This is a genomic window from Sphingobacterium olei, assembly GCF_005048855.1.
In the GTDB taxonomy this organism is placed as follows: Bacteria; Bacteroidota; Bacteroidia; order Sphingobacteriales; family Sphingobacteriaceae; genus Sphingobacterium; species Sphingobacterium olei.
On the sequence record NZ_SUME01000009.1, the window covers coordinates 1 to 196244 of the forward strand.

The 196244-nt window shown below is 39.0% G+C and carries 148 protein-coding genes, 6 tRNA genes and 1 rRNA gene; 57 read left to right on the plus strand and 98 right to left on the minus strand.

The annotated features are described in order from the left end of the window. Positions 1 to 293: 293 nt before the first annotated feature. From ccoS to ettA, 7 genes are all read right to left on the minus strand, one after another. Positions 294 to 461, minus strand: a complete 168-nt coding sequence (gene ccoS / locus FAZ15_RS18590; protein WP_136902820.1) for a cbb3-type cytochrome oxidase assembly protein CcoS — start codon at positions 459 to 461, stop codon at positions 294 to 296. A gap of 68 nt (positions 462 to 529) precedes the next feature. Continuing rightward, positions 530 to 2926, minus strand: a complete 2397-nt coding sequence (locus FAZ15_RS18595) for a heavy metal translocating P-type ATPase (protein ID WP_136902821.1) — start codon at positions 2924 to 2926, stop codon at positions 530 to 532. 4 nt (positions 2927 to 2930) lie between these two features. Further along, a complete protein-coding gene (gene hemN, locus FAZ15_RS18600; RefSeq protein ID WP_136902822.1) occupies positions 2931 to 4295 on the minus strand; it encodes an oxygen-independent coproporphyrinogen III oxidase in 1365 nt (454 codons plus the stop codon). Further along, positions 4255 to 4719, minus strand: coding sequence for a Rossmann-fold NAD(P)-binding domain-containing protein (locus FAZ15_RS18605; protein WP_136902823.1), 465 nt, complete (start codon positions 4717 to 4719; stop codon positions 4255 to 4257). Before FAZ15_RS18605 ends, hemN begins: the two co-directional genes overlap by 41 nt. A gap of 222 nt (positions 4720 to 4941) precedes the next feature. Then, positions 4942 to 6003 (minus strand): response regulator, encoded by a 1062-nt coding sequence (locus tag FAZ15_RS18610; protein WP_136902824.1) that lies wholly within the window; start codon positions 6001 to 6003, stop codon positions 4942 to 4944. A 3-nt stretch (positions 6004 to 6006) separates the two neighbouring features. Continuing rightward, complete coding sequence (locus FAZ15_RS18615) at positions 6007 to 7200, minus strand: PAS domain-containing sensor histidine kinase (protein ID WP_136902825.1); 1194 nt, start codon at positions 7198 to 7200, stop codon at positions 6007 to 6009. Between the two features lies 1 nt (position 7201). Further along, complete coding sequence (gene ettA, locus FAZ15_RS18620; RefSeq protein WP_136902826.1) at positions 7202 to 8884, minus strand: energy-dependent translational throttle protein EttA; 1683 nt, start codon at positions 8882 to 8884, stop codon at positions 7202 to 7204. 255 nt (positions 8885 to 9139) lie between these two features. On the opposite strand from ettA, the gene FAZ15_RS18625 reads away from it, so the two are divergent. After that, entirely contained in the window at positions 9140 to 11689 is a 2550-nt protein-coding gene (locus tag FAZ15_RS18625) for an ATP-dependent Clp protease ATP-binding subunit (RefSeq protein ID WP_136902827.1), read from the plus strand. Positions 11690 to 11743: 54 nt separating this feature from the next. Here FAZ15_RS18625 and FAZ15_RS18630 read toward each other — a convergent pair whose 3' ends face one another. Beyond that, the gene (locus tag FAZ15_RS18630; protein ID WP_136902828.1) at positions 11744 to 12304 is read right to left on the minus strand and encodes a 2'-5' RNA ligase family protein; all 561 of its coding nucleotides are present in this window, start codon (positions 12302 to 12304) and stop codon (positions 11744 to 11746) included. A 240-nt stretch (positions 12305 to 12544) separates the two neighbouring features. On the opposite strand from FAZ15_RS18630, the gene FAZ15_RS18635 reads away from it, so the two are divergent. The 3 genes from FAZ15_RS18635 to FAZ15_RS18645 are packed head-to-tail and all read left to right on the plus strand — an operon-like array spanning position 12545 to position 15925. Further along, positions 12545 to 13720, plus strand: coding sequence for a glycosyltransferase family 4 protein (locus FAZ15_RS18635; RefSeq protein WP_136902829.1), 1176 nt, complete (start codon positions 12545 to 12547; stop codon positions 13718 to 13720). After that, a complete protein-coding gene (locus FAZ15_RS18640) occupies positions 13705 to 14715 on the plus strand; it encodes a lysylphosphatidylglycerol synthase transmembrane domain-containing protein (RefSeq protein WP_136902830.1) in 1011 nt (336 codons plus the stop codon). The genes FAZ15_RS18635 and FAZ15_RS18640 overlap by 16 nt, the downstream gene beginning before the upstream one ends. Further along, the gene (locus FAZ15_RS18645) at positions 14690 to 15925 is read left to right on the plus strand and encodes a glycosyltransferase family 4 protein (protein ID WP_136902831.1); all 1236 of its coding nucleotides are present in this window, start codon (positions 14690 to 14692) and stop codon (positions 15923 to 15925) included. The genes FAZ15_RS18640 and FAZ15_RS18645 overlap by 26 nt, the downstream gene beginning before the upstream one ends. Positions 15926 to 15927: 2 nt before the next feature. Here the strand turns inward: FAZ15_RS18645 and FAZ15_RS18650 are convergent, their stop codons facing one another. Next, positions 15928 to 16560 (minus strand): sterol desaturase family protein, encoded by a 633-nt coding sequence (locus FAZ15_RS18650; protein ID WP_238387314.1) that lies wholly within the window; start codon positions 16558 to 16560, stop codon positions 15928 to 15930. A gap of 92 nt (positions 16561 to 16652) precedes the next feature. Continuing rightward, positions 16653 to 17429 (minus strand): alpha/beta hydrolase, encoded by a 777-nt coding sequence (locus FAZ15_RS18655; RefSeq protein ID WP_238387315.1) that lies wholly within the window; start codon positions 17427 to 17429, stop codon positions 16653 to 16655. A 345-nt stretch (positions 17430 to 17774) separates the two neighbouring features. Between FAZ15_RS18655 and FAZ15_RS18660 the strand changes: the two genes are divergently transcribed. Then, positions 17775 to 20438 (plus strand): DNA gyrase/topoisomerase IV subunit A, encoded by a 2664-nt coding sequence (locus FAZ15_RS18660; protein WP_136902833.1) that lies wholly within the window; start codon positions 17775 to 17777, stop codon positions 20436 to 20438. 171 nt (positions 20439 to 20609) lie between these two features. Then, a complete protein-coding gene (locus tag FAZ15_RS18665) occupies positions 20610 to 21365 on the plus strand; it encodes a tyrosine-protein phosphatase (protein ID WP_136902834.1) in 756 nt (251 codons plus the stop codon). Positions 21366 to 21405: 40 nt separating this feature from the next. Here FAZ15_RS18665 and msrA read toward each other — a convergent pair whose 3' ends face one another. Beyond that, complete coding sequence (gene msrA / locus FAZ15_RS18670) at positions 21406 to 21921, minus strand: peptide-methionine (S)-S-oxide reductase MsrA (RefSeq protein ID WP_136902835.1); 516 nt, start codon at positions 21919 to 21921, stop codon at positions 21406 to 21408. Between the two features lie 199 nt (positions 21922 to 22120). Between msrA and FAZ15_RS18675 the strand changes: the two genes are divergently transcribed. Both FAZ15_RS18675 and FAZ15_RS18680 read left to right on the plus strand, forming a co-directional pair. Further along, positions 22121 to 23344, plus strand: coding sequence for a C40 family peptidase (locus FAZ15_RS18675; RefSeq protein ID WP_136902836.1), 1224 nt, complete (start codon positions 22121 to 22123; stop codon positions 23342 to 23344). Positions 23345 to 23350: 6 nt separating this feature from the next. Beyond that, positions 23351 to 24403: a dipeptide epimerase gene (locus FAZ15_RS18680; RefSeq protein ID WP_136902837.1), complete on the plus strand. Its 1053-nt coding sequence runs from the start codon at positions 23351 to 23353 to the stop codon at positions 24401 to 24403. Between the two features lie 57 nt (positions 24404 to 24460). On the opposite strand, the gene FAZ15_RS18685 is transcribed toward FAZ15_RS18680, so the two are convergent. The 5 genes from FAZ15_RS18685 to FAZ15_RS18705 all read right to left on the minus strand — a co-directional run bounded on the left by FAZ15_RS18685 (position 24461) and on the right by FAZ15_RS18705 (position 31304). Further along, on the minus strand, positions 24461 to 25972 hold the full coding sequence (locus FAZ15_RS18685; protein ID WP_136902838.1) for a M14 family zinc carboxypeptidase: 1512 nt from the start codon (positions 25970 to 25972) through the stop codon (positions 24461 to 24463). Between the two features lie 192 nt (positions 25973 to 26164). Continuing rightward, a complete protein-coding gene (locus tag FAZ15_RS18690; protein WP_136902839.1) occupies positions 26165 to 27499 on the minus strand; it encodes a dihydroorotase in 1335 nt (444 codons plus the stop codon). A gap of 62 nt (positions 27500 to 27561) precedes the next feature. After that, positions 27562 to 28248 (minus strand): ATP-binding cassette domain-containing protein, encoded by a 687-nt coding sequence (locus FAZ15_RS18695; RefSeq protein WP_136902840.1) that lies wholly within the window; start codon positions 28246 to 28248, stop codon positions 27562 to 27564. A gap of 280 nt (positions 28249 to 28528) precedes the next feature. Further along, positions 28529 to 30367, minus strand: coding sequence for a UbiD family decarboxylase (locus FAZ15_RS18700; RefSeq protein WP_136902841.1), 1839 nt, complete (start codon positions 30365 to 30367; stop codon positions 28529 to 28531). A 76-nt stretch (positions 30368 to 30443) separates the two neighbouring features. Further along, positions 30444 to 31304, minus strand: a complete 861-nt coding sequence (locus tag FAZ15_RS18705; protein ID WP_136902842.1) for a Rossmann-fold NAD(P)-binding domain-containing protein — start codon at positions 31302 to 31304, stop codon at positions 30444 to 30446. A 174-nt stretch (positions 31305 to 31478) separates the two neighbouring features. On the opposite strand from FAZ15_RS18705, the gene FAZ15_RS18710 reads away from it, so the two are divergent. Beyond that, positions 31479 to 32648 carry a deoxyribodipyrimidine photo-lyase gene (locus tag FAZ15_RS18710; protein ID WP_136902843.1) on the plus strand — a complete coding sequence of 390 codons (1170 nt, stop codon included), beginning with the start codon at positions 31479 to 31481 and terminating at the stop codon, positions 32646 to 32648. Between the two features lie 3 nt (positions 32649 to 32651). On the opposite strand, the gene FAZ15_RS18715 is transcribed toward FAZ15_RS18710, so the two are convergent. After that, complete coding sequence (locus FAZ15_RS18715) at positions 32652 to 34559, minus strand: DUF294 nucleotidyltransferase-like domain-containing protein (protein WP_136902844.1); 1908 nt, start codon at positions 34557 to 34559, stop codon at positions 32652 to 32654. Then, on the minus strand, positions 34556 to 35260 hold the full coding sequence (locus tag FAZ15_RS18720; RefSeq protein ID WP_162305009.1) for a 3'-5' exonuclease: 705 nt from the start codon (positions 35258 to 35260) through the stop codon (positions 34556 to 34558). Before FAZ15_RS18720 ends, FAZ15_RS18715 begins: the two co-directional genes overlap by 4 nt. 361 nt (positions 35261 to 35621) lie before the next feature. On the opposite strand from FAZ15_RS18720, the gene FAZ15_RS18725 reads away from it, so the two are divergent. The 6 genes from FAZ15_RS18725 to FAZ15_RS18750 all read left to right on the plus strand — a co-directional run bounded on the left by FAZ15_RS18725 (position 35622) and on the right by FAZ15_RS18750 (position 43657). Further along, the gene (locus FAZ15_RS18725) at positions 35622 to 38360 is read left to right on the plus strand and encodes a 2-oxoglutarate dehydrogenase E1 component (RefSeq protein ID WP_136902846.1); all 2739 of its coding nucleotides are present in this window, start codon (positions 35622 to 35624) and stop codon (positions 38358 to 38360) included. Between the two features lie 198 nt (positions 38361 to 38558). Beyond that, on the plus strand, positions 38559 to 39794 hold the full coding sequence (gene odhB / locus FAZ15_RS18730; protein ID WP_136902847.1) for a 2-oxoglutarate dehydrogenase complex dihydrolipoyllysine-residue succinyltransferase: 1236 nt from the start codon (positions 38559 to 38561) through the stop codon (positions 39792 to 39794). Between the two features lie 56 nt (positions 39795 to 39850). After that, on the plus strand, positions 39851 to 40252 hold the full coding sequence (locus FAZ15_RS18735) for a GtrA family protein (protein ID WP_136902848.1): 402 nt from the start codon (positions 39851 to 39853) through the stop codon (positions 40250 to 40252). Further along, positions 40252 to 41967, plus strand: coding sequence for an ArnT family glycosyltransferase (locus FAZ15_RS18740; protein WP_136902849.1), 1716 nt, complete (start codon positions 40252 to 40254; stop codon positions 41965 to 41967). The genes FAZ15_RS18735 and FAZ15_RS18740 overlap by 1 nt, the downstream gene beginning before the upstream one ends. Then, positions 41951 to 42961, plus strand: coding sequence for a hypothetical protein (locus FAZ15_RS18745; protein ID WP_136902850.1), 1011 nt, complete (start codon positions 41951 to 41953; stop codon positions 42959 to 42961). The genes FAZ15_RS18740 and FAZ15_RS18745 overlap by 17 nt, the downstream gene beginning before the upstream one ends. Before the next feature lie 21 nt (positions 42962 to 42982). Beyond that, complete coding sequence (locus FAZ15_RS18750) at positions 42983 to 43657, plus strand: hypothetical protein (protein ID WP_136902851.1); 675 nt, start codon at positions 42983 to 42985, stop codon at positions 43655 to 43657. Here FAZ15_RS18750 and FAZ15_RS18755 read toward each other — a convergent pair. Further along, a complete protein-coding gene (locus FAZ15_RS18755) occupies positions 43654 to 45510 on the minus strand; it encodes an LTA synthase family protein (RefSeq protein ID WP_136902852.1) in 1857 nt (618 codons plus the stop codon). The two genes, FAZ15_RS18750 and FAZ15_RS18755, sit on opposite strands and share 4 nt — an antisense overlap. A gap of 55 nt (positions 45511 to 45565) precedes the next feature. Continuing rightward, positions 45566 to 46225, minus strand: coding sequence for a phosphatase PAP2 family protein (locus tag FAZ15_RS18760; RefSeq protein WP_136902853.1), 660 nt, complete (start codon positions 46223 to 46225; stop codon positions 45566 to 45568). Between the two features lie 223 nt (positions 46226 to 46448). Here FAZ15_RS18760 and FAZ15_RS18765 point away from each other — a divergent pair, with 223 nt between their 5' ends. From FAZ15_RS18765 to FAZ15_RS23150, 4 genes are all read left to right on the plus strand, one after another. Continuing rightward, complete coding sequence (locus tag FAZ15_RS18765) at positions 46449 to 49064, plus strand: valine--tRNA ligase (protein WP_136902854.1); 2616 nt, start codon at positions 46449 to 46451, stop codon at positions 49062 to 49064. 228 nt (positions 49065 to 49292) lie between these two features. Beyond that, on the plus strand, positions 49293 to 49559 hold the full coding sequence (locus FAZ15_RS18770) for a DUF4342 domain-containing protein (RefSeq protein WP_136902855.1): 267 nt from the start codon (positions 49293 to 49295) through the stop codon (positions 49557 to 49559). 22 nt (positions 49560 to 49581) lie between these two features. After that, positions 49582 to 49878 (plus strand): DUF4342 domain-containing protein, encoded by a 297-nt coding sequence (locus FAZ15_RS18775; protein WP_136902856.1) that lies wholly within the window; start codon positions 49582 to 49584, stop codon positions 49876 to 49878. A 64-nt stretch (positions 49879 to 49942) separates the two neighbouring features. Next, complete coding sequence (locus FAZ15_RS23150; protein ID WP_136902857.1) at positions 49943 to 50137, plus strand: YqaE/Pmp3 family membrane protein; 195 nt, start codon at positions 49943 to 49945, stop codon at positions 50135 to 50137. Between the two features lie 187 nt (positions 50138 to 50324). Here FAZ15_RS23150 and FAZ15_RS18785 read toward each other — a convergent pair whose 3' ends face one another. The 8 genes from FAZ15_RS18785 to mgtE form a co-directional block, all read right to left on the minus strand. Next, on the minus strand, positions 50325 to 52331 hold the full coding sequence (locus FAZ15_RS18785) for an FAD-dependent oxidoreductase (protein ID WP_136902858.1): 2007 nt from the start codon (positions 52329 to 52331) through the stop codon (positions 50325 to 50327). 42 nt (positions 52332 to 52373) lie between these two features. Continuing rightward, a complete protein-coding gene (locus tag FAZ15_RS18790) occupies positions 52374 to 53834 on the minus strand; it encodes a RagB/SusD family nutrient uptake outer membrane protein (RefSeq protein ID WP_136902859.1) in 1461 nt (486 codons plus the stop codon). Positions 53835 to 53978: 144 nt separating this feature from the next. After that, positions 53979 to 57239, minus strand: coding sequence for a TonB-dependent receptor (locus FAZ15_RS18795; protein WP_162305010.1), 3261 nt, complete (start codon positions 57237 to 57239; stop codon positions 53979 to 53981). Positions 57240 to 57623: 384 nt separating this feature from the next. Next, positions 57624 to 59033: a glycoside hydrolase family 16 protein gene (locus FAZ15_RS18800; protein WP_136902861.1), complete on the minus strand. Its 1410-nt coding sequence runs from the start codon at positions 59031 to 59033 to the stop codon at positions 57624 to 57626. A 171-nt stretch (positions 59034 to 59204) separates the two neighbouring features. Then, positions 59205 to 60347, minus strand: coding sequence for a FecR domain-containing protein (locus FAZ15_RS18805; RefSeq protein WP_136902862.1), 1143 nt, complete (start codon positions 60345 to 60347; stop codon positions 59205 to 59207). A 120-nt stretch (positions 60348 to 60467) separates the two neighbouring features. After that, the gene (locus FAZ15_RS18810) at positions 60468 to 61058 is read right to left on the minus strand and encodes an RNA polymerase sigma factor (protein WP_136902863.1); all 591 of its coding nucleotides are present in this window, start codon (positions 61056 to 61058) and stop codon (positions 60468 to 60470) included. A 993-nt stretch (positions 61059 to 62051) separates the two neighbouring features. Continuing rightward, a tRNA-Asn gene (locus FAZ15_RS18815) sits at positions 62052 to 62125 on the minus strand. A gap of 128 nt (positions 62126 to 62253) precedes the next feature. After that, the gene (mgtE, locus tag FAZ15_RS18820; RefSeq protein ID WP_136902864.1) at positions 62254 to 63633 is read right to left on the minus strand and encodes a magnesium transporter; all 1380 of its coding nucleotides are present in this window, start codon (positions 63631 to 63633) and stop codon (positions 62254 to 62256) included. Positions 63634 to 64256: 623 nt separating this feature from the next. Here mgtE and FAZ15_RS18825 point away from each other — a divergent pair. Then, entirely contained in the window at positions 64257 to 67073 is a 2817-nt protein-coding gene (locus tag FAZ15_RS18825; protein ID WP_136902865.1) for a TolB-like translocation protein, read from the plus strand. A 137-nt stretch (positions 67074 to 67210) separates the two neighbouring features. Continuing rightward, entirely contained in the window at positions 67211 to 67621 is a 411-nt protein-coding gene (locus tag FAZ15_RS18830; RefSeq protein ID WP_136902866.1) for a hypothetical protein, read from the plus strand. A gap of 94 nt (positions 67622 to 67715) precedes the next feature. Here the strand turns inward: FAZ15_RS18830 and FAZ15_RS23155 are convergent, their stop codons facing one another. Further along, positions 67716 to 67844: a hypothetical protein gene (locus tag FAZ15_RS23155; protein ID WP_394343819.1), complete on the minus strand. Its 129-nt coding sequence runs from the start codon at positions 67842 to 67844 to the stop codon at positions 67716 to 67718. 281 nt (positions 67845 to 68125) lie between these two features. Here FAZ15_RS23155 and FAZ15_RS18840 point away from each other — a divergent pair, with 281 nt between their 5' ends. Further along, a complete protein-coding gene (locus FAZ15_RS18840; RefSeq protein WP_238387316.1) occupies positions 68126 to 70282 on the plus strand; it encodes an ATP-binding protein in 2157 nt (718 codons plus the stop codon). Between the two features lie 104 nt (positions 70283 to 70386). Here FAZ15_RS18840 and FAZ15_RS18845 read toward each other — a convergent pair whose 3' ends face one another. The 4 genes from FAZ15_RS18845 to rho all read right to left on the minus strand — a co-directional run bounded on the left by FAZ15_RS18845 (position 70387) and on the right by rho (position 77648). After that, entirely contained in the window at positions 70387 to 72693 is a 2307-nt protein-coding gene (locus tag FAZ15_RS18845; RefSeq protein WP_136902868.1) for a beta-L-arabinofuranosidase domain-containing protein, read from the minus strand. Then, positions 72690 to 75278, minus strand: a complete 2589-nt coding sequence (locus FAZ15_RS18850; protein ID WP_136902869.1) for an alpha-L-arabinofuranosidase C-terminal domain-containing protein — start codon at positions 75276 to 75278, stop codon at positions 72690 to 72692. Before FAZ15_RS18850 ends, FAZ15_RS18845 begins: the two co-directional genes overlap by 4 nt. 135 nt (positions 75279 to 75413) lie before the next feature. Next, complete coding sequence (gene pssA / locus FAZ15_RS18855; RefSeq protein WP_136902870.1) at positions 75414 to 76085, minus strand: CDP-diacylglycerol--serine O-phosphatidyltransferase; 672 nt, start codon at positions 76083 to 76085, stop codon at positions 75414 to 75416. A gap of 63 nt (positions 76086 to 76148) precedes the next feature. Beyond that, positions 76149 to 77648: a transcription termination factor Rho gene (rho, locus tag FAZ15_RS18860; RefSeq protein WP_136902871.1), complete on the minus strand. Its 1500-nt coding sequence runs from the start codon at positions 77646 to 77648 to the stop codon at positions 76149 to 76151. A gap of 317 nt (positions 77649 to 77965) precedes the next feature. Here rho and FAZ15_RS18865 point away from each other — a divergent pair, with 317 nt between their 5' ends. Both FAZ15_RS18865 and FAZ15_RS18870 read left to right on the plus strand, forming a co-directional pair. Then, a complete protein-coding gene (locus FAZ15_RS18865; RefSeq protein ID WP_136902872.1) occupies positions 77966 to 79693 on the plus strand; it encodes an MFS transporter in 1728 nt (575 codons plus the stop codon). Positions 79694 to 79893: 200 nt separating this feature from the next. Beyond that, positions 79894 to 80754: an N-acetylglucosamine kinase gene (locus FAZ15_RS18870; RefSeq protein WP_136902873.1), complete on the plus strand. Its 861-nt coding sequence runs from the start codon at positions 79894 to 79896 to the stop codon at positions 80752 to 80754. Between the two features lie 46 nt (positions 80755 to 80800). Here FAZ15_RS18870 and FAZ15_RS18875 read toward each other — a convergent pair whose 3' ends face one another. Both FAZ15_RS18875 and FAZ15_RS18880 read right to left on the minus strand, forming a co-directional pair. Next, positions 80801 to 81496: a metal-dependent hydrolase gene (locus tag FAZ15_RS18875; RefSeq protein ID WP_238387317.1), complete on the minus strand. Its 696-nt coding sequence runs from the start codon at positions 81494 to 81496 to the stop codon at positions 80801 to 80803. Between the two features lie 34 nt (positions 81497 to 81530). After that, a complete protein-coding gene (locus FAZ15_RS18880; RefSeq protein ID WP_136902874.1) occupies positions 81531 to 81839 on the minus strand; it encodes a YbaB/EbfC family nucleoid-associated protein in 309 nt (102 codons plus the stop codon). Between the two features lie 104 nt (positions 81840 to 81943). Between FAZ15_RS18880 and FAZ15_RS18885 the strand changes: the two genes are divergently transcribed. Further along, entirely contained in the window at positions 81944 to 82432 is a 489-nt protein-coding gene (locus FAZ15_RS18885) for an ABC transporter substrate-binding protein (RefSeq protein ID WP_136902875.1), read from the plus strand. Between the two features lie 36 nt (positions 82433 to 82468). On the opposite strand, the gene FAZ15_RS18890 is transcribed toward FAZ15_RS18885, so the two are convergent. Then, positions 82469 to 83359 (minus strand): hypothetical protein, encoded by an 891-nt coding sequence (locus FAZ15_RS18890; protein ID WP_136902876.1) that lies wholly within the window; start codon positions 83357 to 83359, stop codon positions 82469 to 82471. A 191-nt stretch (positions 83360 to 83550) separates the two neighbouring features. Here FAZ15_RS18890 and FAZ15_RS18895 point away from each other — a divergent pair, with 191 nt between their 5' ends. After that, positions 83551 to 84138: a thymidine kinase gene (locus tag FAZ15_RS18895; RefSeq protein ID WP_136902877.1), complete on the plus strand. Its 588-nt coding sequence runs from the start codon at positions 83551 to 83553 to the stop codon at positions 84136 to 84138. Positions 84139 to 84286: 148 nt separating this feature from the next. Here the strand turns inward: FAZ15_RS18895 and FAZ15_RS18900 are convergent, their stop codons facing one another. After that, positions 84287 to 84799 (minus strand): glutathione peroxidase, encoded by a 513-nt coding sequence (locus tag FAZ15_RS18900; RefSeq protein WP_136902878.1) that lies wholly within the window; start codon positions 84797 to 84799, stop codon positions 84287 to 84289. 16 nt (positions 84800 to 84815) lie between these two features. After that, entirely contained in the window at positions 84816 to 85679 is an 864-nt protein-coding gene (locus tag FAZ15_RS18905; RefSeq protein ID WP_136902879.1) for an N-acetylglucosamine kinase, read from the minus strand. A 165-nt stretch (positions 85680 to 85844) separates the two neighbouring features. Between FAZ15_RS18905 and FAZ15_RS18910 the strand changes: the two genes are divergently transcribed. Beyond that, positions 85845 to 87590 (plus strand): M61 family metallopeptidase, encoded by a 1746-nt coding sequence (locus tag FAZ15_RS18910; protein ID WP_136902880.1) that lies wholly within the window; start codon positions 85845 to 85847, stop codon positions 87588 to 87590. A 25-nt stretch (positions 87591 to 87615) separates the two neighbouring features. On the opposite strand, the gene FAZ15_RS18915 is transcribed toward FAZ15_RS18910, so the two are convergent. Next, a complete protein-coding gene (locus FAZ15_RS18915; RefSeq protein ID WP_136902881.1) occupies positions 87616 to 88119 on the minus strand; it encodes a hypothetical protein in 504 nt (167 codons plus the stop codon). Positions 88120 to 88290: 171 nt separating this feature from the next. Between FAZ15_RS18915 and FAZ15_RS18920 the strand changes: the two genes are divergently transcribed. Together FAZ15_RS18920 and FAZ15_RS18925 are read left to right on the plus strand one after the other, a co-directional pair. Further along, positions 88291 to 90057, plus strand: coding sequence for an AMP-dependent synthetase/ligase (locus tag FAZ15_RS18920; protein WP_136902882.1), 1767 nt, complete (start codon positions 88291 to 88293; stop codon positions 90055 to 90057). Then, complete coding sequence (locus FAZ15_RS18925; protein ID WP_136902883.1) at positions 90041 to 91057, plus strand: YihY/virulence factor BrkB family protein; 1017 nt, start codon at positions 90041 to 90043, stop codon at positions 91055 to 91057. Before FAZ15_RS18920 ends, FAZ15_RS18925 begins: the two co-directional genes overlap by 17 nt. 58 nt (positions 91058 to 91115) lie before the next feature. Here the strand turns inward: FAZ15_RS18925 and FAZ15_RS18930 are convergent, their stop codons facing one another. From FAZ15_RS18930 to FAZ15_RS18950, 5 genes are all read right to left on the minus strand, one after another. Then, positions 91116 to 93827, minus strand: coding sequence for a carboxypeptidase-like regulatory domain-containing protein (locus FAZ15_RS18930; RefSeq protein WP_136902884.1), 2712 nt, complete (start codon positions 93825 to 93827; stop codon positions 91116 to 91118). A 140-nt stretch (positions 93828 to 93967) separates the two neighbouring features. Continuing rightward, positions 93968 to 95461, minus strand: coding sequence for a cardiolipin synthase (gene cls / locus FAZ15_RS18935; protein WP_136902885.1), 1494 nt, complete (start codon positions 95459 to 95461; stop codon positions 93968 to 93970). A gap of 60 nt (positions 95462 to 95521) precedes the next feature. Next, complete coding sequence (locus FAZ15_RS18940) at positions 95522 to 96871, minus strand: dihydrolipoamide acetyltransferase family protein (protein WP_136902886.1); 1350 nt, start codon at positions 96869 to 96871, stop codon at positions 95522 to 95524. A gap of 108 nt (positions 96872 to 96979) precedes the next feature. Continuing rightward, on the minus strand, positions 96980 to 98230 hold the full coding sequence (locus FAZ15_RS18945) for a competence/damage-inducible protein A (protein WP_136902887.1): 1251 nt from the start codon (positions 98228 to 98230) through the stop codon (positions 96980 to 96982). A 23-nt stretch (positions 98231 to 98253) separates the two neighbouring features. Further along, positions 98254 to 100902, minus strand: a complete 2649-nt coding sequence (locus FAZ15_RS18950) for a putative LPS assembly protein LptD (protein ID WP_238387318.1) — start codon at positions 100900 to 100902, stop codon at positions 98254 to 98256. Positions 100903 to 101070: 168 nt separating this feature from the next. Between FAZ15_RS18950 and FAZ15_RS18955 the strand changes: the two genes are divergently transcribed. The 3 genes from FAZ15_RS18955 to FAZ15_RS18965 all read left to right on the plus strand — a co-directional run bounded on the left by FAZ15_RS18955 (position 101071) and on the right by FAZ15_RS18965 (position 103851). Beyond that, positions 101071 to 101925 (plus strand): N-acetylmuramoyl-L-alanine amidase family protein, encoded by an 855-nt coding sequence (locus tag FAZ15_RS18955; protein WP_136902888.1) that lies wholly within the window; start codon positions 101071 to 101073, stop codon positions 101923 to 101925. Between the two features lie 128 nt (positions 101926 to 102053). Continuing rightward, entirely contained in the window at positions 102054 to 102848 is a 795-nt protein-coding gene (locus FAZ15_RS18960; protein WP_136902991.1) for an N-acetylmuramoyl-L-alanine amidase family protein, read from the plus strand. 55 nt (positions 102849 to 102903) lie between these two features. After that, the gene (locus FAZ15_RS18965; RefSeq protein WP_136902889.1) at positions 102904 to 103851 is read left to right on the plus strand and encodes an MlaD family protein; all 948 of its coding nucleotides are present in this window, start codon (positions 102904 to 102906) and stop codon (positions 103849 to 103851) included. Between the two features lie 57 nt (positions 103852 to 103908). On the opposite strand, the gene FAZ15_RS18970 is transcribed toward FAZ15_RS18965, so the two are convergent. The 5 genes from FAZ15_RS18970 to FAZ15_RS18990 all read right to left on the minus strand — a co-directional run bounded on the left by FAZ15_RS18970 (position 103909) and on the right by FAZ15_RS18990 (position 109094). Then, positions 103909 to 106008, minus strand: a complete 2100-nt coding sequence (locus FAZ15_RS18970) for a S9 family peptidase (protein ID WP_238387319.1) — start codon at positions 106006 to 106008, stop codon at positions 103909 to 103911. 129 nt (positions 106009 to 106137) lie between these two features. Then, positions 106138 to 107628 (minus strand): cell envelope integrity protein CreD, encoded by a 1491-nt coding sequence (gene creD, locus FAZ15_RS18975; RefSeq protein WP_238387320.1) that lies wholly within the window; start codon positions 107626 to 107628, stop codon positions 106138 to 106140. Positions 107629 to 107634: 6 nt separating this feature from the next. Next, positions 107635 to 108099, minus strand: coding sequence for a Coq4 family protein (locus tag FAZ15_RS18980; RefSeq protein WP_162305011.1), 465 nt, complete (start codon positions 108097 to 108099; stop codon positions 107635 to 107637). A 75-nt stretch (positions 108100 to 108174) separates the two neighbouring features. After that, entirely contained in the window at positions 108175 to 108477 is a 303-nt protein-coding gene (locus tag FAZ15_RS18985; RefSeq protein WP_136902891.1) for a winged helix-turn-helix domain-containing protein, read from the minus strand. Further along, positions 108477 to 109094 (minus strand): hypothetical protein, encoded by a 618-nt coding sequence (locus FAZ15_RS18990; protein WP_136902892.1) that lies wholly within the window; start codon positions 109092 to 109094, stop codon positions 108477 to 108479. The genes FAZ15_RS18985 and FAZ15_RS18990 overlap by 1 nt, the downstream gene beginning before the upstream one ends. 149 nt (positions 109095 to 109243) lie before the next feature. Here FAZ15_RS18990 and FAZ15_RS18995 point away from each other — a divergent pair. From FAZ15_RS18995 to FAZ15_RS19005, 3 genes are all read left to right on the plus strand, one after another. Beyond that, a tRNA-Leu gene (locus tag FAZ15_RS18995) sits at positions 109244 to 109325 on the plus strand. A gap of 74 nt (positions 109326 to 109399) precedes the next feature. Beyond that, positions 109400 to 110731: a trigger factor gene (locus FAZ15_RS19000; RefSeq protein ID WP_136902893.1), complete on the plus strand. Its 1332-nt coding sequence runs from the start codon at positions 109400 to 109402 to the stop codon at positions 110729 to 110731. A 71-nt stretch (positions 110732 to 110802) separates the two neighbouring features. Next, on the plus strand, positions 110803 to 111384 hold the full coding sequence (locus FAZ15_RS19005) for a GNAT family N-acetyltransferase (RefSeq protein WP_136902894.1): 582 nt from the start codon (positions 110803 to 110805) through the stop codon (positions 111382 to 111384). Here FAZ15_RS19005 and FAZ15_RS19010 read toward each other — a convergent pair. From FAZ15_RS19010 to FAZ15_RS19065, 12 genes are all read right to left on the minus strand, one after another. Beyond that, positions 111359 to 112810, minus strand: coding sequence for a DUF3943 domain-containing protein (locus FAZ15_RS19010; protein ID WP_162305012.1), 1452 nt, complete (start codon positions 112808 to 112810; stop codon positions 111359 to 111361). The genes FAZ15_RS19005 and FAZ15_RS19010 overlap by 26 nt on opposite strands. A 326-nt stretch (positions 112811 to 113136) precedes the next feature. Further along, positions 113137 to 113850 carry a pirin family protein gene (locus tag FAZ15_RS19015; RefSeq protein WP_136902896.1) on the minus strand — a complete coding sequence of 238 codons (714 nt, stop codon included), beginning with the start codon at positions 113848 to 113850 and terminating at the stop codon, positions 113137 to 113139. 78 nt (positions 113851 to 113928) lie between these two features. Next, on the minus strand, positions 113929 to 114501 hold the full coding sequence (locus FAZ15_RS19020; RefSeq protein WP_136902897.1) for a Crp/Fnr family transcriptional regulator: 573 nt from the start codon (positions 114499 to 114501) through the stop codon (positions 113929 to 113931). Between the two features lie 26 nt (positions 114502 to 114527). Next, positions 114528 to 116681 (minus strand): prolyl oligopeptidase family serine peptidase, encoded by a 2154-nt coding sequence (locus FAZ15_RS19025; RefSeq protein ID WP_136902898.1) that lies wholly within the window; start codon positions 116679 to 116681, stop codon positions 114528 to 114530. 164 nt (positions 116682 to 116845) lie between these two features. Beyond that, a tRNA-Asp gene (locus FAZ15_RS19030) sits at positions 116846 to 116919 on the minus strand. Positions 116920 to 116946: 27 nt separating this feature from the next. Continuing rightward, positions 116947 to 117020: transfer RNA gene (locus FAZ15_RS19035), tRNA-Asp, on the minus strand. Positions 117021 to 117077: 57 nt separating this feature from the next. Then, a tRNA-Asp gene (locus tag FAZ15_RS19040) sits at positions 117078 to 117151 on the minus strand. 74 nt (positions 117152 to 117225) lie between these two features. After that, a complete protein-coding gene (gene prfA / locus FAZ15_RS19045; protein WP_136902899.1) occupies positions 117226 to 118299 on the minus strand; it encodes a peptide chain release factor 1 in 1074 nt (357 codons plus the stop codon). A gap of 80 nt (positions 118300 to 118379) precedes the next feature. Continuing rightward, complete coding sequence (locus FAZ15_RS19050) at positions 118380 to 118709, minus strand: DMT family transporter (RefSeq protein ID WP_136902900.1); 330 nt, start codon at positions 118707 to 118709, stop codon at positions 118380 to 118382. 67 nt (positions 118710 to 118776) lie between these two features. Further along, complete coding sequence (locus FAZ15_RS19055) at positions 118777 to 119340, minus strand: Crp/Fnr family transcriptional regulator (protein ID WP_162305013.1); 564 nt, start codon at positions 119338 to 119340, stop codon at positions 118777 to 118779. Then, the gene (locus tag FAZ15_RS19060; protein WP_136902902.1) at positions 119328 to 120077 is read right to left on the minus strand and encodes a UDP-2,3-diacylglucosamine diphosphatase; all 750 of its coding nucleotides are present in this window, start codon (positions 120075 to 120077) and stop codon (positions 119328 to 119330) included. The genes FAZ15_RS19055 and FAZ15_RS19060 overlap by 13 nt, the downstream gene beginning before the upstream one ends. A gap of 120 nt (positions 120078 to 120197) precedes the next feature. Beyond that, entirely contained in the window at positions 120198 to 124247 is a 4050-nt protein-coding gene (locus FAZ15_RS19065; protein WP_136902903.1) for a glycoside hydrolase family 2 TIM barrel-domain containing protein, read from the minus strand. Positions 124248 to 124502: 255 nt separating this feature from the next. Between FAZ15_RS19065 and FAZ15_RS19070 the strand changes: the two genes are divergently transcribed. Then, positions 124503 to 125087, plus strand: coding sequence for an RNA polymerase sigma factor (locus FAZ15_RS19070; RefSeq protein WP_136902904.1), 585 nt, complete (start codon positions 124503 to 124505; stop codon positions 125085 to 125087). 14 nt (positions 125088 to 125101) lie between these two features. Further along, positions 125102 to 126193 carry a S1 family peptidase gene (locus tag FAZ15_RS19075; RefSeq protein ID WP_136902905.1) on the plus strand — a complete coding sequence of 364 codons (1092 nt, stop codon included), beginning with the start codon at positions 125102 to 125104 and terminating at the stop codon, positions 126191 to 126193. Between the two features lie 68 nt (positions 126194 to 126261). On the opposite strand, the gene FAZ15_RS19080 is transcribed toward FAZ15_RS19075, so the two are convergent. Next, on the minus strand, positions 126262 to 127356 hold the full coding sequence (locus FAZ15_RS19080; RefSeq protein WP_136902906.1) for a hypothetical protein: 1095 nt from the start codon (positions 127354 to 127356) through the stop codon (positions 126262 to 126264). 13 nt (positions 127357 to 127369) lie between these two features. Beyond that, entirely contained in the window at positions 127370 to 128185 is an 816-nt protein-coding gene (locus tag FAZ15_RS19085) for an RNA polymerase sigma factor (RefSeq protein ID WP_136902907.1), read from the minus strand. Between the two features lie 1581 nt (positions 128186 to 129766). On the opposite strand from FAZ15_RS19085, the gene FAZ15_RS19090 reads away from it, so the two are divergent. Then, the gene (locus FAZ15_RS19090; RefSeq protein WP_136822681.1) at positions 129767 to 130009 is read left to right on the plus strand and encodes a DUF6364 family protein; all 243 of its coding nucleotides are present in this window, start codon (positions 129767 to 129769) and stop codon (positions 130007 to 130009) included. Continuing rightward, a complete protein-coding gene (locus FAZ15_RS19095) occupies positions 130009 to 130416 on the plus strand; it encodes a type II toxin-antitoxin system VapC family toxin (RefSeq protein ID WP_136902908.1) in 408 nt (135 codons plus the stop codon). The genes FAZ15_RS19090 and FAZ15_RS19095 overlap by 1 nt, the downstream gene beginning before the upstream one ends. A gap of 693 nt (positions 130417 to 131109) precedes the next feature. Here the strand turns inward: FAZ15_RS19095 and FAZ15_RS19100 are convergent. Together FAZ15_RS19100 and FAZ15_RS19105 are read right to left on the minus strand one after the other, a co-directional pair. Next, positions 131110 to 131400, minus strand: coding sequence for a type II toxin-antitoxin system RelE/ParE family toxin (locus FAZ15_RS19100; RefSeq protein WP_136902909.1), 291 nt, complete (start codon positions 131398 to 131400; stop codon positions 131110 to 131112). A gap of 14 nt (positions 131401 to 131414) precedes the next feature. Then, positions 131415 to 131624 carry a hypothetical protein gene (locus FAZ15_RS19105; RefSeq protein WP_136902910.1) on the minus strand — a complete coding sequence of 70 codons (210 nt, stop codon included), beginning with the start codon at positions 131622 to 131624 and terminating at the stop codon, positions 131415 to 131417. Between the two features lie 996 nt (positions 131625 to 132620). Between FAZ15_RS19105 and FAZ15_RS19110 the strand changes: the two genes are divergently transcribed. Continuing rightward, on the plus strand, positions 132621 to 133100 hold the full coding sequence (locus FAZ15_RS19110) for a helix-turn-helix domain-containing protein (protein ID WP_162305014.1): 480 nt from the start codon (positions 132621 to 132623) through the stop codon (positions 133098 to 133100). A 402-nt stretch (positions 133101 to 133502) separates the two neighbouring features. Next, complete coding sequence (locus tag FAZ15_RS19115; RefSeq protein ID WP_136902912.1) at positions 133503 to 133886, plus strand: HU family DNA-binding protein; 384 nt, start codon at positions 133503 to 133505, stop codon at positions 133884 to 133886. A gap of 352 nt (positions 133887 to 134238) precedes the next feature. Here the strand turns inward: FAZ15_RS19115 and FAZ15_RS19120 are convergent, their stop codons facing one another. Further along, complete coding sequence (locus tag FAZ15_RS19120) at positions 134239 to 135024, minus strand: transglutaminase domain-containing protein (protein WP_136902913.1); 786 nt, start codon at positions 135022 to 135024, stop codon at positions 134239 to 134241. 374 nt (positions 135025 to 135398) lie between these two features. Beyond that, a complete protein-coding gene (locus tag FAZ15_RS19125) occupies positions 135399 to 136034 on the minus strand; it encodes a peroxiredoxin (RefSeq protein WP_136902914.1) in 636 nt (211 codons plus the stop codon). A gap of 243 nt (positions 136035 to 136277) precedes the next feature. On the opposite strand from FAZ15_RS19125, the gene FAZ15_RS19130 reads away from it, so the two are divergent. Next, positions 136278 to 137417 (plus strand): acyl-CoA dehydrogenase, encoded by a 1140-nt coding sequence (locus FAZ15_RS19130; protein ID WP_136902915.1) that lies wholly within the window; start codon positions 136278 to 136280, stop codon positions 137415 to 137417. Between the two features lie 64 nt (positions 137418 to 137481). On the opposite strand, the gene FAZ15_RS19135 is transcribed toward FAZ15_RS19130, so the two are convergent. From FAZ15_RS19135 to proB, 3 genes are all read right to left on the minus strand, one after another. Continuing rightward, on the minus strand, positions 137482 to 137868 hold the full coding sequence (locus FAZ15_RS19135) for a hypothetical protein (RefSeq protein ID WP_136902916.1): 387 nt from the start codon (positions 137866 to 137868) through the stop codon (positions 137482 to 137484). A 68-nt stretch (positions 137869 to 137936) separates the two neighbouring features. Then, complete coding sequence (locus FAZ15_RS19140; protein ID WP_136902917.1) at positions 137937 to 139184, minus strand: glutamate-5-semialdehyde dehydrogenase; 1248 nt, start codon at positions 139182 to 139184, stop codon at positions 137937 to 137939. Positions 139185 to 139192: 8 nt separating this feature from the next. Further along, positions 139193 to 140224, minus strand: coding sequence for a glutamate 5-kinase (gene proB / locus FAZ15_RS19145; protein WP_136902918.1), 1032 nt, complete (start codon positions 140222 to 140224; stop codon positions 139193 to 139195). 161 nt (positions 140225 to 140385) lie between these two features. On the opposite strand from proB, the gene FAZ15_RS19150 reads away from it, so the two are divergent. Continuing rightward, positions 140386 to 140820 (plus strand): hypothetical protein, encoded by a 435-nt coding sequence (locus FAZ15_RS19150; protein WP_136902919.1) that lies wholly within the window; start codon positions 140386 to 140388, stop codon positions 140818 to 140820. Positions 140821 to 140830: 10 nt separating this feature from the next. On the opposite strand, the gene uvrB is transcribed toward FAZ15_RS19150, so the two are convergent. Continuing rightward, positions 140831 to 142861: an excinuclease ABC subunit UvrB gene (gene uvrB / locus FAZ15_RS19155; protein WP_136902920.1), complete on the minus strand. Its 2031-nt coding sequence runs from the start codon at positions 142859 to 142861 to the stop codon at positions 140831 to 140833. Positions 142862 to 142989: 128 nt separating this feature from the next. Between uvrB and upp the strand changes: the two genes are divergently transcribed. The 3 genes from upp to FAZ15_RS19170 all read left to right on the plus strand — a co-directional run bounded on the left by upp (position 142990) and on the right by FAZ15_RS19170 (position 144961). Beyond that, positions 142990 to 143634: a uracil phosphoribosyltransferase gene (upp, locus tag FAZ15_RS19160; protein ID WP_136902921.1), complete on the plus strand. Its 645-nt coding sequence runs from the start codon at positions 142990 to 142992 to the stop codon at positions 143632 to 143634. Between the two features lie 104 nt (positions 143635 to 143738). Further along, on the plus strand, positions 143739 to 144212 hold the full coding sequence (locus FAZ15_RS19165) for a ribonuclease H-like YkuK family protein (protein WP_136902922.1): 474 nt from the start codon (positions 143739 to 143741) through the stop codon (positions 144210 to 144212). A 218-nt stretch (positions 144213 to 144430) separates the two neighbouring features. Next, complete coding sequence (locus FAZ15_RS19170; RefSeq protein ID WP_136902923.1) at positions 144431 to 144961, plus strand: AAA family ATPase; 531 nt, start codon at positions 144431 to 144433, stop codon at positions 144959 to 144961. A gap of 361 nt (positions 144962 to 145322) precedes the next feature. Here FAZ15_RS19170 and ahcY read toward each other — a convergent pair whose 3' ends face one another. After that, positions 145323 to 146639, minus strand: a complete 1317-nt coding sequence (gene ahcY, locus FAZ15_RS19175; RefSeq protein WP_136902924.1) for an adenosylhomocysteinase — start codon at positions 146637 to 146639, stop codon at positions 145323 to 145325. A 226-nt stretch (positions 146640 to 146865) separates the two neighbouring features. Between ahcY and FAZ15_RS19180 the strand changes: the two genes are divergently transcribed. After that, the gene (locus tag FAZ15_RS19180) at positions 146866 to 147276 is read left to right on the plus strand and encodes a BrxA/BrxB family bacilliredoxin (RefSeq protein WP_136902925.1); all 411 of its coding nucleotides are present in this window, start codon (positions 146866 to 146868) and stop codon (positions 147274 to 147276) included. A gap of 76 nt (positions 147277 to 147352) precedes the next feature. Here the strand turns inward: FAZ15_RS19180 and FAZ15_RS19185 are convergent, their stop codons facing one another. Together FAZ15_RS19185 and FAZ15_RS19190 are read right to left on the minus strand one after the other, a co-directional pair. Then, on the minus strand, positions 147353 to 150022 hold the full coding sequence (locus FAZ15_RS19185; protein ID WP_136902926.1) for a DUF7133 domain-containing protein: 2670 nt from the start codon (positions 150020 to 150022) through the stop codon (positions 147353 to 147355). A gap of 40 nt (positions 150023 to 150062) precedes the next feature. Continuing rightward, positions 150063 to 152549 carry a ThuA domain-containing protein gene (locus tag FAZ15_RS19190; RefSeq protein ID WP_136902927.1) on the minus strand — a complete coding sequence of 829 codons (2487 nt, stop codon included), beginning with the start codon at positions 152547 to 152549 and terminating at the stop codon, positions 150063 to 150065. A gap of 270 nt (positions 152550 to 152819) precedes the next feature. Here FAZ15_RS19190 and FAZ15_RS19195 point away from each other — a divergent pair, with 270 nt between their 5' ends. Both FAZ15_RS19195 and FAZ15_RS19200 read left to right on the plus strand, forming a co-directional pair. Beyond that, positions 152820 to 154256, plus strand: a complete 1437-nt coding sequence (locus FAZ15_RS19195; protein WP_136902928.1) for a 3-keto-disaccharide hydrolase — start codon at positions 152820 to 152822, stop codon at positions 154254 to 154256. 21 nt (positions 154257 to 154277) lie between these two features. After that, on the plus strand, positions 154278 to 156296 hold the full coding sequence (locus FAZ15_RS19200) for a hypothetical protein (protein ID WP_136902930.1): 2019 nt from the start codon (positions 154278 to 154280) through the stop codon (positions 156294 to 156296). A 117-nt stretch (positions 156297 to 156413) separates the two neighbouring features. On the opposite strand, the gene FAZ15_RS19205 is transcribed toward FAZ15_RS19200, so the two are convergent. The 13 genes from FAZ15_RS19205 to FAZ15_RS19265 form a co-directional block, all read right to left on the minus strand. After that, complete coding sequence (locus FAZ15_RS19205; protein WP_136902932.1) at positions 156414 to 157775, minus strand: alkaline phosphatase family protein; 1362 nt, start codon at positions 157773 to 157775, stop codon at positions 156414 to 156416. Then, positions 157776 to 158984 carry a metabolite traffic protein EboE gene (gene eboE / locus FAZ15_RS19210; protein ID WP_136902934.1) on the minus strand — a complete coding sequence of 403 codons (1209 nt, stop codon included), beginning with the start codon at positions 158982 to 158984 and terminating at the stop codon, positions 157776 to 157778. Positions 158985 to 158995: 11 nt separating this feature from the next. Continuing rightward, on the minus strand, positions 158996 to 160165 hold the full coding sequence (locus FAZ15_RS19215; RefSeq protein WP_136902935.1) for a 3-dehydroquinate synthase: 1170 nt from the start codon (positions 160163 to 160165) through the stop codon (positions 158996 to 158998). Positions 160166 to 160181: 16 nt separating this feature from the next. After that, positions 160182 to 161063, minus strand: coding sequence for a UbiA-like protein EboC (gene eboC, locus FAZ15_RS19220; protein ID WP_202912457.1), 882 nt, complete (start codon positions 161061 to 161063; stop codon positions 160182 to 160184). Positions 161064 to 161076: 13 nt separating this feature from the next. Beyond that, entirely contained in the window at positions 161077 to 162063 is a 987-nt protein-coding gene (locus tag FAZ15_RS19225) for a TatD family hydrolase (protein WP_136902937.1), read from the minus strand. Positions 162064 to 162077: 14 nt separating this feature from the next. Next, positions 162078 to 162773: an EboA domain-containing protein gene (locus FAZ15_RS19230; RefSeq protein WP_136902939.1), complete on the minus strand. Its 696-nt coding sequence runs from the start codon at positions 162771 to 162773 to the stop codon at positions 162078 to 162080. A 12-nt stretch (positions 162774 to 162785) separates the two neighbouring features. Beyond that, positions 162786 to 163160 carry a transmembrane 220 family protein gene (locus tag FAZ15_RS19235; RefSeq protein WP_136902941.1) on the minus strand — a complete coding sequence of 125 codons (375 nt, stop codon included), beginning with the start codon at positions 163158 to 163160 and terminating at the stop codon, positions 162786 to 162788. A gap of 390 nt (positions 163161 to 163550) precedes the next feature. Beyond that, positions 163551 to 166196 (minus strand): alpha-L-rhamnosidase, encoded by a 2646-nt coding sequence (locus tag FAZ15_RS19240; protein WP_136902943.1) that lies wholly within the window; start codon positions 166194 to 166196, stop codon positions 163551 to 163553. Between the two features lie 203 nt (positions 166197 to 166399). Continuing rightward, positions 166400 to 167479, minus strand: coding sequence for an SH3 domain-containing protein (locus FAZ15_RS19245; RefSeq protein WP_136902944.1), 1080 nt, complete (start codon positions 167477 to 167479; stop codon positions 166400 to 166402). A 308-nt stretch (positions 167480 to 167787) separates the two neighbouring features. Continuing rightward, entirely contained in the window at positions 167788 to 168318 is a 531-nt protein-coding gene (locus tag FAZ15_RS19250) for a hypothetical protein (protein ID WP_136902946.1), read from the minus strand. A 223-nt stretch (positions 168319 to 168541) separates the two neighbouring features. Next, complete coding sequence (locus FAZ15_RS19255) at positions 168542 to 169387, minus strand: helix-turn-helix domain-containing protein (protein ID WP_136902948.1); 846 nt, start codon at positions 169385 to 169387, stop codon at positions 168542 to 168544. 242 nt (positions 169388 to 169629) lie between these two features. Further along, entirely contained in the window at positions 169630 to 170442 is an 813-nt protein-coding gene (locus tag FAZ15_RS19260) for a DNA alkylation repair protein (protein ID WP_136902950.1), read from the minus strand. 606 nt (positions 170443 to 171048) lie between these two features. Continuing rightward, a tRNA-Pro gene (locus tag FAZ15_RS19265) sits at positions 171049 to 171122 on the minus strand. A 259-nt stretch (positions 171123 to 171381) separates the two neighbouring features. Here FAZ15_RS19265 and FAZ15_RS19270 point away from each other — a divergent pair. The 6 genes from FAZ15_RS19270 to FAZ15_RS19295 all read left to right on the plus strand — a co-directional run bounded on the left by FAZ15_RS19270 (position 171382) and on the right by FAZ15_RS19295 (position 175758). Next, entirely contained in the window at positions 171382 to 172281 is a 900-nt protein-coding gene (locus tag FAZ15_RS19270) for a hypothetical protein (protein WP_136902951.1), read from the plus strand. A 200-nt stretch (positions 172282 to 172481) separates the two neighbouring features. Then, positions 172482 to 173459, plus strand: coding sequence for a PLP-dependent cysteine synthase family protein (locus FAZ15_RS19275; RefSeq protein ID WP_162305015.1), 978 nt, complete (start codon positions 172482 to 172484; stop codon positions 173457 to 173459). 6 nt (positions 173460 to 173465) lie between these two features. Next, positions 173466 to 174515, plus strand: coding sequence for a DUF6695 family protein (locus FAZ15_RS19280; RefSeq protein ID WP_136902955.1), 1050 nt, complete (start codon positions 173466 to 173468; stop codon positions 174513 to 174515). Between the two features lie 11 nt (positions 174516 to 174526). Beyond that, on the plus strand, positions 174527 to 174895 hold the full coding sequence (gene panD, locus FAZ15_RS19285; protein WP_136902957.1) for an aspartate 1-decarboxylase: 369 nt from the start codon (positions 174527 to 174529) through the stop codon (positions 174893 to 174895). 144 nt (positions 174896 to 175039) lie between these two features. Beyond that, on the plus strand, positions 175040 to 175429 hold the full coding sequence (locus FAZ15_RS19290) for a group III truncated hemoglobin (RefSeq protein WP_136902959.1): 390 nt from the start codon (positions 175040 to 175042) through the stop codon (positions 175427 to 175429). Between the two features lie 23 nt (positions 175430 to 175452). Further along, entirely contained in the window at positions 175453 to 175758 is a 306-nt protein-coding gene (locus FAZ15_RS19295; RefSeq protein WP_162305016.1) for a Smr/MutS family protein, read from the plus strand. Here FAZ15_RS19295 and FAZ15_RS19300 read toward each other — a convergent pair. The 4 genes from FAZ15_RS19300 to glmS all read right to left on the minus strand — a co-directional run bounded on the left by FAZ15_RS19300 (position 175753) and on the right by glmS (position 181493). Further along, complete coding sequence (locus tag FAZ15_RS19300) at positions 175753 to 176190, minus strand: PPC domain-containing DNA-binding protein (RefSeq protein WP_136902963.1); 438 nt, start codon at positions 176188 to 176190, stop codon at positions 175753 to 175755. The genes FAZ15_RS19295 and FAZ15_RS19300 overlap by 6 nt on opposite strands. A gap of 64 nt (positions 176191 to 176254) precedes the next feature. Beyond that, positions 176255 to 177256: a 3-keto-disaccharide hydrolase gene (locus tag FAZ15_RS19305; RefSeq protein ID WP_136902965.1), complete on the minus strand. Its 1002-nt coding sequence runs from the start codon at positions 177254 to 177256 to the stop codon at positions 176255 to 176257. 207 nt (positions 177257 to 177463) lie between these two features. Next, positions 177464 to 179641, minus strand: coding sequence for a DUF4954 family protein (locus FAZ15_RS19310; protein ID WP_238387321.1), 2178 nt, complete (start codon positions 179639 to 179641; stop codon positions 177464 to 177466). 10 nt (positions 179642 to 179651) lie between these two features. After that, positions 179652 to 181493, minus strand: coding sequence for a glutamine--fructose-6-phosphate transaminase (isomerizing) (gene glmS, locus FAZ15_RS19315; protein WP_136902969.1), 1842 nt, complete (start codon positions 181491 to 181493; stop codon positions 179652 to 179654). A 226-nt stretch (positions 181494 to 181719) separates the two neighbouring features. On the opposite strand from glmS, the gene FAZ15_RS19320 reads away from it, so the two are divergent. Beyond that, positions 181720 to 183681 carry a DUF3857 domain-containing protein gene (locus FAZ15_RS19320; protein ID WP_136902971.1) on the plus strand — a complete coding sequence of 654 codons (1962 nt, stop codon included), beginning with the start codon at positions 181720 to 181722 and terminating at the stop codon, positions 183679 to 183681. 87 nt (positions 183682 to 183768) lie between these two features. Here FAZ15_RS19320 and FAZ15_RS19325 read toward each other — a convergent pair whose 3' ends face one another. Next, positions 183769 to 184266, minus strand: a complete 498-nt coding sequence (locus tag FAZ15_RS19325; protein WP_136902973.1) for a hypothetical protein — start codon at positions 184264 to 184266, stop codon at positions 183769 to 183771. A gap of 323 nt (positions 184267 to 184589) precedes the next feature. Between FAZ15_RS19325 and carB the strand changes: the two genes are divergently transcribed. Beyond that, positions 184590 to 187409 (plus strand): carbamoyl-phosphate synthase large subunit, encoded by a 2820-nt coding sequence (carB, locus tag FAZ15_RS19330; RefSeq protein WP_136902975.1) that lies wholly within the window; start codon positions 184590 to 184592, stop codon positions 187407 to 187409. Between the two features lie 28 nt (positions 187410 to 187437). Here the strand turns inward: carB and FAZ15_RS19335 are convergent, their stop codons facing one another. The 6 genes from FAZ15_RS19335 to rrf all read right to left on the minus strand — a co-directional run. Next, positions 187438 to 188517 carry a formylglycine-generating enzyme family protein gene (locus FAZ15_RS19335; RefSeq protein WP_136902977.1) on the minus strand — a complete coding sequence of 360 codons (1080 nt, stop codon included), beginning with the start codon at positions 188515 to 188517 and terminating at the stop codon, positions 187438 to 187440. 201 nt (positions 188518 to 188718) lie between these two features. After that, positions 188719 to 190140 carry a Gfo/Idh/MocA family protein gene (locus FAZ15_RS19340; protein WP_136902979.1) on the minus strand — a complete coding sequence of 474 codons (1422 nt, stop codon included), beginning with the start codon at positions 190138 to 190140 and terminating at the stop codon, positions 188719 to 188721. Between the two features lie 275 nt (positions 190141 to 190415). Continuing rightward, positions 190416 to 191720: a TolC family protein gene (locus tag FAZ15_RS19345; RefSeq protein ID WP_136902980.1), complete on the minus strand. Its 1305-nt coding sequence runs from the start codon at positions 191718 to 191720 to the stop codon at positions 190416 to 190418. 1 nt (position 191721) lies between these two features. Continuing rightward, on the minus strand, positions 191722 to 194799 hold the full coding sequence (locus tag FAZ15_RS19350; RefSeq protein WP_136902981.1) for an efflux RND transporter permease subunit: 3078 nt from the start codon (positions 194797 to 194799) through the stop codon (positions 191722 to 191724). 6 nt (positions 194800 to 194805) lie between these two features. Beyond that, entirely contained in the window at positions 194806 to 195867 is a 1062-nt protein-coding gene (locus tag FAZ15_RS19355) for an efflux RND transporter periplasmic adaptor subunit (RefSeq protein ID WP_136902982.1), read from the minus strand. Positions 195868 to 196160: 293 nt separating this feature from the next. Further along, positions 196161 to 196244 (minus strand): 5S ribosomal RNA (rrf, locus tag FAZ15_RS23185); the annotation flags it as partial.

Genomic DNA, 196244 nt, shown 5'->3' on the forward strand with positions numbered 1-196244 from the left:
CACCCCGCTTTCCTCCAAGAAAATACGGTGAGCGGAAACACCTTCCCCAACCTTTTTTCTGGCCAATACCCGGCCTTCTTAGCCCGGTATATTAGGCTTGCCTTAGTATTCACTTGGAATTATCTTAAGGCTGTCCAAGAAAAGGTAAGACAGCCCTAAGACAAATGTGATGCAGCGGTAACGCAATGGCCGAAAAACGGGCGAAGAACGTCCGAAGAAAGGGCGAAAAAAGTCCCTAGGAATTGGGGGCTTTGGTTGCAATTGAAGATTAGCAGCACAATACTACAATACGATTATTCACAAGAACTGTCTTTCTTATTGACCTCGTCTTCAAATAAAATTCGGATGGAAGGTGTGCAAGTATCCTCGTGTTGCCCACTCATATTAGCCCAGAAAAAAGCGAATAAAAATATTAGCGCTATTAACACACTACATCCAATTAACATAAATATGATATTCATTTTTAAAATTCAAAAGCTAAAATCTTACTTTTTATTGACACCAATACGCGTATAACTATACATTTATCTTAAACCAATCTTCTTCGTTTCGCATACCATCGGGTCATCAAACTGGTGAATGAGATAATAGTGACCGTACTGACAGGCATTAATATAGCTGCAAATAACGGAGACATGGTACCTTGGACAGCAAAACTTAACCCGATAACGTTATAAGAGATCGATATGGTGAAACTCATTTTGATTACCTTTACCGCATCCTTAGCAAATCCAAAAAATTGAGGTAATTTATCGAAACGTTCTCCGTCTAAAATGGCATCACAACCTGGAGAAAAATTATTAATATCATCTGAGACAGCAATTCCGAAATTCGCTATGCGAAGAGCGCCAGCATCATTCAGCCCATCCCCTAACATGCATACACTTTTGCCCTCCTTCTGCCACGCCTTTATACGTGTCAACTTATCCGTTGGTGTCTGATTGAACAAAAGTCTTGCCTGTTGCGGAAAGATTAACCGAAGCGTATCCGCCCGTCGTTCATTATCACCAGATATCAAGTGTAGGTCGTATGTTTTATTTCTTAATTCACTTACCACATCAGATAAACCTATACGCCACGATTGCTCCAGCTCAAAACACCCCTTGATTTGTCCATTTATATTGACATACACCACAGACCCTGCATTTGCTGTCCCAGAATATTTAACAAAACCTGCACTACCTATACGTACAATATAATCTTGATAAACTGCCTCTTGTCCACCACCGACTATTTCAGTATACTGCTCGATAGGTAAAATATGATCTTCATCCAGCCATTTGACAATCTCCCGGCTCAACGGATGACTAGAATTTCGACAAATGGAAGAAACAATCTGTCTCTCCATTTTTGTTAGTTCACCATCAAAGCACATCGATGAAGATCTTGGCGAAGAAATCGTCCCTGTTTTATCGAATACAACGGTATCTATTGCGGCCATCTGTTCAATGGCAGATGTATTTTTTACATACAATTTATTTCTATCAAAAATACTAAGTGCTGCCGACAGGGTAAACGGAGAACTCAATGCCAACGCACACGGACATGCAATAATTAATACAGCCGTAAATGCTCCCCAAGCTCTATCAGCATTTTCACCCAATATCCAAAACAAAGCTGCTATCAGTGCGATCGAAATTAATGCGACGGTAAAGTACTTACTAATAAACTCCACAAAGGTTTCAAATTTTTTCTCATAGCTTTTAAATGCTTCATTATTCCAAAGACGGGTAAGGTAACTCTGCAACACGGGTTTAACAACCTCCAGCTCTATGGCTCCTCCTATCTGGCGTCCACCTGCATACACCAATTCACCTAAAGTTTTATCAACAGGCTTGCTTTCTCCGGTAACGAAACTGAAGTCCACAGATGCATTTCCTTTCAACAAAATAGAATCTGCGGGAATGATTTCATTATTACGTACCAGGATCCGGTCGCCTACCTGTAAATCTGAGATTTGCTTGGGTTGATCTACTTTATTTTGCAATACCGTGACCGCCACCGGAAAATAAGAACGGTAATCGCGCTCAAATGAGATATGATAATACGTTCGTTGCTGTACCCACTTACCAATAAGAATAAAAAACACCAAACTACAGAGTGTATCTATAAATCCGGCCCCCGTTTGTGTTAAAATCTCATAGGCCGACCGTACAAATAGTACCAGAATTCCCAGTGCTAAAGGCACATCCAAATTCAATCTCTTTTGCTTCAAACTATACCATGCAGATTTAAAATAGTCCGACGCGCTATAGAGCAAAACAGGTATACCGAATATCAAATTCATGTACCCAAAAAAGCTAGCATACTCACGCTCAAAAGCCCCCATTCCAAAATAGTCGGGAAAGCTAATCATCATAGAATTACCAAAGCAAAATCCAGCAACCGTAATTTTCCTTAAAAGCCCTCCGTGGTTGATTTTCTTACCTTCTTTTACAACGTCTTGCAAGGTTATCTTTGGCTCATACCCTATATTGATTAGCAACTGAACCAGCTTCCGCAACGAAATCCCCTGATTTTTAAAAGTAATATTAGCTTGCTTTTTCATAAAATCCACTTGCGAGCTTGTTATAGCAGAGTCTAATTTGTATAAATGCTCTAGCAGCCAGATACACGAACTGCAATGGATAACTGGAATATAAAACGTAATAACAGTGATTTCGGGATCTTGGTAATCAACGATTTTTGCAACGATATTTGGCTCTTCCAAATAACTTAGATCTGTTTGATTTGCATTTTTTGATTTGCCGGGATGGGCATTATATTTATAATAGCTTTGAAGGTTATTTTCCTCTAAAACCTGATATACGGTCTGGCATCCTAAACAGCAGAATGTACGATCTTCTAAAAAATAAGTTGTACCTGTTACTGCATCCCCACAATGGTAACAGGATGTTGCTATCTCCAAACTATTGTGTGTTGCCATAATTCTAAATTGCTTGACTAAACAGATTTTCGCTTTCTCTACTTACCTGAAGTCTTTCATCAAACTCCATACAAATATTCCTTAAAAACGACTTCCCTATTTCTGTAACCGTAACAATATGTTGATCGACCTCTACTAGTCCGTCTGATATCAATGGTTGTAAACGTTCAATAATTTTAGCGTTCAAATGGAATCCACTTATCAAATTTACTCTTCCACGGCACATCATATCTAATATATATTGACGGATGTAGAGATCCTCTTCATTCAACAAATGCCCCTTAACTACAGGTAATTTATTTTCGGCAATTAAATGATGGTATTCTTCCACCGTTTTTACATTTTGTGCAAAGGCGGTCCAGACATCACTGATAGAAGAAACGCCTAGCCCAACCATCATTGGCGTATAGCGATCAGCATAACCCATAAAATTTCGGTGTAGCTTTCCGTCTTGCGAAGCATTATATAACCTATCGGTTGTTTTCGAGAAATGATCCATACCTACATCTCGATATCCTGCTTGCTTAATCATTTGCCGTCCTAATTTATAAAGATTTAATTTTTCTTTTCCAACCGGAAGATCACGTTCTGTAAAACGGCGTTGACCTGGTTTAATCCAAGGCACATGGGCATAACTATAAAAGGAAATACGATCCGGAGCCATCGAAAGAGATCTTTCTAGCGTCATCTCGATTGACTTGAAAGTCTGTAGGGGAAGACCATAGATCAGGTCGAAATTAATGGATTCATATCCAATCTTACGCGCTTGTTCCATTACACGGGATACATCTTCTATCGTCTGATGCCTATTAATAATAGACTGAACACGCTGATCAAAGTCCTGTATCCCTAAACTTAACCGCTTAAATCCCAATCCGTATAAGATTTTTAGATGTTGTTCTGTGGTATTGGCAGGATGAGCTTCAAAAGAAAAAGATGCGTCGTCACTTTTTTCATTTCCTGCTAAAATACCATTGATAAGCTGTATTAAATTTTCTGGCTGAAAAAAAGTTGGCGTTCCTCCACCTAAATGAATCTCACTTATTTTAATAGAACCTCCTCCTAACATATCTTTGTACATGTCCCATTCTTTGAGTACTGAACGGATATACGGATCTTCCACTTGATGATTTTTAGTAATACGGGTATTACAGCCACAATATGTACAAAGGCTTTCACAATAAGGTAGATGTATATAAATACTTATTCCTGCAGCTTTAGATTTCAAATAATTATCGTGAACCTGAAACTTCCAATCTCTTGCATTAAATAAAGTATTTTCCCAAAATGGCACCGTAGGATAACTTGTATAGCGCGGAGCAGCTGTATTATATTTCGTGATCAGCACGTTTGAATCTATTTCTTTCATCTTCCAAAAATTCTTCTTTTTTTGCACATTTCATCATACATCGACACGCAAATCCCGCACAACCGTCATTACTCCATTGATTTAAATTCAATACCACTTGTTCGCAAATCCCTTTAAGCGATTGGTCTTCAAAAGGTGTATTTGCTACATGCAATTTTAATAACCCGGCATGTACTAAGTCAATATGAGTCGTCGATATGGATCGTGTAACAATGTGTTTGATTCCAATTCTATCCAATTCATTAAGTAACTGCAAATCCAAAATATCTTTATCTGAAATTATTATAGCATCCTTTCCCATAGCATAGTGGAGGGTACTGGAACTCAGTTTATTAGAAATCAGGGTTAAATCATGAACCTTTGCATTTGCTTTGGCAAGCAACTCTTTTTCGTATTCTTTGATATTGTACGCTACTACTTTCATGATTTAAGTTCAAAGCTACAAGACAATTGAATAGTTATGAATGTAGTGCATCAACTTAATAAATGACTTTCATCACAGATGACGCTGCTAAACTAGTCTGTCCGGAATACATTGATCTAAAAACAAGAGAGATGCATCCTTGAAGTGCATCTCTCTTGTTTGTTAGTTTATCTCTGCTATAAAAAGTTTTCAGCAGAGAGATTAGATTAAACATCAGAATCTTTATTGTTTGATATTTCGAAGCTTTTCTACCGAATAAATTCGAATGGCATTACCTTCCTTCGTAATCAGTTTTTCGTCTTTAAAATCAGCCAGCATTCGACTAATGGTTTCATTGGCTGTTCCTGCTAATGCTGCCAGATCATCTCTAGATATCCGAATCAGAACTTCGCCTCTATCTTCCCGATTTACATTTTTTTCCGCGACATTTACTAACGCATTTGCTACGCGTTTACGCACGGAGTCATAAGCAAAACCAAGCATTTGTTCTTCTTTTTCCTTTATATTACCCGATAATAGTTTAATAAACTTTCCAGCAATACCTGGCTTTTTGAGCAAGAGTTCATAAAATCGTTCTTTCGGTATCAGTGCTAACTCAGAATCCTCCAACGCGGCTGCATTGTCTGTATATTTTTCATTTAACAAAATCGATTCGTATCCGAAAAACTGATCGTCGATGTGGATTCCAGTAGACAGCTCCCTGCCATCTTGGTAGTACAGAAAGGATCTAACTTTCCCCTTTATAATAAAATAGAGGAATATCGGATTGTCTCCTACTTCAAAAATGGATTGCTTTTTTCTGAAGGTTTTAACACGGGAATCTTTTACCAAATCCTGAAGAAGATAATTTTGCTCTTCGTCATTCAACTCCAGATTCATTCTACCTTCTGTATTCAATAATAGTTTATCTCTTTTTCTGAAACGGCTTTCGATCGCATTAAATAACTCAATATCATCAAACGGTTTTATTAAATAATCATCGGCACCCATCTCCATTGCTTTACGCATATCAGCACGTTCGGATTTGGCTGTTAAAAAAATGAAGGGGATATTTGCAGTCGAATCATACTTATGGAGCATATACAGAACACCATAACCATCTAGCTCAGGCATCATGATATCGCATAAAATCAAATCGGGCAAGTGTTTGGTGGCCATTTCAACCCCTATCTTACCATCCTCCGCAGTAAGAATATTGTAACCGCCCGTTAATTCTAATATCTCAGCAGTCCCTTCTCTAATTTCGAGGTTATCTTCAATAATTAAAATAGTTTTCTTTTCCATATATTACGTATTTTGTAGAAAGGTCATTTTAAACATAGCTCCTTGATTGATTGCAGATTGGTATTCCAAACTACCGCCCATTAGTTTTACATATCTTTTGACGATATTCAGGCCTAAACCCGTCCCTGGAATATTACCTGTATTATGGGCCCTAAAAAAGGGCTCAAACAAATTTACTTGGTCTTCTTCCGGAATACCGATACCATTATCCTTAACAATGATTGTACAGGCATCTCCGTTAATCTCCGTCGAAAACTCAATAAAAGTATCCTCGCCGGAATATTTTACCGCATTAGAGATCAGATTAATAATGCTATTTTTCAAAAGGTGCTGATCCAGTAAAAATTCCGCTTTTGATCCGGTATGCTGATAAACAATAAGTTGATTCGTTTTGCATATCATTTGCATTTCTTCCGTAATTTCTTCCCCTAGATGCACCAAATTAATATTCCTATTATTCACCGCGACAACCCCAGCTTCTAGCTTTTCTAAAGACAAAAAATCATTGAGTATATTATTTAACAGCTGAACGGCTCCTTTAATGCGAGCCGTATGCTTCTTCACCGCTGGAAAATCAGGTCGATCAATATATTTTTCGATCAATGAAGCTGAAAGCTGTACAGAACTTAATGGCGTTCGAAATTCATGAGAAGCCATCGATACAAATCTGGATTTCAACTGATTTAGTTCTTTTTCTTTTTCCAAAGAAGTACTCACATCCGCCTTCGCCCGTTCCAACTCCGAAACCAAACCAATAAGGTTTTTGGTACGTTCACGTACAATTTCTTCCAATTCCAGTGTATGTTTCAACAAGCGATCCTCAGCCTGCTTTTCTTTTGTCAAGTCATGAATAAAACCTGTAAAAATACTTTTATCTTTATAGAAGACTTCACTCACAGCCAAACGGAAAGGGAATGTCGTACCATTTTTCTTCTTCCCCCGAACTTCACGACCAATACCTATAATCTTTTTCTGGCCTGTCGTTTTATAATTATGAATATAGCCGTCATGATTACCTCTATCGGGCTCAGGCATAAGTATAGAGACATTGTTTCCAATTACTTCGGAGGCTTCATAACCGAAAAGTTCGAGTGCCGCAGGATTAATGGATTCGACTGTTCCTCTACTATCAATCGTAATTATACCATCGATAGCCGTATCAATGATAGCCTCTAATAATCTTGCTGTCTCTAACACGTTACTTTACTAATTTCTTGTATTTAATACGTTTCGGTCCTGTATCTCCTAAGCGCTTTTTACGGTTTTCTTCATACTCTGTATAATTCCCTTCAAAGAAGTATACTTGTGAATCACCTTCAAAAGCGAGAATATGTGTACAAATACGATCTAGAAACCATCTATCGTGCGAAATGATTACTGCACATCCACCGAAATTTTCAAGTCCTTCTTCCAACGCCCGCAAGGTATTCACATCAATATCGTTGGTAGGCTCATCCAATAGCAAAACATTCGAAGCGTTTTTCAATGTAATTGCTAGATGTACACGATTTCGTTCCCCTCCCGAAAGCACACCAACTTTCTTTTGTTGATCTGCACCATTAAAGTTGAATTTGGAAACGTAGGCTCTGGAATTGGTCGGTCGGTTACCTAACAAAATATTGTCATTGCCTTCTGTTATATTCTCCCACACTGACTTGTCTGGATCGAGATCATTATGTAACTGATCGACATATCCCAATACAACCGTTTCCCCAACTTTAAACGTGCCTGTATCCGGCACTTCCTGCCCTGTTATCAATCGGAAAAGCGTTGTTTTACCAGCACCATTGGGGCCAATAATTCCTACAATTCCGGCCGGAGGTAACGAGAAGCTCAAGTTTTCGAACAGAATACGATCTCCGTACGATTTAGAAATATTATTTGCTTCAATAACCACATTGCCCAATCGAGGTCCCGGTGGAATGAAAAGTTCCAATTTTTCTTCGCGTTCTTTTGTTTCCTCTGAAGCTAATTTTTCGTAATTGTGAAGACGGGCTTTAGATTTGGCATGCCGTGCCTTAGGAGCCATTTTCACCCACTCTAGTTCCCGTTCGAGTGTTTTCTGACGTTTTGTTTCTTGTTTTTCCTCTTGTGCTAAACGCTTTGATTTTTGATCCAGCCAAGAGGAATAATTTCCTTTCCAAGGGATTCCTTCGCCTCGATCCAATTCAAGAATCCAGCCTGCAACATTATCTAGGAAGTACCTATCGTGCGTTACTGCAATTACAGTCCCTTTATATTGTTTCAAATGCTGTTCTAACCAATCGATCGATTCGGCATCCAAGTGATTGGTTGGTTCATCCAACAGCAAAACATCTGGTTCTTGGAGCAACAAACGACACAATGCCACCCTTCTGCGCTCTCCTCCTGACAGATTGGCAATTTTAGCATCCGGTTCCGGACAACGCAAAGCATCCATAGCACGCTCCAATTTACTATCTAACTCCCAAGCATTTGTTGCATCAATTTTATCTTGAAGCTCACCTTGTCGGATTAACAGTTTATCCATTTCATCTGGATTTTCGTAAACTTCAGGAAGACCAAATTTTTCATTGATATCTTCGTACTCTTTCAAGGTCGCCGTTATTTCCGCAACACCTTCTTCTACAATCTCCCGTACTGTTTTTTCGGTATCTAATTCGGGTTCCTGCGCCAAATACCCCACAGAATAGCCTGGAGAAAACACCACTTCACCTTGATAGGATTTATCAAGCCCTGCAATAATCTTCAATACGGAAGATTTACCGGAACCGTTCAAACCGATAACCCCAATTTTGGCACCGTAGAAGAACGATAAATATATATTTTTTAAAACCTGTTTTTGAGGGGGATAAATTTTATTTACCCCAGCCATAGAAAAGATTATTTTTTCGTCAGACATAGATCTAAGTCAATATTTTTAATAAAAATCACGTACCTCTCAAAGGTATTAAATTAACTCCGCTAAATAAAACGCAATGTCGCATTAATTCGGCTAGATTCGTTTAATATATGTGTCTACAACTGACAATTTGACTATTATCAGCTATGGCGTGATTGTTGATAAATTATAGAAAATAATAAGGACGGGTTTTATAAATTATTTCCTACATTTATAACATCCTTAACTTATTTTAATACAGAAAGGTAATTATCCATGGAAGCAAAATTCTCACCAAGAGTAAAAGATGTCATCTCATACAGCCGCGAAGAAGCTTTACGTCTTCGACACGACTATATTGGCACGGAGCATCTTTTGCTAGGGCTGATCCGAGAAGGTGATGGTGTAGCGATTAAAATACTAAAAAATCTTACTATAGACACCGGAGCAATACGCCAATCGATAGAAGATGCCGTAAAAGGTTCTTCTATTTCAAGAGCACCGATCGGAAATATGCCGCTGACAAAACAAGCAGAAAAAGTTCTCAAAATAACATATTTGGAAGCTAAAATTTTCAAAAGTGACATTATAGGAACAGAACATTTATTATTGGCTATTCTACGCGATGAAGATAATATTGCATCACAGATATTGCAACAATATAACGTATCGTACGACTTGTTCAAAAACGAAGTGGAGCAAAATAAAACGACGATAACCGATGAGGCTCCGGGCTCTCCCGCGAATGATGATGACTACGCCGAAGAAGAGAACTTCTCTGCACCTAAGAAAGTATCGGACATTAAATCTAAAACTCCAGTTTTAGACAATTTTGGCCGCGATTTAACCCGAGCAGCAGAAGATGGCAAGTTAGACCCCATTGTTGGCCGCGAAAAAGAGATCGAACGTGTTTCTCAAATTCTTTCCCGCCGAAAAAAAAATAATCCTATTCTGATCGGTGAACCAGGAGTTGGTAAATCGGCTATCGCTGAGGGCCTCGCTTTGCGTATTGTACAACGTAAAGTTTCACGTGTACTGTTCAACAAACGTGTAGTTACTTTAGATCTTGCTTCTTTGGTAGCAGGCACTAAGTATAGAGGGCAATTTGAAGAACGCATGAAAGCGGTCATGAACGAATTGGAAAAATCTCCAGATGTGATCCTTTTCATTGACGAGATTCATACTATTGTAGGTGCTGGTGGTGCTTCGGGCTCTTTGGATGCATCCAATATGTTCAAACCGGCTTTAGCAAGAGGCGAAATTCAATGTATCGGCGCGACGACGTTGGATGAATATCGTCAGTTTATTGAAAAAGATGGTGCTTTAGATCGTCGTTTCCAAAAGGTAATGATCGAGCCAGCTAGTCATGACGAAACAATTGAAATCCTGAACCGTATCAAAGACAAATACGAAGAACATCACAATGTTAATTATACTCCAGAAGCAATCAACGCTTGTGTGACATTAACAACCCGCTATATCACAGATCGTTTTTTACCCGATAAAGCTATTGATGCGTTGGATGAGGCCGGTTCACGGGTACATTTGACAAATATTCACGTGCCACAATCGATTTTGGATATTGAAGAAAAAATCGAGGAGGTAAAAATCGAGAAAAACAAAGTAGTTCGTTCTCAAAAATACGAAGAAGCAGCTAAACTTCGTGATACAGAGAAAAAACTTCTCGAAGAGCTAGAACGTGAAAAAACAGCTTGGGAAGCGGAAACAAAAACCAAACGTTATGAGGTAACTGAAGATAATGTAGCAGAAGTCGTATCCATGATGACCGGTATTCCGGTACAACGGGTAAGCCAATCCGACAGTCAAAAGCTATTGAATATGGGCGATTCGATGAAAGATAGAATTATCGGTCAGGACGATGCCGTACAAAAGTTGGTAAAAGCGATCCAGCGCACACGTGCTGGGTTAAAGGATCCTAAAAAGCCAATCGGTTCGTTTATCTTTCTGGGTCCTACTGGTGTTGGTAAAACGGAATTGGCGAAAGAACTTGCGCGATTCATGTTTGACTCAGAAGATTCGCTGATTCAGGTAGACATGAGTGAATATATGGAAAAATTTGCCGTTTCCCGTTTGGTTGGAGCGCCTCCAGGATATGTGGGATATGAAGAAGGCGGACAATTGACAGAGAAAGTACGCCGTAAACCGTATGCTGTTGTATTATTAGATGAAATCGAAAAAGCTCACCCCGATGTATTCAATTTATTACTTCAAGTGCTAGATGAAGGCCAATTGACTGATAGTTTGGGTCGTAAAGTAGATTTCCGTAATACGATAATCATTATGACTTCTAATATTGGTGTACGTCAATTAAAAGAATTTGGTCAAGGTGTCGGCTTCACCACTGCAGCAAAAGAAAATCAAGCTGATGCGCATTCACGAGGTGTGATTGAAACCGCATTGAAACGTGCCTTCGCTCCAGAATTTTTAAATCGTATTGATGATGTTATTGTTTTCAATTCATTAACAAAAGAGAATATATTCAAAATTATCGATATCGAGCTGAAATCTTTATTTGGTAGAATCGAAGCGTTGGGTCATACCATCGAATTGACACCCAAAGCAAAAGAGCATATTGCGGAAAAAGGATACGATACAAATTTCGGAGCTCGCCCATTAAAACGTGCTATTCAGAAATATTTAGAAGATCCTATTGCGGAAGAAATTCTGAAAGGAGAATTAAAAACCAATGCAGTTTTGCATGTCGATTATAATGAAGAGAAAAAAGAAATCATAGTCAAAGCACAGTCCGCTGATGACAATGACAATTCGGTTTCATCCGATCTAAAAGGCAAAAATAATAAATAAAGGAAACGTCGCTCAAATGAATGAGCGACGTTTTTTTATATCATATATTTACTCTCAAAACAGGGATAACTGCCCCTCCTCTCTATTTTTATTTCCAAATGAAAACCGCTGCATTATCTCGTATTGCCCTTTATCCGAATTAAATTTGCGTAGGGAGAAACTATCACAAAAAAAACTTTTGTCGACATGCGTAAATAACTTCTTCGCTACGGCCATTTTATTTTCATCCAATTTACGCGCTATCGTAACATGCGGATCGTTGCCTTTGTCTTCTAACCCAACGATATGAGGCTTTAGATGGTTAATTACCCGACGAAACATATCTTTCAAATAAGCCTTGGAATATAAAGAGGGCTCGATGAAAAATGTATGTTGCTTGTACTGATTAAAATCACTCAAATAAACATACTGAGCCTTTTCAAATTCTGCCAAATAAATGAGTTTTGTTTTAATTTTTGCAACATCAACTTCATCAGACTCAAATTCACAAATACTAATATGTGCCAAAGAATTGACACTAGCATACCATCCAATATTCTGCTCCAATTGCTTTTTCAAATCCTTTACGTAATCTATAACGTCTGCACCCGGGTGTATGACTAATGAGTATTTCATGCTAAAAAATGTACTTTCTACAATATAGTAATATTGTGTTACAAAATTACTGTACATCCTTCTTAAAGACATAACCCCATAGATTAAGATTTTATGTATCAAATATATCTTTTATATAAATTATTGACAATAAATTGGTATCATATTTACACAACTTTAATATAGAATTAGCAATAAAAAAACAACTGAATTTTATTTTTAGCTAGTGAAAATTACCGGTTTATAGAAAAAAATAAACAGATGAAAAGAGTTGCTTTTTTTGCCGAAATTTTGATTGAAGATTTTGACGGAGCCTCCCGTACCATGTTTCAATTGATCAACAGATTAGATAGCAGTTCCATGGAGTATTTTTTTATTTATGGAAAAGGGCCCGAAACGTTTCGTCATTATCTCTCCTATCGTGTACCATCTATTAATATACCAATCAATACGGATTACAGTTTGGCTATACCCTTTGTGGTAAAAAGAGATTTGGAACAGGCATTAGATAATTTTGCACCAGATGCAATTCATATTTCTACTCCCTCCCCTTTAGGATATTATGCGCTGAAATATGCAAAAAGAAAGAATATTCCGGTACTAAGTATTTATCATACCCACTTTATTTCTTATATACCTTATTACCTCCGCCGTGCACCCTTGTTCATTAAGGTGGCGGAACGTTGGATTCAACACACGATGCGAAAGTTTTACAACGCTTGCGATCAGCTATATGTCCCTTCCATGCCTATGATATCTGAATTGGAGCGTCTGGGAATAGCGCGGGAACAGATGACGCTTTGGCAGCGAGGTATTGACTTAGAGCTCTTTTCAATTAGTAAACGAGATATTAACTATATTCAACAGATCACAAAAAATAAAAAGCCTAATATCTTATTCGCTAGTAGACTTGTTTGGGAAAAAAACATCCAAACGCTAATCGATATCTACACTTACATGGAATCGCAGAATATGGATTACAATTTCATCGTGGTTGGTGATGGTAACGCAAAGAAGGAAGCTATGGCACAGATGCCGAATGCTTTCTTTTTAGGCAAACTAAATCACGAGGAACTTTCTAAAGTATATGCTTCTTCAGATGTTTTCCTATTCACTTCCGTTTCTGAAACCTATGGTAATGTAGTCGTTGAAGCCATGGCCTCTGGTCTCCCTTGCGTGATTGCAAACGGCGGAGGAAGTGGCGGTCTGGTCAAACACGGACAAAATGGTTTTAAATGTACACCGAACAGCCCAAAAGAATATGCATATTTTATTCAGCGTCTTATTGATCAACCCGCTATTTACGGGGATCTACAACTTGCCGGATTGAGTTATGTGAAAAAGCTGGACTGGGAGAATCTCGCGCAACGTTATTTTTCAGACATGCAGTCGCTCACGAATCTTCCAACAGCACAATTAGCATGGGCAACAAATTAGGAATTCAAAAGAGACGTTTGAAGATGAGCCTGCTTCTAATCGTGCTCGCCTTCATTGCTATCTTCATTTGGAAAACTGACCTCTCAGCCGTAAAAAAAGAAATCAGTAATATAGGTTTTCGTGTTATATACATTTTTGCCTGTACTTTTTTTGCGTACCTCTTAGGAACCTGGGGCTGGCGGATGTGTTTAGGAGCAGACAAAAGGAAAATTAGTATTTCACAACTGTTTATCGTCCGTCAAATCGGCGAGACCGTCGGTTTGTATAATCCTACAAGTATTGTTGGAGGTGATTTGTTTAAGGTAGAATTGCTTAAGCGATATTGTGTTGATACACAAATCGCGCTCAACTCCGTTCTTGTTTCACGTATCACAGCAATACTATCACAAGTTCTTCTATTTTTATCGATGATCCTGTGGCTACTTTTATCACCTTTTGGCTCTGGAATCTCACGCTTATTCGGTCTCTGGCTATATGCATTTATTAGTGTATTGATTATTGCCAAAATAGCGTTGTTTATATGGATGGGAACACGTAAACACTTAGAAACGATTCCTGTGAATGATACTGAATCTGCTTACAGACGACTAAAACGGTATATTAAAATGCTATTATTTGATGTTAAATTTTTCTTTCGAAATGATAAAAAAGCCTTTTGGTATTCCTATTTTCTATTCTTCCTACATTGGGTCGTCGGAAGCTTAGAATTTTATCTCATTTTACATTTTCTGGGATACCGTGCTAGCGTGCTTCATGGGCTCTTCCTGGATATGTACAGCATCGCATTCAAAAGTCTTGGTGCTTTCATTCCTGGACAGTTAGGGATAGAAGAATTGGGAAACAAGTTCGCTTTATCGACCATTGGTATTACAAGTTTAAGCTTATGGGTTACCGTTTCCCTACTACGTCGCACGCGTCAGTTGTGCTGGATTGCAATTGGATTCATTTTATATTTTTTTATCAAAAAAGATGTCAGAAATATTACCACAGCCTGATTTCGAAATATTATTCGTCAGTCATAAATATCCACCTGCTACGGGTGGTATGGAAAAGCAGAGCTTTGAACTTATAGAAGGCGTGAGTAAACTTACCAAAGTACATCACATACTATTCCAAAGGGAAGAATCAATTTTTATGTTTTTCTGGAAACTAAATAAACGAATATTAAATAAAATTAAAGCACATCCCAACATCCGTCTTATTCATTTTAATGATGGACTGATTGCTTCATTATCTTTGCGTCACAAAGGTTATACGCATCTGCAAAAAGCCCTAACCCTGCATGGTCTGGATGTGGTGTTCCCACTACGTTATTTCCAACACAAAATAGTCCCGCAATTCGAAAAATTCGATCTAATCATTGCCGTAAGCCATGCGACAGCCGATGCGATTATCCGACGGGGAATCCCTGCTGAAAAAATAGTTATTGTTCCTAATGGCGTGGATAATCGACTGGCACGGGGAAGTCAAAACATTAGCAATAAAGAAAATGTGATGCGGAAGTATCCACAATTAAATTTAAATCAACCATATTTACTTACTTTAGGTCGTCCGGTAAAACGAAAAGGATTTTCCTGGTTCATCAATGATGTAATACCCTTAATACCGCAAGATGTACAACTAGTTCTAGCAGGACCATTTCAAAGAAAAACTACTTTTTTTGAAAGATTTATTGACCTGTTACCAAAAAAATATTATCAGTTGATTACGCTGTTTCTGGGCTACCCTTCAGATGAAAAGGCGATTCGAAGCTTATTGAAACAACCTAGCATTAATCGTCAGGTAAAACATTTAGGGAAAGTCGCTTTTGACGATCTTCAGATCTTACTAGCGAATGCTACTGCCTTTTTAATGCCTAATATCTATGTAGATGGAGATATGGAAGGTTTTGGCCTAGTCTGCTTAGAAGCCTCAATTTCAGGCACGTTAGTGTTGGCTTCTGAAATCGAAGGCATTACCGACGCAATTCAGCACCACAAAAATGGAATTTTATTGACGAGCAAAGATCCAATAGCGTGGAGAAATCAAATTCAACAAGTATTATCGAATCCTGACGACTATAGACAACTCGCTCAGGAATACAGGGAATACACCATCCAGCATTACGATTGGGATAAAATGGCAATTTCCTACTTTGATGCATTTAAGGCTATCGTTAAATCAAATGTTGCTCTCACCCGGCGGCATAGCGAAACGGTATTTTAAGATTATCTCTTTGACTTTTTAGAAAACCCTGAACCGAAAATTATATCCCACAGGTAAGAGCTTACACCAAATCCTTTTTCTGGATCAGAATAATGATGCAGCATATGATGATCTTTTATTTTCTTAAATAGCCCAGATTTGAAGTTCGCATGATGCATTGCATAATGGCATTCATCATAGATGAGATAGCCTAATAGAAAACCGGCAAAAAAAGCAGATAATGTGTATTCTGTAAAAAACAAACTAAACAAAATATAAATTATAGTTGCCATCGGTATACTAGCAGAAAGAGGCATCACAAGACGCAACCGATCTTTGGGATAATCGTGATGTACCCCATGAAAAATAAAATGAATCCGCTGCCCCCAAGCACTTTTGGGTTCAAAATGAAAGATCCATCGATGCAATACATATTCTGCCAACGTCCAAAAAGCTAGACCAAACAAAAAATACAATGCTACGAAACCAGCAGACATCGCCCCTTGCAAATATGATTTCCAGATAAAATAGATAATCACAGGAACCCAGAATATAATGGGCACGCTATAATGTATTTTTGTTAACGATTCTAAAAAATCATTCTTAAACATCCTTACGGATTCAGTAGAATTTGAAACATAATTCTTCTTAGCCATACTAACAATATTAATACAAAATCCTGACAGGATAGCCAGTAAATTATACTACAAAATTAGAACTCCAGTCTAAAAAATAAGCTTGCTTACTGTCATTTTTTCGTCCAATTTTCCAACTCTCTGAGTAATAAAGGATAGGCAGGATAAGTCATCCCATGATCGTAACCATCTAATTCAAGTAGCTTTACATTAGGGTGCCCCACTAACCGAAGCATACGTTTCAAATAGGCATTCTCTTCATATCGGCCGACCATTTCCAATTCGCGGTCACCAGTAATCAATAAAATAGGGGGAGCATCTTTGCGCACCCAAAATAGGGGGGCAAGTTCATCCACAGTAGGCTGAAACTCGGTCAATCCCTTTTCTTTTCGCGCAGTAAAATGTGTAATAGCCTGAGAACTAAGGGAGGCGATTCCCAATAACATTTCAGTAGAAATGTTTCTATCGGCGAGATAACTTCTATTCAATCCCAACATTAAGGATAAATACGCCCCTGCTGAATGCCCTCCTAATGCTATTTTCCGCATATTTCCCCCATATTCAGCGATATGTTCGAAAGTCCATTTGACTGCATCAGCCGCGTCTTGAATAATGTCTTCTACTTTTACCTGTGGAGAAAGTCGATACCCTACGCCCACAATAGCAATTCCCTTATTCTTTAAATAGTCAGGTATCTCTTTATTTCCTCCTGTGAGGCCTCCGCCGTGAAACCAGATCAACGTTGTAAAATCTTTCTTACCTGCAGGATAATAAATATCTATTTTACATCTTTCTCGACTATACGCATCACCATTTGAAGTATACGTCATATCCTTCTTCTCTTGATAAGCTATTTCCTGTGAAAAAGCGGACAGAGATATAAATAACATACAAAAAGTAGTAATTAGATTTTTCATGTAATAAATGTATATTTAAATGTTAATGGAACCTCCACTCATCAGTCTAACAAATTCCATTTTAAACTTAACTAAAATGCTTTTAGTAGACAACTAAAAAATCCAGTTTTGACATTATCCCGATTACCTGCCTGCCAGTGGGCTGAAAGCGTAGCGAAACAGAGGGCTCTAAGTTTGTGTTTTCCTAAAGAAGAAATATTGACAAAATACATCTCTATGGAATTATGATTTGTGTCAGAACTTAGCAAAGATTTTCTTAATTTTACCCCAATTGAAACAAACAATTTTTAATTGGAGACAATTAGTTAAACAGCTTAAATGAGTGACGAAACGAATTATCCTGATGAGAACAACTCAGAAGATTTAGTACCGCAAGAAAACGAACAGACTTCAAATACAATACCATTATCCGGACTCTATGAAAATTGGTTCCTAGACTATGCGTCGTATGTAATTCTGGATCGTGCTGTACCGCATATAAATGATGGATTCAAACCCGTACAACGTCGGATTCTACATTCATTAAAAGAAATGGATGATGGCCGCTTCAACAAAGCGGCTAATGTTATCGGTAATACCATGAAATATCACCCACACGGTGATGCTTCTATTGGTGATGCTATGGTACAGTTGGGGCAAAAAGATTTATTGATCGATTGTCAGGGTAACTGGGGGGATCCCGTAACAGGAGACTCCGCCGCCGCACCTCGTTATATTGAAGGAAGGCTCTCCAAATTTGCTACCGAGGTCGTATTTAACGCAGATACTACAGAATGGCAATTGAGTTATGACGGACGAAACAAGGAACCCGTAACTCTGCCCGTGAAATTTCCTTTGTTACTTACACAAGGAGCAGAAGGTATAGCTGTAGGTCTTGCCACCAAAATCATGCCCCACAATTTTATCGAACTAATCGATGGTTCCATCCAAGTTTTAAAGGGAGAACGGCCGAATATTTTCCCGGATTTCCCGACAGGTGGTCTAGCTGATGTTTCTAATTATAACGAAGGGCAACGTGGTGGAAAAATTCGTGTCAGAGCAAAAATTGAAGAACGGGACAAAAAAACCTTAGCTATTACCGAAATTCCTTTTGGTACCACTACTGGTGCATTAATTGAAAGTATTGTTTCGGCCAATGATAAAGGAAAAATCAAAATAAAAAAAATAGAGGATAATACTGCAGAATTTGTAGAGATCATGATTCACCTTGCGCCGGGCATATCACCCGATGTAACGATTGATGCACTATATGCTTTTACATCCTGTGAATCTTCCATATCTCCAAATACTTGTGTCATACGAGATAATAAACCTCATTTTTTAAGTGTAAATGACATCTTAATTGAAAATACAAAACAGACAAAATCTCTTCTAAAACAAGAATTAGAAATACGCTTAAAAGAATTGCTTGAGAAAATTTTCTTTAGCAATCTGTTGAAGATTTTTATTCAAGAAGGAATGTACAAAAATCCGGATTACGAAAATTCAGGCGATTTCGATACTGTCGTACAGGTTTTAAGCGTTTTGTTTACACCATTCTTTGATCAATTCTATCGAGAAATCACGCCAGAAGATTATAAAAAGCTAATCGACAAACCGATGAGTAGCATTACGCGCTTTGATGTCAAGAAAGCGGATGAGCAAATGAAAGCCCTGGAAGAAGAGATCAAGGAGATAAAGAAAAATCTAAGACATCTAACTGAATATGCCATCGACTGGTTTGAGCATTTAAGATCAAAATATAGTAAAGGCCGCGGACGTAAAACGGAGCTTCGGATATTTGATAAGGTTGAGGCAACACAAGTTGCGTTGGCAAATGCTAAACTATATGTAAATCGCGCAGAAGGATTCATTGGTACCCACTTAAAGAAAGATGAATTCGTAAGCGATTGTTCAGATATCGACGAGATCATCGTATTCCGTGAAGACGGAAAATACATGGTTACCAAGGTACAAGATAAGGTTTTCGTTGGTAAAGACATTATTTACGTTGCCGTATTTAAACGAGGCGACGAGCGTACCATATACAATGCCATATATAAAGACGGATCTACGGGTACAACTTATGTCAAACGTTTTGCGGTTACCGCAGTTACACGTGATAAAGAATACGATATTTCTAAAGGAGCTAAAGGCTCTAAATTATTGTATTTTACAGCTAACGCTAACGGAGAAGCAGAGGTTGTGCATGTACAGCTTAAACCCCATACAAAATTAAGAAAACTTGCATTTGACCTCGATTTCGCCGAAGTAGCGATTAAGGGGCGAAGCTCTCAGGGTAATATTGTATCTAAATATCCCGTCAAGAAGATAAATTTCAAAAGCGCCGGCGTCTCCACGCTCTCAGGCCGCAAGATTTGGTATGACCCGATTCTTAAACGGCTAAATGTAGATGAGAGAGGAACATTTTTAGGTGAGTTTGACGGAGACGACAAAATTTTAATGATCATAAATGACGGTTCATATGAATTGTCAAATTTTGACCTCAACAATCACTTTGAAGAAAAGATAATTCGGATCGAAAAATATTTACCGGATCACATCTATACGGCAATCCATCAGGATGGTAAATCAGGAACCTTTTATGTAAAGCGTTTCAAATTTGATGATATCCCTTCAGGAAAACGTATATCATTTATCATTGATGACCCGAAATCAAAACTTATCCTTTTAACAAATAATACATCAGCAGTGGTCAAATTGGATATCCTTAAAGGGAAAACCCAAACACCTGAAACGTTAGAACAGCCGTTAAATGAAATTATTGACCTCAAAGGCATGAAGGCGCAAGGAAATAGACTTTCTTTTCATACTGTGAAAGAGATTAAGCTATTAACAGATGAGATTGACTTATCTTTGAATTCCACTTCCGCGCATCAAGCTTTACCGGAAGAGTCGAGTTCAAATGGTGAAATTTCACTGGAAATCACGAATCCTGATGATGTCCAGATAGATGACGACGGTCAAATTGAACTATTTTAAACATATTGGTTTAGGATAAGTAGCCGACACGTTACAAATCCTAAACCTAATTAATTACAAACAAGACACTTAAGCAACCAACCGGTGTTTCCCGAAATCTAATCCTATATTGGCTCCGATTTTGGAACATTAAATTGTAGCACAGACACCTCTTTTATCGTTCTATTGTAGATGAATTTTTTTAGTAAATTTTTTGGCACTAATAGTCTTAATAACAAAAAAGTAGCCGATCTAAGCTGGATGGAAATAGACATCCATAACCATATTCTCCCATCCATTGACGACGGTAGTAAAAGTATAGAACAATCCATCGATTTAGTGCAAAAATTAAACAAAATGGGATTGAAAAATTTCGTTTGCACACCTCACGTAATGGAAGACGTTCATCCTAATACACCTGAAACAATTGGTGAAGCACATCTAAAGCTTACCCAAGCTTTAAAAGAAGCTGATAACGACACTAAAATCAAATTTAGTGCTGAATACATGATTGATTCGGGTATAGAAAAATGGATAGGTTCGAATCAACTATGTCCTCTGCCTAGCAATTACATACTTATTGAGATGTCCTACTTAAATGAGTCACAGGCGCTCTTTAAAACTATTCAAGATATTCAAAATTTGGGATTAAAACCAATATTGGCTCATCCTGAAAGGTATAATTATTACCACATGAATTTCAACATCTATAAACAGATTAAGGATGCAGGATGTGCACTTCAATTAAACTTGCTATCTATTAGTAGATATTACGGTGAACATGTAAAATCTACTGCGCTAACCTTAATTAAATCAGGAATGTACGATTTTGTAGGTACTGATCTACATCATGAAAAACATTTAAACGCATTAAATGAAATTGCTTTGAGATACAATATACCCGATTTATTGATTCCTTGCACAATACGAAATAGTGAACTTCTTTAAAATAAATAGTGCATTCAAAAAAGTAACTTTTTTGAATGCACTATTTATTTTTTGATTTTAAGTACTTCTGCAATTTAGGAGCTATGACAGCTTCACAAAACGGGTTTTCTGGATTTCGATTAAAATAATTATGATGGTAATCTTCCGCCATCCAAAATCGTTGGGCAGGCTCCACCGCGGTTACGATAGGATCATCAAAGATTTTTTCTTTTGATAATTCCTCTATTATCTTTTCAGATTGAAGCTTTTGGTCTTCTGTATGATAGAATATAACGGATCTATATTGTGTCCCTACATCTTCTCCTTGTCTATTTAACGTAATCGGATTATGTGTTTTAAAGAATATTGCCAATAGATCCGTGAAACTAAGAATCGTTTCGTCAAATTCTATATGAACAACTTCAACATGTCCTGTTGCTCCAGAACAAACCTGTTTGTAGGTAGGGTTTTCTCGCTTTCCACCCATGTATCCCGGCAAAACAGAAATTACACCTTTTGTATTTAAAAAGATGATTTCAGTACACCAAAAACAGCCTCCACCAAATGTTGCTTTCATCTATTCATTTTTATTTCATATGTTCCGCTTTCCTACGGACATTACAAATGTAAATATTATCCCACTTATTTTATATAATTCGCACAAAAATTGCATTTTAATAGTTGGTTTTAAATTAAATATGCAAAAACAAATAACTTTTTTAAGATTATTCGCATTTTATTGCGGTTTTACTTAACTTTAGTTTAATATTATGATTATGGAAAATTTCAAAACAGCATTAATACTGATCTTTCTGATTTCCCTTGGCGTAACTTCCGAAGCTCAAGCTCAAGTTGATTCTACACAATATCATCGTATTGTGCAAATAATAGATGAAAACAGTCGAGTAATCGCTCCTGACAAACGAACAAAAATTCTAGAAATCGCCGCCGAAAATATATCGGACAATCAGTACATTATCCAAACGACGGAGAAAGACGCAGTTATATTCTTGCAACAAAAATTGTCTGCTGTGCCGGCAAAAGTTACCTTCAAGACACTTCCTGATAGCAGTGTTGGCGACCAAGTACACGGAATAATAAATTTATCTGTTGCCAATCTACGTACCCAACCGAGTCATGCGGCTGAAATGGCGACTCAAGTATTATTGGGGACTCAAGTAGATATATTACAGAAAAATGGAGGTGATTTCCGTATTCGCACGCCAGAGGGCTATATTGCATGGGTTCCCACATCTTCTGTTACTGCTATGACGAAAACAGAGCTGAGTATTTGGAAAAAAAAACCTAAATTGATTTATATAGAAGAATTTGGAAGATCCTATTCCGCGGCCAACTCAAGTAGTCAACGTATTTCAGATCTGGTTTATGGTAATATTCTCTCTTTGTTATTGGAGGAAAGTGAGTATTATAAAGTGGAATATCCTGATAAGCGAATAGCTTATATTTTAAAGGATGAAGCCGTTTTATTTGAGAAATGGGTCGATTCACGACAAGCGACACCTGAAAATGTCATTTTAAGTGCAAAAAGCATGCTCGGCCTACCCTACTTATGGGGAGGTACATCAGTAAAAGGCGTTGATTGTAGTGGTTTTACAAAAACCTCATTTTACATGAATGGATTTGTCATTCCGCGCGATGCATCACAGCAGGTATTAGCAGGAGAAAAAATTGAAATTTTGGACGAAGAGGGAAATTTCAGTCCGGCACTAGCTTTGAAAAACTTAAATCCTGCAGATCTATTATTTTTTGCTGCTGGCAAAAACAAAAATCCAAATGCGCGCATCACGCACGTGGCTCTTTACCTGGGTAATGGAGAGTTTATTCATGCCGCCGGTACAGTGCGCATCAATTCCATGTTAAAGGATTCTAAAAACTATGATGACTTTCAATCACGCACTGTCGTAGCTGCACGAAGATATATTGGAACAAAAGATGAGCAAATAAAAGTTATTAAAGATCATTCATATTACACAAACTAATATACCATGAGTTTATCGAATTGGGAAACTAAAAAAATGGGGAAGTTTACGCTAAGATACCGACCATACACTTTGGAAATGCGACACGTATTTACCGTCGCATCCTTCAGTCGCACCACTACACCTGTCGTATTAACGGAATTAGAATACGATGGAATAATTGGATACGGTGAAGCCAGTATGCCTCCGTATTTGGGCGAATCACAGGAAAGTGTTATCTCCTTCCTCAAACAACTGGATTTGACATCTTTTAGTTCGCCTTTTCAAACCGAAGAGATTTTAACTTACGTAGACACCCTCGCAAAAAATAATACTGCAGCAAAGGCAGCTATTGACATCGCGTTACATGATTTGTTAGGCAAGATCATGAATCAACCTTTTTATAAAATCTGGGGATTAAATCCAGATTTAATACCTCCTACTTCCTATACGATAGGCATTGATACCGAGGAGATGATTCGTAAAAAAGTTGCAGAAGCAGGTCAATTTAAAATCCTAAAGATAAAATTAGGATTGGAAACAGATAAGATGATCATAAATACCATCCGCTCAGTCACCAACACTCCGCTATGTGCTGATGTAAATCAAGGTTGGAAAAATAAAGAAGAGGCTTTAGAAATGGCGTATTGGCTTGCTGAACGAAATGTGGTTTTCTTAGAACAACCGATGCCAAAAGAACAAATAGACGATAATGCCTGGCTTACCGCTCAGTCTCCGATTCCCACTATCGCAGACGAAGGTTGTCAACGTCTATCGGATGTAACCAAACTTCATGGTGTGTATACGGGGATCAATATCAAACTGATGAAGTGTACGGGTATGCGCGAAGCAAAACGGATGGCAGAATTAGCGCGATCATTGGAAATGAAAGTCATGTTGGGCTGTATGACGGAAACATCATGTGCCATATCAGCTGCTGCCCAACTGGGAGCCTTGGTGGATTGGGCGGATCTCGATGGAGCGCTGTTGATCGGGAACGACATTTATAACGGCATGACTGTTGCCGATGGGATCTGTAAATTACCGGATCGACCAGGCATCGGTATTATTAAAAATTAACTATTCCCAATATTAAAAGAGCGAAAGGCCTTGCAAATTTGTAGGCCTTTCGCTCTTTTAATGAACTCTATTTTTAAATGTCAAATCTTTAATATCTTTTGATAAATCGATGAGATAGCCATTAAAAACGGCATATTTCAAATTACCGGATGAATCGCCTAAATAAAAATTAGTGGTTCCGCCCAGATCGATCGAAGAAGTAGTAAAAAATTGCTTTTGTGTAAATAAATGAATAGGTAAACTATGTAAACTACTTTCCCTTCTCGTTCCAACTGTTTTAACAGGAGCAGCCATAAATCCTTTTTTCAACAAAGCGTAAGCTTGTTCCATAGTTAACGACGAAATATCATTAACCTCATTGGTAGCTAACTTTGCTGCGACAAAATGAAGTCCCTCAGCGTCTACCTCATCATAGCCAATAGCTTCAGGTAAATCACCGATATCTTCCACTCGTCCTCTTACGAAATAATCTCTTCCTACCGTTGTTTCGCCTCTTCGGATAGCGATATCCGTTTTTAACGAAATACTGTCATTACCAACGGACAAATTCCGAATAACCACATCATGTAAAAGAGAAGCATTGAATGGTATATCTTCATAATGTGCTGCTTCGTATTTCTTATAGCTTCCTTCAGCGATTTGAATCAATGCATTTAAAATGATGATAAAATTCAAGCGTCGGATTTCCTGTTTTTCTGGATCTCCCTTAAGTCCACCGGATTCTATAAGTACCGTACTAGCACCCCAAGATTGAAAATTGTCACCAAATCCTCTAGGCGTATATGTATCATCATACTTTGCTACCGCATCGGGAATATACTGTTGTAAAATTTCATTCATACCGACGATCAACTGCATCGCACCTTCACGTACTTCATTTATTTCCCGTCCTTCATTGTAAGCTGGTGCCAACAACGAAATGGTCACAGGATTTTTAGTACCGGGCACACTATAATATATACTTTGATCGTGTAGATTAAACCCGTACTGTGGAACTATTGCTTTCGCTCGGGCTTTAAGCAACGCCCCTTCTACAGTCTGTCCTGCCCGGGCATCTCGATTCAGATCGATACTTTGTGCATTCCTTCTATTATAAATTTCCGCTCCATCTGGATTAAGCATAGGAATAAAATGGATCCCTAATTTACTTTTAAGTAATTCTCTTATTTCAGAAGAATCATCGTCTTTTCCTTCTAAATAATTAAACAGGTCAAACAAAGCCATGGTTGCTGTCGGTTCATCTCCATGCATCTGTGACCATAGCATTACTTGGATATCTCCCTCTCCATATGTCAATTCATAGATCGATCGTCCTTGCACGGATTTCCCAATCTGATCAACGACGAAAACCTTATTTTGTGCATGCACTTTTATCAACGAATCGATGTCGCTATGTTTAAAACGACGATGAAACAAAGCAGGTTCTTTATATTTTTTATGTAGTGTATTAAACTGTGCTGTATCTAATTTCATTGCTTTTGAAAAGTCTGAATCAGAGGTTGACGAAAGTGGATTGCTGCAAGAGGCAAAGACCACGGTTGTTAATAAAATAATAGGAAGTAATTTCATATGTATATAATTTGCCTTTTAACGGCCATATGGAATGCCCATGCATTTGTGTTTTCGGAAACATGAATATTTCATATGTATATAACCTATTTTCTGACGATTTGTTCAATCACCGCGTTAAAAAATTCGTCTATCAAACAGAAATTGTTCCTATCCTTAATCCAAATGTCTTTAAAAATGTTCTTTTGTCCATTAGCGATTAAATAATAAACGATGACCTGTACCTACTTCAATGATTTTCCCTTTGGAATAAGCAAGATTGCCAGATACAATGGTATGCTCAATAGTTGATGAAAATGTATGATTTTCAAACGGAGACCATCCACATTTCGATAAAATATTTCCCTTTTGCACGGTATATGGTTTATTCAAATCCACCAAAACTAAATCGGCCCAATAACCTTCACGAATGAATCCACGTTGTTCGATTTGGAAACAAATAGCCGTATTATGTGCGGTTTTCTGAACTACCTGCTCCAACGTCATCTTACCTTGCTTCACCATATCCAAAAGAGCTAGCAAAGCATGTTGTACTAAAGGTCCTCCAGATGGCGCTTGCAAATAAGATTGTTGTTTTTCTTCTAATGTATGAGGAGCATGATCCGTAGCTATAACGTCAATATGATCATCCAAGACTGCTTTCAAAATTTGATCCCTATCTTCTATTGTTTTAACAGCTGGATTCCACTTAATAAAATTCCCTTTAGTGCTATAATCTTTATCTGAAAACCATAAATGATGTACGCATGCCTCCGAAGTAATTCTTTTTTCAGCAAGCGGTATAGTATTATCGAATAAAGAAGTCTCCCGACCGGTTGAAATATGTAAAATATGTAATCGAGCATTATTCTTTTTTGCAAGCTCCACCGCTTTAGTGGACGACAGGTAACAAGCCTCTGCCGAGCGAATTTGCGGATGCATCTCTATAGTTATGGCCTCTCCAAATCGTTCTTTATAACTGGCCAAATTCGCTTTTATAGTAGCTTCATCTTCACAATGTGTCGCAATCAAAGTCGGGGAATTTCTAAAAATATTTGCCAGAGCGGTTTCATTATCGACCAACATATTTCCTGTAGAAGACCCCATAAATACCTTTACTCCACATACATCGCGCGGATTCGTTTTTAAAACTTCATCCAAATTATCGTTACCCGCACCCATAAAGAAAGAATAATTCGCTAATGAGGAATCTTGAGCGATTTCGTATTTATCTTGAAGGAGTTTCTGTGTCAATGTATTGGGAACCGTATTGGGCATTTCCATAAAGGAAGTCGTCCCTCCGGCTACTGCAGCGCGGCTCTCGGTAAAAATATTGGCTTTGTGGGTCAATCCAGGTTCGCGAAAATGCACCTGATCATCTATTAATCCAGGCAAAAGATGTAATCCCTCGGCATTTATCTCCTTATCTGACAGTTTATCGATCTGATTTCCAATAATTTCTATACGCCCATTTTTGACATATATATCCTGAACTTGTACAGTTCCTTCATTTACAATTTGGGCATTTTTTATAAGTAAGGTCGACATGAAGTTTGCGTATTTAATCCGTATTACAAACTTAATAAAAGTATTTAGAGTTCCCTTTAAAATTAAGCATCAAAAGTACCTTCAGGCACATAAAATAATTCCAGTTCTTTTTTGTCGTTTAATATCCGACAGCAACCATTCTGTAATAACAAGATCTTATTACAAATCGCCAATACATTGGTATAATCGTGGTCTGAAATCAAAAAACCTTTTTTTGCACATTGGCTTACAATCAGATCTTGTATTTTCTCTTTATATACGGGAGATACACCAGAGAATGGTTCGTCCAACAGAAAAAATGTCGCCTTTTGATTTAACAATAATAAGATTTCCAGATAACGTAATTCTCCCCCCGAAAGATCGGCAATTTTAGTTTGCCAGATAGGTTTCAGAATTTCGTCCTCAAGAAACTTAGTCCTACTATTCTTTTCACGCACCATAAAACGGACAGCCTTATCAACAGTTGTCGCTGTAGGTAGAAAATTTTGTTGAGGCAGATAACAGATTTCGTTGGTCAGAAAGGTTTTTTCATGTACACGTTTACCATTGAGTCGAATATAAGCAAACTTAGGCCGTAGCGTTCCAAAAATGACCTTCATTAACGTAGACTTTCCGCTTCCATTACGTCCAAGCAATCCAACAATTTCTCCAACTTTTATATGCAAGTATACACCAGTCAATAATTGCCGGTTACCCGAATAACTAAATTCTATCGAGTCTGCATACAGCTCCTTCTGATCTATATCCATATAATCGTTAACAAAAATAACGTGATAAGACTATTAAACAACAGCGATCCCAACAACAGCTTTGTTCTCGAAAAACCTAAATTATAATACAAGTACATTGTATTATTTTCAAAGAACCGCACTAAAAAACAGGATAAAACAAAGCCGATAGTTGCGAAGATATACGGCAACATACTGAAGTTGCCCAAACCAAAAGTTACAGAAAGAGCTGCAGAAAGGCTAACATTAACAATAAGTATTGTCTTATAATAATTCCAATAAATGTACATTTTTAGCGGTATTAAATAATCCCGTATAAAGAGCCCCCTTTCGTGCCTAGTCGATCCACTCTTCGTTCGACCTCTTCATCTTTTATCAGATCAGGTGCATGATGCGGTTTACGACGCGCATCTATAATTACAGGTCCGTGACAGCCCCAATGCTTATATTTTGTAAAACTCTTTACACCATATATATCATAAGCCGGATTTGAACGTGTAAAAGCAACCCAAACAAAATTGTTGATATTCTCGGCTGTATACGCAGCATCGTCGGCCAGTACAATCAATTGAATGCCGTCAAAATTGATGTCACGCATCGCATCACACCAATTACCCAAGATTATTTCTTCTTGCTCATATGAACTAAAATTAGCTCCATCTACAACAAGTATTCCAGGTAAAGCCATCTTCGCTTGATTAAAGGGACGAGGAATATCCAACCCATTCGGAATTTCGGTAGCAAGCGTCCTTTTTTTGGAACCTGCTGCGGCAAAAATGACCTTAGATCCCGCATTCAATCCATCTCCAGAATAATCCAATGTATCTATTGTCGTATTTGTATGAAAATGGAGATCTCTAGATAAATCAATACGTTCTAAGATATGGGTAAAAAATTCCTCCACATCATGAATATCCAATGCCGGATTATCTTCTATCGCTCCTATAAATAAGTATTTGGCTAGACTTAATTGATTCTTACCTAAAGCTTGACTTGCAATCGTCAAAATTTCTTGGGGTCGGTCTACCTTATGATAGGGCGTATAACTCTCTCTACCTATCGCGAACAACAGCGGATGCACTCCCGCCGCATCCACGGCATGTACTGCCTGTAGTCCGTTAATTTCTTTAGGAATAGCCGCTCCCGTGATCTCATGGATCAGGTTACCAAAGCTCGTGTCCTCTTGAGGAGGTCGCCCTACCACAGTAAAAGACCAAATAGGATCCTTTTTATGATAGACATTATGTACTTTCATCAATGGAAAGGGATGCGTCAATGAATAATAACCAATATGGTCTCCAAATGGGCCTTCGGGTTTAGTTTCATTAGGATAAACAGTTCCGGTAATGACGAAATCCGCATCTGCAGAAATACAAAATCCCTCTTCGTCATAAAAGTAGCGGAAACGTCTATTTCCTAGTGCCCCTGCAAAAATCATTTCGGATAGTCCTTCTGGTAGCGGCATGACGGCAGCCAATGGATGCGAAGGCGGTCCTCCAACAAAAATACTCACTTTCAAAGGTCGTCCCAGCTCATTAGCTTTCATTTGATGGATTCCAATCCCCCTGTGTAGTTGATAATGCAAACCAATTTCCTCGTCCTTAATATATTCGTTTCCAGAAATTTGAATACGATACATACCCAAATTGGCCTTCATAATACCCGGACTACTTATATCTTCCGTATAGACCTGCGGCATAGTCACAAATGCGCCTCCATCCATTGGCCAATTGACTATTTGGGGTAATTTACTGATTCGAGTTTTACTGTACAAGATCGGAACATTTGATTTTTTCTTCCAGGGTAATGCACCTAAAGCTACCGCCGAAGATCCAAGATATTTGAATGGATTTTTTAACACTGCCGTAGGATCCATCTTCACATCGACTAATTTTTTAATGTGATCTAATGTATCACGGAACATGAATTTAGATCGATCCAATGTACCAAACAAATTGGAGACAGCAGGAAATTCGGATCCTTTGATATTTTCGAAAAACAGAGCAGGGCCTTCTACATCAAAAACACGCATATGAATAGCTGCCATCTCTAGATATGGATCCACTTCTTCCTTAATGCGTACTAAATGACCATTTTTCTCTAAATCAGCCACACAGGCTGCCAAACTTGAATATCCCATTTTTTGTGCAGTAGTTGAATCACAAAAATAGCAGAATATTTGGCTTAACGCATAACAAATGAGGAGATAATATGGGTTAAATCCCTTCGTCGATAGCAGAATATTCAAAGTCGAACTGCTTTTCCCAAAACGAATTGTCCACAGGTGGGGATTTACTTAATTCCAAGATATAATCGCTATATAAGTCGTATTTGATCCCATAGAAATATTTGTTACATAGCTGAGGGAGCAGTTTATTTGTGAAAGGCAGTATTTTGAATTTTATATTAGGTTTTCTTTTCTGAGCGTATTTTTTAAAGACATCATAAAAGTCAACCAATTTAGGACCCCCAAACTCCACATATTGATTGATGAACGACGTACCCCAATCAATATTCTTGATCCATCTAAATACATCTTTCAGTAACACAGGATTAAACTTAATTGACGAATGAGGTTTAAACAAAAAAACCACAGGGTGTTTTAACATTTCATTCATGAAGCGATCGAACGTCGTTCCAATACCGATTGCTATATCTTTTAATAAGATGGTAAATACGACATTTAATTCCCGAAAAAGTTGCTCCACTTCTTTCAGGTGTTTCTTATCATACAACCTTCCTACATAAATAATTCTGTTACAGGAATTTTTCTGCGAAAGGCGGATAAAGTTACGAAGAGATAATAACTCATAATTCTTCGCTATTTTATCATCCAAGTCCGGTATTTGCGTAAAATAGAAGGCCAATCTAAGATCATGGGCCTGAAAAGAGTCAAAATCTAATCCTTTTCTAATTAAATCCACGGAACTAATACGTGCCCCTATAGGCAGTTCCATGTTCTTTTTAAAAAGAACTTCATCTCGTACTAAACCGTGAATACGATATGTTTCATCTTGCATGTAACTTACGCAGGCTTTTCCTAAATATGAATTTAACCCACAAACCAAGATATTCATAATCTTTACTTCAATATGTTGAAATTATAACCTCGTTTATTGTCTTTTTGTTTTTAACTGAGACAAATTGCTTTCAAATGTTTATATAGTGTCAATATTGGTTCTTTATATGTGATACATGGCTCAAATGATCTATATTTGTTGTTTTTCAAGCAATCTATTAGTAAATCAGGCATGAGCAAACGAGTTATCTTAGTATGGTTTAGAAACGATCTTCGCACACACGATAACGAAGTTTTACATGCTGCAATTGAAAAAGCGGGATTTGTAATTCCTGTTTATATCTTTGATCCGCGGTATTATCAACTAAACAAGTCCGGATATGCCAACACGGGCGAACTCAGGTCATTATATATCTTAAATACCGTCCGTTCCCTGAAAGAAAAACTCCAAGCCTTAGGAGGTGATTTAATGACGTTCGCAGGTTTGCCTGAAGAAATTATTCCTCATCTAGTACACAAATATGATGTCGATGAGGTATACCATCATCGTGAAATCGCACGAACTGAAACTTCTATTTCGGAAAGAGTTGAAGAAGCGTTGTGGAAAATACAGCGTAATCTAAAACATTTTATTGGGCATACCTTATATCATAAAGAGGATCTCCCCTTTCCGATAAAAGACATTCCTAACAGTTTTAATATATTCAAGAAAAAAATAGAACGCGAAAGTAGTGTTAGAAACCCTTTGCCAGACATTGATTCGATTACCGTTCCGCCCCATTTAGAAAAAACCGAATTCCCTGAACATGGGGATATCGACCATTACAGTTATGGAGAAAAAGCGGCTATCAATCAATTAAATATGATCTTCAGTCGGCCGTTAGGAAATGAAGATTTGTATATAAAACTTTCGCCATTTCTTGCCATTGGATCATTATCTCCAGTATATACCTATCATTATATTAGCGAGCGTATCACCGAGTCTAATAAAAAACAAGTAGCTAAGATAATCGAGCGTCTTTTGTGGCGGGATTATTATCGGTTTATGCTTAAAAAATATCCAAATAAATACTTTTTAAGTCAATCCACTGCAGATTCGGATACCGTAAAAATCGAAAATTGGAAAACCGGTAACACTGAAAATCCAACTATCAACAGTTACATGCAGGAATTGAATAATACGGGTATTATATCTTACATACAACGTGAAATCCTTGCTTTATTTTTTACTTATGAATACCAACAGCCTTGGCTACAAGGTGCGGCTTGGTTTGAAGAAAAACTAATCGATTACGCTCCCGCAACGAACTACGGATTCTGGGCACATATTGCCGGCGAAGGCACCAGTGAGAAAGACAACAAGTCAATTAAAGAATGGGAAAAGGAAAAAGCCAGTCTTTAACTTTTATCCCAATACATTACCGGTGAATCTCATTTTTATCCCTAATTGAAAATTTTGAATGGTTTTAAAAATTTCTTTTAATGTTACTCTTTCTATTTTCGTCAATCTTTCGATGGGAATATAGTTATCAGGAGCCGTTTTTTCTATAATAATTTGATTAGCTTGGCTTTTTAACCGTAGGCTCATGAGATAATAATAAGATTGCATGAGCTCATGTGATTGTTGTTGGGTGAATACGTCCATTTGCGTCAAAATTTTAATCCGTTCTCCCGTATTTTCTTCGAAAACCCTATTTTGCAATGCATACACACGAACCAAATCTACAATCGGGGTCATGGCGTTTTTAATATTAAAGACCTCTGATTTACCAATCATTTGCGTTCTGATACTATTGAAAAACGTTAAAGGAGGTTCGTACTGCAACGCATTTTTTCCGATATGTGCAAAAAACCGTCCCATGGGTTTTTGTAGTTCAGTATCTAAAAAGTTCTTCAACTGCGTTATTATTGTTTTATCTCCATACAAAAAGCGGCAGTCAAAAAAAGTAGAAAATTTAATAGCATTTTCTGGAACAGATTCTTCTATCCATTCCTTATAATTACGTTGCCAATGCGAGAGCGAATGTGTCCATTGCGGATTGCTAGCCATATATCCACCCTTACAATATACAAAACCGATATCATTCAATTGGTCTGATACCTGCTTGGCAAACTCAAGAAAATACTCCCGAACCAATTCTCGTTGCTCATTTGCCTTATCTTCATAAATAATGGCATTATCCTGATCGGTTTTTAACGTTTGTTCTTTTCTTCCTTCGCTTCCTGTTACCATGAAGACAAATTTTGCAGGTGGCTCTCCCATCTCCCCAATTACCTTATCAATAACTTTTACGGCTATGGAATCTGCGATGGTCGTAATCACCTGATTTACTATTTCGGCATGTACCCCCCTACCTAAAAGCTGTGTAACAATATGCGGTACGCGTTTCCATTTTTCTGTAAGTTCTTGTATTGTAAGGGCGGACTTGACGGATTGTATAAAAACTAGTGGCGATTGCGCGTGCTCACTGAGTAATCTGTTTCGACTTAAAAAACCAACATATTTCCCTTCCTGCTCGATCAACAGGTATTTGGTCTTTGTCCGAAACATCATCAGTACTGCTTCATATAGATAAGAGGTATAGGCTATCGACACAATGGGATTATCCATTATATCGCTGATCTTGTTTTGCGCATCCAAACATTTAGCAACTACATTGTCCCTCAAGGTCATATCTGTAACATACCCCACGATTTCTCCACGTTTATCTTTTACGAATAGGCAACTTACTTTATTTTCAGCCATCAATCGGGCAGCTTCAAAAATCGGTGTATCTAAATCACAATATACAATATCTTTATAGGCTATACCTTCTATCTTTCTCGAATAAAACTGTTCCGAAGCAATATAGCTTTCTTCAAATGAGGCTGGTTTTTTGAAGAAATGCGCAAATTCTTCATCCAACATGCGCTTTCCAAAATCAGTGGTATAGAATTGAAAAAAATCATCATATCCATTACATAGATCCATAAAATCTTTGCGAGGCAAGGTAAATATCTTCGTTCCCTTTTTCGCTATAACCGACTTTAACGCTTTCGTACGATTTAGCAACACCGATATTCCCCCAAAGCAATAAGGAGAATGGTGAATTTCTACGGATCGTTTATTTTCCGCAGCATCAAAGAAAAACGTTTCATATTCCCCTTCCACCAGGATGTCTACACCACTCATTTCAGTTACTTCCTGCCGGTAAGCGAGTGTATCCTTTTTAAAAACGACTTCGTTTAATGCATCAGCAACACTTTCTAGCACTTCAACTGGAAGCGTATTAAATGGAAGAGTGCTTTTTAAGAGTTCGATTTTGTTTGTCATACAATAATTAAAACCAATATTAAAAGTGCTAGTAAAAAAAGAAATACCCCCCCCCATGTCTTTACCATTTTATTTGCAGGCGTTGGCGGCGCAAAATGGGATTGATGTGCCTGTATTACATGTTCGTTTATTTCTCCTCGTTTCATTAATTCAAAGAAACTTGCTGCCGTAATTTCCACATCCACGATTGCATCGTGGATATTGCTTACCGACTGATCAAAAAGATAACTGTACAATTCCGATAGCCTTAGAAATTTAGCCCGTGGATTGGTGACATACTTCTTACTGGCGAGCATAGTACAGAATAAAGGATAGCGGTATAACGGACAATCTATCCCGGATCGGTAAAAATCAGCGCTGAGCATATGAAAGTCCAGTTCTATGAAATGCCCAACGAGCATAGGGTTGTATTTTTTTATATCATAGGCAAGTTTGTTCATTACCTTTTTTCTCCGCTCCCCATTTTCTTTTAAAAACTGGTGGGTAATTCCATGTATTTTTAGTGCAGACGGTTCGATGCTAAAATCAGGCTCATTGATGTAATGGTTCTCCCTTTTTATTTCTGTTCCTTGTTTATCGAAGACAATCCATGCAATTTGTATAGAAAAAGGCCAATTTCCTTTTATCGCGTAAGGTTGATCCCAACGTTTGGGAAGACCTGATGTTTCTGTATCGACAAATAGGAAATAATCTTTCAACACTGATATCATTTAAAACCCTATCTTTTCCATAAAGATAAGGATACCGCTACCTAAGAAAAAATAACGCAAATTCATCTACAATGATTCATTTTTCAGGGTATTCATTTCGTATCAAAAATTACGCCGAACGGTATAGTTGTCAATTTTACAATTATATTATTGTAAAGCCAAATTTGTTTTAGTTTTTGCTGCAAAAAAGTAAAAGTTTAGGATAAACGTTAAATAAGATTTTGAGAACATGAAATATGCTTGAAATATTGATTTATAATGACATTTCGGGCATACAAAATATTAAATTTCACTAGCCGAAACTGCTTTATTATTTATAACTTTGGCCAATTCTATAGATTACAACAAATAAATGGATAAATTGACATATTTGAGTAACGCTGATTCAAGTTATATTGACGGGTTATATCAAACGTACAAAGCTGATCCAAATTCGGTAGACTTTGGTTGGCAAAAGTTCTTTGAAGGTTTTGATTTTGGTCAAAAAGCTGAGGGCGGTTCCGTGGATCTAGAAAATGTTCCGGAACATGCTTTAAAAGAAATCGATGTATTAAATATGATTCACGGATACAGAGATCGTGGTCATTTATTCACGGACACTAATCCCGTGCGCGAGCGTCGCAAATACTACCCCGGAAAGGAATTGGAAACCTTTGGCCTTTCTGAAGCGGATATGGATACCGTTTTTCATGCGGGAGTTGAAGTAGGTTTGGGTCCAGCAAAACTACGTGACATTCGTCAATTAATCGAAGATACCTATTGCCGCTCGATCGGCGCTGAATTTAAATACATCCGTAACCCCGAAAAAATCAAATGGTTACAGGATAGAATGGAAGCCGACCGCAATCAACCCAATTATACCAAAGAGCAGAAAAGCAGAATCTTACAAAAAATAAATAGAGCAGTTGTATTTGAAAGTTTTCTAGGTACTAAATTTTTAGGTCAGAAAAGATTCTCTTTAGAAGGAGCAGAAAGCTTGATCGCAGCCCTTGATTCTGTTATCGAACAAGGAGCAAATCTTGGAATTCAAGAGTTCATGATCGGTATGGCGCATCGTGGCCGTCTGAACGTATTGGCCAATATTATGGGCAAACCTTATAAGACGATCTTTTCCGAATTTGAAGGTAAAATGTACGCAGAAGAAGATCCTGAATTACAATTTGGCGGTGATGTTAAGTATCATCTAGGATATTCTTCAGATATCAAAACAGATTCGGGCAAAACAATTCACTTAAGTCTTGCTCCAAATCCATCCCATTTAGAAACTGTAGACCCTATCGTAGAAGGTATGGTTCGTTCCAAAATCGACATGAAATATGACGGAGATTCTTCAAAGATCGCTCCGATCCTAATTCATGGTGATGCCGCTATCGCTGGTCAAGGCGTGGTATACGAAGTGACGCAAATGTCTAAATTGGAAGGCTACCGTGCAGGCGGTACTATTCATATTGTCATCAACAACCAAGTTGGTTTCACGACCAACTATAAAGATGCTCGTTCAGGCACTTATTGTACCGATGTCGCAAAAATCACTTCTTCCCCTGTGTTCCACGTGAACGGTGATGATGCAGAAGCTGTTGTGTATGCGATTAATCTCGCAGTAGGGTATCGTCAAAAATACAAAACCGATGTTTTCATCGATTTACTGTGTTACCGTCGCTACGGTCATAATGAAGCGGATGAGCCGAAGTTTACGCAGCCACTGTTGTACAAAGCCATCGAGAAGCATGCGAACCCGAAGGAAGTATATGCTAAAAAATTAGTCGATGAAGGCACGATTGAGGCTGCTTATGCAAAAGAAGTAGAAAAAGAATTCAAAGACTATCTTCAAACACAACTGGATGCGGCTAAGAAAGTCATTAATCTTGAAGAAGAAGTTCCAATGTTTGGAGGCGCCTGGAAAGGACTCTATCCTGCTAAGAAAGCTGACATTTGGAAAACTACCGATACCGCAGTTTCACCTGAAACGTTCTTGGATTTAGCAAGACAAATCACAGCTCTTCCTAAAGACAAAAAGTTCTTCCGTAAGATCTCCAAATTGTTTGAAGATCGTGCTGCTATGGTCGAAAAAGACTCATATGACTGGGCAATGGGAGAATTGATGGCTTATGCAACGTTATTGAATGAAGGTAAACGTGTGCGTATCTCCGGGCAGGATGTACAAAGGGGGACATTTTCACATCGTCATGCCGTATTGACGCTTGAAGATTCGGAAGAGAAATATATACCATTGGCTCAAGTCAACGGCGGAGACAAATTCAACATTTACAACTCTTTACTATCAGAATACGCTGTACTTGGATTTGAATATGGATATGCATCGGCTAATCCGCAATCTTTAACCATCTGGGAAGCGCAGTTTGGAGATTTTTATAATGGTGCTCAGATCATTGTCGATCAGTACTTAAGTAGTGCGGAGACGAAATGGAAACGTTCTAACGGTTTGGTAATGATGCTTCCCCACGGTATGGAAGGGCAAGGACCGGAACACTCCTCAGCACGCATTGAGCGTTTCTTAGAGTTATGTGCGAATGACAACATGATATTGGCCAATTGTACAACCCCGGCTAACTATTTTCATTTATTACGACGTCAGTTGGTACGTGATTTTCGTAAACCATTGATTGTTTTTACACCAAAAAGCTTACTACGCCATCCGAAAGTTGTTTCGTCTATTACTGATTTTACAAAAACGACGTTCCAGGAAGTAATTGATGACAGCAATGTAAAAGCAGCTTCGGTAAAACGCGTATTATTCTGTTCTGGAAAAATCTATTACGATTTGCTTGAAAAACAACAGAATGAAAAACGTACTGATGTAGCTATTATTCGTATTGAACAATTATTCCCGACACCTGTTAAAGAATTGGAAGCTATTCGCAAAAAATATAGCAAGGCAAAAGAATTTATCTGGGTACAGGAAGAAAATGAGAATATGGGTGCTTGGCCTTACTACTGCCGAAAATTACGAAAAACAAACATCGAGTTTACAGATGTCATTGCGCGCACCGAAAGCGGTAGCACAGCAACAGGATATATGAAAAAACACGTGATACAACAAGAAGCGATAATTAATAAATCATTCGAATAAACAATATAAATAAACCCTAACATCATATATTTCTTAGGTAAATAAGTTTCCAAAAACAAGGGAGATCCGCGCTAACAAGCTCACCGAAGATAAACCGATAAATTTGTATTTATATTCAAGACAATTATAATTGCATATAAAAGCAAATTTATCTAAGTTTAAAACATATATAGAAGTTGGTTTTACAGAAATAGATATATGAGCTTAGAAATCAAAGTACCTACGGTTGGTGAATCGATCACCGAAGTGACATTAGCACAATGGCTAAAGCAAGATGGCGATTACGTCGAGATGGATGAAAATATTGCCGAATTGGAATCAGACAAAGCTACATTTGAATTGCCTGCTGAAAAAGCAGGTATCTTAAAAATCATTGCTCAAGAAGGCGACACTTTAGAAATCGGTGCAGTGGTATGTACGATTGAGGATGGTGATGCTCCAGCTGCCGGTGGTGAAAAGCCTGCTACCGAAACTCCAGCAAAACAGGAATCAAGTACTCCAACACAGGAAGCTTCTGAAAATCCAGACTCCTATGCAGCCGGAACAGCTTCTCCTGCAGCTGCTAAAATCTTAAGGGAAAAAGGAATAGATGCATCTACCATCAAGGGAACAGGCAAAGATGGTCGTATTACAAAAGAAGATGCTGAGAAAGCACAATCAGCTCCCGCAGCTCCAAAAACAGCATCTAAACCTGCAGAAACTACGGCAATAGCAGCTCCTGCCGTAGTTGGTGCACGTAACGAACGTCGTGAGAAAATGACCTCATTACGTAAAACCATCGCAAAACGTTTGGTATCGGTAAAAAACGAAACGGCTATGTTAACGACCTTTAACGAGGTTAATATGCAGCCGATCATGGATCTAAGATCGAAGTATAAAGATATTTTCAAAGAAAAACATGGCGTAGGTCTTGGTTTTATGTCATTCTTTACAAAAGCGGTGACTACGGCCCTAAAAGAATGGCCGGCAGTAAATGCGCGTATCGAAGAAAACGAATTGGTATATTCTGATTTTGCAGATATTTCAATTGCAGTTTCAGCTCCTAAAGGATTAGTCGTTCCGGTAATCCGTAATGCCGATTCGTTGTCACTGTATGGTATAGAAAAAGAAATCATCAATTTGGCGACCAAAGCTCGTGATAACAAGTTAACCATCGAAGAAATGACAGGCGGAACGTTTACCATCACAAATGGCGGTGTATTTGGATCGATGATGTCCACTCCTATTATCAACGCACCACAATCGGCAATCTTGGGTATGCATAATATTATCCAACGCCCTGTTGCTGAAAATGGTCAGGTAGTGATTCGTCCGATGATGTACATTGCGTTGTCTTACGACCATCGCATCATTGATGGCCGCGAGTCAGTAAGCTTCTTAGTACGTCTGAAACAGCTATTAGAAGATCCTGCAAGATTATTATTGGAAGTATAATTAAGATTTTACATATCTTTGAGGCTACCTACAACTAGGTAGCCTTTTTTATCTTTATGCAAATAGATCAACAGCTCATCATCAAATTTCTGATGTTCTCCATAGTCGGAGCATCGGGTGTAATTGTTGATTTCTCTATTACATGGCTATGCAAGGAGAAGGCAAAGATCCATAAGTATGTAGCGAATTCCCTTGGTTTTATTACCGCTACCGTCAGCAACTACCTGTTAAATAGATATTGGACCTTCTATACAGAAAATGCACAGGCGAAATTTGTAGAATTTTCTAAATTCTTCTTCATTGCCTTAGTCGGACTAGCGATCAATAATGCGATATTATACTTCTTTCATGAAAAATTGAAATGGAATTTCTATGTGTCCAAGTTGGTTGCTATTGGTATCGTATCCATTTGGAACTTTTCTTTTAATTATCTTTATACTTTTACGACAGTATCGTAATGGCATCACTCATCAAGAATTTCAAAATCCAATATTTTCTACTGTTTTGGGGTTGCATAAACTTGATTCAGGGCACATTTATGGAGCTCCATGTAGATGAAGCATACTATTGGATATATAATAAGTTTCTAGATTGGGGGTATTATGATCATCCTCCTATGGTAGCCATTTTTATAAAGGTCGGAACATTTTTCACGCAGTCACCGCTGGGGGTACGAATCATCAGCATCTTTAGCAATATATGCGCTATTTATTTTCTCTGGCAAACTGTAAAGCCCTATGCCAACAATGTTTGGCTTTTCACCTGCCTCTATTGCAGCTTTGTTATATTCCATGTATATGGTTTTATTAATTCCCCAGACAGTCCGCTTCTCTTCTTCGCCGTTCTCTATTTCTATTTTTTAAAGGAATATCTCAACGAACAACGATTCAACATCAAGACTGTCCTCTGCCTCTCACTAGTCATTACGGGTATGCTGTACAGCAAATATCACGGAATTCTACTTTTGTTCTTCACAATTCTTGCAGATTGGAAACTACTAAAAAGATCTTCCTTGTGGTGTATTGTACTATTATCATTGACGCTATATCTGCCACATATATTATGGCAAATAAAGAATGATTACCCATCTATCCAATTTCACGTATTTGAAAGAAACGCCCGGGAATATAAGATATCATTCACATTGGACTATCTACTGAGCCTTATTCTTGTGGTGGGGCCATTATCCGGTTGGTATTTGTATTATCGGTTTTTTAGCTTAAAAAATGAAGACACCTTTTTGCGTATCTTAAAATTTGTTTTTTGGGGATTTTTAGTTTTCTTTTTCCTTTCGTCATTCAAAAGTCGCGTACAGGCACAATGGGTTTTATTGGCCTATATCCCTTTATTTATAGTAGGTTATATTGCTCTAGCAAGATACCAGATCCCCAAATGGTTTTATACATTAATATATATCACCGTTGCACTGATTATGGTTATTCGATTAGCCCTTGTCGTTCCTATTCCAGCCCTACAAAAGATAAAGGCCGTCAATGTCTATTGGGGACATGCTGATCTTTCAAGCCAAATAAAAGAAAAAGCCAAAGGCAGATACCTTATTTTTGACAATGGGTTTCAGGATGCCTCATCCTATAATTTTTATACAAATACCTTAACGGCCTTGTCCTATAATCCACGTACTTATCGTAAAACCCAGTACGATTATTGGCCAATAGAAGACAGTCTGCGCAACAAAAACATCTATTTCGTTCGTCCTTATTCGTTTGAAACACTAGAACAAGATACTATAGAATCCAAGCTACGTGGCACTTGGTATGGCATCAACATAGATACGGTTCGTTTATATCAAAAGGTAGAAATTTCATGCGATAATCTTCCTGACACCATACAACAGGGCAAGAAATATCACATCAGGCTTTCCATCACTAACCCGTACGAAGAGGAAATCACTTTCGAGAATACGGGACGTAAATGGTCTCTATTTTTCGAATATGGATACACGAAGTATCTCTATGAATCTGGAGAATTTTTCGAGTTTGATGAAGGTTATCATGTTTTAAAAATTGCACCGAAGCAAACAAAACATATTCAGGTAACCATCACTGCCCCTTCTGAATTGGGCAGAAGATTAATTATGTTTTCCCTGCGAACCAACCCTTTTATCGGTCCGCGCAACAGTAAAAAATATCCAATATATGTTACTGAAAATTAAAATTTTAGCTTTAGCAATATGTTTGTGTGCCTATGAGCTTGTCCATGCGCAGCAAATAGAAGGACAAGTTGATTTTCATGGTTTTGCGGACAATCGCGAATATTCAAACTCAGATCGATATCCTCAAACTATTTTTGGAACCAGAGTCACACCAGAGCTAGGTCTGCTGGTAGACAGCATCCACCGTATTCGAATAGGAGTTAGTTATTTGCATGAATTTGGAACCAAGAACATTACAAGTCCTGTTCGCCCCGTCGCCTATTACAACTACGACAATAATGGATTCGACTTCAAGATCGGGATGTTTCCCCGACATGAATACCTCGACGAATATCCCAAAGCTATTTTGAGCGATACTATTGGGTATTATCAACCCAACATTGAAGGTATGCTGCTCAAATATAAAAACGAAAATTTTCATCAACAGATTTGGATAGATTGGAATAGTCGTCAAACGAGAACAGATCGCGAACAATTCATGGTTGGTATATCGGGAAATGTTAATTTAAACAAGACATTTTACATCAGAAATTTTGCTACTTTATGGCACAATGCAGGGCCTATGGTCGATGTGCCAGACCCCAATGATCATATACGGGACAATGGAGCAGCATCGTTACATATCGGAGCCGATTTAAGCGAACGAGGGTGGTTAGACTCCATCAACATAAATATTGGAGGGATTATCAACTATGATCGTCTTCGTAATGTGTACGAATGGCAATTTCCGAAAGGTTTTTTAAGTGAAATTTACTTAGAACACTACAAATTCTTTATTCGGAACACCTTCTATACCGGCGAATCATTGGCTATTCCTTATGGAGATGTCTTCTATACATCCAAACAATATGACCGGCTGGATATTGGCTGGATTCCACTTCGGTACAAAAATCTGGAAGGACGATTTATAACAGGGTTTCATTTTTCTGAAGGCGTAGTGGATAGTCAACAACAGTTTATTTTACGCTATACGATAGGACATCTTTTTAATTGAAAGAAATAATTACCTTTGTTTATGCAAGCGAAAAAAAATCAAATTCTATTCCCTACCATCGTTACTTTGGGAAGTATTTTAATTTCATATTATTACTACTTCAGCGATTTACCGGTATTTTCTCAACTGGTAGAGGAAGACGGGGTTTTCGAAAATTTAACTTCTTTATTTCTGTTTTTAACAGCGGTTTTCCTCATTCTTATTTTTGCTAAATTCCAATCGAATCATAAACTGAACTGGAAAATAGGATTAGCTATTATGATTGTAGGTTTGATCTTTGGAGCGGGTGAAGAGATTTCCTGGGGCCAACGTATTTTTGGTGTTGAGTCTTCCGATTTTTTCAAACAAAACAATGCACAGGGAGAAACAAATCTCCATAATATGGTTGTAGGCGGAACAAAGATCAATAAAATTATATTTTCTTATGCTTTTTCGGTAATCTTTGGTATTTATTTTATCATACTTCCAATACTTTACAGGAGGAGCGATAAAATCAGGAGGCTTGTTAACCAGTTTGGTATTCCTGTAGCCACAAATTTTCAAAGCATACTCTTTTTAGTTGCTACTGTATTGGTCATGCTTCTTGATCATTCGCGTAAATGGGAACTATGGGAATTTATATTCGCATTTACTATATTCACCATTTTTGTTAACCCACTAAATAAAAGAGAAATCCAAGCTGGCGTAAAATCCTAATAGTTGAGATATTCAGCATACACATTTTGATTATAAGCCTTCACTATATTTAAAAGGCTTTTTTCATCTCCCGAAGACGAGATCACTTGCTGTGACTGGGGGTCAAATACTAATGTACCGTTTTCCGAAATTACCCCAAAGGAATGCTTGGTATTAAAAAATGCATAGGATGTAAACTGCGTATCAAAAACATCTCTGCTCCAGCAATACCGATCCGAGGATACATTCAATTGATTCAAGATAGAAGAAGCCAAATCGACCTGACCCATTATTTTATTTATTTTCTGCCCTCTAAATTCCTCTTTTAATACATCCCCAAAGAAAATTAAAGGAATATGGAAGCGCTTTGGATCGGTGATTTCACGGTCATATGGCAATCGGTGTCCATGATCTGCAGTAACTATGAAAAGGGTGTTCGTATACCAGCTTTCTTTTTTTGCTTTTTCTAAAAATTCATTTAAAACCGAATCGGTGTAAAATGCTGTACTCTTAAATCTGTTAGACGTAGTATTGTTACCGAATTTGTAGGTTGTTTTTAGATCAAAAGGTTCGTGATTTGAAATCGTAAAAACAGTCGAAAAGAACGGTATTTTTTCACGATTTAGATCCGCAAGCATCTTTTCAAGTACATTATGATCATATACCCCCCATGATGACTCGTTATATGAGGACGGAAAATCAGCCATATCGACAACACGATTCACCCCATGCGACATCATATAGGACTTGAAATTATAGAATTCACTTTGCCCTCCGTAATAAAATGATGTATGATATCCCACACGATGGATTTCCTCTCCTATCCCAGCAAGTTTTTCATGCTTTTTAATGGATTTAATTATGCTCTCTTTGCCCTGTGCCGGAAAGGCCGAAAAAACGCCAATAATGCCCTTATCTGAACGATCAGCCGCAGCATAGAATTGTGTAAAAGATAGTCCTTGTTTCGAAATTCGATCTAAATTTGGAGTCACCTCTTTTTCTCCACCCAAGCTTTCGATCAGATCCGCTGTAAAGCTCTCCAATAAAATCAATACGATATTGGGTCGTTGTGTATTTAAGATGGAAATGGATGAATCTCCCTTTTCTGGAAATACAGGAGCGAGAATACGATCCATATCATGACTATCGTTGAAGTAGTGGTATGGGTTGCCTCCGCTAGCGCTGTTTACCACATCATTTATAAAAGACCAATGTGTATTTACAGCCGCATGGTTATAAAACTGATTGGATGAATAATAGGCCATACTTTCATTCAATGGGGACGTACCATAGCCACCACGAATACACGTGAATAGAACGATCAACCCAACAAATAAAGCCAGTATATGAAGCGTAAAATGTGTCTTAAATTTTACAAAGGCACTCCTAAACAACAGATTGAAAACCATACTTCCGCCTATCGCAATGACGACAAAGACGAAAAGAGGAATCCACAAATTAGTAGATACAGCAGATAAAAAAGCTTCTTGTGGTGTTTCAAAAAATGTCTCGATGGCACGCTGGGAAACCTTATCTGTCCACTCAGTATAAAGATTGACGCTGATACACGATAAAAAACCAAGAATAGTCAAGATGGAATAGGTATATATCCGTATACATTTGGTCGAAAAAGACCAGTTTGGAACTATTGACCAAAGGAAATAACCGATAAAAGGCAGCGCACAAATATAGGCTGTCATCGATAAATCCAGTTTAAATCCTGCCGAATATATACGCACAATCTCCTGAAAAGTGAATCCTGTATTTACCGGAGCAGCAAACAATAAAAACAACAACCTATCTATCCAAGCTATGAAGAGCCAGAAAACGAAATATAGAAGTAAAAAGTATACCGATTTGTATTGTTGTTTCACGTTGCCTATTATCAAAATGTAGGCAAAGGTAATTAACTTAAATTTAATCTAAAATTTACACGCGGAATTTACTATTCGCCCACTTACTGTGATACCACTTCATCTGCTGAAATAAATAAATGAGTAATAACGTAACAACCGAGCCTACGATCGCTCCGACATAGACATCCCCAGTCCAATGTTGCGACAAATAAACACGCGAATATCCGGCCAGACAGGCTAAAATAAAGAATAATGGATTGCTGCGCTGGGAGGGGAAAACATAATACAATACCATCATTAGTGCAAAAATGCTGGTCGTATGCCCTGAAGGAAAACTGTAATTTCCGTGAATATGATAGTCGGGTAAGGTATACCATGTTGGATCATCTTTGAATACCGATCCCGGACGAGGCATTTTTACCGATTTTTTAATAATCTGCGCAACAAGTCCTGAAAGCAAAAACGAGACAGTAGTCAGGATAGCATACTTATACCGCATAAAAATCAGCAGCACCCCTGCTGCCACCACAAATAACCCGTCTCCCACGTTAGTAAACACCCTAAAAAACCAATCTGCCCATTCGTAATGAAAGGCATTTACGATTCGGAATTGTTCTGTTTGATCATATTTCAGACTAATGAATCCGCAGAAAATCTCTACTAGAAGTAACAAAAACAGTACAAATCGCAGATCAAATAACAACTGTTTAAAGCTTAACGGAGAAGATTGCATGCCTAATATTTTGGTTTCACAAACTTAGACAACTCATACTTCGTTCACAAGTGTTTGTTGATATTTATATCATTTATTTCCTTAAATTTCCTCTATCAATAAATTATCAAAGGCAGAGGAGAGACCGATAACTTTGCCTTTGTATGTCACGCTATTATAATTGTAATAATTGTATATAAAGGCAAATTTATCTAAGTTTGCGTTCTTATTTACTAAAGTAAAAATGAGCATAGCAAAAACTTACAATCCGAAAGAAGCAGAAGATAAATGGTACCAATACTGGATGGAAAACGGTTTTTTCCGTTCTACCCCTGATGCACGTGAGCCTTATACCATCGTAATGCCACCACCAAACGTAACGGGGGTATTGCATATGGGTCACATGCTAAACAACACCATTCAAGATGTATTGATCCGTAGGGCTCGAATGCAAGGAAAAAATGCATGTTGGGTACCCGGAACAGACCATGCCTCGATCGCGACCGAAGCTAAGGTAGTAGCCATGCTCAAAGAGCAGGGTATTGACAAGAAGTCCCTTACCCGGGAAGATTTCCTGAAATATGCCTGGGAGTGGAAAGAGAAGTACGGCGGTATTATCTTGAAACAGTTAGAAAAATTAGGAGCTTCCTGCGATTGGGAACGCACCAAATTTACGATGGATCCGGATCTTTCTGAATCGGTAATCGATACATTTATCAAATTCTATAAAGCAGGCTACATCTATCGCGGTGTACGCATGGTAAACTGGGATCCACAAGGGAAAACGGCGTTATCTGACGAAGAAGTAATCCGTAAAGAAGTACAACAAAAATTATACTACATCCGTTATCAGATCAAAGATAGCGACGAATACGTCATTATTGCTACGACCCGTCCGGAAACGATTATGGCAGATGCTGCAATCTGTATCAATCCAAATGACGAACGTTATCAGCACTTGAAAGGTAAGACCATAATTGTGCCTCTCGTAAACCGTGAAATTCCGATTATCGAAGATACCTATGTAGAAATGGAATTCGGAACCGGCTGTCTGAAAGTGACACCGGCACACGATTTAAATGACTACGAACTAGGACAAAAGCATAATTTAGATGTTATCGATATCTTAAATGATGACGGTACCCTAAATGAAAAAGCAATTATTTTGGTCGGAGAAGACCGCTTCATCGCCCGTAAAAAAATTGCAAAACAATTGGAAGAAGTTGGTCAGATCGAAAAAATTGAAGATTACAAGTCTCAAGTCGGCTTTTCCGAGCGCACAGATGCGGCTATCGAGCCGAAATTGTCTATGCAGTGGTGGTGTAAGATGGACGAACTGGCTAAGCCTGCCTTAGACTACGTGCAAAGTGGTGAAGTTCGTTTGATTCCCGACAAATTCACGGCCTCTTATAAGCACTGGATGGAAAATGTGAAAGATTGGTGTATCTCCCGACAGTTGTGGTGGGGACAGCGTATTCCGGCCTGGTATAATAAGAAGAATGAATGGGTTATTGCCAAAACACAGGAGGAAGCTATTCAGGAATTCAAAAGCCAAGGGAAAACGGTAGATAGTATTCGACAGGAAGAAGACGTATTAGACACCTGGTTCTCCTCCGGGCTATGGCCTATGTCCGTTTTTGATGGTGTACGTAATCCCGAAAACGAAGATTTCAAGTATTACTACCCGACCAATGATTTGGTAACCGCACCGGAGATCTTATTTTTCTGGGTGGCCCGCATGATTATCATGGGCCACAACTATACCGAAAAAGCGCCTTTCAAGAATGTATACTTGACCGGTATCGTCCGCGATAAATTAGGTCGCAAAATGTCTAAGTCTTTAGGAAATTCGCCTGATCCAATCGAATTAATGGAGCAATACGGTACGGATGGTGTTCGTGTGGGAATGCTATTGTCTTCACCTGCCGGAAACGATTTGATGTTTGATGTCTCTTACTGCGAACAAGGACGTAACTTTGCCAATAAAATATGGAATGCATTCCGCTTGGTAAAAGGTTGGGAAGCCACAGGTTCGCCAGCTACTACAGCACAAAAAACTGCCGCTCAATGGTTTGAAAACCGTTTCAACCAAGCGGTGACAGAAATAGACGAACATTTCAAATATTACCGTCTATCAGACGCGTTAATGACAACTTACAAATTGATTTGGGACGATTTCTGTGCATGGTACCTGGAATTGGTTAAACCGGCTTACCAAATGCCTATTGAACAGGAAACCTTAGAAACGGTAAAAAACTTCTTTCAAAAAATCCTTTCATTAGCTCATCCGTTTATGCCTTTCCTGACAGAAGAGTTGTGGCATGATGAATTGTTCGGCCAACGCGATGCAAAAGATTGTATCATCGTAGCTCCATATCCTGAAATTGCAGGTTTTAATGAAAATGTCATTAAGGAATTTGCTTCAGTTCAGCAGATCATCTCCGAAGTACGCAATGTGCGAAATTCCAAAGGTATTTCGCCAAAAATCCCTTTACCGCTGGCCATTAATGCGACCGAGATCGATTATTCGAAATACCAAGATAGCATTATCAAATTAGCGAACATTGAAGAATTGACTTTCGTAAAAGATAAAGTAGCTGGAGCAGTCAGTTTCTTAGCGGGAAGAGATGAATGTTATATTGCCTTAGCCAATAATATTGATGTCGATACCGAAAGAGAGCGTATTCGCAAAGAAATTGAATACCTACAAGGTTTCTTAGTATCTGTGGATAAGAAATTGTCTAATGAACGCTTTGTCGCTAATGCGAAACCGGAAATCGTAGAAAATGAACAAAACAAAAAAGCAGATGCCGAAGCTAAAATCAAAATCTTGACAGAAAGCTTGGTAAGCTTAGGATAAATCTCTGTAGCACAATTAAAAAGAGGCTTTCTGAAATCGATTTCAGGAAGCCTCTTCTCATTATCGTCCGTTGTAAATCAAACATAGACCACATTCACCGAAAAAACCATAGCTTTTACCGAATACATCAGCCTATCTGCCTAATCCTCATTTCCCTTATCTTTCCTATGGCATATCTTTGAAGTGTACAATTAGAAAATATTATTTAAACATTAAAAGATATACATCATGAAATCAAAAACAACATTTACCTTAAATAGTGAAAACATTACGAAAGCGTTTCAAAATACATTTAATTCCGTACAATCAACCCGATTAAAAGTCACTTCTACAGCGGGTAAAGAATACATTAATCTTCCATTGATTTTTGCATTGGTTTTGGCGATTGTACTTCCCATTCTTATCGTTGTCGCTATCATCATTAGTATAGTTACTAATCTCACCATTTCATTCGAGAGAGAAAATAAAGCGACGGCACACCACATATCAGAATAAAAACAACTTAAAATATAATGTTATGTCAATAAAAGAAACATTTTCAATAAAAGGAGAGAATTTACTAAAGAAGATTCAGGACTTAATTGCTGAAGGCAATGTAACAAAAATCAGTATAGCTGATAAATCAGGAAAAGAAATCATGAGCTTTCCAGTGACCTTGGGTGTGATCGGGATATTATTAGCTCCTATTTTCGCTGCTGTTGGCACATTAGCCGCACTGCTTACAGAATGTAAAATCACGGTCGAACGAAATAACAAGGACAGTGCAAACGATGAGGAAGCTGCTCAAGAAACTCAAATTATCGACGTAAATTAATTAAACGGTCCTACTACCATTACGTAGTAGGACTTATACTTTAAATGCTGAATTTTATTACAATATGATATTGATCGCTGTTCTTCTTCCTTGGTTATCTTTCTTTTTGAGGGGACGAATTTTAACAGGCTTTGTATGTCTCATTTTACAATGCACCTTAATAGGCTGGCTTCCTGCGGCAATATGGGCGGTAGCCTCTAGAATAGACGGAAAGAATAAGGCACGCATTAGAACTTTAGAACGTCGAATGAACTATTAATAAAAAAGAGATCTGTGACAAAAACATCCTAGAGCAAGAATCTACGCTAGAAAGAGAAAGTCGCTTTTCTTAGCAGATAAGCGACTTTCTCTTTTTTTTCTCCCTGAAGCCATGCTCGAACCAGCGACCCTATGCTTAATCCCTACATCGATGCTAACCAACTGAGCTAATCCAACAACAGCACAGTCTATCTTTGATCATCGGAAGGCACGAAGAGCACCGCGTTTGCGGCAACTATTCCATTTGCACCTTTCGTACTGATTTCTACAAAAGCGGGTTTGTCACCATCGATAACTACAGAACTTCCCAAAGGCACCCACGTACTGGATGTTTGTCCTTTTATTTCCACACGCGACAAATCCAGTTGCTTTTCGTCGGAAGTCTTGCCGTCATAAATGGTATAAGTAAACAACTGGGAACTTTTGTCGGATTTCGGGAAATAGGTATACACGTCATAGTTGCCGGCGGGCAAAGAAGCTGCAGTAAATTTAGCCGTACTTTGCCCGTCCTTACTATCCGCTTCTACGTAGCTACGTCCGTAGCCATCGCTACTACCCTGGCTCCAATTCCCGGTAAACTGTACAGCATACACATCGGAACTGCTGATGAGTATATCTGACTGCCGCTGGTCCGCTTTAGGATTGGCAGCCAATACCGCTTTTATCTCCGAGACATCTACAGATTGTACATCGATGCCCTGATCGATTGCTAGACAAGCAGCCACTGCTGCAGACTGCCCCAATACCATGAATACCGGCTCCATTCGTATGGAACCAAAAGCAATATGGCTAGCTGACAGACAGACGGGCACCAATAGATTCGTAACCTCATTACGCTTGGGCACAATTGCACGGTAGGAAATCGGAAATGGAGGAAAACCGCCAACTTCCACATTGCCTTCGTTCTTCACCATACCATTGATCACCAACCGATCACAGTTGTGTGAATCCATCGTATAGGCGGCGTAGCCCACTTCATCGTTTACCACCTCGTTGCCTTGGCAATGGTGCTGCGTCATCACCAGTTCGCCAACCATCCGCCGAGCTTCACGAATATAGAGCTGCGGACTCCAGTGACCATCGTTTACGTATTCATCTTTAGGATACCCCCACTTTTGCATTTCCTCGCGGATAAACTCTGGAATTGACGGATCGTTGCCCACAAAATACAGCAACCCTTTGGTATAGTCTTCATGGGCTTTGATAATTTCCTGCCTGTGTGTGTAATTCGCTTCGGGGTAGTTCCAATTCATGCCAATCATATCGGTCGAAAAGCCATTGCGGTTGTTGATATCGGTTTTCCCGTTCGGCATCCCGCTCCAGATGAATACGTCGTTCAACCCTTTCCACGGTTGGATTTCCTTCTGTCTCTTCAACAGCTCATACCGGGCAGGATCGTAGTTATCCGGTTCAGTTATCGGGATACGGTTTTCGGGCACGTTAGTGAGCGTGATACGGTAGTTGTAGGCTTGTACTTTTTTATCGCCTGTACCATCGGCAAGCCGCTCGCCATCACGGATCCCCCATAGTAGCCCGCTACTGGAGTCGCCGCGCTTCACATAAGGGTCTATCCCATTCGGAAACTGGTGTCCATCCATTAATTGAACCCCATTAAGTGTTTCGCCGTACACCCTATTGTCTTCCCGACCTACGTGATACGATACACCAGCTGCTGCAAATAGGTCCCCCTCATACGTGCAATCCATATATATTTTAGCTTTCACCGTCAGTGAGGGTTTATTCGGGTTTTCAGTCGAACGGAAATGGGCTTGCGTAATTTTGGCACCAACCTTCTCCACATCCAGCAGCAATTGTCCGAATCTCATTTCGGCACCACAATCTTCCATATACTGGTTAAAAATTGCTTCTGCCACTTTTGGTTCGAAAATCCACTGTTCAAAGGCATTGTAGTGTTTTCCGATTTTGCGATAAAAGTCTAACGCTAAGCCACTGACTACATACTTATTACCGATATCCGTGTGGCCGAGCCCACCGGAGCTCAACCCACCCAGTCTATGGCCGGGATCGACAAGAATAACAGACTTTCCTGCCTTGGCCGCCGTGTAGGCAGCAACTACACCGGCCGATGTTCCACCATAGATACAGAGGTCGTATTGCTTTGTTTGGGACTGTGCGCTATATGCCGAAAAAAAAGCAAACATAGCGGCAAAGAATATTTTGAATTTTATCATCATCTATCAATTGTGAATTAAAACAAATAGTTGTGCGTGAAATATTTAATAGCCAGGGTTTTGGTTTTCTTGACCGATCGCCGGGTTATTGTTGATTTCATTTTCCGGGATCGGGTATAACAGCCGCTCGTCAATCAACGTTTTGCCGATTGCGGCAAACGCCTCTTTGGCTTTCCCTATGCGTTTCAAATCCCACCAACGGCGCCGCTCGATCAAGAATTCATAGGCCCGCTCCTGCATGATCGTGTCAATGAAGTCTTCCTCTTGCATGCCAGACGGATAATCCACCGGAGAAGCTACGTCAGGATTATATCCGTAAGCCCTTCGTCTAATCATATTCAGCCGCTCCAATGCCAATGCGGAAGGTCCATTCTCTGCGCGACAGGCAGCTTCTGCATAGAACAGTAAGGTTTCGGCATAGCGATAAATCGGCACGCTGTACGTCCGGAGCCCACTGTTATCCGTTATGAATTTCTTAAACAGCACCGGAGTAGTTGTCGGAAGGGGCACCCATTGGCCAGCTGCATTTTGGATTTCCGTATACAAGTTGAAGGGTTTACGTAAGTCGTCGTCATCCCATTCCTCGCCTATCATGGACTTTGCGTTAGGTAACCAAGCAAAAAACCCCGTACTGCTGTAGTTATATGGCAGGTTATTTCCCATGTGCAGGAAATTGGTGATTTCCGATTGCGAGATGTCTGAATGGTGTACGGACATAATATCCTCCGAACTCGTATTCGATGCAAAAATATCGTAGAAATCATCCGGCTCCTGCACGGCGACCAGCTTATACTGTCCATTTGTAATCACCTCTTCTGCTTTGGCCGCAGCGGCCTCCCAGTCACCGATAGTCAGGTATACGTGTGCCAGCAACATTTTTGCGGCGGATTGTGAGGCCTGACCAGTCTCCTGGCCGACGGTTGGAAGCAGACCTATTTCTGCAGCCTCAGCGTCGGCAATGATCAGATCGTACACTTCATTTTCCGGTCGACGCGGTGATTCCAAATCTGATAAATCTGTACTTTCTGCCGTTTTGATCGGAACAGCCCCCCACCCCCGTACCAGCTCAAAGTAAGCAAGCGCGCGAAGAAAGTGAGATTCTGCCAAAATACGGGTACGTGCACTTTCGCTGATGTCGTTAATAGATGGCACATTAGCCAAAACGGCATTAGCACGATTGATGCTTTGGTACAGCCTGAACCAATGATTTGCTGTACGCCCGATATTCTGCTGATCCAGCAATTGATCCATATTTGAAATGGGGGCTTGCGATCCACGGCCAAGTACCAGATCGCTATGGAGTTCAGATAAGATAAAATTATCGATGCCATAAAACTCTTTACCCACGCTACTATATGCACCATTCAATGCTCCTTGTGCATCTGCTGCATTGCGGTAATAGTTGTTTCTCGAGACGAAATCCATCGGCACCTCTTCCAACATGTTTTGGCAAGCAGTCAACCATACGCCGAGCCCCACAATCGCTAATAAACCTATTTTTTTCATCTATTTTAATTTTTATTTAGTGGTGATGAAGCTGTCATGATTTTTCATAGCTATTTGCTACACAGGTGTTCAAGAGCTCGCAAGCTCTGTTTAATTCTGCTACTGTGTGATTTTTGCAAATCATGACGGTTTCATTTTTTTCAATTAGAATGTTAACCTAAATCCCAATACATAGTTTTTGGCGTTGGGATAGCTGCTTTGGTCATGCCCCATCCGCAGCCGATTTTCTATATTCTGCGAGTCCTCGCCACGGGTATTGACCTCGGGATCCAAGCCTGTGTACTTCGTAAAGGTGAGTAGGTTTGTGCCAGACACGTAGATCCGCAACGCATTGCACCATGCCATGCCCCACTTCGCTATAGGTAAATCGTATCCCAGATTGACAGACTTCAACCGGAGGTAATTACCGTTTTCGATAAACCGATCCGAAATATCAAAATTGGAAGCCGAACTGATTCTTGGATACTTGGCATTCGGATCCGGATTCTCCATCGTCCAATAGTTTCCCATCAGGTCCTGAAATTGGTTACTTCCGCGTTGAAAGGAATTCAAATGCGTACCGTTTGTCGCGTTGAATATCTGATTCCCCTGCACACCTTCCAAAAAAACAGTCAGACTCACCCCTTTGTAAGACACGGTAGAATTCAAACTATAGATCAAATCCGGCGTGGGATTACCAAGGATCACACGGTCTTGCGCATTCACCACACCATCCCCGTTGACATCTTTATACTTGATGTATCCGTTTTCGTTTAATCCGTCTTCGAGGTAACCAAAAAGGCTCCCCAACGGCTCACCTTCACGTGCGATGTTCGTACTGGACCACACTGCTGCTTGGCCGGCGCTGTAGATGTCGCTGCCCCCAGCCAAGGTAACTACTTCATTCCGATTAGATGACAACATTGCCCCGAGATTCCATTTCCACTCTCCTGTCAACAGATCAGCGTTGACGCCAACCTCCACTCCCTGGTTACTAATTTCGCCAACATTTTGGAAAATAGAACCAAAACCTACGGAAGGCGGCAGTGGTACGGATGCAAGCAGATCGGTCGTGTGCTTCCAATAATAATCCGCGGTTACATTCAACCGATCATCCCAAATCGTAAGGTCGAATCCAACATCGGTCTGGCGGGTGGTTTCCCATTTCAAATCCTGATTTGAAATCCCTGAAGGGCTGTACCCGATCACTACTTCGTTATTCCCATAGATGCTACGCATTATCCCCATCCTGTCAAGCGACTGGTATGGATCCAACGCTGTGTTGCCCGTTACACCATAGCTTGCGCGGACTTTCAAATCATTGATGAAGCTGATGTCTTGCATGAAGGATTCCTCAGATAATCGCCATGCCACAGCCGCAGATGGAAACATCGCCCACCTATTGTTCGCTCCGAAACGGGAAGAACCATCGGCACGGATACTTGCCGTAAATAGGTATTTGTTTGCCAGTGTATAATTGGCCCTCCCCAACCAAGAAGCCAATGCCCATTCTGAGATGCGCGAAGTTGGCGGATTTACCGTTTCCATGGCCGAAAGGTCAAAATTGCGGGTGGTATTGCCAGGCAGTCCATTTCCGTCGATTCGGAAATTGCGATTGTAGTCCGTTTGATAGGTAAATCCACCCAATAGCGTCAGCCGGTGTATATCATTAAAGTCTTTGGAATAGGTCAACGTATTTTCGTTCAAAAAAGAACTCCGGTAATCGGTTTGCTGGCGAGCATAGCCCCGGTCTACCTCGAAGATAATGGGACGAAACTCATCTTCCAATGTATAGGCGTATTCCAAACCAACCAACGTTCTGAACGTCAGATTTTCACTTAGCTTCACATCCAAACTGGCGTTGCCGAGGCCGGTATTGCCGAGTGAAGTTGTCTGCTCCTGTGCAAAAATCATGGGGTTTTTCATATCCGAAGAACCAAAGCTATAAGCCCGTTCGATTTGGGTAGGAAGCCCATTCTCGTCATATATGGATAGTGTCGGCGGTGCCGATGCAGCCGCAGATAATATCGAGCCACCGCCCCGAAAACCATTGTTTACCGGCACGGCTAGCTGCTGTCTCCGTGAAAGGTTTAGGTTTACATTCAGCCGCAACCAGTCTTTCACGTCGTGTCCAAGATTCAACCGCACCGAACCGCGCTTCACTCCGGTATTGATCAAAATACCATCTTGATCGTAAAAATTTCCGGATAGGGAGTATTGCGTCTTTTCCGATGCACCCGAAAAAGTGAGGGTATGGTCTTGGATGTGCGCCGTGCGCAACACGGCATCCTGCCAATCGGTGCCAGGATCTTGCACTTCGTCTAGATCGAAATAAGGATCCTGTCCCCCATTTTTCAACCACTCGTTGGCGATGATGGCATAGTCGCGGGCGTTCAAAAGTTCGTATTTTTTTGTCGCATCCTGTAATCCGTAGAAGCTGTTCAGCTCTACACGGCTGGGCGTTCCTTTTTTTCCTTTTTTTGAAGTGATGATTACTACACCATTGGCCCCGCGAGCCCCATAGATCGCTGTGGCAGAAGCATCTTTCAAAATATCAATGGATTCGATATCCGCTGGATTGAGAAAATTCAAGTCGCCGGTCAGCGGGAATCCATCTACGACATACAACGGTTGGTTGTCGCCGATCATCGAATTCCCACCCCTGACACGCACTTCTATCCGCCCTCCCGGCTGCCCAGAGTTCTGTGTCACCTGCACACCGGGGGCACGTCCTTTTAATGCTTGCTCCAAGTTATAAACGGGTACGGCCTGCAGATCTTCCGGTTTGATTTGCGCTACGGATCCAGTGAGGTCAGACTTGCGAATAGTGCCATATCCCACAACAACCACTTCATCCAGATCGCTCACGAGAGCTTGCATCGTCACATCGAGGCGACGGCTTATTTCGTTAAAACGATGTTCCTGTGGCTTATATCCTACTATAGTGAACACTAGAGACCCCTGAGTTGGAACAGCGATAGCGTACTTTCCTCGTTCATTTGTGGTTACAGCGGTGGACGTCCCCTTCACGGTCACCGATACGCCTATTAGGGGCTTACCTTGATCATCCACGACGTTCCCTGATACCATTTCCTGCGCCCGGCTTTCATCGGAAATCGGCAACACGGTTTCCTTCCTCGATACCAACACCCTTTTTCCACGAATTTGGTAGGCAAGCGGTTGGTCGGCAAAACAATGCTGTAAGATATCAACCAACGGAGCTTGATTAAAACGCATACTCACTGAACGAGCGTCTTTCAGATCGTCCGTCAGGTAAAGGAAATGGTAGCCCGTCTGCTTACGCAGTTCTGCAAAAACTGCTTTCAATGAGATATCCTTAGCCGTAATACTCGCTTTCTGGGCATACACCTCAGCTCCAGCGCGGACAGCGGTAATCAATACGATAGCGAATATGATTTTAGTCATAATCAAAAGCTTAATAAGGTCGCGATAATACGTCGCGGGTTTATACGTTCTATGCGTTTTGCAGTTTTTGCAAATTCCGCATATTATTGCAATACAAATTGCATACATTTGTTATACAGGTTAAATGATTATTCTGTTAAATCTATCATTATCAATTGCCAATTTTACTATTGTCAATTGATCATTAGATAGCCTGTTTGCGGCATAAATTACCGCGCCAGCCGGAAGTGTTAGCCGCACTTCCGGTTTTTTTGGGCTTATGCCCTCACAGGGAATCCATTATTGGGAATCTATTCAAGTCTCCATATTTTCTATACCTCCTTCATTTGTGTTCAATTTTGATCTTTCCCACTTCCGCCGGTCGCATTCGATAATACCCCCTACTTACTGTACGTACCATCCTGAACCAGGAGCATAATACTGTAGACCATACCATAGTAGATCCGAAGTCCCTTCGTTATAAGGATTTCCAGCATCGATTTTCACGGCCACGTTTATTATGGGGTAGAAAGCCCAATCGGTACCGCCATCCGTCCTATCAAGCATATTTCTATGCTGCAAGGTCTCTTTGCCATCAACGAAATGCGTAATCCAGTCATCTTCAATAATACAGGCGTAATCGTGGGGCTCGGCATTCAGGTCTATGTCCAGTTCGAAACCGGGGACTCGGTCCAATTCACTTTTCAGACCATTTACCATATCCCGCACATTGGAGCCATGCACACCGATATGTTGCGCAGAACTTGTCGAGCGCGGTGTGTAGGCTGCGCCGTAAGCTCCATTGAAGCTTTCGAAGAAGTCGACCTCCGGCGGCCATTGGCTAACGCCCGTACTGAGCACGCTGCCTACCGCCCAAAAAGCAGACCAGGCTCCGCGACGGCTAGGGGTCTGTATCTGCGCGCGGTAAACACCTCGGCGATACTTCCATTCATCCAATTTCGAACCTTGCAATACAGAAGCCTGAAAGGGAAATATTCTATCGCTAAAGACAACAGGCTCTTCAAACTTTACCGTATGCAGCCGAACAAATGGTCTTCCTTCGCCATCCACCTCACGGGTCTGAGGGTTCACCGCGTGGTCCGGAAATGCCTCAACATTTGTGTACAGGCCAGTCTCACCGTTGCCAGCCTGCGAATAACCGTGCGATAGCCTCGAGCGCCATACTGGGTTGCCGTCGGCATCAAAACCGCTATCTGACCATTCGATGGCCGCCATATCCAAATCCACCGTTGGCGTTACCCCATCCGCATGAAACACAAGCGGATCGCGGTGAAAGGGCATTTCAGCGGGAAGTTCATTAACTGCGCCTTCCTGAATCTGGAAAAAACAAGCAACAGGACCGGCTGTGCCTTCGCCGGGAAAAGTTATCTTGAATTGATCGCCAGGGGTGTGCCTCGGGTTGATAATATCAACCGTAATCCAAAGGTCAGCATCGTCACCTGGACGCCAATATTGATATTTGAAAGAGGTAGATATGTCTCGATTGACGTTGAATCCCTTTGCTCCGCCAGTACTCGTATTAACTTGTACATAAGCAGTGCTCATAATCGCACCGGCTAGCGTCAGCCTTACGTGAGCCTTGGTCGCGCCGGGGGGGATGCCAATTGGTTCTTCCAACGTGGTCATTGGATCAAGATCAACACCGTTAATTGACAAGCGCCGATCCGCTATTACAGGTATATCTTCCAACGGAATCTCCGGATTTGGATTCACAATATGCTCGCTACAACTTACCATCGAGCTGATCACCAACGCCGTGATAACCAACCTGATATTACGCCTACGTTTTTCCATAGCAGTAACTATTACAGTTCTTATAAAATGATTATTCTGTTAATTTATCATTGTCAGCTGGTACGTACCAACTAACCATTGAATTAGCCTTTTTGCGATACCATTACCACTCTGGCCGAAAGCGTTAGCCGCACTCTCGACTTTTTTGGCTAATCTGGGTAAAGATTCAGGTTACCAGATCATCCTAACCTCCTTTCCATTGCGTTTAAATTTAACCTTGCTGACCAATTCCAAGTCAGCCAACAGTTCATCGATTCCTGCGGTGATCGGAAAACTTCCTCCGAAGCGCTTTTTAGGGAGATTCGCTTCGATGACTATCCGTACATCATACCACCTCGCCACACTTCGCATCACCGAAATCACATCCATATCGTCGAACAAAAAGTAACCGTTTTTCCAAGCCATCGCCCGTTCCATATTGCCTTGTCTCTTTACTAAATTGCCATCCGCTGAGGAAACAGCTTCAAAACCCGAAATCAAGGAAAGCATCTTGCCTTGATGGCGCACATCTACACCGCCTTCCAATAGCGTGGTGCGAACCTCATCATCTGAAGCATATGCAGAGACTGTGAAATGCGTACCCGTAACCGTGATTTCCCGGCCTTGTGCCATCACCTTGAACGGCTTTGACCGGTCGGGCATTACTTCAAAATAGGCCTCCCCATCTAACACTACTTTACGCTCACTTCCCGTAAATGCGACAGGATAGGTTAGCGTTGTTGCTGTATTCATCCACACATTTGTTCCGTCGGGCAAAACGAGTTTGAATTGCTTACCATTGGGTACATGGAGGGTGTTTTGTGCCATCGCCTCAGGCCCAACCTCCGATTTGGAATCCAATGATTTCTCGTATACCAGTTCACCACCGTCAAGTTTCCTGATATCGACACCTCCAGTATGGTTCACCAGTCCTTGTTGTAGACCATCTAACCCTACTACCGAACCGTCGGCCAAAGTGAGCCGGATACCATCGGACGGATAGGAAGCTGTTTCTGAAATTACTAGAGACTTTTCCTTAACATCTTTCTTCTCACTGACTGACCACAGCAGTCCAAAAACTGCTAGTAACGAAGCTGCAACGCCTCCATACCATAGCCTCATAGACCTGGAAGAAGACTTGCTTATATAACGCCGCTTATCAATCGCTTGCCTAATCCGAATACCCATTAACACTCTAGCCTCTTCACTTTCCCACAACCAATTATCAACAATGGGATCACGAAGAACCATTTCTTCCAGAAAGCGTTTTTCCGCTTTGGTACACGTGCCATCGGCATACCGATGCAATAATTTTCGAAATTCTTCTCGCTGCATGTAAGTTTATAATAGTCCCAGTTTATAATGGTCCCTTTATTGAAAGAGTGCAACGACGTGACCAAGGGGGTACATCTCGAAAAAAAAATTCGACAAACAACTGATAATCAGAAGAAAAAATTAATTAAAATAATTAATGGTGAGTATTAAGATGAGGTATGAAATGTAATCCTCATCGAGTCTGAGGCGTAGGTGTTTCAGGGATTTATTGATTTGCTTTTTTACCGTCTGGTCCGAAATCTCCAGCCGTTCGGCGATTTCCTTATAAGACAGGTGTTCTTTACGGCTTAGTACAAATACCTCACGCATCCGCTCCGGGAGTTTATCAACCTCGGCATCAATGATGTCCGACAATTCCCGAGTGTCTATTTCCGCCAACATACTTTCATCAGCTTCCCAATAATGATCAACGAGTCGACGTTCGATATCTCCATGTTTCACTTGCTCGCGAAAGCGCTTGAAAGCCAAATTTCTAGCAATGACAAACAAGTAAGATTTTATGGATTTGATATTTTCCAATTTACCTCGCATCTCCCAGAAAGCTATAAATGTTTCTTGGACGATATCGGCGACGTCATTTTCATCCGGTAAAATACGGACGACATACCGAAATAGGCGTTCCCAATACGCATCGTAAATAGCAGAAAAAGATGACTCCTCTTCTATATCTAAAATCCGGATATGATGTGTATTTTCACTTTTGGATCCCATAAATCTACCTTATCATAAGTCACAATTGATCTGTGTAAAACAAACTTACATAAAAATCGTGAATTTGAATTGCAAGGATTTTATATATCGGCAAATAACTCCATCTTTTGTATCAATTCGCTACAAATTCCTTGACCCCGCATACGGAGACTTTAAACCGCTTTTTTTTAAATTTAACCCCGTATAAAGCACCGTTCACCTCACGCCGGGTCGTCATTTCGCATTCAAAGAGATGGCATAGCAGTATGTATCATAGGCCATGAAGCATACACTTCGCGCGGAATGACACACACCTTACACGAAACGACGTACGTCTTAAAGCAGGTGGTGTATGTCTAAATTCGCGAAGTGCACGCCCTATGCCACGAAGCATATACTTCATACGAAATGACGTACGTCCAAACGCAGGAAGTGTATGTCTAAATCTACCAAGTGTACGTCATATGTCCCGAAGCATATACTTCATACGCAATGACGCACGTCCAAACACAGGAAGTGTATGTCTAAATTCGCGAAGTGCACATACTATACAATGAAGCATACACTTCCTACGAAATGACGCACACCTTAATCGAAACGACGTACGTCTTAAAGTAGGAAGTCTATTTCTTAATCTACCAAGTGTACGTCGTATGCCACGAAGCATATACTTCATACGAAATGACGTACGTCTAAAAGCAAGAAGCATATATCCAAATACGCGAAGTGTACGTCATATGCCACGAAGCATACACCTCGTACGAAATGACGTACATCTAAAAGCAGGAAGCGTATATCCAAATACGCGAAGTGTATGTCATACGCCACCAAGCATACACTTCGTACGAAATGACGTACATCTTAAATGAAATGAAGTACGTCTAAATGCACGAAGAGTATGCCTAAATAGGCGAAGGGCATGTCCCCCAACTCCTTGGGGGGGGGCTGGGGCCCTAAGTGCGCTAAAACACAAAAAGGTCATTTTCCTTTACGAAAAATGACCTTTTTGTGTTGCTCCTGAAGCTGGGCTCGAACCAGCGACCCTCTGATTAACAGTCAGATGCTCTAACCAGCTGAGCTATTCAGGAATCTGGTTCTTTTTATTTCCGAAACCTCATTTCCGTTTCAGTGATGCAATTATCGGAAGTTTAAAGGAGTTGTCCAAATATTTTTTTTATTTTTTATACAAGTCATTCATTGCCAATAAGAATAATTTTTAGAGCAAAACACCTGTTAAAAGTAAAGTCGCAAAAGTGAAATAAATAAGTAGTCCGGTAACGTCAACAAGTGTCGACACAAAGGGTGCGGATGAACTAGCTGGATCGGCCCCCATCTTTCGCAAGAGAAAGGGAAGCATAGAGCCTGTTAAGGATCCCCATAATACGACACATACTAATGAAAAACTCACTACCAAAGCTACGAGAAACCAATGTTCACCGTAATGATCCGTAAAAAATTGCCAGGTGGCTATTCTTATAAAGCCCAATGTGCCCAAAATAAGTCCAAGGGCTAGACCCGATAAAATTTCCCTTTTCATGACACGCCACCAATCTGTAAGTGATACTTCTCCAAGAGCCATAGCCTGAATAATCAATGTCGACGCTTGAGAGCCACTATTACCCCCACTTGACATAATCAATGGCATCAAAGCAAAAAGCAGCACTGCGCTCATCAATTGCGTCTCAAAATGCTCAATAACCGTAGCCGTCAACAATTGGCCTAAGAAAAGAACAACTAGCCAACCTGCGCGTTTTTTGACAAGGTGGAGAACAGATACATCCAGGTACGGCTCGTCTAGCGCCTCCGTACCGCCAAAACGTTGCATATCCTCCGTATACTCTTCGTTGGCCACCCAAAGGATATCGTCAATAGTCACAATCCCCAACATGATCCCCTGCTCATCGATAACCGGCAATGCAACCCGATTATTCATCCGGAACACATTAACAGCTTCTTCTTGGGGATCATTCGCATTTAAAGAAATCAAACGATTATCAATCAAATCGCCTACCATCGTATCCAACTCCGCCAACAAAATATCTTTTATCCGAATATCATCCATGAGCTTACCATCCGAATCGATGACGTATAATACGTCAATCGTTTCCGAGGCGTTACCATATCTGCGGATATGATCTAGTATTCGTGAAATGGTCCAGTGTGCTTTAACAGTAATATAATCGGGAGTCATCAAACGACCGACGCTGTCTTCGGGATAACCCAAGAGAGAGAGAGCTTCTTTGCGTTCCTCTGGCGAAAGCATAATGATCAGACGCTTCACCACGTCACCTTTTAGCTCTCCGAAAAAAGAGGTCCGATCATCGGGAGGCATCTCATTAATAATCTCTCTAACTTTCGAAGCAGAAAGCTTTTTGAAGATCCGCTCTTGTGTTGGAAAATCCAAAATTCTAAAAACATTGACAGCCCTTTTTAGATGAAGCGTTTCGAGAAATAAAGCACCGTGCTCCGGAAGTTCATCAATCAATTCCTCGACATCGGATATATTTAACTCATTAAGAAAATTCTCCAGTCCAACCTGATTGTTTTCGTCAATCAACTGTTCAACTTGCGCGACTTGCATTTCCAGTTCTTCCATTTACGCCCTCCTAAAAATATGATCTTACATCGGTCTGTTAATTATTTTTTATGCTGCAAAAGTCGTTTATTTTAATGGAAAAAAATAATGTTTTTTGTCGAAGTTGCAAATAGTATTTAAAAAAAACACCCTTGCTTTTCAATAAAAAAAACGCCATTTTGTCAGTACAAACACCTTATATCTTGAACACTTCTTTCTATCCTACATACACTTAGAAAATCTACATTAAAATTCAATTTCACAATCTCATTTAAAAAAGTAATCTGACTCTCTTTCTTTTTTTCAATTCATTTTCTGTAACTCCTATTGAAGATTTACCGAGCCCTAAAAAACATTAAATAACATCAATGGGCTAACACATCCTAAATAAAGACTCAGTATAAATGAATAGGCAGAAAATAAAAATATTAATAAAAATCAGTACATTCGTTTTAATAAAAGATATTATGATTTCCAAAAATGAATTGGATTAAAAAAATCAAAATTAACGTAGAAAATACAATGTTTTTAATTATTAAAAATTAATCATAATTAATTAATAATCATATATAAAAAACTATTATATAAACTAAATATAAATATAAAAACTCACATTCTAACTATTTTTTTTAGCAAACAACTGTATGACCTCAATATACAATCACAAGAATATAAATATCAGTATTTTAACTATATTTATATTAACAATAAATTCATCAATAACATTTTCACAACTATTTGATGGATCGCAGTCCCATTTTCGTATCAAATGGAAACAGATAAATACCGAAAAATTCCAACTTATTTTCCCCGAAGAATTCTCTTCGGCTGCTCCTGCCCTTGCCGCTAGACTCGAAGTATTTATTGAACAGACGGCATCCAAATTGAATAGACCTTCAAAAAAAATAAGCATTATATTACAACAAAATCACATCGCGCAGAATGGTTTCGTTCAATTAGCGCCGCGCAAATCAGAATTCTACAGCACCCCTTCTTCCATTGCTGATAACCAAGAATGGCTCCCAAATTTAGCACTTCACGAAAGTAGACACTTCGCGCAGTTTGACAACTTGACAGGAAATTTAAAGAGCCCATTTTTTGAACAATTGGCACTTGCGCTCTTCGGACTTAATCTTCCGGCTTGGTTTTTTGAAGGTGATGCCGTGCTTCAAGAGACTCTTTTTTCAAACGGTGGGAGAGGAAGATTGACTTCTTGGAACATGCCAATCCGCGCAAATATCCAGTCTGATCTATCATTTGATCTTAACAAATATGTACATGGTTCCTTCAAAGATCTTGTTCCGAGTTATTATACCATTGGGTATTTTATGAACAGCTTTCTTTACGAAAAAGACCCCGAAATCCATGGAAAAATCTTGGAAGAAATGAATGGAAAATTACTTCGGCCCTTCAACTTTGAGCGTAGCTTAAAAAAATATTCAGCGCAAAAAAGCAATCAACTTTTCAAGTCTACTATACAAGATTTAACTAAAAGATGGGATAAAGTAACCGATATAAATCCCCCAAATTCAATGGAAATAATGGACCAATTTCCTACGGATTACTTTCTTCCCCAAATAGCAAATGGCAGCGTATATGCGCTTCAGCATAGTCGACAATTCACGCCTAGAATCATCCGTTTGGAAAGTAATAACACGAAACAGTTATATAAAAAGGTCGTACAAATCGGTCAACAATTGACACCTTATTTCCATACTCAGGGTAATTTCATGGTATGGGATGAATACCGAAAGGATCCGAGATTTGAAAAACAGACGTATAACATCATTAATATATATGATATCAACACAGGAAAAACACGCCATCTTACCCACAATACACGCTATTATTCGCCTATACTTTCTACAGATCTGCGCGAGATAGCAGTTGTAGAAGTCAGTTTGGCAAACCATGTTCAAGTTGTTTTTCTGGATATTAAGAACGGCAATAAACTTGACTCAATCCCTATTCCAATAGGGACACATATTCAACAACCACAATTTAGCCCGGCTGGTGATAGGCTTATCGCAATAGCGGTAAATCAGAAAGGCACGAACCTTATCGAGATAGATAGAAATAACAAAGAATTAAGATACCTGCTCGACTGGTCTAATTTTCAATTGGAAAGACCTATATATGCTGGAGAACGCATCGTTTTTAAAGCCAATTTTAACGATAAGGATGATATTTATGTATTTGAGAACGGCAATATCTCATCATTGACAAATAGTCAATTTGGAGCGTTTAATCCGTTTGTAGATAAAGACACCTTATATTACAATACGTATACCACCAATGGCTATAAAGTAATGAAGCAGTTGTTAATAAATGATACTGAAAAGCGGGTCATTCCTTCGATGGTATATACATTATATCCCAACCAAAATGAGGCTTCATACGCATCGCTGTCCCCTGTCAAAGAGTATCCTATTCAGAATTACAATGTCACTAAACACAGTTTCAACTTTCATAGCATTACATTAAGTGGCAATGATTTCGAAAGTTTTGACAATTTAAAACCCGGAATATTTTGGATATCAAATGATATATTGAATACCACCTCAGCAAAACTTGGCTATGAGTACGATACCGAAATCGAAAAAAGCACCTATTCAGCGGAAGTAAGTTATCAACGATATTTTCCTAAGATATCTCTTTCTTATAAAAATAGAGGACAATTGGGACAGGCTACCCGTAACGGGAATCGGGATTCGATTATTAATTTTGATTATCGTGAACATTATCTTGCAGCCGATATCCAACTACCTTTTAGCATATATAGAGGAAATAAAGTATACAGTTACGGCGTTAACATGGGAACTTCTTATCAAAAAAGATACGACCTTAGCCTAACTACGTTAAGCAATTTCAATGATATCATCAGCTTTCCACTAAATTACCAAATCTATTTTAATAAAAACAGCTTGCGGGCTGCTATGGATATCCTTCCACGTTGGGGACAAAACCTTAGTTTTACCTATCGGCACCTTCCATTCGAAAGCGAGCTAAATGGGGATATGTGGTCGCTCCGCACTAATTTCTACTTTCCCGGATTCCTATTCAATCATAGTCTACAGATACGTTATTCTATGCAAGAATCGTCGGGAAGATATTTATATTCGAATGATATACCTCTTGTAAATGGATTTGCTAATTTCCGGTCTCCAGCAATAAAAAACACCTTGCTATTTGACTACCGGCTGCCAATTGCCTATCCCGATTGGTCTATAGGCAATATGGCTTATTTAAAAAGGATTAGAGGAGTTGTCTCCGCCGATTATCAAAACCTCGAAGAATCGGATCTTTCACCCAAAACTACTGGAGCAGGCCTTTCATTTGACTTCAATGTATTTAAATACCCTGTTCCCCTATTTACATTTGGCTCTCGATTGACTTATATTAATGATAAAACGGCAAAAAACCGAATAGTGCCCACATTTAGTTTGGGATATACCTATTAGGTAATACAACACGGCATGTAATAAGATAATATTCTTACTATCAATATGTTATTTAAAAATTTTTAAAACAAAAAATATTTGAAGACGTTATAATAATTACAGCAATTAGTAAATCCCTCAACAAAACAAGTTATAATATGGCAATTATATCTACTGAGGCTGAGATACAAGAAAGATTATCCGCCATTTATGAAGAGTTAATTAACACAAAAGATTTCATCCGCAATGAACTCATTGAATCCCGGCTAAACTACGATAAAGCTTGCGACAAACATATTCAAACAGGTTTTCGGTGTGAATACGAGTGGATTGACGCAGAGATATCACACCAAAAGAACTTCATAAAATACGACATCTATTGTCATCTTCTCGAAATCGTAAATGATTTCCGGGATTTGTACGGACAGTTCCCGGAATATCATCAAATGTACGTAACGCTGAATTTAATTATGCTTCAACTAGCTAGAGAAGAAAAATATGAGTTAGCCGCGATACTTAAAAATTGGGTAGATCGGATAAAGTGTATAATAAAAGAGAGATCTCCATAACTGGATGATTACGTCAAAAAGAATTAAAGTTATAAAAGAGAATTTCAGCCTATGATTAAGGCTGATGTTTCTACTATCTTTGAAGACACATTTTTTAATAAAAATTATTGACCAAACTGTTCATATAAACCTCTACATTGTCATATATTTCACTCAAATCCTTGTCATTCGCACTGGCGGTATTCGGGTCCAGATTGTTCGCAATTTCCCATTCATCTGGTATGCCGTCTCCATCTGTATCGGTTGGGGACGTAGTCTATGTAGACCATCCGCCGACATTCGTCTGTGAGTCGATGATACCCGGGTAGCCTGTTTTCGACCCATCATAAGTCGCCGTACCGTTTTACACTTCACACGTTGATCTACCGCATCGCGTTTATAGGAGGCACCTGCTTTTTCCAATACCTGTTCGTAAGCCTGTTTGAGAATCACAGAGCTATTTTGCCAAGATTTTGTTTAACGTAAAAATTAACACATATCAATTAAGAAATTTAATACCTATCTTTGAAAGAAAACGGACCAAATATGTCGATTCCTTCTAAAAACACTTCGCGGCTTCGAAGTTTACTCATCTATAGTCTCATATTTTCGTTTATCTTTCTTAGCTTTATATTCGTCTATCAATACAGTCAATATGGACTTGTAGAGAAAAGGTTAAATGCGGCCTACTCTGTTGGACAGACTCCCTCGGATGGCTTATATAAGCTTTTTTCTACTTATAGTGAAGCGGACAATCTTTTTAGACTATATACCATAGATTTCACAAAGGAGAATTATGGTGCTTATAAAGATAAAATAGATACTATTAAATATTATGTAGATTCATTATCATCTCTTCCTATTGCAGAAAATCTATTCAACAACAGTGCTACCGTAATTGCCACGAAGGATAACTTAGCTATGGAATACGCTAACCTTAAAAAAGACGTAGATCATCTCATTTTATTTGCTAAAGACTCCCTATCAATATTGTCTGACCCTATTAATAATTATAAACCGCAAAAAAGCACTATCTCTACAGATCAAGTCATAAGTAAAATTCTAAAGGATACAAGTCATCTAATGACTTTTCAAGATACCGTCATTAACAAGAAAAAAAGCCTGTTTAGTCGGATATTTAATTCTAAAAACGACACATTACTTTCCAACAGGTCTAACCAAAATTTTAATATTAATCAAATCGATCTGATACAACGAAATATCGAAAATTTAGTAACACAACAGGAGAGAACATCAAATAGCAACATAAAAAATCTGCAGCGTGCCTTTTTAAAATTACAGGAAACAGAAAGAATACTAATTTTTTCAAACTATCATTTATTAAACAATCTCAAAACCGGAATAGATCGTCTAGAGCAGCATGAAATTGAGCTACGAAGAAAAGCAGAAGAACTTGATTTTATTCAATATAAGAACAACACACAGCAATTCGGGCTACAATTAGCAGGGGCTTTGGCAATTATGCTTTTAATGATCTTGTTTATTATTTACTACCAATACAATGCGGCCACTTACGAACGAAAAATACGGAATGAAAAAGAATATGCAAATAAGATTGCCGAAGAGAAGACCAGCGTACTTGCGACGATAAGCCATGAGATACGGACTCCAATCAATGCGTTATTAGGTGTAGTCGATATCATCAAAAAAAGCAAAGGACTTAATAATGATGATCAAAAACTTATTCTATCAGCTAATTATGAACTCATGCTCATCAATAGTACGGTAAACGATATTCTGGGGCTAAGCAAATTGGAAACTGGATCATTGCATGTTATTAACGAATATTTTGCTCCTCATCAGCTTTTATCAGATGTCATAAAACTGCACACCTATCAAGCCGAAGCAAAAGGGCTCCTCTTCACATATCATATCGATTTTGATCCCAAAATACAGATATATAGCAATGCACTGCGAATAAAACAAATCGCCTCAAATCTGGTTGGAAATGCAATAAAATACACCAAAAAAGGCTCTGTTAGTTTTTCTGCCCGAATAGAAAGATATAAAGACAAACAAAACATACTTATCGAAGTAAAAGACACTGGAATAGGGATATCCGATGAAAATAAAGCTCATATATTTCGGAAATATTATATTACAGAAACAAAAAACAAAATTGGCGGATTCGGACTAGGATTGTATATTTCTAAACTTCTATGCGAACAATTAAATGGTAATATTTCATTTAACAGCAAATTCGGGGTAGGTTCCACATTCACTTTATCGGTACCAATTCAAAAACAACTTCTTTCTGAAGAAATATCCGAACCACCAACAATTGCCGATTTACCCGATGATCTTCGCATCGTTATAATTGATGATAGTCGGATTAATTTGCTTTTTATACAGCAGTTCTTAGGTCAAAAAAAGCATGTGTACACCTTCGATGAGGGGCAAGATGCATTAGATTTCCTAAAAGACAACGACGTTGACATTATACTTACGGACATGCAAATGCCCGAAATAAACGGTTGGGATATTCTCAATAATATTAGGGAAATTGAACAAAACCAGCACATTAAAGTTTTTGCACTAACCTCAGAAAAAATGCTATTAGAAGGGCAAAACGTATCCAAATTCAAACATACATTTGATGGAATCCTCAGTAAACCGATCGACGAACAGGAACTCGTTATCACTATACTAAAGAATTTATAACATCATTCCTTGGTCATATAATGAAAAAGAAAAAATGAAAGATTTTTAAAGAGATTACCCGCTGCAGGCGTAATCTCTTTAAAAATCTTTCAAACCGGAACGTCTTATTTTAATAGTCTTAGTTCAAAAATTTTTACGGTCGGTTGGTTGTCAAGAGCTCTAAAGGTAACGGTAAATGGCTTACCATCGCTCAAGTTATCAGATAATGATATTTCAATGATCTCAGTAGCGGTCTGCCCCGACGATGTAAAAACCTTCATCGGTTTGCCATCGATATTTATCTCTACCTGTTGCGCCACAATTGAATTATCCAATTCAATTCGCAATATTCGCATATTTTCATCAAATGGAAAAGTATACTCAAAAAAATCTATTGTATTTCTCCAATGTCTATTATGCTCGTAACCTGCTGTCGATTGGTTCATTTTGATAAAATGATCGGATTCCGGTTGTTGTTGCCCACATATAATTCGATCTATGCTCCTGCCATCCAACTCTTCATTTTGAGAAAATCGTTCATTGGCATTTTCATAGGGCCAATAAAGAATATATCGACTATTATGTAGCTGATAAAACGGTTCCAAGGTATACGCTATTATTTGTCCACCATGATCTTTAACATTTAACTCAAAACTTATATCATTTCCACTTTTCTTTTTAACCAAGTCGATTATATTGGCACGACCGCCGTATAAAACAGGAATCTCGGAAAGATCCATCTTTTCGCCTTTAGCCACATGCCCTCCTCGACTATCATCCGCATATAATCCGGAGAGAGGAGGTCCATCGATTTTAGCGGATAATACGATCGGACCATATAAAAATGCATAATAATCAGATTTATCCGGTAGTTGTTCGACAGTGATTTTCATATCAAATGCGACACGGATCCTATCGCCATCTTTCCATTTTCTATTCAAATCATAAAAGCCATTTACAATTTTGACACCATTGATTTGTTTATCATTGACGTAGAATTTCACCGTATTGGACCAAGCAGGTTTACGTACTTTGAAGGCAAATCGTTGGGATTTAACCAAATTAAGCGTGAACTCCGAAAAGTTGTGAGAAGGAAAGCTATTCCTTTGCGTCATAATAACACCTTTTTCTTTCCAATTGACCTTTGAAGGAATAAACAGATTTACATAGAAGCTGTGTTTATCATACGCATAGATCATTTCTCCATATTTCGAATGATTTTCTATACCTGATCCCACACAACACCACATACTTGTATGCGGTTGCGAATATACACGGTAGTGCCCCGGTCTCATCTGCGTAAAATAAACCAATCCGCCTGTTTTTGGATTTTGGGTCGAAAGAATATGATTATAGACCGCTCGTTCATAAAATTCGAGGTATTTAGATTGGGGATGAGTCTGAAAGAGCATTTTGCTCAATCTCATCATATTGTATGTATTACAAGTTTCGGGTCCCTCTATACTCTCGATCATTTTAGAAAAATCCGTAGTTGGATGAAAATGCTCACCGGCTGAATTCCCTCCTATTACTACACTACGTTCTGTCGTAACTTTATCCCAAAAAAATTCCGAAGCACGATCCCACGAGTCATTTTGATCCAAATCAGCAATGCGCTTGTAACCTATAACTTTTGGAATTTGCGTATTCGCGTGTAAACCAGTCAACTTGTCTACACCTTCTAATAAGGGATTCAAAATAGATTGATGGGAAAACTGCTTAGATAATTTCAAATATTTGGGATTCTTTGTAAAGTCATATACATCCGCAAATACTTCATTAAGTCCTCCATGCTCACTAACCAATATATCTTGAATCTGCTGATCTGAAAGTGCCGAAACTTCTTCTATCATCCAATCCGTCAAATCCACCAACATCTGTTTTGCTAAATCGGATCCGGTGTACAAATAAGCATCTCGTAATCCCGCATAGGTCTTGTGGATATTATATAAAGGAACCCATTTCCCATTTAAATCAAAATTTCCGGCTTTAATTTCCCCTCTTTTTATCTCCTCCCACATTTTTATACCTTGTGGTACACCACCGATATAACCATTACCATTTTTCGTTTGCGCAGTATGCAAGACATCAAGCATATAGTCCAAACGTCTTTTAACCAGTTCATCTTTATCGGCAGCATATAATAAAGCTAAAGCGGACAAATAGTGCCCTCCGATATGCCCATCCAATCCGGTATTTTCCCAATTTGTATATTGCTCTTTTTTTGTCTCCAACCCAGCCTCTTTTAGAAATGGAGATAATAGGCGATCCGGATCCATGTCAAGAATGTATTTCTTGTTTAAGTTCTGAGCTACCAAAAACGGACTCTCTAGCAAGTTTACTTCTGCGTTATCAAAATAATGCACTTGTGCTCCAGCGCTATTCAGCGTCAAAAACGTAGCAGCTGTATAAATAATCTGTACTAATTTCATTTTTTTATTAACTTAAATACGGTTAAGGAATAGGGTTGTAACCTTAGTTGGTTTAAATGCTGCAAATCAACGACTGATTTAGACGGTTTAGCTATTTTCGAACTTGGAACGTCACTTAATTCAGTTTTCTCTATGTTAGCATCAAACGATATTAAATGAGCCGTATCAATTACAACGTCTACGGTAACAGGTAACATATTAACCATCTTTAGAATTAGTTCACTATTGTTTTCATTCCATACCACTGAGGTTGCGATACGATTCGTAACTTTGAAGTCAGTTGAATGTATCCGGTTTGTACTATTGACATAATGCGTGCCGACATGTTCACCAAACAACTTTTGCACTTCATAACCCACAGTTGGTTTTACCTCCTCGTTATTGAAATAAATCAGATCTGGATTCCATTGTGTAAATCCTTCTTTTGCTAATAAAGGTGCATACGAAGTCATTTCTACAATATCGCCGTTTCGTTCTAAGCTTGTCAGATGAATAGCTTCTGCTAAGGCAGTTTCTAAATTATTTGGTCTTCCCGGCAAATGAGCAGCATATTCTCCAAGATAAACTTTAGATTTATCTCTGTCATATCGATCGTAAAAATCCTGATTATAAATATACCATCCCGGTGTTTGGTAGTAATGTTCATCCATCATTGGTACATTCAGTCTATCAGCAATATTCCAACCTTCAACATAATCTGTCCCCTCATTGAAAGGCCCCGCAGTACCTATAACAATTATTTCAGGATATTTTGCTTTGATGGCATTGAAAATCAAAGTAAAACGTTCCTCGAAAATATCCGTGATCAAATCTTCATTGCCAATACCTAAATATTTCAAATTGAAAGGTTCTGGGTGACCTGCGGCAGCTCTCTTTTTGCCCCAATATGTATTTCTATCGCTATTGGCATATTCAATCAGATCTAAAATATCTTGTATATAATCATCCATTTCATCCAAAGGAATACCACATTGTTGGCCTGCGCCTCTATCAGAAGAATTTTGACAAGGCACACCTGCAGCAATTACCGGTAAGGGTTCTGCCCCCAGATCTTCACAAAATTGGAAATACTCATAATAACCTAATCCTACCGATTGATGATATCCCCAAAGATTGCGCTGTGGCTTACGTTCTTCCAGTGCACCTATCGTGTTCTTCCAATTATAGATATTATGGATGCCATCCCCGTGGGCAACACATCCTCCAGGAAAGCGAACGAATCGAGGTTGTATAGCTGCAATAGTTTCGGCTAAATCTTTTCGCAATCCATTTTTTCTATTTTTAAAAGTTTCCTGAGGAAATAACGAAACCATATCCAGTGCTATTTCGCCGCGACCTTGGGGTGTAATTCTTAATATTCCTTTTCTAGCAGCTCCACTTGCTTGCAAGACCAAAGATTTTTTTTGCCATTTTTTACCGATGGATTTTATCGTCTGTTGGGCAATTACTTTACCATCTTCATCGAGCAATTCCACCAAAAGGCTACTGATATCTCCTTTAATGTTCTTAGCGAATATTGAAAAATCGTATTTCTGCCCATTCCGAAAGACTATACCATCAAAACCCTCATTCAGCAATGCACCACCATTTGCGGTTACGGAAAGTGTCACGTAATTTTTGTTATTGATATGAATCGGATTTATTGTATCTATTTTATGTGTAATCGCCTTCCCCTCTAATTTCCATGATTTAAAGCTATTCCAGTTGGGATCTGAACCTTTTTTATCATGAGTATGGTATTCAAATCCTCTATTTTGAATAAGCTCTGCATATAAACCTCCGTCTGCTGCATAATTGATGTCTTCAAAAAAAATCCCCATCAGGTAATCACTTATTCTCTTTTGGTTATTAAGGTCGACAGAAAAATCTACGCTAACGGACTTTAAATCTGCAAATCGAACGATATCATCTTCAGTACGTTCGTTATGCAGCTGCGATTTATACACTTCTAATTTTTGGGCATTAATTATCTTATCTATAACTTCCCAAGCTACTTTATGAAGTGTACCCTCTTCCTCTACTCCACTTAAATTAACCTTTAGTCGTTGCTTTCCATATGAGTCAGCATCCAGCTCTCCCACATCTTCATAATTTTTTAAATCTCTAGATATCGCACGGAAATGTTTGTTACTTTTAGGACTAAACCAAGAAATGTTATACTGATTATTCGTTTTATCCCAGCTCATTTCAGGCTTCGACACATTGTCGCCTACTAATACCTGTGGATAGGATTGCCTGTACCAAAAAATCAAATCGTCCGAAGATGCATGTGCAAAAACCCCATCCTGTTCATTAAGTTGCCAGATAGCATGCCATTTATTATCAACACCTTTGATAAGAACAGGAGATATCATTCTCTTTTGGGCACCCCAAGTTCCATAATCCGAACGCACAAAACTGTGTTCTGGCCCGACAAGATGCCATTTCTTCTGGTCGATAGTCCACGCGTAATGTAACCCATTCTTATTGTTGTTTTTCGTGGTTGAATACGCAAACAGCAACGCTGAATCCGGTTCAGCAGTGGGTTTCGAATATGCAAAGCGGAGGGATATCAATATGCTTAAAAATAGAATAATGTTTTTCATAATTATTTCCTATGAATTTCCATGGTTTATTTTGGATTGATTTCAATCCTAAGATAACACTTTAATTTTACATGTCAAAAAAACAATTATAAAACTAAAACCTAAAAATCCGGAATATTACAATTTACTATGCGTTTATTTTTTTTGGAAATGCAGGATAGAGAAAATGATATACAGAACAAATATCATGGGTACCGCCAATACTTTGACGATTAAGACCAATATAAGGGATACTAAAAGGAAGATGTATTTGAATTTATTCTCATTCCATCCGAGGGAAGAAAGTTTCATCGAAAACAACCTCAATTCGCAAACAAGCAAATAGCTACATATCAATATGATGGCTAGTAGCACATATATATTTTGTAGGATAGACGGGTATTGTGTGCCAACAAAGGGTAATGAAATGATGAGAAATGTATTCATTGGTGTATTTACACCTATAAAATCGGAACTCTGACGTGCGTCTATATTAAATTTCGCTAGACGTAACGCCGAAAAAATGGTCACAACAAAACCTAGGAGCGGAATATATTCATGTGTTGTCACATTTTCCAATAATTTAAACATGACAGCTCCGGGAAGAAATCCGAAACTTATCACATCAGCCAACGAATCCAGCTCTTTACCTATCAACGACTTCACATGCAGTAATCTAGCCGCCATACCATCAAAAAAGTCGAAAATACCCGAAGCCAACACACAATAAAACGCCGCTACGAAATCCCCTTTTAAAACGAACAGGATTCCGATACATCCGCTAAATAGATTCAAGCATGTAATGGTATTCGGTATATATTTCTTCATCAACTGCAAATAAAAAAAGCCATCTAAAATTAGATGGCTTAAAAATATCAATAATTCGTGGGATTATCGATTCATACTTATTAAAAATTCGTCATTGGATCTGGTACCACGCATTTGCTGTAACAAAAACTCCATTGCTTCTGTAGGATTCATATCAGACAAATGGTTTCTAAGCACCCAAAGTCTTTGTAAAGCGTCTTTGTCCATTAATAGGTCATCACGACGCGTGCTTGAAGCAGTCAGGTCAATAGCAGGGAAAATACGCTTGTTAGATAATTTACGATCCAATTGCAATTCCATATTACCGGTACCTTTGAATTCTTCAAAGATTACATCATCCATTTTTGACCCTGTTTCCGTCAATGCAGTTGCCAAAATTGTTAACGAACCACCATTTTCGATATTACGCGCCGCACCGAAGAAACGTTTTGGTTTATGTAATGCGTTTGCATCCACACCACCAGACAAAATCTTACCTGATGCAGGAGCTACTGTATTGTAGGCCCGAGCTAAGCGGGTAATAGAATCCAATAAAACAACTACATCATGTCCACATTCTACCATGCGTTTTGCTTTCTCTAAAACGATATTTGCAATTTTAACATGTCGTTCAGCCGGTTCATCGAATGTTGAAGAAACTACTTCAGCACGTACATTACGTGCCATATCTGTCACCTCCTCTGGGCGTTCATCAATTAAAAGAATAATCAAGTAAACTTCCGGATGATTCTTTGCAATTGCGTTGGCTACTTCTTTCAATAAATTAGTTTTACCCGTTTTTGGCTGTGCAACGATTAATCCACGTTGACCTTTACCAATAGGTGTAAACAAATCCATGATGCGTGTAGAGTAATTGTTTGACCCTAGGTCCAAATTCAACTTTTCATCTGGAAATAATGGTGTCAAGAAGTCGAAAGGAACGCGATCTCTCACCTCTGCAGGATTTTGTCCGTTAATGGATTCGATACGTACCAACGGAAAATATTTTTCCCCCTCTTTAGGAGGACGGATACTACCTCTTACGTTATCACCTGTTTTTAAACCAAAAAGTTTAATCTGTGATTGAGATACATAAATATCATCTGGAGAAGTCAAATAATTATAATCTGACGAGCGTAAAAAACCATAGCCATCAGGCATAATTTCTAATACACCTTCATTAACGATGACGTTGTCAAAATCCGTATTTGAAGCGGAAGAAACCTCTGCTCTTTTTGTTTCCACTGTATTTGATGATGTCGGAGTATATTGTTCTTCAGATTTGGGATTCTCTGTGGGGAATAAAGTAGGCTCGTTGTCAGTGTCTGCTTTTATACGCTTAGTCACTGGAACGGGCTCCGTTTTTAACGTTCTTGTTCTGCGTCTGGGTCTATCTTCTGATTCTTCTTCCACAAGAACAGGTTCAGCCGTTGCATTTTTTTCCTCAACAGGTTGTTTTGCTATATCTGAGATCTTGTCGATAAGTTCTTGTTTACGAAGCTTATCGGCATCTGCGACTCCCAAGACCTTAGCTATCTCGCGTAATTCTGACACGAGTTTAGAATTCAATTCGGTGATATCCATTAATGATATTTATGAGTTTTTGGATTTTATTGTTTGAAACTTATTCTAAGCAAACTCAGAGATCTTTTTTCCAAGCTTTTTATTCAAAACGAAAAAACAAGTAGTTTCTTATTTCCGAACCAGAACAAATTTGAGAATGCACAAAGAAAAACATAACTATTGTAAAAACAAAAAAAAAATAAAAAAAGTTTTCCGAAACAGGAGATATTAACGGTTTATTTTTAAATAAATTGATTTAGCAATAAAATAAATTAAGAAAAACTATTTTAATTCTCAAAATTAAGTTCGTAAGTTTATCCCCGATAAAACCACAAAATATGAACGATAAACTGAAAGAAACCAATTATCCTGCCTTATACACCTTAATTGTTGTATTCTTTTTTTGGGGATTCATTGCCGCCGGCAATAGTATATTCATCCCATTTTGTAAAAACTACTTCCATTTAGATCAATTTCAATCGCAATTGATAGACTTTGCTTTCTATACAGCTTACTATATAGGAGCATTACTTCTTTTCATCTTCAGTACTTTCTCCGGAAAAGATATTGTTGGCAAATGGGGCTATAAAAAAAGTATTGTTTACGGTCTCCTTTTTTCTGCATTGGGTGCTGGCGCAATGATCATTGCGGTAGAGGTCAATTTGTATATCGGTATGCTCATAGGACTATTTATAGTCGCACTGGGCTTTTCTTTACAACAGACCGCGGCGAATCCTTTTGCCGTGTTATTAGGAGATCCGAGAACAGGTGCATCTCGTGTAAACTTAGGTGGTGCCGTTAATTCATTCGGTACGACAATAGGCCCTCTTGTTATTGGCTTTGCTTTATTTGGCACATTCGAAACTATTTCGGACACGGAAATTGCTAATTTACCCCTTAACAAAGTAATATACCTTTATATTGGAGTTGGATTACTCTTTATATTGGCTGCTGCTTTATTCCATTTTTCGAAAAAAGTTCCTGCCGGAATTAACAACGAGCCAATGGAATCGGCCAATAAAGCGAAAAACATGCTGATCATTATGACCATCTTGTTGTTGCTAATGTTTGTTCCGGTATTCTTAAGCTACAAAAGTGATACAGCCTTACAGCTTGAAGCTTTAAGTGCACAATTAGCAGGCACGACCGATGCAAATACGATCGCGCAACTACAGAATCATATTACGGATTTAAGTCACCCTCTCGAACTCCAACGCATGGCTTGGCTATTTGGCGCTTTAGTCGTAGTAGTAGGATGTTTGATATTAGCCTATAACAAAGCATCTAAAAAACCGCAGGGCTGGGGCGCTATGAAATATCCGCAATTGGTCCTAGGAATGCTGGCTCTATTTATTTACGTAGGCGTGGAAGTAGCTATTGGCAGTAACCTGGGTGAACTTTTAAAATTAGAAGAATTTGGGAATCTGCAGTCTTCCGAAATAACACCCTATATTTCCATGTATTGGGGAGGTATGATGATCGGTCGATGGGCAGGTGCTATTAGTGCGTTTGAATTTTCTAGATCAACCAAACAGATACTGTTGGTTATTGTTCCCCTTCTTGCATTTGCATTAATCATTGGTGTTAACACCGTCGCAGGGTTTGACATGTCTCACCTCTATTTCTTTCTTGCCTGTGTAGCTGTTCAAATTATTGCATTTTTTCTAAGTAAAGAAAAACCGGTTCGTACCTTAATTATTTTTGGTACATTAGGCCTGTTATCCATGTTGATCGGGTTGTTCTCGGTTGGAACCACAGCGATATATGCATTCTTAACAGGCGGTTTAGCCTGCTCCATCATGTGGGGATCTATATTTAGTCTTTCCATTTTGGGGATCGGAAAATATACGGAGCAGGGATCGGCATTTTTAGTAATGATGATCTTAGGTGGTGGTATCATCCCTCCTATACAAGGAAAGTTAGCTGACATTATTGGCATCCATAATTCTTATATATTACCATTGTTGGGATTTGTTTATATTATACTTTTTGCTTTCTTAGCGAGAAACTTTTTGAAGAAGCAAAATATAGATACGGATAATATCCAGGCCTCAGCTAGTCATTAATCAATTACTAATTGTACAAAATACACTAAGAAATTTTATTTAAAAATTGGCTTCTAAACATGTTTAGAAGCCAATTTTTAAATATTAACGATTTCCATGTTAAAATTAAATTAAAGTTGCGTGTTGTTTTTTGTTTAGAAAAATGTATCTTCGGAAAGCATATAAACATTGAATACTGAAAAAAATTTAAACAAACAACAATGATAATTATTGCAGATGGCGGATCCACCAAGACCAATTGGTGCCTATTAGATGATAATCAAAAAAAGATTTATTTTAACACGGAAGGGTACAATCCTTACTTTGTAGATAGCGAATACATTCTCAACTCTTTGAAAAAAGGTCTTCCGAATGATTTGCCTCTAGACAAGGTAAAAGAAGTAAATTATTACGGGGCAGGAGTTCATAATGAAGAAAAAGCGAAAATTGTAGCAGATGCGATTGAGGCGCTGTTTCCCAATGCAAAAGTTGAGATTGGTCATGACCTTCTTGCTGCTGCACGCGCATTACTAGGTAATGAAGCGGGTTTTGCGGCTATTTTGGGTACAGGCACAAATACGTGCATTTATGATGGCAATGAAATCACCTTCAATATCAATTCAGCAGCCTATATATTAGGTGATGAAGGGAGTGGATGTTATATTGGAAAGAAGTTATTAACAGATTTTGTTCGTGGTCTAATGCCAACAGATGTTTCGAAAGTTTTCTTCGAGACTTATCAACTTACACCTGATGAAATTATTGATAATGTATATACAAAACCATTAGCAAATCGTTTCTGCGCAAGTTTTAGTAAATTTGTATACGACAATAATGTAAATATTGAATATACACGTAAAATTGTAGATGATGCATTCGAAGCTTTCTTCGCTAATTTGGTAAGTAAATATCCAAATTATCAAGAGTACACATTCAACTGTATCGGATCTGTTGCTTACAATTTCCGAAACGTACTTGAATATAAAGCGACTCAATATGGAATGAAAGTTGGAAAAATCATCCGTTCTCCAATAGATGATTTAGTTAAATTTCACATCGAAAGAGCTGTTGAGAAGAGCTAAAAACGAAAGCCACATTAAAAATGTGGCTTTCGTTTTTATAAAGAATTTATAAGATTATAGTTTCTCCTATAGAAGGGAGTTCTAATCGCAATTCGGACTCCTGAAATAATGCTATAGCTTTCTTTTTGTCTATAGCAATAGGAGGAAAAGTGTCGTAATGTATACCAACAATGTTTTTACAATTTATAAATCCGGCCGCTTTTACCGCATCGAACATATCCATTGTATAATGCCCACCGATTGGTAGAAAAGCCCAATCTAAATCTAAATCATCCAATAATTTCATCTCCAATGTCAAACCGGTATCTCCTGCAAAATAAACTCTTCTATCTCCTATAAAGAAGACATAGCCACAAGGAAATCCGCCATAATTTCCGTCTGGAGTAGAATTGGTATGGAGCGCATACACCATTTTCACTTTACCAAACGGCAAGGTTAATGTCCCGCCGAAATTAAATTCAATGACGTTTTCCGACTCTACGCCTTGCTTTCTTACCCATTCCGCGGTTTCGACAATAGCCACAACAGTCGCATTGCTCTTCTTTTGAATCCGCTCCATGTCCGCCACATGATCTTGATGCCCGTGCGACAAAAAAATGTAATCCGGTTCTATAGAACTGATATCAATATATTTTGCTAATGGGTTATAGGTAATAAATGGATCTAAAAGCACTTTAGTCCCGTTAAAAGTAAATTCGACACAAGATTGTCCATAATATGTTACCGAAATCTGATCCGCCATCTCATTATAAATTTAGTATGTACAAAAAAATCTACTAGCCCTTGTTAAACAAATTGCCCAATCCACCAAGCATATCCTGTGTAGCAGCTTGCATTTCGGTTTGGCTGACATTCTCCGCCTGCACTAATGCTTTATTCAATGCGACAATTAGCAATTCCTCAATTTGTTCCTTATCTCCATCCTGAAACATTTCGTCACTGATGATTATCTCTTTAATCTCCTTATTTGCGGTAGCAACGACGCGTACCTTCCCTCCTTCTGCCTCGCCTGATACAGAAATATTAGTCAATCTAGCTTTGATTTCTTCTGCTTTTTGTTGAGCTTGAAATAATTTATCGAACATAGTTTTTATGTATTAATATTTAAGGCAAGTTACGAAATCAGTATTGTAGCTCAAAATTCAGCATTGTATTAGGTTAATACAAAAGAGCTAGTTACCTTTGCAATATGGCAAAATACGAAGAACTAATTGAGGCATTAAAATCAATTAATCCGGAAGAAGCAGCGCGTTTGGAAGAAGAAATTGATATTATTATACATAAGTTAAAATTCCTTCCGGTAGAAAGTTTTTCCAATGTGATTTTACTGAATCAACAGGAAGATTTTGAACCGTATACCTCTACTGCCATAGCTGAAAAAGTAAAAATAGCAGGCGGCAGCTTGATGGAAAGTCTAGATTCAAATCCCGATAAAATTATTATAATACAACGAGACGAATCGCTTTACAGTACGCTCCCATTACTCCTTAGTCAACCTGTGATTATACATTCGAAAGCTTTCGCAAATAACGCAATTTATATCATCCATCGCAGCGAATTCGATAAAAAAGATACAGACTACCTCTCCGATACCGAAATTTTAGCCGAGATATTGCAGCCGAAATATTTCTTCTACGGAAGAGATGGGATCGACTGGGTTAAATTTGAAATAAACTAAAAAATAAGGGCCTGAAAATTTTCAGGCCCTTATTTTTTAGTTTAAGAATTTCTTTCGAAGGATAATATATAATTTATCAACAGTCTGCGGCTTTTCTGACCAGCCGTTCTTCAATGCATAGTTAGATTGTAAAAATGCATCTGCCTCAGCAAAATTATCAAAACGGTTTAACAGCTCTACCGCTTCACTATAAGCCAAACTGTACCCATTGAACAGGTCTTTTATAAACAAAAGTTTATCATTTAAACTGATAGCAGATTTCAAATCTAAGATGCGTTCACTTGAGGTAGAAGTCTGAAATTGTTGTGTGAAATTTGTTCCAGTTTGTTTTTGTTGTTGAATCATCTCATTTAGAGTAAGTGGACGGGAGGGTTTCACAGGTTCTTCAAACCTTACCGACTTTTCCTCCACTACCACTTCATTCACAACCGAAGTTTCAACTACCGGTTCTTTAACAATTTCGGCTTGTACACGAGATACTGGTTGCTCGAAAGTTTGCTTTTGAATGATAGGTACCTCTTGTTTCGGAACTTCCACGATTTCCTCTATTACTTCTTCAACAACATCATCCTGAGCAGTCTCGTCTTGTGTCGATACATCATTAGTAACATTTTTTTCTACAATCTCTTCCTCTATTTTTTGTGCATCTAATTCTTTGTGTTCCAATTCAAATGATGGCGGTGTAAAAATAGGACTAGAAATCTCATTTTGTTGATCTACTGTATTATTTTCACTCTTTACCGAAAAGTCCGTTGTCAAATTTCTCAAAGCGTCGATATGGACAGACAAATAATCGATTTTACCAGCAAGCAAAACCAATTCTACCGGATCTATATTCTCTTCTGCTTTTATATCGGCATATTGCGAATTTATTTCTGCCAATAAAGTATCGATTTTCGTGAACAATTGTGATTTAGACGTTGCCATTAGATATATTAAAATTTATAGTAATCATTAAATTTGATAAAGAAATATGATGAATAAAATCTCTTGATTCTGATGCAGTTCAAAAATATCTCTCGCACTCATACCTCAAAAATAATATATAATTTCGATATTCGTGCAGAAGTATCACAGGTTTTATAGAAACTTAACAGTTTCTGCTCTACATTCAAATTATGCTTTTTTCGGAACACAATTTCAACAATAGAAATAGACAGGTAGGGAGTATTGAAGTCATTTGTGGCTCTATGTTTTCGGGAAAAACAGAAGAATTAATACGTCGGATGAGAAGAGCACAATTTGCAAAACTTAAGGTAGAAATTTTCAAACCATCCATGGATATCCGCTATGCAGATAAAGAAGTTGTATCGCATGATAGCAATAGCATTCACTCCACTCCTATCAACCACTCTTCTGCGATACTACTACTCAGCAGCGATACAAAAGTAGTTGGAATAGACGAGGCTCAATTTTTCGACGACGAATTGCCAAATGTTTGTATCCAATTGGCAAATAAAGGCATTCGTGTCATCGTTGCCGGATTGGATATGGATTATCAGGGAAGACCCTTTGGACCGATACCGAATCTTCTCGCTATCGCCGAACACGTTATTAAAGTGCATGCAGTATGTATGCAATGTGGAGCTCCTGCAAACTATTCATATCGTTTTAACGACAATAAAGACATCGTTTTACTGGGCGAAAAAGAAAGCTATGAACCGAGATGCAGATATTGCTACTATAAATTAGTTGAATCTATTTAACAGAGATTTAATATTATATAACAAAATTTAACGAATACAGCCCGTACCTTTGTAAGGTACTTAGGGTAAGGTACTTCATAAAAATTAGGTTTATTGTTGGTTAGTTAGAAAGGAGCTTTGATAATTGAAAAGCTCCTTTTTTGCGCTCTTACAATTTACTAACAATGCTTTTGTCAAGCGGTGTTACCACCGAACGATATCGGTGTAACAATTTCCCTTTTTCGTCAATTAAATATTTTTCAAAGTTCCATTTTATATTACCGGTAAAATCTGGATTAGCTTGCGCATTCAAATATTTGAACAAAGGATTTATATCATCGCCTTTCACCTCTACTTTTTCAGAAAGAAGAAATGTAACACCAAAGTTCTTCTCGCAAAACGATTGGATCTCAGCGTTAGTACCCGCCTCTTGGTTTCCAAAATTGTTTGCCGGAAAACCAATGACGACAACCTTATCACCGTAAAGGGTATGCAATTCCTGCAATTCTTTATATTGTTTGGTGAAACCACAGTTAGAAGCTGTGTTCACGATCAAAATTTTCTTTCCTTTGAAATCTGACAGGCTTACTTTTTCTCCATACATGGAAGTAAAAGAAAAATCGTAGATAGATGTTGGTGGGATAACCATATTCAACATCATAATTAAAGACATGATAAGCATATTTTTTCTTTTTATATTATATCTGTTGGTAATTCATCTCGCGCTGAATTACAAATTCATAGAGTTCTTCTATTGGTGATTTCAAAATTTTACCAACCCGTACACCATGCAGCTCGCACACTTCACGAAGATGCATGTCAAAATGATAAGCTATCCTACCCACAAAGTTACATTCGTATTCCCAATAATTGGGATAGCTCATTACATTTGTCCGCGCGTATTCATCAAATCCGTTTCTCAGCAAGTTATCGATAAAGGGATGTAACCTATTTTCACTCATAAACTCGGCAAATGACGCCAAATATGAATTAGCCCGCTCCTTTTGGTATACGTTTTTAATAACGATATCTTTTGTCAATCTGTATTTTTCACCAAATGTCTTTGCTAGATCTCGAGGCATTTTTTCATATAGGTAACTTGTTATTAACTGTTTGCCAAACCAAGATCCTGATCCTTCGTCTCCGAGCACATATCCATTACCATTGTGACTTGGTGATAGATTTTCACCGTCAAAAAAACTAATATCTGACCCAGTACCTATCGTAGAGACGTAGCCTTTCTTATGTCCACAGGTGGCATAAGCAGACCCCAATAAATCACTCTCTACCGATATAAAAGCATGTGGAAATAAATTTGTAAGGGCGTTGGAGACAATCTCCCGTCGATCAGGTGTAACACAACCTGCACCAAAAAAATACACCTCTCTTATCTCATCGATATACGGGATAATTTCAGGGACTTCTTTCATCACTTTTTCAATATCCTTTTCACTCATAAAGAATGGGTTCAAGCCTTTAGTTCTAAACTGCAAAGGTTTGCTATCTGGAACATTCAACATCCAATCTGAGCTTGACGAACCACTATCAGCCACTAATATCATAGTTATACTATTTTTTAGGTATCTACTCGCACCTCAAACTTAGATAAATTTACTTTTATATGCAACAACCTCTCCCTTGAATCCGACAAATATTTATTTTGAAGTAGGCTACATTAAAGGTAATTTTGTCCATTAACGTCATTCACGCAATAGCTTTTTCTTATTATGTCTTTACCATCCATATTTTTCCATGTATCTTTTATTGAACCTCAAGCTCATTATGCAGAAATAACCATGCGAATTAAGGGACTACAGAAACCTTTTATAGATGTAAAAATGCCTGTATGGGCACCGGGCTCTTATCTAATACGTGAATATGCCAAAAATATAGAACGGTTCCAAGTATATACTTCTTCCGAAGAATTGATTCCACATGAAAAGATCTCTAAAAATACGTGGCGTATATATTCCGACAATAGTGACATCCGAATTCGTTATAGCGTATATGGTTTTGAAAATTCGGTACGTACAAATTTCATAGATGATTCCCATGCATTTCTAAGCCCAGTGGGAACTTTTATGTACGTAGACGATTGCCTAGACTATCCCGTGCAGGTTCAGATTGAAATGCCTGATTTTTGGTCGAAAATATCTACTGGATTGGAAAAATCTATCGGTTTAGTGAACACTTATAAAGCGCCGAATTTTGACATTTTATTCGACTCTCCTATTGAAATTGGCAACCAAGATACCTGGTCATTTGATATCGAAGGAACATTGCATGAATGTGCCATGGTAGGTGGAGGAACTTACGACAAACATAGACTTACTCAAGATATCAGAACCATTGTAGCGGAAGAAAATCGAATCTGGGGTTCCAATCCCAATGCATACTATCTCTTTATTACCCACAATTATCAAAATAGTAGTGGCGGACTAGAACATCTCAATTCGACCGTACTCGCCACTTCAAGATTCAGTTATACTCAAGAGACAACTTACAAAAGCTATCTAAGCTTAATCGCGCATGAATATTTTCACCTCTGGAATGTAAAAAGACTAAGACCTAAAGCATTAGGTCCTTTTGATTATGAAGCCGAAAACTATACAACTGGGCTTTGGATCATGGAAGGGTTTACATCATATTATGACAATCTGATCATTAGGAGATGTTCCTTTTATGACGAAAAAGAATATCTTCAGATGCTTGCGGTAGATTTCAACACCGTATATAATAGACCAGGATATGAAATACAAAGTGCGGCATTAGCAAGTCATGACACCTGGATAAAACAATATCGGCCAGATGAAAATTCACACAATACCAGTATTTCCTATTACAATAAAGGAGCGATGCTTGCCGCGGCATTAGATTTAAAAATACTTGCTGAAACTGGTGGTCAACAACGTCTAGACGATGTACTTAAAAGGGCTTATCAGAAATTTTATCTAATAGAAAACCGAGGGTTTGAAGAACATGAACTGATGGAACTCATACATCAGACTACCAATGTGGATGTGTCCGAAATATTCCAGGCTGCACACAGCCTAGAGGAACTGGAGTACAATTTATATTTCAATAAGGTGGGCTACGAAATTGTCGATCTTAATACAGGCTTACAACCTCTTTCAATGGGTATAAAAACTATAAACAATGATACACGAATCATCGTTAAAAATGTAGATCGCGATTCAGGTGCTTGGAAAGGGGGAATTAATGTAGATGATGAAATTATTGCCGCTAATGGTTACCGCGTGGATCCTACTGGTCGCACAATCGATTACATTTTAACGAACTCCAAAGAGGGTGATCGCGTAAGTCTGATCGTCGCACGGGACGGGTTAATCAAAAATCTGAATATACAACTCCAGTATTCCAATAAAAAATCTTTGATCGTTCAGCGTAAGGAAAACGCCACTGCCGAAGAGAGAAGATTGGGGAATATATGGATTGCTTTAGATCAAAAATAAAGGGTGATTTTTATCACCCTTTATTTTAAAACTTGTAACGTATAGAGAGACCAAAAGGATCAATCAATCGGATTGAACTCTCTTGTATAAAATCAAAATAAGGTTTTACATCTAACGATACGGCTAAAGGAGTTGTAGGTATATTATACTCCACACCAATAATACCGTCCACACTAAGGGCTAATTCCGAAGAAGAGTTTATCTGTTCTCCGGCCACATTTCTGTACGCTTTGTATTTGTAACTTCCTACACTTCCACCTACACCGTAAAACCATGAAAAATCTCCAGTAAGGGGTTTATGCCATTCGTATAAACCGACCATTCTAAAACGACTTGATCTTGAATTACTTTGTACACTCAGGATACCTTCAATTGCGCGATCTTCAGCCAACGTATACCGATAAGTAATACCGGTCGCACTACCGAATCTTGCTCCTATCGCATGCTGACTAGGAAGCTGAGCGAATGCATCTTTACCAAAAAATAAAACTGTACCTAATAAAAAAATACTGCGTAGCGTGTTCTTCATATATAAACTTTAAAATATTCAACTGTCAAAAGTAATACTATTTTTAAACGTATAAAATTAAAAATAGGTATATATTTAATGACAATTAATGTTCGCAAAGAAGAGTTATTTTCTTATATTTAGAACAGTTGATCAGAAACAAATTATAAACACATATTAAATTCTACGTATATGGGCACTGCAACTAGATTATTCGACTTATTAAAAGACAGTATTCACACTTCGTCTAAACAACTTCTTGTCGCAAAGCGCCATGAAAATGGATGGCGTGAATACGAAATAAAAGAAATATTACAAATTGTAGACGATCTAAGTAAAGGACTGTTAGCTAAAGGCTTAAAAAAAGGTGACCGCATAGCGCTTATGTCGGGAAATAGACCCGAATGGAATTTCATAGATTTCGCTTGTAATCAACTAGGGATCGCATTAGTTCCCCTTTATCCTACCTTATCCAGCCAAGATTTATCGTATATTGTAAAAGACGCAGATGTAAAATATGTATTTGTCAGCAATAAAGATCTAGCATCAAGAGTCGATGCTGCAATTATCGAAAGTCAACTTAGCCTTGGCATCTACACCTTTGAAGATGTTGCTGACAAATCAAATTATAAAGAGCTTATCGAACTGGGAAAAAAACAGGAGATAGACCTTATACCTTATAATGATGCCGTGGATGAACAAGATTTGCTGACGTTGATTTACACTTCAGGTACCACCGGAAAACCTAAAGGTGTATATTTAACGCACAAAAACATACTAAGCAATGTGAATGCTTCGGCGCATCTATTGACAGATGATTATAGAAAAGCGCTTAGCTTTTTACCACTGTGCCACATTTTTGAACGTATGGTCGTATATCTCTATATTTCGAAAGGTCTCCATATCTATTATGCAGAAAATCTGGATAACATTGTCTTAGACATCAATGATGTGAAACCCGATCTATTTACCACTGTACCACGCGTTTTAGAAAAAGTGTACGATAAGGTGGTCGAAAAAGGAAAGGCATTGACCGGTATCAAAAAATCCTTGTTTTTCTGGGCACTGGATTTAGGGCACAAATATCAAGAACCACCTTTAAATAGCTGGTGGTACAACTTTAAATTGGGTGTTGCACGTAAATTAATTTTTTCCAAATGGAAAGAAGCATTAGGCGGAAATATCAAATTAATTATTTCTGGAGGGGCGGCACTACAAGAGCGCCTTGCTCGGGTATTCTGGGCTGCAGATATCAAAATCTTGGAAGGTTATGGACTAACCGAAACATCGCCGGTAATCGCAGTAAACTCCTGGGTCGAAACTGACGTTAAATTCGGAACAGTAGGCCGTGTTCTTGAGAATCTGAGTGTAAAAATCGCGTCGGATGGCGAAATTTTAGTAAAAGGACCTTCCATTACACCTGGCTATTATAAAAACGAGGAAGCAACCAAAGAAACGATCGATGAAGACGGCTATTTCCATACCGGAGATATTGGTGAATTGACAAAAGATGGCTTTTTACGGATTACAGATCGTAAAAAAGAAATCTTTAAAACCGCTGGAGGTAAATATGTAGCACCACAGGTACTGGAAAACAAATTGATGGAATCTACGTTAATAGGTCAAGTGATGGTAGTCGGTGAGAATCAACGTTTTCCTTCTGTTTTAATTGTACCAGCTTATGAGGAGTTGGAAAAATGGAGTAAGTACAAAGGAATATCCAGCAGTTCGCGGGAAGATCTTATAAAAGATGATCAGGTTCTTTCCAAATATCAACAAGAAATAGAAAAAGCAAATGCTAATTTTGGTCAGTGGGAAAAAATCAAAAAATTTATACTTTTAACTACGGAATGGACCATCGACAACGGCGAACTGACTCCGAAATTATCTTTGAAGAGAAAGGTTATATTACAAAAATATGAGAGCCAAATAAAAGAAATATATGCAGAGCACCAATAATACGAATACAACAACAGAGAAAGAATCTTTTTTAGTAAAAGCAAAAGGGTTTGGTCGATTACTAATAGATGCAGGAAATGGATTTCTAGAAGATAAATGCATGAAACTCAGTGCATCCTTAGCGTACTATACTGTTTTTTCCATCGGACCGCTAATTATAATCTTGATTTGGGCACTCGGATTTTTCTACGGTAATCACTTGGATGCATCAGGTGGTGCCCGCGAAGAAGTAATGGATGAACTGAATAGTCTTTTTGGCCGGGATATTGCAATATTGCTAGAAGGAGCTATTCAGAAAATATCATTTGAAAATCAATCTAATATCGGTCTGATCATCGGTATATCTACCTTAGTCATCACTTCAACAACTATATTTTTAGATATTCAGGTGTCTATCAACGAAATCTGGAGAGTAAAACCAAAACCAAAAAAAGGGTGGTTAAAATTAATCATCAATAGGCTCATTTCCTTCTCAATGATATTGGGTTTAAGTTTTCTGTTAATGGCGTCCCTCCTAATTAGTAGTATTATTGGCGTTTTCACCTCACATCTGGAGAAGCTGTTGGATAATTGGAATATTCAGTTGTGGGATTCTCTGAATACAGGAATCACTTTTCTAGTCATCGCTGTGCTATTTGGTTTTATTTTCGCTGTTTTACCTGATGCAAGAGTCCGGTTTAAAGATATTTTAGGAGGGTCATTGTTTACAGCTTTCCTTTTCATGGTCGGCAAATATGGCATATCATTCTATCTGTCAAATAATGCAACAGCAACGGCCTACGGCGCTGCCGGTTCAATTATTATTCTTTTAGCCTGGGTTTACTATTCTGCAGCCATATTATACTTCGGAGCGGAATTCACGAAAGAATATGCCATAAAATATGGAAGAGGAATACAACCCGCTTCCTTCGCCGTGCTCGTAAAGCAAACGGAGCTAGAAATTGATCCAGAAACAGGCAAGCGAGAAATAGTCAAGAAACATAATGAACCTGTGAAATGATAATAGCCCGACAAATTCCGGGCTATTATGCATTATTAATTACCTACTTGCAAGTTGTCTATTTCACATTATAATAGTAAACTGACCGTCCTATTTTTCCCGCATCGTCTATTCCTTCTACAACTACTTTATATTTACCATTCCCATCCGCATTATAATAATCCAGACTAATCTGCCCATTCTCATCAATCACTACAGAAGGGTTCCAATATACTGTACTACGATAATCATTCGTATTTCTACTTTGATCGGTATCGTATTTGGGAGAATAAAATACGCGTTCTTTAATATATCCTAACGGATACATATCAATAACATTAGATTTAGGCAACAAGGCTTCTATTTCCGCAAGTGACATACGTGGTCCTTTTGGTTTTTCTTTTTTTGTAATGATAGACACAACACCATCATTTTGATACATACGGCTCACCGTACCCAGGTCATCACGTAGAAAGATCTCTATAGCTTCTACCTCAGCGGTCTGTATGGAATTAAGTGAGGGTTCATCAATTGGCATCCCATTTAAGAAAAACTGTACAGGAGTACGACTACCTTGGTTATAATTTCGGGTAATATAATATCTTAAAGTCTGCGAATCGTAAGTGACACCCGTAAGCATGGTGTTCAAACACATGGTTAACACATTACATCCACTCAGGCGCTCTCCTTCTATGCGATGATCGGCCATCGAAAGCCCTGATAAAGCCGAAAACTCTTTACTCGTACGCTGGGTTCTAACGACTCCGGTAACCGTTACCTCGTCGATGAGAATAGACGTTCTATATTCGTTCCTGCTATTCATAAGATAGGCTGTAAGTTGTTGATCTATATTTAGAACTTCGTTGCTCGTATACGGATTTCTGAGATCTATAGCCGGGTAAAAAGATTGATCCATATTAATGACCAAATTACGGTAATTATCATTACTTCTTGCATTTATCGTTACTTTGACTGAATCAGGAAATACTAAATTTTCAAACGAAAATCGTCCACTCTGGTCTGTATAGGTATCCTTACGTAACGCACGTGCAGGCACCGATAATAACAGCCCTCCATTTGGATAAGGTCTACCTGTATTCAAACGTAATGTACCAGATAAAGAGATGCCTTGCTCTGGTAAAAAATTTACTTGCGGAAATTTTTCGGCAATCAATTCATCATAGTCAAATCTCCGGAATCCTTGTGTCATCATTAACGCATCCAATGCTTCGGCACGATTTTCTACTTTTTCGTCAAAATAAAAGCTAGGCTTTTCAACATATCCCTTCAAATCTGAGGTCAACAACAAACTACTTACAATTGTATTTTCCTGATGGTCATCATACGGAACTTTCGCTTCATCTATGACAGACACCGAAAGATGACTGGGTAATTTTTCCGTCGAAATATTCGTAATATCTAATTTAACGGCTTCCTTTTTGTTATAATCTTGCTTATTTGATTTGACCTGAATATTCAAATCAGAATTCCCATTATTAAATACCAGGCGTTCACTAATGGGTTTGCCTTGCGGAGTCAAAACGGTGAATTGTACAATACCACTTGGCAATTCATCTTTGGGTACAGAAATCAATAAGGATGAATTTTTTAGCGTAGCCTGAGCTGCATAAACCAAGTGTCCATTTAGCTGCGCTAAAATATAAAAAGAGGAATTTTGAATCTTTGAAAAGTAATTTTCACTGGTAACAAGACCTATTTGAATAGCGTTATCATCCGATTTATGATAGACTAAATTTACGGCCTCTTCTTTAACGGCAGGCAAATCAAATGTACGTTCTGGTTCGTCTTGAATAGTTATCACCGCTTTATAAGATTCACCAGTCTGGGGTAGCAATGAGAAATACCCCATCCCCAAACCTAAATCTGAAAATTCCGCTACTGTGTTTTTTTTACCATCGATTATCTTCCCTTTTACAGCTAAACCCTTTCCATTGGGCCCAATAGCCTTGAAGGCAACATTTTTTGCAATACCAGCAATTAAGTCCCCTCCTTCCGGAAAAAATTGAATATCCGTATCCGTTAATGCATTTTTAAGTGGAAAGTCTCCTACCAAAGCATTAGCACTTTCTCCTTCGACTTTTACGATCAAACGTCCATTTTTCAGTATTTCTTTATCTTTCGAAGAGAAGGTGATAGTCGCTCTTCCCATATCATCAGTTTCAGATTTGCCTTTGTCAAATGGATCCCACCCATCGATCGCCTCCCAAGTGATTTTTCGTTTGCCTAATAAGTCGCCTCTGCCATCTTTGAACTGAATCTGTGCTTTAGTTTTATTACCCTCCGATATATAAGTAATCGTCGTTCCTAATTTTTTATTGATCGCATCACCTACAGGAACGATTTTATTAAAGAAAAATGAACCATCAAAATTCATCATCCATTTTGTATATGCTCTAAATCGATAATTGTCTTGCTTTACATATTGCGGATCAAGCACTAAATATCCATTTCCAGTACCTTTATCTAACGGAATCCGTAGTGTTTGTACGAGGGAATCTCTTCCATTAATGATTTCTACATAACCTACTTTACTGGGTTCGTATTCCACTAAATTGCGGTGTAGATACATTTTAAACCACAAGGTATCACCTACTGCGTAATAAGGTTTGTCAAAATGAAGATGCACTTTCTCTACTGGATAAACACCAAAATACTTCTGTACACGCTCTACAACTGTATTAATTGGAATTTTGGGTAATTCCTGGCCCTTAGAAGGTAAAATGATCAGCACAAATAATAAAAGGAATAATAAACTTTTGATTTTGTTCATAAGACTAAATTAACAGAAATAAAATGATTCATCAAGAACGCAACGGTCATACTCCTGCCTTGACCAAACATTAAATTTAGCTAAAGATAAAGAATTTTATTTTTCCAAATCTTTAAAAGAAGTTAAGATTTTCCAACAGTCTACAAGACGGGTGCGAGAAGTCTACAGATAGAGTCTATTCCTCGTTTCCATTTAAGTCGCGATTGCCACACCTCTAAAGTCAATAAATCGCACTCCAGTTTGTCGATTTCAAATTGTCGCTCCATTTCGGAACATAAATTTTGATCCGACACTGCCGCTGCGACCTCGTAATTAATATAAAAACTGCGTATATCTAGATTTACCGTCCCGACAAAAGCCAACTTTCCGTCAACAGTAATTGTTTTCGCGTGCAAAAACCCTTTGTTATACAGATAAACTTTTACGCCACGTTCCAACAACGGTTTCAAAAAAGAAAACGAAGCGTGATGAACCAGATAGGAGTCCGATTTCGCGGGGATCATTAATTCAACCTTAACTCCAGACGAAGCTGCGATCATTAATACAGAAGCCAACTCATCACTCGGTATATAATAAGGGGTGCACAGTTGTATTTTTGTATTCGCCTCGCCCAAGGCAATAAGGATTGCCTCCATATTGAACGGTCCTTTAGAAGCAGGATCACTCGACACAAATGCGACAGCTGCATTAGCTTTGGTATCTCTAGATTGTCTGAGTTCTTTTAGATAACCTTTTTCCAGCATAAATGGTTCACCATCCGCCTGATTCCACGAATGCCAAAAGCCGACTTGTAACATGTTGATTGCCGCCCCCTCAATACGTATCGAAGTATCTCGCCAATATACAGCATTGTTTTTTTTTGGATCATTGATATATCTATCCGAAATATTAATCCCACCAATAAATCCAACCTCACCATCTATTACCGCTATCTTTCTATGGTTTCGATAATTACTGTTTGCTAAAGAAGAGAAGGTAACCGGCAAAAAATCTTTAAATTGGATATTCGATTTGACACGTTCCATGTATCGAACCAAAGCAGGGGAGCCAAAACTGTCTACAATAAGTCTAACAGCAATACCCTCATTTGCCTTACTCTCTAAAATATTTAAAATCTGAAGTCCTATATTATCTGTTTCGAAGATATAATATTCCAAATGAATGGAATGTTTCGCCGCAGTAAGCGCTTCGATAAGATATTTAAATTTTTCCTCCCCATTTACTAACAATTTCACATCATTATTCATTGTGGGCGACGACAGTCTTTCATTCTTTAGAAAAGTAAAAACCCGAGAAAGATCACCTATGTCGCCACGAATATCATGGATAAGTTCTTCCATTATTGGGTCCAAACGCTCCCATTCCTTCTTTAACCGTACTGCTTGTCGCTGATTAACCCGTTGCATCTTTTTTACTTTGGAGAATTTTTGTCCAAAAAAATAATACAGTAAGAGGCCTATAACAGGTAAAAATACAATTACGAGAACCCAAGCCATTGTCTTGCTCGGGTTTCTATTTTCAATTAAGAGTGTACTAATTACACCAATATATAACAACATTGCGGGTAACCAATACCATTCCTGTAGTATATGAAAAAGTTCCTGTATTTTTTCCGTCAGTACGATATTTTGCATATTTAGCGATTGACTTGGTCAATAATAAAAGCTTCCAGGCATGGAAGCTTTTATATGATTTTAAATCGTTCTGTCAGAATCCCAACTCTCTAAATAATCAGCGACCCTTTTTATAAATGTACCGCCTAATGCTCCATCTATAACCCTATGGTCATAGGACATCGTAATGTACATCATATGCCTTATGGCGATTACATCGCCATGTTCCGTTTCCAATACGGCAGGTTTCTTCTTTATCGTACCCACGGCTAAAATTGCGGCTTGGGGCTGATTAATAATAGGCATTCCAAAAATATTTCCAAATGCACCAATATTTGTAAATGTAAATGTACCTCCTTGTGTATCGTCTGGCTTGAGTTCGTTAGCGCGGGCTCTATTAGCCAGATCATTTACTGATCGGCTCAATCCTACCAGACTCAATTGGTCCGCATCTTTTATAACAGGGACAATCAAATTGCCCGTTGGCAGCGCTGCGGCCATTCCGATGTTAATATGTTTACGTTTAATAATATTATATCCATCGACCGACACATTTACCATCGGAAAATCTTTCAATGCTTTACTTATCGCTTCGATAATCAGAGGAGTAAATGTAATATTCTCTCCTTCGCGTTTCTTAAATAGATCTTTTACTTTATTTCTCCAGTTGACAAGATTGGTAACGTCTGCTTCTACCACTGAAAAAACGTGTGGAGACGTTTTCACACTGTTTACCATATGATCAGAAATCAATCTACGCATTCTATCCATCTCGATGATTTCATCCCCATTCATACTTTTCACTACCTGAACTGGTGTTGATGCGTTTGCGTCTGAACTACGGGGTTGAATTACCGACTCTCCTGAGGCGGTATTAGCAGATGATTGACTTGAATTTGAATCTCCCTTAGCTGCTATATAATCCAGTACATCCTGCTTGGTAACACGGCCATCAGAACCGGATCCTAAAATCCTATCCAATTCGTCCTGTGCGATCCCTTCTTCCTGTGCAATACTTTTTACCAAAGGGGAGTAAAATCTATTTTCATTCGTTATAGTCGTCTGTACGGTATCTTGACTAGGAAGTGCTTTATTTTCCATTTCCAATGCATCTAAACCCGGTGCTACAACTTCGAACTTTTCTTCTGGTACTTCAGCTTGCCTTTCTACTTCTTCAACACCACTTTCACCTTCCACTTCCAGAATTGCAATCACTGCGCCTACTTGTACAACCTCTCCTTCTCGAAAAAGAATTTCTTTCAGTTTACCAGCCACAGGCGACGGAACATCAGAATCAACCTTGTCAGTAGCGATTTCCACTACCGCCTCGTCTTCTTGAACAGTATCTCCTACAGATTTCAACCAATTTGTTAAAGTTGCTTCAGAAACACTCTCCCCCATTTTTGGAAGCACTAGCTTATATATTCCCATATTGATTTCGTCTTTAAAACCCCTAAATTAAATATTTATGAGTAATATATCTACAAACAAAAATTAAATATTTAGAATTCAATAAAATTCAAAATATAATTTCAATATCTAGACCAATTCCTTTACATACAAATTCCATAACAAAACTAGCGCCTGCATCGTGCTTCTTTCTATATTTATTTGCCGACTATTGTTAAACTGAAATTTCTTTGTGACGATTTCATTTTTCCCAGCCACTGCTATCCAAACCGTACCGACAGGCTTTTCTGGAGTCCCTCCGGTAGGCCCAGCGATACCGCTGGTGGCTACTCCATATTCCGCACCGCTTACGCGTTGTACGCCTTTGGCCATTTCAATAACAGTCTGCTCACTTACTGCTCCAAATTCGTCAAGCGTATTTTCCCTGACTCCCAATACCCCTTGTTTGATAGGATTTGCGTAAGCAACTATCCCACAATCAAACACCTTACTTGCTCCTGCGTATTTGGTCAAATTACTCGCAATGGTACCACCAGTGCAACTCTCTGCAAATGCAATTTTCAAATGGGATTCACTAAAATTTTTGATGATCGCCTCTTCTAAAGAAATATCTTCTTTAGCTACTACGTATTTTTTTAATCTTTCCGAAATGCGATTTGCAAAGTTTTCCGTCTCGGTTTCTAATAAATTCACATCTGTTCCCCTAGCAGAAAGTCGCAATCTCACTAATCCAATTTTGGGTAAATAAGCTAATTTAATATAATGAGGCAACGATGCTTCAATATCGGCGATTTGTTCCGCCAAAAAAGACTCTCCTAATCCTGCGGTAAGAATATGGCTGTGATAAACATGTACGTTGCTTCGCATAGCCATCAATCTTGGCATTACCCGCTTTTCCATTAAAAACTTCATTTCAAAAGGAACTCCGGGTAAAAAAGCGAAACGGTTGTTGTCCCTTTCTATCCACATACCCGGAGCGGTGCCGACATCATTAAATAAAACCTCAGCACATTCCAACACATCGGCTTGTGCATAGTTGGATATTGGCATCTCGCCACGACCCATACGTACAAAGAGTTGTTTGACATGATCAAGCACGTGCTGATTTCGAATGAATGGGGACTTGAAAAATTGTGAAATTGTATCTTTGGTTACATCGTCTTTTGTGGGGCCTAAACCACCCGTTACAATCACTATGTCAGAACGTGAAGAAGCTTCCAACAGTGCTTTTGAAATATCTTCTCGACGATCAGCTATTGAGGTAATGCAGCGGATAGCAATATCTGCCTCTCCAAGATACTGGGCAATCCACGCGGAATTGGTATCCACAATTTGACCAAGTAAAATTTCGTCTCCTATGGTTATGATTTCAGCGTTCATAGCACATAGTTACCAAAAAAATATTAATAATTATAATGGCTGTTGCGCTTCGTTAATTTAAGATCTTGCAGTATGCTTGCTTTAGCCCGAATGGTTACGTTATAACTTTGATATCGGCCAAAAGGTACCCAGCCAAAGGACATATCCCAACAATGAAGATCACGATAAATAGAAAAACGTGTTAGAGAAACCTCCTTTTGTCTAAAATCATACCCACTATTGAATTGTATTTTCCATTTCGGTGTTACATTAAAATCACCGTGCAGATTTACCGTAGCGGTATAGTCACCGGTTTCTTTACGCTCCACCGCATCAAAACGGCGGGAATACTGAAAACTGAAGGATCCAGCTAAATTCCAGGGAATATTAAAATCTACAAATGCATTGGGATCCGTACTAATTCTAGCCAAAGCGTCAGCCTGCTCTTGGGTCATAGCTGGCATATTATTTCGAAGGGAATCAATATTATCACTCCTGCTTTTTGACGCATCGGGATTAAAAGTATAGTCAAAAGACAAACCAAAATTGGTAAGACGTGCGAGTTTACCGTCCTCAATAGCAAATCGGTTGTAACGTTGTCCGCGATCGTCGAGCTGATACGGGTCAAATGATCCGTTAAAATTCAAGTTTATTTTCTGATTAAATAAAGAGGTTCTTCCTGAAAAACTGATCGTCGAAAGTTTCAAGGAATCGGCCGCAAAATTGTAGTTCCCGCTGAATGTCAACCCCTGTATAATTGGGACTTTCTTAACCCCTTTACCCGTCGTATCATTCTGTGTTCTAACTTTTGCTTCAATATTATTATCTACAGAGAACCCTATTCCTGCCGATTGTCCCGAAGAAGGAGAACCATAAATTCCACCTTCAAAAATGGAATAGTCTCTTAATCTACCACTCTCATCAATATAAGACTTATAAAAACCATACATTGGATTAGAAAAATCTGGGCGATAGTTAAAATTTACAGATGGTGTTACCACATGACGTATGGCTTCGACTTTGCCAATTTGGGGATACCTACCATATATTTTGGTAGAGAGTCCACTCGAAAAAGAGTAATCATATGCCCTTCTAAATCCTTGAATTGTATCTCTTACCGTTTCAAAGCCGTTAATCGTATTTTCTGAACGATTACGAATAGATTGAAGATACCATCTTTCCGTGTAGTTCATCGACGTATTAAATTGGAAGTATTTAAACGCATTCAAACTCAAACTCACGGGTACACTATGTTGAAACCCATTTGTAAAACGTTGTAAGGATTCTTTCTTAAACAACGTGGAATCTCCCGTAGAAATAGTATTCCTCCCCTGCAAACTATATCCAACTGTAATACGTTGGTACCACTTCTGTTCACCTACACGATCTTTAGAATCGAATGGATTAAAAGTGGCCACATTTAAACTAAAAGTAGGTAATTCTAAATCCACTTTACCGGAAGTCATATCTTGGCGATGGCTCAAACTGGAGGTAAAGTTCACCTTACCATCTGCAAAAACCCTCCCATAACTGATCGAAGAAGACATGTTATTGCGGGTCAGCTGATCATAGTCATACGTGCTATTTGCTCCTGTGTTTTGAAAATATGAACCTGTACCAAAATTAACGGACGCTGAAAAAGAAGTTCCGGGATTGGCTTCTTGACGCTGCGTATGGTTCCAGGTTACGTTAAAATCCTTATTGGTCCCATAGTTATCTGCACCTTCAACTCCTGTCTTTGTCCACGCGTAGCGAAGATTAAAACCACCACTATATTTATAATTCACCATATAGTTGGTGCGCATAGAAGCCTCCCAAGATCCTTTAGAATAAAAGCTTCCTCTAAACTCGGTATCCCAATAATCATTAAATGTTAAATACCAACCTAGGTCACGTAGCGCGAATCCTCTCGCAGCATCCTCACCAAAAGAAGGAAATAAAAATCCGGAAGATTTTTTGTCCTGCTTTGGAAAAAAACCAAACGGGATTGCTATAAATTTAATGGGGATGCCCTGTACAACCAAATAAGACGGCCCGGCTATAATCTGCTTGTCGAGAATTAGACCTTTGCTGATATGAATACCAAAGTGGGTATGAGGTTCGGGAAGATCACAAGTGCTATATAAGCCATGGTAGATAGACATCTCGTCGTACATATTTTTACGAACCGCACGTGCCTGAATAAAACCGCCATCCACCTCTGTCATGACGCCAAAGGTTTTGCCTTCCTGTGTTTTATAATTATATGTTAAAGAATCAACAGCCTTGGGGGTATCATTTGGAAACAAAACCACAGGCCTGCCTACATACTTACTATTGTGATCCGTTACACCACTTGCATATAGCAGGTTATTATTTCGATCTAAACGGATATAATCCGCAGACAGTTCAAAGTCTTGATATTTTACTTTTGCACCCTTATATAAATGAACAATATTTTTGCTGACCTCATTCCAAGAGGAGTCATTCGCCACGATAGTCACTACAGTTTCCAATCCACTTTCGTCCTTCATAACGACAGTATCTTTACCAGAAGAAGTGCGCAAGTGATTTTTACTAGTATCCTGCACAATTAAACTTGTATCTTGCACGTTGTTGTTGGTGGTGTCTGGTGTTACAACTTGTCCGATAACGGAAGAAGACCCCAACAAAAGGAACAGAAAAGAAAATAAAATACAAGTTAACGCCTTCAAAATGAATTACGAATATTATTTTTGTGGTAAATTTAAACTGTTGTTGGCAAAATTAGTCAAAAAACAATTAGAAAAAACTAGTATTTTTCGCATGTTCCATTATTCAATTTATCGTTGTCACACAGCATCAATGAAAGTACAACGACAAATTTGTAAAATATTATACAGATGAAGTTTATAAATAATGTTAAAAAATTAAGTTTAGCCGTAACACTCTGTTTTATAACCCTCATTTTTACAGCTTTTCATCCCAATAAAAGCGACATCGACCCTCCAAAAGCGAGCTTCACTGTAGTAATAGATCCCGGCCATGGTGGAAATAAACCCGGTGCAAGAGGTAGACAATCGGCTGAAAAAGACATCGTATTAGATGTATCCAAGAAACTAAAAAAAATGTTAGAAGACAGCATCCCCGATGTACAGGTTATCTTGACCCGTTCCACGGATGTCGACGTGGAATTTTACAAGAGGACGGATATTGCGAATAAAAGCCACGCGGATATTTTTATATCCATTCATGCTAATTCCGCTGATCGGGATATTCGAGTAAAGAATAGACAGGGACGATACGTCAATTCCGTAAAACGGAATCCGGGAGTTAAAGGCACCGAAACATTGGTATTGGGTTTCCATCGAATCAATGAACAAGATGTAGCCATCCGTGAAAATGCAGATATATTATTAGAAGACAACTATGAAGAAAATTATCATGGTTTCGATCCCAAAGATCCCTCCAGTTACATTGTATTTAAGCTGATGAAAAGACAATTTAGGGATCAGAGCATTAAATTGGCTTCGCTTATGCAGCACGAATATAGCAAATCCTCTCGTGGCAATCGGGGTGTTAAAGAACAGGGCCTCGCTGTTTTGGCCAAAGCAGGGATGCCCGCAGTCCTAACAGAAATCGGATTCATAAGTAGTCCGGAAGAAGAAGCTTATATGCTGTCGCAAAATGGACAACAGGAAATCGTGACGAACCTTTTTCAGGCGATCAAAACATTCAAAACTGCAAATAAAAAATAACAATCTTATTTCCTCGCCGGGGAAATAGCTAAATAATACCAACATTGGAAAACTATAAAAGAAAATATATAGCGCATTCAGCAGGCACTGCCATACTACTATCCGTATTCATCTTGGTCACCGCGTGGATGCCCAGCAGACACTCCGAGCCTATTTCATCGGGAGGTATGGAATATAAAATGAAAACCATTGTGCTTGATGCCGGCCACGGCGGTCACGATCCGGGTGCAGTTGGTAGAAAATCAAAAGAGAAAGACATTGCCCTGCAAGTAGTACTAAAGCTTGGAAAGCGAATAGAAGAAGGCTTGCCCGGTGTAAAAGTTATCTACACCCGTACGACAGATGTGTATCCCAAACTATACGAACGTCCGGCATTGGCTAATAAACATAAGGCAGATTTATTTATTTCTGTGCATTGTAATTCCGGAGGAGCAACTACCCGCAGAGTCAAAAATTCAAAAGGCCGATACGTGACAACATCTGTATTGAACACTTCCGCAAAGGGAACGGAAACACTGGTATGTGGTTTCAACAGAATGGATCAGCAAGATGTGGCTATCCGCGAAAATGCCTCTATCTTATCCGAAGAAAATTATCAGGACAACTATAATGGATTCGACCCCAATGATCCGTCCAGTTATATCGTGTTCAAATTGATGAAAAGACAATTTCGAGATCAAAGCATTAAATTGGCTACGTATATGCAAAATGAATTTTCAAGTTCGTCGCGTACCAACCGTGGTGTGAAAGAACAGGGGCTTGCCGTATTAGCTACAGCCGGTATGCCAGCAGTATTAACGGAGATCGGTTTTATCAGCAATCCAAGTGAAGAAGAATTCATGATGTCATCCGCCGGACAACAAGAAATTGTCGAAAATCTTTTTAATGCTATTAAAACTTACAAAACATCCGTTGAAAAATAAATAATTTACTATTTTCGTATACTGACGTATTTAGAGTTCCCTAAAACATATCATTTTGAAAATATCAAACGAAACAAAAGTAGGTGCCCTTACAGCAATAGCGATTGCTATTTTATTCATTGGATATAGTTTTCTCAAAGGAAATGATGTTTTCAGCAGTGAAAACACCTTTTATACTGACTATGACAATGTAGATGGGCTGACGGTATCCAAGCCTGTCATGGTAAATGGATATCAGATCGGTCGTGTTTCCAAAATGAACCTGTTGAATAATGGCAAAATAAGAACAGAATTCAAAATCAACGACGACTATGATATTCCATCCAATACGGTAGCACGTATTATAAGTGCTGATTTGTTGGGAAGCAAGGCTATTGTTTTCGATCTGGGAAATAGTAAGACATTCGCAAAAAGTGGGGATCCTCTCCTTTCCGATGTGCAAGCCAATTTGATGGAGAAGGTGGAACCACTTCAAAAGAAAATCGAAAATTTAGTCGTCAAACTGGATTCGGTGTTATCAGCAGTCAATACCGCGTTGGATGATGAATTTCAACGGGATTTCAAAAGTAGCCTGAGCAGTATTTCCATCTCGTTGAATAATATGGAAAAAATCACGAATGAAGTAGAAGGACTAATGGGCTCCGAACGGATTAGGTTGGCTAAAATCATGCAAAATCTGGAGTCGATAACAGGAAACTTCAAAAACAATAACCGCAAGATCAATTCGATATTATCCAATCTGGACAACTTTTCTGACGATTTAGCGAAGACCGAAATCAAAGCTACTATCGATAATGCAAATAAGGCAATGAAAGATGTGCAAGCTATAACGGACAAGATTAATAACGGAGAAGGTTCAATTGGTTTATTGGTCAACGACGACCAACTGTACAACAATCTAAATAATGCTTCCGAAAACTTAGATCAGTTGGTTGAAGATGTTAAAAATAATCCGGGCAAGTACCTGAAGATTTCAATCTTTGGTAAAAAGGATACAAAATAATAAAAAAGAATCCCGATTGGAATATTCCAATCGGGATTCTTTTTTATTATAATATTTTTACAGCGTTTCTTTCAACCATCCGAAAAATTCACGTTGCCATACCTGTGCATTATGACCCGAAAGAACCCAGTGATTTTCTTCAGGCAAATAGACTAGTCTACTTTTAATATCTTTCAATCTTGCCGCCTGAAAAGCTTCCAAACCTTGTCCGATCGGAACACGATAATCCTTTCCTCCCTGAAAAATTAATATTGGCGTATCCCATTTATCTACATGATTGATAGGATTAAACACCGTATATGTTTTCTCATTTGCTTTATCCCAGTATGGCCCGCCTAGATCATGGTTAGCAAAAAAAAGTTCTTCTGTAGTACCGTACCAAGAAGTCATATCAAACAATCCGCAATGCGAAATAAACGATTTGAAACGTCCCTCATGTACACCTGCTAGCATAAATACCGAATAGCCTCCATAACTCGCTCCCACTGCGCCTATACGTTCGTTATCTACATAAGGTTCTTTTGCCAGATCGTCAATCGCCGATAGGTAATCACGAATAGATTGCCCACCCCAATCTTTGCTGATATCTTCATTCCATTTCACCCCCCAACCTGGCATACCCCGACGATTAGGCGCAATAACAATGTATCCCTGTGAAGCCATTAGTTGAAAATTCCAACGGAAAGAGTACGATTGTGTTGTTGCGGATTGAGGTCCTCCCTGACAAAACAATAGCGTAGGGTATTTCTTAGTAGGATCGAAATCCGGAGGATAAATAACCCAAGAAAACAGGTCTTGTCCGTCCGAAGCTTTTGTGAACCGGCCTTCCACTTTCGTAGGAGCAATTTGTGCATAAGCTTCATCGTTCACTTTCGTGATCGGATTCAATTTTTTAGATTTAAGATGATACAGATATACTTCCGTTGCTTGCGTCAACGTAGTAGACGTAACCACTAAGCCCTCCTTTGTTTCTCCTACAATTCCTGTAATATCAAACTGTCCCTCTGATATCTGTTGAATCTTAGGAAGCGCTCTATTTTTAAGGTTAACCGGAATTTCTACTTCAAACAATTGTACCGCACCTTTTACGGGTGCAATAAAATAAATCCTACGATTATCTTTACTCCATGCAAACGAATTGATGGTTCCGTCCCAATGTGCGGTCAAATTCAACTTGATATCCATAGCAGCATCCCAAAGGACAATATCATTCTTATCTGCCTCGTATCCATCCGTTTTCATGCTCAGCCAAGCCAACATCCGTCCGTCTGCGTTATACATCGGATTGGTATCGTAGCCGTTCATTCCTTCAGTAAGGTTTGTTGTCCTTTTCGAAATTAGATCGTAACGATAGATATCGGTGTTTGTACTTTGTGCATAATCCTTTCCGAATTTCTTTTTGCATACATATAAAACCGACTTTCCGTCGGGCGACCATGCGAAATCTTCGGCTCCTCCAAACGGAGCCTGTGGACTGTAATAAGGTTCTTCCGCCAACAAGTCTATGGCTTCAACAACCTTGCCCTGATCGTAACTCGCGACAAAAGGGTGATTGAAACGGCCATCATTGAATGAATCCCAATGCCTATAGTCCAAATCATCATAGATATACACATTCGATTTAGACAAATCTGTATATTTGTCTACACTGTGATTCTTATTTACTAGCACTGATTTACTGAAAAGGATGTGCTTCCCATCAGGTGAAAACTTCACATTCTCCAATCCACCTTCAACATCCGTTAATTGCTTTGCGTTACCTCCCTTTATATTTTTACGCCACAATTGACCTTTGTAGGAGTAAATTGCATCACCATTGTCTTCTATATGTAACAGCGATTCTCCACCAGCTTCGGAAGTAAATTGAATGGGAGTACCACCTTTTACCGACACAATGAAAAGATTCTTCTCCGATTTATTTTCATCAAAATTGTAGTTTGAAACGCCATAAATCAGCTGTGTTCCATCGGGGGTTAATCCCTCGGCGGACACCCGCCCCAGTTTCCACAATTTTTCAGGGCTCATGACTTCTTTACCAAAACTTTGCATCCTATGGGTAATAAGGGATTTGTCAATTATTTTTTCCGGGGCACGTTGCGCAAAAGTTGATGAACTCAACAGCAGGGCAATTGCCAGAATAAAACTTTTTCTCATCATAACCATTTTTTTGAAGCCGCAAGATAACAAAAACCGTTGGTTTTTATTAAAATCATCTATACCTCCTCTGCATGATCCACAAAGCAGTCAAGTACATTTTTATATAACACCAATTCGTACCCATCACATTTACTTTCGATCAAATTGATACCAATTTATTCGGGTTGACACACGCATCAATACCGCGAGAATAATGAATACACCAATAGTTCCTACAATTAAAGAGTAGTCTCGTAGTTGCATTAAAACAAATATAAATCCGTAAAATAAGCTCAGAATTCCCGTGAAAAGCAATGCTATTTTTAGATCTTTTGTTATCGACTTAATAAAAGAAGCAATCAATCCAACTGTGGCAACAGCAGCCAAAACATAAGCGGTATTAAAATTTAAATATTCAGAAATCGCTAACAATAGAGAATAGAATAATACCATAGCCACACCAATTAAAATATATTGGATAATATGGATGCGCTGTTTTTTAATAATTTCCGTAAAGAATAAGGATGCAAAAGTGAGGATGATAACTAATATACCATATTTAGCAACCCGCGTAGTCTTCTGATAGTTATTTACTTCAGGTAAAAAATTAATCTGTACCATATCCGCATCGTTTGATTTTATAAAAGACGACGGAGTATTTACAGATGGATTTATTTCGGTCGATACATCGTCCTGAGCGAAATATCTATTTTCAGTTAAATCGATGCCCGAAAAAGAATACAAGCGACCAGGATTCCCCTCCCATTGCGCAGGCAGACTTCTGCTGAAACTTGGTATTTCCCAAGTCGCCTGAAAGTGATCAGCTTCTACATTCCGATCCTCGGGCAAATATCCGCCGTTAAAACTCGGATTATTCCATTTGCCTGCGACAGAAATAGAAGTTTGATTCGCTATCGGAAAATAATTCAACGATTTGGAACCTCTCAAATTCATTTTTATTGAAAAAGACTTCTTCGTATCCATTATTGAGAATAGCGAAACATTAGCCACCAGATTGCTTTCAAAGAGTTGCAACGTTTTTTCGAACGTCCCTATTTCCATTATAGTGGTATCCCAGGTTAATGTTGGAGAACTCAGCAGCCCCTTGAGATCACGGATACCAAAAACTAGCTTTGCGTCGTTCCAGCGCACATTCGCAAGGTCCGTTCCCAGTTTCTCCTGTTCCAATCCTGAAAAATCTCCTTCCATTTCAATCTGAGCATTATACACAACAGATTGATAGATCCCTCTTTTCAAATATTCAGGGGTTACATTCGTCTTGATGTTTACTTGATTCGGCAATAAAAATAACCAATCCTGCTGTATACTTCTTATGATATTATCTTTACCTTTTTCGTCTCTCTCCGTAGTTTCCCGTACATAATCATAAGGTATAGCAAGTACCGGACTCGAAATAACTTGTTCTCTTCCCCATTTGGAAGAAATTTCTGCGGTGACATCTTGCTCCCTATATTTCCTTTCTCTAATGAGATCATCTACCAACGACATTGGTAAAAGTAACAGTAGAATGAGAAAGAAAATAACGCCCAGTTTCATGAGAACAGAATTAAATACCCTTTCCCAAAACGAAAGTTCATTTGGAGGTAATTGCGGAGGCATGTTGTGTGATGTAGTTTCCATATTAATTTATTTTATTGTAATTAAGTTCGTTTTTAACGTCAAAGAAGCGCGCAGATCGTCAACAGAACGATACAGAAGCACTTTAAATTCGATCTCGTGAAAAGAAGCCATGTTTCTTCCCTTTTTAAAGGCCTGCATGTAAGAAGAAAAATATTCCGGGAAAATGAATCCACCAATAAAAATCATTGCAAACAAGTATAGACTCAATTTTCCGTTGCCCAACAAAAGATATTGCATCGCAATCTCGTCTTGAATTTTCGTGTCCGTATCAGTAAGGATATGAAATACATCGTGATTTTCTAACTTAGGCATCACATCAAAACCATTGCGCGAATAAAAATCACCAAGCGCTTTACCCAACGTGCCCTCTGGATAAGACAAGAACTCTATTTTAGTTATCCCCCACGCTTTCTTATTGATTTTAAACGTATTGGCATACACTCGTGACGACCATCCATATAAATGTAACATAAATTTCAAACGCAAACCTCGCATATATTAGTAATTTAAAAGAACTTTGAATTTCAAAGTGTATAGTTAAAAAAATTATTTGTATTGTTGTTTGATTAAATTTTCTAAAGCTTTTAAGTGGTTTTCAAAAGATCGTTGTCCTTTCTCCGTCCTGCGGTAACGCGTATTGGGTTTTCGATCAACGAAACTTTTGAATACGGTTAAATACCCTTCTTTCTCCAAACTTTTCAGATTAGAAGCTAGATTTCCATCGGTAACATCCAAGAGCTCCTTCAGGGAATTGAAGTCGTATTCCTCATTTGCGACCAATACGCTCATGATCTGAAGACGTATCCTATTCTCCAATACTTTGTCATATAATGAAAAATCCAAGCTCACTATTCGTATCTTTTATAGACAATCAAACCATAAATAATATGTAACACGCCGAATCCGAGAGCCCAAAACCATAATCCATAACCTGGAAAACAAAGTGCAAGAAGACCCAATATGATTTCAAAAATACCGAGCCATTTAACCTCCCTAAATGTATAGGTGCTTGCAGCAGTTAATGCTAATCCATAGAAAATCAACAAGGAAGATGCTATTAATCCGTAATATCCTCTAGCAAATATAATCAGTGAAAACACCCCACCCGTTATCAGCGGAACAGCAACTGCAAATAACAAAGAGCGGCTCGTAGCATTCCAAATCGACTGATTTATTCGCTTAGCCTTACGTTTAGCCATCAATATACCTGTAACAATAGAAATCAGTAAAACAAATAACGCAATCAGGAGTAGTTTAAATATAATGATTTCGTCGGTAACAAAGTAATCGCGATATCCAAATTGGCTTTTAAAACCATATACTGTTATGTAACTTAATGCAGCTCCAATTAAAGCATAAGTGCCAATGAGTACGCCTGATAAGCCGCTAATAGAAATGAATTTGCTCGATTTTTCCATAATTGAGCGAATTTGTCCTATTTCTTTTATAATGTCCTGTTGATTCATAAAAGTACTTTGTTTTCCAAAGTAAAAGAATAATAATGACTTACACAACAGAAATTTAATTTTTTATTTTTTTCTGAAAAATAATCAAAAAAAGACTTGACAGATATAGTAAACGTTTCTATCTTTGTGGCACAAAAGAAATCCTAACTGCGGAAGTGGCGTAATTGGTAGCCGCACCAGACTTAGGATCTGGCGCCGCAAGGCGTGGGGGTTCGAGTCCCTTCTTCCGCACTTGATATCCTCCCGAACACAAAGACATCGGGAGGATTTTTTATTATAATGCGAAAAATAACGCTAAGAAGAGTATGAATATTTCACACCAAAAAATTGATGACATCAACGCTAACATTATAGTTGAGTTAACGCCAGAAGATTATAACCCCACGGTTGACAAAGCCATCAAAGATCAAGCAAAAAAAGCAAAATTACCTGGATTCCGCCCTGGATTGGTACCAACTGGTCATATTAGACGTACCTTTGGTAAATCCATTTTATTTGATGAGGTCAATCGCATTATCAATGATAAAATCTCTGAATATATCGGTGAACAAAAGTTAGAAGTATTAGGCCAACCTCTTCCAAAAGAAGAAGCTGACGTGACTTATAACTGGGATTTTAAAGATACATTCAAGTTCAACTATGAAATCGGCTTAGCACCGGAATTTGATGTCCCTTTTACAGCAGAAACTGAATTTATAGAATACGATATCAAAGCTGACGACGCTACCTTGCAAGAGCGTATTAAAAACTTACGCCGTAGCTATGGTAAAATGACCAATCCTGAAGTTTCTGAAGAGGGTGACGTCTTATACGCTGCTTTAAAACAAGATAAAGAAGAAGGAATTGAAAAAACAACTTCTATCCGTACGGACATTATCGAAGATGCAAAGATCAAAAAATCACTAGTGGGTCTTAAAAAAGAAGATACGGTAAAGATCGATGTAAAAAAAGCATTTAAGGTAGCTGACTTAGCACGTATCTTGGATGTAACAGAAGAAGAAGCGGAGAATCTAGATGTAACGAAATTTGAACTGACCGTTCAAAACATCAACCGTCTTGAAGAATCTGATTTAAATCAAGAATTCTTTGATAAATTATTCCCTGCTGGCGAAGTGACTACAGAAGAACAATTTAATGCGAAGGTTACAGAAGAAGTAGAAAACTTATTCAAACAAAATTCAGCACAGAAGTTACGTAATGATATGTATACTTTTGGAATGGATAAAGCAGATACTAAATTTCCGGAAACGTTCTTAAAAAAATGGCTAAAAGCAACTAATCCAAATCTTTCTGAGCAAGAAATTGAAGAAGGCTTTGCTGATTTTATAAGCAATTTGAAATGGACTATCATCGAAAATCGCGTAGTAACAGCCAATAATCTTGAAGTAAAATACGACGAAGTTGTTAATTTGGCTAAAGAACGCATCTATGCGCAAATAAAAATGTACAACATGAACGAAGAACCCACTGATGAACAATTAGGTCAGTTCGCGCTTCAATTATTATCGGATAGAGAACAAGCAAATCGTTTATTTGAAGAAGTAAAAGCCTTAAAGGTATTCGATAAGTTGAAATCAACAGTTAAAATCAAATCGAAAAAAATCGATTACGATAAATTTGAGAAGCTAGACAAATAACCGAATTTTATTTCGACGCCATATAAAAGAGGTTAACAGTCAATGTTGACCTCTTTTTTTTAGAAAACCTTATGACCATCCGAAACGCAAGACCTCAGGACGCAGATGCAATATCCCAGCTTATGTTATTAGCGATGGAAGAAATCATCTACGACTTCATTTGTCAGAGAAATAAGCAAGAAGCGTTGAATTTCTTAGCGTATTTCATCAGATTAGAATCTAATCAATATTCCTATCAGAACATTCTAGTAGTGGAAGATGCTAATGTTATAATTGCTCAAGTATGTTTGTATCCAGGAAAAGATCTGCTCGCTCTCAGGAAACCTATTATAGCTTATCTCCTTGAAAATTATGGACACAATTTAAAACCTGAAAATGAAACACAAGAAGGTGAAATCTATTTGGATACTCTCGCTGTATCAACACTTGAGCAAGGGAAAGGAATAGGAAAAATCTTATTACAATTTGTAATAGACAAGTATGTTTACATCGAAAAACAACGATTAGGATTATTAGTTGATAAAATCAATCCAAATGCAAAGTCTCTTTACCTCAAATTAGGGTTCGAGGTACAAACTAATCTGTTAATATTTGGAAAGGAGATGGAGCACTTACAGGTAATACCTACTAAAACTGAATATTATAACCAATAGAAACTCGACCAAATGGGAATTCACGATGAAAATCATCATATTGAGGGTCATCAAAATTCCCTTGTAATGAGAAATATCCTGAACTGGCATTCAATGAGAACCTTTTAAAAAGCCGAAGACTAGCTTCTATTGTGCCAGCATGCAAAATATAATGCGAATCATTACCGCTAATTGTAAAGAAAACCCCTCCGTTATAGTCCGCAGTCAACATCAACCGATTTAACACACTCAATTCACCACGATAACGATAACTTAAGCCTGATCCGTAGTTGTAATTACGACTTGCGCCATAAAGCAGGTAAGGATCTGGGACAGCAGCTAAAACCACAGCACCAGCACCAGCGCTCATATTGAGTCTGTTGTTTTTCTTATAGCGGAATTCAGAGACCCAGTTATAATTAATACTTTGAGCTCCATAAAAGAAGGCATCATTATTATAGAAATCATAATGTGCATTTAATGTTCCAAAATGACTACTTTTTCTACTTTTAAAAAATTCCGCACCATACAACAGCGCATGGACATTTACCGCATTAATAAACGTGCTATCTCCATCCCCTACTTCAAAGTTGACATAAAATTGATCAAAAGGTCTTTTATAATTGTGGGCTCCGTTACTGTACTTGAAACGTAACCGGGCATAAAATGTATTTTTCCCTTCTGTTAAAAAATCGCCTTCCTTGGCATCGTACCGCCGTACACCGGCATCTACTTCAGCACTGATAATCGAGGAGTCAACCGAATTGTAATCATCTACTTTTCCCCATTTACCATCTAATAATCGATTAAGACCGTTCACAGGGTTGACAATCAAAGCGACAATTTCATTCCCGATTCGATTCCCATATTTCCCTCTCGCCAATATATTCCGCGAAACCCGATGCGTCATTTCTCCCAGAATTACGCCTCCGAAAGCTGTATTTACCAGATCATTAATGGAGGGGTGCTGCGTTTCACCTGCTGTTTCCCAAATATACGATCCCAGCACAGTGGCTGCACTTGATTGATAAAAGTTGTAGCCATTACTTCGAAAAGCATTAAAATACAACTGTCCGTGATAGGGATGATCGATTTGATTAGTCGTAAATTGATTGTCATCCCAGTCCCAGGCACTGATACGTTGGTGATCAATGAAATTTTGAAACGAAATATAAGAATATGGATCGCGTGTAATAAATCTGTTGAATGATGCCGGAACAGCTTGTGCTAAAAACCACTCAGTGCCAGCGCGCCAGAAATGTTTAGGACGAATGGGGTCTGTATTTTTAGCAAATGTATCACGAATAGAATAGTTTGTTGATACATTATTACGTTCCTGTATTTCATACGCATGCACCTTGTCTTTTAAATTACCGTATCGAATATTCCTGTTTTTTGGTTCCTGGTTCTTTATGCATAATATTTTATCACTGGATATAGAATCCACAGCGTGTTGGGCAAAAGATACGGATTGGCAGCAAAAAAAAATAAGTAACAACAATTTATCCACAATAAAAACGACGTTTAAGAAACAAAAATAGTATTTTACCCGAGCTTCTTATCACTAAACGACAAAACATATTATTAAGAAGGTGTCTAAAAGGTCGTTATCTACAAGAAAAACGCGTCATTGCGAGGAAGAATGACGACCGCGAAGCAGCTCCGAAGGAAACCAATCTGAGTTTTAACATCGTCAGATTGGTTCACCATCGTCCCTCCGGTTCGCAATGACGACGATGTTGTGCTTTTTAGACACCTTCTTCCAAATAAATTCTATTGAAGCATGGGAACTTCCATTATCAAAACAGAAGATTTGGTAGTAGCTTTAAAACGAACCTGTTGAACTTCCCAAATACCAAGTCCATCCCTTTTTCCCAGGTCTTCGTCGTTAACGGAGAGTTCTCCTTCGAGTACAAATACATATACTCCATTTTCAGGATTCTTTAACGTATAACTCATTTCGAATCCTTCGGTTAAATCAGCCAAATGAAACCAGGCATCTTGATGAATCCATACCCCCTCATCCTCTTTATTGGGGGACAATATTTGTTGAAATTTATTATAACACCCCTCAACTGAGATCGCCTGCTGATCGTATCTCGGTTTTACATTACGTTCATTGGGGAATAACCATATCTGTAAAAACTTAACTGCTTCATCAGCATTAGCATTGTATTCGCTATGCTGAATACCCGTTCCCGCGCTCATTACTTGAATCTCGCCTGTACGAATTATGCCTTTGTTACCAATACTGTCCTGATGCTGGAGCACACCTTCCAATGGTATGGAGATGATTTCCATGTTATCGTGCGGGTGCGCACCGAATCCATTTCCTCCAGACACATGATCATCATTTAAAACACGTAAAGCTCCAAAATGTACGCGATCTTGATCGTAATAACCACCAAAACTAAAACTATGGAAACTCTTCAACCACCCATGATCTGCATAGCCTCTGGTATCTGCCCTGTGAATTACTTTCTTCATACTATTCCTTTCAAATTGTTATAGACAAAAGTAAGGGAACTTAGAACCTTATTTCTTAACCTATATTAAGAAATCGATCTAACTCCTTTCACCCCGGAGTTTACTCAGAAATTCGGGTGTAATTCCGATATAAGAGGCAATTTGCTTCTGAGGCAATGTATTAATCAATGTAGGGTATAGATCGCAGAATTTTTGATAACGCACCTTCGCGGGAAGACTCAGGTAGTCCAACGTTCTATGGTTGCTACTGGCTAATGCATTTTCAGTTAATACTCGAAAATAACGTTCAAGTTTTGGAATTCGATCGAAAATTCGGAGTTGACAATCCCGGCTTAAAATCAATACCTTAGAATCCAATAAAGCATCGATGTTCAATTCACTGGGTGTTTGTTTCACAAAACTGTACATATCTGAAATCCACCAGTTCTCAGGAGCGAATTGTAAAATATGTTCGAATCCATTTTGGTCGATAGTATAAGAGCGTAAGCAGCCTTCTAATATAAAAGCGGAATACTGCGCTATTTCACCTGCCCTATGTACAAAATGCTTGCGTGGAACATCTTTCTCGCGAACCAGTTCTTTTACGATTTCGATCTCTTCTCCATTCAAAAGGCATATCCCATTAATATGAGAAATTAATTTATCAACCATACAAGCAAAATATCAATTTACAAGCATTAATACAATTTATAACCAACTCCCATATTTTGAAACATAAAAGCCCATTTATCCACTTGTTCCGCAATGACCATAGCAGTGGATTTACCTGCACCATGTCCGGCCTTCGTATCAATACGAATCAGCACTGGATTCGGTCCTGTATGATATTCCTGAAGACGTGCCGCAAATTTAAAGGAATGAGCAGGCACAACTCGGTCGTCATGGTCAGCCGTCGTCACCATTGTAGCTGGATAAGCTGTATTCGGCTTCAACGCATGATATGGAGAATACTTATACAAATAGGCAAACATCTCCTTACTATCGTCTGCTGTCCCATAATCAAATGCCCATCCCGCTCCGGCGGTAAATTTATGATAACGGAGCATATCCAGCACACCCACGGCAGGAAATGCCACTTTAAATAATTCCGGTCGTTGCGTCATACATGCGCCCACTAATAATCCACCATTCGACCCACCCGCAATAGCCAACCGCTCTGAAGAGGTATATTTCTGGTCGATCAGGTATTCGGCCGCAGCGATAAAATCGTCAAATACATTTTGCTTATTCATCTGCACACCGGCAAGATGCCAATGTTCGCCATACTCTCCTCCCCCGCGAAGGTTCGCCACGGCATGTATTCCACCTTGTTCTAACAGGATAATATTACCGGTAGAAAAGGACGGTGTCAAGCTTATATTAAATCCACCATAGCCATACAATACAGTAGGATTGGTACCATCCAATTTAATATCCCTTTTATAGGTAATGATCATCGGTATCTTCGTTCCATCCTTAGAGGTATAAAATACTTGCTTCGACTCATATCGGGAAGGGTCGAAATTGATTGCCGACTTTTTATATATTTCCGATTTTCCGGATGCAATATCATACTTATAGATCGTAACCGGATTAACGTAATTCGTAAAAGAATAATATAAATCTTTATCTTTCACTTTCGCACTGAATCCGCCTGCAGAACCTATACCGGGCAGCTCGATTTCCCGTTCTAGCGTCCCGTTTCGGTCATATTGTTTTACCAGCGAAGTTGCGTCCTTCAGGTAATTCGCAAATATCTTACCTCCACCGGTTGTAGGTGATAGCGACTGTTCGGTTTCGGCAATCAATGTTTGCCAATTTTCCGGTTGTGGATTGGCGGCATCAACCGTTACTACACGTCCATTGGGTGCATCCAGTTCCGTGTAAATAAATAATCTAGATCCATCGTTATCGATGATTTCATGATTTTTGTCCATATCACCCACCACTGTTACAAACACGGTGTTGGAGGAGAAGAGGTCTTTAATATATAGTTCGTTGCCGGAGGTGGTATTCGCTGCCGACACCACCAGATAACGTTCATCTTCCGTTAAGCTGGCACTGATGTAGCGACGCGGCGTTTCTGAGCCACCAAATACCAGTTCGTCTTCTATCTGCGGTGTATTTAGTTTATGGAAATATAGCTTATGCCGATCGGTCATCGCCGATAACGCAGACCCTTCTTTGGGTTTATCATAACTGCTATAATAAATCCCCTCATTACCTCTCCAAGCTAGTCCTGAGAACTTCACATCTACCAGTGCCTCTCCGACAACAGATTTATCTTCCGTCTTCAAAACGACAACCTTTGTCCAGTCAGATCCACCGTCCGAAATCTGGTATGCGACCAACGAACCGTCCTTAGAGAACGATATATCGGCCAATGAGCTTGTGCCATCTTCAGAAAATTTATTAGGATCTAAAAAAACCTCTTCTTTTCCGTCATCACCTTTTTTACGCCAGAGTACATATTGATTCTGAAGCCCGTCATTTTTATAAAAATAGATATAGTCGCCCTCTTTAATTGGGGCGCCTACCTTCTCATAATTCCACAAACTTTCCAGTCGTTTATAAATAGCATCACGAAATGGAATCTGTTCTAAATAATCCTGTGTTACTTCGTTTTGAGCAGTTACCCACTGTTTGGTTTCATCAGATAAGTCATCCTCTAACCAATGATACGGATCGTCTACAACGGTTCCGAAGTAATCATCTTTTACATCTACTTTTTCTGTCTTTGGGTATGGTTTCAGTTTAATTTCCTTATTCACTTCGATACTTTTTTGCCCTTGCTGTCCGCATCCCACGATCGTCAATACTGACAATAGCATAATACTAAATGATTTATTCATATTTTAATACTTGATACGACAAGATAGGAGTTTTTTTTTAGGATATAACAAAACTTTCATGATCCATTGAATCACCAACAGGCATGAAAGTTCTTGATGGCCTCTGAGAATAGACACTTTCAGAAAAAAAAGGATACCCCCCAAGTGGATATCCTTTTTTGAGGCGGTCTGGACGGGACTCGAACCCGCGACCCCATGCGTGACAGGCATGTATTCTAACCAGCTGAACTACCAGACCTAAGATTTAATTGTTAAAAGAGATTAGCGGTCTGGACGGGACTCGAACCCGCGACCCCATGCGTGACAGGCATGTATTCTAACCAGCTGAACTACCAGACCTAAAATCTTTTAATCTTTTTAAGAACGTTTGAAAGCTAAATCTTTCTTTTTTTGAAGCGGTCTGGACGGGACTCGAACCCGCGACCCCATGCGTGACAGGCATGTATTCTAACCAGCTGAACTACCAGACCTCAACCCTTCTTGTTAGAAGGTGTGCAAATATAGCGCTATTTTCCAATAAACCTAAATTTTTTTGAAAAAAATCTTAGTCTACGGTGCCGTCTTTCATCTTTTCTGCATTCTCGGCAAACTGTAATGCATCGATAATATCCTGAATATCACCATCCAAAATAGCCGGCAAATTGTATGTTGTCAATCCAATTCTGTGCTCTGTAAATCTTCCTTGAGGGAAATTATAGGTACGAATTTTTGCAGAACGATCGCCCGTCGAAACCAATGTTTTTCTCCGAGCTGCAATATCGCCATTCTTTTTATTCAGTTCGATTTCATAAAGTTTGGTACGAAGCATTTCCATGGCCAGTTCACGGTTCGCTAATTGAGAACGTTCCACCTGACAGACGACCACGATTCCAGACGGTTTGTGTGTCAATTGTACTTTAGTTTCTACTTTGTTGACATTTTGTCCACCAGCTCCACCGGAACGGGATGTCTGCAACTCAACATCAGCTGGGTTGATCTCCACATCTACTTCTTCAGCTTCGGGTAAAACCGCAACAGAAGCAGCAGAGGTATGCACACGACCTTGTGTTTCGGTATCTGGAACACGTTGTACACGGTGCACTCCTGATTCATATTTTAGCTGGCCGTAAACATCTTCACCGATTACCTTCAAAATTACTTCTTTGTAACCACCAGAAGTCCCTTCTGTTACATCCATTACTTCATTTCGCCAACCTTTAGTTTCGAAAAATCGAGTATACATGCGGTATAGGTCACCGGCAAATAAAGCCGCTTCATCACCTCCAGTACCGCCACGGATTTCAATTATCGCATTTTTAGCATCTTCCGGATCCTTAGGAATAAGCATCAATCGTATCTCGTCTTCTTTTTCTTCCTTTTGAACGAAAAGGAGATCCTGCTCTTCTTTTGCCATCTCCCGAAGTTCCTGATCTTTTTCATTGGAGAGGATATCTTTATTCGTGTCGATATTGCTAACGATATTTTTATAGATATGATATTGATCTACGATTTTGCCAAGATCTTTATATTCCTTATTTAATTTGGCAAAACGCTTCATATCGTTGATGGTTTCCGGGTTGCTTAATTCAGCTTCCACCTCTTCCCATCGTTCTTTAATAGCTTGTAATTTTTCTAACATAATACTTTAACTAGGGGGCATATAAGCCCATTAGGGTGTACAAAAGTACTTAAAATTTATGTTATAGAAAGAAGTAATTTCTAATGGCTTGAAACGACTTTAAGTCCCACGATAGAGGCTATTAAAGTGAAAATAAAAAATATTCTCCAAAAGTCCGCAGGCTCTTTAAAGAAGATTATACCCATCAATACTGTTCCTACGGCGCCAATCCCTGTCCATACGGCATAGGCTGTTCCCAGTGGTAATGTTTGTGTCGCCTTAATCAATAAGACCATACTGACAAATAAGGAAATAATAAACCCTCCGTACCAAAGATACATTATGGAACCCGAACTTTCTTTCGCTTTACCAAGACATGTCGTAAAACCAACTTCAAATAATCCTGCAACAATTAGTATAATCCAATTCATAATAAAAAATAATTTTGAACAAAGATCAGAAGATTTCAGGCAATAACTTTTTACAAATGTTAAAAAATCAGCGTGTATTTGCACGAATTCGACTTAGCGTAACTTGCGTAACACCTAAATAAGAAGCTATGAATCCCAATTTCACACGATTGGTAATATTAGATTCTTTCCGAATTAAATCCTGATATCGCTCAGAAGCTGTTTTAAAGAGCTTTTGCATTAATCGCTCCTCAATTTTGAGGATTTCAAATTCAGCCAATTTTCTGCCCCAATTCGCGATCGCGGTGGAGTTCTCATAAAGATCTTGAAGGCTGGCAATTTCTATTCGGGTCATGATAGATGTTTCAAGCGCTTCGATATTTTCATATCCTCGCGTGCCGTAAACGTAATTGTTTAACGAAATCATCGCTTCACCTGGAAACGAAAAGGCAAGGATTATTTCTATATCAGCCTTATGATAATATATACGACAGATGCCCTCCTGCAAAAAGTAAATGTATTTCGACGGCTTGTCTGCCTCAATAAAGACGGTGTTTTTTGACACCTGAACTGTTTCAGAGAGGGAAAGAAGGTTTTGTAAATCTTCTTTTTTCAATGGGTGGATATGCCGGACAATATCTACGAATTCCATTTTTCCAATCGTAATTCTTCCCCATCCCATACGGCATAGGTTGAATAGTTAATCCACTCCCCTAAATTAATTATCTGCGTATTATCGCTTAATTTAATATCATACGGAAAATGGCGATGTCCAAAGATCAGATAATCGTAATGCTTTTTTTTGAGCAGCTCCTTTCCATACTGAATAAGCCATTCGTTTTCCTCTCCGAGAAATTTTTCCTCTGCGTTGCTAGCGGCTCTGCTGTGCTTAGACCAGCGCTGTGCTATTCCGATTCCCAAATTAGGGTGAAGTCGCGCAAAAAGCCATTGACAGGCTGTACTTCGAAAGATTTTTTTCAGGAACTTATATTTGCGGTCGCCAGGCCCAAGTCCGTCACCGTGATGAATATAGAAATTCTTTCCGTTGAGACTTAACTCTAATTCATCCGAAATAATGGTCGCTCCTAATTCCTGCTCTAAATAACCAAACATCCACATGTCATGATTGCCTTTAAAGAACATAATTTTAACACCTAGATCGGCTAATTCAGCCAGCTTACCTAAGAAACGAATATAGCCTTTTGGAACGACCGTGGCGTATTCAAACCAAAAATCAAAAATATCACCTACCAAATATAATTCCGCTGCATTAGATTTAATGAAATCCAGCCAGGAGATAATGTTTCGTTCCCTGGATACGGACGATTCTTTGGGAAAAGACCCTAGATGGAAATCTGATGCAAAATATATGTGGTTGCGTATAGTCATCTTTGCGAAGCTAGACAATTGCCGCGAATTTTCAAACTTTGGAACGAGGCAGGACATAACAAAGAAGAACCTCAAGGTGTATTCTTGAGGCTCTTCTTTGCTGTTTATTATTACACCACTTTATTCGGCCATAACAGCAAATTCGGCTCCCGATGCAAAGTCTTGTCCGTTTTGCGAGCTTAACGCCGTAAATCGAATAAAACGTCCTTTAAAAGCTTTGTCCAGAACAACGGATTTAGGTTTAGGATTATTTTCAAAACGCCCTTCATTAACCGGATCACCCCAATTTTTCCCATCGGTACTTACATACAGTTTATATTCTTTGATGTTGCCGTTGGGACCGTCCTGTCTCGGTGTATACGTAAATCCTTTGATTGTTTTCACATCACCAGCATCAAAATCCACCCAATGCGGGTATTGTGCCACTGTTACCGAGTACATCGTGTGCCATATCGTAGACAAATCGCCATCAACCATATGCGACGCATTCCCCTCTCCCCTTTCTTCACTCGAGGAGAAAACAACTGTCATCGGAATACTTTCGATCTTCTCAAAATCAAATGAAACGGTTAACTTTTCGTTCTCTTTGAGCCAAGCAGCAACTTTTCCTCCACTACGTAGATTGAAAGGAGAAGTATATAAGCGTGGCTTGTCGTTACCTATAGCATAATAGATCGCCGCATCATCTTTCTCTGTAGAGATACTGATATCTCCATTACGACTGCGCGACATCGTCAAGGGTCTATCGCCCGCAGGAGAGACACCTGCTTTCGCCGTACAATCATTTTCCTTAACGGGTCGGATGATAAAGCCAAGAGTATGCACGTCCGCTTTTACGCGATCTTTTTCCAAAGGTGGGCCTTGACCGCAACTATTTCCTCCCAGTCCAGTTACGGCAGCATTTAAGTATAAATGCGTACCCGTGCTTTTTGGAAGTTGATACGTATGAGGAGCTAATGACATTTCCAATTCACTCCATGGCAATGCTGAAGTCGCCATCTGTTTGTTGGCAATAAAAATGGCACCATTACCGGAACCGTCTGTCAACGAACACCAACGTACGTCCTCCCTATTCCCTGTACTTTGTGGATTAGGCCAAGCTACATATTGCTCTTGCACCGTACTCTTGTACAATTCGATGGATTGTGCTGTTTTACGATCCGCGTAGTTGTTTACCGGTCCACGTCCGTAATACTGAAAATTGCCATAGTTCTCGGGAACTTGCAATGTATAACCAATATGAGGCAATACCAAAGCGGCATTATTAGAAGTAATACTGGATTGCAGCTCAATAGATCCATCGCGATAAACAGTCCAGATCTGAGTGGCAGTAAATTTAAAATCTCCGCTACCAAACGGTCTATCGGTATGCTCGGTGATGGTATAGGTTCCGGAACTCCCTCCACGTATAGTCGCACCGTTTGGTGCCTGAGACTCCACATTAAACGATAAAACTACTGAACCATCCGGTTTGGCATATGTATTAGTCGAAAGGGCTTTATGCTTCAGGTTGTGAAGACCTTTTTCGAACCACTGCTGATAAGCCCAGTTATCGTTGTCTAACGGCGCTCTTAAAGCATCCAATTTAGGACCTTCCCCGTCACGGATAATTTGTTCGTTGCCATACGTCAAACTGTAAATCGTACCGGTCCGTGTATCAAATCTTACCGTAAATCCGTCGCCCTTAACTGTTTTGAAATCACCCTCCGAACTGATTTTGATAATTCCTCCTTTTGCTACTGCAGAAACCAACGGTCGATTCTCCGCCTCTTTCACGAGCAACTGTTCTTCCATTTGTACAAAACCTTTTTTAGCCCAAAACTTATCCTTAGATAATAAGAATTGAATTTTCACAAAGTATTCAGACTGTGGATCCAATGCTGAAAAATCAAACGGTACGGTATACAACTTTCTTTCACGAGCTCCAGCCAAATTACCATTCGCCGAGAAAGTTGTGCTTTTCTCTATTTCGACACCATCCTTATACAAGGACCATTGAAGAGTGTAGTCACTGAGAGAAACGAAATAGTTTTTGTTGAAGATCTCTATCTTCCCTTGTTTTATATCCACAGCACGCACATCAACATTTTGATACACCTTTTTCACCTCATAGTACTGCGGCTTCGGGGTCATGTCTGCGAATAAGAGTCCGTTCATCACAAACGTACCGTCATTCGGTTTGTCACCAAAATCTCCCCCATATGCCAGGTACTTTTCGCCCGTCGTCTTATCATAATAATACATTGATTGGTCGATCCAATCCCAGATTGCACCACCCATAAAGTAATTTGTCGATTCAATAGCTTCCCAATAGTCAACTAGATTTCCCGCTGCGTTACCCATCGAATGCGCGTATTCCGAAATATGAAAGGGATATTTGATCTTATAGGTCCCTTTCACCGCTCCACGTACCCAATCGATTGAGGGGTATTGATTCGACCCCATATCGACAATACTATTATTACGTTCATACTGCACGGGACGCGATGTATCAATCTGTTTGATCGCCTCATAGGCTGCTACAAAATTCTTTCCCGGACCAGCTTCATTACCTAAAGACCATATAACTACCGACGGATCGTTGATTGTTGCATGCACCATCTCGACATTTCGCGCGACATGTGCATTCCGCCACTCTACCGGGTGCGAGAGAGATGCATCTCCATAGTAATATTGATGACTTTCTATATTTGCCTCATCTTCCAAGTAGATACCGTACTTGTTACACAAGTAGTACCAATATGGATCATCGGGATAATGCGAATTTCGTACGTGGTTAATGTTAGCCCGCTTCATCAACTTGATTTCGTTCTCCATTTGTTCACGAGAGATGACCTTGCCCGTTTCCGGATTTGTTTCATGGCGATTTACTCCTTTCAACTTCACCGCTTTACCATTGATATAAAAATAGCGGCCTGCCAGTCCAAATTCGTCGTCTTCAGCCTTCGTATCTTTAATCTCTACTTTCCGGAACCCAACAACCACCGAAACGGTCTCTATCGTACGGTTTTTATTATCTTTCAGTTCGCCGACCAAAGTATAGCGGTACGGACGCTCTGCCGACCATTTATGGGGAGAGCTAAGCGGGAATATTACTTCTGCTGAAGTAGAACTTCCGGCTTTTATCTCTTTCGCAGTAGCCACTACAGTAGCCGATCCTACAGCGGTATTATTATCACCATACAATTCATTTGCATAGAGACTGTATACCATCTTATAATCTTTTGCATCCTTCTTATCGAGGTTTCGGATATCAGCTTTGATCTGTAATGATCCATTCTCATAATTCGCATCCAGATCAGGAATAGCGATCAGATCCCGAACGTGAATTTTAGGTTTTGAGGTAAGGGAAACCGTACGGAATATACCAGGAAGTCGGAACATGTCCTGTGCTTCCAAAAAGGAGGCGTCAGAATTCCGATACACCTCCAGTGCGATCGTATTTTCTCCGTTGTTAGTTAGATACGGCGTAATATCGAACGATGCCACATTTCGGGAATTCTTAGAAAACCCGACATACTTGCCATTTATCCATAAGTAGAAAAAAGAATCTACGCCGTCGAAATTGACGAATATAGCCCGCCCATCCCAAGAAGAAGGAACGGAAAAAGTACGCCGATATGATCCCACTTCATTCCGATCACTATAGGTCGTCCAATGTGCCGGTGGTGTTCGCATTACGCCCCCGCGCCAATCGTCAACTTTTACGCTATGGTGAAATATCACAGGCTGATTAACATAAATAGGTACGCCGTATTTCAATGAAGCGTCTTTTTGGATACCGAGAATATTCCAATTCATTGGCACTGGCACATCATCCCAAGAAGAGACGTCCTGTTTTGGATCATAGAAATTTTTCGGACGTTCTTCGGGAGTTTTTACCCAGTTAAATTTCCATGTTCCGTCGAGCGACATCCAATATTCACTGTTTTCAGGCAATACTTTGCGTGCATGCGCTACATCTTCGAATGAGAAAAAATAAGCTCGGGGTTGTTCTTTATTCAAGGATAAATCTTCAGGAGATTCCCATTCCTTACCAGAAGGAGCTACTTCTCTCCCATACCGAAAACCTGCTAGTGATGAAGCTGCCTGTTGTGCATGTACTGAAAACGACATCGGCAATAATGTTGCGATTAGAAGCGTTATTCGTTTAGGTATGGATCGTATCATATTCAATAATTAAAATACATGGTAGATTGCAAAAATAAAAGCAATAAGCATAACTACAATACCCTTACTTCAATCATTCGATTGCGTAAAATACTTATATTAAAAAAGATACAAAGGGCAGCAGCAATCAGTTATTGAAAATTTTCGATTTTATATCTTATATATCCAAAATAACTCCTACGTTTGATTCAGGAATTTTCTTAAATTAAAATTTAACAAATCAGGGTTACTATTTGAATTTTAAGGTATTAATAAGTGAGTAAGATAAGACAGATATTACCAAAAGAGATATCGGACCTTGAGATCATCGAGGGAGTCGCAAAAGGTGAAAGTAAAGCTATAAATACGATTTATGCGCATTTCTTTCCTTCTGTTGCTCGTATGATAATCAATAATAACGGTTCGAACGAGGAAGCGAAAGATATCTTTCAAGAGGCCGTAATGGTATTGTATGACCGTGTTACTCGACAAGATTTTGAGTTAAAAAGTAAACTAAAGACATTTTTATATGCCGTTAGTAGGAGGTTATGGTTAAAGCAGCTTAATCGAAAAGGAGCTTCTACTAATACCTCAGACATTTCTGATTATGAAGACATCCTTCATGTTGAAGAAGATATCGAAAGGCATGTAGACATTGAGACTAAGTTTACACAAATGGAAAGCTCGTTAGAGCAGCTGGGTGAGCCCTGTAAAACCATTTTGAATGACTTTTATATTGCGAACCTGTCTATGCAGGCTATCTGTGAAAAGTTTGGCTATACCAATACGGATAATGCCAAGACACAGAAATATAAATGTCTACAAAGACTTAAAAAGTTGTTTTTTAATAATACAGATTAAAAATAATAGCGATCATGAGTAGTATGCGAAGAAATGAGTTTATTGATTGGGCAGATCAATATTTGAGAGGAGAGTTATCCGCGGGCGATCGTTTTGCTTTTGAAAAATTTTGCCAAGATTATCCCGAATTCCAGCAAATTTTTGAAGAACACCGAAGGTTCATTTCTTCTTGGAAAGAAACTGAACAAAGGCGCATGTTCAAAATGTCGTTACAGCAAGAATCATTACATCACCAAGCTCCTGCGAAAGCCAATACAGGGATCATCAAGATTTGGAAAAAACTGCAGATGAATGCAGGTGTGGCCGCAGCTGTAGCATTGATCTCTGTCTTCTCCACGTTATGGCTCACAGGTTATTTTACCAGTATCAAAAAGGCTTCTACAGACTACAGCGCCTTGCGTCGTGAAATGAATACGGTAAAGAAGAATGTAAATGAGCAAAACAGGAAGATCCAAAATATCAATAGCGGAAAAGAAAAGAGCTCAACGCCGATACACTTCGGTGCTACAGGGTTTATGCTGACCAGAGATGGCTACGTCGTAACAAACTATCATGTGGTAAATGGTGCTGATTCTGTGCATCTTCAGAACACAAAAGGCCAGGCATTTAAAGCGCAGATCGTTTATTCAGACATAGAGAAAGACTTGGCCATTTTGCATATCAGCGATAGTACATTCAAGCCCTTAAAAACCGTCCCATATACGTTCAAAAGACAAATATCTGATATTGGGGAAGATATTTATACGATCGGTTTCCCTCGGGATGAGGCAGTATACGGTCAGGGATATTTAAGTTCGAATACGGGATATGCAGGAGATACGATTGCCTACCAAATTTCGATCCCTATCAATCCTGGTAATAGTGGTGGACCGGTTCTAGACAACAGAGGAAATATTATCGGTATCATTTCTGGTAAACAAAAAGGTATTGATGGCGCCGGGTTTGCGATTAAAACCAAAGAACTGATCGAAACATTAAATCGGATACCTGCAGATTCATTAAAAGGAAATGTAGTTTTGAGCACTAAAAATACATTGTCGAATTTACCGCGGACCGAGCAGATTAAAAAAATTCAGGATTATATTTATATCGTTAAAGTATACTAGTAGCTTTCAATAGTACTATATTTAAAAGCACCTTGGATTTCTTATCCTAGGTGCTTTTTTTGTAGACCTTATTCAACAATCAGGTTAATTCCCGCCATGCTGGCTTTATACTTTATTTTTTCGATCAAACCGTAATAGCTCCAGTTGCGCAACAGGAATTCATCGTCTTTTGCCGTTTCTTCTTTATTCGTTTGGTTCACCAGTAAAAGTGTACCCGCCTGTGATTTCACACAGATATCAATTAGTCGACGGCTATATAGATGGAGGCGACTATCAACATAGTTCTTTTCCTTTTCGCTAAAATGTTCGAGACTTTTGAGTTTTTTCGTTCTTCCCTTCCCACCTTTATTAAAGGCGGAGGCTTTTTGAATGCGATGTCTTGCCGCTTGTATAGCCATCCGTCTATACAGAAATTCCTCTTTATTGCCAATCTGAAAGTTATCCTTATCGATATTGACTGTAATCGGATGTTCTACGGAAAGAGAAGCCTCTGCTATGACATGATCCTTTAGAACATGTTGTTTTTTTGGAAGTTCCAATGCGATAAGTAGAAAGATCTTGCCTTTTACAATCTTAATAGAGCTACCGCATATCTTTATCTGCCCCACCAAAGCCCGTTGCAGCAACACGCGTTTATCCGAGCGATCCTTGCCCAAATATGTACGGAAGGGAATCTTAAATAAGCTGAATTTGAAATCCCTATTTTTCTCATCGTTGCTGAATTTAATCTGAACACCTGAGAATGGAATGGGCATATCCTTTTTATAATTACGAAGCGACTTCTCTCCTTTCCAGTATGCCAGTCGATCGGCGTTGAAGTTCTTAATCAACGTCATATTCATATTCGAGATGATATCAGCAGGCAGTTTGCCTTTAAAGTAAGCGGACAGCACCCTATATGTCGTGTTCATCCGCGAGGTGTTTAGAATACCTTCCGGATCTTTGTTATTGTCTGCTAATTTCACCTTCACATCGTCCCGCAGGTAGATCAGGTCTTTTATATTTTCCTGAAGATATTGGTGCGTCAGGACCATATTCGAGCCACGATAGACAATATCCTGCCATTCGAATAATTTCTTAAAATATTCCGTACGTTTTTCCTTTTCGTCGCAGTCGATGTAAATCTGTACTTTGCGGGTTAAAATAATCGTATCATTTGCCATAGGTCCTCCTTTTTTATGCCGTTTGTTTAGATTGCTTTATTTTTGCGTGCGCTTCTACGAATAGCTTCTTCACCATCGCGGAACTTAGCTGCAAGGCTTCTGAAATCTGTTCAAAGGAGAGCTGCAACTCGTAGCGCATATGGAAGATCTCTGCCTGCTGATCATTGAACTCACCCTGCAGTACAATTTTAGCAGGTTTATTTAACAGATCCATTTTCTCCGAGCTGTTGAATATGCTGCGCAACGTATCAATTGTTTTCTCTACCTGCATATTGACCTCATAATCGGATATGCCGCCGAGATAGTAAGCAATGCGTTCATAATTAAAACTATATTTCAAGCACAGTTTGATAAAGAGTTGTTGTTCGTCTTTCAGACTGGGCAGGATACTATTTAATCGATTCATCTGTTCCTGCTTTTCGGTTTCCAATCTTTCGAGGTAGACCAGATCTTCCTCCTCCTCTTCTTCCAGTTCATAGCCCAATAAAAACTCCTGATAATCCTCAATACCATCGAGCCGCAGTAAACTGCGGTTAAATCGATTCCGTGATTTGCTATAATAAGCCTTTATCGCAGCATTAACCTGTGTTTTAAGAAAGGTAAAAACCGCATCCATGGAGTCTACATTCTCTCGAAACAACCAGAGCCGTAGGAATGCCTCCTGAACAATACTTTCTGCGTCACATTCGTCCTTGGTGTACTTTTCGCTCCGGAAATAAAAGTATCCATAGAACTTTTTATAGAAAAAGTCCAGGCCCTTTTCCCGACCGTCGTTCAGCAATGAAATATGCCGTTCAATATCTTTTTTTTGTTGTAATAGTTTACTCATAATTGTTGTTTAGTTCGTTACCGATTAGATAGCTTACTGCAGCCCCGGGGGATATATTTGGCGGTTTTTGTGGCCGGGGCCGCGTAAGCTGTATATGAATAGATTGTATTGGTGTTGATGATGGAGCTGTAAGACTCTGTTGTGTATTACTTTAGAATGTTATGAAGTTAACAGGTCTTGCCGTCGTGAATAGTTTAACGTCTGGTGTGTGACACCAAATAAGCATGTACATTTATTGTTGCAAAACAAGTTGTGTATACCTTTTAAAATATAGTCGCTGTCGTTTGAAAAAAGAACCTGTAAAACTCGTCATTCCACTATTGGCGTTATGCATACTTTTCGAAGTGTAATACTCGAATTCGCAAATTTGCCTATTCGCAGATCTGCAATAGAGGACCTTTCAAATTGTGGTGAGTAGCACCAGCTTTACAAGTCAGTAAATCAGTGATTTATTGTTATGTATATCTTTCAAATTCTAGTAGCAGGTCTTTAACCCGTCATTGCGATGAGTTTAACGAAGAAGCAATCTACATGACATAGAATTTAAATTGTTGAGGCATTACCTGATTCTATACCTTCCAAACTATAGTGAGTAATACCTGCATATACGGAAGATATTCAAGGGTATTAGTTGCATACCTTTCAAATTGGAATAAGTAACCGTATTCATATAATCTTCACTTGAGTCCCCACAGTTGTGTATCCCTTTCAAATTGTAGTGATTAATACCTCTTTCATAATGAGGCTTTTAACGGTTCTGTTGTGTATACCTTTCAAACAGGAATGAACAACAGCTAAATTTGAGGGAGGTCCTCTCTGAAGTTGCACATACCTTTCAAATTGTAGTAGCAGGTCTTTAATTCCCGTCATTGCGATGAGCGAAGCGAGGAAGCAATCTTACTGTTACAATTATGAAAGACTGCCACGTCGTACCTCCTCGCAGTGAAGAACCTTGTACTGCCAAAAAATATCTTCCTCCTCCTCCCTAAAACCTAAAATAAAAAAGTATTTAGCGAGTGGCATATCGCCCTCACTCTACGGCGTCACAAGAAGCCTCTATATAAGTCAAAAAATTCCTCTCCGTTCAAACACCTAAAGTTTAAAAATCGTCATTCCTACCGTAGCGGAGGAATCAAACGATATGGCTTGTCGAACTACTCGGGGGCGTTGTGTATACCTTTCAAATTGTGCTCTTCAACACCAAGTATCTTCGTTGTCATGCTGAATGAAATGAAGCATCTCAAAATATACAGACACCATAGCATTCAGATACTTCGGCAGGTCTCATTATGACAATGAAAAACAATTTTTGCCGACGGCTAAACTCGACTAACACCTATCAAATTGAGGTGAGCAACACACTGTCGTTCTACACACTCTCTACAAATCAAGTTGTTTATACCTTTCAAATTGTGGAAAGTAAAGAATCTATTCCCTAGCCTCTAACACCTAAAATAAAAAAGTATTTAGCGAGTGGCACATCGCCCTCACCCTACGGCGTCACAAGAAGCCTCTAATTAAGATTGCATATTTTTATAATACGTATTGTTTTCATATTTTTACACGTAAAAGGAAAATGTTATGAATACAAAACTTACATTGAATTTAGAAAAAAACATCATCGAAAGTGCGAAAGATTATGCTAAGCATAATAAGACCAGCCTTTCAAAACTGATTGAGAATTACCTAAAATCGTTGACCGAAAAAGAAGAAAACACGACGGTAAGTCCGCTTGTTGAAAGTCTTACAGGAATCATCCCTCAAGAGCCGGAGAAAAAATACAAAAAGGAATACGCCGACTATTTAAACAAAAAGTATTCTTAATGGAACACGTTTTCGTCGACACCAACATTGTTCTTGACCTACTACAGAAACGCGAAGGTTTTTTTGCGGAGGCGCGGGAACTATTCACTTTAGCTGATAGAAAAGAAGTTAAGCTCTATATTTCTGCACTTACTATTACCAATACGTACTACCTGCTATCCAAACACTACAATTCGGCTGATGCTCGAAAGCTATTAGCAAAATTTAAGGTACTCGTAGAAGTGCTAGCGATAGACGATAAAATCATCGAATTATCTTTGGTCTCAGACTTTAAAGATTTTGAAGATGCCCTCCAATTTTATACCGCATTAGAAAATAACTTAGCCATCATTATTACCCGCAATAAAAAAGATTTCAAAAACAATATTCTTCCGGTAATGAGCGCCAAAGAATACTTAAGTAGATAATATTACCTTTCAAAAGTAGGAGGGTCACACCAAGGTACTCCGGAGCTTTGAAAAGTTTTGGTTGTGTATACCTTTCAAATTGGGATGAGTAACACCTTATTGTCAATTACTAATACATCAGGTAATGTTGTGTATACCTTTCAAATTAGGGTGAGTAACATCTGGCTTCGGGATTTTTAACGAGTTGAGGTGGTTGTGTATACCTTTCAAATTAGGGTGAGTAACATCAATAATCCGGATAACAATAGCGGAGCAATGGTTGTGTATACCTTTCAAATTGTATTCTTCAACTCAAAGTATCTTCATTGTCATATTGAGCGTATCGTCTTACTAAGCAATCATTCATACAATAAACCAACAAGAATGAATAATTTAGACTGCCGCGTCGTGCCTCCTCGCAGTGACGTGCAAGTAGTAACGTTCATTTCGATAGTAACATCGACGTCATCGCGAACCTAAGGCACGAAGGTGTGGCGATCTCATGCTCTTAAACGAAAGACTGCTGCGTCGTACCTCCTCGCAGTGACGAACCTTGTATTAACAAAAACCTATTCGCAAATCATCAATAGACTACCCTCCAAACCTACCCCTACCTCCTAACACCTAAAATAAAAAGGTATTTAGCGAGTGGCATATCGCCCTCGCCCTATGGCGTCACAAGAAGCCTCTTAATATTATGAAAAAGCAATGCAATTAGTATACGTCGTCGTGCGTACCGATATCTAAAAGGAGGATATTATTAATATCGGGATTATCTATAGAGGATTCTACAACAAAAATAATTCTACAATCATAACCGCAATAACAAGCCAAATATGCGGCAAGATTTCCGCTCAGTTTATGTGTTCTCAAACTACTGTCATAGGGATCAAGAACGATCTTTTTCAACGCCTTGGCTATACCAGATTTCAGCATTGCATTTCTGCCAGCAAACTTTTTATAAGCTTTTTCAAACTGCTTAGTCGTAATAAGTTGATACGTCATTATAGCAATACTCTCTATAAACTACCCAACATATGCAGTGTCTCTTCCAGGGACATCGGTTGCAATTTCCCAGCGTGATAATCTTTAAGCGATTTTCTAGCTTGTTTAGCTATTTCATTCCTACGGGCTTCGATCTGACGTTTTTTCAGGATGTCTAAGAGCATCTCTCTTGATGTGTTATCAAGGCGCATAATCTCATCTAAAGCAGAATCTATTGTACTCATTGTCATATCCTTTTAAACAAAAATACAAAATTCAGTTGTAAAATAGAATAGTCTTCGTTATTTATGAGTAACATCTAAAAAAATGAGAATGCGGAATTTTGCTCAACCCTACGGAGCTACTCGTTGTGTATACCTTTCAAATTGTAGTAGCAGATTCCCGTCATTCCGACCGAAGCGGAGGAATCTAACGATATGTTTCGTATAGTTCTTAGACCCGCTCGACTTCACTTCGTTTCGCTCGGGGTGACGTGGTCTTTAAAGACGTGAGCTGTATACCATTCAAATTGTGGTGGGTAACACCTTGAGCGTGAGAAACTACGCGGCCACGACCGTTGTGTATACCTTTCAAATTGTAGTTAGCAACACCAGTGTGCAGCAAGTCCTATTTTTCTCCAGTTGTGCATACCTTGCAATTGGGATAAGTAGCACCAGCCGGAATTTGCAGCCGAGACTCTATTGCGTATACCTTCCAAAATCTATCCCCTAACTCCTACCCCCTAACATCTAACACCTAAAATAAAAAAGTATTTAGCGAGTGGCATATCGCCCTCACCCTACGGCGTCACAAGAAGCCTCAAGTATATATTTCACTTTTTTATCAATACCAATACGTCAAAGAACATAGCGATGCATATAGAAGACCTTTCACAAAAGGCAAGCCTCTTCCTTGTCGTCTTTCGACAACACCGCATCTGAATTAAAATAAAATGATTGAAATCCTATACGCTTTTAACTGGTTTCTTCACGTGGTTTGGCGCTTCATTTAGCTTTACAGGACCGATGTTTGTTTGAGAAAGTAAACAACCCCAATTAAACTGGAGATTTCATAATATTTTTAAATAGCCTCTTTCTCATAGTTTATGATTTAATACTGTTTGCAAACTATCTTAATACGATTTTGTTTACATAACAAATATAAAAACAAATAATAAAATAGCAAAATTTTATAATATTTTTTATTTAATAATTTGCGCAAATAATAATTCTATTTGTTATGTGAGTATCGCAAATAAAACCATATTAGCGGATATTGGTAAACAAATCCGCATACGCAGGGAAGAGCTATCTTATGCCCAGAATGATGTAGCCAATATGACAGGGCTCACTATAAATACTGTTGCATCGCTCGAGAAAGGTAAAGGTGCGACACTAAATAATTTTCTGTTGATCTGTAGAGCTTTGGAAATACAACCTAAGGATATTTTTAAAAGTGACATCAGTTTAGAACCTCTTTATAATCTTCCCCCTGAATCTAAAAGACGGATAGAGATTACCCAAAAACTTGACAACCTAGTTTACAACTCCGATTTCTTCACCAGTCCAAAGCGTGTCGCCGATGTCATCAAAGAATTAGACACCGAAAAAAGCGACAGCAACAAATTCTCCGTTTATCTGACCGGCTATTGTAAAGAAGGCGAACTGGAATATATCAAAGAGGGTAATATCAAAAAGTATGTTAAGAAAAATAATCATTGATCTCTTAACCTAGAAACCCATACCAACAGTCTCTTACACCTCGTCGACTAAGTGGTCTACAACATCAATTCAATACTCCGATTGAGTTCCTAAAAGATTAAAAGACGGACAAAAGTATAGAGATAAGTTTGTTACGATCAAAAGAGAAGTATCAATTTCCACTCAAAAATAACTACAGAAACATAAATTTTCTCGTCCTAAACCCTCTGAACTAACATTATTTTAAATTATGGTGTTAAAAAACCGCTGTCCATAGGGGTAAAATTCCGCCAAAAAGTTTTTCGGGGTACCCCACATTTTGGCGGAATTTTACCCCCTCGGCGCCACACCGATGTGCTATGTTTGTATCGTTGCAACAAGAGTAAAGTAAATGTTTAGTGTTTTATTTTAATTTTTTCAATTATGGCAATTAAGTACAATGTAGTCGAAATCGGCAAACCGGGAGACCCTACGGCTCCCAAAAAGTTCTACGCACGTCCGGTACATGCGGGAGAAATCGTATTGGAAGATCTAGCTTCTGATATTTCGCATGCTTCGTCCATAACCGAGGCCGATGTATATGCTGTGTTGCAGAGTCTGGTAAGGGAGATTCCGCGCAACATTTCTCGTGGATATATTGTCCGTCTGGGTAATCTAGGTTCCTTTCGCCTGGGTTCGAATAGCGCGGGTAATGATGCGAGGGAAGAAGTCAATGCAGCTAACATCGTTCGCACGCGTTTGCTTTTCCATCCGGGCAAGCAGGTACAGACGTTAATGCGAAATTTAACTTTCAAGAAAAACGAGTAATAGGTCGTTTTAAATTACAGGTAGAAGCCTGCACCTTATGGGGTGCAGGCTTTTTTTTGGCCAAAAAATACGAAAAAATGACCGTGATCAAATAAAAAAACGCTTCGGAGAGATTTCAAACTCGCTTCGGAGAGTTTAAAAAGTGCTCGAAGTGTTTTTAAAAACGACTTCGGCGAGTTCTAAAAAAGTTTTTATCAACTTTGTTGAATTAAAAAAATACATCTAAGATTAAATTAGTTAACCCAAAAATCCGTAATTTAACAACAGTTTGCTCCATTCAGCATGTCAAAACCTGCTTCCCGACAAAGCAGATCAACTCAAACAATAAAAACTAAAAACGACTTTTCCAGTATTATGCAATGATCTCCTCTACACTGATCTGCATATCATTGAGCGTCACCGCACCGAAGTGTGTGGCAAAGGCAACGTCCGCAGCATCCCGCCCGTAGGCTACCAGAATGCGGCCGCCTTTCGGTTCGTGTTGTGTGGCGTCAAAGCAATACCAGCGCCCACCGATATAGGCCTCAAACCAAGCGTGAAGGTCCATTGGATCCAACTCGTACAGATAGCCCGTAACCATCCGCGCTGGAATATCTAATGCCCGGCACAGGGAAATGCCGATATGCGCGAAGTCACGGCATACACCTTTCTTCGTTTCCAATACATCGCATGCAGATGTACTGCTGTCGGTAGTGCCGTATTCGTATTGGATGTGGGTATGTATCCATTGACGGATCGCTTCCACTTGTTCATAGCCCGTGTTGCAGCCTCTGGTTATTTCCGCGCTCGCGTCGCCCAGTTTGTCAGACTCGCAGTACCGGCTCGGCAAGAGAAAGTGCAACATACCGTCCGGCAGGTCAGTGATTGGTGTCCATGCAGCTCCGTAATCCACATCGATCACATCGGCACAGTCGGCAACCACCGTGCTGCGTAGTTGGCATTGTCCGGCGGGCAGCACCAACCGTTGGCACAAATTACCATAAGTGTCGGCAAACTCTGTCATGGCCACATAGGGCGACACCTGCAACTCGTCGCGCATCACGAACTGTCCGATCCCACTCTTCGGCCGCAGCATGAATATCGTTGGCACGGGAAACTCGCAGGTAAAATCCAGAAAACAAGACGCTTGTATTAGCATAGCGTAAATATACATAAAAGCGCAGAAGACAATGAAATACACTGAATATTTAACCCAACTCCTTACAAACCTTCATTAAAGTTGGCAGTTATTTATTTAATTGCTAACTTTAAACAAAGAACAACAATGCGGACCTTCTGGATATACTTTTTTATTTTTTTGGTAATGTGTATTTTAACACAGTTGTTTCTCTATTTTTCTGCTCCCGAAAAATATACATTTGACATTGTCCAAGGTGTGGGCTATCTCGGGATCATATGCCTATCCGCACTATTAACTTCTTATATTTTACGAAAACGTAAATATTCCTTAAAAGAGAAAGCCAACTTATAGTCGGCTTTCTCATTATTATAATTACTAATTTTCAGTTGTTGTTACCTGTTAGGTTGTGGCGTCGTACGCAAATACGGTTTTATCTCTTTGAATCCTTTTGGGAATTTTGCAGGAATATCTTCCGTCTTAATAGCCGGTACGACGATAACATCTTCTCCATCACTCCAATCCGCTGGTGTAGCAACAGAATATTCATCGGTTAACTGTAATGAATCAATCACACGTAAGATTTCGTTGAAATTACGTCCTGTGGATGCAGGATACGTCAACGTCAATTTAACCTTGCGATCCGGACCGATAACAAATACAGAACGAACAGTAGCGGTAGCAGATGCATTAGGATGAATCATATCATATAACTCTGCTACCGTGCGATCTTTATCTGCAATGATCGGAAAATCAACATTGGTGTTTTGAGTCTCATTAATATCCTTTATCCAGCCGAAGTGATCCTCTATATCATCTACACTCAATGCCAATACTTTTACATTACGCTTCTCAAATTCCCCCTTAAGCTGCGCAGTGCGCCCCAACTCTGTAGTACATACCGGCGTGTAATCCGAGGGGTGAGAATACAATACTACCCAGCTTCCCTCTGTATAATCGTAAAAATCGATATCTCCAATTGTCGTTTGCGCTTGGAAATTTGGCGCTTGGTCTCCTAATCTTAAACTCATGTTATATATTATTTAAAATCAATATTTCATTTACTCTACTAAGGTAGTAGATTAAGATAAACACCCCAAATATATTCCGTCATAACTTTATCATTTCTATAACAACGCGATTGTGATTAAGTTTATTTTTGTGTTAAGGAGTTTGGTGTTAAAGCAATTAATCAATAAAAATTATTTCTCAACAAAACATTATGCAAGCATAGTATTTTTAAGTATATTTGACTATACCATACTAAACACGTTATGTATTTCGAACTATCTGAAGAGCATAAAATGATTCGCGACGCTGCCCGTGAATTCGCACAAGAACTAAAAGCCGGTGCCATCCAACGGGATGAAGAAGCTAAATTTCCTTTTGAATTTGTTAAAAAAATGGGCGAACTTGGTTTCATGGGTATTATGGTGCCCCAAGAATACGGCGGAGCCGGCCTTGATACCTTAGCCTATGTATTGGCTCTCGAAGAGATTGCAAAAATTGACGCTTCAGCTGCCGTGATCGTGTCCGCGCATAACTCGTTAGTACTATGGGGACTAAACGAATATGGAACAGAGGAACAAAAACAGAAATATCTGGTACCACTAGCAACGGGTGAGAAACTTGGCGCTTTTGCATTGTCCGAACCCGAAGCCGGTTCGGATGCATCTTCGCAACATACGATTGCTGAAGATCAAGGTGATTATTACCTCCTCAATGGAACCAAGAATTGGATCACAAATGGTGGTAACGCCGATATATATTTAGTCATTGCGCAAACAGATGTGGGCAAAGGGCATAAAGGAATCAACGTGCTTATTGTAGAAAAGGGATACACCGGTTTTACGATCGGACCAAAAGAAAATAAGCTAGGCATCCGCAGTTCCGACACGCATTCACTGCTATTTTCAGACGTGAAAGTACCTAAAGAAAACCGGATTGGAGATGATGGATTTGGATTTAAATTTGCCATGAAAACATTAGACGGCGGACGGATTGGAATCGCCGCACAAGCACTGGGAATAGCAGCAGGAGCGTATGATTTAGCGCTAGCATATTCCAAAACACGCAAAACTTTCGGAAAACCGATTTCAGATCACCAAGCAATCCAATTTAAATTGGCCGATATGGAAGTTGAAATAGAAGCGGCCCGGCTGTTGACATACAAAGCCGCCTGGACAAAAGATCAGGGATTGCCCTATGGTAAAGAAGCGGCTATGGCAAAATTACACGCATCGGAAGTGGCGATGAAGCATACCATAGAGGCCGTTCAGATCCATGGAGGATACGGTTATGTAAAAGAATATCATGTGGAACGCCTCATGCGGGATGCAAAGATAACACAGATATATGAGGGCACTTCAGAAATACAACGTCTAGTAATCGCACGTGAAATACTAAGGGCATAGTTTCTAGATCCTTGCGTACCAGCTAGGCAGGCATCAAAAGTCAGGATGACATAGGTCAATACAGTTACTTAAGATGCCTATCAATCGTTGCCAAATGCTCGAAATCTTCAAAAGAAAAATTTCCGGTTTTGGCAGCTTGATATTCCAGTAATAGCTTTGCTTTTTGGAGTGCCTCCCTCTCCTTGTTGATAAGGCCATCATACAGGAACAATAAAGCTAAGGGACGGACTTGTTCAGATTCTAAACGATCTGCAAATTGCTTTAATTCATCCTCTCCTAATGCCAACAGATCAGCACGCTCCCGTTTAAAAAAATCGTTGTATCCTATTTCGATGTCAACAGGAGCCTGTGACTCGTCAAAGTCTTCCCACTTCCCCACTACTAATCTTAGAAACTTGCCCATTTCATTGATCCAGTTCAGGATCGTGTCTTTTTCATATCGTATTCCCATTCTTCAAAAGTCAAAAATCTAATATCTAATACCTAAAAACCTAATACCTAACTCCTAACACCAGATCCCTACCTCACTTGTCCATTACCGGTTACAAACCATTTTTCAGTCACCAATTTCTCCAAAGCAAATGGTCCTCTGGCATGTAATTTCTGCGTCGAAATCCCTATCTCTGCTCCCAAACCAAATTCTCCTCCATCCGTAAAACGTGTAGATGCATTCGAATAGACCGCAGCGGCATCGACTACATTCATAAAAGTACTGATGCGATCGGCATTGGTAGAAACAATGCATTCGGAGTGCTTAGATGAATAGGAAGCGATATGGTCTAAAGCTTCCTGAAAACTGTCGATCATTTTCACCGAACATTTAAAATCCAAAAATTCTCTTCCAAAATCAGATTCCGTTGCTTGCTGAAGGTGAGGATAGTTTAAATTTTTCAATGTTGCAAACGCATCCTGATCTGCAAAAATCTCGACATCGGCTTCTTGCAATAAAGGAGCTACTTTACGGAGGAAATTTTCAGACACTTTACGGTCTACCAGTATTGTATCTAAGGAATTACAAACCGAAGGACGCGAGATCTTAGCATTCGCAACAATCTGAGCAGCATCTTCTAGATTTGCAGTCTCCTCTACGTAGGTATGACAGACACCTGCCCCCGTTTCGATCACCGGAACTTTAGCATTCTTCCGTACAAAGTCGATTAACGCTTGTGATCCTCTAGGGATAATAATATCCACATATTTTGTCGCTGTCAGTAGTTCGGAAACAAGCTTCCGATCAGTCGGAAGCAGCTGAACAATGTGTTCATCCAAATCGAACTCAGAGAGAACGGTATGAATCAGGTCGACTAATATGCTATTGGTAAACCAGGCATCCGAACCGCCCCGTAATAAACATACATTTCCTGACTGAATACAAAGTGCCGCCACATCAATCGTGACGTTGGGACGGGATTCATAGATTACGCCCACAACGCCTAAAGCCACGGATTTCTTTTCAATGTATAGGCCATTAGCCAATTGCTTTGTTAAAAGTACCTTTCCGGTAGGATCTTCCAATTGGCTTACATCGATCACACTTTGTGCCAACCCTTCGATTCGCTCTTTGTTCAACACCAATCTATCATACTTCGAATCAGTGATATCCATGCGATCCAAATCCTTTTGATTCATTGCTATTATATCATCGCTATTCGCTATCAAAAGTGAAGACAATCTCGCTAATACTTGTCTTTTCGTTTCTAACGAAAGAGGTTGGATAACCTGTTTCGCTTGGCTCGCATCTTTCAGTAGTTGTTCTATTGTTTCCATCTCTTATTTTATAAAAGCACAATATCATCTGCATGTGCAATTTCTAAATTCTTTTTATTTTTTTCATTTTTAAGTGTAGCCGAATCCAATTTGGATTTGGCCACGGCATGAATCAGCCCCTCTTCATCTGCGATCTGAAAAACTTCGCCAATCTCAAAATCCTGTACTACGTTCATCACCCCTACCGCCAATAAACTCTTTCTACTTTGCAACGCGTGTATAGCCCCTTGATCTACGGTTATCAGGCCTGAAATCAAACTTCCGCTGGCTAGCCATTTATTACGGGAAGATAGTTTCTTCTTTTGTGCATAGCACACCGTTCCTGTCTCTCCTTTTACGGCTTTCAATATACCATTTTCGATCTGCATACTAAAAATAACGGCCTTAATCCCCATTTGATTAGCCAATCTGGCAAAGTTCAATTTAGAAGTCATCCCACCTAACCCGACAGCAGACTTCTCCTTGCGTGCTAAAGCTAACGCATCTTTGTCAATCACCCTAATTTCGGGAATGACCTGACCTTTAGCGTCCAGTACGCCCGGAACGGATGTACTAAAGAGGATCTGTTCGGCTCCGAAACCCACAGCTATTAAAGTCGCAAGTTCGTCATTGTCCGAAAACTTGAGTTCCTTGTTACTCACGACATCATTTTCATTCGCAATTGGAATAATATTATTTTTCCAAAGCGTTTCATAGGTACTCTTAAGCTGGAGAAATTGATCTCGATTTGCAAAATGATGACGTTCACACAGGCTTTGCGCTAAAGCAATTTTAAACGGTTTAAAATAAGTCGCATAAGTTCTTACCAATAACGGGTTACCAATAGCCGCTGCCGCTTTCCGTTCTGAAAGCGTACCACTATATTTGGGCAAATATTTCTTGCCGGCGGCGACGGCACCTGAGGATACCAGTACAATATTATAAGTAGATTGCAGTTGAGCAGTTTGTCTCGCGATTTCCAAAACGATCTGCTCGTCTATTTCTCCATTCGTGGTAATAGAAGCAGAACCGAATTTGATAACCAATATTGGCTTCTTCATTTAAATTTTATTAAAAATATGCTTTGATATTTTGGAAAAATATAAATATATACCGAATTTTTAAGAAAATAAATAATTTTATTATTTTCTAATTCCTTTAAATCAAAAACGATCCTCATTTGTTTAATACAAAAACATATAACCTTTTATTAAATTGACAAATGAGAATACTGACACCGCCCTTACACTTCGTTTCTTTGGTTGCGATAAGTGTTTCTTGTAGCTCTGTTAATACAACACAGTCAAGCAAACAAGATAGTATAGAGTTAGTTGGAAATGACCGTGACTCAAATGATTGCATTGCGTCTGCCGGATACACTTGGTCAAAAATAAAACAAACGTGTGTGAGACCTTGGGAAGATGGAATAGAATTACGTAACTTAAACACCTCCTCCGCTTATCAAACCTCTGCTTACATATTAGTAGATTCCACAAAGAATGATGCAGAAATCTTTATCCCTAACGAATCACACAGTATCGTATTGCAGAAAAACTCAGCTAATCATTATACAAATGGAACATTCAATTTGACCCAGGAAAATTTCTGCTGGACCCTGAGTCTGAACAATACAAAATTATATCAGGAACAGCAATAGAGCCTTTTTATCACCCAAATCGATCCGTATACATTTTTTCTAGTGTAAACATTTCGTCACGTAATTTAGCTGCTTCCAGAAAATCCATATCTTTAGCTGCTTTCTCCATACGCTTACGAACCGTATCCACCGCCTTTTTCATATCCTTCTCACTCATATACTCCATCAACGGATCAGCCGCTAGCATAGAACTCGCATCAGGTTCAACATATGCTTTAGCCTCTCCTGGTTTATAATCCGCAACAGAAGTTTGCTCCAAAATTTCTTCACGGGTCTTACCCACCGTCCGCGGGGTAATGCCGTGTTCTTGATTATAAGCCGTCTGCTTGTCTCTTCGTCGGTTCGTTTCCTCGATCGTAATACGCATACTCTCCGTCACTTTATCGGCATACATAATCACGCGTCCCCTATCATTACGAGCCGCACGGCCTATCGTTTGGATAAGTGATCGTTCAGAACGTAAAAATCCTTCCTTATCCGCATCCAGGATCGCTACCAAAGTGACTTCCGGTAAATCTAATCCTTCCCGCAGAAGATTCACCCCCACCAGCACATCAAATTCACCTAAGCGCAAACCCCGCAGAATTTCCACCCGTTCTAATGTTTTAATCTCGGAGTGGATATAACGTACTTTTATGTTAAGCCGGCTCATATATTTCGTTAATTCTTCCGCCATACGTTTTGTTAACGTAGTCGCCAAAATACGTCCACCCTCCTTAATCGCTTTATCTACCTCTTCCAGAAAATCGTCAACTTGGTTAACAGCGGGCTTTATTTCAATAATCGGATCTAATAAGCCCGTTGGACGGATTACCTGCTCCACTACAACACCTTCTGTCTGCTGTAATTCATAGTCCCCAGGTGTAGCCGATACGTAAATGGTTTGATTCGTCATCGATTCAAATTCGGGAAAATTCAACGGTCTGTTATCAAGAGCCGCGGGTAATCGAAATCCATACTCTACCAACGAAATTTTACGAGAACGGTCTCCCCCATACATCGCACGAAGCTGGGGTAATGTAACATGACTCTCATCAATGACCAATAAATAATCTTCCGGGAAATAATCCAACAAACAGAAGGGTCTCATGCCGGGTTGTCTGCCGTCAAAAAATCGTGAATAGTTTTCAATCCCCGAACAGTACCCGAGTTCGCGCATCATCTCTAGATCGTAGTTTACACGCTCTTCAAGCCGCTTGGCCTCCAACATTTTCCCTTCTTCTTCCAATTGTGTTTTACGCTGCACCAATTCGTCCTGTATTCTCCAGATGGACTCCGTAAATTTCTCCTTAGGTGTCACAAATAAATTAGCTGGAAATAACGACAGCGCCTCGTGTTTAGCCAATGTCTTGCCGCTACCTGGGTCAATTTCGCTTAGTTCGTCAATTTCGTCACCAAAAAATGATATACGATAAGCATGGTCAAGATAAGCAGGGAATATATCTACAGTATCACCTTTAACCCGAAAAGTTCCGCGTTTAAAATCCGTTGTGGTTCGAGAATACAGAATTTCCACTAGTTTATGCAGGAAGGCATTACGCGAAATGGTAGTTCCCACGCCAAATCTAAAAATAGAACGCGAGAAATCCTCTGGATTACCCATACCGTATATACAGGATACAGAAGAAACAACAATAACATCTCTACGGCCTGACATCAATGCAGACGTTGTCGCTAGACGTAACTTTTCAATCTCTTCATTTATTGCTAAATCCTTCTCAATATATGTATTTGAGGAGGCTATAAAGGCTTCGGGTTGGTAATAATCGTAATAGGAAACAAAGTACTGAACAGAATTTTCTGGAAAGAATTGTTTGAATTCACCATAAAGTTGCGCTGCCAATGTCTTATTATGGCTTAATATCAATGTTGGCTTTTGGGTTTGTTGAATTACATTGGCAACAGTAAAGGTTTTACCAGATCCGGTTACCCCCAATAGCGTTTGATATTGCTCTCCTTCATTCACCGCAGCCACTAACTCTTTGATGGCCTGCGGCTGATCCCCAGTCGGTTTATACTCAGATGTTAATTGAAATTCCATATTACTTCGTGAAATGTAAACTTAATAAAAATGTTCGTCATCTTTAATACTCCATACAATAATGTAGCCTGAAATAAACATTCAATGATTTTTTTTGTTAAATTGCTAGAAATTAAAACCCATACGCTATGATAAACATCCTCACCCAACACAATAGCATAGCCAATCATTTTTTAGCCGAATTGCGCGATGTCCATATACAACAAGACAGGTTACGCTTTCGTAAGAACTTAGAACGTATAGGTGAGATTATGGCTTACGAAATTAGTAAAACATTTCAGTATGAACTTCATGAAGTAGAAACACCGCTCGGTGTCGCTGGAACACAGCAACTTGTAGAGCATCCCGTTCTAACTACTATTATCCGCGCAGGATTACCTTTCCACCAAGGTTTTCTAAATGTTTTTGATAAATCAGATAGTGGCTTTATTGCTGCTTACCGACACACTAAAAAAAGTGGTGAATTTGAAGTACATAAAAAATATGTGAATACACCGAATCTGGACGACAAGATTGTCATTATGGTAGACCCCATGCTTGCTACCGGAAGAAGTCTCGTTTTATGCTGCAAAGAACTGTTAGCGGAATATAACATCAAGGAACTTCATATCGCCGCAGTCATTGCCTCTGAGGAAGGGATTCAGCATGTGAGGGCATTCGTACCCGAAGCGCACATATGGATAGGCGACGTCGACAATGAATTAACCAGCAAATCATATATAGTCCCAGGACTCGGCGATGCTGGAGATCTGGCTTACGGAAATAAAGAGTAATATAATGTGCATATCCGCTCATTTATAAATCAGTTAAAAATTAATATATAATTAATAAAAAATGAACACTATAACTTTAAATTTAATACATAAAAAACAACATTATGGAATGGCACAAATACAATGGCGAGGTCATACGGATTCCTATCAATGAGGCTGTTGAAGAAATCATACGTAAAGAAGCCCATGTCGGTAACAAGCTCAAGGTTTACATAGGAACCGACTCTCAAGTAAAACGGGGAATTGTCGAATTCGCAACCGTCATCGTTTTCCTACGGGAACACAAAGGAGGGTTTATGTTTATCCAGCGAGACAAAAAGCCACATCGAATGAGTATAAAAGAACGTATGCTCATTGAAGTTCAAAAATCGATAGAAATAGCCTATCACCTCTGCCCCCTTCTTGACCAATACCACATTGATCTCGAAGTCCATGCCGACATCAACACCAACCCAAATTTTCAATCCAATGTAGCGCTTAAAGAAGCCATGGGTTATATCATGGGAATGGGATTTATTTTCAAGGCCAAACCCGAATCATTTGCAAGTACAGCCTGTGCCAACAAGGTAGTACAATAGCAATCGGACGGTTTTTCTTGTTTTAAGTGTATCTTTAATTGCAAAAAACAATTGAGGTATATACGGTTTTCTCTCCTCTATTTTTCAACAATTTGCGTAACCAACCGCTTTAGAATAAGCAGATACTCTATTTTTTGGATGACTTTTGCTATTATTGCACAGCAAGTTGTTACAAGAATAACGAAAATCTGTTACCGCACAAAAAAGGACTCTTAAACGTGAAAAAACATGTAAAAAAAATAGCCGTCGTCGGTCCCGAATCCACCGGGAAATCCACGATAGCAAAATATTTAGCCGAACAATTCGATACGATTTGTGTACCAGAATATTCCCGTTACTATTGTAGAGACCTTCATAATAAATATACGTTGCAAGATGAAGTGAATATGTTCCACGGTCAGGTCGCATTAGAAGAGGCGCTGATTCCATTGGCAAAAAATGAAATTATCATCCTAGACACGACGATTCTAACGGTAAAAATATGGTGTGACTACCTATTTAACGATACGCCCTCGCAGGTAAAAGAAGAAATAAAAAACCGGCAGTATGATCTGTACCTCTTGATGGACATTGATCTCGCTTGGCAAGATGATCCGTTGAGAGACTTCCCCGACCAACGTGAACACTTTATGGAGATATGGAAAAAAGAGTTGGCCGATTTGCAAGCAACATATGTGATCGTATCCGGCTTAGATGATGACCGTTTACACAATGCTTTAAAAGCTGTAAAAGAGACAGTATTCCACTAAAAATTAATACTTAAACTGGACTGCCAGTGGTAAGGCTGTGTTGTCTAGCCAAGAAGGAGCTGAAAAAAACGTCTTTGAACACAAAAAGGAACGTCCTTGCCTGTCTACCGCAGGCAAGGACGTTCCTTTTTTTTATATCTCGTCATTGCGAGGAGGCACGACGTGGCGTCTTCTTAAACGCATCCATAAGATTGGTTTCCTTCGGAGCTGCTTCGCGGTCGTCGCCATTCTTCCTTCACGCGATGACGTTAATACTTGTTCGTCACTGCGAGGAGGCACGACGCGGCAGTCTTTTTACAAAGCATAGTAGTAAGATTGCTTCTTCGCTGCGCTCATCGCAATGGCGACAGGTGATAATGACTTAGTACCTGTAAGCGTCCGATTTGAAAGGACCATCAACCGTCACACCGATATAAGCTGCCTGATCTGCCGTTAAAGTATCCAATTCCACACCGATATGTGCCAAATGAAGACGAGCTACCTTCTCATCCAAATGCTTAGGCAAGGTGTATACTTTATTTTCGTAAGCCGCTGTATTTGTCCAGAGTTCTAATTGCGCCAACGTTTGGTTGGTGAATGAATTGGACATGACAAAAGACGGATGACCAGTAGCACAACCTAAATTTACCAAACGACCTTCTGCCAATAAAATAATATCTTTTCCGTCGATGGTATATTTATCAACTTGAGGTTTGATTTCAATTTTGGTATTGCCGTAATTAGTGTTAAGCCAAGCTACATCAATTTCATTGTCGAAATGCCCAATGTTACAAACCACAGCTTTGTCTTTCATCACTTTAAAATGCTCAGCCCGAACAATATCCTTATTACCTGTCGTAGTTACTACAATATTAGCTTCCTTTACGGCATCCGCAAATTTTTTCACTTCAAAACCTTCCATTGCGGCTTGCAAAGCGCATATCGGATCGATTTCCGTAACGATTACACGCACACCTGCCGAACGTAATGATTCTGCAGATCCTTTCCCTACATCACCGTAACCGGCCACTACTGCGACTTTACCTGCCAACATTAAGTCCGTTGCGCGACGGATTGCATCTACCAATGATTCACGACACCCATATTTGTTATCGAATTTAGATTTCGTAACAGAATCATTGACATTGATAGCAGGCAAGTGTAACGTGCCATTTTTCATACGCTCATACAAACGGTGCACACCCGTTGTTGTTTCTTCAGAAAGTCCTTTGATTCCAGCAATCAATTCTGGGAATTTATCGAACACCATATTGGTTAAATCTCCTCCATCATCCAATATCATATTTAACGGTTGGCGGTCTTCCCCGAAAAACAAGGTTTGCTCGATACACCAGTTAAACTCTTCCTCAGTCAATCCTTTCCATGCATACACCGGGATACCTGCGGCAGCAATAGCAGCAGCAGCATGATCCTGCGTAGAGAAAATATTACAAGAAGACCAGCTTACATCCGCGCCTAATTCCACCAAGGTTTCGATTAATACCGCAGTTTGAATCGTCATATGAAGACACCCTGCAATACGAGCCCCTTTTAATGGTTTGGCAGCACCAAATTCTGCACGCAGACTCATTAACCCAGGCATTTCCGCTTCAGCTAATTCTATTTCTTTGCGCCCCCACTCTGCAAGTGTAATATCTTTTACTTTGTAGGGGACGTAAGTAGTTTCTAATGATGACATAATGTATTCTTTAAATATTTTAGAAAGACAAAATTACTTGAAAATCAACTCAATTCAAAGTCTTTAATTACATTAAGTATGCAAAAGTGACATTATATTGAGGATACTAACTTGACGCACGCAATTTTATGATTTATATTTGCACTAGACAATCATCAAGAACAAATACAATATTGTTAATGAGGTGTCTGATATTTTTTAATTTTGACTTTTAAATTTTAACATCATGTATCCAGAATATTTAGTAGCTCCTATGCGTCAAGAACTGGTAGACGCAGGCTTCCAAGAACTTAAATCCCCTGAAGAAGTTGATTCCGCCATTCCTTCAGAAGGAACGGTTTTCGTCGTGGTAAATTCCGTATGTGGATGTGCTGCAGCGAATGCGCGTCCAGCAGCGAAAACAGCTGTTAAAAACGAGAAGCATCCCGATAAATTAGTCACTGTATTTGCAGGAATGGAAAAAGATGCCGTGGATAAAGCCCGTCAATATATGTTGCCTTATCCTCCATCTTCACCGGCAATGGCGTTATTCAAAGACGGCAAATTGGTCCATATGATAGAAAGACATATGATTGAAGGCCGTCCTGCTCAGATGATTGCAGACAATCTGGTCGCAGCATTTGACGAATACTGTTAATCATTAGATTTTGACTTTTTGAATTTAAAAGGCTTCTCGGAATAGAGAAGCCTTTTTTCTTGGATGACCTCGTTACTTACTTTTGTTTTTCGAGATAAGCGACAAGTGATGCAAACTCTTCCACGGTTAATGAATTTACCAATCCTGCCGGCATCATAGAGTTAGGCATTTCTTTTCTTGTAGCGATATTACTCTTTTGTACGGTCGTAACCGAACCTGCAATATCTCTCAATACCACTTTATCTGCAGTTTCCTGCGTCACAAAGCCCATATAACTCTTTTTATCTTTTGTACCGACCAATACAGTTTTAAACCCTTGAGAGATAGAAGCATCTGGTTTCAATATAGATTCTGCGATTTGTTCGCGATTCATAATTGACCCGATCTGCCCCATAAATGGTCCTTTCATAGGTTCACTTTTGCTAGTACTATGGCAAGCAAAACAGCCTTGTTTAGTATAGAGTGCTTTGCCTTTTACAGGATCACCTTTTATTTTAGCAAGGGCCAACATGATATCTTCTATGGAAGTTTTGCCAACCTGTCCTTTTTGGTTTTTGATTTTATCCAAATCAACTTTTTGCTCGGCAACTTCCTTTACTGCTACATCTTTCTTTACCACATTGAAAGCAGCGATTTCCATACGGAACTTATCATTCAAAGCAGCAAAAAACGGTTTCTTTGAGACCCCTGCTTTTAAGCTTTCCGCCTTCAAGAATTTTTCTATGACCTGTGATGACTCCCATTCGACACCTTTATAGTACGGACCGTGCGAATCTGGACGGGTACCCCACCACCATGAAGCATCATAAGCCGGTTCTTGCTTATATAGTCGGGCTAAAGTAACCAGGATTTTATCTTTCAGCTTTTGGTCCTTGGTTTTTCCGTACGCTGCGATTAAGCCGTCGACCGCTCGGGTATCATGCATATAACGCAAAGCCCATAAAGCCAAGTCAGGACTTTCTGTCCCCAAGAACCCTACACTTGAATTGACTGCGTTCAAGCGAACTAAGGCTCGCACGGCTAAGTGTGCAGGAATAATCGCGGCATTGGGCACATCATGTGGCCCTTCGACTCCTTTTGCGGGAGCAACAAAAGAAGCAGGCACTGCTGTTTGTAATAAAGCGTTGGCTGCCTCGACACGCCCAAGACGTCCTAAAGCCACAATGGAAGCTGTCTGTACCCGCACCGATGGATCTTTTAGTCCATCGATAAACGGATCGATCGGAACCTGCTCCAATGTACCGATGCGATCAGTCAATGCGCGAAAAGCAAATTCCCTGACCTGTTCTTCTTTTGCAAGTTCAACCAACGCTGAAATTGCTTTTTCTTTCGCTACCTGAGCATAGGTATATATGGCGGCTACACGCACACTTAACGGTAAGTCCTTATCTTTTGCCGTACTTAACGTGACGGCAGTAGCTTCATCGGTTGGTCTGGAAAGAAGCTCCTGTGACGCATAAAGCCTAGCTATTGCACTACCTGATTTTAACAGATTGGCTAAATCCGCGACAGAAGCCCTCTTCGTATCAGGGAATGCTTTGTACGTCCATCCTTTCGGAACGACGCGAGCCACATAACCTCTATCCGGGTTGCCTGAATATCCGGCGCCATCCCAAGCTGCTAAATATAATCTACCCGAACCGTCTACATCCAGATCGGTAATTTGTGGCAACTTGATAAACTCTTCTTCTTTTTGTGTAAAGCTTGGCCCATCCGGCGTCACATGGTGCAGGTATAGAAAACTTCTTCCCCAGTCTGCCATCATCGGCACCTTATTGTACTTCGCCGGCCAGGTATCTTCGTCCATATATAAGGAACCCGTACCCGATCCACCACCCAGCATGGCTAAAGCCGGGATAATCTCTTCTGTGAAATTCTGAAATAATAAAGGATAACCGTACTCTCCCGATTGAATCTGATGGGAGAACCGGATATCCCATCCGCCACCATCATTGGTATTATCTCTCGTGAAAATATTCATATAAGGGTCGATGGCTAAGTCATAGATATTACGTAAACCGTGGGTGTATACTTCCACTTCTGTGCCGTCAGGACGTACGCGTAGAATACCCCCGCCCAACATGGTCAATTTTTTACCATCGGTACCCGTTGCATTGTGAAATCCAAAGTCACCAACGGCAATGTATATCCAACCATCAATCCCCATTCTGATTCCATTGGTCGCGTGGTCGGTACCACGTTCCCGGATGTATTTGGCGTTGCTCAATCCGACAACAAGTGGTTTGGCCGCTCCATCGGCAACACCGTCCCGGTCTCTATCTTCAAAAACAACCAAGTCCATTCCCGTCGCTATCCCAGTCGTAGCATCGAATGTGGTATGCAATACAAACACCTGATCGCCTAGGACAAATATACCTCTGGGATTGTCCACTCGGGCAAAATCGGTATGCTTATCCATCTCCCCATCATTGTCCGTATCCACAAATCGGCGGATAAACCCTTTTCCCATATCTTTTCCCAACGAGCCGATCATATCAACCCCAACGTACAGTTCCCCCGTAGGAGCTACCGCCAAACAAGCTGGGCTTGGAGTCAGATCCGGACCTGTAAAATGTGTCATGATTAAACCTTCGGGGGCTCCAGATAACATTTTCAGGCTATCCTGTGCCTGTTGGGTAAAGGAATAATTCCCGATTTTTTTTATTACTTGTTGTTGCGGGTTTTCGACAGCATGGGTCAATCCTAGTAATAGCGGGAAGAGGATTAAATTTAGAGTTCTTTTCATCTTAACGTATTGTGATTATTTAAATAGATAGCAATACGAGTTATAAGGATAGTATCCATTTTACCATTTCATTTACTTCTTCTTTTTTTAACGAAGGATGCGCCGGCATGGCCACTTCGCCCCAAACACCGGCACCACCTTTGACGATCTTCCCGTTTAATAAAGATAAAGCATCTTTATTGTCTTTATATTTATTAGCGATTTCTTTATAAGAAGGACCGACAGACTTTTTATCCGTTGCATGGCAGGCCTTACAATCTGACGCCAATATCAAGGCTTCACCTTTCGGTGTATCTAACCCTTCTTTATGTCCCAATTCTCCATTGGCTTTGTCCAGATCTTTATAAACTGTATCTGCAGGCGATTTTTTTGTTGATACAGTTTTCTCGACACGTTGTGAAGCCAACTCTCCACCATTATAGTCGATTCTCGATAGCGCTGCATCAGCATTTTCGCTGAACCAACCACTACCGTATTCCAAGATATATATTTTCCCATCAGGCCCCAGTTCCATATCAATCGGCGAAGCCAATTTCGTAGAAGGCATGAAGGGCTCCATTTTATCAAAGTCACCATTTGGCAACATCGTCACCACTTTGACCCATCCTCGAACCCAATCGTACATAAAAAATTTCCCGTCATAATAATCTGGATAACGATTCTCTTTTGGCGCCATCGCCGAATAGTATACGGGGCCAGCCATAGCATTGCGTCCACCTGAACCCACTTGCGGAAAATCCGGGGAATCAGCATAAGGATACCAAATAAAAGCAGGTTGAGCCAGAGGTAGTTCTTTTATACCTGTATTATTTCGGGAGTTGTTTATCAACTTATCGGGATCATAAGGTGTCTCACTCACCCCTGTTTCATAATCGTATGGATGGTATGCATAATTATTACCCACAAAAAATGGCCATCCGTAAAAACCGGCTTCACGCGCTTGGTTAATCTCATCATAACCTCTTGGGCCCCTACTGTCGTTATCCTCGTTCGCATCCGGACCTACATCTCCCCAGTAAAGGAAACCGGTTTTCTTATCGACCGAGATCCGATATGGATTTCGGTTACCCATGACATAAATTTCAGGCCTTGTATTTGCCTGCCCCTTTGCAAATAAATTGCCTTTTGGAATCTCATATGAACCATCCTTTTTCAGCTTTATCCTCAAAATTTTACCGCGAAGATCATTGCTATTTCCTGCGCTGCGTGCAGCATCATACTGTTCATGTCCAGCCCGATCATCTCTTGGTGAGTAACCATTGCTAACAAATTTTTGTCCCCTCTCATCAAATGGTGTCGAGTTATCACCTGTCGACAGGTAAAGGTTCCTGTCTTTACCAAAAGCAAGAGAGCCACCAGTATGACAACAGATATCACGTTGTGAATAGAATTGAAGCACAATCTTTTCTGTTGCTAGATCTAACTTATTGTTTTTAAACTCAAATCTAGAAAGACGGTTAACTGAAGTATCTTTTGGACTATAAAATGCATATACATAATGATTATCTGCAAAATCTGGGTCAATTGTCAATCCCATAAAACCTTCTTCTGCATTCACATTGGGCATTTCTGTTTTATGGTATACGTCTAACAAGCCCACTTGCCTCACCTTTTTTGTTTCCTGATTATAGAGTAGTAATTCGCCTCGGCGCTGGGCCACTAGGATATCCAAGTTGGGTAAGATGGTCATTTCTGTTGGTTCAAAAAATTCACCAACCGCCAATGCTACTTTAGTAAACCTCTCCTCCTCTGGTACTCGCTTTGTTTTCGCTTTCTTATAGTCCAATTCATAATTACCCCCGATTGCATATTCAATACCGCCCAATATGTGTTTCAAAAATAGCGTATCTGTATAGTCTTCCGTCCGATGTCCTAAGCCGGTGTAAAAAGACCTCCCCCCATCAAAGTCGTGGTACCAGGCCATTGGTGTCTCGTTCATTTGTTCTGGATTGGCATACACCTCTTTGTTGATCGTCATCAATTTATGAGTTGATTCGTTCATTTTTTTAAAGACATACCACTCATCCGTATGTACCCAGATATCCGGAAGAGATTTTGTTGCCGGATGTTTTTTATCTACTATGGTCAACTTTCCCTCCTTGACTTCTGGGTGCGTCACAAAATATCCTCCTACCAATCTGCCATACCATCCCCAATCGTATTCAGCGTCAGCAGCACCATGAATACCTACAAAACCGCCACCTGCCTGTATGTAACGCTCAAAATCAGCCTCCTGATAATTATTCAATAGATCACCAGTTGTATTTAGAAAAACCACGGCTGCATATTGCTTTAAAGAATCCTCTGTAAACCATTCGGCATTCGTTGTTGTATCTACATCAAAGTTGTTCTGTAGGCCTAATTTCTGAAGCGCAGCATTTCCCTTTTCAATTGAATCGTGATGGAAGCCGGCGGTTTTACTAAAAACCAATATTTTTGGTTTTCCAGAACGCTTTTCATGGCAAGACCCCATAACTGATATAAAAATCAGTAACAAAAAGATCTTTGACAAAAGTGTTTTAATCATAAAAATTTTTTAATCTTATTGGTTTCACCTACTTATTTTGAATTTGACCTATAAAGATGCGACTATAACCTCATTCAAACTAGTATTATTTTCGCCAATATATAGATTATTTTGCTGGCTCATTTTTAGACTCCATTCTCTCCTATTTATTGATGTTTATAAATCGTAGTTTAGTATTAACCGGCACAATCATAATATTATTTTTACAAATAAAATCCTTTTAGCAAAGACAAAATTGCTATATTTATCTTTTAAAACCTAGTACTTCATATGAAATTAAACTATTTGAAGTTCGGAACAACCAGCTTATGTTGGTTATTTGGAACGACATTATTATTAGCCCAGCAGCTAACCGATCAATCGGAAATTAAACTTAACGACCTCTCTGCCTTCAATGCTGCAGGAAAATCTTGGACTATTGCAGAAAAAGTAATATCAGACCCAAGAAATGAAAATGAATTGAAAGCTACAAAAGGATCAGGTATCCTCGTCAACATCACTTCCAATAAAGTGAAGGGATCCGACTTGTTAACGAATGCAGTTCACGGAAACATGATTCTCGAGCTGGATTATTTAATGGCTAACAATTCAAATTCAGGCATTTACTTGCAAGGAAATTACGAAGTGCAACTTAAAGATTCTTGGGGCGTGTTACATCCCCTCTCGTCTGACAATGGTGGTATTTACGAACGTTGGGATGACACGAGACCTGAAGGCTCCAAAGGTTTCGAAGGCTACGCTCCACGTCAAAATGCAAGCAAAGCACCTGGTCTATGGCAGCACCTGAAAATTGCATTTCAAGCACCACAATTTGATGCTTCAGGAAACAAAACTGCAAATGCAAGAATTTTAGCTGTTGAGCTCAATGGGGTTATCGTACAGGATAATGTTGAATTGTTCGGACCAACCGGTGGGGCTGCTGATAAAGAAAAACCTTTAGGACCGCTACGTCTTCAAGGAGATCATGGCTCTGTTGCTTTTAGAAACATTAAAATATCAAAACTTCCCGAAGAGATGCTCAATGGAAACAATAGAGCTGGTGGCGGTGCTGACCCTATCTATATAGATGCACCATCCAATACGATGATCAGAAGCTTTGTTAACTATGCTCCGAAGCAAATTGCTGTACATGCAATATCAGTAGGCAGTCCGTTAAAAACACATTATAGTTATGATTTGGACAATGGTTTGTTATTACAAGCATGGCATGGTGAATTTATTGACGCTACACCAATGTGGGACGGTAGAGGGAACGGTACTTCTAGAGCTCGTGGAGTAATAACTTCTTTTGTAAAGACCCCTACTCTAGCTTTGGCTCAACTTACAAACAATCAAGCATCGTGGCCAGTAGATAGTATAGGTACTGGATTTAGAACGAAAGGTTATGTCATCGATAATGAAGATAGACCCCAATTTAAATATAATATCTATGGTGCAGAGGTGACTGATATCATCACGGTGTCTAACAATGGCAAAAGCTTGAGCAGATCCGTAAACATTGACAAACCAGTAGCAAACCTTTATTTTTTATTGGCTAATGCAAGCTCAATTGAAGAACTCACAAAAGGGTACTATCTCGTAGATGGACAATCTTATTACCTTGAACTTGATAAAGGTGCTCCAAAACCTGTTATTCGGGATGCTAATGGAGGAAAAGAGCTAATCATCCCATTTGACAAACAATTAAATTATTCTATTTCATTCTAATTGAAAGAGTACAGATATTATATGAAACACACCTTTAGAATGCTAGCAATGCTAGCTTTGAGCTTTGGTTATACTGTTTCCCAAGCTCAAGAAACACCAAAAGAAGAAGACTTTTTTAAGATCATGAAAGTAAGAATGCCCGAAGGACCTGTTTTAGAGGTTGGCGGACTAGTTACTTTACCTAACGGAGATCTAGGCATATCCACCCGTCGGGGTGATGTATTTATTGTAGAAAACCCAACGAGCAACAGACCATACTTTCGAAAATTTGCAACTGGTCTTCATGAGATATTAGGCCTGGCTTACAAAGATGGTGCGTTGTATGTGGCGCAAAGAGGTGAGCTAACGAAGCTCATCGACAAAAACATGGACGGTAAAGCTGATGTCTATGAAACTGTATTTGCTTGGCCGCTGAGCGGACATTATCATGAATACAGTTTTGGACCTAAAATAGCAGCAGACGGATCGTTTTTCGTATCCGGAAATGTGGCTTTCGGGAACGAAGAATGGTGGCGTGCAGAAAGCCGTGTTCCTATGCGTGGCTGGGTTATGAATATTACAGAAGATGGTAAAATGCAACCTTGGGCCGCAGGCGTACGTTCCCCTGCAGGTCTCAATGTCATAGATGGCCAACTTTATTACACCGAAAACCAAGGCGACTGGGTTGGTTCTGGAGGTCTATGGAGGGTCAGTAAAGGTGATTTCATGGGACATCCTGCCAGCTTAAGATGGACAACAAGACCGGATTCACCTGTAAAATTATCCGCTGAATCTTTCTATTCTAAAGTAGACGAACGCCGCATCAAAAATGCGGAAGGACGATACATCAAGCCTGAAAACAGAGTCAACGAGAATTTCAAAACGGTTTTTGAAATGAAAAAAGAATTTCCTGAAATTCGTCTGCCATCGGTATGGTTACCTCATGGTATCCTTGGTATTTCAAATTCTGAGCCCGTAAAAATCCCTAAAGGCACATTCGGTCCGTTTGAGGGGCAATTACTGGTTGGTGACCAAGGAATGAGTATCATTTCACGTGTTTTCTTAGAAACTGTGAATGGTGAAGAACAGGGTGCTGCATTTATGTTCAGAAGTGGATTTAGATCAGGTGTTTTGAGAATGGCATGGGGACAAGATGGATCTTTGTTTGTTGGTGAAACTAACCGCGGTTGGGGTTCTGCCGGTGATGCAAATGAAGGTCTTGAGCGCTTGGTATACAATAATCAGATCCCATTTGATATGAAAGCGGTACGAGCAATGCCTGATGGTTTTGAAATCGAATTCACCCAACCGGTAGATCTAACTTCGGCAGAAGATTTAGCTTCCTATCGTGTTGAAAGTTTTATCTACAAATATCAGCCGGTATATGGTTCACCTCCAGTTAATAACGAAACCTTAAACATAAAAGGCGTTAAGGTTTCTCCCGATGGACTTAGAGCAAGAATCGTGGTAGATGGCCTCCGCGAGCACTATATCCATGTCATTAATGTGGATGGCATACGGGAGAAGCAAAATTTCTACTCTATTATTCACCCTGACGCTTATTATACATTGAACGCAATACCTACAGGTGAGAAGTTAGCCTTGGCTACACTGAGTACCCGAAACTCCGCAAATGACGCCGTGGTGGAGGTCACTCCGGCTCCAGTCGAGAAAGCCATTCCAAGTAGCAACAAAGTGGTTGCTGGCAAAAAAACAACGGAAGTAAAGGCAAGCGGAACAGCAAAAGCAAACGAAGTTAAACCTGCTGCGAAAACTACCGAAGTCAAACCGGCGGTTGCGAAAGCTCCAACTTACCAAGAAGTAAGTGGTTTGTTAACCCGTAATACTTGTTTGGCTTGTCATCACCCTACAAAAAAGCAAATAGGGCCGTCTTTTACGGAAATTGCCAAACGCAAATATTCAAATGAAAAAATTTTGCAGCTCATCTATAACCCTCAACCAGAAAACTGGCCAGGTTATGCGACGGAAATGCCGCCTATGCCACAGGTATCTAAAGCTGACGGCTTAAAAATGGCAGCTTATATCAACTCATTGAGATAATGAGTTGTATTATCAATACTTGAATACAAACAAAGCCACTCTTTTTAGGGAGTGGCTTTGTTTGTATTGGAAAGAATCCTGTAGGTTCTTGATTATATTATAAAATTGCCAACAGCATTAATTCTTTTCGCTATGCAAAGATTTCCAAATTAATCCATAAACCTCAGTTGCCTTTATACTGCTGTTATTTAAATCTGTTTCTGTAATCAAAACAGGATGAAATTCGGAAGGTGTATTGACGCTACCATGTGAACCTTTTACCAGATTGGCATTCAAGGGTATTACATCCATTACATAGCGAAATCCTGCTTTTTTTCTCAAGAGTTTATATAATGCACGAAACTTCGAAGACATAAACATTTCTACAGGATCATACCCCGGCTTCTTATGGATATCGACACATCTGGCATAGTCAGGTGCTTTGTCATCATCGAGCCAGAAGTAATAGGTAAACCAACTTTTCTGATCGGCAACCAACACAAAATCTCCGGCACGCGAATGATCTATACCATACGTCTTCTTCCCCTCCTTATCAAGCACCATCTCAATCCCTGGTATTTTATCCAAGATTTCTTTGACCTGAGGTAGAACCGACTTATCGTTGATATAAACATGTGCTACCTGATGATCCGCCACTGCAAAGGCTTGAGAAGCCCCGGCATCTAATAACTCCAAACCACGCTCTACACGTATCTGTAATAATCCGGCTTGTCTAAATATCCGGTTGATATGTATGGGAGAGTCTACAGGTAAAATGCCGTATTCAGAAAGAATAATGATATTAGCTCCTTTTTTCTCATAGAACGCTACCAAGTCTCTTATCAAAGCATCGATCTCACCTAATTCTTTACTGATATTGGGCCAATCATTTCCAAATTTTTGCAGACAATAATCCAAATGTGGTAAGTAGATCAACGAAAGTGTTGGATCGTAAAGCTCTTCGGTGATCATGGATGCCTCCGCAATCCATCTGCTGGATTGGATATTGGCTCCCGGGCCCCAAAATTGAAACAGCGGAAACTGACCAAGTTTTTCCTGTAAAATATCACGCAGTTCGGCGGGCTGGGCATAGCAGTCGGGCAGTTTCCGACCATCGGCCAGGTAGTTGGGACGAGGTGTCACGCTATAGTCCACATCAGAATACATATTGTACCACCAAAATAGATTGGCACAGGTAAAGTTTGGATCTTCTTTTTTGGCTTTGTCCCAGATCTTTTCAGCAAGAACCAATTTATTGGACTGCTTCCAGAATTTGATTTCGACATCCATATCATCGTACCAGCCGTTTCCCACAACACCATGCTCGGTAGGCTGTTTACCCGTCAGATAAGTAGACTGTACACTAGTCGTTACCGCAGGTAGCATAGGCGCTATAGCTGCCAGATTTTTATTTTCTATATACCGTTTTAAGAATGGCGTATACTTTCCTATCAAATTTGCGGATAAGCCCACTACATCAATCACAACCGTCTTCTTCATTTATACATTACTTTTAATGACCCATTCCAGCTCATTGCTGATAGACGCTGCGATTGGTATTTTTAATTGCTCTGGCAATACTTCCCAGGTATAGGTCTCCACTTCCAAATGTTCGCTAAAAGGTTCATTCTTTTGTAAATTCAAAACCTCAATGATATCCTGCTGTGTTGACTTTAACGCACCGATATCACAAACAGATATCGGAACATGAAAATGAGCTCGCCATTGGACAACATCTTGATGTTCAAAATCAGCTAGTGCGGGTGTGAGATCTGGATAACGAATCAAATCGCCATCCTTTTTTAAAGCGACAACTTGATGCAGATAAGTTGGTTCATTAAACTTTTGAAAACTATTTTTCACGGCAGTACGTTGTACCTCAGTTTGATCAAGATCTGCTTTCAACGCAGCTGATATCTGTATCTTACCTACTTGGATATCCTTCTCTTTCAATTCTCTTAACACAGCAGCATGCTGTTCATAACCAATCGCAAAATGACAGACATCATAGCAAAGACACAAATGTTTCTTAATTAACAATTCTGCCTCAGAAACAGAGGTTCCAAATGAAACTACAATATCCGGAACTGCCATAGGGAGCAGCTCATCGGTATACCAATCGATAAATTCTCTCCCCGTCTCCAGTATACCATCGGGTTCAGGTTCAAGGTCAAGGTGCATAATCGTACCGGTGCTATTAGCAATTGAAATTAATTCTTTTATGACATCGATTATATTTAACGTCGCCTTTCTCTTCGCCTCCACCACATCAGCCGTAGTGGTAAACCAATGTCTATAACTAAGCGGAGAGCTAGAAATCCCTCCAATCATGCCTTCAGGCAATAAAGACTGGAGAATTCCGAACAGTCGTATGGTATAGTCTTTCCGTGCTTCAGTAGTCCAATCAGGTGTATGTACTTCCGCTTTGACTACTGTACGGTGGAACTCTCCATATGGGAAACCATTCATGGTAAAGACATAAGCATCATTTTCAGTCAGCCAATGCTTGAATGCTGTTAAGTTACCTTCTTTGATAAGCTCTAAACTCGATATATTGGACAGCCGAAGTCCTATTCCAAGCGGCTTATCTGGCGAAATGGACTGTTTGATAATCGAAAAATTGTCTTTTAAAGCCTTAAAATCATCCGCCCAATTTTTTCCAGGATGGATATTGGTACAATAGGTCAAATGGCCTGTGTTAACTTTCATTTTTATTAGTACTAAAGAGGTAAAACAGCTGCTTTACTCGTAAAATCCGAAACATAATGACTTGCCTGGATCAACATCTGATGATCCATTTCATGAACTTCTTTTCCAGTTCCCAAATCGGTCAGCAAAGTGATGGTCAGTTTTCCGCCGAGATGTTCCTGAAACTCCTTTAAGCCATGCAATATTGGAGATTCGGGATCACTAATCTGAATCAAGGGATTCGAAATGTCGAAAGATAAATGAAGCAATACATGCAAAATCCGCAATAATTTTTCTTCGCTCAATAATCCTGTCATGAAAGAATAAGCACTATCCAACGCTATCCCCATGGCAACGGCCTCACCATGTAACACATTAAAATTACTCAATTGCTCTAATTTATGTGCACTCCAATGTCCAAAATCCAAAGGTCTTGCAGATCCCATCTCAAATGGATCTGCTGAAGCAATATGGTTTAAATGTAAGGCTGCACAACGTGCAATCAAGTAATTCATGGTATCCAGATCACGAGCGACCAATTGAGTCGCATGTTCCTCAATCCAGGAGAAGAATGCCGGGTCTTTTATCAATGCTACCTTAACAGCTTCCGAGATACCCGATCGCCAATCTCTATCGGCTAATGTTAATAAAAACTGATCATCATTAAATACCGCTGCGGGGGGTGAAAAAGTGCCCAAAAAATTTTTCTTGCCTTTGTAATTTATACCATTCTTAACACCTATACCCGAATCGTTTTGTGAAAGCACTGTGGTAGGTATACGAATATGCTTGATACCACGGTGTGATACCGCGGCGGCATAGCCCACAAGGTCGAGTACTGCGCCTCCACCAATTGCAGCGATATAAGAATGTCGATCAATACCAAAACGATCCACCGCCTCTACCAAACGATCGAATAGTGTAATGTCATTCTTGGACGCTTCCCCTCCGGGAATAACCATTATCTCCTGAATCAGCTGAATTTCTTGATATTGATCAAAATATGCTTGAATGCTAGACACGAGGCCTGGATGCGCATCTGCAACGCCTTGATCGAGTACAAAAAATATTTTACGTACTACACTTGTTTGACTCTCTTTAAAGAAATTTGCCAAGGTGGGATTACTGATGTCAAATAACGATTTAGCAAAATAAATCTTATATTCAAATTTTACACTAAAAGACTGTTCTAAAAAACTCATAATTGAAACTCACTAATTAAGTAACAGCGAAAGCTTTACTTAGTAAAATGGATAATGGTAATAAAAAAATAATGACCAGTGCAATTTTCCAGTCTGCAAAAACACTGGCCCAAGCTGCATTCATGAAAATCAATGCAATCACTCCTGCTTTAACTGCCTTCCCTATATTGGGTCCTATAGGATTATCTATTGCTTTTATAAGCGGTTTAAAAATCATCCATGCAAACGGAACAATAAACAATATAGTGATGGAGATATCTCCTCTTATCCCAGCAAAAAACAAGATGCTAACGATAACAATAGTGTAAAGTATGCCTGCAAAATAAAGCATCTTTTTATTTCCTCCGTGCACTTCACCTCTACTAATCATCGTAATGGATGCAATGTAGATGATAGGTACTATAGCCAAAAACCACCATTGCCCCACTTCACTACTTATGATGCTGACACCCAGTAACAGATTTAATCCACGACAAAGCCCCATATTAAGCGGTCCTAATAGCAGATGATGTTTTGCCCACCTATTGTATACGAGGCAAGCCAACATAATCGCAATAGCAAGTACCGTCGAAGCTAGTCCGAGTAAATAGGCGGTTCCCATCCCGATTCCGAAAAATAAGATTCCAAATACAGTGGCCTCTACTTTACTGATCACTCCACTTGGTATGGGTCTTTCGGGGCGTTCAACTCGGTCTAATTCTGAATCAAAGACATCATTAAAGATAATGCCCCCGCTGTACAGACCTATGGTTGAGATGCAGAGTAGTAATATTGGCAATGGGGACCATCCCAATGGTGATAGATAGCCCGATATGGAGATACCAGCAAGTACATCGGCTATCGCCGTAACGACATTTGCAGGTCGCATCAACCTAATATAGCCTAATAACTTTTTCAATACAGTAGCTTAATTATTTGATGATGATCGAATTTTTATCAATTCGAGGTTGCTGCCCACCTCGCAAGATGGAATTACTTGCAAATTTTTGAGACTGATCAATATTTTTAATCGCAATAAAATCATGCTCATCAATCTGTCCGCTCTGACCAAAAGCCGTAATCGCATTTCTAAAACTAACGAGTTCAATATCATTTAAACCAATACCTGATTTTTTCATTAATGCTGCAGTTTTAGGTACAGCCAGCGGATCAGAAATTCCCCAATCGGCAGCAGAGTTGATCATGATCCTTTCGGAACCATATTGCTTTACGACCTCCACCATACGTTCATTGCCCATTTTTGTAAAAGGATAAATCGTAAATGCAGCCCAAAAACCTCGATCCAACACTTCTTTAACAGTTTCTTCATTATTATGATCCACAATCACCGAATAGGGCGACAGACCGTGCTCAATAGCAATATCCATACTACGTTGCGTGCCCTTTTTCTTATCTCGATGCGGTGTGTGGATCTGAACGGGTAAACTCGCCTCTTTAGCAAGCTCCAACTGCAACCTGAAGTATTTTTCTTCGGCAGCAGTCTGGTCGTCAAAACCAATTTCTCCGATTCCCACCACTCCTTCTTTAAAAACAAACTGTGGCAATAGCTCCATCACCTGCTCTGCTAGCTCTTCATTGTTTGCCTCACGTGAATTTAAGCCTATTGTACAATAATGCTTGATACCAAACTGTGAAGATCTAAATCTTTCCCAACCGATCAAGCTACTGTAGTAATCTTTAAAACTGTCAACTCCAGTACGGGGCTGTCCCAGCCAAAAAGCGGGTTCTATAATAGCGACGATACCCGCATCCACCATTGCTTGGTAATCATCCGTCGTACGTGCGGTCATATGGATATGCGGATCAAAAAACTGCATCCCATTGATATCATTCAAATCTAGCACATCTTGGTTTCTTTCTCCCTTATTTCTTTCTTGGAAATTGTCATTACAGCACATTATTCAATATTTTATTATTTTCCTATTTCTATTAATCTATATATTTCCTGATGAACCGTTCTATGAGCAGCTAAACGTTCTTGGACATAATCGTTCAACGTATGCGCCAGCGCCTGATTAGCTCTTGTTTTTAATCCAGGGATTTGGCTGACATCTTTTTCATTAAAAAAAGCTTTTAAAACCATTTGGTTCCATGCAGCTTCTGAAAGCGCATGGGCTGGATAGGGATTGTGATACAGTATAGCTTCCAATACCGTACCTATGTTGCTACGAATGCCCTCTTCACAGGTGCTGATCCACTCTTCGGTGTAATGCAAGAAAGGAAGAGCGGAATAGAGTGCAACCAGTTCATTCATCTCCGCTACCGTAAATAAGTTCTTGATTTTCTTCAGGTACACCATCTTATCCACATCCGGCAGCTGCATCAACAACCAGACACGCGCCAGCCGATCAGCTGTCCATCCCTGTAAAGAAAAGCCGGGTAATAAGGTAGCTATTTCCGCTAAGTCTTCGGGCTGTACGATCAGGTTATTTTTACCTGACATTCTGGGCAGCTGTGCAAAACTCAGATTTAACTGTAGTGTCTTTTCTTCTGTTTTGATACGCTCCACTTTATCGGCCAACCAAGCCCATGCATCGGAACTGAGGTTTTGTTGGATGATTTGTTGAAATAACTTATCAAGATTTTTCTTCTTTTCTATATCGACCACAGGTTTGATTCTTTATAAATTAATAGCAACAAAATAATTTATCCCCAATGCAATACTTACGATCAGAAGACCAAAAAATTCCCTCGTTTTCTCAATATAAGGTTTAGTCGCTTGCATACTTTCAACAAGACTCGGTCTACGATATTTCATCAGCCAGTCCCATACACCATCTTTGGCAAAAAAGAGGATAATGGCATAAACGACATAAAACAGAATGGCACCCAAATAAATCAATGGGTAATAAAAATGAAAAACAGCCAATCCACAACAAACGGAAGCCAACATATAGATGGGTATCCATAGCCACGAATCTTTATCATTGAGATTTACATACGCAAATCCAATAAATGCAAGACAAAAAATAAGGTTCAAAACAATTAACACCATAACATCGGGTTGAGTCAATGAATTTCTATTATTAAGTTAGCACAAATAAACAGATTATTAATCTGATTTATGCGTTCAAATTGCAAAAAAAACATGACATAAAATAAGTACTTTTCCCGCGTACCGTAAGAAGCCCTTTACCATTCTATCAAAGTAGTCATCAAAGACAATAGTACCAACGAAAAAGATACAATCGCAACCTTATTTTATATTCTTACTATGATAGTAAGTTAACACTATTTGGGATAAACATCAACATTTTAAACAACTTAAATCCTACAATAATGTCATACTTAATTCATAAGCTTTGGGAACGACCGGTACAACCCGATATGAATACAGTCAGTTCTACTCACAACAATGGGGCAATCTCCTATGTTTGATAGCTTCCTATCTTAGTTTTAGTTTTAACTGGTGTTTTCCAGATACCAATTCTATCGCTTCGCCACTGCCTTCCACATTTTCAGGAGGATAGAATTTGGCTGTGGAATTTGCTGGAATCTGTATATCATAAACAATCGTCTTTTTATTCCTTTTCCAGCTAGACACAATTTCACCGTAGGGAGATCGGTGTGTAACTTCTGATTGATCCAATCCTACTGGAAATATTGGTCGAAGTAAAATGTTTTTGAATCCGGGCTGATCTGGATCGGGCATAATACCTCCGATAGATTTAAAGAACCACCCTCCGATTTCTCCAAACATCATATGGTTATCCGAAATATCTCTTTTTGCCTCTAAATCCCAGTTTTCGAGCAATGTCGTCGCTCCGTTTACAACCCACCATCCCCATGACGGATACGTATCCTGAACCGCCACCTTATAGGCAGTCTCACCATATCCATTATTGTTCAACGCATTTAATAAAGCTTTTGCACCCAATACGCCTACATCAAGATGAAAATTCGTTTCCTCTACTTTTTTGTTCAGATTGGCGGCTACCTTAGCCTTTATATCTTCCGGAACAATCCCCCAATGTAACGGCACGCTCAGTTCGGTTTGTGTTCCATCTGCATATACTCCGGATTCAGTATTCAAGAATTTGCTGTTAATGGCTTGCTTGATTTTTTTACTCAACGCATCGTATTTTCTATAGTCGTCCTCGCGGCCAAACAGTTTGGCTGCAGAGGCTAAAATAGTTGCATCTACATAGAAATAGGTAGACGATGTAAGCTCTAGATTTGATCCCGATTTTACGGGCACCCAGTCGCCACGCCCGAAAGTAGTCAGTCCATTCGGGCTGATGCGGTCTACATAATCGACGTACCGTTTTATATTTTCATAACAATCCGCTAAAAGTCTGCTATCGCCATAGAACATATACACTTGCCAAGGAATAATGGCAATTGTACTCGTCCAATCCAATCCATTTGCGGTACCATATCCCCATCCACCAGTGGGGATAATATCCGGCAACACACCGTTGGGCTGTTGTTCGTCGCGGTGGTCTGCCAACCATTTTTCATACACAGTTATACCGTCAAAATTATATAATGCGGTCTCAATAGCCAGATGTCCGTCCCCAGTCCAACCGTTTTTCTCTCTTTGCGGACAATCCGTCGGATAGCCCATCAGGTTCGACAAGTACGCATTATTCGTTACTTTCCATAGGTCGTTTACCAATTTTGAGGAGGTTCTGACTTGGCCAGTCGGATCAACATCGCTATGCATAAAATAAGCTGTTAAATTCGATTCATCCAGTACGATGGGATTACTGCTGATAATTTCGACATAACGAAAGCCTTTGTAGTTAAACTTTGGCGTAAATTCATCTTCCTTGTTACCACTTAGTATAACGACATCTGTCTGGAATGGATCTTTTTCTTTATCTCCGCGATAGTATACATCGATATTAGATAGATCCAGGCGACCATTTTCATGCAGACGCTCTCCATGCTTTATTTTAAGTACAGTTCCTTCGGGGCCTTTGACTTTAATACGTGTAACACCAGCCATATTTTGTCCCATATCAAAAACATAGGTTTTCTCATCAAACTTTTTAACGGATACTGCATTGTAGGTTTTTACCAACCGTATAGGCGCGATCTGCTGCGATACGATGTAGTTCGAAGGCGTGCTTCGATATCGAACACCACGCCACTTAGCATCATCGAAATCCGGCTTGTCCCAACCATCGTGCTCCAAGCGGGCATCGTAGTGTTCTCCTGTATATATGTTATTCGATGTAATCGGTCCGGATGATGTTTTCCAATCACGCTCCGACACAATCGTTTCTTCCGTTCCATCCGTATAAACTATGCGAAGATCTAAACAAAACGCTGGTCTCGCCCTCCAAGGTGCATTGTGAAAATCCCAAACAGCAAGTGGTTGGTGGTTGTACCATCCGTTACCTAATACGACCCCGATAGCATTTGATCCGGATTGAAGGTGGGCGGTTACATCATGCGCTACATAAAGCGTACGCCTGTCAAAACGCGTATACATAGGATCTAATCGATGATCTCCAATCCTTTCACCATTCAGCGAAAGTTCATACAATCCGGCCACTGCTATATATGCCCTGGCAGACTTGATCGTCTTCTTTACCTCAAATTGCTTTCTGAAATAGGGTGCTTCTTTATGGTGGATATCGTGATGATCGCTGATCCATGTTCCCTTCCAGCTATTTCTCCCCATCATACCTGTTTCAAAGGATGCTACTGCTGAAGATTTTGGTTTGCCGTCTTTGTCCCACGCCGTCACTTTCCAAAAGTACCGTTTCAGTGGAACTAACTTTTGTCCAGCATAGGAAACAAGGATATCTGCTTTAGACTGCTTTCCAGTATCCCAAATTTCACCTTGGTTATTCACAACCCCCATCGAATCGACGCCGACAAACACCTGATATGCAATCTGTACTGCTCCCTGCCTGTCATCTCTCAACATCCACATCAACCTCGGATTCGGTACATCTATCCCGATAGGATTGACCAGATGCTCGCATCTCAACTGAGTGGGTTCACCATTTATCGGGGAGCTCTTTCCATAGAGGGACCCACTTAATCCCAAAACTGCCAGTAATATTGTTTTTTTCATTTTCTCATATGAAGTAATAAAATCCACCCGACCTCTGAAAATCCTACTTTATTTTCTCGCATTATTGTTGTTCATACAGGACCCATTTGCGTATCATTATTGTTTAGCAGAGAAGTTGTTATAGTTGCCGTCAACATTTTCTGCTTCGGGCAGTGGCGGATTAAAATTATTGACTTCTTAGCTTAGCACAGAATATTTATTAGCTACAATATTTTTATACGCATGTATTGGCATTTGTCGTTTAAGTTTCCGTCTGCTTTCCAAAAAGAGTTGACATGATTCACAGTCAAATATAGATATCCGTCGACACCCCAATACATTGCCCCCCCTTCTACTGTCGGCATCCAATTTCTAAAACTTGCACTCATTACGTGTTCAATCTTATTATTAAAAATAGCGTAAAGCTCTAAATCTGCTGTAGTTTCATAAGGATTAGTGTAAATACAGATAACATTTTGTTTATCAGGTGATATGTAGGGAAATTCACCAAATGTAGCTGTTTCTTCGCCACTTGTTATGTCAATAAATCTATAGTCTAGACTTTCCCAATACGAACCACCAATTATGTACTGATTTAAAAAATCAACCTTTCCCGCATAATAAAATTCCTGTCTTTCTTCTTCCGCGTCTGGTCTATCTATGAACTTCACAGTTTTATCTTTACACTTTAACTCAATGACTCCATTTTTCTTTTTATTCACCGTGGTGTCAGCCAATATAAAGTCAACCGAACTGCTGCTATTCTTGTCAAAAATAGCCTTATCGATGAGTTCCAAACTCAAATATGCTTTAAGCTGTTTACCGTTTTCAAAATATTCAGTTTTTTTGTCTAAAGTTAAAAAAGAAATTACGTTCAGGTCAGAGGAAACTAAACTAACTTCATTTATTAAACCTGTTTTGTTTTTTATAACATACACTTTTTCCCAACCTGTACTTTCTATGTTACTGCCATTTACATTAAATTTTCTTGTGATTCTTTCACGGACACCAAGCCATTTCTCTGTTTCTTCAATCACGTCAAGTCGAGCACCATATTCGTACATTCCTAAAGTTGTTGATTTCTCGTCCCCTTCTTGTTTAAATTCGATTCCCTCTCTGGCAGAAACGTAAACACTTGTTATTACTCTGGTTTTGTCGTAGTCTATTTTGTTTCCCACATTTTCAATTGTCAAGGTGCTGTCAACTACACTTTGCTCAATTTTGTGGATTGTCTGTTTGTTGTTTCCACAACTGTAAAAAGTCAGAAGAAATATCGATAATGTTATGTTAAGCAGTGTCTTCATAAATATTGTAACCAATGGTTCGCAGTAGCAGTATTATTCTTTGTCCGTCAAATTGTCAAATAGCCTAATCCACTATTAGCCTTTATTTAGCCTACAAATTTATATTTTAAAGTTGGTTATTTCATTTTTTGATTTGTCACTATTTTTAATTGCCTTGTCATTAAAATTGATCTTGGCCAATATACATCGTTTGTTTGGCATCCATATACCCACATAAACCTCCAGCCGGGCAAAGCAATATTAGATTCCTCCCAGTTCGACACTGTAAACCGGACATTAGCGGCTCCAGTATTTTTTGGGCCAGATACTTAGGGTTTGTAGCACTTTGATTTGGGATATTTCAAGGTTTTTATGCCATCGATCAGACAAGTGCTATTTGCACAGGTGTTACCCTTCCTTTTAAAGCTGATATTAGGTCGTTTTGTCTGTTTTGCAGTTGTCCGCTTTATTGATAAGTAAATATTTGATAATGCGAGTAATAAAAAGAATAATGGAATGTATGGCGGTTTAATTTTAAGTGGTAACACGTCTGCCGGAACATTGGAATGTAGGTGCACGTATCCCCCTATTAACATCATTACTATAACGGCGAAAAAGGAAGCATTTGTAATCAGATTAAAAATTCTATATTGGATTTTTTGTCTGTATAGTAAGCAGAGAATAAGAGCCGTACCTACTCCAATTTCTCCCAATATACCCAAAGTGTAGGACAGCTCTCCCAATTCACTATTAGCAATCTGAACACTAAACCAGCTTTTAAAAGGGTTTACGAATTTAAGAAGCCCAAACATGAGCATGGTTACCCCCATAAACCAAGAAGTTATTTTTCTATATTTCATTTGATTAATTATTTAAAATTTCTGTGTTAGGCTGTCGCCAATAATGCTTTTGTAATGCGCTACGCTTAAAATTGGGCTTTCCTCACTAGAAAGTCAGCTGGAATTCCCGTTAGATTTCCTTTAATGGTTGTATTTCGCATATTATTTTAATGCAAAGTTGTGTTTATTAAGTGAAGGAATCTTGGACAAAAAGTCCAACAAATGGAAAATGAGGTTCAAGTGGTTATTTTAACACCTTGTTTTTTCGGTATTCGGCTGGAGACGAATTATATTTCCGCTTAAAAAGTTTTGTAAAATGTGAGGTATCACTAAACCCAACTTTGTAACATATTTCAGCGATAGAGAAATCCGTTGCGATTAATAAATCAATGGCTTTTAAAAGTTTTTGTTTTTTAATGTAGTTTGCAGGAGTGTCGTTGAAATAACTTTCAAAATCTCTCTTAAAAGCAGATAAGCTACGATCTGATAGTGTTGCTAACTCTCCCACAGTAAGGTTGGAAAAAAGGTGCGCTCGTATAATTTCTTTTAGACTTGCTTGCCGTGGGGTAAAAAGATGGGCAAATAAACTAAACAAATTTTCCGCATTCTTGGTCTGAAGTAGTAATAAAACGAGTTCTTTTATTTTAAGTTTTATCAATTCATCATTGACCAATGTGGGATTTTGAAAGTAGAAATCGAGACTTTCAATAAAATGAACTATGACATCCTGACGTTCAATTTTCGTAGCAAACGACTTCTTGCCCTCCGGTTTTATAAAGCTCGGAATTTCGTTTTTGTATACCTCTTTGAGAATTTCGGAGTGAAGATGAATGGCATAAATTTCACATTGTTGTTGTTTTGAGTTTTGGATTAGGTCAGCAAAATAATTTCCACATTTCAGTAATACACTTTCGGAAATGCGAATGTTTAAATTTTCTGTAGGTGATTTTAGTGTGCTTTCTCCGTTTTTAACATACAAGAAGCAGGCTTCATTTTGAAAAATTGCTCCGTACTTAAATGGTGTCTTGATAAGTAATTTTTCGATTACGCATTGCTTGTTTAAAACAAAATATTTTCTGTCAATTATCATTTATTTTTACCAAATTTGGAACTTTTTTAGACTTAAAGCTAATATTTTGAGGCTACACATAAGGTTAGCCCATAACTTGTGTTAAATTATATTTTTAAGTAAATGTTCTGCATCGTTTGCCAATTCTCTTCCTGTAATTTGTTGCGAAAACCTAAATCCAATAGTGGCCCTCATACTAATGTTTCACAAAAGCCCTACAGTCTGCCATATCGGTAAAGCCTTGTCATCTGTATGTTCCTTTCTCAATCAGCGTGTTTTTCAATTGTCCGCAATGCCTTTTTAATTATGTATGATGTTTCTTTCGTATTACGCGCTTTGCCCCATTTCTTGCAAACGTCAATTACAAATTTTGGTTGGGTTTTACTTGCATCGTTTAGCCAATTTCCAACACTATCTTGAACATATTTTGCTTTATCCTCTTTCAGAGGTTCCAAAATTGTCAAACCCAATGATGGATTTAGTTTCAGTTCTTCAATGTGTTCGCACCAAACTCCACGAGGTCTTGTGGCTTCACTTGCAAAACGTCTGATATTTTCGTCTTGGTTTATGGTCCAGGTAGTCAATATATTTAAACTTTCTGTCAAGTTCTTTATAATACTTGGTCTGACTGCTAGCCAACTGATCTCTCTCACTCCGAAATGTTTGTCAGCGGAGAAAACTTGAATTTGCTGTAGCTTCTGACTAATTTCCAGTTTTTCGTTTCTGCCGATTGTGTATGTCGCCCAACAACGAATTAAATCCGATTTATGCTTTGAAATAATTACTAAAATTTCGCTGTCTTTGTTTTTAATTGATTGTTCAAAAAGACCTATTCCGATTGTTTCATTAATTGTGTTTACCGTTTGTTTTTTAAGATTTTCAATATTTGATAAAATTGGTTTTAAATATTCCGTTCGGTCAAATTGTTTTAATAAATTTTCAAGTAAAAGTCTTTTATCAACAGCCAACCATTCTACGAGATTTGCAGTTTCAATTTCTCCACAATTTAGTCGTTCCAAAATGTCTTTCGGAATTTCTTTTATCGATTTTGAACCTTTCCTTTTAATTTCTTCCATTTTTAATTCCTGTCGGTTGTGTTGTCTTTTAATCTGACCACTAACGGTCCGCGGCTACAGATAGTTGATAAGTTACAAGCCCAAAACTCTCTGTCGTAGTCCAAAAATAACAAAAAAAGTGCTACCCTGCGATTTAGCACGGCAGCCCTCCTCTGAATTTTCTATGACTTGTAGATAGAACTCTGATCAAACGCATTTTCAGGTTATATTAAAATTTACGCTATAAGCTATAAAATCGATGACACCGTAGGACTTCCTATCTGTTTGAAGATTTAGCCGAAAATAGTCGTCCTTTATAATTTCTGCGATGTGATTTCGAGTGGCGTTGCTATATAAAGCAATATTTTTTGATTTTCTAATGCATATAATTTGGCACTAAGGGCGTTACAGATATCGCCATAAGCAATCTCTATACAAGACTTTAACGGCCTTTTTAAATCCCCGAAAACCGCTATTTTATTCAATGGTTTGATGGTTAAATCTGTAAAGTTTTTCTAGGACGAGACACCTCGATTCCCCAACACAACCCTGAGCGAAATAGTTCGAACCTCTACGGTTCGCATTCTGCAAAAAAAAGAGTCCAACTTTGTTGAACTCTCTTTTTTGTCGGGGTGGCAGGATTCGAACCTACGACCTCCACATCCCAAATGTGGCGCGATACCGGGCTACGCTACACCCCGAAAAGGTATCACCTTTAAAGTGATGCAAATATAATAAGCTTTTTTTAATTATCAACATCAATATTGAACTTAAATTACAACCCCTTGATTTTTTGAAGAATATTTTGAAAAAGGCCTCCTTCACGTCTATTTTGTCAGCTTCAAAACAACAATACCATTAGAACATCATGAAATAAACCTACGAGCAACAGCATTATTTATAATATATCTTTCAAAATTTAGTTATATTTAGTAGATATTTATCTCTTTCTTAAAGTCTATGAAGATTAAATTTACTATAGCTGCTATCGCCGCACTGCTCATATCTGCCTCCTGTCAAAATGACAACCGAAATAATACCGGTACAAATTCTGAAAATATCGATACGATCTCTACCTCAGACGAGTACTCGCTTACTAAAGTAGATCAATTTGAGGATTACTTACTTGCATTGGATACTACAGATATCAATAGTATTACAAAAGCGACGAATAAATTCGCGGAAATCTTCTCTAAAGATGACAGCATTCAAAATGACGAAGGCATATTAAAATTTCTAGCGTATCAAGAAAAAGTAGAATTGAATGGGAACGAAAAGATCATTGATGAACGCAAAAACTATTCACAGCTCGTTGATGTCGAGTATAATAACAAAAAAGTACCGGATGAATTGCGTACTTTTCATAAGCAGATCAATGACAATGGATTTCGAATTGAACAGTCTGAAGGTATGTATTATATAAAACCCTACCCTGCATATATTGAACAAAATTTTTACGCATATGCCTCTCCGACAATGGAGATATACCTCAGGCAATTAGCAAAAGAAAATCTGGAAGGCTTTGCAAATGATGCAGCTATTGTTATTCCTTTCGAAACATTTGTGCAACGCACAGTATGGTGGGAAGATTTTAGTCAGTCCGTTACCAGTAAAAGTCTCCAAGCCAAAGCCAGTGAGCAATATAAAGTGTATTTATTATTTTTAACCATTGGTATGAACAATACGCCAGCGATAAATTATGATAATAAAGCAGAAGAGTACTTCATCAATGCATATACCTATTTGGAAGAAGTGTACCCGACTTCTGAAACATATATAGCACTTAAACCCTATATCGAACTGATTAAAAGAAATAGAATAATAGAGGCTAAAGAGATGTCCCTTCAAATGATAAAATAACAATAGTTCTTATCACAGATGGAACATCTAAAATGTACATAATGCATTTCAGTGTCCAAAGTAAATTTTATCACCCAATGAACAAAACCCATCCCGACATTGTTAAAAACTTAACATAAAATAACGCACATAATGAACATGGTGATAGACGATAAATCTCTTCTAAGCGTTATATACTTAATAAAAAGAGAAAAAATATTTTGACACGTAATTTTATAGGAAATACACCTATCCGGAGATGCGACTACCTATCTTCGATATATAATACAAACATATTCATTAAGGAGGAATTTCATAATCCGGGCATGTCGTCAAAAGATAGGCCCGCACTTTTTATGATAGAAGATGCTATTCGTAAGGGGAAAATAAAACCCGGAGGTACTTTTGTGGAAGCAAGTAGTGGAAATACCGGCTATGGTCTGGCGATGATCGCAAAAGAGATGGGATATGCAGCTAAAATCTTCGTTTCAAAATCCTGTTCCCTTGAAAAAATTGAAATGCTGAAATCCGTTGGGGCGAAAGTGGAGATATGTGATAATTCCAATGGGCTACATGATTTCTATTCCACACAGTTTAAGGCACAATCTTATGCTGCTAACAACTTAAATTCTTACTTTACCAATCAATATTATAATTCTTCTAATATAAAAGCACATTACCGAACAACAGCTCCTGAGATATGGGAGCAAATGAAAGGTAAAGTGACACATTTCATCGCTGGAATAGGAACGGGAGGTACGATATCAGGTGTTGGAAGGTTTTTTAAAGAGAAGAATAGAAATATCAAAATTTGGGGAGTGGAACCCGTTGGATCCGTACTATCTCATTTCTTAAGCCACCGAACATTACCAGAAGAATATATAACCATAGAACCTATAGAAGGAATTGGGAGAACGTTTATCCCCGGGGCTCTAGACATCAACTATGTGGATAAAATCTTTCAAATAGGATTATTAGACAGCAAATCTGCAGCTCAAGAATATAAAAACATAACAGGTTTTCTAGTGGGATTTTCAAGTGCGGCTATTATTGGCACATTAAAAAAACATATAAATGATCTAGCCTTTCGACCAACAGATTACGTTGTTCTATTGTTCCCTGACCATGGAAGTAGATACCTGTCAAAGCTCTATTCAAAAAATTGCATTGCGAATGAAAAATCAAAGATTATTTGTTAATTACTCATGGAACTATTCGAAGACATAGCGATCCCCCTATCTTGGCCTGATCAAACAGCTCGGGGTGATGAAGCGTGGATGGGATTTTTTAAGAAAATAGGTGTTGTTAAAAATTTAAATTTTAAAGTCGGACACGCAGCTATCCTTTTACTAGAGCGCCACAGCGGTGACATCCTTTATTATGATTTCGGAAGATACATAGCTCCACGGGGTTATGGAAGAGCACGTTCATCCGCATTCGATCCACGTTTAGTGGTGCGTACTAAAGCGCTTTGGGATGTGAACAATAACCTCCTAAACCTAGAAGAGATATTATGCGAACTTTCACAAAATGAGAAATACACACATGGAGGGGGAAGACTGTACTGCAGTATCGCCGAGGACATTAACATAAAAAATGCTCGTTTGTATGCTGACGAAATAGTGAACAAAGGTCCCACGCTATATGGTGCCATAGCCCCAAATAACAATAGCTGTTCGCGATATGTAGCGCAAATATTGACAAAAGGGATGAACCTTAACGATTCTCGCACTAAATCTATTTTATATCCAGAATGTTTGAAGGCTAGCCCTACAAGTAATGTCATTAATGCCAACAAAAAAGGTGAGGTATTTGTATATTATGAGAACACATTGAGAAACGCTAAAATGACTCGAAAAGAATCTTTGTTATTCCAAATCGATCTTTTAAAAGATAGCTTATACACCTCCCGGGCGGCAAAAATAAAAGACGATTCACGTCCGGGACTAATCGATGAACCGCCCAGACCCGCTCATATTCCAAAAAACGCCACTTGGCTCGGAGGTATCGGGGAAGGCATATGGTTACATTTGACGAGCCAAGAAGGTATATTTGAGATTGTCCGCTATCATCATTCAGGAGAAATAGATTATAAAGTATCTGTTATATGCAATCAGCAAATAGATTTAGAGAAACCCTATACGTTTACGTTTCATTTCAATTACCACTACTACAACGTATACCAAGATAACAACATATATCTTTTCAAATCCTTGGATACCCATATAAATACAATTAAGAATAAAGCAATATAAAACTACATTACATGGAATTAACACTATTAAAAGCAAAAATCCACACTGTAAAAGTCACGGAAGCAAATGTTACATATAATGGCTCCATCACCATAGATGCAGATTTGTTGGATGCTTCGGGCATTAAAAAATATGAACAGGTATATATTAACAATGCAGTCTCAGGAAGCCGGATCATGACCTATGTGATCCCAGGAAAGAGGGGAAGCGGGGAAGTATGTATGAACGGTGGTGCCGCACTGCATGCCAGCGTGGGCGACACAGTCCACATCCTGTCCTTTATCAATATGTCGCCTGAAGAAGCAGAAACGTACCAACCAACACTGGTTTTCACCGAAGGGAACAACCAAATAAAATCTGTGGAAAAGTACAACTACTAACTTAAATATCAAAAAGCTGTCTACTATGTCTGTCAGAGACAGATATAGTAGATAGTTCTATTGTACTGATCAAAATTAAACAGTCAATTGACAGATAGCAGTTTATTATTTCCGATATTTGTATAGAACTAAAACGCTTGGGCTATGAAAGATATTGACAGCTTGGATGACATCAAGATACTTGTTGACACATTCTACACGAATATTCGAAACAATGATATGCTTGGGACTATTTTCAATCAAAACATCCAAGACCGCTGGCCTCAGCACCTCGATAAAATGTACCGATTTTGGCAAACTATATTGTTAGGAGAATACACATATGATGGACGTCCTTTCCCACCGCATGCACATTTACCCATTGGTGAGACACATTTTAACCAGTGGCTTGATCTTTTCAATAGCACTATAGATGGACTTTTCTCAGGACCTAAAACAGATGAAGCCAAATGGCGCGCAAAGAAAATGGCGACTATGTTTCAACACAAACTAGCGTACATTCAAAACAATCCAGACAAACCAATACTATTATAATTAGAATAGGTAATTTTGTTAAAATGGCGAGAGAATTGCGAAGGCCTGCTAAAGTTGTCGATTTACATGCTGATACATTTTTATCGGATTGGGAAGATTATGCCGCAGATGAATTACTTGCAGAATCCCTAGAATTATTACGGCAGACATTAGATGCGGCCATCTACTGGGAATATACTGACATCCGATTTATCCATGGCAAGGGAAAAGGCATACTTCGACGAGAAGTCTATAACGAATTGGAATCTTATAAAAGATCAGGTGCTATAGCATCCTATCATCCTTCCTATCAAAACGAAGATATTGTGGTCGTCCATATAGGATTATAGTCTTAATAAATTTAGTCCGATTTCATTGTTTTTCACACGTTGCACGCGACTATTTAGTTCCACCACAAATAATTCGCATGCACCACTTACAACAGCAGCCTGTAAATGTCCTGTTCGACATTGGAAATTTCTTCCCCCCAACGTGATGTGTACATGCAAATAGATATTACCGTCCATTTCAGTGATATTTCCCGTAAGATTGGAAATTTCCATTTGCTCTAAAAAAGTTTGATCCTGATACGATTTCGTATCGGGATCAAAAAAACGTAACGTGGCTTCATTTACAGCTCCGATACCGTTAATGTAACCTAAGAATAGATTTTGAGTAGTACAAAAATCTGTTAATGTTTCAACTATTTCCGCACCATTAGCAATACTCACTATATATGTACTATCCACTTGCTTTGCTTTCCAATTGTGATCTCTTATCATGTTATGATCTATTTGCTATAATAGATAACAATTGGAAATTTAATTTGTTGGATGTTTGTTAAAACTACTTTGCTGGCGTAATACTTATTTTACGGAACTCGACAGGACCGTGGTCTCCTTGTAGATAGATTGGTCCTGGTTCTCCTTCCTTACTATCTAGTGCCCCACCTGTAATGCCCGGTATCTCTTGGTTACTGATAATAGTTTTGCCGTTCGATACGATTGTTACCAGTCTTCCTATCAAAGTTATCTCATAGGTCTGCCATTCATTAGGGCCTAAGGTAGCCATTTCATTGGGCGCAAGAAATCCATAAACGCCACCAAAGTAAAGAGACCCTGGATGCTTGTCTTTAGGCGAATCTTCAATTTGCACTTCATATCGTCCGCGGAGATAAATCCCCGAATTACTTCCTTCAGGATACCGAAACTCCACGTTAAGTTTAAAATCGTCAAACTTTTGCGATGTTATTAAATTCGCGCCTGCCTTTAGATTTGTCAATACACCATCTTTTACAATCCACTGATTATCATCCGTAGAAGGTACCCATCCCGTTAAATCCGTTCCATTAAACAATTCAACACACTCTCCCCAAATAGGGGCATTTGCACGCACCAAATACGGTGCTTTCGTGCCCGTGAAGTTATACTTTTCACCTTTGTTTGTCGTAACTGTACCGCTTAAGTTTGCTCCATCCAGTCTTCCTTCGATCACAAAATCGCCTTCACCACCTTCCCATTGTGGGGGAATAGCAAAAGAAAACTGACCATCAACTAATTTTACATGAGAAATAGGTCTGTTGCTCCCGCTATCGCCTACATAAGCACCTACTAGCGTATTAAAACCAGATAATTTAATTTCTAACCAAGATGGAGCCTCCTTCCCTTTTTTGTCTACCGTCAAATCCCAGCGACCGATTAAGTCTTTGGACTCTTCAGGAATGGTTTGCGACGCGGGGTTATGTATTTCTTCAGCTTCTTTTCGATCAGAAGAATTCATGTCACATGAAATCACACTTAGTGTTAATAGACACAGTAGTGTACCACAGCCTACATAGTTTTTAAGCATATTGTCTCTTTAATTTAAATAATAAACTCACTAACCTCATCGAGAGGATGATCAATTTTATGACGCATTTACAAATCTATCATTTTTAGCGACTTTTATCTCAGGATTAAGTTGTTTTTTTTAAACACTTAAATGTGTCATCTGCAGGACAAAAGCTTAAGAAATTATTAGTATAAACAATGAGGCCGGTTAAACCGACCTCATTGTTTATAATTTAATCTGTCCAATTTGAAATTCGAGTAAGGTTAATTCATCCGCTTGTTGATTGATAAAAGCATTGTCTTTCAATTTGCCTACCACTTTCTCCATCTCTTCTTGAGAATCATACACCATTTTACGAAACTGGTTTTCATAATCTTTGGATCTTGATTTAAAAATCTCTTCGTTGATCCACCTTTTAGTTTCCAGTGTGGTCTGAATTAAGGTATTAATAAAACCCCTGTCCCATTTATCCGCTGAAAGGTTTTCCAATTCAGTATAAGAAGCTATAGCATGCTTCAATTTTTCTAACGGATAATTCGCACTTAATTTGTGATAATAATCATGAATTTCCTCCCAAGAATTGTATTGACCGGATTTGATATCTTCTAACAAAAGATCCAAATCCTTCTTCAGCACTAATTGACTACCTAAATTTACAAACTCTCCCCGTTTCATATCTGATAAATTTGCCAATAAATCTTTCAGCTGTTCGATTGAATTTTCAGAAAGATACTCGACAAGCATCGTACCTGCATAGTAAGCAATCATCCGCTTATAAACCAAATAACTTTCTTTGGCCTTTGTTACTAGTACCTTTCTTTTTGAGGCTTCTGCATTATCCAACCGGATTTCGTGTTGAAGGTGTACCGCTGGATCAGTTAACTGTTCCTTTCCTTTTTTCTCGAAATCTTGATCTCTCCCCGTTGACTCCTGTACAAGAGATTTGCCTACGGCATATTCCAGTTCTTTAAGCGCTGAGAACATTTCGTTCACCGTATCAGGAGCCAAAATATCATATTCTAAATACTGATTTTTCAATTGGCGTTTATCCCGATTTAAAAACTTACTGGTATTCCGCATTAAAGCATACATGTTATATAGAAACCAGTATCCCGGTATGATGACCACTTGATCATTGGCAACATCATGGCTCACTAAAGAAAATGGCATCCTAATATCCAATTCATGCAAGAAGTCACCTTTTACAATTAACGTATAGGAAGCAAACCTGGAATTGTGCTTTAAGCTGACACATAAGCCTGGCCAAAAACCTCTTCCGGCAACAATCTCTCCGTCAGCTCCTCTTGAGTTGTGATTTGATCCCACGGTAGCTCCCGCCGCCATATTACTCTGTCCTTTCACCAGGGATGCACACAGAAAAGAATTATTATGATGTTGTTCATGAGCAGGGAATAATAGGGAATTGAGCACTTCACAACATGAAATAGTAGAATTGTCTCCTAAGAAAGAGTTAATCAGACGTGCACCGTATTTTAGTTGCGAAAACGAAGAAAGAATAAACCGGACAGCTTTCACACCGTAAAAAACCCGGCAGCCATAACCTATTATCCCATTTACCAGCTCACACCCCTCTCCTATCTGTGTATAAGCACCTTCAATTGAATTAATCGTTAAATTCTTAAGCTTATTGACACCTTTAATATAGGCATGACTACCAATTTTCACATCTTTAATGATATTGGAATTTTTGATTACCGTTCGATTCCCGATCGTGCTATAGAATCCCCTTTTTTTGCTAAATTGATTTTCAGTAATCTCTAAAAAACGCCGTTGTAAAACGTCGTCACCTCTAAATCGAGTGCAAAGATAAGCGTCAGCAGCCTGCATTCCTTCAAATGGAACTACCGAGCGTCCTCCATTTTCATTACATAATTCCAAAACAATACGTTGGCTCTCCTGCTCTCCATCTTTCACTATGCCATTACCAAATTTTGCTGTAGGGCTGGTCTCCATTTCGTTTACGGAAGACAGAATCACCTCATTTCCGAGTATAAAATGGGATAAGTAACGAACGTGATGTATAGCAACATCATTCCCAATATCACTACTGATAATCTGGCTATTATATATCCCGACCGGCAGCTTTAGATCCCTGAATTCGACGAAAGAAGGAGACATATTACCGATACGAACCAACCCGTAAAACTTTGAATTTTGAATTTGTTCCGGAATAAATTGTTCTGTAACGCGTACGTCACTCCAATTTGGAGAATAGTTTCCATTATGATGGAGAATATCTATTTCAGCAGCAGTAAGATAACGATATTCATGCAAATTAAGCTGACATTCAAATCGTCGCGTATACTCGTTTTCACCCTCTAATAGATATTCACGATTTACAAAATCATAACCCAAACTTGTTAAGTTACTTTTCCTAAACATTCCCATCTTCTTATTCTACGGTTACAGACTTCGCCAGATTACGCGGCTTATCGACATCTAAATCTCTTTCTATACCGATGTAATAAGCAAGCAACTGCATAGGAATGACAGATAACAACGGTGCAATGATCTCATCGGCGGCCGGCACAATCATAGTATCCTCGGCTAATTCTAATGTAATCGTATCTCCCGCTGATGCTACGGCGATCAAACGACCTTTCCGTGCTTTGATTTCCTGCATGTTACTTACTATTTTCTCGTGATACGAATCCTTTGTTGCAATAAATACGACAGGCAAGGTGGAATCCACCAAAGCAATAGGTCCGTGTTTCATTTCGGCAGCCGGGTAACCCTCAGCGTGGATATAGGAAATTTCCTTTAACTTCAGAGCCCCTTCTAACGCAATAGGGAAATTATATCCTCTACCTAAATATAAAAAATCATTTGCATCCCTATACTTGATTGCTATGGCTTTAATATTTTCTAATTCGTTTTCCAAAATCCATTGTACTTTTTCAGGTACCGCGTTCAGTTCATGAAGTAAGTGCACGTATCTGTCTTCCGAAATCGTATTTTTAAGTTTTGCTAATTTAAGTGCAAACAATTGCAATACGGCTAGCTGGGCCGTAAAAGCTTTGGTACTCGCTACACCTATTTCCGGTCCGGCATGTGTATAGGCTCCTGCATCTGAAATCCGAGCGATGGATGATCCCACCACGTTGACAAGTCCAAAAATAGTCGCACCTTGCTTCTTCGCATTCTCCAAAGCCACCAGTGTATCCGCGGTTTCCCCACTCTGTGAAATCGCAATAATAACATCTTCCGAAGTAATGATTGGATTTCGGTACCTAAACTCAGAAGCGTATTCCACTTCAACATTTACCCTGCACAATTCCTCGATAATATATTCTGCCAGTAAACCGGCATGCCAGCTCGTACCACAGGCTACTATAATGATACGACGGGCCGCCATCAGCTTATCTTTAATACTATCCAATCCACTGAGTGCAATGGTATTGTGTTCCACATCCAATCTTCCCCTAAACGAATCATAAATAGTTTGTGGTTGCTCAAAGATTTCCTTTAGCATAAAATGATCATACCCCCCCTTTTCGATAGCAGCCAGATCAAGGTCTAACTTTTGAACAAAAGGAGTAACACGCTCATTGCCTAAATTTTTAAGAATTAATTCATCTGGTTTGACAATGGCCAGTTCATAGTCATTGATGTATACGACTTCTTTGGTATATGCTAACATTGGAGAAGCGTCAGATCCTAAAAAATGCTCATGATCACCAATACCGATAACCAAGGGAGAACCCTTACGCGCAGCAATAATGGTATCTGGAAGATCTTTATCAATCAAAAGAATGACATAAGCACCGGTTACTCGTTTCAATGCGATTCTTACCGCTTCTTCCAGTGTACAATTGTTATTGAGTTTAATATCTTCAATGAAATTAACAAGGACTTCAGAATCCGTATCACTTTTAAATTCGTAGCCTTTTTTAATTAATTCTGTTTTCAGCGAAGCATAATTTTCGATGATACCATTATGGATCATCGCAATATTTTCTGACTTAGAATAATGCGGATGCGCATTTCGATCACTCGGCTCACCATGTGTCGCCCATCTCGTGTGCCCTATACCTACTGTAGAGGTCACATCTTGATTCTTAACAAACTCTTCCAGAGCAGCGACTTTACCTTCCTTCTTAAAAACGTTAATCTTGTTAGCCGACCATAATGCGACGCCCGCACTATCATAACCTCTATATTCTAATTTCTTTAAGCCATCGATGATTATAGGATAAGCTTGCTTGCTACCTACGTAGCCTACTATTCCACACATAAGTTTTCTTTAATTTAATTAATAGGAGGATCAAATATATGTAAAAAATTAAATACACAATCGTTTGTTCTGTTAATTAATCATAAATAGCCGAATTATAAATCATCCTATATTCTAAACCTCAATAGCCTCATAAAAGAATTATTTGCGCTTAATTTTGAAAATACATATCTTTAAACAACCGTAATTTTATTTATTAACCCTTATATTATATAATTAACCACCCATGCTCCGTGTATTTGTTTTATTAATTTTATTTTGCGCTGTTTCCAAAAACTTCGCTCAAGATTTTTCATTTGGAAAAATTAGTACAACTGATTTTCAAACAAATCAAATTGATTCTACTGCAAAGGCAGTGGTCTTGAGGGAATATGGGAAAGGGGGTATTGAACTCTCACATCAAGGTGAACTCACTTTACGGTATTATTACCATACAAAAATACTGATTTTAAAAAACGAAGGACTTGATAAAGCTAATTTTTCGATTCCTCTTTACAAATCTGGAACACAGAAAGAGAACATAGAGTCAATAAAAGGTGTCACTTATAATATTGTGAATGGAAAAGTAGAAGAAACTGATCTACCAAAAAGTAGTATAATCACCGAAAGAACATCAGATAACTTAAACACCACTAAGATTGCGTTCACCAGTGTCCGGGAGGGATCTATTATCGAACTTAGATATAGCATACAGTCGCCTTTCTTATTCAACTTAGAATCATGGAGCTTCCAATCTGATATCCCCAAAATATATTCAGAATTTGTAACAGAAATACCGGAAATATGTGTCTATAATGTTAACTTAAAAGGTGGCAACGGCTTAACGAGGAGAAAACAAGAAGCCTATGACACGAAGATGGAATCTTCAGTGGGAGTGATCAACGGCCAGAAAACATATTACATTATGGAAAATGTTCCGGCTTTTGTTGAAGAAGATTATATGACGTCAGCCGAAAACTACAAATCTATCCTGACATTTGAATTGGCGAGATACAGTATCCCATTTGGCCCTTCGCATAACTTCTCCAGATCTTGGGATGATGTACAAAAACAACTTTTAGAATCAGATAATTTCGGAAAGGAAATACGCAAAAGAAATATTTTTAAATCCGACCTATTGGCACAAATAACAGATAAAACCCTTTCAGATTTAGAGAATGCTATCAAAGTCTACTCCTATATACAAAAGCAGATTAGCTGGGATAAATCCAATGGAATGTTTACAAAAAACGGTATAAAAGATGCATTGGAAAAACGCTCCGGAAATGTTGCCGATATCAATCTAAGCTTAGTCAATGCGCTACAAGCTATTAATATTCAAGCCTCTCCAGTAATTCTGTCCACCAGAAGCAATGGAATGCCCTCGTTTACACATCCTACAATTAGCAATTACAATTATGTTATTGCACATGCTCTAATTGATAGTGTAGAATATCTTCTTGATGCCACCGATGCTAACCTACCATTTGGCCTGATCCCGCTCCGTTGTATTAATTTCCAAGGTAGATTAATCAATAAAGATTATTCAGATTGGGTACAACTAAAATCCAGCTATACTTCATCCATTTCCCATATATTCAATGGGGAACTTTCCGAAGAAGGCAAACTTAAAGGTGGCTTTCAAATCCACCGATACGGATACGCCGCCCTCAACAAAAGAAACGAGCTTAAAGAGTATAACTCATTAGAAGAATACTTCGAAAAATTAGAAGAAAAAACAGAACACATCCGGTTTTTGTCAAACGCAATGGAAAATATAGATAAATCAGATTTATTTCTGATTGAAAATTTTGAAATCGAAGTGGATAATTTTGCTACACAAAGCCAGACGGGAATAAACTTCAATCCACTTTTTATCGGTAAAACGATCAAGAATCCCTTTAATTTAGACAGTAGAAGTTATCCGGTTGACTTAGGTTCAAAATTAGAGGAGAGTTTTCAATTCGTGATCAAATTACCGGAATCCTATAAATTAGTCGAAAAACCGACAAATATCAATATGAGCTTGCCCAATAGAGATGCCCGCTATATTTACAATATCAATGCGAAAGATAATACTTTGGAAATACAGATACTTTCGCAACTTAACAAACCGATGTTTTTGCCAGACGAATATCTTTCTCTCAAAGAGTTCTTTTCAAGGATTATACAATCACAAAAGCTAGATATTAGTCTTCAAAAGATTTAATTGGCCATTTCTTATCAAGTCAAATCATTCTACAACAGAAAGGCCGCTTAATGCAGCCTTTCTGTTGTAGAATGATTTAATCAAATACTAAAACGTATAACGAGCAGTTACTCCGCCGTTAGCGTAGAAGCCGTTATAATATCCCGCACCATTCACAACATGGATAGTAGGGCGAATATCGGCAGAAAATGCAAAAGGTGCATTCTTCAATTTGTAATCTACACCACCAGTAGGGTAGATCCCCGCACTGAATCCTTTAGAATCTTCATAATCCGAAAATGTGTTTGACAATATCGCTCCCCCTCCCACAAACCATTTAAATCCTTGAATATCACCTATAGGAAAATGATGTTGATAAGTTCCCGAAAATGAAAGGTTTACCCAATCATTATTACCTCTTGAATGTGGACGAACCCCCAAGTCGAATTCTAAGGCACCGGGTTGCGTAATAAATGTCTTAAATGCAACGGCTGCGACATCATAATGTCCAGATCCCAAGCGAATACCAATGGAATTTTTGTAATCCTGCGCAAAGGAACTACCTACAAAGAGGACCACTGCTAATAGTAAAGTAATTTTTTTCATAAACATTTATTTAAAGTTAAACATATTAATTACCTGAGCTCACAAAAACCATACCATGTATTTCAATAAATTTCGTGAAAATATAAATTTTGCAGAAAGTGAGATGTATAGGTGATGACATGAATTTCGCGTAACCAGCAGAATGTTTCCATTTTTTCTATCTTGAAATTACACGATCTTTTAAAATTTTATTAATTTATCAAATAAAAAGTATAACTTTGCACTCCGACAAAGCAGTCGGAATACTCCTCTTTTTAAGGCATTTTTCATTGCTTTGTTAGTTACCACAAATTCGTATTTTAACTTTTTGAATTAGAAAAATAATGCCAAGAAACACCTCCATTAACTCCGTATTAATTATAGGATCTGGCCCTATTGTAATCGGACAAGCGTGTGAATTTGATTATTCAGGGTCTCAAGCTGCTCTTTCTCTAAAAGAAGAAGGCATCAGAGTTTCCATCATTAATTCCAATCCTGCAACTATCATGACTGACAACGTTGTTGCAGATCATGTTTATTTATTACCGCTGACTTGCGAAAGTATCGAACAGATTCTTGAAGAACAGCAGATTGATGCTGTACTACCTACTATGGGTGGTCAAACTGCGCTGAACTTGTGTATTGAAGCTTCGAATCTAGGTCTTTGGGAAAAATATAATGTTAAGGTAATAGGCGTTGATGTGGCAGCCATAGAGAAAACAGAAAACCGCGAAGAATTCCGTCAACTCATGGTTGATATTGGTGTCGGTGTAGCCCCTTCAAAAATCGCCAATTCTTTCCTGGAAGGAAAAGAAGCCGCACAAGAAATCGGCTTTCCACTGGTTATCCGCCCTTCCTATACGCTAGCAGGTACAGGAGGCGGCTTCGTACACAAAAAAGAAGACTTTGATGCTGCCCTCAATAGAGGTTTACATGCTTCTCCGACACACGAAGTATTAGTTGAACAGGCTGTATTAGGCTGGAAAGAATTCGAGTTAGAGTTGTTACGTGATACCAATGACAACGTCATCATTATCTGTACCATAGAAAATTTCGATCCGATGGGTATTCATACCGGTGATTCGATAACGGTAGCACCAGGTATGACACTTTCCGATAAGTGTTACCAAGATATGCGTAACCAAGCGATTAAAATGATGCGTTCTATTGGTAATTTCGCCGGAGGATGTAATGTCCAGTTTTCTGTAAATCCGGAGAATGAAGATATAATCGCAATCGAGATCAACCCACGTGTTTCACGTTCTTCGGCTCTAGCTTCCAAAGCAACGGGATATCCAATCGCTAAAATTGCTGCGAAATTGGCTATAGGGTACAATTTGGATGAGCTCCAGAATCAAATTACAAAAACAACTTCCGCATATTTCGAACCTACGTTAGACTATGTAATCGTAAAAGTTCCACGTTTTAACTTTGACAAATTCAAAGGTGCTAATAAAGAATTGGGATTACAGATGAAAGCCGTTGGCGAAGTGATGGCAATAGGCCGTACATTCATCGAAGCATTGCAAAAAGCGGCTCAATCCCTAGAAACGGGCCGATGGGGGCTAGGAGCTGACGGACGTCAATTACGCAATCTGGATGAAATAATGGACAGCTTAGAGCACCCAAGTGCAGATCGCCTATTCCATATCAAAGATGCTTTTGAATTAGGAGTTCCGCTAGAATCTATACGTAAAGCAACTTTGATTGACAAGTGGTTTTTAGTTCAAATTCAAGAACTGGTTGCATTAGAGACTGAACTACGTCGCTACCAACTAAATAATATTCCCCGTGATTTCTTTATGACCTTAAAACAAAAAGGTTATTCAGACGCGCAAATTTCTTGGATCTTAGGTAATGTTACGGAAGACCAAGTTTACGATCGTCGTAAAGAACTGGGTATAAACCGTGTTTATAAAATGGTTGATACCTGTGCTGCAGAATTTCAAGCACAAACCCCTTATTATTATTCTACTTTCGAAGATGAAAATGAATCGATAGCTTCTGACAAAAAGAAAATCGTCGTATTGGGATCCGGTCCAAATCGTATCGGACAAGGGATTGAATTCGACTACTCTTGTGTACACGGTCTACTGGCAGCTAAAGAATGTGGTTATGAAGCCATCATGGTAAACTGTAACCCTGAAACTGTTTCAACAGATTTCAATATGGCTGATAAATTATATTTTGAGCCCGTATTTTGGGAGCATGTCCGTGAGATCATTGAATTAGAGAAACCAGAAGGTGTAATCGTTCAATTAGGAGGACAGACAGCATTAAAAATGGCTGAACGTTTAGAAGCATTGGGCGTTAAAATCATTGGTACTTCGTTTTCAGATATGGATTTAGCGGAAGACCGCGGTCGCTTCTCTGATCTATTAAAAGAACTGAATATTCCTTATCCGAAATATGGTGTTGCAACTTCTGCAGAGGAAGCCATTCGCGTAGCTAATGAAGTAGGTTATCCTGTATTAGTACGTCCTTCCTATGTATTAGGTGGACAAGGAATGAGTATCGTTATTAATGACGAAGATTTAGAGAAAGCGGTTGTCAACCTCCTAAAAAGTCTTCCTGGAAACCAAATCTTGATTGACCATTTCCTAGATCGTGCTGAAGAGGCAGAGTCTGATTCTATAAGTGATGGTGAAGATGTACATATTATTGGTATGATGGAACATATAGAGCCTGCCGGTATACACTCAGGAGATTCATCAGCAGTATTACCTCCATTTAGTTTATCGGATCAAGTACAAGCTAAGATGGAAGAATATTCGGTAAAATTAGCACAGGCATTAAACGTTAGAGGCCTATTGAACATCCAATTCGCCATAAAAAATGAAAATGTATACGTTATAGAAGCAAACCCACGTGCTTCACGTACTGTCCCTTTCATTGCTAAAGCATATGATGTACCATACATCAACATCGCGACCAAAGTAATGTTAGGAGAAAATAAACTAAAAGATTTCAAAATTGAACGTAAACTGGAAGGCTGGGCAATTAAAGAGCCTGTATTCTCTTTCTCTAAATTCCCTGAAGTCGACAAACAATTAGGTCCCGAAATGAAATCTACAGGTGAAGCGATACGCTTTATCAAAGATTTGCAAGATCCTTATTTCAGAGAATTGGTCTCAAAGAAATCCATGTTCTTAAATGCACAGTAAATAAAGAAGCCCGCAGTAGCGGGCTTCTTTATTTTATATCTTTTACACATCTAAAACCAACGTTGTTAGTCGGACTATTTACCTCTCCTTTTCCTCTGCTTCCTGCCTTATATCGTTCACAATACTGATCATTACACAAGAAAGAACCACCCCGCTGTACACGTTTTACAGTCCCTGGTTCCTGCGGATCATAAGCCTCAGAAGGACCTCTTGGATTCAGCTTGGGGCTATTTTCATAATAATCTGGACGATACAGATCCGCACACCATTCCCATACATTGCCTTCCATATCATATAACCCAAAAGCATTAGCAGGAAAACTTTTTACTGGGGCAGTAGTTTCATATCCATCTTCTTTTGTATTATTCACAGGAAATTCTCCCTGATATATATTAGCCAACCATTTTCCGTCTTCTTTCTTTTCGTTCCCCCAATAATAAATTTCGTTTTGATGCTTTCCCGCTTTCGCCGCATACTCCCATTCTGCTTCCGTCGGAAGTCGTTTTCCTACCCATTTCGCATATGCCTCCGCATCTTGATACGCAAGTTGGGTAACCGGGTGATTTTCTTTTCCTATTATAGAACTATTAGGCCCTTCTGGTTGTCTCCAGTTTGCGTCAGGAACATATTCCCACCACTGTAAATGATTAGTTAATCCCTGAACATTCTTAGGTACGCTGAAAACTGCTGAACCCGGAACCAACATCCTTGGATCAACACCAGGAAAATCTGTGGGATCCAACGGCCTTTCAGCTAAGGTAACGTATCCAGTCGATTCCACGAAAATTTTGAATTGTGCGTTGGTAACTTCATGTTCGTCCATCCAAAAAGAGCTAAGACCCACATTGTGAACAGGTTGTGCATCATCGAAATCGGCAGAACCCATCCTAAATTCTCCGCCGGGAATCAATATCATTTTAACCTTATCTTCACCAGAAATATAATTAAGGGAATCATTCGATAAACTGGAAAAGCGACTCGGAATAACACTGGCACATGTCATTATACTATCCAAATCTTTTGTATGGGTAGCATTTTTTGATGGACTTGTATTACATCCTAATATCATCAAGGAAGGAAAAGCAACGTAAAATAAAGCTTTCTTCATCTGTTGTATTTATTTTAATTCTCAGATGCCTACACGGCAGACAGAAAACCTACCATACTCAAAGTTATCACGATTTTACAACGTAGTGATCACCTCGATTATGTCGGTTCTCCATTCTTGTTATTGAGAATTCTAAAAATAAGTAAAACCCATGAGAAAGCCCAACTAAAAAGTTGGGCTCTGCTATAAAACACAGCTACATTAAACGCTTAATTGTTTTGCATCTTTATCCACCTTAGGGCGAATTTTGGTATTTCCACCACCATTCAATGTAAGATCTACGGGTGTATTGGATCGCCAAGCACCTTTTGTGAAATCAGGGAAGGTAACTGTTTTACAATTCTGACCCACAGATTCTGCACTTAAAGGAACGATTGCACTCCATGCTGCCGCATCGTACACATCTTGATCCAAAGGCAATCCGTTACGCAGGCAATCGATCAATCTCCAATCCATCATAAAATCCATACCTCCATGACCACCTACTTTCTTAGCCTGTTCTCCAATGAACTTCACTAATTCAGGTGTATATTTTTCACGCAATTCTTCGACTTTGTCCTCTGGTAAAAATGAATGTCCATTTTTATGACTCTTTAACGATATCCCTTGTGTTGGATACTTCTCTGCAAACCCTTTAGTTCCGCTCAGTAAATGAATTCTAGAATAAGGTCGTGGAGAAGTAACATCATGTTGAATCATGATTGTTTTTCCTTTTTCCGTACGAATTAACGTGGTATTCATATTACCTCGGAATTTTTTACCGACAAATTGTTGAAATGTAGCATCTTTAGCTGCCAATTCACGAGCCGTATCTGCCATATGAAAATCATCAGTTTGCATCGCGACCAATGAAGTCATTACATCGCCACGGTTTATATTCATACATTGTGCAACTGGGCCAATACCGTGTGTAGGATATAAATTCCCATTGAAACGAATGTTTTCTTTTAATCTCCAGAAATCATCGTAATAGGTTTTACTGAAATTTAAATCTAATAAATCGTGGATATACGCACCTTCTGCATGAATAATATCCCCAAATAGACCTTCTCTAGACATTTTCAATGTCAACATTTCGAAGAAATCATAACAACAATTCTCCAACATCATGCAGTGCTTTTTTGTCGATTCCGATACTTTCACAACTTCCCAACAGTCTTTCACAGACAATGCAATAGGAACTTCACAGGCCACGTGAGCGCCAGCCTTCATGCCTTGAATAGCCATTACCGTATGTAAATCCCAAGGCGTACAAATATATAGCAAATCGATTTCCACTTCTTTCAACATCGCTTGCCAGCCATTATCACCTGAAAAACCTTTGGGTTTAGTAAAACCTTTATCAGTCACGAAATTTTGATGCTTTGTTACACGATCTTCATGGCGGTCACACAACGCAACAATTTCTACTCCTTCAATATAGGTATAGCGATCCACTGCACCGGTACCACGATTTCCTAAACCTACGAAGGCGATGCGCACCTTGTCTAGTTTAGGAGCTCTATATCCCGACATGTTAAATCTCGGAGCCGCTTGTGCCTCCATACCGATTGAAGGCAACGTAATTGCCACACTTGAAAGTAAGGATACTTTCTTAATAAAATCTCTTCTATCTGAACTCATATTTCAATATTAAGGAATTTGCTAACTAAAACATTAAAGGGGACAAAAGCCCCCTCTAAAATCACCTATTTTAAAACAAACTAAACAGTCTATTAAGGAATAACCAATTTTTAAATTTTAAAGGCTATTGGTTATTAACAAGCTTACTTATCCGCTTATCTATCACAATAATAATCCTAAAAAATTATAATAAAAAATAAAAAGCAAACGCAAACGTTTGTTCAAAATACGAAACCGTTTGTGTAACTGATCGATTACAATAAGATTATTAGAAATTAAAGTGCTACTTGCCCAATTAGTTCTTTTATAGCTACTTCCGACAATTTAGCTTGTAATTTTGCTGAGTTGAATCGCGATACAGCACTAATAAAATTTTCTTGAGCATCTCTAAATTCGACTGTACTAATGGTGCCAATTCGATATTTCTCAAGTGTTATACCTAGGTTTTGTCGTGCGATTTTTTCGTTCTTTTCTTCTAGCACCACCAAAGCCATATTAGTTTGATAGGTTTGATAGGCCGTAGCTATTGAAGTCTCTACGAGTAGCTTTTGCTGCCCGATCATCAGGTCCGCATTGTCAACTTGGATCTTGGCAACACGCTCATTTCGACGCTGGTTAAACCCATCAAAGATATTGACAGAAGCTGTTATACCGTATGTCAGTCCCCTAGAGCTAGAACTAGCTACGAAACCTAAACTGGATTCAGATTCTGAAAAATTGTATCCTGTATTTAATCTCACCGTCGGATAGCGATTCGCTCGCACGTTTTTCACCTCTAGTTCGGCAATCCTTTTATTGAGTGCGATAATCTGTAAATCCGGATTTTGCGTCTTTGCTTGGTTCAATAATTCCGCTAACTGCAATCCTTCATCAAAATCAAATTCGGCTACGATAGCAAAATCTATCGTCAGGTCACGAGCCAAAAGACTATTCAGGCTTATTTTTAGATTTTTTACTACATCAATCTGTCGCAATCGATTGGATTCATCTTCATTCAAATTCACCTGCACGTTTAACACCTCCAACCGGGAAACTTTACCAATAGAAAATCTATTCTCAGCCGTCTGTAACCGCTCTTTAGAAATAATAATACTTGAATCTATTGCACTTAACAAATTTTGTTGCTCTACAAGGGTATAATATGTTGCGATAACATCAGAAACACGCATTAAAATAACTTTCTTAAGTTGAAAGTCACCTTGCTTTTCCAATTCCTTCAGTTGATCATATCTTGAAAACATTGCCAATCCGTCAAAAATAGTCCACCCTATACTTACGCCATAATTCATGTTATTATTTTTGGCATTATTTAAAGAGCGTGTATCTCCGGTAGCTTGTACCTGGGTTGAATTTTGGAGGCTGTTATTCTGGGTAAAATTACCAGTAACCGAGGGTAGCATTCCTGCATTACCGTAGGAAACATTTTCTTGGGCAATTAAAAAATTATTTTTAGAAAGTCGGATATCATAATTATTTTCCAACGCTATTTCTACAGCTTCCTTTACCGTCAAAGTTTCTTGTCCTTTCAATCCTAACGATTGAATGAAAATTAAAAATACGAAACCTATAATTCTATTCATCTTAATCTTCTATATTATCAAATTCAGGTCGGTGCTTTCTCCTTCTAGACATTAATAAATAAAATGCAGGAATAACAAAAAGTGTCAAAATCAACGAAAACATGGTACCACCTACAATAACGACCCCCATACCGATTCTACTTGTAGAGGCCGCACCCAATGATAAAGCAATGGGCAATGCGCCTAAGGCGATAGTCAACGAAGTCATTAATATTGGTCGCAACCGAGATTCCGAGGCTTGCAATACGGCATTATATTTATCCAAACCTTCTTCGCGCAGTTGGTTAGCAAACTCTACTATCAAAATCCCATTCTTTGTTACCAATCCAATCAACATGATAGTACCGATCTGGCTAAAAATATTCCAGGATTGACCAAAAAGCCATAATGAAAATAATGCTCCAGCTACAGCCATAGGCACCGTAAGCAGGATAATAATAGGGTCAACGAAACTTTCGAATTGAGCTGCAAGAATCAGAAATATCAGTAATACCGCTAATCCGAATGCAAATGTTGTATTCGAACCACTCTCCACAAAATCGCGAGACTCGCCCCCCAAATCCGTTGTAAAACTGGCGTCCAATACTTTTTCCTTAACAGCATCCATTGCTTCTATACCTTCTCCCATACTTCTCCCCGGAGCTAGTCCAGCAGAGACAGTAGCAGACATATAACGATTATTGTGGTATAGTTGTGGCGGACTACTTCTTTCCTCTATTTCTATTATATTATCTAGTTGAATTAGTTGTCCACTGCTATTTTTAACAAAAATAGCAGCTAGATCCATAGGCGTAGATCGATCCTCTTTGTCAAATTGCCCCATAACCTGGTACTGTTTACCATTCATCATAAAGTAACCGAACCTTTGTCCAGAGAGAGAAAGTTGTAATGTCTGAGCAACATCCAAGACAGAAACACCTAGCGACTGCGCTTTGTCCCTATCAATGGTAACGTATACTTCCGGCTTATTAAATTTCAAATTGACATCTACTATAGAAAACGTACGATCTTTGGACAATTCTTCCATAAAGCTCGGAATTTTTTTTTCAAGTTGCTCAAAATTGGGTGCTTGAATAATATACTGTATCGGCAGCCCTCCCCTCCTATTAACCGAAATTGTCGGTTGTTGTGACACAGAAACTTTCGCCTCAGAGTACGGTTTTGTTATACGAGACACATCGTCTGCGATTTCACCTTGCGAACGTATTCGCTCATTCGGTTGTACTAAGCCCAGCCTAACGATGCCGCTATTTGAAGAAGCAGAACCGAAACCTGGTGATGTAATCACCAAGCTTACTTTTCTTTCGGGTACAGAATCATTAATAAGAAGTGTTAAGTCTGTCATGAAACGATCCATATAATCGTAGGAAATTCCTTCAGGAGCAGTTACTCTTAGACTAATATAACTTCTATCGTCATACGGGGCAGTTTCCTTTGGCAATAATTGAAAAAATAAATATATAAGTAAGAAACAACCTGCAATCACCGCTAAACTTAACCATTTGATTTTCAAAAAGCGCTGAAGCGAATCCGTATACTCTTTATTCATCATTTCAAAATATCGTTCGGTCCTCATGTAAAATTTGGACTTTTTCTGTTCCCCGCCTTTCATTAAATACGCATTTAGCATAGGCGTCAAAGTCAGCGAAACAAAAGCAGAAATTAGCACTGCAGAACCTATTACAATTCCAAATTCGCGAAACAATCGACCGACAAACCCTTCCAAAAAAACAACAGGCAAAAAAACGGCTGCCAACGTAATGGAAATTGAAATAACCGCAAAAAATATTTCATTAGAACCTTTAATTGCAGCTTGAATGGGAGACATACCCTCTTCCACTTTCTTGAAAATATTTTCGGTGACCACAATACCGTCGTCCACGACCAATCCAGTAGCCAAAACAATGGCCAATAGTGTCAATACATTAATTGAGAAACCACACAAGTACATGATAAAAAAGGTGGCAATAAGCGAGACAGGAATATCTACCAATGGACGAAAAGCAATAGACCAGTTTCTGAAAAACAGGAATATAATAAGTACAACTAATGTTACAGAAATCAGAAGTGTCTCGACTACCTCAAATATTGCTTTCCTAACAAATAGGGTGTTGTCGATTGCTACATTTAAATCGAAGCCTTCCGGCAAATCATTCTCCAGTTTCTCAAATTCGGCATAGAAATTATTCGCAATATCCAGATAATTGGTACCCGGTTGCGGAATAATGGCTAAACTGACCATTGGGAATCCGGAGTCTGACATCTTAGTTTCGAAGTTTTCGGCTTCCAGAGCTGCACTGCCTATATCACTTAAACGTACAATCTTATCTGCATCAGATCGAATTATGATATTATTAAATTCCTCTTCATTTTCAAGATTGCCGATCGTTTTCACCGCAAGTTCGGTATTCGCTCCCGTCAATTTACCCGAAGGTAATTCTACATTCTGTGCATTAAGTGCATTTCTTACATCTAAAATCGTGAGACCGTAGGAAGCAAGACGTACTGGATCTATCCACAAACGCATAGCAAATTTCTTCTGACCCCAAATTTGCACAGAACTGACTCCCGGTATAGTTTGTAGTCGCTGCGCAATAACATTTTCGGCGTAATCAGATAGCTCAAGTACATTTTTTGTAGAGCTTTGAGCCGTCATTATAATAATAGGTTCAGAATCCGCATCAGCTTTTGAGACAACAGGTGGAGCATCGATATCTTGGGGTAACCGACGTTGTGCTTCCGAGACCTTATCCCGAACATCATTTGCTGCTGCTTCTAGGTCTTTATCAAGATTGAACTCAATAGTAATATTACTTGAACCTTGATTACTAGAAGAAGAAATATTTCGAATACCATCAATTGCGTTTATCGCCTTTTCGAGAGGCTCCGTTATCTGTGATTCAATAATTTCAGCGTTCGCGCCCGTGTAATTCGTTCGCACAGAAATTTGAGCTGGATCTATAGATGGGTACTCGCGGACACCTAAAAAAACGTAGCCTATAATACCGAACAAAATGAGCATTAAGTTTAACACAATAGTTAAAACCGGCCTTTTAATACTTAACGTAGATAAACTCATATCTGATTATCGTAAAGTAACTTGTACAGGACTTCCATCTCGTAAGGACATCACGCCCGATGTAAGGACTGTGTCGCCATTTTTAATTCCCGATAAAATAAGTACATCTTCCGCCGTCCTTGCTCCAGTCTCCACAAGGGATTCAACAGCTTTTCCATCTTTTAGAAGAAAAATCTTCTTACCATTTTGTATCGGAATCAATGCCTCTGCGGGTACCAAAAGTCCGTTTTCAATAGTTGCTAGAGGGAAAACGATATTAGCAAATGTACCTGGAATTAGTCGCTGGGCGGAATTATCCACAATTGCTTTTACCTGTAACGTACGTGTCGTAGCCTCTACAAAGGGTTCAATGGCATACACCGTAGCCGTGTATTCTTCACTGGCACCTTGGACATGGAGCTTAATACTGCTATTACTCTTAACCATGCCTACATATTTTTCCGGAATGGAAAAAAGAACCTTTACCCGATCTGTATTTACCAGTTGAGCAATGCTAGTCGTAGGAGTGATATAACTTCCTTTAGAAATATTTCTTAATCCGATCGTACCCGAAAACGGTGCTTTTATGATAGTCTTGGCTAATTGGGCTTCTATTACCTCGATTTGAGCCTGGGCAGTACGGTAATCCGCACTAGCTATATCATACTCTTCTTGACTAATTGCTTCTTTTTCCAATAGCAATTTAGCCCTTCTAGCATTTTCACCTGCCAAGCTATTTCGCGTGGTGGCTTGGGAGAGTTGTGCCCTCAATTCAACATCGTTAATCCGAATCAATACTTGGCCTGCGGACACTCTACCTCCTTCTGAAAAATTTATTGATTCCACAATTCCGGAAATTTCCGAACGCATGTCAACGAGTTCATTCGGTTCGATAGAACCAGAAAGCGACAAATGGTCGGAAAAGGGTTTACCTCTTATTACTTTTCCGTAAACTTTTGTTTGCGTGCGCGGCCCAGTAATATTACCTGTACGTTCTTTATCTTTTTTATTTGTAGTTACTCGATACAAAACCAAACCTGCAACACCAAGGACTATTACAACAAGAAATATAATGGTTTTCCTTTTCATTTATGCATAGGATATTAATAAAACAGGAACAGCTAAGAGAGAAATTTAAATAGATTGCCGCCCATTAATTTTGCATGTAAAGTAGAAAAAAAACAAACAACTTTATGTAATATTGTTATTATAATAAATCGGTTTATCTATAATATTTACGACACCCCCTTTTAGTATAAGAAGAAACAGATTAAATATGAAGATCCTGAAGGGATAGGGGTTAACAAACAGGTATCAGGGTTTATGTTGAGTTGAGGGCAAAAAAAGAGCCCTTACTGTTTCCAGCAAGGGCTCTGTATAAAAAAAGGCACCGACCTACTCTCCCACCTGTTACGGCAATACCATCGGCTCTGGCGGGCTTGACTTCTCTGTTCGGAATGGGAAGA

Bases quoted from the DNA above. Each gene is read 5' to 3' on its own strand.
- FAZ15_RS18885 (WP_136902875.1), top strand. From the start codon at position 81,944: ATGGCAAAATACGAAGAACTAATTGAGGCATTAAAATCAATTAATCCG.
- mgtE (WP_136902864.1), bottom strand. From the start codon at position 63,633: ATGGAAGAACTGGAAATGCAAGTCGCGCAAGTTGAACAGTTGATTGAC.
- FAZ15_RS19280 (WP_136902955.1), top strand. From the start codon at position 173,466: ATGGAACTATTCGAAGACATAGCGATCCCCCTATCTTGGCCTGATCAA.
- FAZ15_RS19225 (WP_136902937.1), bottom strand. From the start codon at position 162,063: ATGTGCTGTAATGACAATTTCCAAGAAAGAAATAAGGGAGAAAGAAAC.
- FAZ15_RS18915 (WP_136902881.1), bottom strand. From the start codon at position 88,119: ATGAAGAACACGCTACGCAGTATTTTTTTATTAGGTACAGTTTTATTT.
- FAZ15_RS19350 (WP_136902981.1), bottom strand. From the start codon at position 194,799: ATGAGTTTATCTACGTTAAGTATTAAAAGGCCGGTTTTAACTATTGTG.
- pssA (WP_136902870.1), bottom strand. From the start codon at position 76,085: ATGAAGAAATATATACCGAATACCATTACATGCTTGAATCTATTTAGC.
- FAZ15_RS18595 (WP_136902821.1), bottom strand. From the start codon at position 2,926: ATGGCAACACACAATAGTTTGGAGATAGCAACATCCTGTTACCATTGT.
- FAZ15_RS19215 (WP_136902935.1), bottom strand. From the start codon at position 160,165: ATGAGTTTTTTAGAACAGTCTTTTAGTGTAAAATTTGAATATAAGATT.
- FAZ15_RS18745 (WP_136902850.1), top strand. From the start codon at position 41,951: ATGTTACTGAAAATTAAAATTTTAGCTTTAGCAATATGTTTGTGTGCC.
- upp (WP_136902921.1), top strand. From the start codon at position 142,990: ATGATAAACATCCTCACCCAACACAATAGCATAGCCAATCATTTTTTA.
- FAZ15_RS18690 (WP_136902839.1), bottom strand. From the start codon at position 27,499: ATGTCGACCTTACTTATAAAAAATGCCCAAATTGTAAATGAAGGAACT.
- FAZ15_RS18910 (WP_136902880.1), top strand. From the start codon at position 85,845: ATGTCTTTACCATCCATATTTTTCCATGTATCTTTTATTGAACCTCAA.
- FAZ15_RS19205 (WP_136902932.1), bottom strand. From the start codon at position 157,775: ATGAAGAAGACGGTTGTGATTGATGTAGTGGGCTTATCCGCAAATTTG.
- carB (WP_136902975.1), top strand. From the start codon at position 184,590: ATGCCAAGAAACACCTCCATTAACTCCGTATTAATTATAGGATCTGGC.
- FAZ15_RS18610 (WP_136902824.1), bottom strand. From the start codon at position 6,003: ATGGAAAAGAAAACTATTTTAATTATTGAAGATAACCTCGAAATTAGA.
- FAZ15_RS19290 (WP_136902959.1), top strand. From the start codon at position 175,040: ATGAAAGATATTGACAGCTTGGATGACATCAAGATACTTGTTGACACA.
- FAZ15_RS19130 (WP_136902915.1), top strand. From the start codon at position 136,278: ATGTATTTCGAACTATCTGAAGAGCATAAAATGATTCGCGACGCTGCC.
- FAZ15_RS18875 (WP_238387317.1), bottom strand. From the start codon at position 81,496: ATGGCGGATCAGATTTCGGTAACATATTATGGACAATCTTGTGTCGAA.
- FAZ15_RS18725 (WP_136902846.1), top strand. From the start codon at position 35,622: ATGGATAAATTGACATATTTGAGTAACGCTGATTCAAGTTATATTGAC.
- FAZ15_RS18625 (WP_136902827.1), top strand. From the start codon at position 9,140: ATGGAAGCAAAATTCTCACCAAGAGTAAAAGATGTCATCTCATACAGC.
- panD (WP_136902957.1), top strand. From the start codon at position 174,527: ATGGAATTAACACTATTAAAAGCAAAAATCCACACTGTAAAAGTCACG.
- FAZ15_RS19320 (WP_136902971.1), top strand. From the start codon at position 181,720: ATGCTCCGTGTATTTGTTTTATTAATTTTATTTTGCGCTGTTTCCAAA.
- FAZ15_RS18870 (WP_136902873.1), top strand. From the start codon at position 79,894: ATGATAATTATTGCAGATGGCGGATCCACCAAGACCAATTGGTGCCTA.
- FAZ15_RS18795 (WP_162305010.1), bottom strand. From the start codon at position 57,239: ATGACTAAAATCATATTCGCTATCGTATTGATTACCGCTGTCCGCGCT.
- FAZ15_RS19015 (WP_136902896.1), bottom strand. From the start codon at position 113,850: ATGAAGAAAGTAATTCACAGGGCAGATACCAGAGGCTATGCAGATCAT.
- rho (WP_136902871.1), bottom strand. From the start codon at position 77,648: ATGGATATCACCGAATTGAATTCTAAACTCGTGTCAGAATTACGCGAG.
- FAZ15_RS18955 (WP_136902888.1), top strand. From the start codon at position 101,071: ATGAAGTTTATAAATAATGTTAAAAAATTAAGTTTAGCCGTAACACTC.
- FAZ15_RS19270 (WP_136902951.1), top strand. From the start codon at position 171,382: ATGAAGATTAAATTTACTATAGCTGCTATCGCCGCACTGCTCATATCT.
- FAZ15_RS23150 (WP_136902857.1), top strand. From the start codon at position 49,943: ATGATATTGATCGCTGTTCTTCTTCCTTGGTTATCTTTCTTTTTGAGG.
- FAZ15_RS18710 (WP_136902843.1), top strand. From the start codon at position 31,479: ATGAGCAAACGAGTTATCTTAGTATGGTTTAGAAACGATCTTCGCACA.
- FAZ15_RS18740 (WP_136902849.1), top strand. From the start codon at position 40,252: ATGGCATCACTCATCAAGAATTTCAAAATCCAATATTTTCTACTGTTT.
- cls (WP_136902885.1), bottom strand. From the start codon at position 95,461: ATGCAAAATATCGTACTGACGGAAAAAATACAGGAACTTTTTCATATA.
- hemN (WP_136902822.1), bottom strand. From the start codon at position 4,295: ATGAAAGAAATAGATTCAAACGTGCTGATCACGAAATATAATACAGCT.
- FAZ15_RS19080 (WP_136902906.1), bottom strand. From the start codon at position 127,356: ATGGCAAATGATACGATTATTTTAACCCGCAAAGTACAGATTTACATC.
- FAZ15_RS18705 (WP_136902842.1), bottom strand. From the start codon at position 31,304: ATGAATATCTTGGTTTGTGGGTTAAATTCATATTTAGGAAAAGCCTGC.
- proB (WP_136902918.1), bottom strand. From the start codon at position 140,224: ATGAAGAAGCCAATATTGGTTATCAAATTCGGTTCTGCTTCTATTACC.
- FAZ15_RS19095 (WP_136902908.1), top strand. From the start codon at position 130,009: ATGGAACACGTTTTCGTCGACACCAACATTGTTCTTGACCTACTACAG.
- FAZ15_RS18880 (WP_136902874.1), bottom strand. From the start codon at position 81,839: ATGTTCGATAAATTATTTCAAGCTCAACAAAAAGCAGAAGAAATCAAA.
- FAZ15_RS19200 (WP_136902930.1), top strand. From the start codon at position 154,278: ATGAAACACACCTTTAGAATGCTAGCAATGCTAGCTTTGAGCTTTGGT.
- FAZ15_RS19340 (WP_136902979.1), bottom strand. From the start codon at position 190,140: ATGAGTTCAGATAGAAGAGATTTTATTAAGAAAGTATCCTTACTTTCA.
- FAZ15_RS18635 (WP_136902829.1), top strand. From the start codon at position 12,545: ATGAAAAGAGTTGCTTTTTTTGCCGAAATTTTGATTGAAGATTTTGAC.
- FAZ15_RS18700 (WP_136902841.1), bottom strand. From the start codon at position 30,367: ATGGGATATTCAAGTTTGGCAGCCTGTGTGGCTGATTTAGAGAAAAAT.
- FAZ15_RS19000 (WP_136902893.1), top strand. From the start codon at position 109,400: ATGAATATTTCACACCAAAAAATTGATGACATCAACGCTAACATTATA.
- FAZ15_RS18645 (WP_136902831.1), top strand. From the start codon at position 14,690: ATGTCAGAAATATTACCACAGCCTGATTTCGAAATATTATTCGTCAGT.
- FAZ15_RS19020 (WP_136902897.1), bottom strand. From the start codon at position 114,501: ATGGTTGATAAATTAATTTCTCATATTAATGGGATATGCCTTTTGAAT.
- FAZ15_RS19150 (WP_136902919.1), top strand. From the start codon at position 140,386: ATGAGAATACTGACACCGCCCTTACACTTCGTTTCTTTGGTTGCGATA.
- FAZ15_RS18805 (WP_136902862.1), bottom strand. From the start codon at position 60,347: ATGCAGCGAGAAGAATTTCGAAAATTATTGCATCGGTATGCCGATGGC.
- FAZ15_RS19250 (WP_136902946.1), bottom strand. From the start codon at position 168,318: ATGAAATATAGAAAAATAACTTCTTGGTTTATGGGGGTAACCATGCTC.
- creD (WP_238387320.1), bottom strand. From the start codon at position 107,628: ATGGAAACTACATCACACAACATGCCTCCGCAATTACCTCCAAATGAA.
- FAZ15_RS18900 (WP_136902878.1), bottom strand. From the start codon at position 84,799: ATGCTTATCATGTCTTTAATTATGATGTTGAATATGGTTATCCCACCA.
- FAZ15_RS18865 (WP_136902872.1), top strand. From the start codon at position 77,966: ATGAACGATAAACTGAAAGAAACCAATTATCCTGCCTTATACACCTTA.
- FAZ15_RS18785 (WP_136902858.1), bottom strand. From the start codon at position 52,331: ATGATGATAAAATTCAAAATATTCTTTGCCGCTATGTTTGCTTTTTTT.
- FAZ15_RS19195 (WP_136902928.1), top strand. From the start codon at position 152,820: ATGAAATTAAACTATTTGAAGTTCGGAACAACCAGCTTATGTTGGTTA.
- FAZ15_RS18750 (WP_136902851.1), top strand. From the start codon at position 42,983: ATGCAAGCGAAAAAAAATCAAATTCTATTCCCTACCATCGTTACTTTG.
- msrA (WP_136902835.1), bottom strand. From the start codon at position 21,921: ATGAAAGCAACATTTGGTGGAGGCTGTTTTTGGTGTACTGAAATCATC.
- FAZ15_RS19345 (WP_136902980.1), bottom strand. From the start codon at position 191,720: ATGAATAGAATTATAGGTTTCGTATTTTTAATTTTCATTCAATCGTTA.
- FAZ15_RS19125 (WP_136902914.1), bottom strand. From the start codon at position 136,034: ATGAGTTTAAGATTAGGAGACCAAGCGCCAAATTTCCAAGCGCAAACG.
- eboE (WP_136902934.1), bottom strand. From the start codon at position 158,984: ATGAAAGTTAACACAGGCCATTTGACCTATTGTACCAATATCCATCCT.
- FAZ15_RS18770 (WP_136902855.1), top strand. From the start codon at position 49,293: ATGAAATCAAAAACAACATTTACCTTAAATAGTGAAAACATTACGAAA.
- FAZ15_RS18960 (WP_136902991.1), top strand. From the start codon at position 102,054: ATGCCCAGCAGACACTCCGAGCCTATTTCATCGGGAGGTATGGAATAT.
- FAZ15_RS18605 (WP_136902823.1), bottom strand. From the start codon at position 4,719: ATGAAAGTAGTAGCGTACAATATCAAAGAATACGAAAAAGAGTTGCTT.
- ahcY (WP_136902924.1), bottom strand. From the start codon at position 146,639: ATGTCATCATTAGAAACTACTTACGTCCCCTACAAAGTAAAAGATATT.
- FAZ15_RS18990 (WP_136902892.1), bottom strand. From the start codon at position 109,094: ATGAATCAACAGGACATTATAAAAGAAATAGGACAAATTCGCTCAATT.
- FAZ15_RS19115 (WP_136902912.1), top strand. From the start codon at position 133,503: ATGGCAATTAAGTACAATGTAGTCGAAATCGGCAAACCGGGAGACCCT.
- FAZ15_RS18895 (WP_136902877.1), top strand. From the start codon at position 83,551: ATGCTTTTTTCGGAACACAATTTCAACAATAGAAATAGACAGGTAGGG.
- FAZ15_RS18850 (WP_136902869.1), bottom strand. From the start codon at position 75,278: ATGAAAAACATTATTCTATTTTTAAGCATATTGATATCCCTCCGCTTT.
- FAZ15_RS18680 (WP_136902837.1), top strand. From the start codon at position 23,351: ATGAGTTTATCGAATTGGGAAACTAAAAAAATGGGGAAGTTTACGCTA.
- FAZ15_RS19255 (WP_136902948.1), bottom strand. From the start codon at position 169,387: ATGATAATTGACAGAAAATATTTTGTTTTAAACAAGCAATGCGTAATC.
- FAZ15_RS19190 (WP_136902927.1), bottom strand. From the start codon at position 152,549: ATGATTAAAACACTTTTGTCAAAGATCTTTTTGTTACTGATTTTTATA.
- FAZ15_RS19120 (WP_136902913.1), bottom strand. From the start codon at position 135,024: ATGCTAATACAAGCGTCTTGTTTTCTGGATTTTACCTGCGAGTTTCCC.
- FAZ15_RS19180 (WP_136902925.1), top strand. From the start codon at position 146,866: ATGTATCCAGAATATTTAGTAGCTCCTATGCGTCAAGAACTGGTAGAC.
- FAZ15_RS19025 (WP_136902898.1), bottom strand. From the start codon at position 116,681: ATGAATAAATCATTTAGTATTATGCTATTGTCAGTATTGACGATCGTG.
- FAZ15_RS19075 (WP_136902905.1), top strand. From the start codon at position 125,102: ATGAGTAGTATGCGAAGAAATGAGTTTATTGATTGGGCAGATCAATAT.
- FAZ15_RS19065 (WP_136902903.1), bottom strand. From the start codon at position 124,247: ATGATACGATCCATACCTAAACGAATAACGCTTCTAATCGCAACATTA.
- FAZ15_RS19335 (WP_136902977.1), bottom strand. From the start codon at position 188,517: ATGAAGAAAGCTTTATTTTACGTTGCTTTTCCTTCCTTGATGATATTA.
- FAZ15_RS19140 (WP_136902917.1), bottom strand. From the start codon at position 139,184: ATGGAAACAATAGAACAACTACTGAAAGATGCGAGCCAAGCGAAACAG.
- FAZ15_RS18930 (WP_136902884.1), bottom strand. From the start codon at position 93,827: ATGAACAAAATCAAAAGTTTATTATTCCTTTTATTATTTGTGCTGATC.
- FAZ15_RS19060 (WP_136902902.1), bottom strand. From the start codon at position 120,077: ATGACTATACGCAACCACATATATTTTGCATCAGATTTCCATCTAGGG.
- FAZ15_RS18830 (WP_136902866.1), top strand. From the start codon at position 67,211: ATGGCAATTATATCTACTGAGGCTGAGATACAAGAAAGATTATCCGCC.
- FAZ15_RS18970 (WP_238387319.1), bottom strand. From the start codon at position 106,008: ATGATGAGAAAAAGTTTTATTCTGGCAATTGCCCTGCTGTTGAGTTCA.
- FAZ15_RS18800 (WP_136902861.1), bottom strand. From the start codon at position 59,033: ATGGAAAAACGTAGGCGTAATATCAGGTTGGTTATCACGGCGTTGGTG.
- FAZ15_RS18765 (WP_136902854.1), top strand. From the start codon at position 46,449: ATGAGCATAGCAAAAACTTACAATCCGAAAGAAGCAGAAGATAAATGG.
- FAZ15_RS18790 (WP_136902859.1), bottom strand. From the start codon at position 53,834: ATGAAAAAAATAGGTTTATTAGCGATTGTGGGGCTCGGCGTATGGTTG.
- FAZ15_RS18940 (WP_136902886.1), bottom strand. From the start codon at position 96,871: ATGGGAATATATAAGCTAGTGCTTCCAAAAATGGGGGAGAGTGTTTCT.
- FAZ15_RS19085 (WP_136902907.1), bottom strand. From the start codon at position 128,185: ATGAGTAAACTATTACAACAAAAAAAAGATATTGAACGGCATATTTCA.
- FAZ15_RS18660 (WP_136902833.1), top strand. From the start codon at position 17,775: ATGAGTGACGAAACGAATTATCCTGATGAGAACAACTCAGAAGATTTA.
- ccoS (WP_136902820.1), bottom strand. From the start codon at position 461: ATGAATATCATATTTATGTTAATTGGATGTAGTGTGTTAATAGCGCTA.
- odhB (WP_136902847.1), top strand. From the start codon at position 38,559: ATGAGCTTAGAAATCAAAGTACCTACGGTTGGTGAATCGATCACCGAA.
- FAZ15_RS19300 (WP_136902963.1), bottom strand. From the start codon at position 176,190: ATGATAAGAGATCACAATTGGAAAGCAAAGCAAGTGGATAGTACATAT.
- FAZ15_RS18630 (WP_136902828.1), bottom strand. From the start codon at position 12,304: ATGAAATACTCATTAGTCATACACCCGGGTGCAGACGTTATAGATTAC.
- FAZ15_RS18905 (WP_136902879.1), bottom strand. From the start codon at position 85,679: ATGATATTAGTGGCTGATAGTGGTTCGTCAAGCTCAGATTGGATGTTG.
- FAZ15_RS19050 (WP_136902900.1), bottom strand. From the start codon at position 118,709: ATGAATTGGATTATACTAATTGTTGCAGGATTATTTGAAGTTGGTTTT.
- FAZ15_RS19005 (WP_136902894.1), top strand. From the start codon at position 110,803: ATGACCATCCGAAACGCAAGACCTCAGGACGCAGATGCAATATCCCAG.
- FAZ15_RS18675 (WP_136902836.1), top strand. From the start codon at position 22,121: ATGGAAAATTTCAAAACAGCATTAATACTGATCTTTCTGATTTCCCTT.
- FAZ15_RS19100 (WP_136902909.1), bottom strand. From the start codon at position 131,400: ATGACGTATCAACTTATTACGACTAAGCAGTTTGAAAAAGCTTATAAA.
- glmS (WP_136902969.1), bottom strand. From the start codon at position 181,493: ATGTGTGGAATAGTAGGCTACGTAGGTAGCAAGCAAGCTTATCCTATA.
- FAZ15_RS19165 (WP_136902922.1), top strand. From the start codon at position 143,739: ATGGAATGGCACAAATACAATGGCGAGGTCATACGGATTCCTATCAAT.
- FAZ15_RS18775 (WP_136902856.1), top strand. From the start codon at position 49,582: ATGTCAATAAAAGAAACATTTTCAATAAAAGGAGAGAATTTACTAAAG.
- FAZ15_RS18735 (WP_136902848.1), top strand. From the start codon at position 39,851: ATGCAAATAGATCAACAGCTCATCATCAAATTTCTGATGTTCTCCATA.
- FAZ15_RS19245 (WP_136902944.1), bottom strand. From the start codon at position 167,479: ATGAAGACACTGCTTAACATAACATTATCGATATTTCTTCTGACTTTT.
- FAZ15_RS18650 (WP_238387314.1), bottom strand. From the start codon at position 16,560: ATGGCTAAGAAGAATTATGTTTCAAATTCTACTGAATCCGTAAGGATG.
- FAZ15_RS19355 (WP_136902982.1), bottom strand. From the start codon at position 195,867: ATGAAAAGGAAAACCATTATATTTCTTGTTGTAATAGTCCTTGGTGTT.
- FAZ15_RS18845 (WP_136902868.1), bottom strand. From the start codon at position 72,693: ATGAAATTAGTACAGATTATTTATACAGCTGCTACGTTTTTGACGCTG.
- FAZ15_RS19260 (WP_136902950.1), bottom strand. From the start codon at position 170,442: ATGGAAGAAATTAAAAGGAAAGGTTCAAAATCGATAAAAGAAATTCCG.
- FAZ15_RS19185 (WP_136902926.1), bottom strand. From the start codon at position 150,022: ATGAAAAGAACTCTAAATTTAATCCTCTTCCCGCTATTACTAGGATTG.
- FAZ15_RS18920 (WP_136902882.1), top strand. From the start codon at position 88,291: ATGGGCACTGCAACTAGATTATTCGACTTATTAAAAGACAGTATTCAC.
- FAZ15_RS18760 (WP_136902853.1), bottom strand. From the start codon at position 46,225: ATGCAATCTTCTCCGTTAAGCTTTAAACAGTTGTTATTTGATCTGCGA.
- FAZ15_RS18945 (WP_136902887.1), bottom strand. From the start codon at position 98,230: ATGAACGCTGAAATCATAACCATAGGAGACGAAATTTTACTTGGTCAA.
- FAZ15_RS18655 (WP_238387315.1), bottom strand. From the start codon at position 17,429: ATGTTATTTATATCTCTGTCCGCTTTTTCACAGGAAATAGCTTATCAA.
- FAZ15_RS18640 (WP_136902830.1), top strand. From the start codon at position 13,705: ATGGGCAACAAATTAGGAATTCAAAAGAGACGTTTGAAGATGAGCCTG.
- FAZ15_RS18825 (WP_136902865.1), top strand. From the start codon at position 64,257: ATGACCTCAATATACAATCACAAGAATATAAATATCAGTATTTTAACT.
- FAZ15_RS19105 (WP_136902910.1), bottom strand. From the start codon at position 131,624: ATGAGTACAATAGATTCTGCTTTAGATGAGATTATGCGCCTTGATAAC.
- ettA (WP_136902826.1), bottom strand. From the start codon at position 8,884: ATGTCTGACGAAAAAATAATCTTTTCTATGGCTGGGGTAAATAAAATT.
- FAZ15_RS18665 (WP_136902834.1), top strand. From the start codon at position 20,610: ATGAATTTTTTTAGTAAATTTTTTGGCACTAATAGTCTTAATAACAAA.
- prfA (WP_136902899.1), bottom strand. From the start codon at position 118,299: ATGTTAGAAAAATTACAAGCTATTAAAGAACGATGGGAAGAGGTGGAA.
- FAZ15_RS19240 (WP_136902943.1), bottom strand. From the start codon at position 166,196: ATGAAAAAAACAATATTACTGGCAGTTTTGGGATTAAGTGGGTCCCTC.
- FAZ15_RS18715 (WP_136902844.1), bottom strand. From the start codon at position 34,559: ATGACAAACAAAATCGAACTCTTAAAAAGCACTCTTCCATTTAATACG.
- FAZ15_RS19090 (WP_136822681.1), top strand. From the start codon at position 129,767: ATGAATACAAAACTTACATTGAATTTAGAAAAAAACATCATCGAAAGT.
- uvrB (WP_136902920.1), bottom strand. From the start codon at position 142,861: ATGGAATTTCAATTAACATCTGAGTATAAACCGACTGGGGATCAGCCG.
- FAZ15_RS18925 (WP_136902883.1), top strand. From the start codon at position 90,041: ATGCAGAGCACCAATAATACGAATACAACAACAGAGAAAGAATCTTTT.
- FAZ15_RS18980 (WP_162305011.1), bottom strand. From the start codon at position 108,099: ATGTTACATTTATATGGATGGTCGTCACGAGTGTATGCCAATACGTTT.
- FAZ15_RS18695 (WP_136902840.1), bottom strand. From the start codon at position 28,248: ATGGATATAGATCAGAAGGAGCTGTATGCAGACTCGATAGAATTTAGT.
- FAZ15_RS19310 (WP_238387321.1), bottom strand. From the start codon at position 179,641: ATGTTTAGGAAAAGTAACTTAACAAGTTTGGGTTATGATTTTGTAAAT.
- FAZ15_RS19055 (WP_162305013.1), bottom strand. From the start codon at position 119,340: ATGGAATTCGTAGATATTGTCCGGCATATCCACCCATTGAAAAAAGAA.
- FAZ15_RS18810 (WP_136902863.1), bottom strand. From the start codon at position 61,058: ATGGGATCCAAAAGTGAAAATACACATCATATCCGGATTTTAGATATA.
- FAZ15_RS19135 (WP_136902916.1), bottom strand. From the start codon at position 137,868: ATGGGAATACGATATGAAAAAGACACGATCCTGAACTGGATCAATGAA.
- FAZ15_RS19325 (WP_136902973.1), bottom strand. From the start codon at position 184,266: ATGAAAAAAATTACTTTACTATTAGCAGTGGTCCTCTTTGTAGGTAGT.
- FAZ15_RS18685 (WP_136902838.1), bottom strand. From the start codon at position 25,972: ATGAAATTACTTCCTATTATTTTATTAACAACCGTGGTCTTTGCCTCT.
- FAZ15_RS19295 (WP_162305016.1), top strand. From the start codon at position 175,453: ATGGCGAGAGAATTGCGAAGGCCTGCTAAAGTTGTCGATTTACATGCT.
- FAZ15_RS18890 (WP_136902876.1), bottom strand. From the start codon at position 83,359: ATGGCAACGTCTAAATCACAATTGTTCACGAAAATCGATACTTTATTG.
- FAZ15_RS19305 (WP_136902965.1), bottom strand. From the start codon at position 177,256: ATGCTTAAAAACTATGTAGGCTGTGGTACACTACTGTGTCTATTAACA.
- FAZ15_RS19235 (WP_136902941.1), bottom strand. From the start codon at position 163,160: ATGGTGTTAATTGTTTTGAACCTTATTTTTTGTCTTGCATTTATTGGA.